The sequence below is a fragment of the Pseudomonas baltica genome (genome assembly GCF_031880315.1).
Lineage (GTDB): Bacteria > Pseudomonadota > Gammaproteobacteria > Pseudomonadales > Pseudomonadaceae > Aquipseudomonas.
Genome location: NZ_CP134771.1, coordinates 1,838,386 through 2,068,276, shown reverse-complemented (window position 1 = coordinate 2,068,276; position 229,891 = coordinate 1,838,386). Strand labels below are relative to the sequence as shown.

The following is a 229,891-nucleotide window of genomic DNA, read 5'->3' as shown; positions in this document are numbered from 1 at the left end:
AGAGGCGAGCGCTATCGAGGCGCGAAGCTCGTTAGCGGATGGGCCGCAGAAGTGGGTAGCAGCGGCTTTGCTCAGCCGACTACTGGCTCGCTTCGAGGAGTCGAATATTCGGGCTGTGCTGCCCGAAGGGGCGAACGCTTTTTGGACACCTTTGATCAACTCGTTTATCGATCGCAAGCCATCGACTTGGGAGTTCTTCCCCTCACAGATTCAGGCTATTGAAAGGGGACTACTGGGCAACGCCGAAAGCTATTCCTTGCAAATGCCCACAGGGGCCGGCAAAACCACGCTATGCGAGACGTTACTGTACTGGCATCTGAAGCACAATCCGACCCACGTCGCGATCATGATCGTGCCGTACCGGTCGCTGGCTTCGGAGCTTCGCCATTCTCTTGTGCGTCAGCTAAACAGTCTGGGGATCGCGGCGCGCTGCGCGTATGGCGGAACAATACCGTCCGGAGACGAGGTGCATGGGCTCGATCACATTAACGCGTTGATCGCGACCCCTGAGTCGCTGTCAGGAGTCCTGAGCGCTGACCCAGGGTTCGCCCAGCGGATATCGCTGGTCATTTGCGATGAGGGGCACCTGCTCGACAGCTCCGGTAGAGGGATTGGCCTGGAGCTGCTATTGGCGCGAATGAAGGCCCGCCAAGTCAACCCGATTCGCTTCGTTTTCATGTCTGCCATCATCCCGAACATCGAGGAAATCAATGCTTGGCTCGGTGGTGGGGAGCACACAGTCATAAGGAGCACGTATCGACCGGCGATCGCTGAGTTTTCCGTTCTCCGATCCGCTGGTAGTGGGGTGAACAAGTCCGTCCGTCTTGATATGCACCCCCACGCTCAGCAACGGCAATACTCGATCCATGGCTTTCTGGATCGGGACACCTTTCAATACGTGAACGCCCGAACGCGGCGCACAAATACCTATAGCTTCTCAACAACCAAGACCCTGGCTGTGGCCGCTGCTCGCAAGGTCTTGTCGATGGGCACTACAGCAATATTCGCCGCAAATAAGCGAGGCGATCAGGGTGCGATCGGTTTGGCTGAAGAACTCATCAAGCAGTTGGAGTATCCATTACAGTTACCCAACCCTATTGACTATGCGGATCTCGACTCGCTGCGCACGCGTGTTGATTACCTCGAAACTGAATTTGGTACAGGCTGGATAGGTGCGAAGTCGCTGAGCAACGGGGCAGTGCTCCACCACGGTGATATCCCCCAGGAGACACGGGAAGTTTTGGAGGAACTTTTGCGGGATCGGCGAGTGCAACTGGTGATCTGTACCAGCACGCTCGCTGAAGGGGTAAACCTGCCGATCCGCTCGCTTGTTCTGTATTCGGTACAGCGTCGGGTTGGCAGCGGACGGCCCGAGAACATGCTCGCCCGTGACATCAAGAATCTCGTTGGTCGTGCCGGTCGCGCCGGCGCCAATACCAAGGGCTTGGTGATCTGCGCGAACCCTGATCAGTGGGGGTTAGTGCTTCCCGTCGCCACTGCAGGGGCAGGAGAGCCTGTCAGAGGCTCGCTGCGTACCTTAATTGAAAGCCTTGACACCTTCCTGCGAACCAATGCTATCGCGCTCGACAATCAGTTCTTGGAGATCCAGCCTGCCAGTCACCCGCTCATTGATGGAGTAGACGCAACGCTTATCGAGTTGATTGCGGAAGAAATCGGAGATGCCGAGTTCCTAAGATTAGCTGCTGACCTGTCCGATCATACGTTTGCTGCCCATCAGCTTCCTGCCGGTTCCGCTGTCACATTGCGTAGGGTTTTTGAGCTGCGAGCCCAGCGTCTGATTGCTCTCAGGACAGAGGGTAAGATCGCCTGGCTTCAAGATACTGGAGCTAAGGTGCGCCTTCTGGAGTTCGTCGAGCAGGTTCTTCTGCCGAGCAGGGCAGATTGGGCGAGCCCTGTCGATCCTGCTTCGGATGATCTCCTTTCGGCAATTCTGGAGTGGGCTTGGCAGGATACAGAACTCAAGTCAGATGTGCGGGTGGCGTTCCGGCTGGATGATGGGCAGGATCCTGAACAGGTAAAGACAAGGCTCATCGAGATCATTCGACAATGGGTTCGAGGTGCAACCTTCGCAGAGATCGCCCAATCAATGCAGATGGATGTCGATGACATTCTGGGGATCCATACTCGCGTGGTCGCCTACTCACTGCAGACGCTGGTCGAGCAGGGCATTTCGCTTTTAGCCCGGCTGTTGCTCGAACGTGGGATTGAAGTGAGCGAAGGGGTACTGGCGTTCGTCGAGCATCTCAAGTTTGGCGCGCCGTCGCGTTATGGGGTCTTGTTGGCTAATGGTGGGGTACGGCATCGCAAAGCGTATGTCGCGCTGGGTAATGCGATACTGGCTCTGTCCCCTCCCGTCCAACCTGTGAATGCTAAGGCAGTAGCGCTGCGGTCACTTGAAAATTATCCAGATGGATGGCGTAACGCGCTTGGCGAGTTCGTCTACTCCAACACCCTGAAAGATGTCGGCAGCGTGGGATAGGGGGATAGGTCTAGGGTTTGTGTACTTGTAGAGGCTGAGACCGTGAACGGTGACTGCGGCTCCTGAGCAATGAGGGCATAGGCGGCGCTTGATAACGTTGGTGCGGTGTTTGAATGGTGCTGCGGTTGGTTTGAGCCCGATCGCATTTACGGCGTAAGATCAAGGTGCCCAATTTGCATGGAGTGACCATTTTGCCGAACGTATTTTTCTCCTACTGCCATGCTGACGAGGCGTTGCGAGACCAGCTCGAAAAACAGCTTTCCATGCTCAAGCGGCAAGGGGTCATTGAGACTTGGCATGATCGACGAATCAACGCTGGTCAGGAGATCAATCCTGCCATTGATGAGCACATCAACACCGATGAAATCATTCTGCTTTTGGTAAGTCCCGATTTCATTGCATCCGACTATTGCTACGACATCGAAATGAAGCGCGCAATGGAGCGCCATGAGGCGAAGCTGGCGACTGTCATCCCGGTCATTCTACGGGCCTGTGATTGGCACCATGCTCCCTTCGGCAAGCTGATGGGCACCCCTCAAGACGGCAAGCCGGTAACCCTCTGGCCCGATCGTGATGAGGCCTTTCTACAGGTAGCCAAAGAAGTGCGCAAAGCCGCTGAAAAATGGCGAAACGACAAGCCTGTGTTACCTCCGAGTATGCACCCCGCGACCGCTACGCCAGTTGCTACAGCCACTCATACCATCACTGGGCCCCGTTCTAGCAATTTACGCCTGGCCAAGTCCTTTACCCAGCTGGACAAGGATCAGTTCCAATTCGAGACATTCGAATACATTGCCCGCTACTTCGAAAACTCTCTGGCTGAGCTCCAGTCTCGAAACGCAGGTTATCAAGGCGCTTTTCGCCGGGTCGACGCGAACCGATTTTCCGCAACTATCTACAAGGATGGTCGAGATGTGGCCAAGGCTTCGGTTTTTGTCGGAGGCCAGATGGGGGCCGGCATCTACTACAGCCAAGGTGACGGATTTGGTGGCGGATCCTTCAACGAGGCTCTTCATGTTGAATCAGACGACCAGGCCCTATATTGGCGTACTTTGGGGATGGCATCGCTCCGCAACCAGCGAGACCAGAAGCTGTCTCAAGAAGGCGCCGCTGAGGCGCTCTGGGACATAGTCATCGCGCCTCTTCAGCGTGGGCATTGATGCCCATAGAAAAACGCTGCGTAGCGTCGGTATGTATCCGCTTTCAGCCTAGCCCCAACTAGGGGAAAATGACATGGTCTACCTCATGAGCTGCGCAGATAACTTTGAGACGATTGCCTTGCTCCCTGGCCCAATCCGGCTCGATGCTATAGCCATAGGCAATTTTGCCACTGATGTGGTTGATAAGACCTTGGAGCGATTTGAACCCTCGATGCTCTGCATGGGTGATGGCGTCGATGTCAGGATGAGCTAGGAAATACAAGTGGTCGCTGACGTATTTTTTGTAGGCTTTCATGAGCCGGGGCTTCTTCCCATTGATCAGCAAACCTAAGACAACCTTTCGCGCTCCCGGGGTGATGACCTTCGTTTTAGCCTTATTCAGCCAGAACCCTTCTTCAACGAGGCATTGGTTGATCGACTTGACGTGCTGGAGCGCCTGCGACCTGTCGAATGGTTTTCTGGAGGAAAAAACCAGATCATCGGCATACCGCGAATACACCAGCTCATTGTCCTCCGCGTAAGCCTGCAAAGTCTCGTCCAGCGATTGCATCACCAGATTCGAGATCTTGGGAGAGGTGGCGGCGCCTTGAGGAAGGTGACCAATACGACTGTCCCTTGAGTAGGGAAGTCCTGGCGGCAGCGATTTGTTGCCGTGCCGCTGATCCGGATTGCGCCTGGCTCGGATTCGTGTGCACAGCCTGGCTAGTTCGAATGCTACCAACGGCTGATAGCCGAACGACCTGAACAGTTCGTAGACGCGTGGCTCCAAAATCGACTCGAAGAAGTTGGTGAGATCGAGTTTGATCAGCCACTGCGCCTCGCAATGCAGCTCTGCAGCTTCCCGTACTCCATGGCGGCTGTCATAGGCATAGCTGGCTTCATGGGGCTCGACTTTCGACAGGATGTTGGTGTTTATCCAGCGCTGTAATCGAAGCAGATCTTCACTGGGGGCACATATCCACCTGACCCGATCCGGACTATGTCCCGAGTTCGGCTTCCTCAGCGTAAAGACGTTGTAGGCTTCTTTCCTGTAGGTTCGGCTGATTGTGCGGTGTAGAAAAGGGTAGGGGACGCCGGTCAAGTGGGCGAGGTGGTTCAGGGTGAGAATAGAAGGGCAGCCGTGCTTCATCTGCTTTGCCGTCTTCACGGCATTTTGCAGGACATCTTCGGGCACGCCTAATCCACGGCCTGCCTTTGAATAGGACTGAGGGCTCCAGCGAGTCATCTACCTTTAGATTCCGCCCTGGCGGATATAAGCCTTCTTTGCCGCAAGACTTCGATAGCGAGCCTGAGAAGGCTTATACCTCCTGGAAGCGTGAGATCGTTCGACGGCAAGCATAGTTTGCTCCCTTAACGCCCGCACAACGTGCGGGATGCTAGATTCCGCTACTGCGGAGCCCTCAGTTGCTGCGGATAATACGAAGTGCCTGGCTCGGGGGCTACAAGAAATTTCCGCCCTTCCCGGCGCAACAGCCGGATTACCTTATGTCCTGCTAGCGTCAATGCCCCCGTTTCAGTGATCCAGCCTCGGGTTACTGCACGCTGTCTTGCACCGAGGATTGAGTCCAAAGAAACTGGAAGGACTTGACGCAGCTCAGCAAGCCGTCGCTTGCCCAGTGAGTGAGCAAGCAAAAGGATGATTGCGGATTTGTTTTGATCAGTGGCGCGTTTGAATCGGGGTGAGCCCGATATTTCAGAGAGATTGAGCCGACCCAACGCACTGATCGTTGTGCTGGTCATGTTGACTTCAGTGGACTGCCAGAGAATGTCTGTCACGCGCTTAGGGAAGAGCGGAGCCCACTTTCTTGAGCCTCTATTCTTTTCCGACACGAAAATTGCCGGCATGTTGTTCGGTGCACCATGCTCGAAGGCCAGCAGAGCTCCCGTTTCTTTCCAACCCAACGGGTGCTTGCTGTGAGCTCCATATTCCTCACATAGTTCGACCATCTCATCCAGGTCTTCATCGAAGCTATTGAAGAGGGTAGGGCACTCGGTCACGACCCGAACGAGGGGCTCGAATCTGTGACTCCGGACACGTTGGATGCCATCGGAGGTTCCGCTGTAGGCAATCACCCAAAACTTGATGAAGTTTCCTGAGTACCAGCTTCTAATCGATGCCACACGCCACATGGAATCAAGCATCCGATAAGCCCGGTCACCACTGCCAATGAAATCAGTCAAAATGACGAAATTACAGACGTTTGAGTTTCTGACCTTGTCCGCCGCAGGTTGAAGCAGAAAGCGAGCAGGGTTTGAACGGCAAAGCGTGTTCGCCAAGAGGGTTACGAGACCCTCGCTGCCTACGTCCTGAGTCGAGTAGGTCAGCGACTGGACGGCTTGCATCGCCGCGCCATACGCCCTCATATGTCTCTTCTTTGATTTGGGGTTGTAGGTTCGGCGCTCTTTGTAGATGGCGGGTGGAAGCTTGGCTTTCGTTTTTTGCAATGCGCGCTCGATGAATAGACCTGAGGTTTCCGTCGCAGGAAGCACCCGCTCGATCAGCGTCGTCAGGCTGGTTTTGAATTCGTCAAGAGGGCAATAGTTGATTGAGTTGAGCAGCTTCTCGGCCAGCTGGCGGTCGCCGGGCCGGTGATCAAACTGACTGAGCCAAAGCTTGGTCTTTGCCTGCTCCTTTAGCGGTCGCATCATCGTGATCCTTGTACGGAAATTCGAATTCGTCAAATTCGATGGTTGCCTGTGCCACCGGTCGTACGTAGAGGAGCGCATCGCGCACGCCCCTCTCGGCCTGCTCAAGCTTACTTGAGCTTATTGCGCAGCCATTGGAATACTTGGATCAGACTTCGCAGCTTACGATAGAAATTATCAGCGTCTGCCAAGAATCCTAACCGCTTGCATAACTGAACCTTTTCGTTAGTCACCGCTGTGTAGGCAGGCGTGTCAGTCAGACCAGCCTCCACCATACCCCGTTCAACGCTGACTAATCGGCGATGTCGATCGATGTGGGCTTAGTTCCGCTTGAAGTGGCGACGATTGAGCGCTCGATGATTCGCTAACAGGATGGCATAGGCACCAAGGCCTGCTTGGAACACCTGAAGCATGCTTACCTCAAGCCCGTACGAGCTCAAGAATTCAGCAATTTGAGGGGTCTGCCAGCAGGCAATTGCGAACAGCACCGGCCATGTGGCGATGGCAAACAGTGCCTTGTTGGTTGGAGGATACCTTGGATCAGGCATAGCTGGTGGGCGCCGCGCTGGATTAGGTGCTTTCTGCGAGGCGCCCAGCGGGGTCAACGGCTATCTTGGCACAACGGCTGGGGCCTATGCGGGGGGTGGTGTTGTTGTTTTAGCTTTCGATTACTTCTTGAAGAGATTAACCCATTCGATGATCTCATCCAGTTGGCGATTATCCAACTGGCCGCACATTGCGTAGATCGCTGCAGCGACGTGACCTTGCTGTCGCTCTGTTGAGGAACCGATACCCTGCTCGCCACGCATCCCTTGCTGGCCGTCATCGGTCAGCACGCGGTCATTAGTAGTTGTTACAAACTGACTTGCCTGAACTTTCATGGTTTGTTCTCCTGCGCGCTGTGAGGGCCCCAAAGGTCTTTTCTACCTCTTGGGCTTTGGCATGTGACTTGGGTACCGCCGCATTGGAAAAAGGGCGTTATGTGAGACGCCCTGCGGGGTCATTAGCCATCTGGGCACCGGGGCTGGGCCCATGTGATCAGATGCAGTCGTGGCCTAAGAATTTCGTTATTTTTTTTGCGTTTTCTCGCTGCGGGCGCTCGCAGGATCAGTGTCACTCAGAACCGTATAATGCTCTGTCGTGTACTGGTAACGGTGCCCCATCCGCGTTGCGATCTGCTCAGGTGAAGAGGGCGCAGAGCCTTCGGTCACTGACTTGAGGATGGCCGCGTTTCTCAGACTTCGTGGGCTGCGCTGCGGGGGCGCGAGTTGAGCATCCTTTTGCCACGAGCGAAAAATCTGCAAGAGCTCATGGGCAGACATTGGTGTCGCGGGATCCTCTTTAGACGGAAACAGGTAATCCCCCGGAGCTAGTCCCGCCGAGTCGATGTATTTCCCAATTGCGTCTGCTCTCGCTACGACTGGTCGACTTTTGCTATTCAAAGTCTTGAACTGGTACGAGCTGGGTTCAAAATTGCGGACAGGGGGTACCTGACTGCTGAGAATGTCATTTGCTCGCAGCCCTGACTCCAACAGAAGAAAAATACTCTGGTCGCGCAGACTACTTGTGCGTTTGACAACCTGCCTGAGTGCCTCAATCTCCTTCTGGCTAATCGAGTTCTCCGGGCGCCCGAAAGGGGTGGGAATTTCCGTTCTTATCATTGGAGCGGTGTACACCGGAGTTGTCTTTGCTGGGCAGGTAAGATTCACTGGGCAGACTTGACCTGGTGTCGGGTCGAGCGTTAACGGCTTGGTGGTTAGCGATGATGTGGCGCTTGAAGCCGCCATTTTGAAGGCGGTCAAGGCTGTCAACGGAAGCGTTTCTACGAAAGCTTCCAGGCCGCTAAGAGTGACGGATTTCTCATTGGCGGATTGGAGAGCAGAAGCAAGTGCAGCCACGATCCCGGCGCGCGCGTCGCTTTCAGAGGGTGTCGGCGTTTCAGGAGGGCAGTTTAAAGACGAACTTCTGAGCTCGTAATAGTCCAGATACCCCAAGCCTTTAGACAGGATTTCGTTGGCTAGCGTTTGCTGGATCGAGGACTGGACTGGCCACCTGTTTTTGAGGCTTTTGGCGAGCTTCTTGAAGGCTGCATTGGGCAGCAAATCTTGGGCATAGATCGGAACACGCATGGCAATTCTCCAATACGTCAGGGTGTCGGCTTTCCGCTGACTATCGTCGAAGTGCGTGCAAAAAGAAGGGAGAAACACCTGATGCGCAAAGGCTTCGCTGACCGACCGCTCGATTCAGATAAATCGAAGCTCGACGGTATCACGCTGCTAAAGCTTCATCAACCTCCCGATCTGACACTGCGCTGATGCTGTGGCAACGGGGAGGCATTTACTTGCAGTAGTGGCTTTGGCGTGAGGCCAGGAAAGCGGTCTTTCCTCTGGGGCGTGTCAGTAATAGGATACGGACGTGTTAGTTTCTGGCAGCTAAGGACAGCGACGTGATCAAGAATCTCATACTGCGCGGCGTATCGAGCTACTCGCCTGAGCTCAACTCCCAGGTCGGCCCACTCACGAAAGTGAACATGTTCTATGGGCAAAATGGCACGGGCAAAACCACCATTGGGAACTACCTCCAAGACCCTGCTGATTTGCTGTATCACCAATGCCAGACTCAGCCTGCTTCAGCGGAGCGTGAGGTGTTGGTGTACAACCATATCTTTATGGAGGCCAACTTCCAGGCCAGTTCGCAGGCCGGCATCTTCACGCTCAATGAAGGCAATATCGAGGCAGAGAAAGAGCTGGAGGCTGCCGAGCTGGCCCTCAAACAGGTGTTGACTGAACATCACGCCGAGGTGGCGGCAGGGAACGCTTTTGGCGACTCTCAGAAAGCCAACAAAGCGGACATGCTGGATCAGCTATGGGCCCTCAAAAAACCTTTCGAAACCGGCCCTCTCCGGTATTGCCTCGTTGGGCCCAATACCAAAGAGCGCCTCGGCGACAAGCTACGTGATATTGCGCTTGTGACATCGGGTGAGGATTTCACTGCTTTGGCAACTGAGGCGGAGCAGTTGCAGTCTGCGGGAGATACCGAGCTCCCTGCGATACCTACTCTCCGATTTGCAGAAGGCGAGGTGGAAGCCAGCCCCCTGCTCTCCGAAGTCATTTCCGGATCCGGCGACTCGTACCTTTCCGCGTTGATTACTGATCTGGGTAACTCGGACTGGGTCAAGCATGCCCTTGAGTTTCACGAACGGGAGCAGTGTCCGTTTTGCCAGCAAGCCCTGCCAGCTGGTTTCTACGATGAAATCCGGAAGGTGTTCGACAAAACCTACGAGCAGCGGGTCTCTCAGCTGAAAGCTCTGAAAAACCGATACGACGGCGGTGTCGCTCGATTGAGAGGCCAGTCCCAGCGTGCGGAGTATCGGGCTCCTGAGTACCAGGCACTTCTGGCAAGGTTGGACGCATTATTCACCCAAAACATTCAAGAGCTGGCTGCCAAATTGGCGAGTCCATCCATGGTTATCACACTGGAGTCGACCGAGGCTCTGCTCAGCGAAATCAACGCCTTGATCGCGGAAGATCAGCAGAAGATTGATGCCTTCAACCTCAAGGTAAAAGACAAGAAAACCCACCTGGAGAACATCAAAACGCGTTTCTGGAACTGCTTTCGGGCGAGCTGCGACACGGTCATCACGTCCGCGAGAAAGGTACACAGCGAGCTTGGTGTTAAAAAGGAGGAGAAGCGAAAGCTGGCTGACGAGATCCGCATAAAGGCTCAGGTTCACCGGGATGCCATTGCTCTGAGCAGAGCCAAGATCACGAACATCGACCAGTCCATCGACAGCATCAACACGTCGTTGGCTGTGCTGGGGCTCAAGGGCTTTCTGGTTGTCAGAGAGGAGGGTGAGCTTCCTCGTTACAAGCTGCAAAGGCCTGAACAGCAGGCCGGCGTGTTCAAGACGCTCAGCGAGGGTGAGAAGACGTTGATCTCCTTCCTCTATTTTCTTGAGGTCTGTAACGGCGAGCTCGATGAAAACGGTTCCAAGCTGAAAAGCGAGCGAATCATCGTCATCGACGATCCCATATCAAGCCTTTCTCATAACTACATTTACGACATCGCCTCCATGATTCACCGGCGAGTTCTCAGCCCGAAAGAGCGCTTCAAGCAGGTCTTCATCCTGACGCACAACCTGTTCTTCTTTCACGAGATGCTCAAGCACCTCAAAAAATCGGACGAGTTCTCGTTGTTCCGGATCACCAAGGCTGCACACAGCGTCATCACGCCCATGAAGGCCACTGACGTACAGAATGACTACCAATCATTCTGGCAGGCCATCAAGGATGCCCAGGCAGGGCGTACCTCTGCGACCGTCATTCCAAACATGATGCGGAATATCCTGGAGTACTACTTCACATTTGTGCACCGCCAGGACGTGCTTCACGAGGCGCTCGTGGCGTTGGCCGATGAGGATGCAGATTTTAAGGCCCTGTATCGATACGTTAATCGTGAGTCTCACGCCGATGCGGTCAACCTCACGGATTTTGGTGAGATTGAGCCGGCTCACTATGTGGAGCGGTTCAGGCAGGTGTTCGTGAGGACAGGGTTTGAAGAGCACTATGACAAGATGATGGGAGTGGTCGGATAGTCAGTTGCGCTGCAGAGTTCGTTGCTTGTCTGTCGCCGACGGACGTACGACGAAAGGCCGTCACCGGTATGGGATCGCTCAGGAAGCAAAGTCTCTCTTTGGGCAGCTCCTGTCCGATCATCAGCCAGGAACTGCTCTCGTCACCTTCTCTACGCCAGCAGCGTGCTCTAGCTATCTGATCGTCGGCCTGGAGGTGTTGGCATGGATTGATCAGCAACAACATTGCCAATAATTCGGGGAGTTACCTGTCCGGTTTGCAGGCGAGCAGCCCTCTCCCAAGATCTCAAAATCTGTAGAAACTCGTGGGAGGGCATTGGCTGATTCGAGTTTTCCTTTGACGGAAAAAGGTAATCTTCCGGAGCCCGCCCCTCTGACTCTATGTATTTTCGGATCACGTCTACCTTCAAAACAGCAGATCGCTCACCCACTGCGGTTGCGGAGCTCGGCCACGCATCGGTGTCGATTTCGATGATTTGAGAAACCTTTGCCCTAAGAAAGTGGTGCCCACGAAGACCCGACTCCAATAGGGCAAACAGGCTAAGGTCACGCAGACTTCCTGAGCGTTCAACAGCCGTGCGGATTGCCCCGATCTCTTGATCACTCATCAGTTTCAAAGGGTTTTCGAGAGTCTTGGTTTTTTTTTCACTAATCAAAGGGCCAGTTGATGCTGACATCGTCTTCGTGGGGCGGGGTGCGAAGGTCGGGCTGACGTGAGGAATCGAACCGGTGGGACGTGAGGTATGGTCTCGTAGCAACGGAGCTGAGAGGGGGGCTGCCATTTTGAACGTTGATAAGGTTTCCAGAGGGAGAGCTGCAATGAAGGCTACCAATGCGTCGGACGTCACAGAGCTGTCATTGGATGCTTGAAGAAGCGAGGACAACTCAACTGCCACTCCTGCGATTACAGCTCCCCTGGAAGGCGTGCGCGCATCTAACGAACAAGTGAGGGATACGCTCCTGGCTTGATGGTAGTTGGCATATCCTAGTCCTCTCGATAACGCATCAAAAGCAAGTGATAGGGGGATGGGGGAACGGCCTGGCCATTTCTTCTGGATGCTTTTTGCGATCCTCTTGAAGGCAGCTTTAGGAAGAAGATCGTTCGGATAGATCGGGACGCGCATGGCAAATCTCCAATACGTCGCGGTGTCGGCTGCCCGCTGACTATTGTCGAAATGCGTGCGAAGAAAGAGGAGAAGCATCTGGTGCGCAAAGGCTTTGCAGGCCGACCGCCCGATCCAGATAAATCGGATGGCTCACGTTAACACCGCCTGGAAAGCTGATCAACCCAATGGTATTGCGGCCAAGGGATGGTTGGGCAGTCGTTGAGATCTGCCGCTGAAGCGGCGATCATCAGCGCTTCAGCATGCATATTAGTTGAGGTTCAAGCGTTCGATGCACGACCGCTTCATGCTTGGTTAGGGCGTGAAGAGATGAGAGTTGCGCTGAATCGTCTCGATCAATGCGTCTTCCGTCGTCAGGCCTGTCCTGACCATCTCGGCGAACGCTTCAAGAGCGGCCAGCGAGTTGTTAGAGTCGACGGTGTCTCGCATGAAGGCCGTTGCTAGCTCATCGAGTTCGTTCGCAGGCTCCTTCGACTTAGACAATCGCTCAAACATGGCAAGAACGGCTGCGCCGCTTGAGTGCTCGTCGATAGCGAACAGATCGTTGAACATCTTGCCCAGTGTGCCAGCGATATGCGTACTGGATCTGTTCCAGGCTCGCGCTTCACCCTTCTCGTCGGCTAGCTCCAATTGCTTGCGGATTTTGGTGCGGATCGTCGCCGTTGCGCTTTGCTGGCTGTAGTAGCTGCGCCGGGACAATGCCGCAGCATCTCTGGTTACCTTCCACATGATGAACCACATCTGCGCAACGCTGTAGGTGTTCAACCCATCGCGGATCACGTCTTGGATTTTGACGAATTCCTCAGGGTAAATTTCTTGGTTGTGCAGATCGCACTGGTCAATCAAGTACCAGGTAACATCATCACAGGCGTAATCCAGCCATAGCTTGCTCAGCGCTTCGCCGTCAGCGAAAACCCGGTTACGCAAGAGGCTGAACGCCTCTTCCCCACTTCCAAAATTCTCATCCGGTGGGAGAAAGAGGTGGGCATATTCCAATCGGATGCAGAGCTTTCCGTCCCTTAAATAGTACGTGCCACGCCACGCCCCTTCTGGATCGTCGCCCAGATGGCTTTGGTTATACAGCCGGTCTACGAAGTCATTGCCAGCGTACGGTGACAGGTCACGGCAGTGGTCATGTTTGAAGCGGCCAGCCCATAGGCGAGGCCCCACCGAAGCGTACAACGCGCGCAACACCAGCACTGCGTCGTCCGGTAGAGCGTCGTAGTCAATGGTCTTGCGCGTCATCCAGTCGCGATGGGAAGCAAGCTTGGCCTCGATTTCTGCCTTCTCCGCTGCTTCTTTCGCTTCCTGTTCTTCTCGTTGAGTACGCTGGCATTGATCACAGGCACGGTTGGATTGACCGGGAAATTTCCTCAACGCTGTTCGCCCGCTTGCGCGGATGGGCTCGCCGCAGCTGCACATGTGGTTGAGATCGTAAGCAATGCAGAACTGACCCACGTACTTCTTCAGCTGCGCAGGTTGCTTGAGCTCTCGAAACGGGAGTAGATCCTTCAAGACCTCTAGGAATTCTCCTCCCTCGCTCATAGCCCAGTAACGATGGGCCAGCTCGATCTCGTCTGGATCGGTGGTTACAAATTCAAGCTTAACTGCCATGTAGAAGTGACCCGATTGATTCGAAAACTGGAGGCGTCATCGGCAAGCGAAAGTAAGGCGCTACCGTCAACAAGTTGGAAGGTTGAGCAGATCGGCTTTGTTGGCCATGCTCCTGGCTGACGACCAAGGTAGTCCGCCAATTTATTCAAAAAATGCGAGCTATGAAAGCACGCGTTCAACCCTGTGTCTGGGGGCATGAGAAGTCAGGGGTAGCGCCCTGGAGGATGCCTGCTTTCGGAGGCACAATTCGCACCACCATGGCGACGCGGGCTGTGAGGTGCGACAGTGGTTTGGACTATAGGCGCTCAGGGAAAAGCGCTTGTACCGCTCGTTCGGCTGGCGAGCTGCGTTTGAGCAGCGTGTTGGGCGCAGCCATTCGTCGTTTCATCCAGCCCTCTTTCATGGGGGGAGTGAGTCAAAGCATACTGATACCACTGGTGGGAATTTGTTTGCAAAAGGACTGGCATATGAAGGAGAAACACCCGGACACGTGCGCATTGGTTTTCGACCCTGTCACTCAACGTGTACTTGAATTTCGAAAAACAATGCTCATCAATCAGATCAGTCGTGACGCGGAAAAAATCGCTCAAAGCTTCGATGCGCTGCACAGTGCTGATCTTGAAAAAATGAGCGCGCTGTTTGCCCACTGCTCGGCAATCTTGGCATCCGGCTTAATAAAAGCGGAGCGCGAAGAAGATGATCTTCGAATGGCTTGTGCCGAGCTGCTTTATAACTCACTGAACTCAATGGTTGCCGCAACCTACATGCTTCGCGGCGGGTTCGTTCTGCAGCCCGGGCCGGTCGTCCGCTCGGCCATCGAGTCCATGGCAGTGGCACTTCACCTCATGCAGTTTTCGGATGATCTTGAAAAACATCGAGAGCACAAGTTTGATTCCACGCGTGCAATCTCCAGCGCAAAGCGTGTCTTTCCTCCTTTTGGCCAAATGTATGGTTTGCTGAGTCGAGAGTTCACTCACATCGGCTCTTTGCATAAGCAACTGACTCCCATTCGTGAGTACACAGGCTCTGAGGAGTCGCTGCAGTTAAACATTCAGTTCCTGACCTCGGGAATCTGGATGTGCTATGTGTCCTGCGAGCTTGTTTTTCTGGATGCAGTTGGTCATCCGAGGTATTGGCGCGAACTGGAAGAACAAGTGGAGGGTAAAACGGCATATTCCTATGAGCCAAGTGCAGAGGAAAAGGCTTGGATGGCTGATTTCTTGGGCCTGGATAATCCGTTCTTCGCTGAAAAATAACGGCGATCAATCAGATACGCTTCGGGCGGGTACTCCGTCGCTCCTGCACTTGAGCCGTCAGCGCTAACGGATGGCTCTGGTTGAACTCGTCTGCAGGCTCCGGTGGGTAGCAAGGTTGTGAGCGGTAGGTTCAGGTTGACCAGGACGGTCAAGGTATTGGATTTCGGGCGTTTCGAGAACGCAGATCTTGGGCTTGCGCCAAGTTTCTTTGACTCCAAATACAACTCTAAGGCAGGGCGGCGGGATTTCCTGAAGTACCTGCACGATGAGATCACTGTGCCCGTGCTGCCTGGATCAGAACGGGATTACCTGACTACGCAGGTCATCGCCGAGTACCGTGCTACTCACTGCAAGCCCCGTATTGATGGTGTGATTTTCAAGTCGGTACAGGAAAGCGCAGGTAGCAATATCGTGCTGTTTTCCCACGTAGCGTGTGCGGCGACATCCACCGTGGGGCGTATCCGGAACGGCTATATGATCTTGGGCTCGAAGCAGTCTGATGGGCCTTGCATCGAATATGTGAGCGACAGCCTCGTCTATCACTCAATCAGCAAGGTGAAGTACGAAACGGATGATGAGCGCTTGTCTGAAGATTCGCGAAAGCAATTCGAAAATGCTGACTTCTGATCTTCCGACGGGTCTCCGCCTTCGCCAAGCTGGTTGGTTCAATTGGGTGCGCTGCCTCCGAATTCACTACATAGCGTGTTGGTTGTATTTTTTTGTCACTACATATTGTGTTTTGGCGCCGCGCTGCTAGATTTTAAGTAACCTTATTCAGCGAGGTGTCACATGGCAGGTAAAGGCAAAAACCAACACGTTGTGAAGCGTGATGATGGGTGGGCAGTCCGAGGGGAGGGCAATTCCAAGGACACATCTCATCATCGAACTCAGCAAGAGGCTGCTGATGCGGCTCGGGGGATCGCGCAGAACCAAAAAAGCGAAGTGCTGATACACGGCAAGGATGGCAAGATTCGGGATCGTGATTCATACGGTAACGATCCGTACCCGCCGAAGGGGTGAGCCTGCTTTAGAGGCCTCTGGGGCCGTCGCGGAATGTGCTACTAGCCTGCCCCGAGGTGCTTGTTGGGGCACTTGGCTTGGCGTCTGGCTTTCAGCGTTTGTGCCTCCTGCATTGTCGGCGCAGTTAGGCGTAAGGGGCTGAGGGGGTATCAGGGGCTTTAGGGATTTTGGTAGTCCTAGAGCACGGGGTTCTACCTTGCACGAGAGGGTGGAAGCGCCTCTCAGTGCCTGAGCGAACGTAAAAAAATGTCCACAGTACGGTCTACTATCTGTTCGATTTCATCGCGAGCGAGGGGTTCGCTGTTGCCTCTGACCTGAGTCCACAGGACTCGACCGTCAATCATGCCCATGAAGTCGCGAGCAGCGATCTCAGGCTCTTGAACTGCCAGGGTACCCCGCAGCGCCAGTCCACCGAGATAGTCGCTTACAACGGTCATGGCGGGCTCCTGTATGACTTCATCGAAGCGGCTGGCCAGCAGTGGGAAGCGCCGACCTTCCCGGATCACCATGCGTAGGAAATCAGCGGCCATTGGCCCAGACCAAAAGCCCGCAAACTCAATGGCGATCTGTCGGAGTCCGTTTCTGGGGTCAGCCAATGCCGACTCATCGTTGGCGACGTTCATGATTGGAAACGCCTTCCACATGCGTTCCGCCACCGCGACGAATAGCGATTCTTTGCCGTCGGGGTAGCGGTTATAGAGGGTCTGGCGGGTGACCGCTGCCGCTTTGGCGATCTCTTCCATGCTCGCGCCCTCGTAGCCATGCTCGATAAACATCCTCCCTGCTGCTGCAAGAATCCTGACCGGGCGTGACGCGGTCTCGCTAGGGTTGAGCAGGTCGTCGACGGGAGAGGGGGTGGCCACGTTCATTTTGTTTACCTGTAGCAGAGTAGGTTAAGTGTTACTGAAAGAGATGCGATCCGCCACCCATGTTTTGCCTGATCCACTTTACTTTACTTTACTTTACTGTAAAGAATCACTGTGCTTTGTGGGGTGGGTAGGCGATAAGTTATCGCGGGATTATTTGGACACAAGTCTATCTGTGCCTGCCGAGGTGTTGATGCAGCGGCGGTCTATGAGGGTTGCTCGGAGTGAGTACCTGTGGACTGCGAAATTTTTCTCAGATAGGTACCGACTCAGAGTGTTTGAGACCTTATCCTTTACTCATTCCATACTTCAGGTAAACAGAATGAATGTCAAAAACCGCGCTGTTGCAATCGAGTCGTGTGAGGGCGTTCTTCGCGAGGACTATCGGTATAACGTGGAGAATGAGATTTTGCCTACCATCAATGAGCGAATCCTGCGGCTTCTAACTCGCACTCATGAGCTTTCGGACGCCTACGTTGAGCTATACGGGTCATTGGCCGATAATCCCAACGCGCTGACCTCATTCTTCGATGTACTCAATAACACGGTGCATTCCTGGAACCCTGAGCGGATAAAAGAGGCCCGTGAAGCGAGAGAGGTTTTAACTGATCTGAATGTTCGGATTGCAGATGCTTCAAAATTGTTAGGCGATTTGATTTCGCATCGTACCGAAGTTCAGGAGAAGTCGAGTTTTAGAAGTGATACTTATTACCATGTTGTTGACGTTGTGCTCGACGCTGGTCGAGGCAATGGTCTGTTTGAGTCCCGCATTAAGAAAGAGTTGGATAAGCTGACCTACAAGTATGATCTGAAGTACTGGCCTTCAATTGGCGAGTTCGTGTCTGCAGTTGGTGCCGATGCAGGTAAGGCGGTTACAGTTGCTAACGACTTAATCGCGCTTGCAGCAACTGAAGGTCGTCGTCCTGGACTTGCGGACTTCTTGAAAGCTTTTGAGGCCAATCTTGCTATGAACCGAGTGAGGCGGCACGGAAGTATTCCGAATAACTTTTCACTGTCCGATAGCGCGATGGCATCTCTGGTCAACTGTGCACTTGAATTAGAAGTCCAAGAGCTGATCGATAGCAGCTTTGTGAAGCGGTTCCGCCAGCGCGAGCGCGAGAAGGCAGCAAGTCGAGCAGCGGACGTCTGAAGCTCAGCTTGGGCTTCGGTCGATGTTTTAGGTTTCTGATGCCGTCAGGTGGGTTGGGTGGGGAGCGAAAAGGCCAGTCCGTTCACTCCCTCTGCATGATCTGGTTTTTCAGGATGGGTGGGTGTGCACCGTTCACGCTCTGCTGGCATGTGTGCAGAGTGAGTCTTTACGGATTTATTGGATGATCGAAATGGAAGCGCGGGTCGGAAGAGACGCCGTGTAGAGGGGGCCGACGGTGCACCAAATTTTTGGGGCTTCCGGGAGATCTGGTGGTGGGGATGTGAGAAGGTCTTGACGGGCTTAGGCGCTAGGGCAAATTTGTCTGGGATGCCCGGAATCATTGGCTGTAAGGTGGAGCGGGTAGAGGGAATCGAACCCTCACCGATAGCTTGGGAAGCTATAGTTGTACCATTCAACTATACCCGCATTTCTTGCCTTAACCGTGCACCAAAGAGGGGTGTCCAATAAGAACCCTCAACTAAAGCTTGGGAAGCTTTCGTTTTGCCACTAAACTATACCCGCAATTACTGCCTACAAAATGCGGTGGCTCAGCACGTATCCCGAGTCGACTTGGGAAGCTGGCGCACTGTCTGTTACGACACCCGCTCATTGCGGCTGACTTTGTACCAGAACTCTTCCCCGATTTGAAGCTTTTACTGCGCAATCAGTCAGATCACCCCTGTAGCACTGCTTCTCACACAAGGCAGCAGCGCTACAGGCGCGTTCGACGGTCAAATGGCAATGGCATGTTGATCCTGCGCTGGGCGTGGATGAAAACGCACGCGTTTCTCGGCGGGGGTGGCGCTCAGGAAGTCGATCAGTGCCTGGCGGCTGTCGCGGCAGGCGGCTTTGTGTTCCATGTCGAGGAAGTGGCCGGCGCTTTGAATGGTCACGAAATGGCTCTGCGGGATGTGTTTGCCGAACAGGCGGGCGTCGAGCGGGGTGGTGTATTCGTCCCATTCGCCGTTCATGAACAGCACCGGCACGTTGATGTTGGTCGCGGCTTCGAGTGCGCCACCGAGGTTGCTTTGCAGCACCTCGCTGACGTGAAAGTGCATCTGCGCGTATTCGTGCTCAGCCAGGGTGCTGACGTGTTTGTAGTTGAAGCGCTTGAATAATGAGGGCAGGTGCTTGCCGATGGTGTCGTTGATCAGCTCGCCGACCTTGTAGCGCTCGCAGGCGCCGAGATACTCGATGCCGCGGGTCAGGTAGTCGTTCATGTGCACGTTGATGATCGGCGAGAACGAGCTGATGACCGCACGCTCCAGGGTGCGAGGCCGCTGCGACAGGGCGATCAGGGCGCAGGCGCCACCCCAGCTGAAGGACATGACTTGCTCGGCGGCGAAGTGGTCGATGAGCTCGAGCAGGATGTGGCCTTCTTCCTCTTTGGTCAGCGAGCGCTCGTTGGCGTTGTGCGGTTTGGACTTGCCCGCGTAGGGCTGGTCGAAGAGTACGACGTTGAATTGGGGATGAAGATTACGAACGGTCTGGGCGAAGGAAGCGGTCGTGGCCAATGAGCCGTTCACCAGGATGATCGTCTTGGTGGCGGCCTCTGCGCGATAGAACTCCGTGTAAACCCGATACTGACCCTGTAAATCCAGCACAGCGATTTCTGGCCTCATGTCGTCGACTCCTGGCAAACAAGAACGAGTATTCGCGCAACCAGCGTGCGCGTTGTTTATGACAGGTAGGCATACGCCTGGAAGGGGGCCCTGGTCGATCCGAGGGATGGTCGACGGCTGTTGTTATAGGCGGGCATGCCGTGCTCGCGCGCTTCGAGGCGGCGATGGACGGCAAAAATTTCGTTGAGACAATGCAAGCGACTACCGGGTCACGTCAGGACCGGCTCTTGGATTCAAGCAGTGAAACCCGGAACCTGCAAGTACCGTCGAGACCCTGTTCGAGCCTTTTCGGCTGAGCGGTCGGCGGGTCAGATTGGCTGAATCTCTTCAGCGGTCAGGGGCCGGTACTGGCCCGCTGCCAAGGCTGGGTCGAGGACGATTTCGCCGATGCGCTCGCGGTGCAAACGCAGCACTTTGTTCTGGAAAAAACCGAACATGCGTTTGACCTGATGGTAGCGGCCTTCGATCAGTGTCAGGTGGGCGCTGTGGCTGTCGAGCAAGGTAAGTTGCGCGGGTAGGGTGGTGAGGTCTTCGAAGGCAAAGTAGATGCCGTTGGCGAAGGTCTCGGCGTAATGCGCGCCGATCGGCTGCTCGGTTTGCACATGATAGACCTTGGGCATTTTGCTGCCGGGCTGGGTCAGACGCCGCGACCACTGGCCATCGTCGGTGATGAGCAGCAGGCCGGAGGTATTGAAGTCCAGGCGCCCGGCAATGTGCAGCCGGTGTTTGTCCGGCTCGTCGAGCAGGTCGAGCACGGTGGGGTGCTGGGGATCGCTGGTGGCGCTGACGTAGCCCATGGGTTTGTGCAGCATGAAGTAGCGTGGCGGGCGGCCGGCTTGCAGCACCTCGCCATCGACCACCACCTGGCTGAATTCGTTGACCGGGTGATGGCCGTCTCGCGCCGGTTGGCTATCGATCTGCACACGACCCTGGACCAGCAGCAGGCGCACTTGCTGGCGGTTGAAGCGGGGCAGGTTGCTGAGGAAACGGTCGACGCGCATAGGGGCAAAACAGCAGGAGGAGGGGTGGCTATGTTAGCGGATTATCCCGGCGTCGGCCTTGAGCTGTGCATCGACCTGGGCGCAGCGTGGGCACAGGCAGGCTTGATTGCGCAGCTCGGTGGGCAGGGCTTCGAGGATGGCGGGATCGATGTTCACGGTGAAGCACCAGCAGGGCTGGTCGGCAGTGGCGGGATTGGCCAGGGTGCAAGCGTTGCTGGCGCCGCAGGCGGGGCAGAGGGTGTGATCGCGCATGATGGCCGGCTGATGGGGTAGAGGGGCATTATCACTCAGATGGGTCAGGTTTTGTGCACCCTGTACCGGCCTCTTCGCGAGCCAGCTATGCGCCCACAGCTGGCCGAATCTGAGTCACACCTGAGCAAGGCTTGCCCGCGAAAAGGCAGATGCAGCTTGCCCAGAACCCTGGACCCTCCCACCACCGCAAGCCGATACGTGGCCTGCACCTGTGCAAGCAGTCTTAGTCCGCGAAGGGGCCGTTATAGCCTGCAGATGCTCACCGGCTGGCCAGCCACGCGCGCCAGCCACCCAGGTGGCTGATGTCTTCAGCGCCGTCCAGGCCATAAGGCTCGCAGATGAACCCACTCTCCCAGCGGCCATCGGCAAGCTGCACTTTGCCCAGCCCCAATGGCGCGGGTATCCCGGTGAGGAACGAACCCAATTCGCTGCTCGGCAACTCCCAGACTTCCACCTCGATGGCCACGCCCCCTTCGGCGACGCGCAGCATGCCGGGGCGCAACGGTGGGCCGCCAGCCAGTGCGTACAAACGGTAATCCGCCGAGCTCTGGGTGGTTTCCAGCAGCCGCGCGCCGCGCCGCTTGAGCTGCCAGTTGAGGGCCAGGCCGTCCAGATGCGCGCCGCACACCACTAACCGTGCTTTGTCGTTGCGCGCCGCAGTGCTCGGCGCCTGTTCGCCACCGTGCAAGGCGCTGGCCACGCTGAGCAAGTATTGATCGGTAAAGGCGCGGCCGAACAAGGTCACGCCCCACGGCAACCCGTTGGCCATGAAGCCGGTCGGCACCGCGACGGCGGCATAATCGAGCAGGTTCATGAAGTTGGTGTAGTAACCCAGCTCGGAGTTGCGCAGCACCGGTTCTTCGGTCAGTTCGGCGAGGGTCACGGGGCGGCCGATGGTGGGGGTGAGCATGCAGTCCAGCCCGGCGAGGATCTGATCACATTGGGCTTTGAGCACCTGCAGGCGGTACTGCGCTCGGAAGGTCTGCACGCCGGTCACGCCAGGCGCTTTGGCAAGTACGTCGCGGATCACCGGCAACACCGCTGCGGGCTGGGTTTCGATCAGCTCGCCGACCACGCTGTAGCGTTCTGCCACCCAAGGGCCTTCGTAAAGCAGACGGGCCACTTCGAGGAAGGGCGCCAGGTCGAACGGCACTGGCTGGCCACCCAATGCCTGCAAGCGCGCCACGGCATCGGCGAACAAGGCCGGGCCTTCAGCGCAGCCGAAAAACTCCAGCTGGGTGGGCACACCGAAGTGGAACGGGCGCACGCTGCCGAACGCCGACGCATCGTTCCACAGCGGGTTGGCGCGGCTGTACTCGTCACGCGGGTCGAGGCCGCCGGTCAGGGCGAGCAGTTGGCTGGCCTCGCTGCAAGTGGCGGTGAAGGTGGTCACGCAATCGAGCGTGCGGCACGCCGGCAGCACGCCTGCTGTGGAGATCAGGCCCTTGGTGGCCTTGAGCCCGACCAGGTTGTTGAGCGCTGCCGGCACGCGGCCCGAGCCCGCGGTATCGGTGCCCAGAGCGAAACTGGCGACGCCCAGCGCCACCGCCAGGGGCGAACCCGCGCTGGAGCCGCCGCTGGGGTAGTCCTTGAGCACGCTGTTGATGCAGGCGCCGTAGGGCGAGCGGGTGCCGTTGAGGCCGGTGGCGAATTGGTCGAGGTTGGTCTTGCCCAGCGGAATGGCGCCGAGGCCGATCAGCTGCTCGACGATGGTCGCCGAGCGCTGCGGGGTGAAGGCGAACGCCGGGCAGGCCGCCGTGGTGGGGATGCCCGCCAGGTCGATGTTGTCCTTGAGGGCGAAGGGGATGCCGTAGAGTGGCAGATCGTCGAGGCGGCGGTTTTCAAGGGCGGCGAGGTAGGGTTCGAGCTCGGCTTCGCTGAGCAGGTGGATGAACAGGTGGTATTCGGGATTCAGGGCGGCGGCTTTTTCCCGCAGTTGCAGGATGAGCTGACGCGGGCTGTGGGTGCCGGCGCGGTAGGCGGCGCGCAGGGTGTCGAGTTGCAGGTTGGGGATGGTCATGAACAATGCTCCTGATACGAAATGGGGGTGGCGATCTTGCGGACCTCTTCGCGAGCAAGCTTTTGCTCCTGCAGTGCAAGCAGTTCCACAGTCGTACGCCTGTGGAAGCATGGCTTGCCCGCGAAGTGGCCAGTCAATTCAGCGATCAGCCAACAGTGTGTCGTTGCAGCTAACCTCTTCGCGGGCGCAGCCCGCTTCCTCAGGGATCAGTCTGTCTCCAGCACCACCACCCGTTGCCCTGCACGGATCGCCGAGCCGGGCTGCACGCGGATGTCCCGCACCACGCCAGCGCAGGGCGCCAGCACCGGGATTTCCATTTTCATCGACTCCAGCACCACCAACGGCGCGCCCGCCTCGACGCGCTCGCCAATGGTCACCTGCACCTGCCAGAGGTTGCCGGCGATCGGGCTGTCGACACTCAGTTGGCCAGCCTCCAACGGCGACTCCTCAGTGATTTGTGCCAGCGCTTCGGTGCTGTCGAAATGCGCCTGGCCACTGGCGATCCAACGCTCGCGTTCGGCATTGAAGGCCTGCTGCTGATGCGCGCGAAAGGCGCCGATGCTGTCGGCGTTGCGTTCAAGAAAGCCCTGGTAGTCGGCCAGATTGAGCTGGCTGTGTTCGATGTTCAGGTCGAAGCGCCCGAGCGGGAAGTCGCGGCGAATCCGCAGCAGTTCATCGGCGCTCACCGGGTAGAAGCGAATCTGGTCGAAGAAGCGCAGCAGCCACGGTTTGCCTTCGAAGGCGTCGACGTCCCGATAGCGGTTCCACATCTGCAGCGTGCGCCCGACGAACTGGTAGCCACCGGGGCCTTCCATGCCGTACACGCACAGGTAGGCGCCGCCGATACCCACGGAGTTTTCGGCGGTCCAGGTGCGTGCCGGGTTGTACTTGGTGGTCACCAGCCGATGGCGCGGGTCCAGCGGGGTGGCCACCGGGGCACCGAGGTAGACGTCGCCCAGGCCCATCACCAGGTAGCTGGCGTCGAACACGGTGCGCTGGACGTGGTCCAGGTCGGGCAGGTCGTTGATGCGGCGGATGAATTCCAGATTGCTCGGGCACCAGGGTGCGTCCTTGCGCACGGTGGTCATGTATTTGTCGATGGCCAACTGGCAAGCCGGGTCGTCCCAGGACAGCGGCAGATGGACGATACGTGAGGGCACTTGCAGGTCGCGGGCGGCGCAGACGGCGTCCCACTCGCCGGCGATCAGTTCCAGCAACTGCGCGAGCGGCAGTTGTTCGGGCTGGTAATGGATCTGCAGGGAGCGGATGCCGGGAGTGAGATCGATGACCCCGGCCAGGGCCTTGGCCTCCAGTGCCTGCATCAGGGCGTGGCCACGGAAACGCAGCACCAGGTCGAGCTCGGCGGCGCCGATCTCCAGCAGCAGGTGGGTGTCGCCGGCCAGGCGTGCGACCAGGCGTGTGTCGTTGGCGCCGAGGTCGAGGACGATGGGGGAGATCAAGTCATGGGGTGTGGCCGAGGGGTTCTTCGGCGCCGAACGTGCAGCTTGCTCCCACAGGGGATCTGCGTGGTCAGCGGTTATCCCTGTGGGAGCAAGGCCTGCCTGCGAAGTTTTTAGCGTCAACCTGGCAATCAGCTCGGCATTGAGTGCCCGTGCCGTCGGCACATCTACCGGCACGAACTCGATCTTGTCCCCAGCCTTCAACTGCCCTAACTGCCACAGATCCGCCTCGATCACCGTCACCGGGCACACGAAGCCGCCCAGGCTCGGTCCGTCCGGACCGAGGATCACCGGCATGTCGCCGGTAAAATCCACCGCGCCTATGGCATAGGGATTGTCATGGATGTTCGACGGGTGCAGCCCCGCCTCGCCGCCATCGCTGCGGGCCCATTCAGGCTTGGGCCCGATCAAGCGCACACCGGTACGGCTGGAATTGAAATGCACCTCCCAGGCCGTGGCGAAAAACTGCTCGATATAGCCTGCGGTGAAGTATTCCGGCGCACCGTGGGGGCCGTAGATCACCCGAAGGGTGCGCAGTTCGCCCAACGGCGCCAGCGCCTGGGCCGGGATGGCCGCGCCGGCAGATGCATCCACTAGCGCTGCAAGATGCAGTACATCACCCGCCCGCAGGGCACGGCCGCCATGGCCGCCGAACTGGCCAAGGGTGAAGGTGCTTTTGCTGCCCAGATAGTCAGGCACCTGAATACCACCACGTACGCACAGGTAGGCCCGCGCACCATGGCCACGCACCGCGCCGAGGCTCAGGGTCGCGCCGGCTGGAATCGACAACGCGGTGTTGAGGGGTTGCGCCACGCCGTCCAGGGTCACGGCGATATCGCTGCCGGTTACCGCCACCACCGCTGCTCCGTTGAAGCGCAGCAGCGGGCCGTTCATGGTGATTTCCAGGCCCGCGCAGTCGGCCGAGTTGCCTAGCAAGTGGTTGCCCAGGCGCAGCGCCCGGCTGTCCATCGGCCCGGAGGGTGGCACGCCCACCGCCCAGTAGCCGAGGCGCCCGGGGTAGTCCTGCACGGTGGTCTGGGTACCACCGCTGAGTACCTCGAAGGTGTCTGCGCGGTACACCAACTGCTCCAGGCAGCGTGTCCAAGGCTGGCCGCTGGCAAAGGGTGTATCCAGCAGGATCTGGCGCAGGTAATCGCGGTTGCTTTCAACGCCATACAGGTGGCTGTCGCCCAGTGCTTGATGCAGTTGCAGGCGGGCTTGTTCACGATTTGGTGCCCAGGCGATCAGCTTGGCGATCATCGGATCGAAGTACGGCGGGATCTCGCAGCCGGCATCCACCCAGGTATCGATGCGCAGGCGCTGGCCATCGGCTGGCGGGAAGTCGACCTGCGTCAGCAAGCCCGGACTCGGTTGGAAATCCTTGCCTGGGTCCTCGGCATACAAGCGCGCCTGGATCGCGTGGCCACGGGGTTGCAACGCAGCGCTTAGCTCGCTCAGTGGCGGCAGATCACCGGCGGCCAGTTGCACCATCCAGCGCACCAGGTCGACACCCCAGACTTGCTCGGTCACACCGTGCTCGACCTGCAGGCGGGTGTTTACTTCCAGAAAGTAGAACCGCTGATCGTCACTGTCGAAAACAAATTCGACGGTGCCAGCGCTGCGGTAATTGACCGCCTTGGCCAGTTGCACCGCGGCGTTGCACAGCGCTTCAGCCATGCCGTCCGGCAGGTTGGGCGCAGGGGTTTCCTCCAGCACCTTCTGGTTGCGCCGTTGCACCGAGCAATCGCGAACGCCAAGGGCCAGCACCTCGCCGGCGCCGTCGCCGAACACCTGGACTTCCAGATGGCGGGCGCGCTCGATGTATTTTTCGATGAATACGCCGGCGTCGCTGAAGTTGTTCTGGCCCAGGCGCTTGACGGTCTCGAAGGCCTCACTCAGCTCGGCGGCCGAACGGCACACGCGCATGCCGATGCCGCCACCACCGGCAGTGCTCTTGAGCATGATCGGGTAGCCGACCTGGGTGGCGGCCAGCAGGGCGTCGTCAAGGCTATCGAGCAGGTCGGTGCCTTCAAGCAGTGGCACGCCGTGCTCGCGGGCCAGCGCGCGGGCGGTGTGCTTGAGGCCGAACAGGCGCAGTTGCTCGGGTGTTGGGCCGACGAAGGCGATGTCGGCTGCTTCGCAGGCTTCGGCGAAGGCGGCATTCTCGGACAGGAATCCATAGCCGGGATGAATGGCTTGCGCGCCGCTGGCCTTGGCGATGGCGAGGAGCTTGTCGACGCGCAGGTAGGTGTTGGCCGCGGCGCCTTCGCCCAGGCTTTGGGCTTCGTCGGCCTCGAGCAAGTGGCGGCTGGCCAGGTCGGCTTCGGAATAGACCGCCACGCCCCGGACCTTGAGGTCGCGCAGGGTGCGCAAAATACGGCAGGCAATGGCGCCGCGGTTGGCAATCAGCAGTGTGTCGAACATGGCATGACCCCTGGAGACCTCGATGCGGGCCTCAAGTGGGAAGCGGGCCGTCCCGCTGTTTTCGATAGGCCCCAGGGTCGTCCTTGGGGCGGGTGTGCATCCATTACATTTTGCGGCGGTCGCACCGGCCTCTTTGCGAGCAAGATCCCCTCAATCCCAGATCAGCACCTCAGCGGCCGTCGGGTTATAGCCGTTGCACGGGTTGTTCAATTGCGGGCAGTTGGAGATCAGCACGATCACGTCCATCTCGGCGCGCAGCTCCACGTATTTGCCCGGCGCGGAGATGCCGTCCTCGAACGTCAGGCCACCCTCGGCGGTCACCGGCACGTTCATGAAAAAATTGATGTTGGGGCTGATGTCCTGCTTGCCCAAACGGCCGTCGTGCTGGCAAGCGTGGAGAAAGTTGTCGCGGCAGCTGTGCATGTGGCGTTTGTCCAAGGCGTAGCGCACGGTGTTGCTCTCTTGCGAACAAGCGCCGCCAAGGGTGTCGTGGCGCCCGCAGGTGTCATCGACGATAGTCAGCAACGGCCGGCCGAGGTTGGAATACAGCACGCTGCCGGTGCTCAGGTACACCCGGCCTTGGCGGCGCAAGGTGCGTTGCACGTCGTAGCGCTCGCTGGGGTCGGCGGCGCTGTAGAACAGCGTGTCCACCGCCTGGTTGCCTTCGAGGTCGAGCAGGCGCAGGGTCTGCCCGGCCTTTATCTCTGTCATGAAGGGCTCGCCGGCGCCAATGATGTAGCGGGCAACGGCGGTTTCCGGGTGCAGGGTCGAAAGTGTCATGGTCGCAGTCCTCAGCTCGGTTCAGGCAAACAGCCGATCGGTGTTGATGAAGCCGCGCTCGTTCTCGGGGCGCGAGGTACGGCAGCCCTCGGCGACGCTGGCGTCGGCGTTCATCCAGGTCAGGGTCAGCGGCTTGGGGGCATAGACCGGGTTCGGGTCCATCGGGTGTTGCAGCGCGGTCAGCAGCACCAGGGTGTCCATCGGCGCGTACAGCTCGATGCAGTCACCGGCTTTGGAATTGCCCGGGACGAAGTGCAGTTGGGCGTCGCGGTCGACATCGACGCGGCTGAACAGATTGAGGGTCATCAGCAGGTCGGCCAGGCCCAGGCCCCATTTGCCCAGTTCGATCAGCAGGTTGTCGACGCCATTGCGGTGGTAGCCGTTGCGCAGTTCCTGATAGCGACCCTGGCCGTATTTCTCCAGTGCTTCGCTGGCACTGAGGATGCCGCCGAGGCTGTCGCTCCAGCCGCAGGTGTCTTTGGTAATGGCCGCCAGCACGTTGCCCATGTCCGAGTACAGGCAGTGGCCTTGGGTGAGCTTGGCGGTGTGCTGGCATTTGAGGCTGTCGGGCAGGTTCAGTCGTTCGGTTTTTTCCCGGGCGTTGAGCAGCATCAGGCTGACGTTGGCGCCGCCTTCCAGATCAGTGAGCCGCAGCAGCTGGCCGCGCTTGAGTACAAAGGAGCGATGGCCACCGCCGGGCAGGGCTTCTTCGGCGATAACGGGGTAGTGGAGAGTGGTCATATGAGGGTTCCTCGAATCGGTTGCAGACTGCCCAGCAGCGCGGCGGGCAGGGTCTCTTCGGCAGTGCGATTGGCACGCCGATCGGCGTTCAGGGGCAGGTCGTAGGTGATGCGTGCGCCATAGGCCATGGGCGCGTGTGGGTCGACGCGGACCTTGTCGAAGACCATCAGGCGGGTGCCGAGGCTGAACCCTTCGCTGAGGTCGTGGGTGACCATGAACACGGTGAGTCGGGTTTCGCGCCACAGCTCCAGCAGCAGGGCGTGCATGTCCTTGCGGATGCCGGGGTCAAGGGCGCCGAACGGCTCGTCGAGCAGCAGCACGCGGGGTTTCATGATCAGCGCCTGGGCAATGGCCAAGCGTTGCTGCATGCCGCCGGACAGCTGCGCCGGGTACTTGCCCAAGGCGTGGCCAAGGCCGACCTTGATCAGCAGCGCTTCGGCCTGCTCGCGCGCCAGGCGTTTGCGGTGGCCGAACAAGCGCCCTGACAACGGCGCGTGGGGCAGTTCCAGGCCGAGGGCGACGTTGTCCAGCACCGTCAAATGCGGGAACACCGAGTAGCGCTGGAACACCACGCCGCGGCTGGCATCCGGTTCGCCGGCCAGGGGCTGGCCATCGAGCAGAATCTCGCCGCGGCTGACCCGTTCCTGGCCCAGCAGCAAGCGCAGGAAGGTGGATTTGCCACAGCCGGATGTGCCCACCAGGGTGCAGAACTCGCCTTCGGCGATGCTCAGGTTCAAGCCTTCGAGCACCACGTGGTCGCCGTACTGTTGCCACACGTTGCGTACCTGGATGAAGCTCATGCGCGCGCTCCTTCATACCAGGGGAAGGCTCGGCGGGTGAGGTGCTTGAGGCCCAGGTCCATCAGCCATGCCAGCAAGGTGATCCACACCACGTAGGGCAAAATCACGTCCATGGCCAGGTAGCGGCGTACCAGAAAGATGCGATAGCCCAGGCCGTCTTCGGAGGCGATGGCTTCGGCGGCGATCAGGAACAACCACGCCGAACCCAGCACCAGCCGCACCGAGATCAACAAGCGCGGCAGCAGTTGCGGCAGCACCACGCGCAGGATGAGCGTCCAGGTCGAGGCGCCCAGGGTCTGCGCCTTGATCAACAGTTCGACGGGGATTTCCCGCGCGCGCTGTTCCAGATCACGGGCGAGGATGGGGGTGATGCCGATGACGATCAGCATCACCTTGGACAACTCGCCCAGGCCGAAGACGATGAACAGAATCGGCAGGATCGCCAGCGGCGGCACCATCGACAGCACTACTAGCAAGGGTGACAACGGCGCACCGAACAGCGGCAAGGTGCCCGCAGCGATGCCCAGGCACAGGCCCACCACGGCGCTGACGCCCAGGCCGATGGCCAGGCGCTGCAGGCTCGAGGCGGTGTCCTGCCAGAGCAGGTAGCCGCCGCTGCGTTTGTCCTCGGTAAAGGCCATGCGTTTCACCGCATCGCTCATCTGCACGGCGCTGGGCAGCAGTTTGTCGTTGGGGTTTTCCGTCAGCCGTTGCGCCGAGCCGAAAAAATACGCGCACAGCAGCAGGGCGAACGGCAGTATCACCAGCAACAGCCGACTGGGGCGATCGGGATGACGATTGATCAGGCGCATGGCGCGTCCTCCAGGTTACAGCTTGCCGTCGGCGGCCATTTGCACGTAGGTCGGGTCGAAGTGCAGCTTGAGGTTGGCCTTGTCGCCGCGGGTTACGCCCTTGGCGAAGCTCATGCCCACCGCGCTGCTGTCCTTGGCGCCTTCGCCGAGCAGGCCGTGGTCGAAGGAGAAGCCGGCGACCTTGTCCATGGTCTTCGGCAATTCGGCGCTGTTGGCAAAATCCAGGGTCTGTTGCGGGGTGTAGAACAGCGCGGTGGTGGCCAGCTGCGCCTTGAAGCCCGCCAGGTCAGTACCCGAGGCCTTGGCCATGTGTTCCAGGGCGGCTTCACCGGCTGCGGATTTGCTGTTCATCAACGCCATGACTTCGAACCAGGCGCCGGTCAGCGCCTTGCCCAGCGCGGGGTTGTCCTTGAGGGTCTGGGTGTTGACGACCATCATGTCCATGATCTCGCCGGGGATCTTGCTCGAGTCGAACACTTCGGTCACACCGGGCTTGGCCTTGATGTCGGCGAGCATCGGGTTCCAGGTGGTCACGGCCTGGACCTGATCGGTGTTGAAGGCGGCAGAGATGTCGGCGTCGGAGGTGTTCACTACCTTGAGGTCTTTTTCACGCAGGTCGACGCTGTCCAACGCCCGGGCCAGCAGGTAGTGGGACACGGAGAGCTCCACCAGGTTGACGTTCATGCCCTTGAGGTCTTTGACGGTCTTGCCGGTGCCCTTGATGACGATGCCGTCGTTGCCGTTGGAGAAGTCACTGACCACCAGCGCGGTGCTGTCGACGCCACCGGCGGCGGGGATGGTCAGGGCATCCATGTTGGTCATGGTGCAGCCATCGAACTGGCCGGCGGTGTACTGGTTGATTGACTCGACATAGTCGTTGAGCTGAGTGACCTTGATGTCGATGCCGTATTTTTTCGCCCACTTGTCGACGATGCCTTGGGTGCCTGCGTATTCCCAGGGCATCCAGCCGGCGTAGATGGTCCAGCACACGTTGAAGTGGTCTTTGCTGGCGGCTTGGGAAGAGAAGCTGAGCACGGCGCTGAGGCCAGCGGCGAGAAACGCCATCAAGCGAGGTCTTGAGGTTTGCATAGTGAATCTCCAGTTGATCGTGGGTGCACAGGAGGCCTCGCGACACCGATGAAGGTGTGCTGTCTCCCGGGCTTTTATCCCGCCGTGTAACCTCAACTGGAGGTCGCCGACTCTCGGACCAGTCACTCGCGTTCAGCGAGCCGGAACCCTAGTCAGCCATTGCAAATTGTAGTGCCGCGAACCTGTGATGACTCCTGCACGTCAAGCTATAAGCGAGAGTTGTGCCAACTGGCTGGAGGCCGCGGTTTTGTTGAGTAGAGCGAAATCGGGTCATGATATTTACGCCCCGAAACAGTGCGTCTGCACCCTGTGGGAGCAGGAGCGTCTATCAAGCCGCGATGCGCAGGTTTTCCAGAACCACCGGGCGGGCCCAGCGCTGATCGAAGTCCAGCTCGCTTTGCTGTTTGGCCAGCGTGGTCGCGTCGAATGGTGCTGGCGCGGCGGGCAGCAGATCGGTTTCGAATTCGGCGATCGGCAGGAATAATGGCCGTGGCGCAGGTGCTGGGCCGGGCTCTGGCAGGGGTTGGCCGTGGCTCATCACTACCGGGCGGCGCCAGCTGATATCGGTATCCAGGTGAGCTTGCTGAGCGATGATCTCGTCGGCGCTGAACGGCTTGGCGACTGCGGGCAGGAGGTCCAGATCGAACTCGGCGATCGGCAGGAACAGTGGCTCGGGTGGGCGTACTTCGGTGTCCTGGATGCTGCACTGGCGCTGGCTGACGATCTGCTCGAGGATCTGACTGCCAGTGATCGGTTCGCCTTCGCTGCTCAACGCCGGTTCTGCGCTGTAGGCCGCGAGTGCGGTATCCTCGCCGCCCTGATCCGCCATCGCCCGGGCAAAGAAGTCTTGCCACAGATGGCTTACGCCGCCCAGTGCCTGGGTGTTGTGCAAGTTAAAGTCGCTAATGGGCGACAGATAACCAATGGCGTTGGATTGGAGTTGGGTCATGGCAGTCGGGACCGCGAGGCTTGGGTTTTTGAGGTCGGGTTTCTGGGCCTGTTTCTGCGGCGAGATACCTGGACACAATACTTATCGGCGGCTGTGGCCGATCTTTTAATTTTTTTTCGAGTAAGCGATTCATGTCAGAACCCCAGGCCCCGAGCCGAATCCAGGTGCAGGCGCTGAGTGCCGTCTGTCAGCTACAGGCCGAGCAATGGGCACAACGCCTGGGCTTGCCCTTGCAACTGGATGACCCGGAATTTGCCCTGCAGGCTACCGAGCAAGGCTTGCAGCTGCAGCAACTCGGCCCCCAGGCGCCGGGTGCGGTACGGGTGGATTTCGTCGAGGGCGCAGTCGCCCATCGGCGGTTGTTCGGCGGCGGCAGCGGGCAGATGATCGCCAAGGCGGTGGGCATTCAACCGGGCGTGCGCCCGCTGGTCCTGGATGCGACGGCGGGGCTGGGCAAGGACGCGTTCGTGCTGGCCAGCCTGGGCTGCACCATGAGTTTGATCGAGCGCCAGCCGATCATCGCGGCTCTGCTCGAAGACGGTCTGCGCCGGGCAATCGGCGATGAAGAGGTAGGGGCCATCGTGGCGCGCATGCGCTTGCTGACAGGTAACGCCATCGAGTTGATGCGCGGCTGGCAAGAGCAAGCGCCGCAGGTGATCTACCTCGACCCGATGTTTCCCCACCGCGACAAGAGCGCCTTGGTGAAAAAGGAGATGCGCCTGTTCAGGCCGTTGGTAGGCGATGATATGGACGCCCCGGCCTTGCTCGACGCGGCCCTGGCGCTGGCCAGCCACCGGGTAGTGGTCAAGCGGCCACGCAAGGCGCCGTGCATCGAGGGGCCCAAGCCGAGCCATGCGCTGGAGGGGAAATCCAGTCGATACGATATTTATCCGAAGAAGGCGCTCAAGCCCTGAGTGTTGCGTTGCCTGATCGGGCTTCTGCGCGGCCGGGCCTGCTTACAAGGCGCTAAAGACTTTCTTGGCCAAGCTCGTAGCCGCGGCTGCTGGATTCTGACGAATCGTCTCTTCCTGCTGGGCAATCATCTTGAACAGCCCATCCAGCGCCTTTTCAGTCACATAACCTTCGACATTGGCATCCTTGGAGTCGACCACGCCCAACGCGGCCGCCTTGCCGGCGAAGCTGTTGTATTGCTGCGCCAGGCCGACTTTGTCAGTGGCCTGCTTGACGATGGGCAGGAACTTGGCGCGGATCTTGTCGCGGCTGCTGGTGTTGAGGTACTGCGTGGCCGAGTCCTTGCCGCCAGTGAGGATGCCCTTGGCATCGGTCACGCTCATGTTCTTGACCGCATCCACCAGGATCGCCTGGGCCTGAGGCACTGCGGCTTCCGCGGCCTTGTTCATGCTCGCCTCGAGCGAATCGACCTGACTGCCCATGCCGAGCATTTTCATCTTGTCGGCGACCTTGCCCAGCTTGCCGGGCAGGCCGATGCGCACGTCCTTGTTGTTGCTGAAACCACCGGGCACACCGAGCTCCTTGACCGCGACCTGGGCGCCCTGAGTGAGGGCATCCTTGAGGCCGCCGTTGGCATCGCCCTGGGACAGACTGGACAGCGACAGTGCAAAGGCATTGGCGCAAATGAGCAAGCCAGCGCAGAGGCCGGCAAAGGTGGCGGTGCGACGAATCATGGGCAACATCCTTCCAGAGTGACGGAATCGCAGGCGCCCTGCGAGCCGTGTTGTAAATGGCCGATCAGGGTCAGCGTAATGCGTCGACACGAATCCGCAGCGGCACGGGATCGCTGCCATCGAGCTTGACCCCATTGTGCTCGGTGCTGATGAACAGCAATTTGCCGTCCACTTCGATGCGTGCGCTCACCGCAAATCGATGGCCAGACTGCACCTTGGCCGGATCGTATGGCAAGTGAAACGCCAGCGGCACCTGGCCATTGACCGGTCCGCTCTGGCGCGCCAGCACCACGGCCGGGGCATCGGCCAGCGATACGTCCTGCAGCGTGACGCTCAGGATAGCGGTCGGTGGCAGTGCCGAGCGCTGCAGGTAGAACACTTCGCCGTCGAGGCTGTGTGACGGCGCCGCATCCATGCTGCTGCAGGCGCTGAGCAAGGTGCCCAAGAAGGCAATGGTGAGTCGTTTCAAAGCGTCATCCTTATACGGGTGAAAACTACTCGCCTTGGGCTTCAAGGCGAGTCGATGATGGCCAGGTCGGCTGCGTCCTCGTTGCGGTGCAAGGCGACCTGGCGAATAGAGAGGCGAATGTCCGGCGGCAGCACGCGTTTGGCCGCGCCTTCGGCCAGTTCGCCGAGCATTTCATGGTAGCCGAGCTTGCCGTCCTCGCCGCGGCGCACCACGCCGACGTCCAGCAGGCTCTGGATAAAGTGGCGGAACAAGCTTTTGTCGAAAAACTCCGGCGCGTTGAGACCATGCAGAATCGACAGGCGCTGAGCCATGACCGTGCACAGTTCTTCCAGCTCCTCGCTGGTCAGGTTGCTTTGACCGGCGTTGAGCAGCAAGGCGATGGCCATGTAGAAGCGTTGCAGGGTCTGGGCGATGGTGCGCGACAGCAGCGTCAGCAGCACGAAATGCCGCGAGCTTGGTGCTGGGCGCAGGTACAGGTCGTTCTCCAGGCGCAACAGGCCGTGCTCGACGAATGCCACCAGCCACTGATCCACCACCGCGTCCAGCTCCACGATGTCCCAGCGAATGAACAGCTCCTTTTGCAGGAACGGGTACAGCGCTTTGGTGTAGCGCAGGATCTGCTCGCGGTTCATGCGCGAAGAGCTCTGGAAGAAGCTCGCCAGCAGCGCCGGCAGGGCGAAGATGTGCAATACGTTGTTGCGGTAATAGGTCATCAGGACGGCGTTCTGTTCGTCCAGATAGTAGATCTTGCCCAGCGCATCGGCCTGTTCGGCCAGCAGATCCATGCTTTTGACGTGATCGATCAGGCTGCGGGCATCGCCCTCGGGCACCGTGGTGTGCGGCGAGTAGGGCACCTGGCGCAACAAGGCCAGGTACAGGTCGAGCACCCGCGCCAGCGCCCGCTCGTCCAGCGCCAGGCGCGAGGTGGCCAACAGCGCCAGGGCCACCAGGTTGACGGGGTTCACCGCTGCGGCTTCGTTGAGATGCCGCGCCACGGTTTCGCCCAGGCGGTGGGTGGTTGCGTTCAGCCACTCCGGCTTGTACTGCGGCCCTAGGTCCTGCTCGCGCCAGCCAGGTTGCTCGCGTTCGAGAAACTCGGCCAGCTTGATCGGTTCGCCGAAGTTGACCGCCACTTGGCCGAACTTCTGCTTGAGTGCGCCGATGACCTTGAAGATATCGAAGATCGATTCTTTCTTCTTGGTGGCTCCGCGCAATTCGCCCAGGTAGGTACGGCCTTCAAGCACTCGCTCGTAGCCGATATACACCGGCACGAAGACGATAGGCGTGCGTGAAGAACGCAGGAAACTGCGCATCGTGATCGCCAGCATGCCGGTTTTTGGCTGCAGCATGCGCCCGGTGCGCGAGCGTCCGCCTTCGACGAAGTACTCCACCGGGAAGCCCTTGGTGAAGAGGGTGTGCAGATACTCGTTGAACACCGCGGTGTAGAGCGGATTGCCCTTGAAGGTGCGGCGCATGAAAAACGCCCCGCCGCGGCGCAGCAGCGCGCCGATCACCGGCATGTTGAGGTTGATGCCGGCAGCGATATGCGGCGTGGTCAGGCCGTTGCGAAACAGCAGGTAGGACAGCAGCAGGTAGTCGATATGGCTGCGGTGGCAGGGCACGTAGATGATCTCGTTGCCCTGGGCGATGTCCTGCACACCTTCGATATGGTTGACCTTGACGCCGTCGTAGATCTTGTTCCAGAACCAGCTCAGCACCACTTCGAGGAAGCGGATGGCGGTGTAGGTGTAGTCCGAGGCGATCTCGTTGCCATAACGCAGCGCCTGGGCTTCGGCTTTGGCCAGGGGAATGTGCTGGCGTTCGGCTTCTTCGCTGATGGCTTGGCGCACCAGCGGGTCGTGGATCAGGCCCTTGACCAGATTGCGCCGGTGCGAGATGTCGGGACCGATGACGGCGGTCTTCTGGTTGCGAAAGTGCACACGCAGGGTGCGCTGGGCCAAGCGCACGGTACGCTCCTGGCCCTTGTTGTGACTGACTAGTTCGCGCAGCTGAATGGGCGCGGCGAATTGCACCCGAGTCTTGCGGCCGAGGATCAGGATGGTGACCAGCCGGCGCAGGCGCCCGGTGACTGCCCAGCTGTCGGCGAACAGCAGCTTCCAGGGGCTCGACTCGCTGGCCGGCGACTGCCCCCAGAACACGCTGACCGGCACGATCTGCGCGTCCTGGCTGGTGTCTTCGATCAGCAGCTTGACCAGCCGTTCGAGGGTCGGCGGTGCCCCGCGTTTATCCTGACGGCCCAGCCAGTCGGGGGCCGGGGTCAGGTAAAAATAGGCCATTGGTTCCATTTGCGAACCGATCGCCACGGGCAGCACCGGGCGCGGCAGATTGGCTTTGCTGCACTCGCGATCCACTACCGCCAGATCGCTCACCGACGGCGACTGCAGCACGTAGAACGTCGGCCGACTGCGGTCCAGGTTGAGATTGAACGAGGACTGGTTGATGGTCTCGGAACGCACCCACAGGTAGAGCAATCGGCGCAGGGTACCAAAGAAGAGACGGCGCAGCGGTGATCGGGTCATGAATTAGCCTTTTGCGGCGCGCTGAACGTGATCAAGCAGTCCGCCAGGTAATCTCTTCTTCACCATCGACACTGATGCGAATCCAGCGATCAGCATCTTCCTCGCCTTCTTCTTCTATCCAGGTGCCGGGGGCGCAGCGTACTTCCACTTGCAGGGCGGCAAAGGCGGCGCGGGCGCAGGCGACGTCGTCCTCCCAAGGGGTCTGGTCGCTGTCCAGAAACAGGCTGTTCCACTTGCCCACGGCCTTGGGCAGCCAGGTCACCGGCACGTCGCCCGCGCGGCATTTCCAGGTCTGGCCTTTTTGCACCCACTCGCTACAAGTACCCAGCGCGGCTTCGAGCCAGGCGGTGATGGCCTTGTGGTCGACGTCGGCGTCCTTGAGGTAAATCTCGATATCCGGTTGGCGCATGGCAGGGCTCGCTGAAGCAGGAATTAGTGTGCGACGAAATAATCGTAACGCATGGAAACAGTGACCAGGAACGGCTTGTCCTGTTCGATCACTGCGGCGCGGCGTTCGGCACTGGCGCGCCAGCCGTGGGGCGTCATGGCCAGCAGATTGGCGCGTGAGGGCGCGTCGATCAGTTTGAGCTTGAAGGTCAGGGTTTCGCTGTGATCGAGTTTCAGGCCGTCCGGCACCTGGGCCAAGTGCTTGTCGTCGACGTATTCGCGCACTTCGTCGTATAGCGCCTCGCGCAGTTCCATCAGGTGGCCGCTGGTCGGCCCCACTCGCATCAGACCGCCGCCGGGGCTGAGCAGACGCTTGGCCTCGTTCCAGTCCAGCGGGCTGAACACGCTGGTGAGGAACTGACAGCTGGCATCCGCCAACGGCACCCGGGCCATGCTCGCCACCAGCCAGTTGACCCCAGGCGCACGTTTGCAGGCGCGCTTGACGGCCTCGCGGGAGATGTCCAGGGCGTAACCGTCGGAGCGTGGCAAGGCTTCGGCGATTTGCGCGGTGTAGTAACCCTCGCCACAGCCGATGTCGAGCCAGCGCTGCGGCCAGTGTTTGGCGGCCAGCTCGGCCAGGCGCGCCGCCACGGGGGCATAATGACCTTCGTTGAGGAAATCGCGGCGGGCTTCGACCATGGCCAGGTTGTCGCCCGGATCGCGGCTGTTCTTGTGCTGCACCGGCAACAGGTTCAGGTAGCCCTGGCGCGCGCGATCGAAACGATGGCCGCTGGGGCAGACCATGCCGTTTTCAGCCTTGGCGAGCATGGCTGTGCAGAGTGGGCAAGTGAGCATCAGGCGAGCAACTTGATCAAGGTGTGATAGTAGATTTCAGTCAGCACGTCGAGATCGCTGGCCAGCACGCGTTCGTCGACCTGGTGAATGGTGGCGTTGACCGGGCCCAGCTCGACCACTTGGGTGCCCATGGTGGCGATGAAACGACCATCGGAGGTGCCGCCACTGGTGGACGGCTGGGTATCACGGCCGGTGACCGCCTTGATACTGGCCGCAACGGCGTCCAGCAGTGCGCCCGGTTCGGTAAGGAACGGCAGGCCGGACAGCGCCCAGTCGATGTGCCAGTCCAGGTCGTGCTTGTCGAGGATGGTTGCCACGCGCTGCTGCAGGCCTTCGACGGTGGATTCGGTCGAGAAGCGGAAATTGAAGATCGCCGTCAGTTCGCCCGGAATGACGTTGGTGGCGCCGGTGCCCGAGTTGAGGTTGGACACCTGGAAGCTGGTCGGCGGGAAGAAATCGTTGCCGTGGTCCCAGTGCTCCGCAGCCAGTTCGGCCAGTGCCGGGGCGGCCAGGTGAATCGGGTTTTTGGCCAGGTGCGGATAGGCCACGTGGCCTTGCTTGCCGCGCACGGTCAAGGTCGCGCCCAGCGAGCCACGGCGGCCGTTCTTGACCACGTCACCCACCAGGGTGGTGCTCGACGGTTCGCCGACGATGCACCAGTCGAGCCGCTCGTTGCGCGCCTTGAGGCGTTCGATCACGGCCTTGGTGCCGTGATGGGCAGGGCCTTCTTCGTCGCTGGTGATCAGGAAGGTGAGCGCGCCACGGTGGTCGGGGTAGTCGGCGACGAAACGTTCGGCCGCCACCACCATGGCCGCCAGGCTGCCCTTCATGTCAGCGGCGCCGCGGCCGCAGAGCATGCCGTGTTCATCGATCAAGGCATTGAACGGCTCGACCTGCCAGGCACTGACCGGGCCGGTCGGCACCACGTCGGTATGCCCGGCGAAGCACAGCACCGGGCCATCGCCCTGGCCATGGTAGGCCCAGAAGTTGTCGACATCCTCGATACGCATCGGCTCCAGCGCGAACCCGGCTGCGCCCAGGCGCTGCATCATCAGCTTCTGGCAGTCGGCATCGACCGGCGTCACCGAGGGGCGACGGATAAGGTCGCAGGCCAGTTGCAGGGTAGGGGAGAGGTCGGCGGGGGCCGTCATGGAAAGACTCCGAAAGCAGGATCAAGGGCGCATAAGGGCCGCTATGTTAAAGCAAATCGGGGTGGGGCGCAGGCGCCAGTTGGTTGCCAGGGAGCGGTGTCCCGGTTCATCTGCTATGTGCCAAGCGGTCACTATGCCCTGCGGGCGCAACCGCACCCGACCCGTTATCTTGGAAAAGGAATGAAAAGATATGAAAGCCATTGTTTTGTCAGTCACGGCCTGCCTGTTCTCGAGTGCCAGTGTCATGGCTTCGTCAGCCATCGACTTCGGCGTCACAGGCAAGATCACCCCCGGCGCCTGTTATCCGACACTGAGCAACAGCACGGTGGATTTCGGCGAGATCAAGGTCACCGAGTTGGAGCGTCACACCGCGACGGTGATTGATCGAAACCGTGTCAATACGCTGAATATCAGTTGCGATGCCGCCACCTTGTTTGGCGTTCGCGGGGTCGATGACCGCGCCGGCAGTGTTGGCAATAACTGGTACCGGGCGGCCTATGGCCTGGGCCTGACCAGTCGCGGAGAAAAGATCGGTGCGCATTATGTCGAGGTACACCCTGATCGTTCCACGATCAATGGCACGTCGGCATTCACCACCTATAGCGATGCGCGCGGCCAACAGTGGGGCGGCGCCCAGGATGAGCCAAGTGCCATCCCGAACGATGGGCAATTGCTGGGTTTTACCGATGCATACGGGAGCGCCGATGGCCCGGTGCCGATCAAGGACGCCAGCTTCGGCTTGAACCATTTTCTGGTGATAGCACCCGCCAGTGAGCTGACGCTGACCGGTGAGGTGCAGCTCGATGGCAAGGCGACCATCGAATTGATCTATCTCTGAGCGGTGTGCCGGGGAGCATTGCGCCCCCGGCTTGCAGGCGCGGGCTACTTCGCCTGCGCCGGCTCCGTTTGCAGCAGCGGCCGAGGCTGTGCCGACAGCAGCGCCATGATCAGCGCCGCCAGGTACGGCAGCGACTGCACCAGCAGCATCGCGACCCAGAAGCGCATGTCGGAACTCGGCAGCCCCTGCACCAGGCAGATACCGGCCGCCGCGCCCCACAGCAAGAGCATGATGAACAGCTCTTCGCGGGCCTCCGATACGGCAACCCAGAAGCCATGGCTGTCTGCATTCTTCGGCGTGCGGAAGAACGGGATCGTCGTGGTGAAGAAGCCGTACAGCACCGCTTTGGCGATGGTGTGCGACAGCGCCAGCCCCGCCAGGGCCGCCGCGAAGGCGTCCTTGAGGTTGACGCCCACCGCGCGGCGGTACAGGAAGATGATCTTGCCGACCTTGAACACGAACAGCGCCAATGGCGGAATCGCGAAGATCATCAGCGGCGGATCGACCCGGTGGGGCACGATGATCATCGCCGCCGACCACAACAGCGCGCCGACGGTGAAGAAGATGTTCATGCCGTCCGCGACCCACGGCAGCCAGCCCGCGAGGAAGTGGTAACGCTGGCCGCGAGTCAGTTCGGTGCCCTTGCCGCGCAGCAGGCTGGCGGTGTGGCGCTTGATGATCTGGATAGCGCCGTAGGCCCAGCGGAAGCGCTGCTTCTTGAAGTCGATAAAGGTGTCGGGCATCAAGCCCTTGCCATAGCTTTCGTGGTGATACGCCGCCGACCAGCCCTTCTCGAACACCCGCAGGCCCAGCTCGGCATCCTCGCAGATGCACCAGTCGGCCCAGCCCAGTTCCTCGAGGACGCTGCGGCGGGTCATGGTCATGGTGCCATGCTGGATGATCGCGTCGCGGTCGTTGCGGGTGACCATACCGATATGGAAGAAGCCCTTGTACTCGGAGTAGCAAAGCTTCTTGAAGGTGCTTTCGTCCTGGTCGCGGTAGTCTTGCGGCGACTGCACGATGGCGATCTTCGGATCGGCGAAGTGCGGCACCATGTGCTTGAGCCAGTTGCGGTGCACGCAGTAGTCGGAGTCGATCACCGCGATCACTTCGGCGTCCTTGGCGGTGTGCGGCAGCAGGTAGTTGAGCGCGCCGCCCTTGAACCCGGCCAACGGCGCGACGTGGAAGAACTTGAAGCGCGGGCCGAGGGTTTCGCAATGCGCCTTGACCGGCTCCCAGACTGCCGGGTCCTTGGTGTTGTTGTCGATCAGCAACACTTCGAAGTCGGGGTAATCCAGAGCGGCGAGGGCGTTGAGGGTCTGTTTGACCATCTCTGGCGGCTCGTTGTAGCACGGCACGTGGATCGAGACTTTGGGGCGGTAAGCGCTGTCGGTCTCGTTGGGCAGGAATTCCCGGCGGCGCTTGTGGGTCCACACCGCTTCGGCCAGTTCATGGGCCTCGGTCAGGAGCACGATGAAGACCCCCATCGCCCCGAGTGCCAGCAAAAAGCCCACCGTCAGGCTGAACCAGGTGCTGTACTGCTGGCTGTAGTCATAACCGATCCACACCAGCACCGACCCGCACAGGAAGGCGATAAAGGTCAGGAAGGTCCGACCGCGCTGACGCAGCGCCGAGCCGTCGATCAGCATCAGCGCCAAGGCCAGAGTCGCCAGCACCGCCGAGCCGATCGCCAGTACCCGCCACTGCGGAATAGCGACGATGGGGCCTTCAAAATTGAATTTCTGCTGGCGCTGGGCGTTGAAAACCCCCCAGTACGCGCCTACCGAGCCTTCGTCGCTGGCTTTCCAAGGCTGGTCATAGGCCTCGATCACGAAGTAGTTGTAGCCACGGCGATTGAGGGTGTTGACCAGGTTGCGCAGATAAATGGCCTGATCCGCTGGCGATGCATCGGCGCCACCGCGCATGCGGCCATTGCTCGGCCAGCCCACTTCAGAGAGCAGCAGCGGTTTTTTCGGGAACATCTTTTTCAGTTCGTGGGCGCGATCGAGCACGAACTGCTGGGCGTTGCCCACCTTGATGAATTCCCAGTACGGCAGGATGTGCGCGGCGATCAGGTCGACGTGCTTGGCCAGCTCCGGGTTGTGTTCCCAGATGTGCCACTGTTCGGAGGTGGTGACTGGCACTTTGACGGCGGCCCGCACGCGATCGAGGTAGTCGGTCAACTGCTTGACCGTGACTTCCTTGCGAAACAGCGCTTCGTTGCCCACCACCACGCGCACGACGCTGCGGGTGCTGTTGGCCAGTTCGATGACTTTGGCGATTTCCCGCTCGTTGCGCTCCAGATCGGGGCCGATCCAGGCGCCCAGGGTCACGCGCAGGCCGAACTCTTCAGCCAGACGCGGGATGTCCTCTTGGGTGCCATCGACCGAGTACACACGGATGTGGTCGGTCAGCTTGCTCATTTGTTCGAGGTCCTGACGCATTTCTTCGTCGGACGGGTACACGCCTTTCTGCGGGTTCTGCCCCAGGCGGAACGGCGAGTAGGAAAATCCGGAGATCTGATCCGGCCAGTCGGGTGCTGACACCGGACGGTTGATCAAGGCCCAGAAGCCGGTGAACAGGGCGGCAATCGCCACGATCACCACAAGGTTGAGACCAAATTTACGCGATGACATAGGGTGTTCAGGTTCCGATAGGGGGAACGGGCGGTTTGAGAGGCGCGAATCCTACGCGGGCGCTGTAGGACTGTATAGGTATAGCCTGTAGGACGTTTCTTGGATTGGAATTCGTGGACGAAGTTCTCGTGGTGCTTTCCTGAGGCTCGTCGCGCAAAGCCCGTTGCCACAAGTCAACGTATCTCCATGGGCGAAGCGGGCTGGCGCGTTCGGCAGCGAAGGGGCCAGCAAGGCTGTCTGCATGTATACTGCGCGCCGAATTTCGAGGGCCCGAACCATGAGTGAACAAGATCCCCGTTTTGCCGGCATCGCCCGTTTGTATGGCGTGCAGGGGCTGCAACGCCTGCGTGATGCCCATGTGGCGATCGTCGGTGTCGGCGGGGTCGGCTCGTGGGCGGCCGAAGCCATGGCCCGCAGCGGCGTGGGGGAGATATCGCTGTTCGATCTGGACGACGTCTGCGTCAGCAACAGCAATCGCCAATTGCACGCCCTGGCCGGCACGATCGGCCAGTCCAAGGTCGAGGTGATGGCCGAGCGTTTACGGGCGATCAACCCCGACTGCGTGGTGCATGCAGTGGCCGACTTCGTCACCCGCGAGACCATGGCCGAGTACATCACTCAGGACATGGACTGCGTGCTCGACTGCATCGACAGCATCCATGCCAAGGCGGCTCTGATCGCCTGGTGCAAGCGCCGCAAGATCCTCATCATCACCACCGGCGGCGCGGGCGGGCAGATCGATCCGACGCTGATCCGGGTCGGCGACCTTAACCGCACGTATAACGATCCGCTGGCGTCCAACGTGCGCTCGATGCTGCGTCGTGATTATGGGTTTTCCCGCAATGTGACTCGGCACTACAGCGTGCCCTGCGTGTACTCCACCGAGCAGTTGCGGTATCCACTGCCCGATGGCAGCGTGTGCCTGCAGAAGGGTTTCGTGGGGGAGGGCGTCAAGCTCGACTGCGCCGGGGGCTTCGGCGCGGTCATGATGGTGACCGCCAGCTTCGGCATGGTGGCGGCGTCCAAGGCGGTGGAAAAGATCGTCGCGGGCTCGCGGCGGCCCTCGGAGCGCTGAAGGTTTTGTGTCACCTGGGCCGGCGTCTTCGCGGGCAAGCCTTGCTCCCACAACGGTGCGATGTAAGCCTGTGGGAGCGAAGCTTGCTCGCGAAGGGGCCGGCACTGACTGCCCAAAACCATAGAATCTCCCACATAAGTACGGCTCAAGACCGGTCCCTATGGGAGCAAGGTTGCGCGTTCGGCTGTGAAGAGGCCGGAGTGCCTAGCGAATGTCTGCCAGATACTCCCGCAGCCGCTTGAGCACCGCATTCATGCCGTTACTGCGCGACGGCGACAGCTGTCGGGCCAGGCCCAGGTCGGTGAACCAGGCCGGCAGGTCAAGGGCTTCGGCCTCGACAGCACTCAAGCCTTCGACCCGCACCAGCAGCAGTGCCAACAGCCCACGGATCAAGCGCGCATCGCTGTAGGCCTTGAAATGCCAGCATCCGTCGAAGTAATCGGCGCTCAGCCAGGCCTGGCTTTCACAGCCATGCACGCGGTGTTCGTCACGCTTTTCAGCCTCGCTCATGGGCGCCAGGCGTTCGCCCCATTGCATCAGCAGACGCGCCCTCTGTTCCCAGCCGGGGGCGTGCTCAAAGGCTTGCAGTGCCTGGGCTGCGGCGTCCGGCAGGGTCATCGAAGCATTTCCAAGGCCTTGTCCAGTGCTTCAAAAAAGCGCTGCAGGTCATCGCTGTCGTTGTACAGGGCCAGCGATACCCGGATTGCACCCTGCAAGCCCAGGCGCTTGAGCAGCGGCATCGCGCAGTGATGGCCGGCGCGCACGGCGATACCCTGGTCGGTCAGCAAGTGGGCGAGGTCGGCGTTGTGCACGCCGTCCACGGTAAAACTGGCCAGCGCCGCCTGCGGGTCACCCAGTACTCGCACGCCCTCGCGGTCGTGCAGGCCGCGCAGCAGTTGGCGATGCAAAGCCGCCTCGTGGGCCAGTACGGCCTTGGTATCCAGGCCGCCGAGGTAGTCGAGGCTGGCGCTGAGGCCGATCACACTGGCGATCGGCGGCGTGCCGGCTTCGAAACCCAGGGGCGCTGGATGGAAACTGGCTACGTGGTAATCGGCGGCATGGACCATTTCGCCGCCGAACTGCCAGTGCTGCAGGCGGCCCAGGCCGCGGCAACTGCCGTACAGGGCGCCAAGGCCGTCCGGGCCATAGAGCTTGTGACTGGAAAATACATAGAAGTCGCAGTCGAGCTGCTGCACGTCATGCCGCCCGTGGACCACGCCCTGGGCGCCATCGACCACGGTCAAGGCATCCTGCGCGCGGGCCATGGCCAGCAGCGAATCCAGCGGTTGCCAGGTGCCGAGCACGTTGGACAACTGGCTGACAGCGAGCAAGCGGGTGCGAGGGCCGATCAGGGCAGCGGCGCTGTCGAGGTCGATCATTCCACCGGCGGTCAGTGGCAAGACCACCAACTTCACCCCGCGGCGTTGGGCCAGCTGCTGCCAAGGCAACAGGTTGGCGTGATGCTCCAGGGCGCTGATGGCGATTTCGTCGCCAGGGCGAAACTCGTTCTCCAGGCCATAGGCGAGCAGATTAAGGGCCGAGGTGGCGCCGTGGGTAAAGATGATCTGGCTGGGGCTCGGGGCATTGAGCCATTGGGCGATCTTTTCCCGGCTGCCTTCGAACGCCTGGGTCGCCATGGCGCCAGGCAGGTGTTGCGCACGGTGCACGTTGGCGGCGCCATGGCTGTAATAGTGAGCAATCGCGTCGAGCAGGGCCTGGGGCTTTTGCGTGGTGGCAGCGCTGTCCAGGTAGGTCTGCTGCTGGCGTTGCAAGGCGGCGATGGCCGGAAAATCGGCGCGCCAGGGAGAGGGCTGGAACATGGGTATAGGCTCTGGCAGTCGGGGCCGCCTGCAGGCGACCCCGGTACGCCACTTAGTTGTGAGCGTGCAGCGCTTCGTTCAGCTCGATGGCCGACTTGTGGGTTTTGCATTCCACAGCGCCGGTTTCCGAGTTGCGACGGAACAGCAGGTCGGTCTGGCCAGCCAGGTCTCGGGCCTTGACCACTTTGACCAACTGGTTGTTTTCGTCCAGCAGCGCCACTTTGGTGCCGGCGGTCACATACAGCCCGGACTCAACCGTGTTGCGGTCGCCCAGCGGGATACCGATACCGGCGTTGGCGCCGATCAGGCAGCCTTCGCCGACCTTGATGATGATGTTGCCGCCGCCTGACAGGGTGCCCATGGTCGAGCAACCGCCGCCCAGGTCGGAACCCTTGCCGACGAACACGCCTGCCGAAACGCGACCTTCGATCATGCCAGGGCCTTCGGTGCCCGCGTTAAAGTTGACGAAGCCTTCGTGCATGATGGTGGTGCCTTCGCCGATGTAGGCACCCAGGCGCACACGGGCGCTGTCGGCGATACGAACGCCGGCCGGGACCACGTAGTCGGTCATTTTCGGGAACTTGTCCACCGAGAACACTTCCAGCAGCTCGCCTTTCAGGCGTGCTTCGAGTTGACGCTCGGCCAGCTCGCCCAGGTCGATGGCGCCTTGGCTGGTCCACGCCACGTTCGGCAGCAGCGGGAAGATACCCGCCAGGCTCACGCCGTGCGGCTTGACCAGGCGGTGGGACAGCAGGTGCAGCTTGAGGTAGGCCTCAGGGGTAGACGTCAAGGCGACGTCTTCGGCCAGGATAGTGGCGACCAGTGGACGATGGCTTTCAGCCAGACGCGTCAGCAGCGCCGATTGGCTCGCGTCGACGGTCTTCAGCGCTTCAGCCAGTTGCGAGGCCTGTGCGGTGGTGAAGGTGATGGCCTGGTTGCCGCCGGTGTAGTCCAGCAGCGGGGCGATGGCCTGGATCAGGTCGCCGGCCGGGTTCAGCAGTGGTTGGGCGTAGAACACTTCCAGCCAGGTGCCGTTGCGGTTTTGAGTGCCGACGCCGAAGGCCAGGCTGAATGGAGTGGTGGACATGCAATTACCTCGTTGCAAGTTAAAGGGGGCCATGGGTGCCAGTACTTACTGGACGGCCGCCGCATAAATGTCGGGTTTGAAGCCAATCAGGGTCTTGTGGCCCAGATCGAGCACGGGGCGCTTGATCATCGAGGGCTGGGCGAGCATCAGTTCGATGGCCTTGGCCTGGTCGAGGTCGGCCTTCTGAGCGTCCTCGAGCTTGCGAAACGTGGTGCCCGCGCGATTGAGCACCACCTGCCAGCCGTGCTCGTTGCACCACTGCGCCAGGTGCTCGCGGTCGATGCCCTGGGTCTTGTAGTCATGGAAGACATACTCGACCGGTTTTTCGTCAAGCCAGGTACGGGCCTTTTTCATGGTGTCGCAGGCTTTGATGCCATAGAGAGTGTAAGCCATGGATTATCGCCGGGCGGGTGGCACTGGCCGCCCGTCCCCTGTTCTCCGCAAGATTGATCGACGAATTATGCGGCATCACGTGTTTCGATGCCATGACTGCGTCTGGGGGAAAGGTGACAGGGTTATGCCAGGCGGGCGTTGGGGCTGGATGAAAGTTAGCTTCATCTGATGGTGCGACCTTGGTGCAGCAGCGTAGCGCGGTCGTAAACCGTTACCATAACCGCCAAGCGGACGCTTCTCTTCCTGGAGGCGTCCTGGTCAATCCGCCCGCACAGGAACCGCGTCGCACCCATGCAAACTGCCTATACCGTCCTCATTCTGCTCATGCTCGTGAGCCTCTCCAAGCTGGTCGCGAGACTGGTGCCGCTGCCCTTGCCGATTCTGCAGATTGCCGCCGGGGCGCTGCTGGCGTTGCCGACACTGGGCTTGCATGTGGCGTTGGAGCCGGAGTTGTTTCTGTTTCTGTTCCTGCCGCCGTTGCTGTTTTCCGATGGCTGGCGGATGCCCAAGCGTGAGCTGTGGCGCCTGCGCGGTTCGATCCTGACGCTGGCCGTGGGCCTGGTGCTGTTCACCGTGATCGGCGCCGGTTACTTCATTCATTGGCTGATCCCGTCGATCTCCCTGCCCGTGGCTTTCGCGCTGGCCGCGGTGCTTTCGCCGACCGATGCCGTGGCGGTATCGGCCATTGCCCAGGATCGTTTGCCGACGCCGTTGATGCATGTCCTGCAGGGCGAAGCGTTGATGAACGACGCGTCGGGCCTGGTGACCTTCAAATTCGCCCTGGCGGCGGCCATGACCGGTTACTTTTCCCTCGCCGACGCCAGCCTGACGTTCGTGCTGGTCGCGGTCGGCGGCCTGGCACTGGGGGTCGCGTTGAGCTGGCTGGTGGGGCGCTTGCGGGTGTGGATGATCAGTCGCGGCTGGGACGATCCAGCCACCCACGTGGTGTTCATGCTGGTGCTGCCGTTCGCTTCCTATGTGCTGGCCGAGCGCCTGGGCGCTTCGGGGATTCTCTCGGCGGTGGCGGCCGGGATGATGCAAAGCTGGCTGGACTTGCTGCCGCGGCAGACGGCCACGCGTCTGCTTAATCGCAGTGTCTGGTCGCTGCTGGAGTTCTCGTTCAACGGCCTGATTTTCCTTATCCTCGGCCTGCAGTTGCCGGATATCGTCAAGGCGGTTGCCAGTCACGAAACCGATGTGTGGTCGAGCATGAGTTCGCGTTCCCTGGAGGTAATGGCGATTTTCATCGTGCTGGTGCTGCTGCGGTTCGTGTGGGTGCAAGGTGTGTGGCGCCTGACCGTACTGCTGCGCCGCTGGCGGGGCTCCAAGCAGATCACTGCGGTACCGACGGCGCGCTCCTGCTGGCTGTTGACCGTTGGCGGGGTGCGTGGTGCGGTGACCTTGGCGGGTACCTTGTCGGTGCCGTTGTTGCTGGGTGACAACGCGTTTCCCGAGCGCGACTTGCTGCTGTTCATCGCTGCGGGGGTGATTCTGCTGTCGCTGATCATCGCCTGCATCGTGTTGCCCCTCTTGCTGCGGGGGATGGACAAGGGCTCGGATGAGAAGCTGCATGCCGAGGTTCGCGAAACCCGTCGGCAGACGGCCCAGGAAGCGATCAAGGCGCTGGAGGCCGAGGAGCTGGGCGATAGCGGCGGTGATGCGGCGCAGGCGGCGCTGGCCACGGAGATGAAGGCGCAGTTGATGGCCGAATATCGCCATCAGCTGGACATCATCAACGATTCCGAAGAAGCGCAGGCGCAGGCGCTGCAAATGCACCAGTTGGAGCGGCGCTTGCGTCTGGCAGCGTTGCGAGCCCAGCGGCGCAAGCTGTATGACCTGCGCCGGCAACGGCAGATTGGTGATGATGTGGTGCGTCAGTTGCTGGCCGAGCTGGATATCAACGAGGCCAACCTGGGGGTGGGCAAGTAGTTGCACCGCGAGCGCTGTGGGATCGGGCAGGCACCGGTCCCACAGTAGTGGCAGCGATCAGCGGCTCTGGATGAACGCGCGGATCCGCTGCGCCGCCTCGACGCATTCGGCCAGCGGTGCGACCAACGCCAGGCGCACGCGACCGGCGCCGGGGTTGAGGCCATCGACGTCGCGGCTCAGATACGAGCCCGGCACTACGGTCACATGCTGCTCTTCGAACAGCGCGCGGGTGAACTCGGCGTCATCCCCCTCGACTTTCGGCCACAGGTAGAAGCTGCCGTCCGGGCGTTGCACATCCATGACCGGGGCGAGGATGTCGAGCACCGCATCGAACTTCTCGCGATACAGGTCGCGGTTGGCTCGCACGTGGGCTTCGTCGTTCCAGGCAGCGACGCTGGCCAGCTGGGTTTGCACCGGCATCGCGCAACCGTGGTAGGTGCGGTACAGCAGGAAGGCCTTGAGGATCTCGGCATCACCGGCCACGAAACCCGAGCGCAGCCCTGGCAGGTTGGAGCGCTTGGACAGGCTATGAAACACCACGCAACGCTTGAAATCGCTGCGGCCCAGCTCCGCGCAGGCGGTCAGCAGGCCCGGGGGGGGCGATTGCTCGTCGAAGTACAGCTCGCTGTAGCACTCGTCGGCCGCGATCACGAAGTCGTACTGGTCGGCCAGAGCGATCAGTTTTTTCAAGGTTTGCAGCGGGATCAATGCGCCCGTCGGGTTGCCGGGCGAGCACAGGAACAGGATCTGGCAGCGCTGCCAGGTCTCGGCCGACACGGCGTCGAAGTCCGGGTTGAAACCGTTGTCGTCCAGGCAGGGCAGGTAGTGCGGCTTGGCACCAGCCAGCAGCGCCGCGCCTTCATAGATCTGATAGAACGGGTTGGGGCTGATCACCAGACCGTCGTCGCTGCGCTGTACCACGGTCTGGGTGAACGCGAACAACGCTTCGCGGGTCCCGTTGACCGGCAGCACGTGGCGGGCCGGATCGATCCAGCCCGGCGGCACGCCGAAGCGTCGCTCGCACCAGTGGCCGATTGCCTCGCGCAGAGCCGGGACGCCCAGAGTGGTCGGGTACACCGACATCTTGTCCAGGTTGTCTGTCAGCGCCTGGGCCACAAAGGCTGGCGACGCGTGCTTGGGTTCGCCGATCGACAAAGCGATCGGGCGCTTGTCGGCAGCCGGTTGCACGCCACCGAGCAGGGCTCGCAGTTTTTCGAACGGGTAGGGCTGCAGCTGGTTGAGGGCGTTGTTCATCGATCGGGTCTCGTTAAATGCTCATTCGCGTGGGGTCGATACCGTTGACCTTCAGATGGTCGACGATCGACTCCTGCAGGCGGCTGCACAGCTGCGGGTCGGATAGCGGCTGGTTGCTCGCGTCGGTAATAAAGAACACGTCTTCGACGCGCTCGCCCAAGGTGGCAATCTTGGCGTTTTGCAGCGACAGGTCGAACTCCAGGAAGATCTTGCCGATGCGCGCCAGCAAGCCAGGGCGATCCGGTGCGCTGAGTTCCAGCACTGTCACCGGGCGCCCGGCGTCATTGCTGATGGTCACTTGCGGCTCGAAGGCGAAGTGCTTGAGCTGGCGCGGCACTCGGCGCTGGATGATGTTCGGGTAGTCGTCCGGGTTGCGCAGGGCTTCAGTCAGACCATCGCGAATCTGTTGTATACGGGCAGGATTGTCGCCGATCGAGCCGCCATCGGTATCGAGCACTATGTAGGTGTCGAGGGTGAACTGGCTGCTCGAGGTGATGATGCGCGCGTCATGGATGTTGAGGTTGAGCTGGTCCATGGCGGCCACGGTCACGGCGAAGAAGTCATGCTGATCGGGCGCGTAGATGAAGATCTGCGTGCCGCCCTCGAACTCGCGCTGGGTAGTTTCCTTGATCAGCACCAGCGGCTCGGCGTGGGCCGGTTGCTGCAGGATCGCGTCGCTGTGCCAGGCCACGTCGCCAGCGGTGTGACGCAAGAAGTAGTCATCGCCCAACTGCGACCAGAGCTGCTCCACTTCGTCGGGATCGGTGCCGGCGCGCACGAGGATATCCAGGGCTGCGCTTTGCGTCTGGCGAATCTGTTCTTCGCGGTCCAGCGGGTTCTCCAGGCCGCGGCGCAGGGCGCGCTTGGTCTCGGTATAGAGCTGACGCAGCAGGCTGGCCCGCCACGAGTTCCACAGGCTCGGGTTGGTGGCGTTGATGTCGGCCACGGTGAGCACATACAGATAGTCGAGGTGGACATCGTCGCCCACCAGGTTGGCAAAGTCGTGGATCACCTGCGGGTCGGAGAGATCCTTGCGCTGCGCGGTGGTCGACATCACCAGGTGGTTCTGCACCAGCCAGACGATCAGGCGGCTGTCCCACGCCGGTAGTTGATGGCGCTGGCAGAACGCCTCGGCATCCACCGCACCGAGTTCGGAGTGATCACCGTTACGCCCCTTGCCGATGTCGTGATACAGCCCGGCCAGGTAGATCAGCTCGGGCTTGGGCAGTTTGCACATGATCTTGCTGGCTAACGGGAATTTCTCGGACACCTGGGTGTACTGCAGTTTGCGCAGATGCTTGATGAGATTGAGGGTGTGAGCGTCGACCGTATAGATATGAAACAGGTCGTGCTGCATCTGGCCGATGATATGGCCGAACTCCGGCAGGTAGCGGCCCAGAATGCCGTAACGGTTCATGCGACGCAGGTTGCGGTGGATGCCGATCTCGCACTTGAACAGCTCGATGAACAGGCTGGTGTTGCGGATATCGTGGCGGAAACTGTCATCGATCAGGTGGCGATGTTCGCGAATCAGGCGAATAGTGTCGGCCCGTACGCCCTTGATCTCAGGGGTCTGCGCCATCAGCACGAAAATTTCGAGCATGGCGAACGGGGTGCGCTTGAACACGTTGGCGTGGGTCGCCTCGATATAGCCGTCGTGCAGCTGAAAGCGCGAGTTGATCGGCTGTACGGCGCAGCAATCGTCTTCCGCGAGGATCACTTCCTCGAAATGCTGGATGATCAGGTCGCTGAGCTCGGCGATGCTCATCACTACCCGGTAATACTGCTGCATGAAGCGCTCGATGGCCTTCTTCGCGTCGGTGTCCTTGAAGCCCAGCAGCTCGGCGATGTGGCGCTGATAGTCGAACAGCAAGCGATCTTCGGAGCGACCGGCAAGCATGTGCAGGGCGTAGCGAACCTTCCAGAGAAACTCCTGAGAGGCGGCCAGCAGGTTGTTCTCGCTTTCGACGAGAAAGCCTTCACCGGCCAGTGCGTGCAGGTTGAGCGTGCCGTACTGACGACGGGCCATCCAGAGGATAGTCTGGATATCGCGCAGGCCGCCTGGAGAGCCTTTGACGTTCGGCTCCAGGTTGTATTCGGTGTCGAAGTACTTGTGGTGGCGGGTCTTCTGCTCGGCACGCTTGGCCAGGAAGAAGTCCTTGCTGGGCCACATGTGGGCGGTGCTGGTGACCTCGATCATGCGCTTGCGCAGGCTTTCGGGGCCATCGATGGTGCGGCTTTCCATCAGGTTGGTGATGACGGTGAGGTCGGCCAGTGCCTCTTGGGCGCATTCGTTGACCGAGCGCACGCTCTGGCCGACTTCCAGGCCGATGTCCCAGAGCAGGGTGAGGAAGCGCTCGATGGAATCGCGGAAGACTTCCTGATCTTCGCTGTCGAGCAGGATCAGCAGGTCGATGTCGGAATAGGGGTGCAGTTCACCACGGCCATAGCCGCCGACGGCGAGCAGGGCGATGTCGGCCTCTTCGCTCCAGTCGAACTGCTGCCAGGCTTGTTGCAGGATGTTATCGACGAACCAGGCGCGGTCTTCGATCAGGCGACGAATGTCGCGACCGCTGCGAAAGCGCGCGTCGAGCACGTCGCGGGCCTGGCGGATGGCTTTCTTGAACGCTGCGATCGGGCTCGACTTGAGCGCGAGTTCGGCCTGGAACTGACCGCGATCGAACAACTCCGGATCCACCTGGGGCATCGAATGGCATTCCTCGAATATCAATGGCACCACGGGCCCCTGTGGGGGGGGGGGGGGCGCTGCCAGCCAAGCTTTAGCTTTCAAAGGCTTCGCTGGTGCAGGCCGCTCCCACAGGGATGTCAGTAGGCTTGAACTGTGGGATCAGGCCGAACGGGCGATGGTTTCATCGCTGCGCAGGGTCAGGATTTCGTAACCGGTCGCTGTCACCAGAATGGTGTGCTCCCACTGCGCCGACAACTTGCGATCCTTGGTGATCGCCGTCCAGCCGTCGCCCAGCACCTTGGTATCGGCCTTGCCCTGGTTGATCATCGGCTCGATGGTGAAGATCATGCCTTCCAGTAGCTCCATGCCGGTGCCGGCCCGGCCGTAGTGCAGCACTTGCGGCTCCTCATGGAACACCTTGCCGATGCCGTGGCCGCAAAATTCGCGCACCACCGAAAAACCATTTTTTTCTGCGTGCTTCTGGATCACTTCGCCGATGTCACCCAGGCGGCAGCCCGGCTTGACCAGCTCGATGGCCTTATACATGCATTCCTGAGTGATCTGCGACAGGCGCTCGGCCCACACGGGCACGGTGCCGACGTGGAACATCGCGCTGGTGTCGCCGTGGTAGCCGTCCTTGATCACAGTGACGTCGATGTTAAGCACATCGCCGTCCTTGAGCGGCTTTTCATTCGGGATGCCGTGGCACACCACGTGATTGATCGAGGTGCAGATCGACTTCGGAAAACCTTTATAGTTGAGCGGCGCGGGGATGGCCTTCTGCTCGTTGACTATATAGTCGTGGCAGAGGCGATCGAGCGCTTCGGTAGTCACGCCAGCTTTGACATGTGGGCGGATCATTTCCAGCACGTCGGCAGCCAGACGGCCGGCGATGCGCATTTTCTCGATGTCTTCAAACGATTTGATCGTGACAGTCATTACAGGCTCTCTCGGTGCGCGACGGCGCTTGTAAACTTGGGGCTAGAGGGCGATTCTACCAGAGGTCACGGCAATTCTCCCGTGACCGGCCGACGCCGCTCGTTCCACCCTCTATATAAGGAGGTAAACAGGCGCTCATTGTCGCGCGATTGCGCCAATGGTGCAAAAGCCTGCTCGGCATCGTTTTTCGGGTTTATCCGGATCCGATTGTATGGTATAAAGTGCGCCGCTTTCAGGGGTTGACCCTGTTCGCGAACAAACCCACACACGTGTCGACACGATGACCTGGGTGCCTCAGCTGATGCTGCGGGTTGGTCATTGGGATACGTGGAGGCCTAACCCGACTTATCAAGGAACTATCATGTCCCAAGTCAATATGCGCGATATGCTGAAGGCCGGTGTGCACTTCGGTCACCAAACCCGTTACTGGAATCCGAAAATGGGTAAGTACATTTTCGGCGCGCGTAACAAGATCCACATCATCAACCTTGAAAAAACCCTACCAATGTTCAACGAAGCTCTGACTTTCGTTGAGCGCCTGGCTCAGGGCAAAAACAAGATCCTGTTCGTCGGCACCAAGCGTTCGGCTGGCAAGATCGTTGCTGAAGAAGCAGCACGTTGCGGTTCGCCGTACGTCGACCACCGCTGGTTGGGCGGCATGCTGACCAACTTCAAAACCATTCGTGCTTCCATCAAGCGTCTGCGTGACCTTGAAGTGCAAGCCGAAGACGGTACTTTCGCCAAGCTGACCAAGAAAGAAGCGCTGATGCGCACTCGCGATCTTGAGAAGCTCGATCGTTCCCTGGGTGGTATCAAGGACATGGGCGGTCTGCCAGACGCTCTGTTCGTAATCGACGTTGATCACGAGCGCATCGCGATCACCGAAGCCAACAAGCTGGGCATCCCGGTCATCGGCATCGTCGATACCAACAGCAGCCCTGAAGGCGTTGACTACATCATCCCTGGTAACGACGACGCCATTCGCGCCATCCAGCTGTACATGGGCGCAATGGCTGACGCTGTTGTCCGTGGCCGCAACCACGTCGCTGGCGGTACTGAAGAGTACGTCCAGGACGCTCCTGCTGCAGCGGTAGAAGGCTGAGTCGTTAACGCCAAGCGTTGACTCAGTACGCAAAAAGGGGGCTAGGCCCCCTTTTTGCCACCTCCAGAACGTACTGGCAGGTTGATTGCGCTGACACTGTTGCAAAACCGTCACGCCGCCGCTGGTACCGTTCGACGAATTGAGCGCCCGACTCATCGGGTGGAATGGTTGAAAACCTATCCAAAGAGGATTTTGAAATGGCAGAGATTACTGCAGCGTTGGTCAAAGAACTGCGCGAGCGCACCGGCGAAGGCATGATGGACTGCAAGAAGGCCCTGACCAAGGCCGGCGGCGACATCGAAAAAGCCATCGACGACATGCGTGCTTCGGGCGCCATCAAGGCTGCCAAGAAAGCTGGCAACGTTGCCGCTGAAGGCGCTATCGCTATCAAGGAAGACGGCAAGGCTGCCGTTATCCTCGAAGTCAACTCGCAGACCGACTTCCTGGCCCTGCAAGACGACTTCAAGAGCTTCGTCGCTGCCAGCGTCGAGAAAGCTTTCGCTGACAAACTGACTGACGTTGCTCCGCTGATCGCTGCTCAAGAAGCCGATCGTCTGGTGCTGGTCGGTAAAGTAGGCGAGAACGTCAATATCCGTCGCCTGACTCGCATCGAAGGCGACGTTGTGGGTGCCTACCTGCACGGCAACAAGATCGGCGTTGTGGTTGCCCTTAAAGGCGGCAACGTTGAGCTGGCCAAGGACATCGCTATGCACGTAGCGGCCAGCAACCCTGAATTCCTGCTGCCATCGGAAGTTTCGGCTGAAGCCATCGAACGCGAAAAAGCCGTGTTCCTGAGCCTCAACGAAGAGAAAATCAAAGGCAAGCCTGATAACATCGTTGAAAACATGGTCAAAGGCCGTATCAGCAAGTTCCTCGCTGAGGCGTCCCTGGTCGAGCAGGCGTTCGTCAAGAACCCTGAAGTCAAGGTCGGCGAACTGGCCAAGAAAGCCGGTGCTGAAATCGTTTCCTTCACCTACTTCAAGGTAGGTGATGGCATCGAGAAGCCGGTCGACGACTTCGCTGCAGAAGTTGCGGCTCAAGTGGCTGCCAGCAAGCAGTAAGGCTTAGTTACATTTGTCGCCCCGAAGAGGCTGCCCGCTTACGCGCGCAGCCTCTTTTTCAAGGCGCGAAACAGTTTGGAACGGTTTTCCTGTCCGCAAGGCCGGGAGCCGATGGCGCTGAAATGGCGCCCAGCTAGAGTAGTTAGCGCTGGCCTGTCATGGGTCCGCAAAGAATTTTCACAATGCCGCAGGAGAAACTCGCAATGGCTCAGCAGGTGAGTGGTCGTCAACCTCGCTATAAACGCATCTTGCTCAAACTGAGTGGCGAGGCCCTGATGGGCTCGGAAGAGTTCGGCATCGATCCGAAAGTACTGGATCGCATGGCCCTGGAAGTAGGGCAGTTGGTAGGTATCGGTGTTCAGGTCGGTCTGGTGATCGGCGGCGGCAACCTGTTTCGTGGTGCGGCGCTCAGTGCAGCCGGCATGGATCGGGTCACGGGCGACCATATGGGCATGCTGGCCACGGTCATGAACGCCTTGGCCATGCGCGATGCGTTGGAGCGCTCGAACATTCCTGCCATCGTCATGTCCGCCATTACCATGGTCGGTGTGACCGATCACTACGACCGCCGCAAGGCTGACCGCCTGCTCAAGTCGGGCGATGTGGTGATCTTTGCTGCTGGTACCGGCAACCCCTTCTTCACCACCGACTCGGCCGCTTGCCTGCGGGCCATCGAAATCGGCGCCGATGTGGTGTTGAAAGCGACCAAGGTCGATGGTGTGTACACTGCCGATCCATTCAAGGATCCGCATGCTGAGAAATTTGACCGCCTGACGTACGATGAAGTACTGGATCGCAAGCTGGGCGTGATGGACCTGACGGCCATCTGCCTGTGCCGCGATCACAATATGCCGTTGCGGGTATTCAACATGAACAAGCCCGGCGCCTTGCTGAACATAGTAGTGGGCGGCGCTGAAGGAACTCTGATCGAGGAAGGCGACAAATGATCAACGAAATCAAGAAAGACGCGCAAGAGCGCATGCACAAGTCCCTGGAGTCTCTGAGCCATGCGTTTGGCCAGATTCGTACCGGCAAGGCTCACCCAAGCATTCTGGGCAGCGTAATGGTGCCGTACTACGGTACTGATACCTCCATTACCCAAGTGGCCAACATCACGGTCAAGGATGCGCGCACCCTGCAAGTGGTTGCCTTTGAGCGCAACATGCTCGGCGCCGTCGACAAGGCGATCCAGAGCGCCGGTCTGAACCTCAATCCGACCAACCTTGGCGAATTGCTGCTGATCTCCATGCCAGCCCTGACCGAAGAGACCCGCAAGGGCTTCACCAAGCAGGCACGCAGCGCCGCTGAAGATGCGCGTGTTGCCGTGCGCAATATTCGTCGTGATGCCTTGGGTGACCTGAAGAAACTGGTCAAGGACAAGGAAATCAGCGAAGACGAAGAGCGTCGTGCCGTCGCCGATATCGACAAGCTGACCAAAGACTCCGAGGCCCAGATCACCAAGGCCACGGAAGATAAAGAAAAGGACCTGATGGCCGTATAAGGGGTCAGGACGCCTTCATGGAAAAGACCAAGCAGGCTGTGCCGCTATCCTCGGTACCGCGACACGTCGCGATTATCATGGATGGTAATAACCGTTGGGCGAAAAAACGCCTGCTGCCCGGTGTCGCCGGGCACAAGGCAGGCGTGGACGCCGTCCGCGCGGTGATCGAAGTGTGTGCCGAGGCCAAGGTCGAGGTGCTGACCCTGTTCGCGTTCTCCAGTGAGAATTGGCAGCGCCCGGCCGAAGAGGTCGGGGCCTTGATGGAGCTGTTTTTCACCGCCCTGCGTCGTGAGGCGCGGCGGTTGAACGACAACCGTATCAGCTTGCGCATCATTGGCGATCGCTCGCGGTTCCATCCGGAACTGCAGGCCGCCATGCGCGAGGCCGAGGCGCAGACGGCGGGGGAGGGGCGTTTCATCCTGCAGATCGCTGCCAATTACGGTGGTCAGTGGGATATCGCTCAGGCTGCGCAGCGGCTGGCGCGTGAAGTTCAGGGTGGTCATCTGCAGCCTGAGGACATCACCCCGCAACTGTTGCAGACCTGCCTGGCGACGGGCGATCTGCCGTTGCCGGACCTGTGCATTCGCACCGGTGGCGAGCATCGCATCAGTAACTTTCTGTTGTGGCAGCTGGCATACGCCGAGCTGTATTTCTCCGACCTGTTCTGGCCGGACTTCAAACACGAGGCCATGCGCACTGCGTTGGCCGATTTCGCTTCTCGTCAGCGTCGTTTCGGTAGAACGGGCGATCAGGTCGAGGCTGGGGCCCGGGTTTAATGCTTAAACAACGAATCATCACTGCCTTGATTCTGCTGCCGATCGCCTTGTGCGGTTTTTTCCTGCTCGACGGCGGGAAATTCTCACTGTTCATCGGCGTAGTGGTCACTCTGGGTGCATGGGAGTGGGCTCGCCTCGCCGGTTTCGAAGGGCAGGGTGCTCGCTGCGTTTTCGCTGCGGTAGTCGCCGTCCTGTTGACGATCCTGCATCACGCGCCGGTACTGGCGCCCTGGGTGCTGGCGGCAGCGGTGGCATGGTGGGCGCTGGCCACGCGGCTGGTGCTGACCTATCCGACTTCCGCCGAGCACTGGAAGGGTAGCGTGCGCCGCCTGGTGATCGGGTTGTTGGTGCTGCTGCCTGCCTGGCAGGGGCTGGTTTATATCAAGGCGCTGCCGCTTGGCAACTGGTTGATTCTGGCGGTCATGGTGCTGGTCTGGGGCGCCGATGTGGGCGCCTATTTCACAGGGCGTGCCTTCGGCAAGCGCAAGCTTGCCCCTCAGGTCAGCCCTGGCAAAAGTTGGGAAGGCGTGTATGGCGGCCTGGCCGTGTGCCTGCTGGTGACCCTGGTGGTCGGCCTGACTTACCATTTCACCGCTCGGCAGTTGCTCGGGGCGCTGGTGGCGGCGGCCATCGTGGTGTTCATTTCAGTGGTCGGCGATCTGACCGAAAGCATGTTCAAGCGTCGCGCGGGTATCAAGGACAGCAGTAATCTGCTGCCGGGTCACGGCGGCGTGCTGGATCGCATCGACAGCCTTACCGCGGCCATTCCGGTGTTCGCGGTACTGTTGTGGATTGCCGGTTGGGGCATCCAGTGAGCCAGCCACAACTGATTACAGTACTGGGTGCCACCGGGTCTATCGGTCTGAGTACCCTGGACGTCATTGCTCGACACCCGCAGCGTTACCAGGTGTTCGCCTTGAGTGGATACTCGCGCCTGGCGCAGCTGTTGGCATTGTGCCTGCGTCATGCGCCGCGCTTTGCCGTGGTGCCTGACGAAAACGCTGCGGTCACGCTGCGTGAGGGCTTGCGGGCGGCGGGGTCGAGCACTGAGGTACTGGTCGGCGAGCAGGCGCTGTGCGGTGTGTCCGAGGCCGGTGAGGTCGATGCGGTAATGGCCGCGATCGTCGGTGCAGCAGGGTTGCGCCCGACCCTGGCCGCGGTCAAGGCGGGCAAGAAGGTGCTGTTGGCCAACAAGGAGGCCCTGGTCATGTCCGGGGCCTTGTTCATGCAGGCGGTCCGCACGAGCGGTGCGGTGCTGCTGCCTATCGATAGCGAACACAATGCAATCTTCCAGTGTTTGCCGTCGCATTACGGGCAGGGGCTGGCAAGCGTGGGTGTGCGACGTATCCTGCTGACGGCCTCGGGCGGGCCGTTTCGCTGCACGCCGCTGCCGGAGTTGCAGCAGGTCACTCCCGACCAGGCTTGTGCGCACCCTAACTGGTCGATGGGGCGCAAGATTTCCGTTGATTCCGCCAGCATGATGAACAAAGGCCTCGAATTGATCGAGGCCTGCTGGTTGTTCGATGCGCGTCCGGAGCAGGTCGAGGTCGTGGTGCACCCGCAAAGCGTCATTCATTCGCTGGTCGACTATGTCGATGGCTCGGTCCTGGCGCAATTGGGCAACCCCGACATGCGCACACCGATCGCCAATGCCCTGGCCTGGCCCGAGCGGATCGATTCGGGTGTGGCGCCGCTGGATTTGTTCGCTATCGCCCGGCTGGATTTCGAAGCGCCCGACGAAGTGCGTTTCCCGTGCCTGCGTCTGGCCCGCGAAGCGGCCCAGGCGGGTCAAAGCGCGCCGGCTCTGCTCAATGCCGCCAATGAGGTCGCCGTCGAGGCCTTTCTGCAGGGGCGCCTGCGCTACCCGCAGATAGCAAGCATGATCGAGGCCGTTCTGCAGCAGCAGCCGGTGGTCGCGCTGGATGATCTGGAGGCAGTATTCGAGGCCGATGGCAAAGCGCGCGAGCTGGCAGGTCAGTGGCTGGCACGTCATGGCCGTTGACGTTTCGATGACAATTTTAGTGATAGAGTGCCGGCCGGAATGCGGCTCTCCATTGCGGTGCGCGACTGACGGGAGACTCCTATGAGTGCGCTCTACATGATTGTTGGCACGCTGGTGGCGCTGGGCGTGCTGGTGACGTTTCACGAATTTGGCCATTTCTGGGTGGCCCGCCGCTGCGGCGTCAAGGTCCTGCGGTTTTCCGTAGGCTTCGGCATGCCGTTGCTGCGCTGGAGCGACAAGCAAGGCACTGAATACGTGGTGGCTGCCATTCCGCTGGGCGGCTACGTGAAGATGCTCGACGAGCGCGAGGGCGAGGTGCCCGCGCATCTGGTCGAGCAGTCGTTCAATCGCAAGAAGGTCGGTCAGCGCATCGCCATCGTTGCGGCTGGGCCGATCGCCAATTTCCTGTTGGCCTTGGTGTTCTTCTGGATTCTGGCGATGGTCGGCAGCCAGCAGGTGCGACCGGTCATCGGTAGCGTCGAGCCAGGCAGCATGGCGGCGCAGGCGGGCTTGAGCGCGGGCCAGGAAATTGTCGCAGTCGATGGCGAGGCGGTGCGCGGTTGGGCCGGGGTCAATCTCGAGCTGGTCAGGCGTCTGGGCGAGACCGGCTCGCTGCAGATCGGCGTACAGGACGAAGGCGCTTCGAATGCCGTCAGCCATACCGTCAAGCTCGACGGTTGGCTCAAAGGCTCCGATGAGCCCGATCCGATCAAGTCCCTGGGTATTCAGCCCTGGCGCCCGGTGGTCGAACCAGTGCTGGCGGAAATCGATCCAGAAGGGCCTGGCGCCGCCGCTGGTCTGAAGAGCGGGGACCGGCTGCTGACCCTTGATGGCGCAGCCATTACCGATTGGCAGTCGCTGGTGGATGCCGTTCGTCAGCGCCCGGATGCCAAGGTCGTGTTGCAGGTGCAGCGTGATGGCACCCAAATCGATGTGCCGGTGACCTTGGCGCATCGCGGTGAAGGCAAGGCCCTGGCAGGTTACCTCGGGGCGGGCGTCAAGGGCGGCGAATGGCCGCCAGGCATGCTGCGCGAGGTTCGTTACGGGCCGCTGGACGCGGTGGTCGAAGGCGCTCGACGGACCTGGACCATGAGTGTCCTGACCCTTGATTCACTGAAGAAAATGTTGTTCGGCGAGCTCTCGGTAAAAAACTTGAGTGGACCGATAACCATTGCTAAAGTGGCGGGCGCTTCAGCCCAGTCAGGCATGGGGGATTTCTTGAATTTCCTCGCCTACCTGAGCATTAGCCTGGGAGTTCTTAATTTGCTGCCCATCCCGGTACTGGATGGGGGGCATTTGCTGTTCTACCTGATCGAGTGGGTGCGTGGTCGCCCAGTCTCGGATCGGGTACAAGGTTGGGGGATCCAAATCGGTATCAGTTTGGTAGTCGGGGTGATGTTACTGGCCCTGATCAACGATTTGGGTCGACTGTAAAGCTTAGCTCAATTGCGAACCTGCCGCATAAGCGGCAGTTTGTTTATTGCCAGTTGGAATAAGAAAGGACTTCATGAAACGTCTGCTGCTAACTGCGGTTCTGTCCGTATTGATGATCGCCGAAGTTCACGCTGAGTCCTTCACCATCTCCGATATCCGTGTCAACGGCCTCCAGCGGGTATCCGCCGGTAGCGTGTTTGGCGCCTTGCCCCTGAACGTGGGCGAGACTGCGGATGATCGGCGTCTTGTGGAATCCACTCGTGCATTGTTCAAAACTGGATTCTTCCAGGACATCCAACTGGGGCGCGACGGTAACGTCCTGGTCATCAATGTCGTCGAGCGGCCATCGGTCGCGAGTATCGACATCGACGGCAACAAGGCCATCTCGACTGAAGACCTGATGAAAGGTCTCAAGCAGTCCGGCCTTGCCGAGGGTGAGATCTTCCAGCGCGCCACCCTTGAGGGTGTGCGTAACGAACTGCAGCGTCAATACGTCGCGCAGGGCCGCTATTCGGCTACGGTCGATACCGAGGTCGTGCCGGAGCCGCGTAACCGTGTGGGTCTGAAAATCAAGATCAACGAAGGTGCCGTAGCCGCCATTCAGCACATCAACGTGGTGGGCAACACGGTCTTCTCCGAAGAAGACCTGACCGACCTGTTCGAACTGAAGACTACCAACTGGCTGTCGTTCTTCAAGAACGACGACAAGTACGCTCGCGAAAAGCTGTCCGGTGACCTCGAGCGCCTGCGCTCGTACTACCTGGATCGCGGCTATATCAACATGGATATCGCTTCGACTCAGGTCTCGATCACACCAGACAAGAAGCACGTCTACATCACGGTCAACGTCACCGAAGGCGAGAAGTACACCGTCGGCGACGTCAAGCTCAATGGCGACCTGAAGGTACCTGAAGACCAGGTCCAGGCACTGTTGCTGGTCAAGAAAGGCCAGGTGTTCTCGCGCAAGGTCATGACCAACACCTCCGAGTTGATCACGCGCCGCCTGGGTAACGATGGCTATACCTTCGCCAACGTCAACGGCGTGCCGGTACCCCATGCCGATACCAAGACCGTCGATATCACTTTTGCCGTGGATCCTGGCAAGCGTGCCTACGTCAACCGCATCAACTATCGTGGCAACACCAAGTCCGATGACCAGGTGCTGCGTCGCGAGATGCGGCAGATGGAAGGTGGCTGGGCTTCGACCTACCTGATCGACCAGTCGAAGACGCGCCTCGAGCGTTTGGGCTTCTTCAAGGAAGTGAAGGTCGAGACGCCGCCGGTGCCGGGCACCGACGACCAGGTCGACGTCAACTATGACGTGGAAGAACAAGCCTCCGGTTCGATCACCGCCAGCGTCGGTTTTGCCCAGAGCGCCGGTCTGATCCTGGGTGGTTCGATCAGCCAGAACAACTTCCTGGGTACGGGTAACAAGGTCTCCATCGGCCTGACTCGCAGTGAATACCAGAGCCGTTACAACTTCAGCTACGTCAATCCGTACTTCACTCCGGATGGCGTGAGCCTGGGTTACAACGTGTTCTACCGCACCACCAACTACAAAGACCTCGATGTCGATATCGCCAGCTACTCGGTCGACAGCTTGGGCGGCGGTGTGAGCTTCGGTTACCCGATCAGTGAAACCTCGCGGTTGAACTTCGGCCTGACGGCTCAGCAGGACAAGATCAAGACCGGTACCTATACCGTTGACCAGATCTTCGACTTCATCGACAAGGAAGGCGACAGCTTCCTGAACTACAAGGCTTCGGTTGGCTGGTCGTCCTCGACCCTGAACAAAGGCACCTTGCCGACTCGTGGTGCGTCGCAAAGCCTGACCGGTGAAGTGACCATTCCGGGTAGCGACCTGTCGTTCTACAAGATCGACTATCGTGGCCAGTTGTTTGCGCCGATTACCGATAACTACACCGCGCGCTTCCACAGCGAATTGGGGTATGGCGGTGGGTATGGTTCGACCAGCGGTCTGCCGTTCTACGAGAACTACTACGCCGGTGGTTTCAACTCGGTACGTGGATTCAAGGACAGCACGTTGGGGCCGCGTAGTACCCCTAGTGACGGTACCCGCAATGGCACTACTAAAGATCCGGACCAAGATCCATTGGCCTTCGGTGGTAACGTCCAGATCACCGGCGGCGCCGAGATTCTGTTCCCGCTGCCATTCGTCAAGGACCAGCGCTCGCTGCGTACCTCGGTGTTCGTCGATGCCGGTAACGTGTTCAACACCAACTGCGATGCCAACTCCAAGGATTGCTCGGGTGTGGACTTCTCCAACATCGCCGTTTCGACCGGTGTGGGCGTGACCTGGGTCACCGCGCTGGGGCCGTTGAGCTTCGCGCTGGCGATGCCGGTCAAGAAACCGACCAATGCCGAAACCCAGATTTTCCAATTCTCCCTGGGCCAGACCTTCTAAGGTCTGCTCCACGGGGCAACAACCCGAATTCTGCAGGAGTTCATTGTGCGTAAGTTGACTCAACTAGTAGTACTGGCCGCCACTCTGGCTGCTTCTCTGGGGGCCACTCCGGCATTTGCCGACATGAAGATCGCCGTTCTGAACTATCAGATGGCGCTGCTGGAATCGGACGCTGCCAAGAAATACGCCGTGGATGCCGAGAAAAAATTCGGCCCGCAACTGACCAAGCTCAAGGCTCTGGAAAGCAGCGCCAAAGGCATCCAGGACAAACTGGTGAGCGGTGGCGACAAGATGGCCCAGGCTGATCGCGACAAGCTGGAGCTGGACTTCAAGCAAAAGGCCCGGGACTTCCAGTTCCAGTCCAAGGAGCTCAACGAAGCCAAGGCTGCCGCTGACCGCGACATGCTGCAACAACTCAAGCCCAAGCTGGATGGCGCCGTGGAAGCGGTCATCAAGCAAGGTGCCTTCGACCTGGTTCTCGAGCGTGGCGCTGTGATCGATGTCAAACCGCAATACGACATCACTCGCCAGGTGATCGAGCGCATGAATCAGTCGCGCTGATCATGACCGCCAACGTCACGCTCGGCGAGTTGGCCGAGATCCTGGGTGCCACGTTACGTGGCACCGCGGATAGAAAAATCACTGGGCTGGCCACTCTTCAGGAGGCCGGCCCAGCTCAGTTGAGCTTCCTGGCAAATCCCCAGTACCGCAAGTACCTGGCCGATACCCAGGCGGGCGCCGTACTGCTCAAGGCGGCGGACGCTGAAGCCTATGCTGGAGATGCCCTGCTGGTGCCGGATCCTTATCTGGCCTACGCGCGTATCTCGCATCTGTTCGATCCCAAGCCCAAGGCAGTGCCCGGTGTGCATCCGACAGCCGTAGTGTCCGACGATGCGATCGTCGACGCCACCGCCAGCGTTGGGCCTGGTGCCGTTATCGAAAGCGGCGCGATCATCGGCGCTGGCGTGACCATTGGTGCCCAATGCTTCATCGGTGCGCGCAGTGTGATTGGCGCTGGCGGTTGGCTGGCGCCGCGGGTGACCTTGTACCACGATGTACGCATCGGTCAACGCGTGGTGATCCAGTCGGGTGCAGTGCTCGGTGGCGAGGGCTTCGGCTTTGCCAACGAGAAAGGCGTGTGGCAGAAGATCGCCCAGATTGGTGGCGTTATCGTCGGCGATGATTGCGAGATCGGCGTCAATACCGCCATCGATCGCGGTGCGCTGGGGCCTACCGTGCTCGGCAATGGCGTCAAGCTCGACAACCAGATCATGATTGCCCACAACGTCCAGATCGGTGACCACACCGCGATGGCCGCCTGTGTCGGGATTTCCGGCAGCGCCAAGATCGGCAAGCACTGCATGCTGGCCGGTGGTGTGGGACTGGTGGGCCATATCGAAATCTGCGACAACGTTTTCGTGACCGGCATGACCATGGTGACTCGCTCGATCACCGAGCCAGGGTCCTATTCGTCAGGTACGGCCATGCAACCCGCCGCCGAATGGCGCAAGAGTGCTGCGCGTATTCGCCAGCTCGATGACATGTATCGCCGCCTGCAGCAGGTAGAAAAGCAGGTCCAGGCCGTGACCCAGGCCGACAAAGGATCATCAGAAGGCTGATACCATTTCCATATCAAGTGTGCACTGCCGTTAGAATGCCTCCTTGATTTGCAAGAGGAGTGCTGCGCACGCGCCGCGCGCTCCCTATCTTTTATACAGGCTTCCCCCCGAAATGATGGACATCAACGAGATTCGCGAATACCTGCCGCACCGCTATCCTTTCCTGTTGGTGGATCGCGTGGTAGAGCTTGATACCGAGGCGCAGCGTATTCGTGCCTACAAGAATGTCAGCATCAACGAGCCATTCTTCAACGGTCACTTCCCCGCGCACCCGATCATGCCGGGCGTGCTGATCATCGAAGCGATGGCGCAGGCGGCCGGCATCCTGGGTTTCAAGATGCTCGACGTCAAACCTGCGGACGGCACCTTGTATTACTTCGTCGGCTCCGACAAGCTGCGCTTTCGCCAGCCGGTGCTGCCGGGTGACCAGTTGATCCTGGAAGCCAAGTTCCTCAGCTGCAAGCGTCAGATCTGGAAGTTCGAATGTTCGGCTTCCGTTGATGGCAAGCCGGTGTGCTCCGCTGAAATCATCTGCGCGGAACGTAAACTATGAGTTTGATTGACCCTCGTGCCATCATCGACCCATCTGCCAGATTGGCGGACGGTGTCGAGGTCGGCCCATGGTCGATCGTCGGTGCAGGTGTGGAGATCGGCGAGGGGACCGTCATCGGCCCTCACGTGATACTCAAGGGGCCGACCCGCATCGGCAAGCATAACCGCATCTACCAGTTTTCCTCGGTAGGCGAAGACACCCCGGATCTCAAGTACAAGGGTGAAGAAACGCGCCTGGTCATCGGCGACCATAACGTGATTCGCGAAGGTGTGACCATCCACCGGGGCACCGTGCAGGATCGTCACGAAACCACGCTGGGCGACCATAACCTCGTCATGGCCTATGCCCATATCGGCCACGACAGCGTGATCGGCAACCACTGCATTCTGGTCAATAACACCGCGCTGGCCGGCCACGTGCACGTCGATGACTGGGCGATCCTCTCCGGATTCACTCTGGTGCATCAGTTCTGCCATATCGGCGCGCACAGTTTTTCCGGCATGGGCACCGCCATCGGCAAGGATGTTCCGGCATTCGTCACGGTGTTCGGCAACCCGGCCGAAGCGCGCAGCATGAATTTCGAAGGCATGCGCCGTCGCGGTTTCAGCAACGAAGCGATCCAGGCGCTGCGCCGTGCTTACAAGGTGGTCTATCGCCAAGGCCTGACCGTCGACAAGGCGATCGCCGAACTGGCCGAGCCTGCCGCCGAGCACCCTGAAGTCGCCTTGTTCCTGAAGTCCATCGAAGGCTCTTCGCGGGGCATCACCCGCTGATGTCACTCCCACAGGTATTGACCGTAGCGTTGGTGGCCGGAGAGGCCAGCGGCGATATTCTCGGTGCTGGTCTGATGCGCGCGCTCAAGGCGCGCCATCCCGGCATTCGCTTCATCGGCGTGGGTGGTCCGCTGATGGAAGCCGAGGGTATGCAATCGTCTTTCCCCATGGAGCGCCTGTCGGTCATGGGCCTGGTCGAAGTCCTGGGGCGTTTGCGCGAACTGCTGCGCCGCCGCAAAGAGCTGATCGCTGCCCTGATCGAGCAGCGCCCGGATGTGTTCATCGGTATTGACGCGCCTGATTTTACCCTCAACATCGAACTCAAACTCCGTCAGGCCGGGATCAAGACCGTCCACTATGTGAGCCCGTCGGTCTGGGCCTGGCGGCAAAAACGCGTGCTCAAGATTCGTGAAGGTTGCGACTTGATGCTGACGTTGCTGCCCTTCGAGGCAAGATTCTACGAAGAGCAGGGCGTGCCAGTGAAATTCGTCGGCCATCCGCTGGCCGACACCGTGCCGCTGGAAGTCGACCGCCAGGCTGCGCGTGCGCAACTGGGGTTGGCTGCGGATGTGCCGGTGGTGGCGTTGATGCCCGGCAGCCGTGGTGGTGAGGTGGGGCGTCTGGGCGAGTTGTTCCTCGATGCCGCCCAACGTCTGCTGAGCCAGCGGCCTGATCTGCGTTTTGTGATTCCGTGCGCGAGCCCGCCACGGCGCGCCCAGCTCGAGGCGATGCTGGACGGGCGACAGTTGCCGGTGACACTGCTCGATGGTCAGTCCCATGCCGCTCTGGCCGCCTGCGACGCGGTACTGATCGCTTCCGGCACCGCGACCCTGGAGGCCTTGCTGTACAAGCGACCGATGGTGGTGGCCTACCGGCTGTCGACGGTGACGTTCTGGATCCTCAAACGCATGGTCAAGAGCCCTTACGTGTCGCTGCCCAACCTGCTGGCCCAGCGCCTGTTGGTGCCGGAGTTGTTGCAGGACGCCGCCACCGCCGAGGCGCTGGCCGATACCTTGCTGCCGTTGATCGATGGCGGCACCGAACAGACCCAAGGCTTCGATGCCATCCACCGCACCTTGCGCCTGGATGCCTCGAACCAGGCCGCCGAGGCGGTGCTGGCCTTGCTCGACCCGGCGCGAGCGTCGTTACCAAGGAGTGTCTGAAAGCATGAGCAGGCAATTGCAGATAGGCCTGGATTACGACTTGGTCGAAGAGCTGGTCGCCGGGGTCGATGAAGTCGGTCGCGGTCCCTTGTGTGGCGCGGTGGTCACGGCAGCGGTGATTCTCGATCCGCGCCGGCCGATCCTGGGCCTTAACGATTCCAAGAAACTCACTGAAGCGCGTCGCGAGCTGCTCTACGAAGAAATCTGCGAAAAGGCCGTGGCCTGGTGTATTGCGCGGGCCGAAGTCGACGAGATCGACCGTCTGAACATCCTCCATGCCACCATGCTGGCGATGCAGCGCGCCGTCGAGGGGCTGAGCGTGACGCCGCGGCTGGCGCTGATCGATGGCAATCGCTGCCCGCAGTTGAACGTGCCTTCGGCGCCGGTGATCAAGGGCGATTCCAAGGTGCCAGCGATTGCTGCGGCGTCGATTCTGGCGAAAGTCAGCCGTGATCGTGAAATGAGCGCTTTCGAGCTGATCTACCCCGGGTACGGCATCGGTGGGCACAAGGGCTATCCGACGCCCGTGCACCTTGAAGCGCTGGCGCGGCTGGGCCCGACGCCGATTCATCGACGCTCCTTCGCCCCGGTGCGCGCGGCCTTGGAAGCACGCCCTTATCTGGATACAGATCTGGCGTAACATACGCTCTGCTGATGTTTGTGCCGGACCCCGGTACAATCTCCCCTCCAAACATCTCTACCCTGTGGGAGCGGGCTCTGCCCGCCAAGCTCTACGGCCGGCCTGGCAGCTCATGGCTGAGGTCATTCGCGGGCACGGCCGGTTCCCACAGGGGCTGATTCGGCTTCATATAGGATCAACATGTCGGTTTCCTTCGTACATCTACGCCTGCACACCGAATACTCGCTGGTCGATGGCCTGGTGCGGATCAAGCCGCTGGTCAAAGCCCTGGCCGGGATGAACATGCCCGCCGTGGCGGTCACCGACCAGAACAACATGTGCTCGCTGGTCAAGTTCTACAAAAACGCCATGGGCGCCGGCATCAAGCCGATCTGCGGTGCCGACCTGTGGATGGCCGGACGTGACGCCGATGCGGCCCTGAGCCGCATCAGCCTGTTGGCGATGAACGCCAAGGGCTACCGCAATATCACCGAACTGATTTCCCGCGGTTTCATCGACGGCCAGCGCAATGGTCAGGTGATCATCGAGCGCGAGTGGGTCGCCGAAGCCAGCGAAGGGGTGATCGCCCTGTCCGCGGCCCGTGAGGGTGAAATCGGCCTGGCCCTGCTGGGCGGTAACCCTGGCGATGCCGAGCACTTGCTGCGCGAGTGGATGGCGGTGTTCCCGGATCGCTTCTATGTCGAGGTCCAGCGCACCAACCGCACCAACGACGAAGAATACCTGCACGCCGCCGTCGCCCTGGCCGATCGCCTGGGCGCGCCGCTGGTAGCCACCAACGACGTGCGCTTCATCAAGCAGGAAGACTACGAAGCCCACGAAACGCGCGTTTGCATCGGCGAAGGCCGGGCGCTGGACGACCCGCGCCGCTCGAAGAATTACAGCGATCAGCAGTACCTCAAGAGCCCGGCAGAAATGGCCGAGTTGTTCAGCGACTTGCCCGAGGCGCTCGAAAATACCGTCGAGATCGCCAAACGCTGCAACATCGACGTCAAGCTGGGCAAGCACTTCCTGCCCGATTATCCGATCCCCGATGGCATGACCATCGACGAGTATTTCCGCAAGGTCTCGTTCGACGGCCTGGAAGAGCGCCTGGCGGTTCTGCTGCCCAAGGACACCACCGAGGATTACGACGCCAAGCGCCAGGTCTATGTCGATCGCTTGAATTTCGAACTGGACATCATCATTCAGATGGGCTTCCCCGGTTACTTCCTGATCGTCATGGACTTCATCCAGTGGGCCAAGAGCAACGGCGTGCCGGTCGGGCCTGGGCGTGGGTCGGGTGCTGGCTCGCTGGTCGCCTATGTGCAGAAGATCACCGACCTCGACCCGCTGGAATACGACCTGCTGTTCGAACGGTTCCTCAACCCGGAACGGGTCTCCATGCCCGACTTCGACGTCGACTTCTGCATGGACGGTCGTGACCGAGTCATCGAGTATGTGGCCGATAAATACGGGCGCAACGCGGTCAGTCAGATCATCACCTTCGGCTCCATGGCGGCCAAGGCGGTGGTGCGTGACGTGGCGCGGGTGCAGGGCAAGTCCTACGGCCTGGCCGATCGCCTGTCGAAGATGATCCCGTTCGAAGTGGGCATGACCCTGGAGAAGGCCTACGAGCAGGAAGAAATCCTGCGCGACTTCCTCAAGACCGACGAAGAGGCCGGCGAAATCTGGTCCATGGCCCTCAAGCTCGAGGGTATCGTGCGTAACGTCGGCAAACACGCCGGCGGCGTGGTCATCGCCCCCACCAAGCTCACCGACTTCTCGCCGATCTACTGCGACGAAGAAGGCAGCGGCCTGGTGACCCAGTTCGACAAAGACGACGTCGAGGCGGCCGGCCTGGTGAAGTTCGACTTCCTTGGCCTGCGCACCCTGACCATCATCGACTGGGCGCTCAAAACCATCAACCGCGAACGGGCCAAGGTCGACGAGCCGCCGCTGGACATCGCTTTCATTCCGCTTGATGACAAGCCGACCTACACGCTGCTGCAGAAGGCGGAAACCACTGCGGTGTTCCAGCTCGAGTCGCGGGGCATGAAGGAACTGATCAAGAAGCTCAAGCCCGATTGCCTCGAAGACCTTATCGCACTGGTTGCGCTGTTCCGCCCGGGCCCGCTGCAATCGGGCATGGTGGACGACTTCATCAACCGCAAGCACGGCCGTGCCGAGCTGGCGTACCCGCACTCCGATTACCAGTACGAGGGTCTTAAGCCCGTGCTGGCGCCGACCTACGGCATCATCCTGTATCAGGAACAGGTGATGCAGATCGCCCAGGTCATGGCCGGTTACACCCTCGGTGGCGCTGACATGCTGCGCCGCGCCATGGGTAAAAAGAAACCCGAGGAAATGGCCAAGCAGCGCGGTGGCTTCATCGAGGGCTGTGCGAACAACAATATCGATCCGGATCTGGCAGGTAACATCTTCGACCTGGTAGAAAAATTCGCCGGTTACGGTTTCAACAAGTCCCACTCCGCAGCCTATGGCCTGGTCTCCTATCAGACCGCCTGGCTGAAAACCCACTACCCGGCGCCTTTCATGGCAGCGGTGTTGTCGGCGGACATGCACAACACCGACAAGGTCGTGACCTTGATCGAAGAAGTGCGCACCATGAAGCTGCGCCTCGACGCACCGGACGTGAACACCTCGGAGTTCAAGTTCACGGTGAACGACGACGGCCGCATCGTCTATGGCCTGGGCGCCATCAAGGGCGTGGGGGAGGGGCCGGTGGAGGCCATCGTCGAATCCCGTCAGAGCGGGCCGTTCAAGGACCTGTTCGACTTCTGTGAGCGGGTCGACCTCAAGCGCATCAACAAGCGTACCCTCGATGGCCTGATTCGCAGCGGTGCGCTGGATCGTCTTGGGCCGTTCTTTCATGACGAGCCCAAGGCCTACCAGGCCACTATCGATCAGAACCGCGCGGTGTTGCTGGCCTCGTTGGAGGAAGCCATCAAGGCGGCCGAACAGACGGCGCGCACGCTGGACAGTGGCCATATCGACCTGTTCGGTGGCTTGTTCGTCGAGGCGGATGCCGATGTCTATGCCCCCCATCGCAAGGCGCGCCCGCTAACGCTCAAGGAGCGCCTGAAGGGGGAGAAGGACACCCTGGGGTTGTACCTCACCGGTCACCCGATCGACGAATACGAAGGCGAGATCCGCCGTTTCGCTCGCCAGCGCATCATCGACCTCAAGCCTTCTCGCGAAAGCCAGACGGTGGCGGGCATGGTCATCGCGCTGCGGGTGATGAAGAACAAGAAGGGCGACAAGATGGGCTTCATCACCCTCGACGATCGCTCGGCGCGGATCGAGGCGTCGCTGTTCGCCGATGCCTATATCACCGCGCAGAATCTGCTGCAGACCGACGCGGTGGTGGTGGTCGAAGGCGAGGTCAGCAACGATGACTTCTCCGGCGGCCTGCGCTTGCGGGTCAAGCGCGTGATGGCCATGGAAGATGCCCGCACGCAGCTGGCCGAGAGTCTGCGGTTGAAGGTCAACGTCGAGGCGCTCAAGGGCGATCGGATGAGCTGGCTGGGCGAGTTGCTCAAGCGCCATCGCGGCGCCTGCCCGGTGACCATGGACTACACCGGCCAGGATGCCAAGGCCATGCTGCAGTTCGGCGAAGCCTGGCGAATCGACCCGGCCGACAGCTTGATTCAAGCACTGCGTGACCAGTTCGGGCGTGAGAACGTCTTTTTGCAATACCGTTGATTCAGAGCCCGCCGGTGGCGTTTCGAAACGCGCGCCGCCAGCGAGGCATGGCTCGACCTGATTTTTAAACTCGACCTGAATGCGCCAATTCCGTAAGGTATGGCGCCAAACGGATCAACCGGCCGGCCGCCTGGCCGTCGACCCAAGACGGAAGACTATGAACCCGAATTTTCTTGATTTCGAACAGCCGATTGCCGACCTGCAGGCCAAGATCGAAGAATTGCGCCTGGTCGGTAACGATAACTCTCTGAATATCGGCGATGAGATCTCGCGTCTGCAGGACAAGAGCAGCACGTTGACCGAGAGCATTTTCGGCAACCTGACCAGCTGGCAGATTGCCCGCCTGGCGCGTCATCCACGCCGCCCGTACACCCTGGACTACATCCAGCACATCTTCACCGAGTTCGACGAACTGCACGGCGATCGGCACTTTTCCGATGACGCCGCTATCGTCGGTGGCATCGCCCGCCTGGACGAGCAGCCGGTGATGATCATTGGTCATCAAAAAGGCCGTGAAGTACGCGAGAAGGTGCGTCGCAACTTCGGCATGCCGCGCCCTGAAGGCTACCGCAAGGCCTGCCGTCTGATGGAAATGGCCGAGCGCTTCAAGATGCCGATCCTGACGTTCATCGACACCCCCGGCGCTTATCCGGGCATCGACGCCGAAGAGCGCAACCAGAGCGAAGCGATCGCCTGGAACCTGCGCGTCATGGCACGGTTGAAAACCCCGATCATCGCTACCGTTATCGGTGAAGGCGGTTCGGGCGGTGCGTTGGCCATTGGTGTCTGCGATCAGCTGAACATGCTGCAGTATTCCACCTACGCGGTGATTTCGCCGGAAGGCTGTGCCTCGATCCTGTGGAAGACCGCCGAAAAGGCGCCGGACGCTGCCGAAGCCATGGGCATCACGGCCGAGCGCTTGAAGGGCCTGGGCATCGTCGACAAGGTCATCAACGAGCCATTGGGCGGCGCTCATCGCGATCCGGCCAAGGCAGCGGCCAACATCCGCGCCGAGCTGACTGCGCAGCTGGACATGCTCAAGGGCTTTGACAACGACACGCTGCTGGCGCGCCGTTATGAGCGTCTGATGAGCTACGGGCTGTAATAAGCCCACGCCGGCGATAGCGGGCTCAAGCCTTGCACCTGTGGGAGCAAGGCTTGCCCGCGAAGACGTCGGTAGCAACATCCCATACCTTCAATCCAGTCCGCAGGGCCCGATCATGCTCGATCAGCTGCTGCAGCAACTCACTCCCTACCGCAATGCCCCCGCCTGGCACATCGCCTTCTCCGGCGGTCTCGACTCTACCGTCCTGCTGCATCAACTCGCCGAACTCGCCCGCCTGCACGCGTTGCCACCACTCAGCGCTATCCATGTCCATCACGGCCTGCAAGCTGCTGCCGATGATTGGCCCGCACACTGCGAGGCAGTCTGCGCGCAGCTTGGCATGCCCTTGCAGGTGATCCGCGTTGAAGTCCAGCCCGGCGCCAGCCTCGAGCAGGCCGCGCGGGACGCTCGCTATCAGGCATTTATCGAGTGTCTGCAGGCCGGAGAGGTGCTCCTGACCGCCCAGCATCGCGACGATCAGGCCGAAACCCTGTTGTTCCGGCTGTTGCGCGGCGCCGGGGTGCGCGGATTAGCCGCGATGCCGCGCAAGCGGGTGCTGGGCGCCGGGCTGCTGGTACGACCCCTGCTCGATGTTCCCCGGGCGCGCCTGCATGCCTGGGCAACCGAGCGGCAGGTCCCTTGGGTCGAAGACCCTAGCAATGCCGATGACCGTCCGTCGCGCAATTTTTTGCGGTTGAAGATATTCCCCGCGCTGGCGACTCGCTGGCCCCAGGCCTCGCAAAATATGGCCAGGGCTGCGGCCCATGTGAACGAGGCCCTGCAACTGCTGGAAGAATTGGGGCGCGAAGACCTCGAAGATGCGCTGATGGGCAACAGTTACCTGTGGCTCGGCGTGCCTACTTTGTCATTGCCGCCCCTGCGCCGGCTCTCCGCCGCCCGTCAGCGCAATGCGCTGCAGACCTGGCTGGCGCCGTTGACGCGCCTGCCAGACGCCACACATTGGGCGGGATGGCATGACCTGCGCGATGCCACCCCGGCCGCCACGCCGATCTGGCGACTGGCCGATGGCGAGCTGCACGCCAGCCAGAAGCGTATCTGGTGGCTGTCCGGCTACTGGTTGCAGCCGCCGCTGCCCGTCGGCCCCTGGCTCGACCCCAGCCAGCCTTTGCTCCTGCCCGGCAATGGCGAGCTGCGCTGGACGGGCGACATTGCGCCGGGCCATCTCGAGGTTCGTTATCGCCAAGGCGGCGAGACCATGAACCTGCAAGGCCGCGGCCATCGCGACCTCAAGCGTCTGCTCAACGAAATCGGCGTCCCCGCATTCGCCCGCGCGCGCCTGCCGTTGCTGTATCTCGATGGCGAGCTTTACGCGGTGGCCAATCAAGGGCGCCTCAATCGTGAAAGCGCCATGCTGAAATGGTCACCCCCGAACATCGACGCATCACTCGCGCGCAACGTTTGAGATGAAAGGCGCTTTCCGGTAGACTACGCTCCCTTCTTGATACAACTTCTGTGGATTCCAGTAATCGCAGGGGTTGCCGATGTCCAAATGATTTTTGGCCATCGGGGGCTTCGGCCTTCCTTCGCTTTCCCCGGCGGCTCTGACCGCTTTAACGCAGACTTCTAGGGTTTTTCATGACGCGCTACATCTTCGTCACGGGCGGTGTTGTTTCTTCATTGGGGAAAGGCATTGCTTCGGCATCATTGGCGGCCATCCTGGAGGCGCGGGGGCTTAAGGTCACCATGCTCAAGCTGGATCCGTACATCAACGTCGATCCAGGGACCATGAGCCCTTTCCAGCACGGTGAAGTGTTCGTCACCCACGACGGTGCCGAGACCGACCTCGACCTGGGCCACTACGAGCGGTTCATCCGTACGACCATGACCCAGAACAACAACTTCACCACGGGCCGTGTCTACGAGCACGTTCTGCGCAAGGAGCGCCGTGGTGATTATCTGGGCGCGACCATTCAGGTCATCCCGCACATCACTGACGAAATCAAGCGCCGAGTCATCAAGGGCGCGGGTGACGCCGACGTGGCGCTGGTCGAAATCGGCGGCACCGTGGGTGACATCGAGTCGCAACCGTTCCTCGAGGCGATCCGCCAGCTGCGTTTCGAAGTCGGCGCCAAGCGCGCGATGCTGATGCACCTGACGCTGGTTCCGTACATCGCCACCGCGGGCGAAACCAAGACCAAGCCGACCCAGCATTCGGTCAAGGAACTGCGCTCCATCGGCCTGCAACCCGACGTACTGGTGTGCCGTTCCGATCACGCGATCGACGTGTCCTCGCGCCGCAAGATCGCTCAGTTCACCAACGTCGAAGAGCGTGCGGTCATCGCGCTGGAAGACGCCGACACCATCTACAAGATCCCGGGCATCCTGCATTCCCAGGGCCTGGATGATTTCGTCGTCGAGCGTTTCGGCCTGCAATGCGGCAGCGCCGACCTGTCCGAGTGGGAAAAGGTCGTCGACGCCAAGCTCAATCCAGAGCACGAAGTCACCATCGCCATGGTCGGCAAGTACATGGAACTGCTGGATGCCTACAAATCGCTGATCGAAGCGATGAGTCACGCCGGCATCGCCAACCGTACCAAGGTCAACCTGCGCTATATCGACTCCGAAGACATCGAAAACCAGGGCACCGGCCTGCTCGAAGGCGCCGATGCGATCCTGGTGCCGGGCGGTTTCGGCCTGCGTGGCGTCGAAGGCAAGATCACTGCCGTGCAGTTCGCCCGTGAAAACAAGGTGCCTTACCTGGGTATCTGCCTGGGCATGCAAGTGGCGGTCATCGAGTTCGCGCGTAACGTGCTGGGCTGGAAAGACGCCAACTCCACCGAGTTCGATCGCGCCAGCGGCCACCCGGTCGTGGGCCTGATCACCGAGTGGGAAGACGCCACCGGTGCAGTCGAAACCCGTACCGAAACCTCCGACCTGGGCGGCACCATGCGCCTCGGCGCGCAGGACTGCCAACTGGTAGCCGGTTCCAAGGTGCACGACTGCTATGCCAAGGATGTGATCGTCGAACGTCATCGTCACCGCTATGAAGTGAACAACAACCTGCTGCCGCAATTGATCGAGGGCGGCTTGATCGTCTCCGGTCGTTCCGGCGATGGCGCGCTGGTGGAAGTGGTCGAAGGTCAGGATCACCCATGGTTCGTGGCATGCCAGTTCCACCCCGAATTCACCTCGACTCCCCGTGACGGCCACCCGCTGTTCAGTGGCTTCGTCAAGGCGGCACTCACTCAACACCAGAAGAAGGCTTGAGTCATGGCACAGAAGATCATCCGCGTCGGCGCCATCGAGGTCGCCAACGACAAGCCGATGGTGCTGTTCGGTGGCATGAACGTGCTGGAGTCCCGCGACCTGGCAATGCAGATCTGCGAAGAGTACGTGCGCGTTACTGAAAAGCTGGGCATCCCGTACGTGTTCAAGGCCAGCTTCGACAAGGCCAACCGGTCTTCGGTAGCGTCCTATCGTGGTCCGGGCCTGGAGGAAGGCATGCGCATCTTCGAAGAGATCAAGCGCACCTTCAACGTACCGGTGATCACCGACGTCCACGAGCCCGCGCAAGCGGCCGTGGTCGCTGAAGTCTGCGACATCATCCAGCTGCCGGCCTTTCTGTCGCGCCAGACCGATCTGGTCGTGGCGATGGCCAAGACCAACGCCGTGATCAACATCAAGAAGGCCCAGTTCCTCGCGCCCCAGGAGATGAAACACATCCTGGCCAAGTTCGAAGAAGCGGGCAACGACCAGTTGATCCTGTGTGAGCGTGGCACCAGCTTCGGCTACAACAACCTGGTGGTCGACCCGCTGGGCTTCGGCATCATGAAGCAGTTCGAGTATCCGCTGATCTTCGACGTCACCCACGCCTTGCAAATGCCGGGCGCACGTCTGGATTCGGCCGGTGGTCGTCGTGCCCAGGTGACCGATCTGGCCAAGGCCGGTCTGAGTCAGGGCCTCGCGGGCCTGTTCCTTGAAGCCCACCCTGACCCTGACAACGCCAAATGTGACGGCCCGTGCGCCTTGCGCCTGAACAAGCTGGAGCCGTTCCTGTCTCAGCTGCAGGCTCTGGATCACCTGATCAAGAGTTTCGACCCGATCGAAACCGCGTAACGGTAATTTCGGGTAGAGTATCGCTCGATTTGTTTACTGGCGATGCGTCCATCCCGGCGCATGGCCGGGTGGTGACGGCGGCCCGAAGTACGCCTTCGCGGGCAAGCTTTGCGCCCACAGGCGCACATCTGTGGGAGCAAGGCTTGCCCGCGAAGGGGCCGTCCGCCTTGCCGACTATTCAGAACCAGCCGCACAATCTCCCCACTGTCCTAGTCAACTTCGGAGTGCTCATAACAATGGCAAAAATCGTCGACATCAAAGGTCGTGAAGTTCTCGATTCCCGTGGCAACCCTACCGTCGAGGCCGATGTGCTGCTCGACAACGGCATCATCGGCAGCGCCTGTGCGCCGTCGGGTGCGTCGACTGGTTCGCGTGAAGCTCTGGAACTGCGCGACGGCGACAAGAGCCGTTACATGGGCAAGGGCGTACTCAAAGCGATCGCCAACATCAATGGCCCGATCCGTGATGCGCTGCTGGGCAAAGACCCGGTTGATCAGAAAGCCCTCGACCACGTGATGATCGCGCTGGACGGCACCGAGAACAAAGCGTCGCTGGGCGCCAACGCCATCCTCGCCGTGTCGCTGGCCGCTGCCAAGGCCGCCGCCCAGGACCAGGACCTGCCGCTGTACGCGCACATCGCCAACCTCAACGGTACGCCGGGCGTGTACTCCATGCCGGTGCCGATGATGAATATCATCAATGGCGGCGAGCATGCCGACAACAACGTCGATATCCAGGAGTTCATGGTTCAGCCGGTCGGCGCCAAGAGCTTCTCCGAAGCACTGCGCATGGGCACCGAGATTTTCCATCACCTCAAAGCCGTGCTCAAAGGCCGTGGTCTGAACACTGCAGTGGGCGACGAAGGTGGTTTTGCACCGAACCTGGCCTCCAATGAAGACGCCCTGGGCGCCATCGCCGAAGCCGTCGAAAAGGCCGGCTACAAACTGGGCACCGACGTGACCCTGGCCCTGGACTGCGCCGCCAGCGAGTTCTATGACAACGGTACCTACGACCTGGCCGGTGAAGGTCACAAGTTCGACGCTGAAGGCTTCGCCACCTACCTGGCCGGCTTGACCGAGCGCTATCCAATCATCTCGATCGAAGACGGCCTGGATGAGTCTGACTGGGCCGGCTGGAAAATCCTCACCGACAAGATCGGCGACAAGGTGCAACTGGTAGGTGACGATCTGTTCGTGACCAACACCAAGATCCTCAAGGAAGGCATCGACAAGAAGATCGCCAACTCGATCCTGATCAAGTTCAACCAGATCGGCACCCTGACCGAGACGCTGGAAGCCATCCAGATGGCCAAGGCAGCCGGTTACACTGCGGTCATTTCGCACCGTTCGGGCGAAACCGAAGACTCCACCATCGCTGACCTGGCCGTAGGTACTGCGGCAGGCCAGATCAAGACGGGCTCGCTGTGCCGTTCCGACCGCGTCTCCAAGTACAACCAATTGCTGCGCATCGAAGAGCAGTTGGGCGACAAGGCGGTCTACCGCGGTCGCGCAGAATTTCGCGGCTGAATAGCGGGATCTGCCAGCGCGGTCGAGCAAGACGCATGACCGTTGCTCGGGCGGGGCATTTCACAGCCGGGCAATAGATGGTAAAAAGATGCCAGCCGTCGGTGCGGATCATTCTGCGCCGTCGTTGCTGGCAGATGCTTCAGAGTGCTGAGCCCGGTGCATGCCGGGCTTCGTGCCATCAGACGATCCATGATGTGATCGTCTTTACCACTGGATACCTTGATGCGCAGTCCTTACTGGTTGTTCCTCGTTTTGCTCGCCCTGTTGGGTGGGTTGCAATACCGCCTGTGGGTCGGTAATGGCAGCCTGGCCCAAGCCACCGAGCTGCGCCAGCAGATTGCCGACCAGGAGGCTGAAAACAAGCGCCTGGAAGAACGCAATCGCGTGCTCGACGCCGAGGTGTCCGAGTTGAAGAAAGGCATGGAAACCGTTGAGGAGCGTGCCCGCCAGGAACTGGGCATGGTCAAGAACGGCGAGACTCTCTATCAGTTGGCCCAATGAATTCAGCGTTACCTGCCTTCTGGGCAGTCATCCCCGCAGCGGGGGTAGGCGCGCGCATGGCCGCCGACCGCCCAAAGCAATACCTGACCCTGGGTCAGCACACACTGCTCGAACATAGCCTCGGCTGTTTTCTCGATCACCCGGGGCTCAAGGGCCTGGTGGTCAGCCTGGCAGTGGACGATCCCTATTGGCCGAATCTGGCCTGCGCCACCGACTCGCGTATCCAGCGCGTGGCCGGCGGTGTCGAGCGTGCCGATTCGGTGCTCAACGCCTTGCTCTATCTGCACGGGCAGGGCGCCGACGATGACGACTGGGTGTTGGTGCATGATGCCGCGCGGCCCAATCTGGCGCGCAGCGACCTCGATAATCTGTTGATGCAACTCGGCGACGATCTGGTCGGCGGCTTGCTGGCAGTACCGGCGCGGGACACCCTCAAGCGCGCGGACAGTAACGGCCGGGTACGCGAGACAGTAGACCGCAGTAGCATCTGGCAGGCCTATACGCCGCAGATGTTCAGGCTCGGCGCCTTGCACCGGGCGCTGGCCGACAGCCTGGTAGCGGACGTGGCAATCACCGACGAGGCCTCGGCCATGGAGTGGGCCGGGCAAGCGCCACGGTTGATCGAAGGCCGTGCCGATAACCTCAAAATCACCCGTCCGGAAGACCTTGAATGGTTACGCCAGCGGTGGGCGAACAAGCCAGGTTAGCCCCGTTATCTTGCGGCGTTTTGCCGGCCTCATCGCGCCCTGACGCGCAGTGAACCTTGCACGTGTGGGCGCTAAGCTTGCTCGCGAACAGGCCCGCAAATTCAACCCAGGTACTCTGGCCGTTTGCTCAGCATCTCCCTTAGATAATCCACCAGCTTGCGCACTTTTGGCGACAAGTGCCGCTGCTGCGGATAAAGCGCCCACACTGCCGTATTCGGCGGCTGGTGCGCCTCCAGCAACGAGATCAACGCGCCGCTGCGCAAATGCTCCAGCACGTAATAATCCGGCAGCTGACACAAACCGATGCCTGCAAGCGCAGCGTCCAGCACCGCCTGTCCGCTGTTGCAGCGCCAATTGCCCTGCACCCGTTGCGATAATTCCCGGCCATCCTGTTGCAGCGCCCATTGGTCCGAGCTGCCGACCAGGCAATTGTGCCGCGCCAGCTCCGACAGACTGTGGGGCCGGCCGTACCGAGCCAGATAGGACTTTGATGCGCACAGGTACATGCGCCGTGGCGCCAGACGCGTGGCCACCAGTTGCGAGTCCTGCAGGCGACCCAGGCGGACGGCCAGGTCGATCCCTTCGTGAACCAGGTCCAAAGGTCGATTGCTCAGCTCGATATCGATCCGCAGTTGCGGATATTGGCCCATGAACTGCGTGACCAGCGGCACGATAAAGCGCTCGCCGTAGGCCACCGCGCAGGTCATGCGCAGCAGGCCCTTGGGTTCGCTGGCCAGATCACCCACGGCGCGCAGCGCCTCTTCGCGACCGTCCTGCAACCGCTGGCAATGTTGCAGGAAGGTCTGCCCGGCCTCGGTCAGCGTCACCCGGCGCGTGCTGCGGTAGAGCAAGCGCGTCTGCAAGCGATCTTCGAGACGTGCGATCTGTCGGCTGACGTGCGAGGCCGAGACGTCGAGCCGCTCCGCTGCCGCAGTGAATTGACTGCACTCGGCCACCGCGACGAATTCGTCTATACCTTCCCAGCGGTTCTCGTTCATCGGACTAGCATCTTGATTGTCCCTGCACGGCAATAATGTTTTGTTGCGAGATGGATTATTAATCAAATGATCATGAATTACACTTCAGCGCTTCTGTTATCTCTGTTGGAGCGCTGTTGATGATCAAGTCTCGTGCCGCCGTTGCCTTTGAGGCCAAGAAGCCGCTGGAAGTCGTCGAAGTGGATGTGGCCATGCCCAAGGCGGGTGAGGTGCTGGTCCGAATCGTCGCTTCTGGCGTTTGCCACACCGATGCCTACACGCTGTCGGGCGCCGACGCCGAAGGGATCTTCCCGTCGATCCTCGGTCACGAAGGCGGCGGCGTGGTTGAAGCCATCGGTGAGGGTGTGACTTCGGTCGCGGTGGGTGATCACGTGATTCCGCTGTACACCGCCGAATGTCGCAAGTGCAAATTCTGCCTGTCGGGCAAGACCAACCTGTGCCAGGCCGTGCGTGCCACTCAGGGCAAGGGCGTGATGCCCGACGGCACCTCGCGCTTTTCCTACCAAGGCAAGCCGATTTTCCACTACATGGGCACCTCGACCTTCTCCGAGTACACCGTGTTGCCAGAAGTGTCGGTGGCCAAGATCCAGAAGGAAGCGCCACTTGAAAAAGTCTGCCTGCTCGGTTGCGGGGTGACTACCGGCATCGGCGCGGTGATCAACACCGCCAAGGTCAAGCCCGGTGACACCGTGGCGATCTTCGGGCTGGGCGGCATTGGCTTGTCGGCGGTCATCGGCGCGGTCAAGGCCAAGGCCAGCCGTATCATCGCCATCGACATCAATCCGGCCAAGTTCGAGATCGCACGGCAGCTGGGCGCCACCGACTGCATCAACCCCAAGGAATATGACCGTCCGATCCAGGAAGTCATCGTCGATCTCACCGACGGTGGCGTGGACTTCTCCTTCGAGTGCATCGGCAACGTGCAATTGATGCGCGCTGCACTGGAGAGCTGCCACAAGGGCTGGGGCGAGTCGGTGATCATCGGTGTCGCCGGTGCTGGCCAAGAGATCGCTACCCGTCCGTTTCAGCTGGTGACCGGTCGCGTCTGGCGTGGTTCGGCGTTTGGTGGCGTGCGCGGCCGCACCGAGCTGCCGAGCTATGTCGACATGGCGCAGAAGGGCGAGATTCCGCTGGATACCTTCATCACCCACACGATGGGCCTGGAAGATATCAACAAGGCGTTCGACCTGATGCACGAAGGCAAAAGCATTCGCAGCGTCATCCACTTTTAAGGGAGACATGCCATGAGCCTGGAGAACGTTTCGTGCCAGAAGAGCTTCGGCGGCTGGCACAAGCGCTACAAGCATCGCAGCGAGGTGCTGGGTTGCGACATGACCTTCGCCGTGTACCTGCCACCGCAAGCGGAGGCAGGTGGCAAGTTGCCGGTACTCTATTGGCTGTCGGGCCTGACCTGCACCGACGAGAACTTCATGCAAAAGGCGGGAGCGCACAAGCTCGCCGCCGAACTGGGGTTGATCATCGTCGCACCGGACACGAGCCCGCGCGGCCCGGACGTGGCGGATGATCCGGACGGCGCCTGGGACTTCGGGCTGGGCGCCGGCTTCTACCTCAACGCCACCCAGCAGCCGTGGGCGCGGCATTACCGCATGCACGATTATGTGGTGCAGGAGTTGCCCGCCCTGGTGGAGGCGCATTTCCCGGCCAGCGAGCGGCGCAGTATCAGCGGTCACTCCATGGGCGGTCATGGCGCGCTGGTGTGCGCTTTGCGCAATCCTGGGCGCTATCGTTCGGTGTCGGCGTTTTCGCCGATCAGCAATCCGATGGATTGCCCGTGGGGGCAGAAGGCGTTTTCGCGCTACCTGGGCGAGGAGCGTTCGAAGTGGCGTGAGTGGGATGCGTCGGTGCTGTTGACCGAGGCCCGCGAGCGTCTGCCGACCTTGGTCGATCAGGGCGATCGGGATGACTTTCTCGAGAATCAGCTCAAGCCCGAAGCTCTGGTGCAAGCGGCCAAAGCGGCGGATTACCCGCTGATGTTGCGGTTGCAGCCGGGCTATGACCATAGCTATTACTTCATCGCCAGCTTCATCGACGATCACCTGCGCCACCACGCGGCGGCGCTGGCCTGAACCTTGTGGGAGCCGGCTCTGCCTGCAAATGGGTCGACGCGATTGCGCGTTGTACGCTTCGCGGGTAGCGCCCGTGCCCACATTGGATGGCGTGCTACTAGAGGGCGCCAAGGTCGGCCAAAGCAGGTAGAATCACGCCCTGACTCAATCGGGGCGTTTTCTTTTATGCGTATTGGCCACGGCTATGATGTGCACCGTTTCGCGGATGGCGATTTCATTACTCTCGGGGGCGTGCGCATCCCGCACCGCTTCGGGCTGCTCGCGCACTCCGACGGCGACGTGCTGCTGCATGCCTTGAGCGATGCGTTGCTCGGTGCTGCGGCTTTGGGCGATATTGGCAAGCATTTTCCGGACACCGACCCGCAATTCAAGGGTGCCGACAGTCGTGTGCTGTTGCGTCACGTGGTCGCGATCGTTCAGGCCAAGGGTTGGGTGGTCGGTAACGTCGATGCCACCATCGTTGCCCAGGCCCCGAAAATGGCCCCGCACATCGAGACCATGCGCGCCCAGATCGCCGCCGATCTGAACATCGAGCTCGATCAAGTCAACGTCAAGGCCACGACCGAAGAAAAACTCGGCTTCACCGGCCGCGAAGAGGGCATTGCCGTTCACGCCGTTGCCCTGTTGCTGCGCCCATGACCGAACTCGAACTGCTCGGGCCGCGTGCATTCGCAGCGGCGCTGGGCAGCGCTGTGCTCAAGGCCAGCGCTGAAGATTTTCAGGTCGACGAAGTGCTCGATATCCCGCTCAGTGGCGATGGCGAGCACCTGTGGCTTTGGGTCGAGAAGCGCAATCTCAATACCGAAGAGGCCGCTCGGCGGCTGGCCAAGGCGGCGGGCGTGCCCTTGCGCACGGTCAGTTATGCCGGGCTCAAGGATCGCATGGCCCTGACTCGCCAGTGGTTCAGCCTGCAACTGCCCGGCAAGGCCGATCCGGACCTGAGCAAGGCCGAAGACGATACTCTGAAGATTCTCCAGGCCACCCGTCACAAGCGCAAGTTGCAGCGCGGTGCTCACGCCGCCAACGGGTTTACCTTGCGCCTGACCAGTATGAACGCTGACCACGCCGCCCTTGATGCGCGTCTCGAACAGCTCAAGGTCCAGGGTGTGCCCAATTATTTTGGCACTCAGCGCTTTGGCCACGACGGCGGCAATGTATTCGATGCGCAGCAATGGGCGGCTCGCAAGGCCTTGCCGGAGCAGCGCAATGTGCGGTCGCGGCTGCTGTCCACGGCGCGCAGTTTTCTGTTCAATCAGATCCTCGCCGCCCGGGTCGCTGACGGTAGCTGGAACCAGGCGTTACTGGGCGATCTGCTGGCGTTCACCGACAGCCGCAGCTTTTTCCCGGCCACCGCCGCCGAGCTTGATGACCCGCGCCTGGCGATTCTCGATCTGCACCCCACCGGTGCGCTGTGGGGCGAGGGCGAGCTTGGCACGGATGGTCGGGCGCGTGAAATCGAACAAAATGTATCGGCTGCCTACGCCGATCTGGCCGATTGGCTGATCAAAGCGGGTTTGAGCCAAGAACGTCGCATCCTGCGACTGCCCATTGGGCGGTTGTCGTGGCATTATCCCGAGCCTGACATTCTGCAACTGGAATTCGTCCTTCCGGCCGGATGCTTCGCCACCGTAGTGGTGCGCGAACTCTTCGATCTGGTACCGGCAGGGCAGACGGACAGCTCATGCGTATTCTGATTTCAAACGACGACGGGGTCACCGCACCCGGTCTCGCCGCGCTTTACGGTGCCTTGGCGGATTATGCCGAGTGCTCGGTAATCGCTCCCGACCAGGACAAGAGCGGGTCCAGCAGTTCGCTGACGATCGATCGGCCGCTGCACCCGCACGTCCTCGATAACGGCTTTATCAGCCTCAACGGCACACCCACCGACTGTGTCCATCTGGGCCTCAACGGGTTGCTGCCGTTCGAGCCGGAAATGGTAGTCGCGGGCATCAACCTGGGAGCCAATCTCGGGGATGACGTGTTGTATTCCGGCACGGTCGCAGCGGCCTTGGAAGGACGCTTCCTGAACCGCACCTCGATGGCGTTCTCGCTGCTGTCCCGCCAGCCTGACAACCTGGCGACGGCTGCCTGGGTCGCGCGCAAGCTGGTCGAGGCGCATACCTCGCTGGCGCTGCCGCCGCGCACGGTGCTCAACGTCAATATTCCCAATCTGCCGCTGGAGAACATCCGCGGCCTGCGCCTGACTCGTCTGGGGCACCGCTCGCGGGCCAAGCCGCCGACGCGGGTGGTCGATCCCCGAGGCAAGCCGGGCTACTGGATTGCCGCCGCCGGCGATGCGGAGGATGGCGGTCCGGGTACGGATTTCCATGCCGTGATGCAAGGCTATGTATCGGTTACGCCGCTGCAGCTCGACCGGACCTTCAACGATGCTTTCAATCATCTTGAAGGCTGGCTGGAGGGGTTAAGCTGATGCGTGAGCAGGATGATCTGATGCGCCGCGGGATCGGCATGACCTCCCAGCGTACGCGCGAACGCTTGATCCAGCGTCTGTATGAAGAGGGCGTGGCCAACACCAAAGTGCTCGACGTGATTCGTCGCACGCCACGCCATCTGTTCGTCGACGAGGCGCTGTCGCACCGCGCCTACGAGGACACCGCACTGCCCATCGGCCACAATCAGACCATCTCCCAGCCCTACATGGTGGCGCGCATGAGCGAGTTGCTGCTGGAGGACGGGCCGCTCGACAAGGTCATGGAGATCGGCACCGGTTCGGGCTACCAGACCGCCGTGCTGTCGCAGTTGGTGGAGCGGGTGTTTTCCGTGGAGCGCATCAAGGTTCTGCAGGACCGTGCCAAGGAGCGTCTGGTCGAGCTCAATCTGCGCAACGTGGTGTTTCGCTGGGGCGATGGCTGGGAAGGCTGGCCGGCATTGGCGCCGTACAATGGCATCATCGTCACTGCCGTGGCTACTGACGTGCCCCAGGCTCTGCTCGATCAACTGGCGCCCGGTGGGCGGCTGGTGATTCCGGTGGGTTCCGGCGAGGTTCAGCAGTTGCTGCTGATCGTTCGCGAGGAGCACGGTTTTTCTCGACGAGTACTGGGTTCGGTGCGTTTCGTGCCGCTGCTCAATGGCCCGCTGGCCTGATTGAATACACCCCAGGTGGCATGGAATTCCGTGCGCGCGCATGGGTCATAGAGCCGTGGTCGCGCATCCTCGATGTACTGATACACGCACGCAGGTCTTGGCCTGCTGCCTGCCTTGCGAGGGTACGCAAGGTATACTGCAAACTACACTTTCGTTCATGTATCCGCGTGATCATGAACTATTCAGCAAACTTAGGGAGCGGCGGGTGGGTCTCACAGTCATTCAGCAGCGTATGGGTCTATCGAGCTTCAAGCTTCTGATGATTGGTCTTGCCTTAGCAGCCACCTTGTCGGGTTGCGCCAGTTCGTCCAGCAGTGGCGGTGTAAAGGTCGTCGATCGCGCCAAGGCGCCCCAGAACCCGACGGTCACTACCGGTCAATACGTGGTCAAGCGTGGCGACACGCTGTTTTCCATTGCCTTTCGCTATGGTTGGGACTTCAAGGCCCTGGCGGCGCGTAACAACATTCCTCAGCCTTACACCATTCATCCTGGGCAGGCAATCCGCTTCGATGGGCGTTCGAGCGCCGATGGCTCTGCACCAGTGGTCGTAGCGGGGTCTACGCCGGTAGTGGCCGGTTCGCCCCCAGTGGTGACCGGTTCCAACAGTCCGTCTTCTTCCTATCGTCGAACGGTCATCACGCGTCCCGTTGGCGCGCCAACGCCGGGTACAGTCACCGCTCCAGCCAACAGCGCGACAGTCGCACCGGTCACTCCGACGCAAACGCCCGTACCTGCCGGGCAACGCTCGCCGACGGGTTGGGCATGGCCTGCTAACGGGGTATTGATCGGTAAATTCGCTTCAAACAGCAGTTTGAATAAAGGCATTGATATCGCCGGAGAATTGGGACAGCCTGTTTTTGCTGCGTCTGATGGATCGGTTGTTTACGCCGGGAGTGGATTGCGGGGCTACGGCGAGTTGATCATCATCAAGCACAGCGAAACCTACGTCAGTGCCTACGGTCATAACCGCAGGCTGTTGGTTCGGGAGGGGCAGCAGGTCAAAGCCGGGCAGCAAATTGCCGAGATGGGTTCAACGGGTACCGACCGGGTCAAGCTTCATTTTGAGATTCGCAGTCAGGGCAAACCTGTAGATCCGGTGCAATTCCTGCCGCGTCGTTGATATTGTTGCCAGCCTGTTCCTTCATGTCGTAAATGGGGACAGGCTCACGCGTTGCCAAGGATAAGGGCGTCGCTGGAGCTTGAGGTCGAACTCAACAAGGGACTAAAAATATGGCTCTCAGCAAAGAAGCGCCGGAGTTTGACATTGACGATGAGGTGCTCCTGATGGAGACCGGTATCGTTCTGGATGCATCGGCCGATGACGAACCCGTCGTACCCGCTGCTCGCACCAAGGCCAAAGGCTCCACCTCCCTCAAGCAGCACAAATACATCGATTACACACGGGCATTGGATGCCACGCAGTTGTATCTCAACGAGATCGGTTTCTCACCTCTGTTGTCTCCCGAAGAAGAAGTCCATTACGCACGGCTGTCGCAAAAAGGTGATCCGGCCGGGCGTAAACGCATGATCGAGAGCAACCTGCGACTGGTGGTGAAAATCGCCCGACGCTACGTCAACCGCGGGCTGTCACTGCTGGACCTGATCGAGGAGGGCAACCTCGGCTTGATCCGCGCGGTAGAAAAATTCGATCCGGAGCGCGGCTTCCGTTTCTCGACCTATGCCACCTGGTGGATTCGCCAGACTATCGAACGGGCGATCATGAATCAGACCCGCACGATTCGGCTGCCGATTCATGTGGTCAAGGAACTCAACGTCTACCTGCGTGCCGCCCGCGAGCTGACGCAAAAACTCGACCACGAGCCATCGCCCGAAGAGATCGCCAATCTGCTGGAAAAACCCGTCGGCGAGGTCAAACGCATGCTCGGCCTCAACGAGCGCGTGTCTTCGGTGGACGTTTCGCTTGGACCAGATTCGGACAAGACCCTGCTCGACACCCTGACGGACGATCGCCCTACCGATCCCTGCGAACTGCTGCAGGACGACGATCTTTCTCAGAGCATCGATCAGTGGCTGTCGGAGCTGACCGACAAGCAGCGTGAAGTCGTAGTGCGTCGTTTCGGCTTGCGTGGCCATGAGAGCAGCACGCTGGAAGACGTCGGCCTCGAGATCGGCCTGACCCGTGAGCGAGTTCGTCAGATTCAGGTCGAGGGCCTCAAGCGCTTGCGCGAAATTCTCGAGAAGAATGGCCTGTCCAGCGAATCGCTGTTTCAGTAAACCTGGCAGTGCAGCAACAATGCCTCGCGGATGCGGGGCATTTTTTCGTCCTGCTTTTGAGGTTTTTAAGAGGTTTGCGGCAGGGCGTGTAAGCCATTGCTGACGGATGCGTAAGCGATCGTAACGGGAGCGCGTAGAGTAATGGCTCAAATCAGCGGAGGCATTTACTAACATGTTGAAAAATATAGATTATTTTCTTTGAAATATAAGCTTAATGACTTTTTTTGAAAGATTTGCTGGCTTGTCATGGCCAGGGAGATCGCTAATATCAGCACTGTGTCTACGGACAGACACAGGCCCTCACGGATCGAGAGCCAGGACATCGCAAGACGCGATTCATCAGGACGATGACAGGGAATACAGGGAAATATGGAAAAAATGTGGGCGGGTCAAACCGCCCCTTTTTTTTGCCTGCGATTTGGTGAATTTTTTCTGGGCTGGGTTCTTGGGTTGGGTTGGTTCTGCTTCCGAGTCGGCCTTGGCGTCGCCGCCCCCGCCATTGGCCCCTCGCTGACGCGAGGGGTTCCCGCGTTCCGGTACGCTTGCGCAGAGCACGCCCCGATGGGCCGTCCATGGCCCAGCGGGGCTTAGCCGGCATCCTTGCCGGCTAGCCCTGCGCAAGCGTACCGGAACGCGGCCTGCTGGAAGGGGGCGGCGACGCCAAGGCCGACTCGAAAGCAGAACAGTGATATTTGTGTCGTCTGTTCAGCTTTATGGGCGCTCCCCATTTCCGAATGGTCCTTTGCTGCGGGCCTGTGCGGCCGCCCCTCCAGCAGGCCGCGTGCAGGTGCCCTGAGCCTAGGCGAAGGGCCAATGGGCAGGGCGAGCCGCACAGGCTCGTAGCAAAGGACCACTCCCCAATCTCCAATCCACCAAAAGCCAACCTGCAGACGAAAAAAAGCCCCGCAATCCGGGGCCTCCGAGCGTCGCGCTAAACCTCAGCGTTCGAGTTCGGCGATCTTGCCCTTTTTGCCATCCCACTCTGCAGCGTCCGGCATTGATTCTTTCTTCTCGGTGATATTCGGCCAGATGTCTGCCAGTTCTCCGTTCAGGGCGATGAACTCCTGCATCTCGGCAGGCACTTCATCCTCCGAGAAAATCGCCACGGCCGGGCACTCAGGTTCGCACAGAGCACAGTCGATGCACTCGTCCGGGTGAATGACCAGGAAGTTCGGCCCTTCGTAAAAGCAGTCCACCGGACACACTTCTACGCAGTCGGTGTACTTGCACTTGATGCAGTTGTCGGTGACGACGAAGGTCATTTCAGGTTCTCTCCTCAGGCGGCTACAGCCAAACCCCCTGTATTCGGGGCCGCTGGGTCTGGGATAGGCAGCCTGCGAACCAGGCTAATAGTTCGTGGCATTCCCAAACCGCGCGGGATTCTATCAGCTTGTGACTCTCAGCGTTAGATCCGGTTCTTCAGTGTATAAAGCAATTCCATCGCTTGCCGTGGTGTGAGGCTGTCGATATCGGTGCGCGCGAGGTCGTCCAGGACCGGGTGCGGCAGGCTGGCGAACAGGTCGCTCTGGTGCGGCGCTGCGGGTTTACCGGGCTTGGCGAGTACGGGTTCATGGGGCAGGCTGTTGGTTTCGAGCCGACCAAGATGCTCCTTGGCGCGACGAATGACCGCTTCCGGCACACCGGCCAACTGCGCCACCGCCAGGCCGTAACTCTGGCTGGCGGGGCCGGGCAGCACGTGGTGCAAAAAGACGATGCGCTCGTTGTGCTCGGTGGCATTGAGATGCACGTTGGCCACCAGCGGCTCGCTCTCAGGCAACACCGTGAGCTCGAAATAGTGAGTGGCGAACAGCGTATAGGCCCGCAGCTGCGCCAGGCGTTCGGCGGCGGCCCAGGCCAGCGACAGGCCGTCGAAGGTACTGGTGCCACGGCCGACTTCATCCATCAGCACCAGACTGCGATCGCTGGCGTTGTGCAGGATGTTGGCGGTCTCGCTCATTTCCACCATGAAGGTCGAACGTCCGCCGGCGAGGTCGTCGCTCGAGCCGATACGGGTGAAGATGCGGTCCACCAGCGACAGTTCACAGCTGGCAGCTGGCACGAAGCTGCCGATGTGGGCCAGCAACACGATCAGCGCGGTCTGGCGCATGTATGTCGATTTACCGCCCATGTTCGGGCCGGTAATGACCAGCATGCGCGTGTCGTCGTCGAGGCGCAGGTCGTTGGCCACGAACGGCGTGGTCAGTACTTGCTCGACCACTGGATGACGACCCTGGCTGATACGCATGCACGGCTCGTCGACGAAGCTGGGGCAGTTGAGGTCCAGGTTCAGGGAGCGCTCGGCGAGGTTGCTGAGCACGTCGAGTTCAGCCAGCGCGGCGGCGGTGTCCTGCAGCGGCGCCAGGTGGCCGATGAGCCGTTCCAGCAGCGCCTCGTAAAGCATTTTTTCGCGAGCGAGGGCGCGGCTCTTGGCCGACAGTGCCTTGTCTTCGAAGGCCTTGAGCTCGGGCGTGATGAAGCGCTCGGCGCCTTTGAGGGTCTGGCGGCGAATGTAATCCGCTGGTGCCGATTCGGCCTGTTTGCTCGGCAGCTCGATAAAGTAGCCGTGCACGCGGTTGTAGCCGACTTTGAGGTGCGACAGGCCGGTGCGGGCTTTTTCCCGCGCTTCGAGATCGATCAGGAACTGACCGGCGTTTTCGCTCAGCGACAGCAGCTCGTCGAGCTCGCTGTCGTAGCCGGCCTTGAGCACGCCGCCGTCGCGGATGATGGCGGGCGGGTTGTCGATGATGGCCTTGGCCAGCAGCTCGGAGAGTTCCGGGTAGGTGCCGGCGATGGTTGCCAGACGCGCCAGGTGCGGGGTCTCGAGATCAGCCATGGCAATCTGCAGGTCCGGCAGCGCGGCCAGTGCATCGCGCAGGCGAGCCAGGTCGCGAGGACGGGCGTTACGCAGGCCGATGCGAGCGAGGATACGCTCGATATCACCGATGTCCTTGAGGCGTGGTTGCAGGCCCTCGAAGCGATAGCCGTCGAGCAGGCAGCGGATCGATGTCTGACGCGCCTGGAGAATCTTCAGATCGCGCAGCGGGCGATTCAGCCAGCGGGTCAACAAGCGGCTGCCCATGGCAGTTTGGCAGCGATCGATCACCGATTGCAGGGTGTTTTCACGGCCGCCAGCCAGGTTGACGTCCAGCTCCAGATTGCGCCGGGTGGCGGCGTCCAGCACCACAGTGTCGTCCAGGCGTTCGTGCTTGAGGCTGCGCAGGTGCGGCAGGGCGGTGCGCTGTGTTTCCTTGGCGTAACCCAGCAGGCAGCCGGCGGCGCCGATGGCCAGGGTCAGCTTCTCGCAGCCGAAGCCCTTGAGGTCCTGGGTCGCGAACTGCTGGCACAGGCTCTTGTGGGCGCTGTCGCGTTCGAAATCCCACGGTGCGCGGCGACGTGCGCCACGGCGTTTTTCAGCCGGCAGGCCTTGGGGCCAGTCATCGGGTATCAGCAGCTCGACCGGATTGATGCGCTCAAGCTCGGCCAGCAGGTTTTCCCAGCCCTTGAATTCCTGCACCGTGAAGTTGCCGCTGGTGATGTCCAGTACCGCCAGGCCGAACAGACGCTCGTCGCCCAGCACCGCGGCGATCAGGTTGTCGCGGCGCTCGTCCAGCAGTGCTTCGTCGCTCACCGTACCCGGGGTAATGATGCGCACCACCTGCCGATCCACCGGTCCCTTGCTGGTCGCCGGATCGCCCACCTGCTCGCAGATGACTACCGATTCGCCGAGCTTGACCAGCTTGCCCAGATAGCCCTCGGCGGCATGGTAAGGAATCCCGCACATCGGAATCGATTGCCCGGCCGACTGCCCGCGCGCGGTGAGGGTAATGTCGAGCAGCTTGGCGGCCTTCTTCGCGTCTTCGTAGAAAATCTCGTAGAAGTCGCCCATGCGATAGAACATCAGCTGGTCCGGGTGCTGGTTTTTCAGCTTCCAGTACTGCTGCATCATGGGTGTGTGTGCGGATAGGTCACTCATTGCGGGAATCGGGCTCTCGGCGTGGGTGGGTCAAGGGTTGGCGGGGAATGGTACAGGGATTGGGTGGAGATGCCGAGGGGGAGGGTAATCGAGGCAGCGGATGATCGGTAGTGGCACATAAGAAATATCTGATTTTTCTCATTGGGGATTATTTCCCTGGTAGATGCTGGGTGGCGCAATTTTGATAATGGCGGCGTAGACGGTTTGTATTCGTATCAATCGGGTTGATTGAATGCTGGCAGTTTGAGGTTGTATTGCTGGCAGTCGGGTGCTGTTTACAATTTTGCAGTTGATCTGCTTGGGGGGATTTTCCTACTGTGGATTCACGCTCAGCGACGCAAGGGAAACCATTGGCTAAATGGTCGGGGTATCTACATGTTAGGCGTGAGAACGCATCAGCTCTTCAGGGTTGTGAGGATAGGGACTGTGTTTAAGTTTTCCGAAAATGATATCTGTGTTGTAGACGAAGTTGTGACGGCGGAAGATCAACAAAGAATGGGTTGCTTGTTGAAGCGTTCAATCTGACTATTTGGTTGGCCTATCAATGATGCTTATTTTTCCAGACCTTGCTGGCATTCGTTCATTGCAGGTGGCCGAAGGGTCGAGCGTCAGTCCTCGGAAGAAGAGCTTCGTACTCATCCCGAATGGACCGTGCTTTACGATATATGGATGAGGGTGAAGGCGATCCATATGCCGCAGGCGACGTTGCTTGGTGTATATGCCAATGGTCAGACTTTCGGGCAAGATTCTCCTATCCATAGAGACAACAGGCCTTCCGAGACGGGTAAGACAGCGGTGTTGTTTTGTAATGAGCATTGGGCGACTTGCTGGGGAGGAGAGTTGGTGTTTTATGATCATCAGAAGCAACACATTATCAAATCAATCCTACCAAAGCCTGGGCGGGCAGTTATTTTCAATGGTCATATTCCGCATAGTGCTCGGTCGCCGGCGGTGAATTGTGATGAGTTGAGGGTGACGATAGCGTTTAAGACGGTCTTGTAAAAACTGTTCGGTAGTAATTAATACGAGGCAAAGTATTTGGGCAAGCAAACTAGTCTTAAAGAGATCATGAATCCCCCGCGGTCTGCGCTTGAAGCTTTCCATCGGTTATCTGTACGGCAAAGGATGAAAGTATGCGGATGGATATCGCTTGCTTTCGTCTTTATAGGCTTCGGGCTCACGTACCTATCCGTTGACGAACAGTCTGCGTCCTCTGGCCGGATTATTTCGACAACGGGCGTAATCAGATCTGGTCCGGTAAGACTGGAGGAAGATCGATCGATAGTGTCCTATAAAGTTGCGGTAGCACCACTTGGGCAGCCTATTTCCCTACGGGTGTATGCGAGGAAGGATGGGTGTCACGATAAAGACTTGGTTGTCGGCCAAATATTGATTTTGTCGATTCAAGAAATGGATTCTGGTTTCAAAATGCGACATGCTTTAACGCTTAATGAGTGTTTAGTCTATGACGATGATTTAGGACGCGATGTTCGGATGGCCATAAATGAGTCTCTCTATTACTCGATTGCCTATTTTTGGGGGTTGGGGTTTGTGGCTTTTTGTTGTTCTTTGTTCTATTGGCGGAGCGCTAAACCGCAAATCTGATTTTTCTAGCATTGTGAGGCTGTGCTTGTAATTCCATAGCGACGTATCGAGAGTCCCCGTTATTGAGGTGCATGGCTGCGTATGCGCTGCTTTCGAAGGCTTTTTGTTTAAAAACAATTGTACTTCCGATCGTGAAGTTGACTGACATATCCATTGGAAGCACTGCGGCTGATCCCGGCGTTATAGACGCTAGCGGTGGAGGTGACGGGGGTGGAGTTACAAATCCAGTCGAAAACGCAAGCGCCCCCGCGAGCGGTACCGCCATTGCAAATGGGGATGGCGGCGGTGGGCCTGGAGGTGACCTTGCGGGCGCGCCGGGCACGACCCCGGTTGGGGCCGGTACGGCTGGCGACAAGCGATTCTGATCTTTCTTTTCCCTTGTGATCGGGTTGGGGTACCGTAGCGATTCTCTCAATCGCTACGGTATCTGGCCCATGGACCCTATCACCCAGCTAGCCGCCACCCTCGGTGAATCCTTGCGCGTCCTTGCCGCCCAAACCACCACCGCCGAATCTTGCACCGGTGGCGGCATCGCCGAAGCCATTACGCGCATCCCCGGCTCCTCGGCCTGGTTCGAAGCCGGTTACGTCACCTATTCCAATACCCAGAAAACCGCACAACTCGGTGTCAGCGCCGAACTGTTCGGCCGCGTGGGCGCCGTCAGCCGCGAGGTGGTCGAGGCGATGGTACGAGGCGCCTGTGATCGCAGCGGTGCGCGTTTCGGCGTAGCGGTCAGTGGCGTCGCCGGGCCGGACGGCGGCTCGGCGGACAAGCCGGTAGGCACCGTCTGGCTCGCCTGGGCGGATGGCGAGCAGCTGTTTGCCGAGCGCCGACAATTCCCCGGTGACCGCGATGAGGTCCGCCGACAGACGGTAAAGGCCGCCCTGACTGGGCTGACACAGCTTGCATCAGGAGAAAGTCCCCTGGAGGGGTAGGCGCGCGATCAATCGTGTGGAATAATACTGGCTACTTATACAGTTATTCCGGCCCTTCAGGCCTAATTGATTACGAGAGGACTTCAATGGACGACAACAAGAAGAAAGCCTTGGCTGCGGCCTTGGGTCAGATCGAACGTCAGTTCGGTAAAGGTGCGGTCATGCGCATGGGCGATCACGAGCGCCAGGCCATTCCTGCCATCTCTACCGGTTCGCTGGGCCTGGACATCGCGCTGGGTATTGGCGGCCTGCCAAAAGGCCGTATTGTCGAAATCTACGGCCCGGAGTCTTCGGGTAAAACCACGCTGACCCTGTCGGTCATCGCCCAGGCGCAAAAGGCCGGTGCTACGTGCGCCTTCGTCGACGCCGAGCACGCGCTTGATCCTGAATACGCCGGCAAGCTGGGCGTTAACGTCGACGACCTGTTGGTCTCGCAGCCTGACACCGGTGAGCAGGCGCTGGAAATCACCGACATGCTGGTGCGCTCCAACGCCGTTGACGTGATCATCGTCGACTCCGTAGCGGCCCTGGTACCCAAGGCTGAAATCGAAGGTGAGATGGGCGACATGCACGTGGGCCTTCAGGCCCGTCTGATGTCCCAGGCTCTGCGCAAAATCACCGGTAACATCAAGAACGCCAACTGCCTGGTGATCTTCATCAACCAGATCCGGATGAAAATCGGCGTCATGTTCGGTAGCCCGGAAACCACCACGGGTGGTAACGCACTCAAGTTCTACGCTTCGGTCCGTCTGGACATCCGCCGGACCGGCGCGGTGAAGGAAGGCGATGAAGTGGTCGGCAGCGAAACCCGCGTCAAGGTCGTCAAGAACAAGGTCGCACCGCCATTCCGTCAGGCTGAATTCCAGATCCTGTACGGCAAGGGTATCTACCTGAACGGCGAAATCGTCGATCTGGGTGTGCTGCATGGTTTCCTGGAAAAATCCGGTGCATGGTACAGCTACCAAGGCAGCAAGATCGGTCAGGGCAAGGCCAACTCGGCCAAGTTCCTGCAGGAAAACCCGGACATCAAGGCCGTCCTCGAGAAGCAGATCCGTGAAAAACTGCTGACCGGTGGTGTCGATGCCAAGAAAGCCGAGGCAGCAGCGCCTGCTCCTGCTGACGAGATGGTCGACGCTGACGCGGACTTCTGATCCCGTCCATGTCCACTGTCGTTCTGGATACCCCCGTCGCCGTGCGACGGACCGCAATGGACCTGCTCGCACGTCGCGAGCACGGTCGTGTCGAGCTGACGCGCAAGTTGCGTCAGCGCGGCGCTCCCCCCGAATTGATCGACCAGGCACTCGACCGTCTGACGGAAGAGGGTTTGCTGTCAGAAGCCCGTTATCTCGAAAGCTTTATTCGCTACCGTGCCCACTCAGGCTACGGTCCGCTGCGTATTCGGGAAGAATTGAGTCAGCGAGGTCTGCAGCGCGCGGACATTGAGCAGGCACTGCGTGAGGCTGAATTTGACTGGTCGGCGCAACTGGCCAATACCTGGCAGCGCAAGTTCTCCGGGCAGTTGCCCCAGGACATGAAAGAGCGCGCGCAGCAGACCCGTTTCCTGGTGTATCGCGGCTATCCGCTGGAGTTGGTCGGCCGCTTGCTCAGCGGCCGCAGTTTCGACGACTGATACCCTAGCTGTGCTCGCGCAGCTTCGGTGTAGCGATGCTGGGCGTCGATACAGGCGCCTCGGCCCAGTTCTCCTTCTGATTGATAAAATCGACCAGCTCGCGCAACCGCCCTTGGTCACGGCCATTGAAGTTGAAACCCAGCCGGGACAGGTGGCTGAATTCCGGTTCGTTGTGCTGTTCGCCGTCGTAGGCCTGCTGCACGAACGTATCGCTGAGGCACAGCGCGGCAAAATCCTTGCGGATGGTGTCCAGCGCGGCATCGCTCAACGCGTGGCGAAGACGAATCACGAACAGCTTCTGCAGCCAGCGGGTCGAATGGAAGTTGCTGTAGAACTGGTCGATCTCCTGCACCGCTGCTTCTGCGCTGTGGACCAGCCGCAGCAGTTTCAGGTCGCTGGGCAGAATGTAGCGGTTGGCTTGCAGCTGCTGCTGAATGAAGTCCAGCGCGCCTTGCCAGAAACCACCGTCCGATGTGTCCAGCAGCACCACAGGCACCAATGGACTTTTGCCGGTCTGGATCAGCGTCAGCACTTCCATGGCTTCATCGAGGGTACCGAAACCGCCTGGGCACAAGACCAGGGCGTCGGCCTCCTTGAGGAAGAACAGCTTGCGAATAAAGAAGAAATGAAACGGCAGCAGCTGTTCCGTGCCATCGATGGTGGCGTTGGCATGCTGCTCGAAGGGAAGGGTGATATTGAACCCCAGGCTGTGCTCGCGGCCTGCGCCTTTGTGTGCCGCAGCCATGATGCCGCCACCTCCACCGGTGATGACCATCATCCCGGCATCAGCCAGTGCAGCGCCGAGTTCCGTTGCCTGAGCGTAGAGCGGATGTTCCTGTGGCGTGCGCGCCGAGCCAAATACCGTGACCTTGCGGCGGCCCTTGTACTGTTCGAGCACGCGGAAGGCGTGGGTGAGTTCGCGCAGGGCCTGGAGGGTGATCTTGGCGTTCCAGCGATTGCTGTCGTCCTCGGCCATGCGCAGTACAGTCAGCATCATGTCACGATACAGCGAAAGATTGGGGCTATCAGGGGCGATCTGACGCAGCTGAGCGTCGATGCGAGTGGTGAGGTCTCGGCCATTGCTGTTGAAATGGGCGGATAAAAAGTCGTCCGGTTGGTACGGCATTCAACATCTCCTTCTGCACTTTGGCCCCATCGCGCAGCAGGCGGACAAGGGTGACAACACGGCGTGCCATGGGGTGACGATGGATTGATGATGGGCCCAACGGGTGATGGCTGGCAACGCCTTTTGCTCGGCTAGTGGCCATGGGCTACCGTTGGTCAGTTGATCCCAAACCTCGCCCATGTCTGATTTACTCAAGAGACGGGTGGCGAAATGGAAGCCCCGCATATGAATACGCGAGCAGGCACGGAGGCAAGGATGCAGCGCACGCATCATTTGTATCTTGAGATCGATGTCGGCCTCTACCGGCTACTAGAGCAGGCTGCGCAGGCGAGTGATCTCAGTGTCGAAGAGGAATGCCGGCGTCGGCTCGAGGGAGGCGAGCGGCGCTCGCGCTATCTGCAAGCGGTGATCGCCGATTTGCGTGCTGACGAGGCGCAACGCCTCGCCAGCGAACGGCCGCGATAGCGGTTTACTTCTTCTTGGTGGCGGGTGCTTTATCGGTCTTGATGTCGCAGTCGGCAGCCGTATAACGCTGGGTGCCGATGAACTTGTTGGTCTTGTATTCGGTAAAGTCGTAACGCATCACCGCGCCACGGGTCAGCAGATCGCGGAAGCCCTGGTTCTGGCAGACGCTGACGCCCAGTTGGTAGCGCACGGTATTCTTGTCGGCGCGCATTTTTTCAGCTTGTTCGGGACGCACGCTCAAATGGTCGATCAGTTCCTTGCCTTCAACGGTGAAGCCTTGGTCGAGAATGTCTTCGTTGATGGCGCGGGGGGTGCCCTCGCTGCTCTGCTTGGCCACTTGTTGAAGCATTTGGTTGAGTTCCGTGTCTTTCAAGGAGGCGGCTTGTGCGGCGAAAGGCAGGGCCAGCAACAGGGTCAAGGACGGAACGATAAAGCGCAACATGAAACACTCCTGATCGGGGGGGCCAGATAAAGGGACTGGGGGTTTGGACCCATGTCCTTTCCTTGCGTTCACATGTGCTTCCTTTGCGTTCACATGAACCGGGGCGCGCAATTATAGGCTGGCGGCGCGGTCGCCACCATCGCAAATGCCGCTAAAGCGCCGGACGCTCTGATAAACTGAGGCCATTCTTCGCCGCTGTGATCCGCAATGACCCACGCCGTTTCCCGCCTGCGCGCCCAGCGTCTGGCTCGCTGCACCAAACCTTTCGTTGCCCGAGGCTCCCGAGCGCCCCGTTGCCCTGGGTGTCGGGTCATTGCCAGCTATTGCCTGTGCCCATGGCGCCCGCAGGTGGCCGCGCAATCGTCGGTGTGCCTGTTGATGCACGATGTCGAGCCGCTCAAACCGAGCAATACCGGCTGGCTGATCGCTGATGTATTGAGCGATACCCAGGCCTTCAGCTGGTCGCGGGTGGAGATCGATCCGGCGCTGCTGGCGCTGCTCGATGATCCACAGTGGCAGCCTTATATCGTCTTTCCTGGCGAGTTCGTCGAGCCACAGCGCGTGACTCAGCAGGTCGAACCGATGCCGGGCAAGCGGCCTTTGTTCGTTCTGCTGGACGCCACCTGGAACGAAGCCCGCAAGATGTTTCGTAAAAGCCCCTATCTCGACCGCTTTCCGGTGTTGAGCCTGACCTCGGACCAACTGTCGCGCTACAAATTGCGTCGCTCCAAGCGTGACGATCACTTCTGCACCGCGGAAGTGGCGGCGTTATGCTTGGAACTGGCCGGTGATCAGCGTGCAGCCAGCGCGCTGGACGCTTGGCTGGACGCGTTCAGTGCTCATTATCTAGGGGCCAAGTACCAGCTCCCGGTGGACGTCGACGATCAATTGCACCAGCGTTTGCAGGCCTTCAACCCGGCATGATGGCCTGGCTGAACGCACCGACTTGACCACCCCGGCCCGGCTCGGCATGCTTGGCGCCGATTCAGGTGCGAAGATGCCCAGCGCCCGACCTCACAGGATCCACTGACCCATGGCCCACTACGACATCCTGATTGCCGACGATCACCCGCTGTTTCGCAGTGCCTTGCATCAGGCGATAACTCTCGGCCTGGGGCCGGACGCACGGTTGGTGGAAGTGGCCAGTATCGCCGAGCTCGAAGCCCGGCTGACGGAAAAGTCCGATTGGGATCTGGTCCTGCTCGACCTTAATATGCCGGGCGCCTACGGTTTCTCGGGCCTGGTGCTGCTGCGTGGGCAGTATCCGCAGATTCCGGTGGTGATGGTCTCGGCTCAGGAAGAAGCGGCGGTGATGGTCAAGTCCCGCGAGTTCGGTGCCAGTGGCTTCATTCCCAAGTCCGGCAGCCTGGAGGCCATTCAGGAGGCGGTGCGTACGGTTTTGGACGGCGATGTCAGCTGGCCGCCACAAGCGTTCGAAGCCGTCAGCGTTTCGGCCGAGGCCAAGGCCGCCAGTGCCGGCCTGGCCGCCCTGACGCCGCAGCAATTTCGCGTGCTGACCATGGTCTGCGAAGGCCTGCTCAACAAGCAGATCGCCTTCGAGCTGAGCGTATCCGAAGCGACGATCAAGGCGCATGTCACGGCTATTTTCCGCAAGCTGAACGTGCGCACCCGCACCCAGGCGGCCCTGCTGTTGCAACAACTCGAATCCATCGGCAGCCATTGAGTACTGATGGCCATTTTCTGACACTCCAGGCACTCCTTTATTCATGTCCCCCTTCAAAGGCCAAAAAGGCCTCAAGCGTATCTTCAATGCCGGTGGTTATTCACTCGCAGGCCTGCAAGCGGCGTTCACTGGCGAAGCGGCGTTTCGTCAGTTGGTACTCGCCAATGTGGTGCTGATTCCTGTCGCCTTTTTGCTCAACGTCAGCCGGGTTGAACGTGCGTTGTTGATCGCCGTCTGCCTGCTGGCATTGATCGTCGAGTTGATCAACTCGGCGATCGAGGCGGCCATCGACCGGATTTCCCTCGATCTGCATCCGTTGTCGAAAAACGCCAAGGACATGGGCAGCGCCGCGCAGTTGGTGGCCATGACCATGATCGGTATCGTCTGGGCACTGATTCTGCTTTAAAGCTTCAGGCAATGTCCGGCAATACGATTTCGTCACTACGCCTCACGCCACGAGTGAACGAGCGGCACAGGTCGAGGAATTCGCGCATTGCCGAGGTTTGATACTTCTGCTTGTGCCAGATGAAGAAGAATTGCCGCGCCAGGTCCAGCTCCGGCGTCTGTACCGCCACCAGGCTGCCGCGCCGAAAGGCATCGCGCAGGGCCAGCCGCGAGATGCAGCCGATGCCCAGGCCCGATTCCACGGCGCGCTTGATCGCTTCGGTGTGTTCGAGCTCCAGGCGCACATTGAGGCTTGAGCGATGGTGGCGCATTGCCTGATCGAACGTCAGACGGGTGCCGGAACCCTGCTCGCGGAGTATCCAGGCTTCTCGCGTCAAGGCTTCCATGCTGGCCGGGCCGCTGCCGGCCAAGGGATGCTTGGGTGAGCAGAACACCACCAGTTCGTCTTCGACCCAGGGTTGCACCTCGATATCGGGATGGCTACAGTCGCCTTCGATCAGCCCCAGGTCGATTTCGTAGTGCGCGACCTGCTGGACGATGTTGGCAGTATTCTGCACGTGCAGCTTCACTTGGCTTTCCGGATGTACCTGCATGAAATGCCCGATCAGCAAGGTTGCCAGGTAGTTGCCGATGGTCAGTGTCGCACCCACCGCCAGCGAGCCGAAGCCGGATTTGCCATTGAGCAGGTCTTCGATCTCCTTGGCCTGATCGAGCAAGGCGACGGCCTGGGGCAGCAGTTGATGGCCCAGGGCGTTGAGGCTCAGACGCTTGCCGGCCCGGTCGAACAGTTGGCAACTGGTTTGACGCTCCAGCTCGGTGATCGAAGTGCTGGCGGCCGATTGCGACAGCGCCAATTGCACAGCCGCGCGCGAGACGCTTTCCTGCTGGGCGACGGCAACGAATACCTGGAGTTGTCTTAGAGTAAATCGCATATCGATATAACCGATAACCTATATCTTGATAATTCAGTTAACAGATATTGTTGCTGGCTTTAAACTATTGCGCAATCGCGCTCTATGGTCAGCGCACCGTTCTTTCAGGAGCCATCGTCAATGAGCAACATGAACCACGAACGCGTTCTCAGTGTGCACCACTGGAACGACACCCTGTTCAGCTTCAAGTGCACGCGTGATCCAGGCCTGCGCTTCGAGAACGGGCAGTTCGTGATGATCGGCCTGCAGCAGCCCAACGGCCGTCCGTTGATGCGTGCCTATTCCATCGCCAGCCCTAACTGGGAAGAGCATCTGGAGTTCTTCAGCATCAAGGTGCCCGATGGCCCGCTGACCTCGCAGCTGCAGCATCTCAAGGAAGGCGACGAGATCATCATCAGCAAGAAACCTACCGGTACTCTGGTGCTTGACGACCTCAAGCCTGGCAAGCACTTGTACCTGTTGAGCACCGGCACTGGCCTGGCGCCGTTCATGAGCGTCATCCAGGATCCGGAAACCTACGAGCGTTTCGAAAAGGTCATCCTCTGCCACGGCGTGCGTTACGTGAACGAAGTCGCTTACCGCGAGTTCATCACCGAGCATCTGCCGGCCAACGAGTTTTTCGGCGAAGCGCTGCGCGACAAGCTGATCTACTACCCCACCGTGACCCGCGAGCCGTTCGAGAACGAAGGTCGCCTGACCGACTTGATGCGCAGCGGCAAGCTGTTCAGCGATATCGGTCTGCCACCGATCAATCCTCAGGACGACCGCGCGATGCTGTGCGGCAGCCCGAGCATGCTCGACGAGACCAGCGAAGTGCTCAACAGCTTCGGCCTCACCGTTTCGCCGCGTATGCGCGAGCCAGGTGATTACCTGATCGAGCGCGCCTTCGTCGAGAAATAATCGGCGCCGATCAAAAAAGCCGCTCCACCCACACGGGTCGAGCGGCTTTTTCATGCGCGCACGTTCAAGCTGTGAGACTGGCAGAACCCAGTCCCACAGAGATCACACTACTTCCAGGACCCGAATCAGCCCAGGCTCGGGATAGTGCCAGCGCACGTCCACATCCCACAGCCGCACGCCGTATTGGCGCTCCGGTGTCGGCACCTGATACGCCGGGCGGGGGTCCTGTGCCAGGCACTGCTCGATCAGCTCCATCAGTGGCTCGCCGAGGCGCTGACCGTGCTCACGGGCGCTGTGTAGTGCCTCATCGTGCCATTGCACGGCGATCAGTTCGGGCGCTGCACTGGCCATCTGATTGTGTGCCCCATCGATAATATCGGCATAGGGCACGTACGGTTTGATATCCAGCACCGGCGTGCCATCCAGCAGATCAATGCCGGACACCCACAGCTTGCCTGCCTCGACCTTGTCCAGGCGCACCACCGACTGGCCTATCCCGTTAGGGCGGTGGGTGGCGCGTGTCGCAAAGACCCCCATCGAGGTATTCCCGCCCAGGCGCGGCGGCCGCACTTTGAGGCGGGGTGTGTCTTCCAGGGCCTGATGGAACAGGAACACCAGCCACACATGGCTGACCTGTTCCAGGCCTTGTACCGCGTCACCGTTATTGAACGGCGCCACCAGCTCCACCACACCGCGGGCCGCCGGAGCGAGTTGGGGTTGCCGGGGGATGGCGAATTTTTCCTTGAAGCAGGAGCGGACGAAACCGACCGGGGAAACGCTATGGCTCATGGGGCACCAGGTAGCGGGGGATCATGGGAGCGCGATCAGAATGACTTGCAGCCGGCGACCTTGAAAGGGCCCGCGATGCGTATCCAGCCAACGCCTGGGTAGGTTTGCGAGCAGACGTAGACGCCTTCCTGGGTCTTGCTCTGCCATCGGTACCAGTAGGCAGGTTTCGCTTCGCACAGGCCGGGAAGACTTGCGAGCAGCAGGGCGGCAACAACGACACGTGGCGTCACGGCAAACTCCTTGAGGCTCGAATCCTGAAGTGGCTGGGATAGCGCTTTCGCGGGCAAGCCCTGCTCACAGGTGTACGGCGATAGCGCTGGTTACACCGTGAGAGTAAAGCTTGCTCGCGAAGAGGACTAGCCCGGCTTCAGCCGCGAACGCGCAGGGTCAAGCCCTTGAGGAAATTGCGCAGCAGTTGGTCGCCGCACGGGCGATAGTTATTGTGGCCAGCCTTGCGGAACAGAGCGCTGAGCTCTGGCTTGGACACCGGAAACTCCACCGACTTGAGGATGGCGTGCATGTCGTCTTCCTTGAGCTCGAAGGCCACGCGCAGCTTTTTCAGCACGGTGTTGTTGGTCACCGGCAGTTCGATCGGCTGGGCTGGACGGCTGTCATCCTTGCCCCGCTTGAAGATCACCAGGCCATCGAGAAAATGCGCCAGCACCGTGTCGGGGCAATGGACGAAGCCTTCTTCCTCTTCCTTGGTCAGGTAGGCGGCGACTTCTTCCCTGGTCGCTTCGCCACCACCGAGTTTGATCAGCTCGACGACTTTGGCGTCGCCGATGTCGATCATGTAGCGCACGCTGCGCAGTACATCGTTTTGAATCATGAAATCGAATCCTGGATAAACGACGTCGCCAACTCGGCGACGCCTGAAAACGGCTTAGAACTTCTCGGTGGTCGCCATGTAGCGCCATTCGCCGACGGGCAGTTTGCCCATGGATACGCCGCCGATACGGATGCGACGGATCGACACCACGTTCAGCCCGACGCTGTTGCACAGTTGCACCAAGACACCCGGCAGCGGGTTTTTCAGTACGATGCGCAGGCGAGTTTCGTTCTGCCAGCTGACTTTCACCGGTGGCAGCGCTTTGCCCTTGTAGGTGACGCCATGCTGCAGGCGGTTGAGGCCGTGCTCGCTCATGTCGCCGCTGATTTCGACGACGAACTCCTGCTCCAGCTTGGCGATGTCATCGCTGAGCTTGCGAGCGATACGCCAGTCCTGAGTAAACACCTGCAGGCCGGCGCAGTACTCGGGTAACTCGGCAGCGCAGCTCAGGCGCACGAAGTGCCCGCGCAACGGCCGTTTACCGTAACGATGGGCCTCGGACAAATTCTCCGGAGCGAGCAATCGCTGCAGCTGTTCGCGGCTTTGTTCGGCGGGCTGGTGCGCCAGCAAGGTGATCGGGTCGGGGGCCACGGCCTTTGCTTGTGCATCGAGCTCGACGCGCTGCGCCTCGACCTTGAATTGCGGTTCGTCGACGATTTCGCCGTCCACCCGGACCCAGCCGCCCTCGATGAACAGCTCTGCCTCACGGCGCGAGCACCCGACCAGTTCGATCAGGCGTTTGGAAAGGCGAGTGGGTTCAGACATGACAGCGACCGTGGCAAGATAAGGCCGCCATTGTACCCGCGTGGCGCGCGATATTCGCCGTTTAATCTTCGCTCAAGCACTGCGTACGCTCTGCCGCGCGGCCAGGCGCAAGTGCAGCAATGGGTAGGGATGCCCCAGACCGTCCTGCTCGCAGCGGCCGATCACTTCGAAACCCTGTTTGAAATAGAAGCCCACGGCCTGGGCATTCTGCTCGTTGACGTCGATCAGATCAGCATTAAGGTGTTCGATGGCATAAGTGAGCAGTTGCTTGCCCACACCCTGGCCGCGATGGCGAGGGGCGACGAAGAGCATTTCCACCTTGCCAGCGGCCACGCCGGCAAATCCCATGATGCGCTGCTGCGGATCGCGTATGCAGATCAGCATGACGGCGTCCAGGTAGTGTTCAAGCACCAGGGTCCGCAGCTCGCGGATGTAGTCGTCGGGCAGAAACTTGTGCGTGGCCCGCACCGATGACTCCCACACTTTGGTCAGCTCGGGATAGTCGCTTTGGTGGGGTGTGACGATGGTGGGTTCGTTAGGCATTGCGGCAGTCTCCATGACGGGGCAGTCCATGGGTAACTATAGTGGGCAGGAAGGATTTTTGTCATCGCCACTACCGTCTTCGCGAGCAAGCTTTGTGCTCACTGGGTGAACTCCGGTAGGGAGAACAACCCGGTGGGAGCAAAGCTTGCTCGCGAAGAGGCCAGTATGATTGGCGATGATTACAGTGGAGTAGCCCACAGATCATATTCATCGGCATCGGTCACCCGACACCAGATCTTGTCGCCAGGCTTGATGCTGCCATCGCTTTCGATGAACACGTTGCCGTCGATTTCCGGGGCGTCGAAGAAGCAGCGGCCGACTGCGCCTTGCTCGTCGACTTCATCGATCAGCACTTCGATTTCCTTGCCGATCTTCATCTGCAGGCGTGCCGCGCTGATGGCTTGCTGGTGCGCCATGAAGCGGTCCCAGCGATCCTGCTTGACGTCGTCAGGCACTACGGCCGCGTCCAGCAGGTTGGCCGGCGCGCCTTCGACCGGCGAGTACTGGAAGCAGCCGACGCGGTCGAGCTGTGCTTCGGTTAGCCAGTCGAGCAGGTACTGGAAGTCTTCTTCGGTCTCGCCCGGGAAACCAACGATGAAGGTCGAACGGATGACCAGATCCGGGCACTGCTCGCGCCAGTTCTTGATGCGCGCCAGGGTCTTGTCTTCGAAGGCCGGGCGTTTCATCAGCTTGAGCACTTTGGGGCTGGCGTGCTGAAACGGGATGTCCAGATACGGCAGGATCTTGCCGGCGGCCATCAGCGGAATCACGTCATCGACGTTGGGGTACGGATAGACGTAGTGCAGGCGCACCCACACGCCCAGGCTGCTGAGTGCCTGGCACAGCTCGAGCATGCGGGTCTTGACCGGCTGGCCATTCCAGAAGTCGGTCTTGTACTTGACGTCCACGCCGTAGGCGCTAGTGTCCTGGGAGATCACCAGCAGCTCCTTGACGCCTGCTTTGACCAGGCGCTCGGCCTCGCTCAGCACGTCGCCCACCGGGCGGCTCACCAGTTTGCCGCGCATCGACGGGATGATGCAGAAGCTGCAGCTATGGTTGCAGCCTTCGGAAATCTTCAGGTAGGCGTAATGACGCGGGGTCAGCTTGATGCCTTGCGGGGGCACCAAATCGATCAGCGGGTTGTGATCCTGGCGCGGCGGAACGACGTCGTGCACGGCATTGACGACCTGCTCGTACTGCTGAGGGCCGGTCACCGACAATACGCTGGGGTGCACATTGCGAATGGCGCTTTCTTCCACGCCCATGCAGCCGGTGACGATCACACGGCCGTTTTCGGCCAGGGCTTCGCCGATCACTTCCAACGATTCAGCCTTGGCGCTGTCAATGAAACCGCAGGTGTTGACCACTACCACATCGGCGTCCTGATAGGTCGCCACCACTTCGTAGCCTTCCATGCGCAGTTGAGTCAGGATGCGCTCGGAATCTACCAGGGCCTTGGGGCAACCCAGAGAAACGAAACCGACCTTGGGGGCGGCTGACGAAGGGACGGTGGACATGGCTAACCTCGGTATTGAATCTTGATATCTGAACGGCCACACGCAAGCGGCCAGGCGGGCGCTGTAGACGCCTCTTGATCAAAAAGTGCGCAATTCTATCCATGGCCAAGGCGCTTGACCAGCTTTATAGAGGGAAATGCGACGAGTGCTGCGCTATGCTTCGCGGCGTTGTGCTCGGTCACGCGGTGATGAGCAGCTAAGAATCGGGACCCGATGCGCACAAAAGTGCGCCGATCCTCAAAGTTTTCGCGGGCCCAGGTACAGGTTTCAGGAGTGGTTGATGGTTCAGGCAAACAGTCAGGCGGGCACCGGGCATTCTCGCCCCGGTGCGGTGGGTATGTTGGTGGCGGCCGTGGGCGTGGTCTATGGCGACATTGGTACCAGCCCGTTGTACACCCTGCGTGAGGTGTTTTCCGGAGGTTACGGGGTTCCCGTCAACCATGATGGCGTGTTGGGCATCCTGTCGCTGATCTTCTGGTCGCTCATCTGGGTGGTCTCGATCAAATACATGCTGTTCGTGTTGCGCGCCGACAACCAGGGCGAGGGCGGGATCATGGCGCTGACGGCGCTGGCCTCCCGTGCCGCCGCCAACCACCGGCGCCTGCGGGCATTGCTGGTGGTGTGCGGGCTGGTGGGCGCGGCGCTGTTCTATGGCGACAGCATGATTACCCCGGCCGTGTCGGTGCTCTCGGCGATCGAGGGCCTGGAACTGGCCTTCGATGGCATCGAGCATTGGGTCGTGCCCTTGTCGCTGGTGGTGCTGGTGGCGCTGTTCCTGATCCAGAGCCGTGGTACGGCGCGTATCGGCAAGCTGTTCGGCCCGGTCATGGTGCTGTGGTTTCTGGTGCTGGGCGCGCTGGGCCTGTATGGCATCGTGCAGAACCCCGAGGTGATCAAGGCGCTCAACCCGATGTGGGCGGTGCGCTTCTTCGTGGTCCACCCTGGCATGGGCGTGGCGATTCTTGGCGCCGTGGTACTGGCATTGACCGGTGCCGAGGCGCTGTACGCCGACATGGGCCACTTCGGCCGCCAGCCGATCGCCCGTGCCTGGTTCATCCTGGTGCTGCCGGCGCTGGTGCTTAACTACTTCGGCCAGGGCGGTTTGCTGCTGTCCGATCCGGAGACGGCACGCAACCCCTTCTACCTGCTGGCACCTAGCTGGGCATTGATTCCCTTGGTGGCGCTGTCGACCCTGGCCACAGTCATCGCCTCCCAGGCGGTGATTTCCGGTGCCTTCTCGCTCACGCGCCAGGCCATCCAGCTCGGCTATATCCCGCGCATGTACATTCAGCACACCTCGAGCGCAGAAGAGGGGCAGATCTACATTGGTGCGGTCAATTGGTCGCTGATGGTCGGTGTGATCCTGCTGGTGGTGGGCTTCGAGTCCTCCGGTGCGCTGGCCTCGGCGTACGGCGTTGCAGTCACCGGGACCATGCTGATGACCACGATTCTGGTCTCGGCGGTCATGTTGCTGCTGTGGAAATGGCCACCGTTGCTGGCGGTGCCGGTGTTGATCGGCTTTTTGCTGGTGGATGGCCTGTTTTTCGCCGCCAACGTGCCGAAGATCGTCCAAGGCGGCGCCTTCCCGGTACTGGCCGGCACCGTGCTGTTCATCCTCATGACCACTTGGAAGCGCGGCAAACAGCTGCTGGTCGAGCGCCTCGACGAGGGCGCGCTGCCACTACCGATCTTTATCGGCAGTATCCGCGTGCAACCGCCGCACCGAGTGCAGGGCACCGCGGTGTTCCTGACTGCACGCTCCGACGCGGTGCCCCATGCGCTGCTGCATAATTTGCTGCATAACCAGGTGTTGCACGAGCAAGTGGTACTGCTGACGGTACTCAACGAAGACACGCCGCGGGTCAGTGCCGAGCGCCGGGTCGAGGTGGAAAGCTACGGCGAAGGCTTTTTCCGGGTGATCCTGCATTTCGGCTTCATGGACGAGACCGATGTGCCTGGCGCGCTGGCCCTGTGTCATCTGGATGAGCTGGATTTCAGCCCTATGCGTACGACCTACTTCCTGAGTCGCGAGACGGTGATCGCTTCGAAGATCGTTGGCATGGCTAGATGGCGCGAGGCGTTGTTTGCGTTCATGTTGAAGAACGCCAATGGTAATTTGCGCTTCTTCAATCTGCCGCTTAATCGTGTGATCGAGTTGGGGACCCAGGTAGAGATGTGATGGTTGCTGGTGCGGGTTTGAGGGCATTTCGCAGGTCGGCTTTTGGTTGATCGGTCGTTGGCGGAGCACTTTGGATCGGGGTGGTTCTGCTTTCGAGCCGGCCTTGGGGTCGCGGCCCCCGCCATTGGCCCTTCGCTTTGGCTCAGGGTTCCCGCACTTCGACGCACTGGCGAGGGGCACGCCCCGATGGGCCTTCCGTGGCCCAACGGGGCTTAGCCGGCATCCATGCCGGCTATCCCCTCGCCAGCACGTCGAAGCGCGGCCTGCTGGAAGGGGGCCGCAACCCCAAGGCCGACTCGAAAGCAGAACAGTGATACTTGCGGCGTTATCGAGCTTTTAAAAGCGTTAGCGGTGGCGCCTCGACTTCCGACGGGCTCTGCTTGCGCTTCAGCCTGGGCGGCGCCCCTCCAGCAGGCCGCGTGGAGGCTTCTGAATCGGTGGCTCCCCGGCATGGATGCCGGGGAAGCCGCGTTGAGCCATGGAGGGCGATTCGCGGCGTGCCACCGATTCAGAAGCCGGAACGCGGGAACCCCGAGCGTCAGCGAGGGGCCAATGTGGGGCGCCGCCCAGGCTGGAGCGCAAGCAGAGCCGCACCCCAATCCCCAGCCCCCTCACCACCAACAAAAAAGCCCGAATTCATAAAGAACTCGGGCTATTCATCACCACCGAAAAATCACTTCTGAGCAGTGTCTTCCTTACCCTGGAACTTGTCGATCGCATCCGTCAGGCGCTTGGCCAGTGCCGGGTAGTTCTCGTCGAAGTGATGACCGCCAGGCAGCTCCAGCTTGGTACCCGGGGCGGTGGCCTCGGTGCAGCCGGTCTCGTCTGCCTCTTCCTTGCCGTACACACAGAGCACCTTGGCAGCAGGCAGCTTGGCCATTTCCGGCCCGGTAGGTGCCTCCTTGCCAGCAGCGCCGAGCCAACCTTCGACTGCGATCTCGAAGCTGCCGCTACGGGCGAAGGCCAGCAGGATCACGCCATCGATGTGGCTCTGGTCTTCGGGCAGCAGGCGATTGTAGACCGCTGGCAACACGTCGGCGCCAAATGAATAGCCGGCCAGGATGAAACGCTTGGTGCCCCATTTCTGACGGTAGAAGTGCATCAGCTGAGCGAGGTCGTAGGCGGTTTCCTCCGGGCTCTTGTGCTGCCAGTAGTAGCGCAGCGTGTCGATACCCACCACCGGGTAGCCGAGCTTGGCCATTTCGCCTGCTACGTCGCGGTCCAGATCGCGCCAGCCACCGTCACCGGACAGGAACAGCGTCACGGTGTCGGAGGATTGCCCCGCAGGCACCTCCACCACTGGAATCTTCAACTGACCAGCGGATTGCCCGACCAGGACGTCAGCCAGCGAATTCTTCATCACCTGTGGCAGGTTTACATCGTAGTCACTGATGCTGGTCTGAGCGTTGGGCTGGTCGCGCACGAAGGCTGCGGCGACGTCGTCCGGGTTGTCATTCCAGGCCACGGTCCATTTGCCGTGGGGTGCGGACTTGATCAGTGGCGTCTTGCATTTGGGCTCGAAGGGCGGCGGCGGCACGGCTGGCTTCGGCGCGTCCGGGTCCGGTTCCTCGGCATGCTCGATGGTGAAGTCCACCGAGATGGCCTGGGCCTTGTCGTTGTTCTGGCTGGCCAGCCATTGCCACGCCAGGGTCGCACCAGGGCCGATGCCGCTGACCACGTCAGGTGCGCCATCGAGCTTCTTCAGGCCGGCTTGCAATGCCTGGGCCTGCAGAGTGCAATCGTCCTTGGGCAGGACGATCTGGAGGATCTGCGCCGAGCCGGACTGGCTCAGGTCCAGCAACTGGTTGTCATTGAGCATTTGCTCGGCTGGAACCGCCAGTGCCACTCGCGACTTGATGCGCGTGCCCGGGGTCACCAATGCCGCCTTGCTGCCGTCGCTCAGGGCGATTTGCTCCACATGGGCCGCCGGGGCAGGGCGGTTCCAGAGCCAGTAACCGCCCGCCAGCGCGAGGATCAATACTACCAGCGTGACGAGAACTGCTCGCCCGTAACGTCGAATCATCAGCGTTTCACCAATCCAGTCAAGCCGCCCGCGATCAGGGCGGCAGTATCAGCCAATGCCACCATCGGATCGAGTCCTGCGGGCACGGCCATGTAACGAGGTTCCCAGTCAGGCTGGAACTTGTCTTTGAAGCGACGCAGCCCCTGGAAGTTATACAGTTGCTCGCCGCGTTGAAACACCATCGAACCCAGACGCTGGGTCAGCGGGGCGCCACGCCGCGTTTGCAAGCCGGACAAAGGCACCATCCCCAGGCTGAAACGCGCATATTCCTTGGCTTTGTAGTGCTGGATCAAGCCGACCATCATGAACTCCATGGTGAGCTTCGGCGCCTCAGGATGCGCGCGCATCAGGTCCAGGCTGGCCAGGTCGCGGCGATCGGTTTCGAGCAGGTTGGCGAAGGCCACCGGCTTGCCTTCGAAATGGACGATGACAATACGGAAATGCTTGAGGTAGTCGGCGCTGAACCGGCCTAGGGAGAAGCCTTTTTCGCGCACATTCTTACCTGATAACCAGGCGTCCGAGATGATTTTTAGTTCATCCAGCGGAGCGGTGCCAGGTTCGTAGACTTCCAGCGACAGGCCGTCGCGGGTGCCGCGGTTCCAGGTGTAGCGCAGGTCCTTCATCTCCTTGCCCTTGGCTTCGAGGTCGAAGGTGTGCAAGTTGACGCGGGCTTCTTCGCCGAGCTTGATGGCAGTCAGGCCGATATCCATATAGAAGGGCAGGTTCTCGGCGCGCACCTGGTAGAACACCGGCCGGGCGTGGTGCAGGTCGCACAGGTCACGGAACTGCCAGATCATCTCTGCCCGTGGCTGAGTCGGGCCGATTGGATCATAGAGCGCCACCAGGCTGCGACCGCGCCGGGCGTACATGATGAACGCCTTGTCGTTAGGGTGGAACAGCAGTGCCTTGTCACCGGTCAGGGCCAGGCCACCGTCCGGCTGGCTGGAATGCGCGAGGATACGGGCGGCGCGCTCGAGTTCTTCCGGGGTCGGCAAATGGATGGTAGGCCGCGCCGTGCGCAACAGCCAGGTCAGGGCGACGATGATCAACAGCACCGCGCTGCCCAGAGCCGAGCGCAAGCCACGGGGCGCATCGGCATCCAGGGTGAACTGCCACCACAACTGGTTGTTGTAGGGCACGTCCTGATAAGCGAAGAACAGCAGCCAGATCGAAGACGCCACCACGCAGGCACTCGATACCAGCCACACGCCCGAGAACGGCACCTCCAGCAAGCGGCTAGGGCGATAGAAGGAGCGGCGGAACACGGCCAGCAAGGCGGCGGTGAGGGTCAGCATGGTCGCTTCCTCCCAATCGAAACCCTTGAGCAGCGACAACAGCGCGCCGACCAGCAGCAGAATGGTGGTCAGCATCCACGCCGCCGACAGGCGTCGACGCAGGCCCTGAGCCAGCAGTAGGCAGAGCACGCCGATCAGGCTGGCGCCGAAGTGCGAGGCGTCGATAAGCCGATGGGGGAGGAGAAAGCCCATATGCTCCAGACGGGTGTCGATTTCAGGGGTTGCGCCAGAAAACAGCAGCACCACGCCAGACAGGAACACCAGCAGTGCGAGCACCGGCGCCGCCAGCCCGGAGGCCACGCGAATGGCTTGTTGGGCAAAGAAGAAGCGTCGACCTTCGTTGATCAGCAGCATCACGCAGGCGACCAGCAACGGCAGTACCACATAGATGATGCGGTACAGCAACAGGGCCGCTGCCAGGGGCGCCGCGCCTATCTGATCGGCGAACGCGGCCAGCAAGATGGCTTCGAACACCCCGACGCCGCCGGGCACGTGGCTCAGCACCCCAGCTGCCAGGGCCAGCAGGTACACCAGCAGGAAGGCGCCGAACGGCGGTGTTTCGGGCAACAGCAAATACAGCACGGTCGCGGCGGCTGCCACGTCGAGGGCGGTGATCACCAATTGCAGCAGGGTCAGGCGCAGGGTTGGCAAGCGCAAGGTACGGCGCCCGACGCGGACCAGCAGATTGTTGGCGATGGGTTGTTCTGGCAGGCGCCGACGGTAGATGCCGATGGCCAAGGCGGCGAACAACAGCAGGACGGCGCAGGCGACGCTCCCAAGCAGGCCTTCCGAAAGCCCGAGGGCAGTCGCAGCAGCGGGCAAATCGCTCAGCGTCGCGAGGGCCGCCAGTGGCGGCAGCGCACAACCCAGAGAAAGGCTGGCGAACAGAGTCATGCGCGCGACTTCGGTAGCGCCCATGCCTTTGCGTGAATAAAGGCGGTAGCGCACGGAGCCACCAGACAGCAGCGACAAGCCGATGGCGTTACCGATGGCGAAGGCGGTGAAGCCGCCCAATGCCAGCGTCGCCGGTTTGAGATCGGCGCCGGCGTATCGGCTCGCGGACCATTCGTAGCCCAGCAACACGATAAAGCCGACCACCGTCGCGGCCAACGCGCCTGCCAGCGAAGAGCGCGGCGTGCTCAACACCGAGTCGTGCAGGGCGTATATATCCATCTCGAACAACAAATGCCAACACGCTATCAACGCAATACCGAACAACAACAGCGTCACCGTCAACCCGATCGGCTGCCGATAGCGGCTCAGCAGTTCCAGCCAGCGCAGGCGTCGAGGATCTACGGGGTGGACGGGAGCACTGCTGGTGTCAACTTCCTGTGAGTCGGGGCGCATCAAAAACCTCGTGGACGCTGGACGACGGGATTCAGCCAATCCAGTCTTTTTTACCTGTCCATCTGAAAAAAAAGTGTAATTCCAATGTTAACCCGTACGACCATTTAGCGGCGAACCCGTGCGAAGCTTTAGAGGAAGTTTCACGATTGGGCCAGCGCTGGTGACATTGACGATAGTCTAAGGGATTGAAATGTCAGTTTTTTTAGCGCGCACAAAAAAGGCCACTCTCTCAAGTGGCCTTCTTCGACGTTTGGTTGCGGGAGCCGGATTTGAACCGACGACCTTCGGGTTATGAGCCCGACGAGCTACCAGACTGCTCCATCCCGCGTCTGTGGATGCGCATTCTATAGATTCTCGACTGCGTGTCAAGGATCTATTTGATAAAACTGAAAAAAGACAAAAGAGGCAGATACAAAAAAGGCCACTTTTTCAAGTGGCCTTCTTTGATGTTTGGTTGCGGGAGCCGGATTTGAACCGACGACCTTCGGGTTATGAGCCCGACGAGCTACCAGACTGCTCCATCCCGCGTCTGTGGAGTTGATTCTACAGGGACGCGCTGCCTTGTCAAACGATGATTTTCAGAAAATTCTTTTCGTTCAATCGCTTAGCGAGCTAAGAAGGGCTTCCAGAGCAGCAGGGGCGGGGGTTTGAGACCTATCGAAGGACTATTTTCGATTGATAAAATAAATTGGGTGGCCGCTCACCAAGGAATCTTCCCACAACAGATGCGGCATTCAGCTGTCGATGCGATACTGTACAAAATACCAGTTCACACGGTTTTCCAGGGCAGAGCTCCACTCGACCATGACCCAACGCAAAATCATCCACGTCGATTGCGACTGTTTTTATGCCGCCATCGAAATGCGCGATGACCCGCAATTGGCGGGCAAGCCGTTGGCTGTCGGCGGCTCAGCCGAGCGCCGGGGGGTAATCGCTACGTGCAATTACGAAGCGCGTGCCTACGGTGTGCGCTCAGCGATGTCATCGCGACATGCCCTCAAGCTCTGCGCGGACCTGCTGATCGTCAAGCCGCGCATGGATGCCTATAAAGAAGCCTCCCGCGAGATTCACACCATATTTCGCGAATACACCGACCTCATCGAACCCTTGTCGCTGGATGAAGCCTATCTGGACGTGTCCGATTGCGCCCATTTTGCCGGCAGCGCCACGCGTATCGCCCAGGATATTCGCCGCAAGGTTTCCAAGCGCCTGCATATCACCGTGTCGGCCGGGGTGGCGCCGAACAAGTTTCTCGCCAAGATTGCCAGCGATTGGCGCAAGCCCGATGGACTGTTCGTGATTACCCCGGGGGAGGTCGAGGATTTTGTCGCCGACCTGTCGGTCAGCAAGTTGCACGGGGTCGGTAAGGTCACCGCTGACAAGCTGCAACGCCAAGGCATCGAGCGCTGCCTGGATCTGCGGCAGTGGAGCAAGCTCAAACTGGTGCGCGAGTTCGGCAGTTTCGGCGAACGCCTTTATAGTCTGGCGTGGGGCATCGATGAGCGCCCGGTGCAGAACGACAGCCGGCGTCAGTCAGTGAGTGTGGAAAACACCTACGACAAGGACTTGCCAGATTTGGCCAGTTGCCTGGACAAGCTGCCGGAGCTGATGGCAACGCTCGAAGGGCGGATGGCGCGGATCGACAGCAGCTATCGCCCCGGCAAGCCTTTCGTCAAGGTCAAGTTCCACGATTTCACCCAGACCACCCTGGAGCAGGCGGGCGCCGGCCGCGACCTCGACAGCTATCAGCAGTTGCTGACTCAGGCATTCGCGCGCGGCGGCAAGCCGGTGCGTCTGCTGGGCATCGGTGTGCGCCTGCTCGACCTGCGCGGCGCCCATGAACAGCTGGAGCTGTTCAGTTCCTGAGCGTCAGTGATTCGGTACCGTCACATGGCGGCCAGCGCGGGCCAAGGCCCGAAGAAAATCGTGCTGCAGTTCCGGGTCGTTGCGCGTCAGCTCGATCAGGCTTTGCTCCAGATCAGCCGCCTCGGCCTCGAAACCCAGCTCCGACAGACGCTTGACGCGATGCACCCACTGGCTAACTTCGTCGTCCTCCAGATCGTCGAAAATCAGCCCACGCGCTTCCACCAGTTTGCTTCGCAAATCATTGCTCAGGTCCAGGGACGCCTCGCCATGGGTATGGTCGTCGTCGTCCTTGGCGCTGAATTGCAGGCGTGCGACGTTGCGCAGGCTGTTGTCGGCGAACGGGCTGTCGAGCAGATTGACCCGCACCACCCCCTCACGGTCGGTAGTGAGCGAGTACAGGTGGCTACCTGCAGTCACGTCTACCGGGCGGTTGCTCCACGGCAGGCTGATGACCTCCCGGTGTTTGTCCTTCTGCACTTCCTTGACGCTGGCCAGGTTCTGTTCGGCGCGACCGCTGGAGGGCATGTTCATCGCCGGATTGAGGCCGGCCAGACCATCGGTGATCCAGTCGTGGGTCACGCTGTCGGGCAGGCGGCCCAACGCGAAGATATTGACCACGTTGGCGCCCACACCACCCACCACGGCGACGGCCCCCAGCGGGATCTCGTAGACTTTGCGCCAAGGTTGATAGGGGGTATAGCGGTCATAGTTGCGGGTGACTTCGAACTCGGTGACTTCGAAAGTCCGGTGTTCGTTGACGCGCACACGGCGCTGCGGCTCGTCGAGAGTCGTTGGTTCGCCGACGTCGATCTGCACGCTGTGCTCGAGCAATTTGCGCTCTACACGTTCCTCGTGTTCGTTGCGCGGCGACATGTGGTTGGCGCAGCCAGCGAGGAACAAAGCGCCGCACAAGGCGGCGCCTTTAAGCGCTAGCGGCAGTACAGGGCTGGCCGCCAGGGGCTTTGGTTTGTCCATGATCGGTCTGCCGTCAGCGGCCCACGCGAGCCTGGATGAACTCGAGCACGTCGGCAACGGCCAGCGCCTGAGGCTCGCTGTCGGTACGGCCCTTGTATTCCAGATTGCCTTCGGCCAGGCCGCGGTCGCTGACCACGATGCGGTGCGGGATACCGATCAGCTCCATGTCGGCGAACTTGATGCCGGGGCTGGTCTTCTTGTCGCGGTCATCCAGCAGCACGTCGAAACCGGCGGCGGTCAGCTCGGCGTAAAGCTTGTCGGTGGCCTCGCGGACCTGTTCGGTTTCGTAGCGCAGTGGTACCAGGGCGATCTGGAATGGTGCCAGGGCGTCGCTCCAGATGATGCCGCCGGCGTCGTTGTTCTGCTCGATGGCGGCTGCCACCACGCGCGAAACGCCGATACCGTAGCAACCCATGGCCAGTGTCACAGGCTTGCCGTTTTCGCCCAGCACCTGGCACTTGAGCGCTTCGCTGTACTTGGTGCCGAGCTGGAAGATATGCCCGACTTCGATACCGCGCTTGATGCTCAGGGTGCCTTTGCCGTCCGGGCTCGGGTCGCCGTCGACGACATTGCGCAGGTCGGCCACTTCCGGCAGCGGCAGGTCGCGCTCCCAGTTGACGCCGAAGTAGTGCTTGTCGTCGATGTTGGCGCCGATACCGAAGTCGCTCATGAACTGCACCGAGCGATCGATGATGCACGGCAGGGGCAGGTTCAGCGGGCCCAGGGAGCCCGCGCCTGCGCCGATGGCATTACGCAGCTCGGCATCGGTGGCCATAACTAGCGGGCTGGCGACCAGCGGATGGTTGCCTGCCTTGATTTCGTTGAGCTCGTGGTCGCCACGGATCACCAGGGCGATCAGCTTGCCTTCTTCGGCGGCACGCACGATCAGCGTCTTGACGGTTTTCTCGATGGCCAGGTTGTAGCCTTCGACCAAGGCGGCGATGGTTTTCGCATCGGGGGTGTCGACCAGGCGCAGTTCTTCGCTCGGGGCAGGGCGTACGGTTTCCCGTGGCACGGCCTCGGCTTTTTCGATGTTGGCGGCGTAGTCGGAGCCATCGCTGAAGGCAATGTCATCTTCACCGGACTCGGCCAGCACGTGGAACTCATGGGAGCCGGCGCCACCGATCGAGCCGTTGTCGGCTTCTACTGGACGGAATTTCAAGCCTAGGCGGGTGAACACGTTGCAATAGGCCTGGTGCATGCGGTCATAGGTGACCTGCAGCGACGGCTGATCGGCGTGGAAGGAGTAGGCGTCCTTCATGATGAACTCGCGGGCGCGCATCACACCGAAGCGTGGGCGAATCTCGTCGCGGAATTTGGTCTGGATCTGGTACAGGTTGATCGGCAACTGTTTATAGCTGCTCAATTCATTGCGGGCGATGTCGGTGATCACCTCTTCGTGGGTCGGGCCGGCGCAGAATTCGCGACCGTGACGATCCTTGAGGCGCAGCAGCTCGGGGCCGTATTGCTCCCAGCGGCCCGATTCCTGCCACAGCTCGGCGGGCTGGATGCCAGGCATCAACACTTCGAGGGCGCCGGCGGCGTCCATTTCCTCGCGCACGATGCGCTCGACCTTGCGCATCACGCGCAGCCCCATCGGCAGCCAGGTGTAGAGGCCCGACGCGAGTTTGCGAATCATCCCGGCGCGCAGCATCAGCTGGTGGCTGATAACCACTGCATCGGAAGGGTTTTCTTTGAGGGTGGCGAGCAAATATTGACTGGTGCGCATGGTAGGCCGTTGTCTGTTGCTGAATTTTATGTAAGGCGGGCATTGTACGGTGCTGGTCTGGAGACGTACAGGGCAGGGCGTTTGTCGCGCCGGCTGAATGGAGAAAGCCCGGCGCGGGCCGGGCTTTCTCGGGTGTTACAGGCGTTTCGGACACCTCGATTACAGGATCGAGATAGGGTAATCCACCATCAGGCGGAACTCGTCGACGCTGCCGTCGGCCTGGCCGCCACTCGAACGGTGCCATGCCTGGCGCATGCGAAACGACATGTTCTTGACCGGCCCGGTCTGTACGACGTACTTGGCCTCCAGATCCCATTCGTGATGGCTAGCGTCATCAGAGGTACTGGAAAAACCATAGCTGGTATAGGCGCTGTCGGAGGCCACTGCATTGATATGATCGCCGTACACGTAACGGGTCATGAAGCTGAGGCCGGGAACCCCGTAGGTCGCCAGGTCCAGGCCGTATTGGGCTTTCCACGAGCGCTCGCCCGGGCCGTTGAAGTCAGAGTATTGGACGGAGTTGGCGAGGAAGATCGAGTCGCCGAAGGCCATGCCATCGCCGTTGTCCTTGCGACCGCCAACACCGATGTAGTCGAACGGCGTGTCACCGTTGACCTTCTGGAAGCCGAGGGTCACGGTGTGTGCGGTCAGGAAGGTGTAGGCGGCGCCCAGGGAGAAGGTGTTGTTGTCTATATCGCCCAGTTTCGCCGAGCCGTCATCCTTGGTCTTGTAGTAGTTGAAATCGAACGTTACCGATTGGTCGGAGGGCAACGTCAGCACGTAGTTGGCGTTGGCGTAGTACTGCTTCCAGATATCTTCGAGTTTTGATGCATAGAGGCCAAACGTGAAGGCGTCGGTGGCGGCGTAGTGGCCGCCGATATAGTCGATCGAGTCGGCCGAGATGCTGGTGTAGGCCGACCCCAGGTTGCCGCCACGGGCAGTGCTGGTGCCGCTGGTGGTGGAGGTGAAATGACCCCCTTCCAGGTCCAGGCCGTTGATTTCGCTGCTTTGAATCTGGATGCCGGTTGCGGTTTGCGGAACGATGCGGCTACCGCCGACGGCGAATACCGGGCTGGTGGTGGGCTGCATGTCGCCAATGGTCAACTGTGTCTTGGAGACGCGCACTTTGGCATCAACCCCGGCTTTACCATATTGGCCGTCGCCAGCCGGCAGGTTGCCCGAACCGGTGTGACCGTCGCCGCCGTCCAGCTTGTAGGTGGCGTAGCCGAATGCATCGACGCCAAAACCTACGGTGCCTTGGGTGAAGCCCGAGCTGAACACGCCTTGGAAGCTTTGCGTCCAGTCGCGGGGGTCATTGCCGCCGCCGAGGGTGTTGCGGTTGAAGTAGTAGTTGCGCAGCAGCAGGTTCAAGGTGCTGTCTTCAACGAAGCCCTTGGCGTCTGCCTGATCGCTTACAAAAGCAGCGGCCGAGGCCAATTGGCTGGACGCTGCTGTGACGGCGAACGCGATTGCGCTCCACTTTGGTACTTTCATCGGTGATTGCTCCTTTGAGTGAGTCTGGATCTGCCGTCCTTCTATAGGTAGCGGCCAGTGTTGCGTTGCCGGATAGCGACTCGGCATTCCGACTTGGTTCGAGAGATGGTGCGAGGCGGGATATGCAAGGGGCGGGCCGTTCGTCGCGCGCGTGCATGAAAAAGCCCGGCGCGATGGCCGGGCTTCAAGAGACTACTGGGTCAGCGCATTCTTTACAGAATGGTGATTGGGTAGTCGACGATCAGACGGAAGTTGTTGCCGTCGCCGTCTACCTGACCGCCGCTGGCGTTATGCCAAGCCAGGCGAGTACGGAACGACAGGTTTTTAGCAGGGCCTTCCTGGACCACGTACTTGGCTTCTACGTTAGTCTCGTTGTGGGTAGCACCACTGCTGTTGAAGCCGCTGGTGCCGTCGGAGTTGTAGACACTGCCGAGGGTGGCTGCATGGATATTATCGCCGTAGACATAACGGGCCATGAAGGACAGGCCAGGAACGCCGTAGGTGGCCATTGCCAGGTCATATTGCAGTTTGAACGAGCGTTCGCCAGGGCTGTTGAAGTCGGAAACCTGAATGGAGTTGGCCAGGAAAATTGAGTCGCCGCCGCCGCCGCCTTTGTTATCACCCACGCCGATATAGTCAAAAGGCGTGCTGCCGTTGACCTTTTGGAAGCCCAAGGTGACCGTATGGGCGGTCAAGAACGAATACGCTGCCGCCAGGGAGAACGTATTGTTGTTGATGTCGCCGGCCTTGGCCTGGCCCGAATCCTGAGTGTTGTAGTAGTTGAAGTCGAAGGTCATCGACTGGTCGCCAGTGATTGGCAGAACGTAGTTCACGTTGCCGTAGTACTGGTTCCAGATGTCATGGAACTGCGACATGTAGGCGCCAACGGTCAGTTGATCGTTGACGGCGTAACGACCACCGCCGAAATTGACTGCGTCGGTTTGTGCACCAGCGTAGGTGGCATAGAGGCCGCCGTCACGGTTGGTCGAAGCCGAAGAGGTCGACGAGGTATAGTGACCCAGTTCAACGTCCAGACCTTTGATTTCACTGCTCTGCAAGCTCACACCGCTCGCGGTTTGCGGCATGATGCGCGAGCCACCGACAGCGAATACCGGGCTAGTGCTTGGCGACATGTCGCCGATTTTCAGTTCGGTTTTGGAGATGCGGAACTTCACTGCGCCGCCGGCTTTGCCGCCAGTGTCGTGATCGCCGTCAGCATCGGCAGAAATGTTGCCCGTGCCGCCGCCTTTGGAATTGATCGCGTAAGCGCCATAGGCGAAGGCGTCAAAGCCGACACCGATGGTGCCAGTAGTGTAGCCCGAGCTGAAGTTACCCAGTGCCGCAGTGGTCCAATCTTTGTTGTCGCGGTTGTGGTAACCCTTGTTGTCCTGGTTCCAATAGATGCTGCGCAGCAGAACGGTCGCGGTGCTATCTTCGATAAAGCCCTTCGCAGTGGCCTGGTCGGACACGAACGGTGCGGCGAAGACCAGTTGGGTGCTTGCGGCGGTAACTGCGAGAGCGATTGCGCTCCACTTCATGACTTTCATCGATGATTGCTCCTTTGGTTTTAGTCAGGGAACTGCCGTCTTTATATAGGTAACGACTAGTTCTTTTTTCGTGTCGGAAGGCGACTCGCCATTCCGGCCCAATTCAATAATCTTTATGAAGCAGGATGTGTTGGACTTTTTATCTTAATGTCGCAATTACAATCCTCAATGTCGCAAAAGACGCTTTTCGTGTCGCCCATTACAATAAAAGCGGCGCCTTCAGCCTGTCCGTTTGCCTGGAACCTTCAAACGGTCCTTAAACCCTTTGATGTTCTCGTCTAATAAGTCTTAGCAACAAGCGTGCACAAACGTACCAGCCGCCAACAAAATTTTCACTTTTTTTAATTTTCCGCTCGGAACCCCCGTAAAATGGGGCTGTCCCCGGCTTTCGAATTTTCCACAAGCGTGCATTTCATCTAAGCATACCTTTAGCAAGCTTACGGTTTTGTTACCGGGCGGCCGCTGAAAATAGTCGCGGATTGTCAACATGGCGCACTGCCATCGCTCAGGTTGTTCTTTAATGGTGCGAAAAGTAGCACTGGGCGGGCTGATGTTACTCGAGGTCTGGCTTTTCGCAACTAGTATGGTTATTCCATTTTATGCTTGAGCTAGAGCGGTGCGTGCCTCTTGAAAATTCACTTCTAATGCTATCGCTGGCCGTTATAAGCGTTTTCGGGTCAGCAGTTTTCCAATCGTGTTCGGTAACGGTGCGAAAATTGGTAACTGCGGGCGATAACGGGGCATTGCCGGGCGGCGAGACAGAAGCGGTTCATGTGCGGGTGCACGTGGGGCCAAAATGGAGCATCGGCAAGAACGGTGATCCCCGAGCCAATCGAGCGTATCCTGCGCGCAGCGGCTCGATTTCGATCATCGGGCCAGGCAATTCCTGCTGCCTTGGAGATCCTGCAGTGTTTTCTCTCGATGCCCGTCTGCAACAAGACACCCTTTTGCTGGGTGATTTTCCGCTGTGCCGTTTGTTGCTCAGCAACGATGCCAACTACCCGTGGTTCATTCTCGTGCCGCGCCAGGCTGATATCAGCGAAGTGTTCGAGTTGAGTGCCGAACAGCAACAACAGCTGTGGCAGGAGACCTCCACGCTGGCGGCGGCGCTGCACCAGAGTTACTCCGCCGACAAGATGAATATCGGCGCGTTGGGCAATGTCGTCGCGCAATTGCACATGCATGTGATTGTGCGCTTCAAGACCGATACCGCCTGGCCGAGTCCAGTATGGGGCAAAGTAGCGGCCGTGCCTTACAGTGCGGCTCAGGTAGAGGAGATCAGGTCCCGAGTGCAGGCTTTGCAACTGGCCGGCTTGACCCTGGCAGGTGATGCCTCATGAGCCTGGAAAGCCGGGTAAACGATCTGGAAAGCCGCCTGGCGTTTCAGGATGACACCATCCAGTCACTCAGCGATGAGCTGATCAAGCAGCAGCGTGACATTGAGCGGCTACAGGCGCGGATGGCGGCCTTGATCAAGCGTCAGGAAGAATCGGCCGGGCAGTTCGAGCCAGGCCAGCAGGAAGCGCCTCCGCCGCATTACTGATTCGCTGACGACAGGCGAAAAAAAACCGCGAACCCGTACAGGCTTCGCGGTTTTTTTACAGCTGCGGATCAGCGGCGAGGCGAGGCCGCGATCACGTCTTCGGCTTGCAGGCCCTTGTCGCGGTTCATCACCGAGAACTCCACGCGCTGGCCTTCGACCAGTACGCGGTGACCTTCACCGCGGATAGCGCGAAAGTGCACGAAGATGTCATCACCCGAGTCCCGGGAGATGAACCCGAAGCCCTTGGAGGTGTTGAACCACTTCACCGTGCCGGTATCGCGGTTGGTCATGTCGTAGTTGACTGCCGGGGCAGGCGTGCGAGCACGGTAGAAGCTTGCGCCCAGATGCAGGGCAACGGCTGCCACGGCGCACAACAGGCTGAGCAGGATAGCCGGCTGACCCGCCAGCATCGGCAACGGTGCAAGCAGGGTGATGGTCTGCAGGACCACGGCGAGGATCAGCAGCGCGCTGGCAACGATTTGCAGTTGCTGGCGGGTGCCTCTGTGCCATTGCGGCACAACGGGGGCGATCAGAAGATTGAGCAGGCCGAAAAAGGCCAGGTAGATAGCATCAGGTTGGGAAAGGTAGGGAAGCGCTTCGGCGCGCAGGCTGGGAATGAAGGACAGCAGCAAAGCGGCGGCCCCGGTCAGTAGGTGAACGATTTTCAACATGTCGATTGACTCACTCAGGCGGATCACGAGGAAGAGCTGATGTCGCACCCAACGCCCATGAATAGAAGAAGCGACAGCAAGGGGAGAGATCAGCCAAGGCACCCGAGCGCTGAAAACAAGAGCCCTGAAAACGAGGGCCCGGAAGCGACTCAGGTGCACCGACCTATTTAACAGCAAAGGTGAGGTCTTCTCAAATCAAGCGGTTACGTAATCCGGCTATTTGTCGGATAGGTGGTTTCAAGATATGTGCGAGGCATCCTCGGACCCTGGCTTGAAGGGGCGAGGACGGGACAAAAGGATGCGCAAATCAGCCCCGGGGATGCGCGCCAGCGCGGCTGTTGCTAGAGTGGCGCGCACACCAGATCAGGTGAAAGCCATTCATTGAAAGGGGATTTTCATGGCCATTGATATCGGTATCAGCGAACAAGACCGCAAATCCATCGTTGACGGTTTGTCGCGGCTGTTGTCTGACACCTACGTGCTTTACCTCAAGACCCACAATTTTCACTGGAACGTGACCGGGCCGATGTTCCGCACCCTGCACCTGATGTTCGAGGAGCAGTACACAGAGCTGGCGCTGGCGGTCGACTCCATCGCCGAGCGCATCCGCGCCTTGGGTTTCCCTGCCCCTGGCACTTATTCGACTTACGCGCGGCTGTCGTCGATCAAGGAAGACGAAGGCGTGCCGAGCGCCGAAGAAATGATCCGCAAACTGGTCGAAGGCCAGGAAGCGGTGACGCGAACCGCTCGCAGCCTGTTCCCGTTGCTCGACAAGGTCAGCGATGAGCCGACCGCCGACCTGCTGACCCAGCGCATGCAAGTGCACGAAAAGGCCGGCTGGATGCTGCGTTCGCTGCTCGAAGGCTGATCACGAAGCCTGCGCTTCCCGCTGTGCCGGCGTGCTCTGCCCGCGAAAGCGAACTGTCGGTCGCTGATGTAGAGACTGATACATGCGTTCGCTGGCAGAGCTCGCTCCCACAGGGTTGGGGCTGCAAATTCCTACGTCCATAGCGACTCTTCCTACATCCTTAGATGCCTTCGCCGATAGCGAGCGCTGTGCCTGATCGGGCTTGATGAAGCCCGGGAGCAGGCGCTGTGCATCGCGGCGCCTGTCGGGAGAAAGCTCAAGGAAGTGCTTTTATGGACAAGGAATCAACTTCAGCGAGAAAGCGTGGTATCGCCTGCGGGCGACCGGCAGTCGATCCTTTCGTCGACAGTTTCAATATGACCCTGGCGCAACCGCAATCCAAATCCGTGCGGCTCAACGGCTTTGCGACCTGCCTGCGCCTCGAGTCGGTGTACTGGAACGTGCTGGCCACCATTGCGCGGGCCAATGCGTGTTCCATCAATGCGTTGCTCTCTTATATCGACCGCGAAGTGCATCTGCGCTACGGCGGGGTGAAGAACTTCAGCGGCCTGGTGCGAGTGGTCTGCGTGGTGCATCTGCAGAACGGCTTTCGGGAAGGTTCGCTGGAGGCGGCGATCGCCCGGGCATGATGGAATCGATGGCGGTTGCGGTGCATGGCTGCACCCGCCATCATTATCCGGATATAATCCCGCGCTTTGCCGCGCGGCGCCCGCACTGCGCTCCGCGCCGTGCCCTATGCGCGCCGCGGTTTTTGCTTGAGAGACGTCCCAATGCCCATGTATGACTATCAATGCGCTTCCTGTGGTCACCAGATGGAAGTCATTCAGAAAATCAGCGCCGCGCCGCTGACCGATTGCCCGGCCTGCGCCGCGCCCGAGCTCAAGAAGATGCTGTCCATGCCCGGTTTCCGCCTCAGCGGTTCCGGCTGGTACGAGACAGACTTCAAGACCGGCGCGAAAAAGAACCTGGCCGGCGGCGACAAGGCCGAATAGCCCGCTCCCGGGCCCGGATCACCCGCAGCCGTCGGGCTGCACGGGTTGCCTGGGCCCGCCGGGTCTTGCACTATTGCGTCTACATCTGCCTGCGCCTTGCTAAGCGCTGGCTGAAATTCGAATTACTGGAAGTGAAACCACCATCATGATGCGCAGCCATTATTGCGGCCAACTGAACGAGAGCCTGGAAGGTCAGGAAATTACCCTATGCGGCTGGGTCCACCGTCGTCGCGACCATGGCGGGGTCATCTTCCTCGATATTCGTGACCGTGAAGGCCTGGCTCAGGTGGTCTTCGACCCCGATCGCGCCGACACTTTCGCCGTCGCCGACCGTGTGCGCAGCGAATACGTGGTCAAGGTGACCGGCAAGGTGCGCCTGCGTCCGCAAGGCGCGGTCAACCCGAACATGGCTTCGGGCGCCATCGAAGTGCTGGGCTACTCCCTCGAAGTGCTGAACGAGTCGGAAACCCCGCCGTTCCCGCTCAATGAATATTCCGACGTCGGCGAAGAAACTCGCCTGCGTTATCGCTTCCTGGACCTGCGTCGCCCGGAAATGGCCGAAAAGCTGCGTCTGCGCTCGCGCATGACCACCAGCATCCGCCGCTTCCTCGATGAAAACGGCTTCCTCGACGTCGAGACACCGATCCTCACCCGCGCCACGCCTGAGGGCGCCCGTGACTATCTGGTCCCGAGCCGCACCCATCCCGGCAGCTTCTTTGCCCTGCCGCAATCGCCTCAGCTGTTCAAGCAACTGCTGATGGTCGCCGGCTTCGACCGCTACTACCAGATCGCCAAGTGCTTTCGCGACGAAGACCTGCGCGCCGACCGTCAGCCGGAATTCACCCAGATCGACATCGAGACCAGCTTCCTCGATGAAAAAGAGATCATGGGCCTGACCGAAAAAATGATCCGCAACCTGTTCAAGGAAGTGCTGGATCTGGAATTCGGCGAATTCCCGCACATGACTTTCGAAGAAGCCATGCGTCGCTACGGTTCGGACAAGCCCGACCTGCGCAACCCGCTGGAACTGGTCGACGTCAACGACCAGCTCACCGAGGTGGAATTCAAGGTCTTCAGCGGCCCGGCCAACGACCCGAAATGCCGTGTGGCCGCCTTGCGCGTCCCGGGCGGGGCGAGCATGCCGCGCAAGCAGATCGACGACTACACCAAGTTCGTCGGCATCTACGGCGCCCGTGGCCTGGCGTACATCAAGGTCAACGAGCGCGCCAAGGGCGTCGACGGCTTGCAGTCGCCGATCGTCAAGAACATCCCTGAAGCCAACCTCAACGTGATCCTCGATCGCGTCGGTGCGGTCGATGGCGACATCGTCTTCTTCGGCGCCGACAAGGCCAAGATCGTCAGCGAGGCCCTCGGCGCGCTGCGGATCAAGCTGGGTCACGACCTCAAGCTGCTGACCTGCGAGTGGGCGCCGATGTGGGTCGTCGACTTCCCGATGTTCGAAGAGAACGAAGACGGCAGCTTCAGCGCCTTGCACCACCCGTTCACCGCACCCAAGTGCAGCCCGGCCGAGCTCGAAGCCAACCCGGCAGGCGCGCTGTCCCGTGCCTACGACATGGTGCTCAACGGCACCGAGCTCGGCGGTGGTTCGATCCGTATTCACCGCAAGGAAATGCAACAGGCGGTGTTCCGTCTGCTGGGTATCTCGCCTGAAGAACAGGAAGAGAAGTTCGGCTTCCTGCTCGACGCGCTCAAGTACGGTGCGCCACCCCATGGTGGCCTGGCCTTCGGCCTTGACCGTCTGGTGATGCTGATGACCGGTGCGCAGTCGATTCGCGAAGTCATCGCCTTCCCGAAAACCCAGAGCGCTGCCGATGTCATGACCCAGGCCCCTGGTCTGGTGGACGCCAAGCAACTGCGCGAGCTGCATATCCGTCTGCGCGAGCAGACCAAGGCAGAATAAGGACGGCGATCGTCCCACCCGGTAGCGAGGGGGCTTGCCCCCGATAGCAGTACATCAGCCACCCCAAGGCGACTGATATGCCGCCATCGGGGCCAAGCCCCCTCGCTACATCTACCGTCGTGTGGTGCCCGGCACCGCGAATGTCACAAGCAGAATTCGGAGTTTGCGTTATGGCAGGTCATTCCAAGTGGGCGAACATCAAGCACCGCAAAGAGCGTCAGGATGCCAAGAGAGGCAAGATCTTCACCAAGTGGATCCGTGAGCTGACGGTTGCCGCGCGTGCTGGCGGTGGCGATCCGGGCTCCAACCCGCGCTTGCGGCTGGCGCTCGACAAGGCTCTGGGCGCCAACATGAGCCGCGACATCATCGACCGTGCGGTTGCTCGGGGTACGGGTGCGGCGGGCAGCGATGACGTCGAAGAGCTCAGTTACGAAGGCTACGGCCCAGGCGGCGTAGCGGTGATGGTCGAGTGCATGACCGACAACCGCAACCGCACTGCGGCGGCCGTGCGTCATGCCTTCAGCAAATGCGGCGGCAACCTGGGCACCGACGGTTCGGTGGCCTACCTGTTCGATCGCAAGGGGCAGCTGTCCTTCGCCGCCGGTGTCGATGAAGATGCGCTGATGGAAGCGGCCATGGAGGCCGATGCCGATGACGTGGTCAGCAACCCCGACGGGTCCGTCGATGTGTTCACCTCGTTCGCCAGCTTCTATGCCGTGGGCCACGCGCTGGAAGCCGCAGGTTTCAAAGCGAGCGACGCGGAAATCGTCATGCTGCCGACCACCAGCGCCGAGCTGGATGTCGAGGGCGCGGAAAAGATCATCAAGCTGATCGATATGCTTGAAGACCTGGATGACGTGCAGAACGTCTATTCCAATGCCGATATCAGCGAAGCGGTCATGGAACAGCTGGGCTGAGGCCTTTGGGCAGGTATTGAAAGCCGCCAGCGAGTATCATGCGAGCCGTCAAGGTTCGGCGCCGATCAAGCGCCGCACCGCGGCGGCTTTTGTCTTCTCAAGGGTCTAACCGACCGTTCCATCATGCTGCGAGCTTTATGACATTAATTCTTGGCATCGACCCCGGTTCGCGCATCACCGGCTATGGGGTCGTGCGCGACATCGGCCGTGGCTGCGAATACATCGCCTCGGGCTGTATCCGTACCGGCAGTGGCGAGCTGCATCAACGCTTGCAGATCGTCTACCGCAGCGTGCGCGAGGTGATCCAGCTGCATGGCCCGGTGACCATGGGTATCGAAAAGGTCTTCATGGCGCGCAATGCCGATTCCGCGCTCAAGCTCGGTCAGGCCCGCGGTGCGGCGATTGTCGCGGCGGCTGAAGAAGGGCTGGAGATCGCCGAGTATTCGGCCACCCAGGTCAAGCAGGCGATCACCGGCAGTGGCGGGGCGAACAAAGAAGCCGTGCAGATGATGGTCATGCACCTGCTCAAACTCACGCAAAAACCGCAGATCGATGCCTCCGACGCCCTGGCGATCGCCTTGTGCCACGCGCATACCCGCTCCAGCCTGATCCCTCACGGCTTGAGCGGCGCACGCAGCCGCGGCGGACGTCTACGGCTCTGATAGCATCATCGATTAACAAATTTTCAATTGCAGGCGCTCGTATCCCTGCAATGATGATCGCCTTGTGGCAGCCGGCTCTAACCGTTGCGCTTGGTATTTGAAAGCATCCTCCAACAGGATTGAACAAACGTGATTGGACGCTTGCGCGGCACCCTCGCTGAAAAACAGCCGCCGCACCTGATTATCGATGTCAACGGTCTCGGCTATGAGCTCGAAGTGCCCATGACTACGCTTTACCGTCTGCCGCCCGTCGGCCAGCCGGTGACCCTGCATACCCATCTGGTGGTGCGCGAGGATGCTCAGTTACTCTACGGTTTTTTCGAGCGCCGCGAACGCGAACTGTTTCGCGAGTTGATCCGCCTGAACGGCGTCGGGCCCAAGCTGGCATTGGCCTTGATGTCCGGCCTGGATGTCGATGAGCTGGTACGCTGCGTCCAGGCGCAGGATACCTCGGCGCTGGTGAAGATCCCCGGCGTCGGCAAAAAGACCGCCGAGCGCTTGCTGGTGGAACTCAAGGACCGCTTCAAGGCCTGGGAAACCGTGCCGAGCATGTTCCAGCTGGTGTCCGATGGGCCCCAAGGCAGCAGTGTGCCGGTGGCAACGGCTGAGAACGACGCGGTCAGCGCGCTGATCTCGCTGGGTTACAAGCCGCAGGAAGCGAGCAAGGCCGTGTCGGCCATCAAAGAGAAGGGCCTGAGCAGTGAAGATCTGATCAGGCGTGCGCTGAAGGGAATGATCTAAGTGATTGAAGCCGACCGATTGATCACCGCCGCTCCCAGCGGCCGTGATCGCGAAGAGCAGCAGGACCGCGCGATTCGTCCGCTGAGCCTGGCCGACTATATCGGCCAGCCGACCGTGCGCGAGCAGATGGAGCTGTTCATCCAGGCAGCCCGCGGGCGCAACGAATCCCTCGACCACACCCTGATCTTCGGTCCGCCCGGATTGGGCAAGACTACCCTGGCCAACATCATCGCCCAGGAAATGGGCGTCTCGATCAAGAGCACCTCAGGGCCCGTGCTGGAACGTCCAGGCGACCTGGCGGCGATGTTGACCAATCTCGAGCCCCACGATGTGCTGTTCATCGATGAAATCCATCGTCTGTCGCCGATTGTCGAAGAAGTACTGTACCCGGCCATGGAGGACTTCCAGCTCGACATCATGATTGGCGAAGGCCCCGCAGCGCGCTCCATCAAGCTCGATCTGCCACCTTTCACCCTGGTCGGTGCCACCACTCGCGCCGGCATGCTCACCAATCCGCTGCGCGATCGTTTTGGGATCGTTCAGCGCCTGGAGTTCTACAGCACGGCCGATCTGGCGACCATCGTGATTCGCTCGGCGAAGATTCTGGGCTTGCCCATCGAGGACGAAGGCGCCTTCGAGATCGCCCGGCGTGCGCGCGGTACGCCGCGGATCGCCAACCGCCTGCTGCGGCGCGTGCGCGATTTCGCCGAGGTGCGTGCGCAGGGCCATATCACCAAGCCGATCGCCGATCTGGCGCTGAACCTGCTGGACGTCGACGAGCGCGGTTTCGATCACCAGGACCGGCGCCTGCTGTTGACCATGATCGAGAAATTCGACGGTGGTCCGGTGGGTGTCGACAGCCTGGCGGCAGCGATCAGCGAGGAGCGCCACACCATCGAAGACGTGCTGGAGCCATATCTCATTCAGCAGGGCTATATCATGCGCACACCGCGAGGTCGGGTGGTGACTCGCCATGCCTATCTGCACTTTGGCCTGAATATTCCTGGCCGCTTGGGCGACCTGAATGCGAGCGCCGTCGGCGATCCACTCGATGAGGCATGAAACCTTGAATCCGACAGATTTATTCGGCTTTTCGGTGGTCCGAAGGGCAGGCGCTTGAAATGTCCCTGCATCAATCGCTAATTCTATGAAAAACAGTTGCCTGGCCGGATTGGCAACCTGAGGAGTAAGCACTAGAGTATGCGCGCGCAAAACGGGGTTCCGTCGTTCGCACACCGCTGTCGCGTTTATTACGAGGACACGGATGCGGGCGGCATCGTTTACTACGTCAATTACCTCAAGTTCATGGAGCGGGCTCGCACCGAACGGCTGCGGGAACTGGGCTTTTCCCAGCACTCGATGGCTGGCGACAACCTGCTGTTCGTGGTGCATTCCTGCGAGGCGCGCTATCACTCGCCAGCGCGCCTGGACGACGAACTGACCATCAGCGCCGAAGTAATCGAATTGAACCGTGTCAGCCTGCGATTCCATCAGCAGGTCAGGCGGGCAACGGATGCGACACTGCTCTGTGAAGGGCAGGTAATGGTGGCCTGCGTGCGCGCCGACAATTTCAGACCCCGGGCCATTCCAGAAGCCTTGCGGGCGGCCTTGGCCGACGCAGGCGGCCCGGGTAATCACATTACAGCAGGAGATTAAGCGTGGAAGCTACCGCCGTCGACCATACCTCCATGTGGAGTTTGGTCAGCAATGCCAGCATCGTGGTGCAGTTGGTCATGTTGATTCTAGTGGGGGCCTCGGTCACTTCATGGATCATGATCTTTCAGCGCAGCAACATGCTGCGCGCGGGCAAGCGTGCCCTGGATCTGTTCGAGGAGCGTTTCTGGTCGGGTATCGACCTGTCCAAGCTATACCGCCAGGCGGGCAGCAATCCGGATCCTGATTCGGGCGTCGAGCAGGTGTTTCGCGCCGGCTTCAAGGAGTTCTCGCGCCTGCGTCAGCAAGCCGGTGTCGATCCTGATGCGGTGATGGAAGGCGTTGGCCGGGCCATGCGCGTGGCCATCTCGCGCGAAGAAGAAAAGCTCGAAACGAGCCTGCCGTTCCTCGCCACCGTTGGTTCGGTCAGCCCGTATATCGGTCTGTTCGGTACCGTATGGGGCATCATGAACTCCTTCCGGGGCCTGGCTGCCGTACAGCAAGCCACTCTGGCCACCGTTGCCCCGGGTATTTCCGAAGCGCTGGTGGCTACCGCCATCGGTCTGTTCGCCGCCATCCCGGCGGTGATCGCTTACAACCGCTTCGCCGCGCGCAGCGAAACCCTCATCAATCGCTACTACACCTTCGCCGAAGAATTCCAGGCCATCCTGCACCGTAAAGTGCACACCAGCGAAGAGTGAGCAGGTAAATCCCAATGATTCGAGGTCGCCGCCCCAAACGCAAGCCGGTCGCCGAGATGAACGTGGTGCCTTACATCGACGTGATGTTGGTACTGCTGGTCATCTTCATGGTCACCGCACCGATGCTCAACCAGGGCGTGAAAGTCGACCTGCCCAAGGTTTCCAGCGAAGCCTTGCCGCAGGACAACAACACTCAGGTCCTGACCATTTCCATCAAGGCTGACAAGACCTACTACTGGAACCTTGGCAGTGAAGTCGACACCGACAAAGTGCAGGACAAGGCCATGACCTTGCCGCAGATGACCCAGGCGGTCACTGCGATCATCGCGCAAGGCAATCAGAACGGTAAGCGCACCCAGGTGTTCATCCGTGGTGACAAGTCCGTCGACTATGGCTCCGTCATGGGCGCCATGGGCGGGTTGCAGAAGGCCGGTGTCGGTAACGTTGGCCTGATTACCGAGGCGCCGTAATGGAGCAGCGAGAGCCCACTGCCTCGGAAAACTATTTCTGGCCCAGTGTCTGGGCCATAGGTCTGCACGTCCTGATTTTCGGGATGCTGTTCGTCAGCTTCGCCATGACCCCTGACCTGCCACCGTCGAAACCGATCGTGCAGGCGACCCTCTACCAGCTCAAGTCCAAAAGCCAGGCTGTCACCCAGACCAATCAGAAGATTGCCGGGGAGGCGAAGAAGTCGGCCGCGCGCCAGACTGAAACCGAGCAGATGGAACAGAAAAAGGTCGAGCAGGAAGAGATAAAGGCAGCGGAACAAAAGAAAGCCGACGCTGCTCAAAAAGCCGAAGCCGCCAAGGAAGCTGACGAAGCCAAAAAAGCTGACGCTGCTGCCAAGGCCGATGAAGCGAAAAAAGCCGACGACGCGAAGAAGGCAGCCGACGCCAAGGCCGCCGACGCCAAGAAAGCCGAGCAGGCCGACATCGCCAAGAAAAAGGCCGAAGAAGAGGCCAAGAAAGAGGCGGCGGAAGAGGCCAAGAAAGAGGCTGCCGAGGACGCGAAGAAGCAGGCTGCCGACGCCGCCAAGAAGAAAGCGGCGGACGACGCCAAGGCTGCTGCTGACGACGCGAAGAAAAAGGCTGCCGATGCCGCCAAGGCGAAAGCTGCCGCCGACGCTCAGAAGAAGAAGGCCCAGGATGCGGCGCGCAAGGCTGCGGAGGACAAGAAGGCGCAAGCGCTGGCCGACCTGCTTTCCGATACCCCGCAGCGCCAGCAGGCTCTGGCCGACGAGAAAGGCGATCAGACCGCCGGTGACTTCGACGACCTGATCCGCTCGCGAGCGGCAGAAGGTTGGGCGCGGCCGCCATCGGCGCGCAAGGGTATGAGTGTGGTACTGCAGATCAAAATGCTGCCGGACGGCACGATTACCAGTGTCAGCGTGCTGAAAAGCAGCGGTGACGGTCCGTTTGATGCTTCAACAGTGGCTGCGGTGAAAAACATCGGTCGCTTAACTGAAATGCAGGGCATGTCTGCCGCTGATTTCAATGCTTATCGTTCATTCAAGATGACATTCACACCTGAGGATCTAGCCTTGTGATTAACCTTCTTCGAGGACTGCTTGTCGTTCTCTGTTGTGCGGCCGGTATGGCGTCAGCCGATGAAAAGAACATCCTGGTCACCAGCGGCAGTGACCGTGCGACGCCGATCGCGGTCGTACCCTTCGGTTGGCAGGGCGGCTCCGTGCTGCCAGAGGACATGGCCGAGATCATCGGCAATGACCTGCGCAACTCGGGTTACTACTCGCCGATTCCAAAGCAGAACATGATCAGCCAGCCGACCCAGGCCAGCGAAGTCGTGTTTCGTGACTGGAAAGCGCTGAGCGCCCAATACGTGATGGTCGGCAGCATCGTGCCAGCCGGCGGTCGCCTGCAGGTGTCCTACGCTTTGTTCAACGTCGCCACCGAGCAGCCTGTGCTGACCGGCAGCGTGTCGGGCAGCACCGATCAGTTGCGCGACATGTCGCACTACATCGCCGACCAATCGTTTGAAAAACTCACCGGCATCAAAGGTGCGTTCTCCACGCGCATCCTTTATGTGACGGCCGAGCGTTTCTCCGAGAACAACACCCGCTATACCCTGCAGCGCTCCGACTATGACGGTGCTCGTGCAGTCACCCTGCTGCAATCGCGCGAGCCGATCCTGTCGCCGCGTTATGCACCGGACAGCAAGCGTATTGCCTATGTGTCGTTCGAGCAGCGTCGCCCACGCATCTTCCTCCAGCATATCGATACCGGTCGCCGCGAACAGCTGACCAACTTCGATGGCCTCAACGGTGCCCCGGCGTTCTCGCCCGATGGCAACCGCCTGGCGCTGGTGCTGTCCAAGGACGGCAACCCGGAGATCTACGTGATGGACCTCAACACCCGTGCGCTGACTCGTGTTACCAACAGCCCGGGCATCGACACCGAACCGTTCTGGGGTAAAGATGGCAACACCATCTATTTCACCTCCGACCGTGGCGGCAAGCCGCAGATCTACAAACAGTCGGTCGGTGGTGGCAATGCTGAACGTGTTACTTTCATTGGTAACTACAACGCCAACCCTAAACTTTCGGCGGATGAAAAGACTCTGGTCATGATCCACCGTCAGGATGGCTTCACCAATTTCAAGGTGGCAGCACAAGATATGGCTCGTGGGAGCGTAAAAGTGCTCACAGATTCAAGTCTTGATGAGTCGCCTACTGTTGCGCCCAACGGCACCATGGTAATCTACGCCACCCGCCAGCAGGGCCGGGGAGTCTTGATGCTCGTGTCCCTTAACGGACGCGTAAGGCTCCCGCTTCCTACCGCTCAAGGCGAAGTCAGAGAACCGTCCTGGTCCCCTTACCTGAACTGACGCGGCGATGTAACAAAAAAGCTGTACTTAACACACTGGGGTTCATTAGGAGTTTCACGATGGAAATGCTGAAGTTTGGTAAGTTCGCTGCGCTGGCCCTGGCCATGGCAGTAGCTGTAGGTTGCTCGTCCAAAGGTGGTGACAACGCTGGCCAAAGCGCCGCTGTTGATCCTAACGCTGGTTACGGTGCAAACACCGGCGCCGTTGACGGCAGCCTGAGCGAAGAAGCTGCTCTGCGCGCGATCACCACTTTCTACTTCGAATACGACAGCTCGGATCTGAAACCAGAAGCCCTGCGCGCTCTGGACGTTCACGCTAAAGACCTGAAAGCTAGCGGCGCCAAAGTCGTTCTGGAAGGTAACACCGACGAACGTGGTACTCGCGAGTACAACCTGGCACTGGGCGAGCGTCGCGCCAAAGCTGTTCAGCGTTACCTGGTACTGCAAGGCGTTTCGCCAGCTCAGCTGGAAGTCGTTTCGTACGGCGAAGAGCGTCCAGTTGCTACCGGCAACGACGAGCAGTCCTGGGCTCAAAACCGTCGCGTCGAACTGCGTAAGTAATTCGATATGCGAACGTGCCGCCGTGCTGTAACGATCCTGGCGCTGTCCTTGCCTCTTATGGCAGGTGCAGCAGTTCCTGTAGTCGATGGGAATGGCGCCTCCAATGGGGGCAGCAATTACCCGCCGACGGGTTATGGTACGAGCGGCGCCTCCGCCGGGGGAGGGGCTAGCGCCCCTGTCTCGGCGCAGGGTGAGCTGTTCATGCAATTGCAGCAAATGCAGGAAGACATTGCCCGCTTGCGCGGTCAGGTCGAAGTCCAGCAAAACGATATTCAGCAGCTGAAACAAGAAGGGCTGCAGCGTTATCAGGACCTCGACAGTCGTATACAGGCTGGCGCCAACAATGCTCAGCAGCAGGCTCCCGCACAGAATTCTCCAGCCGGTGGCGATATCAACGCCGCAGGCACTCCGGCCGCTCCCGCTGATCAAGGCGCGGCGAGCAGTGAGCCGGGCGATCCGGCGAAGGAAAAGCTCTATTACGATGCTGCCTTCGATCTGATCAAGGCCAAGGACTTCGACAAGGCCAGCCAGGCCTTCTCCGCGTTCTTGCGCAAATACCCTAACAGCCAGTATGCCGGTAACGCTCAGTACTGGTTGGGTGAGGTCAACCTCGCCAAGGGCGATCTGCAGGGTGCTGGCCAGGCCTTTGCCAAGGTCAGTCAGCTCTATCCCAAGCATGCCAAGGTACCGGATTCGCTGTACAAGCTCGCTGACGTAGAGCGTCGGCTGGGCCACACTGATCGGGTTAAGCCGATTCTGCAGCAGGTAGTGACCCAATATCCGGGCACTTCTGCCGCGCAACTGGCGCAGCGCGACCTGCAACATATGTAAGCGCTGTCGGGCTGCGGCCTGACCCATTGAATAAACCCGCGCTAGCCGCGGGTTTTTTCGTTAGAATTTGCACCCTTTTATTGGTACACGCCTTTTGGGATCACGCGCTCGCGGGTTCTTCAAGGTGCCTGACGGAGGCGGACAGCCTGTTCAGCTGTTACGCCCGTGGCGGATATGCAAGACACACTACGAATTACCGAAGTCTTTTACTCATTGCAGGGTGAAACACGAACCGCTGGCCTGCCCACCGTTTTCGTGCGCCTGACCGGCTGCCCATTGCGCTGCCAGTATTGCGACAGCGCCTACGCCTTCAGCGGCGGCACGGTACGCAGCCTTGAGTCCATCCTCGAGCAGGTTGCCAGTTACCGCCCGCGCTACGTGTGCGTCACCGGTGGCGAGCCGCTGGCCCAGCCCAACGCTATCCCTTTGCTCAAGCAACTGTGTGATGCGGGTTACGAGGTGTCATTGGAAACCAGCGGGGCCCTGGATATCTCCAAGGTCGATCCGCGGGTCAGCCGCGTGCTGGACCTCAAGACGCCGGGCTCGAAAGAGTCTCATCGCAATTTGTATGACAATATCGGTTTACTGACTCGCAACGATCAGGTCAAGTTCGTCCTCTGCTCGCGTGAAGATTACGACTGGTCGGTCTCCAAGATGATCCAGTACGGGTTGGCTGATCGGGCGGGTGAAGTGCTGTTGTCGCCCAGCCACCACGAGCTGCGACCTACCGATCTGGCCGACTGGATCGTGGCCGACAACCTGCCCGTCAGGTTGCAGATGCAATTGCACAAATATCTTTGGAATGACGAGCCGGGGCGCTGATATGACCACTCCACCTGCTGTAAAAAAAGCCGTGATCCTGCTGTCCGGCGGCCTTGACTCCGCTACGGTGGTCGCCATGGCCCAGGCCGAAGGTTATGAGTGCTACACCATGAGCTTCGACTACGGTCAGCGCCATCGTGCCGAACTGTACGCGGCAGCCCGGGTGGCCAGGGAACGGGGTGTGGCCGCGCACAAGGTCATCGGCCTGGACCTCGATGGCATGGGCGGCTCGGCACTCACCGACAGCAGCATCGATGTTCCTGAAACCCTTGGCGAAGGCATCCCGGTGACCTATGTGCCGGCGCGCAACACCGTGTTTCTGTCGCTGGCGCTGGGCTGGGCCGAAGTGCTCGGGGCTCGGGATATTTTCATCGGCGTCAATGCCGTTGACTATTCCGGCTATCCGGATTGTCGCCCGGAGTTCGTCGAGGCGTTCGAGCGCCTGGCCAACCTGGCGACCAAGGCCGGTGTAGAGGGGCAGGGCTTCACTATCCAGGCGCCATTGCAGAACATGAGCAAGGCTGACATCGTCAAGGCTGGCATCGCCCTTGGCGTCGATTACAGCCAGACCGTTTCCTGCTATCAGGCCAACGATCAAGGCCAGGCCTGCGGAAAGTGCGACAGTTGCCGCCTGCGTGCCGAAGGTTTCGCCAACGCCGGTGTCGTCGATCCGACCCCTTATTTTTGATTTATTTTCGGTAAGGGGTTGAATTAGCTGTAAAAAGAAGTATTATGCGCCCCACGAAACGGGTCGTTAGCTCAGTTGGTAGAGCAGTTGGCTTTTAACCAATTGGTCGTAGGTTCGAATCCCACACGACCCACCATTTCGAATCAAGAGAAAAGCCGGAAAGCACTCAGTGTTCTCCGGCTTTTTTTTGCGCGCGATTTTCCTTTCGTCAGGGCCAGCTTGCCATGATGGTTATAACCCTTTTAAGAATTGTCTGAAAAAACCACCGTTGGTTTACAATTGCGTGGGAAAATTTTGACAATTTGTAAATCGGAGCTTCGCGTGAAGTTTATTATTCCACCGCAATGGCAGGCGTTCCTGCAGTTCAACGGCTTGAACGACTACGAAAAAATCTGGGATTTGAGCGGTGACTGGGTCGAACCGCCGAATTACCGCCGTGGCGGTTGGAGCGGTGTGTGCCGCATGAATTTCGCGACGCCGGAAGGCTCGTCGACCAACGTCTATCTCAAACGACAGGAAAATCACGGCCACCGGACGCTGTTGCACCCGATCCGGGGCGAAGGCACCTTCGTGCGCGAGTTCAGGAACATCCGCCATTTGCGCAAGCACCAGGTGCCCACGCTCAATCCGGTATGCTTCGCTCAGTGCTTTCGTGACGGCAACCTGCAGGCGATGCTCATGACCGAGTCGCTGGAAGGCTATCGCTCGATGGAAGATATCCTGTACGAAGGCGAGGCGCTGGCGATGCCCGTTCCACAGCGTCGACGCCTCTTGGCGGCAGTTGCCCGCAGTGTTCGCAAGATGCACGCTGCCGGCATTCAGCACCGTTGCTTGTACCCCAAGCATCTGATGGTCAAGACGCAGGGCGCCGATTACGAGGTAGCGCTCATTGACCTGGAGAAGTCTCGTCGGGTGTTCGTACCCTTCCTGCCGGGCCTGCGTGATCTGGGTACGCTCAATCGCCACAGTGGGGCCCTGAGTCGTAGCGACCGGATGTTCTTCCTGCGCGAGTACTTGCAGGGCTCGCCGATGCGACCTTACCTGCGCTGGTTGGCGGGCAAGATCGATCGCCATTCCATGCGCAAGGAAGTCACCGGCCAGAAGGTCAAAGGCGGCAAGCTGGCGACGCCATAACGGCCGCCGCTCGTCAGAGCGGTTTGGCGCGAGCACTGCGCGCTTGGATAACCGGCCAGCAAATGCTGGCCGTTGACGAATTTCTGTGATGCTTGTGACAATCTTTTCACAATCTATCTGAAAGTTAAAAATTGTAATAAAATGTGCATCGTCAAGCCACGAAAGGCGCCTACGATGGACCACCGGATGCAGACCCTCGATCTACCCCGCTATATGACGCTACGCGAAGGTGCCGAGGTTCTTGAAGCCGATCGTTCGGGTGACAAAGTGTTGCGTCTGGGCGATGGCACGGTGTTGAAGCTGTTTCGCCGCAAACGTCTGCTGACCTCCGCTGCGCTGTATCCCTATGCAGTACGCTTCGCCGACAACTGCGCGTTGCTGGCTGAACGCGACATCCCTTGCCCACACGTGTTGTCGGTCTACCGGATCAAGCGGCTCGCCAGCCATGCGGCACACTACGACCCGCTGCCGGGTATCACCCTGCGCGAAGCGCTGACCAAGTCCGAGAATCGCGAGGCGTTGCGTGCACAACTGGGGCACTTCCTGGCGACCCTGCACGACAAGGGCATTTACTTCCGTTCCGCGCACCTGGGCAACATCATCCTCACCCCTGACAACCAGCTCGGCCTGATCGACTGCGCCGATCTGCGCGCCTACAAGCGGCCATTGCGGCGTAACCTGCGGGTGCGCAACTTCAAGCACGTCCTGCGCCTGGAGAAGGATCGTACGTTGTTGCTCGAAGGCGGCGGCCGGGGCTTTCTGGATGCTTATCTGCAGGATCAGCAGGCAAGCACCGCCGTGAAACTCGCCTCGGCCATCGCCATCCCGGCGTGCATCTAGCGACCTTGCTTCAACCGGTCGATGACCACCGCCAGCAACAAGATCGAACCGCGGATTACATACTGATAGAAAGTATCGATGTTCTTCAGGTTCATGGCGTTCTCGATGATCGCCAGAATCAGCACCCCTGCAATCACGTGGCGGATCATGCCGATACCGCCGCTCAGCGAGACGCCCCCCAGCACGCACGCGGAAATGACCGTCAGCTCGAAGCCCTGGCCGATCATCGGCTGGCCTGAGGTCATCCGCGACGCGAGGATCACCCCGGCCAACGCGCCAATCAGCCCGTGCACCGCGAAGATGATGATCTTGGTGCGATCGACATTGACCCCGGCCAGCAGCGCTGCTTCCTGATTGCCGCCGATGGCCATGGTATTGCGGCCGTAGGTGGTGCAGTTCAGCAACCAACCAAAAAACATGAAGCACACCAGGGTGATGACGATCGGCACCGGCACGCCGAACAACTGGCCGTTGCCGAACACGAAGAATTTATCGACCGAGATGCCCACCGCCTTGCCGTCGGCAAAGATATACGCCAGGCCGCGGACGATCTGCATGGTCGCCAGCGTGGTGATCAGCGCGTTGACCCGCAGTTTGGCGATCACGATGCCATTGATCAGGCCGACGATCAGGCCCATCAGCAGCGCCGCGCCAACCCCGAGGAAGACGCTGTTGGTGCTGCGCATGACCACCGCCGCGACCACCCCGGCGCAGGCGATCACCGAGCCCACCGAAAGGTCGAAATGCCCGGACGCCAAGCAGTAGAGCATGGTGCAGGCGGCGATGCCGGTGGTCGAGATGGCAAGCCCCAGCCCGCGCATGTTCAGCGGCGAGAGGAAGTTGTCGATCAGCAGTGTGCAAAGCACGAAGATGCCGATGGCCGCGAGCAGCATCACCCAATCATCGAGGAAGCGCCGCAGGTTGAGGCTCTTGTGGGGTTTGGGCAGCGCAGAGTGTTGCGTAGTCATAGACACCTCTCAGGGGGTTCAGTGGCGCTGGCGGGGCAAGGCCATGTGCAGGAGACTGGTTTCATTGGCATCCGCGCGAGCCACCTCGCCGCGTACCTCGCCTTCGCAGAGCACCAGCACGCGGTCGGAGATGCCCATGACTTCCATCAGGTCGCTGGACACCACGATCACGGCAATACCGCTGGCCGCCAGGTTGTGGATGATCTGGTAGATCTCGGCCTTGGCGCCGATGTCGATGCCGCGGGTGGGCTCGTCCAGCAGCAGGACTTTCATCGGCATCGATAACCAGCGACCGAGGATGGCTTTTTGCTGATTGCCACCGGACAGGAACATCATCTTTTGCCCGGCCGAAGGCGTCTTCACCTTCAGTGCACGAATGTGTTTGTCCGCATTCGAACGCTCCCACTCACCGCGCAGCAGCCAACCCAAGGAGGCATGGGCGGGGCGGGCACTGATATTGATGTTTTCGGCGACGCTGGCCAGCGGCAGGATGCCTTCCTTCTTGCGGTCCTCGGGGCAGAGCAGAATGCCCGCGCCGATCGCATCCCGAGGTGAACGCAACGTCAGCGCCTTGCCTGCCAACTCGACGCTGCCGGCGGTCTTGCGCGTCAGGCCACTGAGCAGGCGCAGCAGTTCGGTACGGCCGGCACCCACCAGGCCGAACAGGCCGAGTACCTCGCCCTGGTGCACCTGCAGATCCACCGGCGCCGACAGGCCCGGGCCCAGCAGCCCGGCGACCTTGAGCATCACCTCGCCCGTGACCCGGGGCCGGTAATCATAGATGTCCTGGATATCGCGGCCGACCATGCAGGTGACCAGTTGATCGTGGCTGAGCTCGCTCATCTGCTCGAAGGTGCGCACATAACGGCCATCCTTGAACACCGTGACGGCGTTGCAGATACGGAACACCTCTTCCATGCGGTGCGACACGTAAAGCACCACTTTGCCCTCGTCACGCAAGCGGGTGATGATCGCCATCAAGCGGTCGATTTCCCGCGCCGACAGGCTGCTGGTCGGTTCGTCGAAAGCAATCACATGCGCGCCGCGGGACAGCGCCTTGGCGATTTCGATCAGCTGCCGTTGCCCCAGCGACAGACGCCCGACCTTGTCCTGCGGATCGATCTCGTCGGCCAGGCCCTTGAGCAAGGCCAGCGCGCGATGGCGTAGCTCGGTGCCATTGACCAGGCCGAAACGCGCGGGCAGATGGCCGAGAAAGAGGTTCTCGGCCACGGTCATTTCTGGCACCAGATGCAGCTCCTGGTGAATCACCGCCACGCCATTGGCAATGCTCTCGGCGGTGGACTTGAAGTTCACCTGCCGGTCGCCGATCTGCAGGTGGCCACTGCTGGGCGCATAGGCACCGCCGAGGATTTTCAGCAGGGTCGATTTGCCCGCACCGTTCTCGCCCATCAGCGCGTGCACGGTGCCGGGGTGGGCGGTAAAGCTGATATCGGCCAGGGCCTGCACACCCGGGAAGGCCTTGCCAATGCCCTTGAAGCTCAGGCTGGCCATCGGCTCAGGCTGGGAGGGCGTACTGAGTTGTGCTTGCATGGACACCTCTGCGCATCAATTCCACAGGCCGATTTTTTCCAGCTCCTGCTGGAAATTCTTGCGGGTGATCAGCGTGACCTCATCCATGGCGGTGTACTTGGGCGGTTCCTTGCCAGTGCTGATCCAGTCGAACATCATGCTTGCGGTGTTATAGCCCTCGATGTGCGGGCTGGGCAGCATCGAGCCGAAGAAGCCACTGTCGGGTTTTTTCAGCTCGCCGATGGCGTCGGTGCCGTTGATGCCGATGCCGATAACGTTGGCCGCCGCGAAGCCGGCGCTTTCAGTGGCACGTACGCCGCCGAGCACGGTGTTGTCGTTCATGCCGCCGATGATCAGGTTCTTCGCCGCGCTGGGCAGCTTGACCAGCGCGGAGCTGGTGGCGTCCATGCTGCCGGGCACATCAAGGGTCTTGAGCGCCGCATAGATGATGTGGTCCTTGGGCAAGCCGGCATCTTGCAGCGATTTGACCGAGCCGTCGGTGCGCTTCTTGCCGGTGTCGAGCTCGTTGTAGGTGTTGACCACCGCGTAGGTGTCTTTCCAGTCCCAGCCGCGCTGTTTGGCTTCGGTGACCATGGCGCTGCCTTGCTTCTGGCCGACCTCGAAGGCAGCCATGCCCAGGTACGGGACGTCCTCCATGAACTTGCCGTTGGCGTCGACGAAGCGGTCATCGACGGCGATCACCTTGAGATCGTTCATCTTGGCCTTGGCCACGATGGCCGGGCCCAGGGAGACATCCGGCGGGCAGATGACGAAGCCCTTGGCGCCGTTGGCGGCGAGGCTATCGATGGCCGAGAGGGTTTTTTCGCCGTCTGGCACGGCGATCTTGATCAGGGTGAAGCCTTTGTCCTTGGCGGCTTTTTCGGCGAAGGCCCATTCGGTCTGGAACCAGGGCTCTTCAGCCTGTTTGACCAGAAAACCGATCTTGATCGGGTCGGCGGCACTGGCCAGCGAGAACAGACTGCCACCCAGGCTGAGGGCGGTGACAGCGAGGGCGGTACGGCAAAAGCTACGACGATTCATGGGCAACTCCTTATTTTTATTGGGGGGCACAGCCGTATCGGATTTGGTGTGGGTGCAGGGCTCAGTCGTGGTAAAGCACCGAGCGGCCACCATCGATGGTGATGCACGAGGCGTTGATGAAGGGGGCTTCGTCGCTGGCCAGGAACACCGCGGTCATGGCCACTTCGAGCGGTTGGCCGATGCGCCGCGGTGGATGCAGATCCAGCGCGCGCTGGCGTTCGGCGTGCGGGTCGGGGAAGCCGTTCCAATAGTCGACATTGAGTTGGGTTTCGATGTATCCCGGCGCGATGGCGTTGACGCGCACGCCCTTTGGTGCGTACTCGATGCCCAGGGCACGGGTCAGGCCCAGCAGGCCGTGCTTGGCCACCGGATAGGGAAAACAGCCAGGGATGATGTGGCTGGAATGGGTCGAGGCAATGTTGATGATGCTGCCGACGCCTTGCTCGATCATCTGCGGCAGCACCGCTTTGCAGCCATACCAGGCGCCGTCCAGGTCGATGGCGAAGCAGCGGCGCCAGTCTTCTTCGGTCATCAGCAGCGGGTCGCGGAACACATTGACGCCGGCGCAGTTGATCAGCACGTCGATACGCCCATGCAGCTCCAGCGCACGGCGGGCCATGGCCTGCAGATCCTGGGCCTGGGAGACATCGGCGCGCAACGCCTGGACGTCGGCACCGCGTTCGCGGAAACGCGCAGCGACGGCTTCGACTTTTTCTGCCTGGATATCGCTGATCACCAGTTTGGCCTGCTGGGCGGCGAAGCAGGCGACGATCGCTTCGCCAATGCCCTGAGCGGCGCCAGTCAACAGCACCACCTTGTTTTTCAGGCGCTCACCACGGGGTGGCTCTGGGACGGCGGGCAGGGAAAGAGGTTCAGCCATGGATCCGGACTCCTGTTAGGCAAAGACACGACGAACGCCGGCCGCTTGAAGAGGGCCGGTGCGAGCGAGGGAGAGGGTTCATGCAGGCGCAGTCGCGCTGATCGTGACGACCAGAGAGTAGGACCGCGCGGAGAAAGACGTGGGAATAGAATTGCATTGCATCACCGATATTATTTTTTTTGTGTGCGTTGAGCTGCTGGCAATCAATATAGCCCAGTTGCGAAAAATCCCAAACTATGATTTTACATCCCTAAATATGGGATTTACTCACCGGTGTAGTTTTTAATCTGCAAATTCATCGCAATAGTCCATCATGCGGTCACCGCAGGTATCGATCACCCCTATAGAGGACTTATGGCGGATTCCCTTGCAAGCTCTTCCTCGACCAAGCTGACCACCCAGGAATTTCGCGGGATGCTGGCGATCCTGATGTCCATTGCGCTGGCGACCTTGGACACTGCCATCGCCAACACTGCGCTGCCGGCGATCGCCGCCGACCTGAATGCGTCGCCAGCGGCCTCGGTGTGGATTATCAATGCCTATCAACTGGCGGCCGTGGCAACCATCCTGCCGTTTGCCGCGCTGGGCTCGATCGTCGGTCAGCGCAAGGTCTATCTGGCCGGGTTGATGCTGTTCGTCGTGTCATCGTTGATGTGCACCTTCGCCTGGTCGCTGCCGACGCTCACCGGCGCCCGGGTGCTGCAGGGCCTGGGTGCCAGTGCGATCATGAGCGTCAATGCCGGGCTGATCGGTTCGATCTTCCCTCGTGAGCGTCTGGGCCGTGGGCTGGGCTTGAACGCGCTGGTGGTCGGCACGTCATTCGCCGCCGGGCCGACCATCGCCTCGCTGATCCTGTCGGTGGCCAACTGGCCTTGGCTGTTCGCGATCAACCTGCCGATTGGCGTGTTCGCGTTGGTGTTTGCCTGGAATGCCCTGCCGCTCGGCCAGACCAAGGCGCAGAAATTCGACTATTTGACGGCGAGCCTCAATGTGATCGCCTTCGGGGCCTTGATCTTCTCTCTGGGCCAGGCCGCGCAGATGGGCTCGCGTTTCAGCGTGTTGCTGGCCTTCGCAATATTCCTGGCCGCCGGGGCCCTGATGATCTATCGCGAGAGGGCGCATCCGGCGCCGATGTTTCCCCTGGATCTGCTCAAGCGGCCGATGTTCGCGTTGTCGACGCTCACGGCATTCTGCTCATTCGCTACCCAGGGGCTGGCGTTCGTGTCGCTGCCGTTTTTCTTCGAGACGACTCTGGGCCGCAATCCGGTCGAGACGGGCTTTCTGATGACGCCCTGGTCAGTGGTGGTTGCGCTTTTCGCACCGATCGCCGGCCGTTTGTCCGATCGTTATCCGCCCGGTCTGCTCGGCGGCATCGGGCTGGCGATCCTCAGCGCGGGCATGGTATCGCTGGCGCTGTTGCCGACGGATCCGAGTGCTGGCGATATCATCGCGCGGATGATCATTTGCGGAGCGGGATTCGGCTTTTTCCAGGCGCCCAATCAGAAGGCGCTGATGACCAGCGCACCCCGCGAGCGGGCCAGCGGCGCCAGTGGTACCGTGGCCACTGCCCGCTTGATCGGCCAGGCGACGGGCGCGGCGCTGGTGGCCCTGAGCTTCGGCATCGCCGGTAGCGGTGGGCCATTGCTGGCCTTGAGCATCGGTGCCGGATTCGCCGCCGTGGGCGCGATCTCCAGTGGCTTGCGCCTGGTGACCTCGGCGGATTAGCCTGGCCTGCCGTCGAGCCGCCAAGGTGGCTCGTCTGGCAAAAAGATCTTTAGCATTGGCGTAAACCTATGTAGCCTTCGCCAGCCCCCGAAACACCGTGGTTTCTGGGGTTCCGCGCCCGGCTCTCGTGTCAGACCGGGCGACATGTTCGACTTTCGCGCACGCGCGCCTGCAGGTCTAGCCATATGACGCAGATATCCGAACGCCTTCTGGTCCAGGCACACTTAGATGCCAAGCAGCCCAAGCCGCTGACACCCGAAGAAGAAGCCCACTACCGCTCAGCCATTGCGGCCGAGCTCAAGGCCCGCAACGCGGTGCTAGTGGCTCATTACTATTGCGATCCGGTGATTCAGTCGCTGGCCGAAGAAACCGGTGGTTGCGTGGCCGATTCCCTCGAAATGGCGCGCTTCGGTGCCCAGCACCCGGCGCAGACCATTCTCGTGGCCGGTGTGCGTTTCATGGGTGAGACGGCGAAAATCCTTACGCCGGAAAAGCGCATCCTCATGCCGACCCTCGAGGCCACTTGCTCGTTGGATCTAGGCTGCCCGGTCGACGAGTTTTCCGCATTTTGCGACCAGCACCCCGAGCGTACCGTGGTGGTGTATGCCAATACGTCCGCCGCGGTCAAGGCGCGAGCCGATTGGGTGGTGACTTCCAGTTGCGCGCTGGAAATCGTCGAAAGCCTGATGGACAACGGCGAGACCATCATCTGGGGACCGGACAAGCACCTGGGGCGTTACATCCAGAAGCAGACCGGCGCCGACATGCTGCTGTGGGATGGTGCCTGCATCGTCCACGAAGAATTCAAGTCGCGCCAATTGGAAGACATGAAGGCCTTGTACCCCGAGGCTGCGATTCTGGTGCATCCGGAATCGCCGGAGGCGGTGATCGAGCTGGCCGATGCGGTTGGTTCCACGAGCCAGTTGATCGCGGCGGCGCAGACCTTGCCCAACACTCACTTCATCGTCGCCACCGACCGCGGCATCTTCTACAAGATGCAGCAGTTGTGTCCGGACAAGATCTTTCTCGAAGCGCCCACGGCCGGCAACGGTGCGGCATGCCGCAGCTGCGCCCATTGCCCATGGATGGCGATGAATACCCTTGAGCGCACCCTGCAGTGTCTGCAAGAGAGCACCAACGAGATCTTCGTCGACCCCGCTGTGGTGCCCCACGCCGTACGGCCCCTCAAGCGCATGCTGGATTTCACCCAGGCCGCGCGCATGAAGCTGTCCGGCAACGCCTGAATCAGGTGACCGGCACCGGTTGCGGTGCCGGGACTACCGGCTGTTTGCCCAGCCCCTTGTTGAACTCCAGCCATACCGCCAGCAGCAGCATCAGCCCGGCGCTGCCGATCGCGGTGGCGAGTTGCATGGGCAGGCGGTCGCCACCCAAGGCGTTGGCCATGTCCGACATGGGCGCGAGCAATACGCTGAAACAGAACACTTCCAGCGAATAGCGGCCCATCAGGCATAGCTGCTGACTGCTCCAGTGCATGACCCAGTTGCCCTTGGGCAACAGTTTTGCGGCGCAGTAGGCCAACGCCAGAAAGTGCAGAAGCCGCACGGGAGCCAGGTTGGTCTTGCTGATCGGGTAGAGCATGTCTGCCAGAGGCTTGGGCACCAGCAACTCATGCAGCGGCGCCCATTTCCACCCCAGTGCGATCACTGCCGCTACCACCACATAAATCGCACAGACCACGAATAACGGCTGGCGCAGCAGTGGCCGTGCATCGGCTACGGCTGGCTTCTGCGCGTGCAGCGCCGCGACGCCACCGAGTACGAACATGATCTGCCAGGCCAGCGGGTTGAAATACCACACGCCGCCACCCTCGTAGGCCGAGAGATTCCAGCCAAACACCGTGGCAGGTACGTAGAGCATTACCGACAGACCCACCGCCAGGTTCGGCCACTTGACCAGGATCGGCAGCGCCAGTGGCAGGCAGCCGAGCAGGACGATATACAGCGGCAGCGGATCCATCAGGTTGGGCTTGAAGCGCAGCAATAGCTCATCGACCATGGCCTGTTGCGGGTTGCTGACGAAATGCAGCAGGCCCATTTCCTGGACCATGTCACGGGTCTCGACGTGTTCGTTGGCGAAGAACACGATGCCCATCAACAGCACCAGTAGAAAGATGTGCACCACGTACAGCGTCCACGCCCGTCGCAGGATGCGCACGCTGGCGACCAGGTAACCGTCGCGCAGGGCGATCTTGCCGTAGGCGAGGACAGCCGCGTAGCCTGCCAGGAATACGAAGATTTCGGCCGCATCGCTGAAGCCGAAGTTGCGCAGGGTCAGGTTGCCCAGCGGGTTTTGCGGAATGTGGTCCCAGAGAATGAATATCAAGGCCAATCCACGAAAAAAGTCGACCCGGTGGTCTCGTCCGTTAGTCATGGCAGTTGCGCTCTAGCGTGGGGTGTCTAAGTAACTGATAGGGGATCGGGTCAGTGGTTCCGCCTGCCGGCGGGATATCGATCAGCGGCGCAGGGTGCCGATTTTTGCGAGGAAATGCAAAAGGAGGATATTACCGAATGTCACAGAGGCGCAGCGAGGGTTAACCCCGTGTGGGAGCAGCCTCTGGACGCGAAGCCGGTGTACGGCATGGAAGCTTCGCGAGCAGAGCTTGCATCTCACAGGGGCCCGCCGTTGGTCAGGCCGCCACTTCTTCATTCGGCTCGAAACTGTCCGCCCGCGCCATCGCCCACATTCTGGGGTAGAACTCGCCACTCAACTCGCCCGTCAGCAACTCGCCGGGCTTGAGGAACACGTGCAGCTGGGAAAACAGCTTGATCTCGGTGGCCGACAAGCGCCGCACCAGGTGCTTGGCCTTGAGCTGGGAGGGGTGTTCCAGGCCCGCTGCGGCAAGCATCTCGGCCAGGGCCTTGAGGGTGTGGTGATGGAAATTCTTGACCCGTTCGGCCTTGTCCTCGACCACCAGCGCGCGCTGTCGCAGTGGATCCTGTGTGGCCACGCCGGTAGGGCATTTGTTGGTGTGGCAGCTTTGCGACTGGATGCAACCGATGGCGAACATGAAGCCGCGCGCCGAGTTGCACCAGTCGGCGCCGATCGCCAGCACGCTGGCAATGTCGAAGGCGCTTACTATCTTGCCGCTCGCGCCTAGGCGAATCTTGTCGCGCAGGTTCAGGCCTACCAAGGTGTTGTGCACGAACAACAGGCCTTCGCGCATCGGCATGCCCAGGTGATCGGTGAACTCCACAGGCGCCGCACCGGTGCCGCCTTCGGCGCCGTCGACGACGATGAAATCCGGCAGAATGCCCGTCTCGAGCATGGCCTTGGCGATGCCCATGAACTCCCACGGATGGCCCAGGCACAGCTTGAAGCCCACGGGTTTGCCCCCCGACAGTTCACGCAGCTGGGCGATGAAGTGCATCAGCTCGAGCGGCGTATTGAAGGCGCTATGACGCGAGGGCGAGATGCAGTCTTCGCCCATCATGATGCCGCGCGTGTCGGCGATTTCCTGAGTGACCTTGTGCTTGGGCAAGATGCCGCCGTGCCCGGGTTTGGCGCCTTGGCTCATCTTGATTTCGATCATCCGCACTTGCGGATCGAGGGCCTGCTGGGCGAAGCGTTCGGGGTCGAAGCGGCCCTCGCGGGTGCGACAGCCGAAATACCCACTGCCCAGCTCCCAGGTCAGGTCACCGCCGTGTTCGCGGTGGTAAGGGCTGATGCTGCCTTCGCCGGTGTCGTGGGCGAAGTTGCCCAGTTTGGCGCCTTTGTTGAGAGCCCGAATGGCGTTGGCGCTCAACGAACCGAAACTCATGGCCGAGACATTGAAGATCGACGCGCTATAGGGCTGAGTGCACTGCGGGCCGCCCACGCTCACCCGAAAACTGGCTGGGTCGCTCAAGGGGGCCGGGCGCATGGAGTGGCTGATGAACTCGAAGCCCGGCTGGTACACATCGATCAGGGTGCCGAAAGGTTTGTCTGCGGTTTCGTTCTTGGCGCGGGAATAGACCAGCGAGCGCTGTGCGCGGGAGAAGGGCAGGGCATCGCTGTCGGACTCCAGCAGGTACTGGCGAATTTCCGGGCGGATGGTCTCGACCAGGTAACGGATATTGCCCAGGATCGGATAGTTGCGGCGCACGGCGTGGCGGGTCTGAAGCAGGTCGAACAGGCCGATCAGGCTCAATACGGTGGTGAGCAAGGTGAAAGGCCAGAGCCACTCATGCTGTTCGAACGGGAGGGTGACGAGGCTGAACAGAACGCATGCGGCAAAAAAAGCGTAACGACTTAACAACGAAAGGCTCATACGGTTTCCTTGGAGGGTTCTTCTTTGAGTTGTGGTTCCGATCCCGCTTCCTGTACCGAGGGGGTTGCCCCCGATCAGGGTAAGTCAGCAATAAAGAGGGCGCTGACTCGTTTTTGGAGGCAAGCCTCCTCGCTACAGGTCATTCTGTTCTCCTCACAGGGGCGCAAACAAGCGCGTGCGGCGCAACAGTCCATCTCGCAATGCTCAAGAATAGCCGAGGATGAATGACGACTCTTCGATATAGCGCCTGGGCACAGCGCTATGAAAAATCGATCTCACAGAATATGAGTGTTATGTTATGATGTAACAAGTTGTTCCACTGCCTGGAGATTGAACATGAAACCCGGAATCCACCCCGAATACCGTCAAGTGCTGTTCCATGACACCGCCGCAGACGTGTTCTTTTTGATCGGCTCGACTGCCGACACCGATCGCACCCACGCCCATACCGACGGCGTTACTTACCCTTACCTGGCCTTGGACGTATCGAGCGCCTCCCACCCGGTGTACACCGGTCAACAGCGCAAGACCCAGGCCGAAGGCCGCATCGCCGGCTTCAACAAGCGCTTCGCCGGTTTTGGCAGCAAGGCTTGAGCAGTGACAACCGTCGGTGCGACTAGCGACGAATCAGGGCCTCGCGCAACGCGGGGTCCTGCGCTATCCAGTAGTGCGGTTTGCCCGCGATCATCGCTGCCGCCGGGATGCCATCACGGTAGACCAGGCGGTTGCCGCTGATCGCGGGCACCTTGCTGCCCGGCAACAAGGTGCCGACCAGATTCAGCGGGTCCACTGCGCTGACGGTCACCAACCCACCGTCCATAGGCCGTTTGCGCACTTCGCGCAGCAACGGTATGGCTTCGGGCAGGGCGAATTGCTCACCTGCCAGGCCACTGACGAAGCGCCCGCCGCGGATCTCGCCCCGGGCTTCCAGACGGTGCAGGGTGCGCAGCAGTTCACGCCAACTCGGCAGCCAAGCGGCCTCACGCTCCAGCAAGCGCCAGAACACCACGCCATAGCGCCGCAGCAGGGTCATGGCGACATGTTCCAGAACCTCATCGCGCGCCTGGCCTGCGCTGGGTTTGCGCAGCAAGGCCCAACGTCCGGCATCATCCATGCCGCCGACAAACGCCCCGCGGCCGCGGCGGCTGCTGTGCGCCTGGCGTTTGCTCGTTGGCGTGATCAACGCGCGCAAGCCGGCGAAACTGTCGGCATTCACCTGGCCGGCGGCGACCAGCTCCTGCAGGGCGTTTTCCAGTTCGCTGCGCAGCAGATGGGCCTCGCTGCTCAGTTCATCGAAAAACAGCGCGCCTTGGTCGGCGAGCACGTCGAGGACTTTCTGCGCGCGCAGGGATATCTCTGGTGCTGACGGCTTTTCGGCATCGAGCCCTCTCGCTACAGGGGCGCTGTCGAGGCTGCGCCAGAGGCCGACCTGAGCGCGCGGCAGCAGGACGATGGGCGTGCTGCGCAAAGTATTGCCGGCTCCGGCGCGGCCGCCGAGGCGGGTCCATACGGTCTTGCCGGAGCGGCAGGCATCGTCCAGCCAGGTCAGCGCGTAACCCTTCACCCTGCTGGGCAACAGCTCGCTCTCCCAGGCGCCAGCGGGGGCGCTGAAGCCTTCGAATTGCTGCAGCACCGCGCTCAAGGCCGCCGGGCCCTGCAGGCGTGTGGCGCTGGACAGGTGCTGCCAATCGAACAGGAAACGCATGAAATCCTGCAGCGCCACGGGCTCTATTTCCTGACGCAGGCGCTTGACCGTGTAGCGATGAATGCGCGCCAGCAAGTGCCGTTCGCACCACTGGGTATCACGTACACCGGGCCGGAACTGCCCACGCAATACGTAGCCTTCACCCTCCAGCACCGCCAACGCCTGTTCGACCTCGTTCGGCATCAGGGCCAGTGGCCGGCAGATATCCCCCAGCAACATGGGCCCGCAACCGCTGAGGCGCGCGCGAAGCAATTCGACCCGTGCGCCATCGCTCTCCCAGGGTTGATCGAAACCTGCCAGTGCCGGTAACGCCGGGGTCATCGACGGATAGACCGCCTGTACACAGGTCAGGCGCTCGCGAGCGAACCACAGCCGCCGCTCGCCGGCCTGCACCCACATCGCCCGGCCCTGGCCGGCCAGTTGTTCGAGCCAGCCTTGCCAGAAGGGCTGCACATCGACCTCGGCTTGCTCGATCACCGCCAACTGCATCAGTGCCTCGTGCATCTCATCGGCGCGGGTGGGGTCAGGCCATGCCTGAAGGCAGACATCCTCGATCGCCTGGGCGTCCAGCGCGCCGAGATCATCGGCCGCTTCCGGATCGCTCCAGCGCCGACTGAGCACGGCCTGGGTGCGGCCTGGGTGCGGCGCTCCTCCAGCGGCGCGTCATCGAGGAAGGCGTAGGGCCGGGCATTGAGAATCGCCGCAGCCAGGGGCGATGGCGCCGGCAAATCACGGCTGAGCAAGCGCACCTGGCCTTGCTCCATGCGCCGCAGCAAGGCCAGCCAGGCGTCGCTGTCCATGGCCTCGTGCAGACAGTCGTCGAGGGTCTGCTTGACCAGCGGATGGTCCGGCACGTCGCGCTCGCCGACGATGTTTTCCAGGCAGGCGATCTGATCCGGGAACACTGTGGCGATCAGGTCCTCGCTTTTCATTCGCTGGATCTGCGGCGCCACTTTGCGGCCCCCGGCATAGCGCGGCAGCGCCAGGGCGGTGCCGGCGTTCCAGCGCCAACGCACGCCGAACAGCGGCGCATCGAGCACCGCCTGAATAAGGATCTGCTCCGCTGTGGCGCTGTGCAGATAGTGCCAGATATCGTCCAGCTCGAAGCTGTGGGTAGTCGACAGCGACAGCACGATGGCGTCTTCACTGGCCGCCGCCTGCAGCTCGAAATTGAAGGTGCGGCAGAAACGCTTGCGCAAGGCCAGGCCCCAGGCGCGGTTGACGCGACTGCCGAACGGCGTGTGGATGATCAACTGGGTACCGCCGGACTCGTCGAAAAAACGCTCCATGATCAGTGTCTGTTGCGACGGCAGCGCGCCCAGTGCCAAACGCGTGCGGGCCAGGTAGTCGACCAGTTGCTCGGCGCTGGCCGGGTTCAGGCCCAGTGTCTGGCACAGCCAGTCGACGACTGGCGCCAGTTTGCCCGCGCTGGCGTGCAGGCGTTCGTCGATAGCCCCTTGCAGGCGCGCCACCGACAGCGACAATTCGGCGCTGCGCCCAGGTGCTTCACCCAGCCAGAAGGGGATATTGGGCGGCATGCCCTGGGCATCTTCGACCCGCACTCGGCCGGTCTCGATGCGCAGGATGCGATAGGAGGTGTTGCCGAGCTGGAAGATATCGCCGGCGATGCTTTCGACCGCGAAGTCTTCGTTGACGCTGCCGATATTCAGAGCATGGGGCTCGAGGATCACGCTGTAGTCGGCGTTGTCGGGAATAGTGCCGCCGCTGGTGACGGCGGTCAGTTTGCTGCCGCGTCGCCCGCGCAGCAGGCCGCTGACGGCATCGCGGTGCAGATAGGCGCTACGCACGCCTTGGCGACCGCTGTAGCCCTCGGCAAGCATCGCCAGCAGTGCTTGATAGTCAGCTTCCTTGACGTCGCGAAAGGGCGTGGCGTTACGGAACAGTTGCAGCAGCGCCTGCTCGGGCCACTCCTGGCAGCTGACTTCAGCGATGATCTGCTGGGCCAGCACGTCCAGTGGCGCTTCGGGTATGTGCAGTACGTCCAGTTCGCCGCGCTGAATGCAGTCCAGTAGCGCTGCGCATTCGATCAGGTCGTCGCGGGAGGTGGCGAACAGTCGGCCCTTGGGCGTGCCGCCGACGTAGTGCCCGGAGCGACCGACCCGTTGCAAAAAGGCCGAGATCGAGCGTGGCGAAGCGATCTGGCACACCAGGTCGACTTCGCCGATGTCGATCCCCAGCTCCAGCGACGCGGTGGCCACCAGCACGCGCAAGTCGCCGCGCTTGAGGCGTTGTTCGGCATCCAGGCGTTGTTCCTTGGCCAGGCTGCCGTGGTGGGCAGCCACCACGTCACGGCCCAGGCGATCACTGAGGTGGCGGGTCAAGCGTTCGGCCAGACGCCGCGTATTGACGAACACCAGGGTGGTGCGATGCTCGTTCACCAGCTCGGCCAGGCGGTTGTAGACCAGCTCCCAGACGTCGTTGGCCATGACCGCGCCAAGCTCGACTGGCGGCACTTCGATGCCCAGGTCCCGGGGCCGGGCGTGGCCGATATCGACGATGGCGCACGCGCGTTGGCTGCCTGCAAGGAAGCGCGATACCGCCTCGATCGGCTTTTGCGTGGCCGACAGGCCAATCCGCCGCAGCGGTCGTTGGCAGAGCGCTTGCAGCCGCTCCAGGCTCAGCGCCAGATGGCTGCCGCGTTTGCTGGCGGCGATGGCGTGGATTTCATCGACGATCACCGTATGGGTGCTGGCGAGCATCTGTCGACCGCTGTCCGAGCCGAGCAGCACGTACAGTGACTCGGGCGTGGTAACGACGATATGCGGGGCGCGTTTGCGCATGGCGGCGCGGTCTTTTTGCGGGGTGTCGCCGGTACGTACGGCAGTGCTGATCGGCACCGGCGGCAGGCCCATGCGCTGCAGTTGTTCGCTGATGCCTTGCAGCGGGGCCTGCAGATTGATCTGGATATCGTTGGATAACGCCTTGAGTGGCGAGATATACACCACGAACGTTTGCTCGGGCAGCTTGCCGTCGTGAGCCAGGCCGTCACGGATCAACTCGTCGAGCACGGCGAGGAAGGCGGTGAGGGTCTTGCCGGAACCGGTCGGGGCAGCGATCAGCGTCGACTGGCCGCTCTGGATCAACGGCCAGGCCTGCGCTTGGGCGGGCGTCAGTGCCGGGAACCGCTGGTTGAACCAGGCCTGGACCGCAGGATGGAAGCCCGGGAGCGGGGCGGTGTTGAGGGGGGCGTTCATGTGATGATTAATGGGGGGTGAGTTGGGTGGCTGCAAGGTTGTTCGTCGGATTGCTCGGGTGGTTGCTGTGCTTTGGGATCGGGGTGGTTCTGCTTTCGAGCCGGCCTTGGGGTCGCGGCCCCCGCCATTGGCCCCTCGCTGACGCTCGGGGTTCCCGCGCTTCGACGCACTGGCGAGGGGCACGCCCCGATGGGCCTTCCGTGGCCCAACGGGGCTTAGCCGGCATCCATGCCGGCTATCCCCTCGCCAGCACGTCGAAGCGCGGCCTGCTGGAAGGGGCCGCGACCCCAAGGCCGGCTCGAAAGCAGAACGGTGATATTTGTGGCGTCTGTTCAGCTTTTCAAAGCTGCTCCATGCACCTCAAATCTCGGCTGGTCCTTTGCTGCGGGCCTGTGTGGATCGCCCCTCCAGCAGGCCGCGTGCAGGCGCCTGAAGAGAGGGAGATCCCGGCAGGATGCCGGGTCAGGCGCGTTGGGCCATGGATGGCCCACTGCGCCGTGCCCTCTCTTCAGGTGTCTGCACGCGGGTACCATGAGCCTAGGCGAAGGGCCAATGGACAGGGCGAGCCGCACAGGCCCGCAGCAAAGGGCCCGTACACAACCCTCAAGCCACCGCCAATAGTCTTCTGCCGTTGCTGTTGCCGTTGCCGTAGGGGCGCCACCACTGGCCTGGCCACCGCCGTTCAGCAAATATCTGGCAACGGCCTTGGCGGTCGGGGCCCCTCATGCGATCCTGCGCCGCCTGTATTCAGGACGAAACCGCCATGTCGAAGATCATTCATATCGCCGCCGCTTTGCTGCTCGACGCCCAAGGACAAACCCTGCTGGTGCGCAAGCGTGGCACCACGGCCTTCATGCAGCCCGGCGGCAAGATCGAGGCTCACGAACAGCCCGTCGAAGCCTTGGCCCGTGAGCTGTTCGAAGAATTGGGGCTGAGTATCGACACTCAACAGGCCGAGTACCTTGGCCAGTTCAGTGCCCCGGCCGCCAACGAGCCGGGATTCGAGGTGTGCTGCGAGCTGTTTCGGGTGCACAGCGTCGCGGCCGTGCAGCCCGCCGCCGAAATCGAAGAGGCGCGCTGGGTCGATATCGACCAGGTCGAGCCTCTCGAACTGGCGCCGCTGACCCGCGACCTGATCCTGCCGTTGCAGCGCGAATTCGCCCAGGCCCAGCGCAGCGCCTGAGCAGGCAATCACCGCGCCGCGCTGACCCCATCCAGGGTCGAGAACGAGGTGTCCTTGGCGGTCAGCAAAAAGTCGCGCATGTATGGCGCATCGAGCATGTCGGTGCGCACCGCCGCATACAATGTCGCGAACAGGCCCTTGTCGCCCAGGCGCTTGGCCTTCACATAGCCGCGCGAGCTGTATTCGTGCAGTGCCCAATGCGGCATGCCGCACACGCCGCGACCGCTGGCCACCAGCTGCATCATCATCACCGTCAGCTCGGCCGTGCGCACTTGCCCGGGTTCGACGTCGGCAGGCTCAAGGAACCGCGTGAAGATATCCAGGCGATCCCGTTCCACGGGATAAGTGATCAGCGTCTCGCTGGCCAGGTCCTCGGGCACGATAAACGGCTTGGTGGCCAACGGGTGCTGGTTGGCCACCGCCAGCATGGCCTCGTACGTGAACAGTGGCACGTAGGTGATACCGGCCAGTTCCACCGGGTCGGAAGTCACCACCAGGTCCAGGTCGCCGCGGGCCAGGGCTGGGAGCGGCGCGAAGGCGAAACCCGAGGCCAGATCGAGCTCGACCTCGGGCCAGGCGTCGCGAAATTGATCGATGGTCGGCATCAGCCACTGGAAGCAACTGTGGCACTCGATCGCCATGTGCAGGCGTCCGGCGGTGCCGCCCGCGAGCCGCGCGATATCCCGTTCAGCGCCGCGTAGCAAGGGCAACGCAGCATCGGCCAGTTGCAGCAGGCGCAGGCCGGCGCTGGTAAAACGGATGGGCTTGGTCTTGCGCATGAATAGCGGCATGCCCAGGCGCTCCTCCAGCTCCTTGAACTGATGAGACAACGCCGACTGTGTCAGATGCAGGCGCTCGGCGGCTTCAACCAGGCTATCGGACTCGCGCAGGGCGTGCAGGGTCTTGAGGTGACGAATTTCCAGCACCGTCGTGCTCCATGAATGATACTTGTGATGAAAGCGAATTTATTGAGTTTGTCTCATGTTGCCTTCCCTGTCGACAATGGCGCCATCTTTTACAGGGAGCACACACCTCATGGCATTGGCCCACAACCTCGGATTTCCGCGCATCGGCGCCGACCGCGAACTCAAGAAAGCCCAAGAGGCCTATTGGAAGGGCGATCTCGACCAGGCCAGCCTGCACGCCGTCGGCCGTGAACTGCGTGCTCGCCACTGGCAAGTGCAAAAGGATGCAGGCATCGAGTTGCTGCCTGTAGGGGATTTCGCCTGGTACGACCAGGTTCTCGGCCACTCGCTGGCCCTGGGTGTCATCCCTGAACGTTTCGCCACGCTCAAGGGTGCCGACGGCCGGCCGACCCTCGATACGCTGTTCGCCATGGCCCGTGGCGCCAGCACCTGCTGCGCAGGTGAAGCGGGCAAGGGCCAATACGCTCAGGAACTCACCAAGTGGTTCGACACCAACTATCACTACCTGGTCCCGGAATTCAGCGCGCAGCAGCGCTTTGTGCTCAGTTGGGATCAACTCTTCGAGGAGGTCGACGAAGCGCTGGCGCTGGGCCACAAGGTCAAACCGGTGCTGATCGGCCCGCTGACCTACTTGTGGCTGGGCAAGGCCAAGGGCGCTGAATTCGACAAACTCGACCTGCTCGAGCGCCTGCTGCCGGTATATGGCGAGATCCTCAGCCGGCTGGCTCGCCAAGGCGTGGAATGGGTGCAGATCGACGAGCCGATTCTTGGCCTCGACCTGCCGCAGGAATGGAAAAACGCCTTCGAGCGCGCCTATCACATCCTCCAGTACTCGCCGCTCAAAAAGCTCATCGCCACCTACTTCAGCGGCCTCGAAGACAACCTGGGGCTCGCCGCCGGGCTTCCGGTGGACGGCCTGCACGTCGATCTGGTGCGGGCCGCCGAGCAACTGCCGGCGGTGCTTGATCGCCTGCCCAGCTATAAAGTGCTGTCGCTGGGTGTGGTCAATGGCCGTAACGTCTGGCGCTGCGACCTGGACCAGGCCCTGGGGCTGTTGCAGCAGGCTGCCCAGCGTTTCGGCAACAATCTGTGGGTGGCGGGCTCCTGCTCGTTGCTGCACAGCCCGGTCGATCTGGGGCGTGAAGACAAGCTCGACGCCGAGCTCAAGGGCTGGCTCGCCTTTGCCGTGCAAAAGTGTGGCGAAATCGCCGTGCTGGCTCAGGCCTTGGACTCGCCACACGCGCCGCACGTGCAGCAAGCCCTGAACGCCAGCCGCGCTGTGCAGCGCAGCCGTGCGCAATCGGCCCGTATTCACAAGCCTGAAGTACAGGCACGGTTGCAAGCGGTGACCGCCGCCGATAGCCAGCGCCAGTCGCCCTTCGCCCAGCGTATCGAGGCGCAGCGTGCGCGCCTGCACTTGCCGGCCTTCCCGACCACCACCATCGGCTCGTTCCCGCAGACCTCGGCCATCCGCCTGGCGCGCCAGGCGTTCAAGCAAGGCAAGCTGTCGGCCAACGATTACACCGACGCGATGCACAGCGAGATCCGCCACGCGGTGCAGGTCCAGGAGCGCCTGGGCCTGGATGTGCTGGTGCATGGCGAGGCCGAGCGCAACGACATGGTCGAATATTTCGCCGAGCAACTGGACGGCTATCTGTTCACCCGTTTCGGCTGGGTGCAGAGCTACGGCTCGCGTTGCGTCAAGCCGGCGATCATCTACGGTGACCTGAGCCGCCCGCAGCCCATGACCGTGGCCTGGATCGAATACGCCCAGCGCCAGACCGACAAGGTCATGAAGGGCATGCTGACCGGCCCCGTGACGCTGCTGATGTGGTCGTTCCCGCGCGAAGATGTGTCCCGCCAGGTGCAGGCGCAACAGCTGGCGCTGGCGATTCGTGACGAGGTGGTGGACCTGGAGCGGGCCGGCATCAAAATCGTGCAGATCGACGAGGCGGCCTTTCGTGAAGGCTTGCCGCTGCGGCGTGCGCAATGGCAGGCCTATCTGGATTGGGCGGTAGAGGCGTTCCGGTTATGCGCCAGCGGCGTGCGTGACGACACGCAGATCCACACGCACATGTGCTACAGCGAATTCAACGACGTGATCCAGGCGATCGCGGCTATGGACGCCGATGTGATCACTATCGAGACTTCGCGTTCGGACATGGAACTGCTGGAGGCGTTCGAAGCGTTCGACTATCCGAACGATATCGGCCCCGGTGTCTACGATATTCACTCGCCACAGGTGCCGGACACGGCCGAGATGGTCAACCTGCTGAGCAAGGCGGCCACACGTATCCCCGCCGAGCGGCTGTGGGTCAACCCGGACTGCGGGCTCAAGACGCGTGCCTGGCCCGAGACCGAAGCGGCGTTGCTGAACATGGTGGCGGCGGCGCGGCAATTGCGCAGCCAGCTGGCGTGAGGGAGTGGCCCTGGTGCTGCCACCAGGGCCGTGGTGTCACAGATCGGCGAAGTGGCGCGTGGCCAATGGACGGCCGATGTTACCTCGCCAGATCGGCTCGGCATCGATGCCCTCGGCTACCTGCGCAGCTTGCCACTTGAGGCCCTTGTAGCGCTGCTCGGGAAGCTTCAGGTGGGCCTTGGTGAACTGCTCGAAGCTGGCATTCCTGCTACCGAAGTGGAAGTGCGCGAACCACAGACTTCGCGCCGGAACGGTGCGCACATCGCGTACTTCGTACTCCTGAATGAAGTCCGCACGATTGTCGGCGTCGCGCGGCAGCTCTCGGCGCGGATCGATCCGTACGATCTGCACTTGATCGTGGCTGAGCAGATAGTCCAGGTAACCTTCGGTCGGTGTCTTGCTGGCGAAGCATTGCGCGATGCGCAGCGCCGTGCCCTTGGCATACAGCTCGGTGGCTCGGTCGCGCAGTGTCGCCACCAGTGGATCGTCAGCATTCAGGCGCTCCAGATTCGTGGCGCGTTGCTCCAGGTCCCGGGCCTTGATGCTCATCATGTCCTCAAGGTCCTGAGGCGACGCATTGCGGCGCGCGTGACCCTCGATGTTGTCGATGAACCGCGCCAGCCCATCCAGCCGGCGCTGGGCCTCTGCCTGCAGGTCCGGCAGATTTTGCCGAGCAGGCGCAGGGGCCTGTCGCTCCAGTCGCGCCCGCCCGGGGGACTCTATGATCAGCACTTCGGTTTCGCCATTGGCGCCGGTGATGGTTATGCGCTGGCGCGGGCTGTCGGGGTGCTCGACGATACCTGAAACCCAGCCGACGTCCTGAACTTCGTACAAGCGCCGGACCACCGGCACGCGCGGGTTGCCTGGACGCAAGGATTCGCCTCGCCCCGGCAGCTTGCGAATGCCGTCATGAGCGAGGGTTGTCAGCTCCTGCAGGGCGTTGAGCAAGGGCTCGACGTGCACAGTGTCGAACAGCGCCGGGTAAGTCGCGAGCCAGACATTCAATGCGGTTCGATACTGGCGGTAGGTCTGGATACACTGCTCCAGCACCTGGCGGCGTCTCTCGACGTTCGGCGCAGGCGTTACGTCCGGCAGGCTCAGTTGTGTATCGAGTGCACGCTCCACACCGTTGCGATGGGGCTTCATTTCATTGATCAAGGCAAACCAGTCGGCCGACGCGGGCATGTCATAGCGGTTGATCGCTTCCAGGTATTGCTGTGCCTTGTGCACGTTCATGATGCACGGATTGTGTTTCACCCTGACGGCAGTGGCGTCGTTGATCACCCCGCTGCGGTGGCGCGCGACGGTCACCCGGGCCTCCCATTCGTTCATTTGCGCCATGCGCGCTTCCATGGCCACGGCGTCCTGCGCCAGGCCGATGCGGACCTGCTTGCGTCGCGCCCACAAGGCCATGTGGGCGCGCACATGGGCGACGCCAAAGGGCAGGGTCGCGGACTCGGCGCGGATCTCGTCAAGCTGGTCGTAGCGACGGTTGATCGAATGCTTGAGGGCATACACGTCTTGCTCGGTACGCTGCACGATGGTGGCTGCCAGCGAGCTCAGATCTTCGCGGGCTTTACGCGCGTTGGTACCGGTCAGGGTGGGCTCGACTTCAAGCAGTTTGCCGTGAGTCTGCTTGGCGGTATCGAGCAGCTTGAGTGATTGCGCGTTGAATTGCGCGCGCATTGCGCCGCGGTCCGCCGGGCTGGCACGCTCCATTCGCTCTCTGAGGGCGATCAAAGCGCGGGTCTGGCTCTGCACCTGATCTTTGCTGCTCTCCACCGCGTCGAGCAATACGCGGCGGCGATGCTCCAGTCGGTTAGTCAGCCAGTCCGGCAGGTAGCCGCGAATCGGGGCAGGCCAAAGCGGTTCCAGGCCATCGGCCAGATGTCCCAGCACACCGCCCCCGCCGGCAAGGCCGCCATTGACCAATTTGCCATACACCGCGCCGTGGGTATTCCACTGGCCGCTTTCATCCAGGGTGATGGGTTGCTGGTAGGTTTTGCTGGAGCTGCCTTTGAGGCGCCAGGTGCGTGGGCTGTCGTGCAGGGTGACTGCGTAGACGTGCCCTTGGCTGATGACGAAATCGCCCTGCGGGTGTCGGTAGACAGCGCGATAGATGCCGCTATTGGCGGGTTCGAGCCCCGATAGATTGATCGAGCCGTTGTACTCATAGCCTTCGAAGCGCCGCGCCGGTTGCGCTGCGCTGCTGGACAGGTAGCGTCGGTGCAGCAGGCTTGGCTGGCGAGCCAGGCCTTGCAGTTGGCGTTGGCGCGTGGCACCCCGAACATTGGCTATGCCGGCCCCGGGAAGCAGATCCATCGCGGCATCGATAAGCGACAGCATGACCGATTCGAACTGTTCGAGCCCCTCGTACAGGTCTTTGCGCAGCAGCGCCTTGATGCTTTGATCAAGCGCCTTGAAACCGTCGTAAAGACCCACCGCCGTGCCCACGAACGGCACCATGCCCAACGCCATCTTGATGTAGTGAAAGACGTTTTCGCTGGCCAGTGCGAACTGCTGCAGATACAACGCGTCGTTGCTGCGAGACGTACGCCGGTGCGTTTCGATCATCTGGCCCATGTGCGCGTCGAGCAAATGGTTGGCCAGCGAAGTAGTGTGTGGCCACGGCAACCCGGCATCGATCATCTGCCAGTAATTGCGCTCGTGGGCCTGGCGCAGGCGGCTCAAGTGCGCGGCCCGGTCGCCGCGCAGCGCACGATCGGCCAGATACTCGGCGATCTGCGCGTCGAGGGTGAGCTGGAACAGCCCCTCGCGTGCCTCGTCCAGACTGGCGTAGTGGCGCAAATAGACGCCCGTGGGATCGTCCGGCAAGTAGATCAGTGTCTGCCCGCTGTTTTGCTCCTCGATAAAGGTGACGCCCGAAAGGGTTGCGGTGAGTTCGCCAGTGTCCACGCCCCCGGCGCTGAAGAGCGCGGCCCGCAGCACGATACGTTTGCCGTCGACCTGCCAGGCCCGTGGCGAATCGGCATCGATGGCGATGTCCAGAATCGCCTTGGCGCGAGTGTCGAGCAAGCCCCGTTGGCTGGCGTAGACGCTTTGCATTTGCAGCGCCAGTTGAATCGGCTTGCGTAGACATTCACGGCGGTACTGATGCTTGAACTCTGGCTCGCCGGCCGTGCCCATGAAGGTTGCGCGGATAAGCGCCGTATAGGCTGCGGACAAATCCAGGGCCGTGACCAGGGTCTGCAGGTAGTGGTAGGTAAACCCTGCCAGCAGCAGCCCGCGTCCACCTTCATTACCACCGCTCACGTGCAGCTCGACGAAGGTATAGCGGTCGCGCAGGTCATCGTCGATATTGGCCAGGGCCAGTTGTTCCAGGGTGAAGGTGGTGCGTTTGTCGCTGGGACGCAGCACGGTCTTGCTCGGTACACCAGGCGCGCCTGAACCCTGAATCGGATCGCGTACTCGATGGACCGAGTCCGGCAGGTCGAGGCTGAGGGTGTAATCACCCGTCACGCCGAAGTCGGCGCGCAGGCGTTGCTGGATACGGGCGCGGGTAAAGTCTTCACGCAGCGGTATATCCCCTTCGAGCAACGATTGAGCGCGCTGCACCGCTGGCACATAGTGCTGGATGAGCGTCTTTAGCCGGTGGCGGTAGGCCTGTGGCAAGGTGGCGAGCCAGCCCGGCAGTTGCGCGTGCAGCGCGCTGCTGCGATTGAGCTCCAGCAGTTGCGCATAGGCTGTCTCGCGGGCTTGATGGTGCGGCACCCGCAATGCGTGTACGGTTTTTTCCACCAGGCCGTGCAACGCTTGCGCTTGCTCGGCCGCTCGAGTGGCGCTGGGGTACTGCTTCAACAACCGTGCGGCTCGGAGCTCGCAGCGGTGCAGTTGATTCTGCAGCCCGTAGGCCAGGGCGTCGCCGCTCAGAGGGGTCAGGGTGAGGGTATGCCGATCATCGTCGTCGAGCGATGGCTTAAGCAACATTTGCTCGAGTGCGGCGTACGAGGCGAAACGTTGCAAGCCGCCATCGACACCAGGCCAGTACAGCAGCAGGCTGCCGTTCGCGGTGGTGTCATCGAGCACGTCCTGGCGAGTGATCACCAGGACGCCGTCCAGTTCGCGGGAGCGGCGCGCCCCCCCGGTTTCCGTCATGGACACCGACACCGTGGCGGCGACCACTGAGTTGTCCAGACGGTGAAGGGCGACCGGAGCGTCCAGCACGCTGATGATCATCGCCGCCTCGGCGCTATCCAGCTGCTTCAGCGCTTGCTGGATTTCGGCCTCGGCGCGCAGGCCCGCCAGGCGTGCGGCGTAGAGCTCGTCGTAGGCGGCGTTGGGTAGTTGGCGCAGGCTGTAAAGGTCCTGCGGGGTCTGCGCCTGCACCAAGGTGCGCGCTGCGGTCAGTGCGGCGAGCTGCTGGGTGCTCAAGGCGTCGATGGCGCGCTTGAGCGTCAGCAGGTTCGGATCATCGGCATCGCCTTGGTAATCGGTGCCAAGCAGCGCCTCGAAGGCATCGCGTTGCTGGATGATCGAGGCCTGCCGAGCGGCAAAGTCGAGGTCGGCGTAGAGCTGGCCGAACGGGCTGGCGGCGCCCTGCCGATCCTCAGCGTCGGGCAGTTGCGGGGCTGGGGCGAGCAAGCTCTGGCTGCTGCGGGATGCGTCGAAGCTATCGGCGGCGGCCAATGCCTCGCGGGCACTTTGCGGGAGCGGTAAATCGTTATGGCGGTAGAGGCTGTTGATCAGGTTGTTGCGCAGGCAGTTGACCAGCTCCTTGAACAGCGGCGCAATCCCGTGCTCCTGCTGGCCATAGCCAATGCTGTCCACTGCCGAAAATACCTGCGACGCATCGGGCCACAGGCGATGTTTGTTTTCGAGCAGCCAGGCCTCCAGTGCATTGCGATCGGCGAACAGCGACAGGGCCGGCGCCTGGCCGGGAAGGAAGAGCAATTGCTGGGTGGGCTCATGGCCGTCGTGGGTAATCACCAGGGCCCCTGGCAGTCGCTGTGAGCCAGCCCCCCAAGGCAACAGGGTGATGGTCTCGATATAGACGTGTTCATTATCGAGCAGCGGTTCGCTGTCGCCTGCTTCCAGCACGGCCAGTAGCGGCTTGAGTTCGGCGGCGGTCAGCGCCCCTTGGGCGTAGCTCAGTTGATAGGCGCAGTGCAGGTGTGTCTTGAAGTGCCTGGCGGCGAGATCCCGCCGAGCGTGTGGCGTGCCCGGCGCCCTGGCATTCCAGTAGGCATCCCACTGGCTTGTCACGAAGGCTTGGGGGGCGAGTGCCTTGAGTCGCTGCGCCAGTTCAAGGGCCGTTTTGCCGTGCAAGGGGTGTTGATCCGCAACTCCGCTGACTGCTGCATCGAGGTTCAGCGCGCTCAGGTCAGGCTGCTGAATCACCAAGGCGCAGAGTTCGAGCAAGCTGACGAATTGTTCGCTGGGGGTTTGATCCTCGACGTCGAGCGGGCCGGCGGGGTAGGTCAGGCCGACCTGATCTCCATCCAGGGCCAACTGGGCGTGGAGCAATTGGCGCAGTGAGGCCCTTGCACCGGGGGCGGCGCCTACCAGGTCGAGCAGCTGTTGGCGGCATTCCGTCCATTGCCTGGAGGCACTGAGAAACAGGCTGGGATCCTTGATCGGGCCGGGGCCGGCGTCGAACGGGCGTGCAGGAAGCGTTGAGTCGATGGAATCTGTCATGGTTTACCTCTCCATTGGCGTGAAGCCGGCGCGGTCAGCCCTTGCCGGGTCGTGGCGCAATTAGAGAGGTACAACGGTGCGTGCAGGTTTTACATATGTAGGGATCGATACACGCGGGATAGTCGCTAGCCCAGGCCGTACTTCTTGACCTTGTCGAACAGCGTGGTCTTGGCCATGCCCAGCTCCTGGCTGGCCTGGCTCTGATTGCCGCCACTGCGTTGCAGGGCTTCGCTCAGCAGGTTGCGTTCGAAGGCCTCCACCGCCTCGGTGAAATTCAGCGGTTGCTGCAGGGCGTCGCTGGCGCTCTTCTTGAACGCCGGCAGCCCCAGGGCATGACGCTCGGCGACGTTACGCAGTTCGCGCACGTTGCCGGGCCAGTCGTGGCTCATCAGACGCGACACCGTGCTGGCCTCCAGCGGTGCCGGCTCACGGTCGAAGCGCAGGGCCGATAACTGCAAAAAGTGCTCGAACAGCATGAGGATGTCCTCGCGGCGCTCGCGCAATGGCGGCAGCTCCAGGGTCACCACGTTGAGCCGGTAATACAGGTCGCTGCGAAATTGGTTTTGCTGGCTCAGCGCTTCGAGGTCGGATTTGGTCGCGGCGATGACCCGGCAATCAACCGCGATGGTCTGGTTCGAGCCCAGGCGTTCGAGGGTCCGTTCCTGCAGGACGCGCAACAGCTTGATCTGCATCGACATCGGCATGCTCTCGATCTCGTCGAGGAACAGCGTGCCCTGGTCGGCGTGTTCGATCTTGCCGATACGGCGCTTGCCGGCACCGGTAAAGGCATTGGCTTCATGGCCGAAAATCTCGCTGTCGAACAGGCTCTCGGGCAAGCCGCCGCAATTGAGCGCGACGAAGGCGTTGGTCTGGCGTCGGCTGAAATCATGCAGGCAGCGCGCAACCAGCTCCTTGCCGGTGCCGGTTTCGCCTTCGATCAGCACGTTGGCCGAGGTGTCGCCGACGTTGGCGATCAGTTCGCGCAGGTTCGCCATCGCCGGCGAGCGCCCGATGATGCGCGTCTCCAGCGCCGAGCGCCCCGCCAGTTGGCGCCGCAGGGAGGTGACTTCTCGCGCCAGACCGCGATGCTCCAGCGCGCGGCGCACCACATCGACCAGCCGCTCTGGCGAAAAAGGCTTTTCCATGAAGTCGTAGGCGCCGGCGCGCATGGCACCCACCGCCATGGAGATGTCGCCGTGGCCGGTGATCAAGACGATCGGCAGGCTCGGGTCGCGGGCTTTCAACTGGTCGAGCAGCTGCAGGCCATCGATGCCGGGCAGGCGGATATCGCTGACGACGATGCCGGCGAAATCCTCGCCGATTCGTGCCAGGGCCTCTTCGGCGCTGCCGACACCTTCGCTGACGATGTCTTCAAGGGCCAAGGCCTGCTGGCAGCCCAGCAACACATGGGGATCATCTTCGACGATCAAAACGCTCAAGGGTGGGTTCATGCTGAGGGGCTCGCTGATAGGGGTGCGCTCAGGGGCAGGCTGAGGATAAACACGGTGCCGTCGGGGCCGGAGCTTTCCATCCCCAGATGCCCACTGGCGGCAGCGGCGAGGCTGGCCGAGAGGGTCAGGCCAAGGCCCAGGCCGAGGTCGCCCGGCTTGGTGGTGAAAAACGGTTCGAACAGGTGCTCGCGGGCATCCGCGGTAATGCCATGGCCGTTGTCGCGCACCCGCAGGCGATATTTGCCCGGTGGCTGTTGCTCATCCAGTTCACCGCTCAGCCACAGTTGCGGCTGGGCCTGGCTGTGCATGGCGTCCAGGGCGTTGCCGATCAGGTTGACGAGAATCTGCTCGAGGCGGGTCTGATCGATGGGCAGTTGTGCTGCGGCGACGTCGCGGTGTACTTGCACGCCTTGCAAGCGGGCCTCCAGCAATTGCAGGGCGGCATCGACCGCGCCGTTCAGGGACGCCTGGCCCTGGTCATCGCCGCGTCGGGCGAAGGCGCGCAGGCTGGCGGTGATGCGGCCCATGCGGTCGATCAGATCGTTCATGGTGCGCAGATTGGTGCTGGCGGTCTCCAGCGCGCCGCGCTCGAGAAAGCGCACCGTGTTGCCCGACAGCGTGCGCAGCGCCGCCAATGGCTGGTTGAGCTCGTGGGCGATGCTGGTGGACATCTGCCCGATGGCCGCTAGCTTGCCGGCCTGCACCAGTTCGTCCTGAGCCTTGCGCAGGGTGTCTTCGGCCTGGCGTCGTTCGCGGATCTGGCCCTTGAGCCGTTCGTTGCTGGCACGCAGGTCGCTGGTGCGTTCGGTGATCCGTCGTTCCAGCAGGTTATTGGCTTCCTCGAGTGCCTCGCGGGCGGCCAGGCGCGTGGCGATGACCTTGCGCCGCTCGTTCCAGGCGATCATCAAGATGGTGCACAGGGCGAAGGCCACCGCCACCAGCACGCCGTGGATGATGGCTTCGCGGCGCTGATCCTGCAGGGGCGTGAGCAAGGTGAACTGCCAGCGCGAGCTGTTCAGCGGCTGGCTTTGCGCAAGATACGCGGTGTTGCCATGCAGCCCGTTGTTGCTCGGGAAGGTCAGTTTTTCGATGCCGTCGGTCAGGGTTTCCCGGGCCAGCGGTTGCAGCTCCGAAAACGGCGTCCAGTAGTACTGCAGGCTGCGGGCCAGGCGCTCCTTGGTTTCGGGGGAGAGCGGGCGGGTCGACTTGAGCCGGCGCTCAGGATCGCTGGAGAGAATGATGATGCCGTTCTCGTCGCTGACGAAGGTTTCCAGGTGGGCCCGTTGCCACAGGGATTCCAGCGCTTGCAGCTGGACCTTGATCACCGCAACGCCGATGATCCGGCCATTCAGTTCCAGGCCGTGGGCCAGGTAGTAGCCGGGTTCGCCCGAGGTGCTGCCGATCCCGTAGAAGCGTCCTTGCAGGCCGCGGATGGCGTCCTGGAAATAGGGGCGAAAGGCCAGGTCTTCGCCGACATAGCTGTCGCTGTCGCGCCAATTGCTGCTGGCCTGCACCCGGCCGCTGGTGTCGAGCACGTAAATGGCACGGCTGTTACTGCGCCGATTGAGGCCGTCGAGGTACACGTTGACCGGCTCGCGGTGGGCCGAGTCCGGGTGGGCGAGCAGGGCCGACACGGTATTCTCCAGCTCCAGCAGGCTGGGCAGATAGGTGTAGCGGTTGATTTCGCTTTCCACCGCCCGCGCTTGCAATTCCAGCTGGCGCTGGCCGTTTTCGCTGAGGCTGCGGATGCCGGCGCGATCACTGATCCAGAAGCCGAGGTAACCCAAACCGATCATCAGGGCGACCAGCAAGGGAGGCAGGAACACTTGGCGGATCAGTCGGGGTTTCACGGCGAGATCTGGCGGCGCAGCGCGAAATTGGGAGGGAGCGCATTTCATCACAGTCGCCTTGGGCCGACCAGCGTCCTGCGCCCGACGGGCGGGCACAGAAACGGTATGGCGATGCATCAGTGTTGCAGGATTTTCGCCAGGAACTGCTGGGCACGGTCGGAGCGCGCGGTGACATCGCCGAAAAACTCTTCCTTCTGGCAGTCTTCGACGATCTGTCCCTGGTCCATGAAGATCACCCGATTGGCGACCTTGCGGGCGAAGCCCATTTCGTGGGTCACGCACATCATGGTCATGCCTTCATGGGCGAGTTGCACCATGACGTCGAGCACTTCGTTGACCATTTCCGGATCGAGTGCCGAGGTCGGCTCGTCGAACAGCATCACCACCGGGTCCATCGCCAGCGCACGGGCAATCGCTACACGCTGCTGCTGACCGCCCGACAGTTGCCCAGGGTGCTTGTGGGCATGGGCCTTGAGGCCGACGCGGTCGAGCAGCTGCAGGCCCTTTTGCGTGGCCTCTTCCTTGCTGCGGCCCAGCACCTTGATCTGTGCGATGGTGAGGTTTTCGGTGATGGTCAGGTGCGGGAACAGCTCGAAGTGCTGGAACACCATACCCACCCGAGAACGCAGCTTGGGCAGGTTGGTCTTGGGGTCGGCGATCGAGGTGCCGTCGACCACGATGTCACCCTTCTGGAAGGGCTCCAGGGCGTTGACGCATTTGATCAAGGTCGACTTGCCCGAACCCGACGGCCCGCAGACCACCACCACTTCGCCTTTTTTGACCTCGGTGCTGCACTCGGTCAGCACCTGGAAGTCGCCATACCACTTGTTGATGTTCTTGATGGAAATCATACGGCCAACCTTTTCTGCAGACGTTTGACCAGCAGCGACACGCTGAAGCTGATCACGAAGTACACCAGGCCTGCGAACAACAGGAACTCATTGGCCTGGCCAATGATGTCGCCATTGGCGCGGGCAGCATTGAGAAAGTCCACCAGGCCGACGGTGTAGACCAGCGAGGTGTCCTGGAACAGGATGATACTTTGCTGCAACAGCAACGGCGTCATCTTGCGGAATGCCTGGGGCAGGATGATCAGGCGCATGGTCTGCCCGTAGGTCATGCCCAGCGCCTGGGCCGCGCCCATCTGGCCCTTGGCGATCGACTGCACGCCGGCGCGCACGATCTCGCAGAAGTACGCGGCCTCGAACATCATGAACGCCACGACGCAGGAGGTGAACGCGCCCACCGGGGTGTCCTGGCCGGTGATCCAGCGCAGCACGAACGGCACTGCCAGGTAGAACCAGGTGATCACCAGCAGCAGCGGGATGGAGCGGAAGTAGTTGACGTAAGCGCCGGCAATGCGCGACAGCAGCTTGCTCGGCGACAAACGCATCAGCGCCAGCAAGGTGCCGAGGACGATACCGCCGACGATGCCCATGACCATGAGCTGCAAGGTCATCAGCATGCCGTTCCACAGGCCGGGCAGGGCGGGAATGATGCCACTGAAGTCCATTATTTGCCCCCCAGGGAGATCAGCCCGGGCACCGCGACTTTCTTCTCGATCAGGCGCATCAGCAGCATCAGGCTCATGTTCAAGGTGAAGTAGATCAGCGTCGCCAGGGTGAAGGCTTCGAACAGGTTGGCCGAGAACTCGGCGGTCTGCTTGGTTTGTGCCAGCAGTTCCATGAGGCCGATCAACGAGGCCACCGAGGAATTCTTGAAGACATTGAGAAACTCCGACGTCAGCGGCGGAATGATCACCCGGTAGGCCTGTGGCAGCAGTACGTTCCAGTAGATCTGCGGCAGGCGAAAGCCCATCGCGCGGGCAGCGGATTCCTGGCCACGGGGCAGGGCTTCGATGCCGGTGCGCACTTGTTCGCAGACCCGCGCGGCGGTGAACAGCCCCAGGCACACGACCACGCTGAGGAACGCCGAAGTGGTCGGGTTGAGGTCCTGCTTGTACCACTCCTGCAGGTTGGCAGGCAGCAAATCGGGCACCAGGAAGTACCAGATGAACAGCTGCACGAGCAGCGGCACATTGCGAAAAAGTTCGACGTAGGCGCTGGCAATTCCGGCTACCCAGCGGTTGGGCAGCGTACGCATCACGCCCAGCAGCGAGCCCAGCACCAGCGCGATCAGCCAGGCGACGATGCTGATGCCGATGGTCCAGCCCAGGCCGGCGACATACCAATCGAGGTAGATTTCGCTGCCGACGCCGGTGGATTTGAAGAACACGCTCCAATCCCAGTTGTAATTCATCAGGGTCTCCCCTCTGTAGCGAGCCACGGTTGCTCGCTGGCCCGCGATGGCGGGCCAGTGAGGTCAGTCAGTTGTTACTGCTTTTTGTCCGGGGCGGGCTGGTCGCTGGGGTTGGCGATCAGTTGCTTGAGCTCGTCGCTCATCGGGAAGTTCAGGTTCAGGCCCTTGGGTGGGATCGGCTGGGTGAACCATTTGCTGTAGATGCCGTTGATATCGCCCGAGGCGAAAGTGGCCTTGATGGCGTCGTCCACGGCTTTTTTGAATGGCTCGTCGCCCTTGCGCATCATGCAGCCGTAGATTTCATAGGACTGCGCGGTGCCGGTGACGGCCCAGTCGGTGGGCTTCTTGGCCTTGGCCATTTCGCCGGCCAGCAAGGCGTCGTCCATCATGAAGGCCACGGCGCGGCCTGATTCGAGCATCTGGAACGATTCGCCATGGTCCTTGGCCGAGATGATGTTCATGCCCATCTGCTTGTCGGCGTTCATCGACTTGAGGATGCGTTCAGAGGTAGTGCCGGCGGTGGTCACCACGTTCTTGCCCTTGAGGTCGTCGAAATCCTTGTAGTCCGAGCCTTGCTTGGACAGCAAACGTGTACCGATCTCGAAGATGCCTACCGAGAACGCCACTTGCTGTGCGCGTTCGGCGTTGTTGGTGGTGGAACCGCACTCGAGATCGACAGTGCCGTTCTGCACCAGCGGGATACGCGTCTGGGAGGTGACCAGGTTGTAGTTGACCTTCAGGTCCGGCATGTCCAGGTCTTTCTTCAGGGCGTCGACGATTTTGAGCTGGATGTCGTGGGAGTAGCCAACGGGTTTGCCCGAGGCATCGGCGATGTAGGAAAACGGAATGGACGCATCGCGGTGGCCCAGGGTGATGGTCCCGGATTCCTTGATCTTTTTCAGGGTGCCGGTGAGCTCGGCGGCGAATACGGGGGTGCTGATCAGTGCGGCGGTAATGGCAACGCCCAACAGGTGGGGAACGATACGCATCGACTACTCCTCGAACTTTGTTTTTTTTATGGAGCCCGCAGGCTCGCTCGAACGAACGCCTGATGAGGCATTCGATGAGAAGGGTAGAGCAGAAGTCGTGCCAGCCTGCGTGTTGACGTTTTTACTACTGATTTATAAGGATTTTTTGCGGGTGGGGGAGATAGGGCGCAAATGTGATGTACGGTTTTTCGAATGCTTGGCTAACAAGGATTCGGAAATCCGAACGGGGTTGATAGCCTGTTTGCGAGCAGAGCCCGCTCCCACAGGTGCGTGAATCTGTGGGAGCGGACATGCCCGCGAAGGCATCGGCTCAGGCGGCGACGGTACCGCTGGCCAGCTTGGCCTTGTCCAGGTAGCGCGCCAGATTGGCCTGCTCTTCCGGGGTGGTGAACAGGCCGAGCTTGGTGCGGCGCCAGAGGATGTCATAGGCCTCGCAAGCCCATTCCTGGCTGCGCAGGTAATCGACTTCGCGGGTATACAGACCGCCCCCCAGATGTTCGCCCAGATCGTTCAGCCCCTGCACGCCCTCGAGCAGCTGCCAGACGCGGCTGCCATAGGTGATCGACCAGCGCTGGGCAAGGCCTGCGGGCAACCAGCCGAAGCGGTTCTCGAGGGTCTGCGCCAGCGCCTGCGGGGTGGTCATGTCTTCGCCGCCAGGCAGCGTTGCCTTCGCGGTCCAGGGTGCGGTCATCTGCTTGAAGAACGGTGCCAACTGGGCCATGGCCGACTCGGCGAGCTTGCGGTAGGTGGTCAGCTTGCCGCCGAACACCGACAGCAACGGGGCCTCTTGCGCCGAGCCGCTGAGCGACAAGGTGTAGTCGCGAGTAATGGCCGACGGATTGTCGGACTCGTCGTTGCACAGTGGGCGCACGCCGGAGTAGGTGGTGATGATGTCGTCGCGGGTCAGCTGCTTCTTGAAGTGTGCATTGACCACGTTGAGCACGTAGTCGGTCTCCTCCTCGGTGACGGTGACCTTGGACGGATCACCGCTGTATTCGCGGTCGGTGGTGCCGAGGATGGTGAAGCGCTGCAGGTAAGGAATGGCGAAAACGATGCGCTGATCCTCGTTCTGCAAGATGAAGGCGTTTTCGCCTTCGTAAAGCCTGGGCACGATCAGGTGGCTGCCCTGAATCAGGCGGATACCGTACGCAGACTCCAACTTGAGGTCTTCGCGAATGAACTTGGCAACCCATGGCCCGCCGGCATTGACCAGCGCCTTGGCGGTGATGGAGAAGCGCGAGCCATCGGCGCGCTCCAGTTGCACCAGCCACTGGCCGCCGACGCGCTGAGCGCTCAGGCAGCGGGTGCGAGTATGGATATGTGCGCCGTTTTCACGGGCGGCAATGGCGTTGAGCACCACCAAGCGGGCGTCATCGACCCAGCAATCGGAGTATTCGAAACCGCGGCTGATCACGGGCTTGAGCGGGCTGTCGGCGCCGAAACGCAGGCTGCGCGAGGCTGGCAGCTTCTCACGCTTGCCCAAGTGGTCATAGAGGAACAGGCCGGCGCGGATCATCCAGGCCGGGCGCAGGTGCGGGCGGTGCGGCAGCACGAAGCGCATAGGCTTGACGATGTGCGGCGCCTTGGCCAGCAACACTTCACGCTCGGCCAGCGCCTCGCGCACCAGGCGGAATTCGTAATGTTCGAGGTAACGCAGGCCGCCGTGGATCAGCTTGCTGCTGGCCGACGACGTGTGGCTGGCGAGGTCGTCCTTCTCGCACAGGAATACCGACAGTCCGCGGCCGGAAGCGTCCGCAGCAATACCGACACCATTGATGCCGCCACCGATCACGGCAACGTCGTAAACCTCGGCCAGCGGTGGGGTGGTCACGGTTGAATGGGGCATCGGGCGGCCTCCTGAGCATATGTGGCGCAAATTATTAGAGTGATTTCGAACATTCATGTTCGATTTCGAAAATACTAGCGCAATACCGAAGGCGTATCCAGTCGAATTCGATTGAATTTATGCAGGAGTGGGCTAAAGAAAGGAACATTAACGAACATTCAGCGGGGGCGAGAGGGCGGGCCCCCGATTTCATTACCGAAGCCACCGTCGGTGTGACTGAGCCACTTTTCGGCGGCAAGCCCCCTCGCTACGGGCTGGGGTGGCGTTACACCACTTCGAGGCGCACCTTGTGCTGGTTCAACAGCTGGGTCAGGGAAGCCACCGGTGGTTGGTCGGTCACCAGGCAGTCGATCAGGCTGATCGGGCCCAGGCGGACCATGGCGTTGCGCCCGAACTTGCTGGAGTCGGCGGCCAGGATGACTTGCCGCGCGTTGGCGATGATCGCCTGGGATACCCGTACTTCCTGATAATCGAAGTCAAGCAGGCTGCCGTCTTCGTCGATGCCGCTGATACCCACCAGCGCGTAATCGACCTTGAACTGATTGATGAAGTCGACACTGGCCTGGCCCACCACACCGCCATCGCGGCGCACGTTGCCGCCGGCCAGCAGCACTTCGAAATCGTCCTTGCCACTGAGGATGGCAGCCACGTGCAGGTTGTTGGTGATGACCTTCAACTGGTTGTGGTTGAGCAGGGCGCGGGCGATGGATTCGGTGGTGGTGCCGATGTTGATGAACAGCGAGGCATGGTCCGGAATCTGCGCGGCGATGGCCTCTGCGATGCGCTGTTTTTCGTCGCGCATCTGATCGGCGCGCATGGCGTAGGCGGTGTTTTCGATACTGGAATCATAGGCCGCACCGCCGTGGTAGCGACGCAGCAGGTTGCTCTCGGCGAGCTGATTGATGTCGCGGCGGATGGTCTGCGGGGTAACGACGAACAGCTGGGCCATTTCTTCGATACTGACGTAGCCGCGTTCGCGGACCAGTTCGATGATTTGTTGTTGGCGCGGAGGCAGGTTCATGGGCATTCCTTCAGGCTGCCGTACAAATTCCCCCATGATGCCGCAGGATTGGCATTAGAGCCAGCATGCACGGCGCCGGCCCCCTCCTCCAGAGAGGGCTGGCGCCTGTCGGACTGCAATCAATCCGCGTCGTGCGGTTCCCAGTCGCGGGTGCGCTCGACCGCTTTCTGCCAGCCGGCATAAAGCTTCTCTTTCTCCGCTTCGCCCAGCAGTGGCTCGAACTCGCGCTCGATCACCGCCTTGCCGCGCAGCTCGTCGAGGCTCTTCCAGAAACCGCATGCCAGGCCTGCCAGATACGCCGCGCCCAGTGCCGTGGTCTCGCGCATTTGCGGGCGCTCGACGTGGGTGCCGAGGATGTCGGCCTGGAACTGCATCAGGAAGTTGTTGGCTACCGCGCCACCATCCACGCGCAAGGCCTTGAGACGTTCGCCGGAATCCTGCTGCATGGCGTCCAGGACGTCACGGGTCTGGTAGGCGATCGATTCCAGTGCGGCACGGATGATGTGATCGACCTTGACCCCGCGGGTCAGGCCGAACAACGCGCCACGGGCATAGGGGTCCCAGTACGGTGCGCCCAGGCCGGTAAAGGCCGGTACCAGGTACACGCCGTTGCTGTCCTTGACCTTGCTGGCGAAGTACTCGGTGTCGTAGGCATCGTTGACCAGCTTGAGCTCGTCACGCAGCCATTGCACGGTAGAACCACCGTTGAACACCGCGCCTTCCAGTGCGTAAGCCACTTCGCCGCGCGGGCCGCAGGCGATGGTGGTGAGCATGCCATGCTTGGATTCGACCGCCTTGGAACCGGTGTTCATCAACAGGAAGCAGCCGGTGCCGTAGGTGTTCTTGGCCTGGCCCGGTTCCACGCACATCTGCCCGAACAGCGCTGCCTGCTGGTCGCCGGCAATCCCGCCGATGGCGATGCCGCTCTTGGTTCGGCCGTAGATTTCGGAGGACGATTTGACCTCTGGCAGCATCTCGCGTGGGATGTCCAGGGTTTCGAGCATCTTGGCGTCCCACTCCAGCGTGTGGATGTTGAACAGCATGGTGCGCGAGGCGTTGGTGAAGTCGGTGACGTGGGTCTTGCCGCCCGTAAATTTCCAGATCAGCCAGCTGTCGACGGTGCCGAACAGCAATTCGCCACGGCGCGCGCGTTCGCGGCTGCCTTCGACGTGGTCCAGGATCCATTTGAGCTTGGTGCCCGAGAAGTAGGGGTCGATCACCAGACCGGTGGTGGCCTTGATGTACTCTTCCATGCCGTCCCGCTTGAGCTGCTGGCAGATCTCGGCGCTGCGTCGGCACTGCCAGACGACCGCGTTGTAGATGGGACGGCCACTTTCCTTTTCCCAGACCACGGTGGTTTCGCGCTGGTTGGTGATGCCGATGCAAGCGACCTGATCATGGTGCAGGCCAGCTTTTGCCAGGACCTCGACCATGGTCGCGCTTTGCGTGGCGAAGATTTCCATCGGATCGTGTTCGACCCAACCCGGTTGCGGGTAATGCTGAGTGAATTCGCGCTGCGAGCTGCACACCACATTGGCATCGCGATCGAAGATGATCGCCCGCGAACTCGTGGTGCCTTGGTCAAGGGCGATGATGTAGTTCTTGTTCTGAATATCGGTCATGGCGATGGCCTTGCGCAAAAAGTGGATGAATCAGCACGGTGGGGCACGAAGCGGGTCAGGCTCGGGCTTTTTCCCCGGCAATGTTTTTGACGGTATCAGCAACAACGGGCTCGGGCGTTGCGACCGGCAGATTGCGGCCGATCAACACGCGGTATGCCCCGGCACCCAGGCAGGCGCCAATGATCGGTGCAAAGATGGGAATCAGGAAATAGGGGATATCACGACCACCGGTGAAGGCGATATCGCCCCAGCCCGCGAGGAAGGTCATCAGCTTGGGCCCGAAATCCCGCGCCGGGTTCATCGCGAAGCCGGTCAGCGGGCCCATCGAGCTGCCGATGACCGCCACCAGCAAGCCAATCAGCAGCGGTGCCAGCGGGCCGCGGCGCACGCCGTTGTTGTCATCGGTGAGGGCCATGATCACGGCCATCAGGATAGCGGTGATGACCATCTCGACCAGAAACGCCTGGGGGGTGCTCAAGGCCGGATGCGGATAGGTAGAGAAAACCGAAGCCAGTTGCAGGCTTTCGACGCTGCCCCGCACCATGTGATGGGTTTGTTCGTAATCGAAGAATAGCGAGCTGTACAGCGTGTACACCAGCGCCGCGCCGCAGAAGGCGCCGGCAACTTGGGCGACGATGTAAAACGGCAGTTTGCGTTTTTCGAAACCGGCGAACACGCACAAGGCGATGCTCACCGCGGGGCTCAGATGGCCGCCGGAAACACCGGCACTCAAATACACCCCGAGGCTGACGCCCACGCCCCAGATGATGCTGATTTCCCACAGGCCGAAGCTGGCGCCCGCGACCTTGAGCGCGGCCACGCAGCCGGTACCGAAAAAGATGAACAGTGCGGTTCCGAGAAATTCGGCCACACATTGACTGGACAACGTCGGTTGCTGGATCGAGTGGGTCATGTGGTACCTCTTTTTTGTTTTTGTCTGGCGCCGTTGTGGCGCTCTGTATTGTCCCGGCCGTAAAACCCCATCACGGTCGGCGGTGTCGCGGCGAATGGTCGCAGTTTGACGCGCGATCTTCACAAACGAAAAAATATAGACAAGAAACGCATATGTCAAAGGTCGAAAGTGAACCAGCGGCCATTATATGACCGTCGGGCGGGTCGATGATGGCGAAAAGACTGCGCAAGGCGTCGATCAAGGGGGAAAAATACTGCCGTTTCGGCCAGAATCCATTGGGCGTCGGTGTGGTAGCCGGCGCTTTCCCTGAATTGCAGGAGCCCTCATGACACCCGCTCTGGATTTACTGAAAAAAGCCCGCGCCGAACATCGGATTCACAGTTACGAACACGATCCCAAAGCAGCCTCCTACGGCTTGGAGGCGGCAGAAAAGCTCGCCCTGCAACCTGAGCAGGTGTTCAAGACCTTGTTGGCCGCCACTGAGCGTCACGAATTGCTGGTGGCCGTGGTGCCGGTGGTGGGTAGCCTCGATCTGAAAGCGCTGGCCCAGGCCGCCGGCGTAAAGAAGTGCGAGATGGCCGATCCGGCGGCGGCGCAGCGCTCTACCGGCTACCTTCTTGGTGGCATCAGCCCGTTGGGGCAGAAAAAACGCCTGCGAACTTTCATCGATCAATCGGCTCAACCCTTTACTACGATCTTTGTCAGTGCCGGTCGTCGTGGTCTGGAGGTGGAATTGGCGGCATCGACGCTGGCCGAGCATACCCAGGCCCAGTTCGCCGCCATTGCCAAAGCCTAAGTTTTTTCAACCGTCGCTCGCTTATCCTAGAGGTCTGGCCATGCCACTGGACTTTCACCAGGTTGACGCTTTTACCGAACATCCGTTCGCCGGGAATCCGGCCATCGTCTACCGCCTGGACGCCTGGTTGCCTGACGGGCGGATGCAGCAGATTGCCGCAGAGCATAACCTGGCAGAAACGGCGTTCGTGGTGCACGAAGCGGCGGGTTGGCACATCCGCTGGTTCACCCCGACAACCGAGGTCCCCCTGTGCGGGCACGCCACTTTGGCCGCTGCCCACGTGCTGTTCGAGATCTATGCATTGCCCGGCGACTTCATCGAATTCTCCAGCAAGTCCGGGCGCTTGAGCGTCACCCGCGAAGGTGGTCGGCTGTGGCTGGACTTTCCAGTTATCGAGCCCAGCGAGCTAGGTGTGACGGTCGATGTCGAGCGGGCGCTGCGCACGCCGGTGGTCGATGTGCTGGCGTCGATGTCGCTGCTGGTGGTGCTCGAATCGGAAGCGGCGGTGAGGGCATGCCAGCCGGACTTCGCGTTAGTGGCCAAATTGTTGTGGCCGGGGGTGATTATTACCGCTCGCGGCGACCATCACGATTTTGTCTCGCGCTATTTCGCGCCGGCTATCGGTCAATGAAGATTCAGTGACCGGATCAACTCACTGCAGCTTGATTCCTTATTGGTCGCATCGTCTGAATAAGACGTTGCTCAGCGCCTGGCAGTGTTCCGCCCGCGGCGGCGAGCTGGCGTGCAGGTTGGAAGACGATCGAGTGAAAATCGGCGGATATGTCAGGCTGGTGGCCAGCGGCAGGTTGCTGGTGGAGTAGCCGGCTGCACTGGCGTGGCAAACTGGGGCATTGGCGGCTAGAGCCTGCTCCAGCAGGTTTGCTAGCGCTGCTGGAGCGGGATTATTGACTGACTGACGGCGCAAAGCTGACCAGCGGCCCGGGTCGCAACGCGATGCCGATTTCGCTCCCGAGTGCGTATTGCAGCTGGCTTGGCAGCAAGGCCTCTACCGCCGCGCCGCTGGGCAATTGCAGGCGGTACAGGATCGACGCACCCTGGAACACCCTGCCCAGCACCCGCGCCCGCACCGGGCTGTCGGGGGCGTGCAGCAGGCTGTCTGGGCGAAGCAGTATATCGACGGCAACCCCTGGGGCGACGTCAGCATGGGCTTGCACCTCACCCAGTTCGGTGTTCACACCTTGCCCCTGGCCCTGCTGGCCGCGGATGAAGAACCCTTGGCCGATGAAGCTGGCAACGTAGGGTGTTTTTGGCGCGTGATAGAGATTGTAGGGCGTATCCCACTGCTCCAGTCGACCCTGCTTGAACACTCCGACCTGATCGCTGACGGCAAAGGCTTCTTCTTGGTCGTGGGTAACCAGGATGGCACTGGTGCCGCGGTGCTTGAGGATATCGCGTACCTCATGGCTGAGGCGCCGACGCAACTCGACATCGAGGTTGGAGAAGGGTTCGTCGAGCAGCAGCAGTTGCGGTTGCGGTGCCAGGGCGCGGGCGAGGGCGACGCGTTGCTGCTGGCCACCGGACAGTTCATGGGGGAAGCGCTGCCCCAGCCCTTGCAGGTTGACCAGCTCGAGCATTTCAGCGGCCAGCGTACGCGCCTCGGCCTGCTGGCGAATACCGAACAGTACGTTGTCGGTCACCGTCAGATGGGGAAATAGCGCGTAGTCCTGAAACACCATGCCGATCCGGCGCTTTTCGGGTGCCACGGTGAAACCAGAGCGGGCGACGGTTTTGCCGCCCAGGCGAATCTCACCGGCGTGCACCGCCTCGAAACCGGCGATGGCGCGCAGAGTGGTGGTCTTGCCGCACCCCGAAGCCCCCAGCAGACAGCCGATGTCGCCCGCTTGCAGCTGCAGATTCAACTGCTGGACGACTGGCTGGCCACCATAGCCGCAGGCCAGATCGTGAAGCTCGAGCAGGCTCATGCCGGGCGATAGCCCGTCTCGACGAGGAATTCGAGCAGAGCTTTCTGGGCGTGAAGGCGGTTCTCGGCTTGATCCCAGGCCACGGCGCGTGGGTCGTCGAGCACGTCCAGGCTGATTTCTTCGCCGCGGTGCGCGGGCAGGCAGTGCATGAACAGCACATCGCTGGCCGCCAGGTCGAGCAGCTCGCGGTTGACCTGATAGGGCGCGAACAATTTGAGGCGCCGGGCGGTTTCTTCTTCCTGGCCCATGGAGGTCCAGACGTCGGTGCTCACCAGGTGAGCGCCACGTACGGCTTCTTTCGGATCACGGAAAATCTGCACGCGATCGCCAGCCAGGGCGACGAATCTGGGGTTCGGCTCGAAACCTTCCGGGCAGGCGACGCGCAGCTGGAAATCGAACTGGATGGCGGCTTCGATATAGCTGTTGCACATGTTGTTGCCATCCCCGATCCAGGCCACGGTGCGGCCTTTGATCGAGCCACGGCGCTCGAGGAAGGTCTGCATGTCCGCCAGCAGCTGGCAGGGGTGCAGATCGTCGGACAGGCCATTGATCACCGGTACGCGGGAGCTGGCCGCGAACTCGGTGATATTGCTGTGGGCATAGGTGCGGATCATCATCACGTCGAGCATGCTTGACATGACGACCGCGCAATCGCCGATCGGCTCGCCACGACCCAGTTGGGTATCGCGCGGCGACAGAAAGATCGCCTGGCCACCGAGCTGGATCATGCCTGCCTCGAAAGACAGCCGGGTACGGGTCGAGGATTTTTCGAAAATCATGCCCAGCACACGGCCTTTCAGCGGTTCGAACAGTACGCCGCGGTTACGCAGGTCTTTGAGCTCGACCCCTCGACGAATGATGCCGACCAACTCATCGGGCGTGCAATCCATCAGGGAGAGAAAGTGCCTTGCGCTCATCATTGACTACCTTTTTGCAACGGACCGCAGATCCTCTATAAGACCGTTTCGACAAAAACAGCTGAGACCTGCGGGCGAAAGCCGCACGGGGCGACGAAAATAAGGGAAGACGCGATCGTATAAGAAAATGTCGCGCCTTACCAATAGCGGCTACTCTTTATCGATGGGTTTGCAAGAAATAATGCCGCGAGACCACCGAGAAACCGCTACTGGAATGCCTCGGGAAAGAGTGCAACGATTTATGACAGGCGCCGGTGAACAGCCCTTTTCAGAGCCTGTTTGACTCCCACGGGGGCCGGGCAGGGCTTTTTGTACACTGGACCTGCAGTCTTTGGCAATGAACTCCGTGCAGACGCCCAGGGTCATTGGTAGAGACGGGCATCCCGCAATTCGTTCCGATCCGATAGCGGGACGTTCCATAAAGTCCTTGGGTGAGATATATAGTGTGTCCCATGCGATACAGGGAGTCGTGGAATGGATTCAAGAGAGCAACAATTGATGGAGTTGCTGGGCATTACCGCCCGTACGCTGACCCATCTGACGGCATCGATGACGTCGATGTCGTTCGAGCTGCTGCGCAGTGAAGACTCCGTTACCCGCGCCGCAGGCAAACGCATGATCGACCGAATGGCGACCATCAGCACCGGGCTCGATGAGCATTGGCGTCTGATCGGCGAGCTGACGGGCGTGCCATTGGCTCAGGAAGAGGTCGAGACCGTGCTGGAGATCCAGCTGCTCAACCCGCCTTCCACGGTTGTGCCATTGACTTCATGAGGCGAGGGGCTGCCCCTTGATTCATGAAAGTGGGCCGGTGGTCCCATGCTTGAGCGTTTTGCTCGGCTTTTTGTTACCATTGGTCACCGTGCCGACATTCTGAGTCGGAAAGTTCAGCCGAGGTGCTCCAATGGATATCATCGAAACGATCAAAGATCAGATTGCCGCCAACACCGTACTGCTCTACATGAAAGGTGCACCCAATGCACCGCAGTGTGGTTTTTCGGCCAAGGCATCGCAATGCATCATGCAGTGCGGCGAAAAATTCGCTTACGTGGACATCCTGCAAAATCCGGAGATCCGCGCCAATCTGCCTAAGTACGCCAATTGGCCGACCTTCCCGCAACTGTGGGTGGGCGGCGAGCTGATCGGCGGCAGCGATATCATCGCTGACCTGTTCGCCAGCGGCGAGCTGCAAACCACCATCAAGGCTGCCGTCGAAAAAGCCAAGGCCGCTGAGGCCCAGGCAGACGCCTGAAGTCTAGCCTGCGTCGTGGGAGCGGGTCCTGCCCATTCCCACAGTAGAGGCAGTGTTTGCCAGCCATGAAAAAGCCCGGCCTCCTTTGCAGGAGCCGGGCTTTTTTACGGCCGGCCGAAAGTCAGTCTTCTTCGCCCATGCCCGATTGCAGGTAATTTTCGATACCGATCTTGTCGATCAGGCCAAGCTGGGTTTCCAGCCAATCGATATGCTCTTCTTCCGATTCGAGGATATCTTCAAGCATTTCGCGGCTACCGAAGTCTCCAACGCTTTCGCAGTGGGCGATGGCGGCCTTGAGGTCCTGATGGGCCTTATGCTCGAGCTTGAGGTCGCATTCGAGCATTTCCTGGGTGTGCTCACCGATGAGGATCTTGCCCAGTTCCTGCAGGTTGGGGATGCCTTCCAGAAAGAGGATACGCTTGATGATCTTGTCAGCGTGCTTCATCTCGTCGATAGATTCTTTGTACTCGAGCTTGCCGAGGCGATTCAGGCCCCAGTCCTCATACATGCGTGCGTGCAGGAAGTACTGATTGATTGCAATCAGCTCGTTCCCGAGGACTCTGTTGAGATGCTGGATAACGCTGATATCGCCTTTCATGGTTGGCCCTCACCGGCTCTTTAACTGTCTATGTGCCGGAGTTTGAGCCTGGGCACGAAGACTGTCAAACCTAAGTTATTGAATAATAAGTGAAAATTAATCGGAATAAGAATGTTTGTGTTCCGCATCATGGTGCTAACTAATTGAATTTCATGCATAAAAAACCGGACACTAGGTCCGGTTCTTTAAAATCGAGGATTCAAGCCGCAGTAAATTCTACTGGATACGGTATGGCCGCTTGGGTTGCCTGGAGTTCGGTGAGCGTCTCGCGGACAACATCCTTGGCCAGGCATGCGCATTTACCACATTGCGAAGCGACGCCGGTAGCTTCCCGGACTTCCCGATAGCTGCAGCAGCCATCGAAGATTGCATCGCGGATTTGACGATCGGTGACACCTTTGCAGAGGCAGACGTACATAGAGAAAAACCGTCGCGGTGAAAAGCTGATGACGGAGATCTTAATGGTAATGAGAATGCTTGTCAAAGTACGAACATGAAACCTCTGTAACCCGCGATGAACGGTCAGATCACTTCCGAGGTGGGAGCCGGCTCTGCCCACGAAGGCGTCGGTTCAGGCACCCAGACAGAGAGCAGTACAAATCGCTTTCGCGGGCAGAGCCCCACAGATAACGCTGGCTGTTTACTCGTCGTAGTCCGGCCAGCCGCCCATTTGCTTCCAGCGATTGACGATCCCGCAGAACAGCTCGGCGGTCTTCTCGGTGTCATAGCGAGCCGAGTGAGCCTCGCGGCCGTCGAAGTCGATATCTGCCGCCTGACAGGCTTTTGCCAGCACGGTCTGCCCATAGGCGAGGCCGGCCAGCGTCGCGGTGTCGAAGCTCGAAAAGGGGTGGAAGGGGTTGCGCTTGATGTCACCGCGCACCACGGCAGCGTTCAGGAACCCAAGGTCGAAGCTGCTGTTGTGGCCGACCAGGATCGCCCGCTTGCAACCGTTGGCCTTCAAGGCCTTGCGGATACCGCGGAAAATATCGGTCAGGGCGGTTTCTTCGCTCACCGCCATGCGCAGCGGGTGGTCCAGCTTGATGCCGGTGAACTCCAATGCCGCCGCTTCGATATTGGCCCCCTCGAACGGTTCGACTCGGAAGAAGTAGGTGTGATCGGGGAACACGAAGCCTTTTTCGTCCATGCCGATGGTCGTCGCGGCGATTTCCAGCAGGGCGTCGGTGGCGCAATTGAAACCACCGGTTTCGACATCGACGACTACCGGCAGGTAACCGCGGAAGCGTGCGGCCATGGGATGGCGCGAACCGCCACCGCCACTGCCTTCGGACTCGTCATCGAAATGATCTTCACTCACGCATTTTTCTCCAGCAGGCGCCAGCGCAGTTTTTCACCGGCGCGCAGCGGAATGACAGTCTGCTCGCCAAACGGCAGGCTGACCGGGGCAGTCCATTCTTCACGGACCAGGGTAATGCTGTCGGTATTCACCGGCAAACCGTAGAACGCCGGGCCGAACAGGCTGGCGAAACCCTCAAGTTTATCCAGGGCGTTACGCTGTTCGAAAGCTTCGGCATACAGCTCGATGGCCCCGTAGGCGGTATAGCAACCTGCGCAGCCGCACGCGGCCTCTTTGGCGTGTTGAGCATGGGGCGCCGAGTCGCTGCCGAGGAAAAACTTCGGGTTGCCGCTGGTGGCGGCGTCCAGCAAGGCCACTTGGTGGGTGTTGCGCTTGAGGATCGGCAGGCAATAGAAATGCGGGCGAATCCCACCCACCAGCATGTGGTTGCGGTTGTACAACAGATGCTGGCAAGTGATGGTCGCGGCGACGTTGGCCGGGGCCTCGGTGACGAACTGCGCGGCTTCACTGGTGGTGATATGTTCGAAGACGATCTTCAGCGTCGGGAAACGGTCGACCACACGGCGCAGATGCTCGTCGATGAACAGTTTCTCGCGGTCGAACACGTCGACCTCGCCACGGGTCACTTCACCGTGCACCAGCAACAGCATGCCCAGCTCGGCCATGGTTTCCAGGGCGGCGCTGATGTTGTCGAGGTGGGTGACCCCGGAATCCGAGTTGGTGGTGGCGCCAGCCGGGTACATCTTGGCAGCGCGCACGAAGCCGGTGGCAAAGGCCGCACGGATATCTTCGGGTTGGGTGCGGTCGGTGAGGTACAGCGTCATCAAGGGCTCGAACGCGCTGCCGGCCGGGCGGGCATCGAGGATGCGCTGGCGGTAGGCGGTGGCATCGGCGGCGTTGCGCACCGGCGGTACCAGGTTGGGCATGATGATCGCGCGCCCGAAGGTGCGGGCCACGTCGGCTACGGTATGGGGAAGCACTGCGCCATCTCGAAGATGGATGTGCCAGTCGTCGGGACGCAGGAGGGTCAGGCGGTCGGACATTGGGGATTCCAGGCGGGTCGAACTCCCGGCGAATGCTACCGGAAAACGGCGGTCCAGGCACTCGCTATCAAGTTTTGCCACAACCGACCGATATCCCCAGAGTATGTAAAAGCAATCAGGGGAGTCTCCCGTGCGCCAGCTCTATCTAGCCTTATTCACTGCATTCGCCAGCTTGCCTGTCATGGCGCTGACCTTCCAGACACGCATGGAGAATGCGGCCTGGACGGTCGACGGCGATCAGTTCGAGTGCCGCTTGACCCAACCAGTCAGCGGTTTCGGCAGCGGCGCCTTTGTGCGCCGTGCCGGCGAGCAGGCCACTTTTCACCTGGCCTCGACCTCGTCCATGCTGGGCAGCGGCTCAGCGACGTTACTGGCCGCCGCTGCTGCCTGGCAGCCTGGGCGCAACGACATCAACCTCGGTGCGGTGCGCCTGGGCGCGGGCGACAATCTGTTGAGCAGCACCCAGGGGCAGGCCAGCCGATTGCTCAACGGCCTGCTCGAAGGCCGCAGCGTGGTGGTGCGCAGCGGTGCCGGTGAGGGCCCGCGGGGTACTGAAGTGCGGGTGTTGCCGATCAATTTCAGCAAAGCCTACGGTGATTTCCAGATCTGCGCTGGCAAGTTGCTGTCGATGAACTTCGACCAGGTGCGCGAATCCCAGGTCGGCTTTCCCAAGGACATCGAGCTGGACGCCGCAGCAAAGAAACATCTGGACGTGATTCTGGCGTTCATGAAGGCCGACCCGACCGTCAACCATGTCGAGCTCGATGGTCACTCCGACAACAGCGGCAATCGCCTGACCAACCGCGATCTGTCACGCCGTCGCGCACTGGCGGTCATGGAGTACCTGAAGGCCAATGGCGTACCGGAAGAGCATATCGTCATGCGCTTCCATGGCGAGCAGTTTCCGCTGGTGCCGAACAATTCGCCGGCCAACCGTGCCCGAAACCGTCGGGTGAATATCGAGCTTGAGCGTGTCACGGGCGAGCAGAAAGCCGCTCCTGCGCCGTTCGTCATGCCGCCGACGCCCGTCCCCAGTGCGCAAGCGCCTGCCTCGGCGGCGCCGGTGATACCGGTGACACCCGCCAAGCCTGCGGTACCGGCTGCACCTGCCGCAGCCCCTCCCGTAGCCGCCGCGGCACCGGCCAAGCCCACCACACCTGCCAAACCCTGAACCCTGTGGCAGTGAGCTCTGCCCGCGAAGCCTCGCGGGCAGAGCTCACTGCCACAGCGGAATGCAGCGCAGAAAAACACAATAAACCGTCGCTTTGTCGTCATTGGCTGTCGCGCCACTGTAATTTCACGGGTTTGGACGGTAGAATCAGCGGTTTTCCGTACAACCCCGTGGAGTGATGGCATGGCGGACGTAAACAAGGTCGTTCTGGCGTATTCCGGCGGCCTGGACACTTCGGTGATCCTCAAGTGGCTGCAGGATACTTATAACTGTGAAGTCGTGACCTTCACCGCTGACCTGGGTCAGGGCGAAGAGGTCGAACCGGCACGCGCCAAGGCTCAGGCCATGGGCGTCAAGGAAATCTACATCGACGACCTGCGCGAAGAGTTCGTGCGCGATTTCGTGTTCCCGATGTTCCGCGCCAACACCGTCTATGAAGGCGAGTACCTGCTCGGTACGTCCATCGCTCGTCCGCTGATCGCCAAGCGCCTGATCGAAATCGCTAACGAAACCGGCGCCGACGCCATCTCCCATGGTGCGACCGGCAAGGGCAACGACCAGGTGCGTTTCGAGCTGGGCGCCTATGCCCTCAAGCCGGGCGTCAAGGTGATCGCTCCGTGGCGCGAGTGGGACCTGCTGTCCCGCGAGAAACTGATGGATTACGCTGAAAAGCACGCTATCCCGATCGAGCGTCACGGCAAGAAGAAATCGCCTTACTCCATGGATGCCAATCTGCTGCACATCTCCTATGAAGGCGGCGTGCTGGAAGACACCTGGACCGAGCACGAAGAAGACATGTGGCGTTGGACCGTCTCCCCGGAGAAGGCGCCCGATCAGGCGCAGTACCTGGAGCTGACCTACCGCAACGGTGACATCGTGGCACTCGACGGCGTCGAGATGACCCCGGCCACCGTGCTCGCGACCCTCAATCGTATTGGTGGCGAACACGGTATCGGCCGTCTCGATATCGTCGAAAACCGTTACGTGGGCATGAAGTCCCGTGGCTGCTACGAAACCCCGGGCGGCACTATCATGCTGCGCGCGCACCGCGCCATCGAGTCCATCACCCTTGACCGCGAAGTCGCGCACCTCAAGGATGAGCTGATGCCCAAGTATGCCAGCCTGATCTACACCGGCTACTGGTGGAGCCCGGAGCGTCTGATGCTGCAGCAGATGATTGACGCCTCCCAGGCGCACGTGAATGGCGTGGTTCGCCTGAAACTGTACAAGGGCAACGTTATCGTTACCGGGCGCAAGTCCGACGAATCGCTGTTCGACGCCAATATCGCTACCTTCGAAGAAGATGGCGGCGCCTACAACCAGGCGGATGCTGCGGGCTTCATCAAGCTCAATGCGTTGCGCATGCGTATTGCTGCAAACAAAGGTCGCAAACTGTTCTGATCGACGGTTGCTGACTGAAAAAGCCCTGGCTCATGCCGGGGCTTTTTCGTTTCGGGCTATTGGTCGGGAGGCCTGCCTGGTACATCAAGTGCCCAGCCGATCGCTGCTGACCAATATCACCACTTGGCTATCCACCGTCTGCTGATCACTGGCCCGAGACAGCGCGCTGATTTTCTCGATCAGTTCGAAGCAGTGGTGGCGGTCCCTGACATGCTGGCAGTCGATGACATGCACCAACCCACCGGGTAATGGCAGGTAAGCCGACTCGGCGATCTTGCTCGCGGCGCGGGCGGCAATGGCCAATTGATTGTAATCAGTGGCAGTGCCGGAAACGCCGGCAGGCGCTTCCTTGCTGGTATTTTGGGTCTTCAGGAAGTTCTCCTGGTCAGTAAAGTCTGACGGTGAATAGAGTGCCCGATTGTTGAAATTAAGTGTCACAAAAAACAGCAGTGTCAAAAAAGGCGGGAAGCCAATCAGGAACCACGTATATATGTATTGATTGTCCGATTCGAGCAGTGGCAGTGATGCAAGCGCAGAGGCTTCTATTGTCGCTGCAAATATTGCAATGATCGTCAGCGGGCTTTTGGCTAGTTGCGTGCTTTCCATGAGTTGGCGCTCCAGGTCGATGCGGCACTGTCTGCTGGTCAATGTCTGTCGAGCCAGTCTGCGTGCTTCGCGGTGCAGCGTCAGGCTCTATTCAGAGGTGCGCGAGTGGTTTTCTCGATTGTCTCAATCCCTTGGCGGAGCGACCCCGTACATAGATAGCGCATTGAATCGGTGGCCTGCTTCTTGAAATGGAATAACAAGTTAAAACATTTAGAAGTTATACCTGATGCTCGGTAACGCCTTGTGAAGATTGCTGATGTCAAGTCGTTTGCTGATCACTAAACGCTTGTGTACCGTTTGGGCTTGCGCGGAGATAGCTGTTGGCGAGGCCGGCTGACGATGCTTTACGGTGATATCGGAAAGATATTCTGTAGGAAAATTCGTTCGCTGTTGTAGGAATCGTCTCAACCACTAGTTGGATGGAGTACTGCGATGCAAACGGAAGAAAGACTGCGCTATCTTGCGCGCTCTAAAAATTCTAACAGCGAAATTTGGATGCCCCATGAATAGAGTGCTGATCGTGGATTATCATCCGGTCGTTCGCCTGGCGGTGCGCATGCTGATGGAACGGCACGGCTACGAGGTGGTGGCGGAAACCGATAATGGCGTCGATGCTCTGCAGCTGGCGCGGGAACACAAGCCGGACATCGTGATCCTCGATATACGTATACCCAGGCTTGGCGGGCTTGAGGTCATTCATCGCCTGACGGCGCCAGTTCATGCCCCGCCCGTCAAGGTGCTGGTGCTGACCTCGCAGACGCCAGGACACTTTTCCGGACGTTGCATGCAGTCTGGTGCGGCGGGGTACGTGTGCAAGGAGCAGAACCTCACGGAGCTGCTGAGCGCCATCAGGGCGGTCCTCTCCGGGTACAGTTACTTTCCCAATCAGGCCTTGCATTCGGTCCGAGCCGACATGGCGAATGCCTCTGAGGCAGACATGGTCGACCGCCTGTCCGGGCGAGAGATGATGGTGTTGCAGCAGTTGGCTCAAGGCAAGAGCAACAAGGAGATCGCCGAGGGCATGTGCCTCAGTAACAAGACGGTGAGTACCTACAAGACTCGGCTGCTAAGCAAGCTCAATGCCCGCTCGCTGGTAGATCTGATAGAGCTCGCCCAGCGCAATGGCCTCGTTTGAGCGATGCAGGCACATGTCGCCGCCGGACGCCAGCGAGGGATAGGCGCAATGTCGCCAACAGTGGGCCGTTCGCAGGCGCCGGTTGCTAGATATCGAAGTCCAGATCGGCCAGGCGTTTTTGCAGCCGTCGTTCCTCAAGCAGGTTATCGATGGTGCGGCGTTTGCTCAAATTGGTCTTCGCGACTTCCACCGGTGCCTCGGCCTCGTCGTTATCGCCCGCGACAAAATCTTCGTCAACATCCAGTTGTTCTTTACCAGTGCTCATCTGTCCTCTCCAGGCATGGGCCGTTGGCGCCTCTTATAGCGATATTCGGTGACCGGGGGAAAAAGATTTTTTCAATCGAGTGATGCGCTTTTTCTATAAAGAACCAATGAATAGCTAACGAACGGTCATGGGAGCCTCAATCGTCCGAGGTCTTGAACCGGTAATCGCACAGGTCTTCGACTCGGCAACTGCCGCAACGGGGCTTGCGCGCCTGGCATACATAGCGGCCGTGGAGGATCAGCCAGTGATGGGAATCCAGCAAATATTCGCGGGGCACGAATTTCATCAGGGCTTTTTCAACGTCCACCACATTCTTGCCGGGAGCCAGTCCGGTGCGATTCGATACGCGGAAAATGTGGGTGTCTACGGCCATGGTCAGTTGCCTGAACGCGGTGTTGAGCACCACGTTGGCGGTTTTTCGCCCGACCCCTGGCAGTGCTTCGAGGGCTTCTCGGCTCTGCGGCACTTCCCCGTTATGCAGCTCCACCAGCAGGCGGCAGGTCTCGATGACATTCTTGGCCTTGCTGTTGTACAGGCCGATGGTCTTGATGTACTCCGACAGTCCTTCCACACCCAGCGCGTAGATGGCCGCCGGCGTATTGGCCACGGGATACAACTTGGCAGTGGCCTTGTTGACCCCGACATCCGTGGACTGCGCCGACAGGATCACCGCGATCAGCAGCTCGAACGCCGAACTGTAGGCCAATTCGGTTTTCGGCTCGGGGTTGTCCTCGTGCCAGCGGCGGAACATTTCTCGGCGTTTGAGCGCATTCATCGCGGTCGGCAATCCTGAGTAGGGGCAAGGGTAGGGGGTTGCAAGCGCAGCAGGTTGGCTTCGGCCGCGTCGAGTTCATCCTGCAAGGTCTGCAGGCGCGCGAACTGTTCGGCGGTCGGCGGCGAATCGTAGGCCTGGCGAGTCTTGTTGACTTGAGCGCGGGTCATGGCCACGGCGATTTTTGCCTGTTTCAGCGCGGTGTTCTGGGCCAAGGCCTTTTGCGCCTTGATCCGCTCGATCGCCGAGAGGGGCGTACCTGAGACTGGGCGCACGGCGGTATCAGGCACGGCAGACGCCGCGAGCCTGGACTGTCGGGCCGCCTGTTTGCGCTGCAGATCGCGTTGCAGGCGGGCGGTGCGATTTTCGAAGCGTCGCCGGGCCTGATCGCGTTTGTCAGTGCGCAGTTGCCGCTGGATAGGTGCCAGGGCCAGGTCGCCGACCAAGGCGATCACTGGCTGCTTCAGGGCGGCCAGCGGGATCAGATCGATACAGTCGACCGGACATGGCGCCACGCACAGGTCGCAGCCGGTGCATTCGTCGATCAATACGGTATGCATCTGCTTGGCAGCGCCGAGGATGGCATCCACCGGGCAGGCCTGAATGCATTTGGTGCAACCGATGCACTCGGCTTCGCGAATGAAGGCGACCTGGGCTGGGGCATCGCCCCGTTGCAGGTCCAACTCGATGACGGGGATGTGCAGCAGTTCGGCGAGGGCGGCAATGGTTTCGCTGCCGCCCGGCGGGCAGCGGTTGATCGGCTCGCCGGCAGCAATGCCTTGCGCATAGGGCTTGCAGCCCGGATGGCCGCATTTGCCGCATTGGGTTTGCGGCAGCAGGGCATCGATGCGTTGGATCAGGCTCATGGGATCGGTCGAATGGAAGGGGCTGGATAGGGCAACCAAGCCGACCTGGTGTCTGCCAGGTCGGCACGCGGGCTACTTGATGCGTTGGCCCGGTTTCGCGCCGCTGTCCGGACTGAGCAGGTAGATTTCGTCGCCACCTGGGCCCGCAGCCAGCACCATGCCTTCAGACATGCCGAAGCGCATTTTGCGCGGTTTGAGGTTGGCGATCATCATGGTCAGCCGCCCTTCCAGTTCGGCGGGGTTGGGGTAGGCGCTCTTGATGCCGGAGAACACGTTGCGCTGTTGATCGCCGATGTCGAGCGTCAGGCGCAGCAGCTTGTCGGCGCCCTCGACGGCTTCGGCCTTGAGGATCAGCGCGACGCGCAGGTCGACGGCGGCAAAGGCGTCAAACTCGATCTCGGCAGCCAGTGGCTCTTTGAGCAGTTCACCGTTACCGGCGGCAGGCGCGCCTGTATCGCTCGCGGCCAGGTCTTCCTTGGAAGCGTCGCTCATGGCTTGCACCTTGACCGGGTCGATACGGTTCATCAGCGCCTTGAACGGGTTGAGCGGGTGATCGGCCAGCAGAGTCTTGTGGTCGTCCCAGGTCAGCGGCGCGACGTTGAGGAAAGCTTCGGCGTCGGCGGCCAGGTTCGGCAGCACCGGCTTGAGGAAGATCACCAGTTGACGGAACAGGTTGACGCCCAAGGCGCAGATGGCCTGGACTTCATCCTGTTTGCCTTCCTGCTTGGCCAGTGACCACGGCGCCTTTTCGGCGATCCAGGCGTTGGCACGGTCGGCCAGGGCCATGATTTCGCGCATGGCACGGGCGAAATCGCGATTTTCGTAGGCCTCGCCGATGCTTGGCGCGGCGGCCAGGAAGGCGTCGGTCAACTCGGGCGCGGCGTTGCCGGCGACCAAGGTGCCCGCATTGCCTTTATGGATGAATCCGGCGCAACGGCTGGCGATGTTGACCACTTTGCCGACCAGGTCGGAGTTGACCTTCTGCACGAAGTCATCGAGGTTGAGGTCGAGGTCGTCGACGCCGCGGCCCAGTTTGGAGGCGTAGTAGTAACGCAGGTATTCCGGCGCCAGGTGATCCAGGTAGGTGCGGGCCTTGATGAAGGTGCCGCGCGACTTGGACATCTTCTGGCCGTTGACGGTCAGGTAACCGTGCACGTTGAGTGCGGTCGGCTTGCGATAGCCGGCGCCTTCGAGCATGGCGGGCCAGAACAGCGCGTGAAAGTTGACGATATCCTTGCCGATGAAGTGGTACACCTCGGCAGTCGAGTCCTTGGCCCAGTAGGCGTCGAAGTCCAGTTCCGGGCGGCGCGCGCAGAGGTTCTTGAAGCTCGCCATGTAGCCGATCGGTGCGTCCAGCCACACGTAGAAATACTTGCCTGGCGCGTCAGGGATCTCGAAGCCGAAGTATGGCGCGTCGCGGGAGATGTCCCAGTCATGCAGACCGGCGTCCAGCCACTCGGCGAGCTTGTTGGCGACGGCGTCCTGCAAGCTGCCGCTGCGAGTCCAGGTCTTGAGCATGTCCTGGAAGCTGCTGAGCCTGAAGAAGAAATGTTCCGAGTCCTTGAGCACCGGTGTCGCTCCGGAGATCGCCGACTTGGGGTTCTTCAACTCGGTCGGGGCGTAGGTCGCACCGCATTTCTCGCAGTTGTCGCCGTATTGGTCTTCGGTGCCGCACTTGGGGCAGGTGCCCTTGATGAAGCGGTCGGCCAGGAACATTTTCTTGTCCGGGTCGAAATACTGAGTCACCGAACGAGTGGCAATGTGCCCGGCATCGCGCAGCTTGAGGTAGATCTGCGACGACAGCTCGCGGTTTTCTTCGGCGTGGGTCGAGTGGAAGTTGTCGAAGTCGACCAGAAAATCCGCGAAGTCGGCGCTGTGCTCGGCCTTGACCTCGTCGATCAGCTGTTCCGGGGTGATGCCCTGTTTTTCGGCGCGCAGCATGATGGCCGAACCGTGAGCGTCGTCCGCACAGACATAAGTGCACTGATTGCCAAGGTGCTTCTGGAAACGCACCCACATGTCGGTCTGGATGTACTCGAGCATGTGGCCAAGATGGATGGAACCATTGGCATAGGGCAGGGCGCTGGTGACGAGAATCTTGCGGGGCTCGGACATGGGGCTCGGCTACTTGAACGGGATCGAAGACCGACCACTATAAAGCCCAAGGCGTTTTTTTTCATCCCCGAGCATTGGCCGTGTCGCTGTTGATGTGCGGTGATAAGCGCTAGGATAGCCGCCTATTTTACTCAGTCTTTATTTCCGGGAGTGTCCATGAGCGCCGTCAACCGCGCAGCGGTGGAAGCCGTCCTTCGTCAATACACCGATCCTTACCTGAATCAGGACCCTGTCAGTGCCGGTTGCGTGCGCGCCATCGACATCGACGCAGGCAGAGTCCGGGTGCAGCTCGAGCTGGGCTATGCCGCCGGTCTGTTCAAGTCTGGCTGGGCGCAGATGCTGCAGCTGGCCATTGAAGGCCTCGACGGCGTGTCATCGGCGCAGGTCGAGGTCGCGTGCGTGATCGCCGCGCACAAGGCGCAGGCGCAGATACCTGGCATGACCAACGTCAAGAACATCATCGCGGTGGCCTCCGGCAAGGGCGGCGTCGGCAAGTCGACTACGGCGGCCAACCTGGCATTGGCGCTGGCCCGCGAAGGCGCGCGGGTGGGCATTCTCGATGCGGATATCTATGGCCCCAGCCAAGGTGTGATGTTCGGTATCGCCGAAGGTACCCGGCCCAAGGTAAAGGAGCAGAAGTGGTTCGTGCCGATCGAGGCTCACGGCGTCGAGGTGATGTCCATGGCCTTTTTGACCGACGACAACACGCCGATGGTCTGGCGCGGGCCGATGGTCTCTGGGGCATTGCTGCAATTGATCACCCAAACGGCCTGGAATGACCTGGATTATCTGGTCATCGACATGCCTCCGGGTACTGGTGATATCCAGCTGACCCTGGCGCAGAAGGTGCCCGTCAGTGGCTCGGTGATCGTCACCACGCCGCAAGATCTGGCACTGCTGGATGCGAAAAAGGGTGTCGAGATGTTCCGCAAGGTCAACATTCCGGTGCTGGGCGTGGTCGAGAACATGGCCGTGCACATCTGCTCGCAATGCGGCCATGCCGAGCATCTGTTCGGTGAAGGCGGCGGCGAGAAGCTGGCCAGCCAGTACGGGGTCGAGTTGCTGGCCTCGCTGCCGCTGTCGATCTTGATCCGCGAGCAGGCCGACAGCGGCAAGCCCACCGCGATCGCCGAACCGGACAGTCAGATCGCCATGATCTATCAGGAACTGGCTCGTCAGGTGGGTGCGCGCCTGGTGCTGCAGGCTGCGGCCAGCCCGGCGATGCCGACCATTAGCGTCTCAGACGACTGATGCACTGATCTTTGCGGCCCCTCTGCGTGCAGGCCTTGCTACCACATGTGGGAGCAAGGTTGCGCGTTCGGCGGCGAAGAGGCCGGCAGCAGCACCACAATCCTGCAGGCAAGAAAAAACCCCGCCTTTTAAGGGGCGGGGCTCTTCCAAGCTTTGAAGCAGCAGTTAGATAACTGTTACTTCTTCAGCTTGCATGCCTTTCTGGCCGCGGGTAGCGACGAAAGAGACCTGTTGGCCTTCTTTCAGGCTTTTGAAGCCGTCAGATTGGATAGCTTTGAAGTGAACGAACAGGTCGTCACCGGATTGTGGAGTGATGAAGCCGAAGCCTTTTTCATCGTTGAACCACTTAACGGTACCGGTTTGGCGATTGGACATGGTGTATCTCCTTGGACAAAGTTAACTGCGGTTCAGGAAATGCCCTGGCCGAGACTGAGTGCAAAGAGCAGGAAAATTCGTGAAGATGTAAAACATCGTGTAGAGATTCTCAGAGACATAAGCAACACAGTGACGCCACCTTAAACCTTTTTCGGAGAGGTGCCAATAACCTTTAGCGTGCTTTGCAGTATTTCGTGACATAAGTTTCTTTGGCAGCCCTGCGAGCCGCCAAATGAGCGGCTTTCGGCGGCACAGGTGTGGCCAACTGCCACACATGGCGCGGGGCCCAAGCGTCGCAGCGTTCGCCAGCATATGGCGCAGGTCCTTTAACCTGCGAGCCGGGCCCGGTAAGATGCCGGTCAGATTTTCTTCACCTCGCTATTCACCTCGTTATTCAGGACAGCCCGCCATGAGCATCAAATCGGACAAGTGGATTCGCCGCATGGCGCAAGAGCACGGCATGATCGAACCTTTCGTCGAGCGCCAGGTGCGCGGCGAGGGCGCTGATCGCGTCATCTCCTTCGGCGTGTCCAGCTATGGCTACGACGTGCGTTGCGCCGACGAATTCAAGGTGTTCACCAACATCAACTCGGCCACTGTCGATCCGAAGAACTTCGATGAGAAGAGCTTCGTCGACATCAAAAGCGACGTCTGCATCATTCCGCCCAACTCCTTCGCGCTGGCCCGTACCGTCGAGTATTTCCGCATTCCGCGCAACGTCCTGACCATCTGCCTGGGCAAGAGCACTTACGCCCGTTGCGGCATCATCGTCAACGTCACGCCCCTGGAGCCGGAATGGGAAGGCCACGTGACCCTGGAGTTCTCCAACACCACCACCTTGCCGGCGAAGATCTATGCCAACGAAGGGGTGGCGCAGATGCTGTTCCTGGAGTCGGACGAGGAATGCGAAGTGTCCTACAAGGACCGCGGCGGCAAGTACCAAGGCCAGCGTGGCGTCACGCTGCCACGCACCTGACCCCGCGACGGGCCGACGAAGCGACGGAATTAGTCGCCGAAAACGCACTCTATTGAGCGAACTGCCCCCAATCGTTGCTGCGAGTGGGGCCATTGCTCAGGAGTGTCTATGAAAATCGACCCGACCATCAGCGCCAAACTGGCCAAACTGCAACCCAACCAGATCGGCATGCTTGCCTGGTCATTGCTTGCAGATCCCTACGCCCACCTGGCCGGTGGCATACCCGGTCAGCCGGATCCGGACCCCAACCCCGATTTCCCTCAGCCTAGTGAACCTGGCAGCCCCACCCAGCCGGATGAAGCCCCACCTGCGCCAGTGGCGTGATTCATCGGTCTGTCAAAGCACGCCTGTTGTCGGCTAATCTGCTCGGCGCCCCTTGAGGCGTTCAGATAATCCCGACAACAAGGTCTGCCATGTCTTCGTCTTCTCGATTCAAGCGTACCGCGCGTTTCTGTGCCATCGGCCTATTGCCCCTTGGCGTGCTGTTTGGCACGCCGGGTTTTGCTGCGGATGCACCCATCTCCGCACCCGCTGCGGTGACCACTCCTGTTGCCAGCAACCATTTGCAACAGATCATCGCTCGCGGCACCCTGCGTGTCGGTACTACTGGCGATTACAAGCCCTTCAGTTACCGGAACGGCGACAACGACAGCTTCGTCGGGCTCGATATCGAGATCGCCCAGGGGCTGGCCGATTCACTGGGGGTCAAGCTGGAACTGGTGCCCACCACCTGGCCGACGCTCATGGCCGACCTGCAGGCCGATCGTTACGACCTGGCCCTGAGTGGCGTTTCGGTGAACATGGAGCGCCAGAAGCAGGCGTTCTTCTCCGAGCCTTATCAGCGCGACGGCAAGACCCCGATCACCTTGTGCAAGAACCAGAGCAAGTTCCAGACCCTGGCGCAGATCGACAAACCCAACGTGCGGGCCATCGTCAATCCGGGCGGCACCAATGAGAAGTTTGCACGTGCGCAACTCAAGCAGGCGCAGATCATCGTGCATCAGGACAACGTCACCATCTTCCAGCAGATCGTCGACGGCAAAGCCGACCTGATGATGACCGATGCGGTGGAGACGCGCCTGCAACAGAAACTGCACCCTGAGCTGTGCGCCGTGCACCCGGACAAACCGTTCGATTTCTCTGAAAAGGCGGCCTTGTTGCCGCAGGACATCGTGCTCAAACAGTACGTTGACCAATGGCTGCATCAGGACATCGCCAGCGGTCGTTTCAGCCAGCGATTTCAGCGCTGGCTGGCGTATCCATGGCCGGTGGCCCGTCACTGATCGGCCAGACCCGCCCGTCGCCGCTGACGAACAGGCGCACCCCGGCTTCGCGCTGCACGGCGTAACCACCGGTAAAGGCGCCGAAGGCCGGCAGCACGCTGACCTCGGTGCCGATCTGAAAGCACGGCAGGCGCAGGCTCTGGCGGCCTTTGCCGCGTAGCCGATAAACCGGGTGCACGTGCCCTGCCAGCACATGCAGGCCGGGGCACGGTGTGGGCTCGTGCTGCAAGGCGAACGGCCCGAGTCGCAATGGCTCGGTCACCACCTCGAAACCGAGCTCGGCGGGCGGATCGCCGGCGCGCAGATCATGATTGCCGCGTACCAGAATGATCCCCAGCCGTGGATGTCGCACCCGCCATTGCGCCAGCGCCGCCAAGGTGGTGATGGCGTGGGAGCCTGGGCCGTGAAGAAAGTCGCCCAGAAATACCAACGCCTGGCTGGGGTACTGGGCCAGCAGCTGATCCAGCACCAGCAGATTGCTTTGGGTGGTGCCATGGGGCACCGGCTGGCCCAGGCGCCGATAGGCTGCGGCCTTGCCAAAATGCGCATCAGCGACCAGCAGGACTTTCTGCTCGGGCCAGTAGGCGGCTTTCTCTGGCAGCAACCACAGCTCGGTGCCGGCCACACTGATCGGGTGATAGGCCGTCATGCTCCTTCCTCAGGGCCTGCGGCCTGTTCGAGGTCATTGACCATGCGCTGGATGCGGTCTGCAAGTTTCTCCGAGCTCAGGCTCTCGCGAAAGCGCTCGACCATCAGTGGAAAGGCCAGGGGCGTTGCGCGTTTGATCGAGTGGATGTCCAGGCGCCGCTGCTGCAGGCGCTGCAAGGTGTGTTCGAGGTGCTGCACGTCGAGTTCCTGGCGCAGTACTTCCTCCTGAGCCTGACCGAGCAGCAGGTTACCGGCATCGTATTGCTTGAACACCTCAAAGAACAGCCCGCTGGAGGCTTGCACTTGGCGTGTGCTCTTTTGCGCCCCCGGGTAGCCACCGAACACCAGGCCGGAGATCCGCGCGATTTCGCGAAAACGTCGCAATGCCAGCTCACCGGCGTTGAGGCTGGCGAGTACGTCGTGCAGCAGGTTGTCCGGGCTGAGCCAGTCGCTGGCAAGTGCTTGCGGCCAATCCACGGCTGTGGCGCTGAGCAGCTCCAGGCCATAGTCGTTGACGGCAATCGAGAAGCTTAACGGCTTGCTCTGGCTCAGGCGCCAGGCCAGCAGGCTGGCCAATCCGAGGTGCACCTGGCGGCCGGCGAAGGGATACAGAAACAGATGCCAGCCCTCGCGGGACTTGAGGGTTTCGGCCAGCAGGGTATGGCTAGTCGGCAGCGCCGACCATTGGCCTTGCAGCTCCAGCAACGGCCGCACGGCTTGCAGCGCGGGGCTTTGGTACTCACCGCGAGCGGCGGCGTCGAGCTGCGCCACCACCGCATCGGCCAATTCGCTCGACAGCGGCATACGCCCGCCATTCCAGCGCGGCACGGCGGCCTTGCGTGCGGTCGAGCGCTTGACGTAGGCGGTCATGTTCTCGACCCGTACCAGCTCCAGCAGGCGCCCGGCGAACAGAAAGCCATCACCGGGCCGCAGGCGAGCGATGAAGCCTTCCTCGACGTTGCCCAAGGTGCGACCGCCACCGCCCTTGCTCCAGAATTTCAGCTGCAAGCTGGCATCGCTCACAATGGTGCCGATGCTCATGCGATGTCGCCGGGCCAGGCGCGCGTCCGGCACGCGCCAGCGGCCCTCGGCGTCAGGCGCGACACGTTGGTAGTCCGGGTAGGCGGTCAACGAATGGCCACCGTGGCGGACGAAGGCCAGGGCCCAGGTCCATTCCTCGTCACTCAGGTCGCGGTAGGCCCAGGTGCTGCGCACTTCATCCAGCAGTGCCGGCGGTTCGAAGCCACCGCCCAAGGCCATGCTCACCAGGTGTTGAACCAGTACGTCCAGAGGTTTGTGCGGTGGCTCGCGGGCTTCGATATGGCGCGCGGCGACCGCAGCCTGTGCGGCGGCAGCTTCGACCAGTTCCAGGCTGTGGGTCGGCACCAGGGTCACCCTTGACGGCCGTCCCGGGGCATGGCCAGAGCGCCCGGCGCGCTGCATCAGGCGCGCGACACCTTTGGCCGAGCCAATCTGCAGTACCCGCTCGACCGGCAGGAAGTCGACCCCCAGGTCCAGGCTGGACGTACACACCACCGCACGTAACTGGCCCTCCTTGAGGGCCTGCTCGACCCAGTCGCGGGTTTCACGGGCCAGCGAGCTGTGATGCAGGGCAATCAGCCCGGCCCAATCGGGGCGCGCTTCGAGAAGTGCCTGGTACCAGACTTCAGCCTGGGCGCGGGTGTTGGTGAACACCAGGCAACTGTTGCAGGCCTCGATCTGCGCGGCGACCTGCTTGAGCATCCGCAGGCCCATGTGACCGGCCCAAGGGAAGCGTTCGATGGTCTCCGGCAGCAGGGTGTCGACCAGCAGGGTCTTGGCCTTTTCGCCCTGCACACTGATGCCATCGCCGGCCGGCAGCAGCACCTGCTGCGCTTGCAGCTGATTGCCCAGGGTGGCGGAGATCCCCCACACCATCAGCCCAGGCTGCCAGCTGCGCAGGCGCGCCAAGGCCAGTTGCAGCTGCACGCCGCGCTTGTTGCCAAGCAGTTCGTGCCATTCATCGACCACCACCAGGCGCACGCTGGCGAGCTCGGTGGCAGCGTTTTCGCGGGTCAGCAACAAGGTCAGGCTTTCCGGGGTGGTCACCAGCGTGCTGGGCAAGCGTCGGCCTTGGCGGGCGCGTTCGCTGCTGCCGGTGTCGCCGGTGCGCAGGCCGAGGCTCCAGGGGATGTTCAAATCATCGATGGGCCGCTGCAACGCGCGCAGGGTATCGGCGGCCAGCGCGCGCATGGGCGTGATCCATAGCACGGTCAGGGGCGCCATCGGCGGTTTGCGTTTGGTTGCCGGCGCCACGGCAGGCGCTGGCGGCGGCGCCAGATGTTGCAACGCGGCGAACCACAGGGCGTAGGTCTTGCCGGCGCCGGTGCTGGCGTGCAGCAACCCGGATTCACCACGCTTGACCGCGGCCCACACGGCCTTCTGAAACGCGAACGGCTTCCAGCCGCGGGCGGCGAACCAGTGCTTGGCTATATCGCGAGGGGCTGGCATGCGCGAGCGGTGAACTCCGGTAGTAGGTAGTTCACAGACTCGCAGGTGGGTGGATTAGTTGCCTGGAATTTGCTGCCAACTGCAGATCTTCGTCGATTGTGCCGACCCTTTCGCGTGCAAGCCTTGCTCCCACCGGCCTGCATCTGTGGGAGCCAGGCTTGCCCGCGAAGGGGCCATCATAGGCAACGCATAACTACTTCAAATTGCCGCTGAGGAACTGCCGCAGCCGATCGCTTTTCGGATTGCCCAGCACCTCGGCCGGCTCGCCGTGCTCTTCCACCAGCCCCTGATGCAAAAACATGATCTGGCTGGACACTTGGCGGGCGAAGCTCATTTCGTGGGTAACCATGATCATCGTGCGACCTTCTTCGGCCAACGCCTGGATCACCTTCAATACCTCACCCACCAACTCCGGGTCGAGCGCTGAAGTCGGTTCGTCGAACAGCATGATCTCCGGTTCCATCGCCAAGGCGCGGGCGATCGCCACCCGCTGCTGCTGGCCGCCGGAGAGGAAGGCCGGATACTGATCGGCGACTCGGGCCGGCAAACCGACCTTGTCGAGATAGCGGCGCGCGCGCTCTTCGGCTTCCTGCTTGCCCACGCCCAGCACCCGGCGCGGCGCCATGGTGATGTTTTCCAGCACGCTCATGTGGCTCCACAGGTTGAAGTGCTGGAACACCATGGCCAGGCGCGTGCGGATGCGCTGCAGTTCGTCCGCGTCGGCGACGCGCATGCCATTGGCGTCGCTGACCATACGGATCTGCTTGCCATCCAGGCTCATGGCGCCGTCGTTGGGGGTCTCGAGGAAGTTGATGCAGCGCAGGAAAGTGCTCTTGCCCGAACCGCTGGCGCCGATCAGGCTGATCACGTCGCCGGTCTTGGCTTTGAGCGAGACGCCCTTGAGCACCTGGTTGTCGCCGTAGCTCTTGTGCAGGCCATCGATCGTCAGTTTGTACATGCGCAAGGAGTCCTCAAGGAGAAAGAAGGTAGCCGCTGCGGTAGGCTTCATGCCCGGCGACATGGGCGATGACCATGCCAGCGGTGGCCATGCGGCGCAGCGAGCGGGCGTAGAGCAAGCCCGCTTGAACGTTATGGACCGGGGTCACCTGGTCCGAAATCGGGTCGATGACTTCGGCGATCAGCGTGCCAGCCTCGACGTAGTCGCCCGGCACGGCGAAGAACACCAGCAGGCCGCCGGCCGAGGTGGTCACCGGCTCGACGGCAGCCAGTGGGGTGGCCGGTTGCAGCAGTTTTGGCAGCAACTCGGTCGCACCACCGATTGCGCCATAGTGGCTCAGGTAATCGAGGATCGCCTTGCAGTCGGCAATCGCCAGCGGGTGGCTGACGTCATGCTGGCCGCGCAATTCCACCGTCACCGAAAAGCTGCTCAGCGGCAGGCGGTCACCGAAGCGCTGTTGCAGGTTCCACCACACCAGCGAAAAGCATTCGTCGAACGACTGGCCGCCCGAGTCGGTGGCCAGCAGGCTGGCCTGCGCACCCAGGTAACGCGACAGCGCCTCGACCCGTGGCCAGGCTTGCGGAGTGGTGTACAGGTGCTCGACGGCCTCGAAGTCACAGTGCAGGTCGAGCACCATTTCGGCGTCGCAGGCCAGGCGCTGCAAGGTCAGACGCTGGGACTGCAACTGCGTGCTCGGCACCTCGCGCTCCAGAGCCTCGCGCAAATGCTGGCGGACCAGATTGGCGTTGTGCTGCGGATCATCGTTGAGCAAGCCTTGGATGGCATCACCGACCACCTGGCTGAGATCGACGAAACGGCGGTTGAAATTCTCCCCGCTCTCGAGCTCGTAGCGGCCCAGAGGAGTGTCCATCAGCACCTGCTCCAGGCCGGCCGGATTCGCGATCGGCACCAGCACGATTTCACGGCGCAGACGGCCTTCGGCTTCCAGCTCGCGCAAGCGCTGCTTGAGGTGCCAGCCCACCAGCATGCCAGGTAGCTCGTCTGCGTGCAGCGAGGCCTGGATGTAGATCTTGCCGGCGGCTGCAGCGTCGGGCGCGAAGTGAAAACTATGGATTTGCCGCGCGGTGCCAGGCATCGGCGCGATCAGGTTGTGGGTGCGATGTTCCATGACAGCTCCTAGTGCGCCGGGCCGAGAAAGGCCAGCCAGCGACGTTCAGCCAAGCGGAACAGGCCGACGAGGGTGAAGGTGATGGCGAGGTAGATGAGCGCCGCTATCCCGAACGACTGGAAGGTCATGAAGGTCGCCGAGTTGGCGTCCCGAGCGACCTTGAGAATATCCGGGATGGTCGCGGTGAAGGCCACGGTGGTGGAGTGCAGCATCAAGATCACTTCGTTGCTGTAGTACGGCAACGAACGGCGCAGCGCCGAGGGCATGATCACGTAGGCGTACAGCTTCCAGCCGCGCAGGCCGTAGGCCTTGGCCGCCTCGACTTCACCGTGGTTCATGCTGCGGATGGCGCCGGCGAAGATCTCGGTGGTGTAGGCGCAGGTGTTCAGCGCGAAGGCCAGCAGGGTGCAGTTCATGGCATCGCGAAAGAACGGCCCCAGCAGCGGCTGGTCGCGGACCGCTTCGAGGCTGTAGATGCCGGTGTAGCAGATCAGCAGCTGGATATACAGCGGCGTGCCGCGGAACACGTAGGTGTAGAACTGCACCGGCCAGCGTACCCAGAACCTGGGCGACACGCGGGCGATGGACAGCGGAATGGAGAGGAAGAAACCGATGAAGATCGACGCGCTGAGCAGCCACAGCGTCATGGCCAGGCCGGTCATGTTGACGCCATCGGTGTAAAGGAAGGCTTTCCAGTATTCCTGCAGAAGTTCGATCATCGGACGGCCTCACGGGTACCGGCGCTGTAGCGGCGCTCCAGGCGGCGCAAGACGACGTTGGAAGCGCTGGTGATCAACAGGTAGATCAGCGCCGCCAACACCAGGAAGTAAAACAGCTCGTAGGTGCTCTTGCCGGCGTCCTGGGCGTTTTTCACCAGGTCGGCCAGACCGATCAATGACACCAGCGCCGTGGCCTTGAGCATCACCTGCCAATTGTTGCCGATGCCGGGCAGGGCGAAGCGCATCATTTGCGGGAAGATCACGTAGCGAAACCGCTGGCCACGGCTAAGGCCGTAGGCGGTGGCCGCTTCGGCCTGGCCGCGCGGCACGGCGAGGATCGCGCCGCGGAAGGTCTCGGTGAAGTAGGCACCGTAGATGAAGCCCAGGGTGATGACCCCGGCAGCGAAAGGGTCGATCTCGATGTAGTCCCAGCCGAGGGCATCGGTCAGATTGCTCAGCCAGGTCTGCAGGCTGTAGAAAATCAGCAGCATCAATACCAGATCGGGCACGCCGCGAATCAGCGTGGTGTACACCTGCGCCGGGATACGCACGGCCTTGACGCTGGACAGCTTGGCACTGGCGCCGAGCAGGCCGAGCAGCACGCTCACCAGCAACGACAGCACTGCAAGCTTGATGGTCATCCAGGTGCCTTCCATCAGCAGCGGGCCAAAGCCCTTCAAGCTGAGGGAGGTGAGCCCCAGGGTTTGCAGCAGGGAATCAAACATGGATCAAACCTTTTGCGCTCGATAAAACGCCCGCTCCCTCGTGAGGAGCGGGCGTTGATGCAAGGTGTCGCTTACTTGCCGCTGTACAGGTTCAGGTCACCGAAGTGCTTCTTCTGAATGGTGGCGTAGGTGCCATCATCGTGCAGTGCCTTGATACCCTTGTCGATCAGAGCCTTGAGCTCAGTATTGCCCTTTTTGATGCCGACGGCAGTCTTGGCAGGCAGCAGTGGGTCGTCGATCGGCTTGCTGACTTCGTAGCCGGCGCCTTGTGGCGACTTCAGGAAGCCCAACTCTGCTTGCAGCATGTCTTGCACCGAGGCGTCCAGGCGGCCCGAGACGAGGTCGGCGTAGACCTGGTCCTGGTTGGCGTAGGCCTGGGTCTTGACGCCAGCCTTGTCTAGGACGGCCTTGGCGTAGGCTTCCTGGATGGTGCCTTGCTCGTAACCGACGGTCTTGCCTTTCAGGGTGGCGACATCGGTGGTCAGGCCTGCACCTTTTTTGAACACCAGGGAGGTTGGGCCGGAGAACAGCTCGTTGGAGAAAATAATGGCTTTCTCGCGGACTTCGGTCACGGTCATGGACGAGATCACGCCGTCGAACTTGTTGGCGTTCAGGCCCGGGATCATGCCGTCGAAATCGCTTTCAACCCATTTGCACTTGACCTTCAGCTCGGTGCAGATGGCGTTGCCCAGATCGATGTCGAAGCCGACCAGGCTGCCGTCGGCGGCTTTGGACTCGAACGGTGCATAGGAAGGATCGACCCCGAAACGCAGCTCTTTGTATTCCTTGGCCAGCGCGCTACCAGCAGACAGACAGAGAGCCAGTGCAGAGAGGGTCAGCAATGCTTTTTTCATTGTGCGGTCCTTGAAAACCAAAAATACGTGCGAGCACGCGAGTTCTGTTACCGGCTATTGCCAGACATCAGGGTAATAGCAATATTCGCACCATAGTCCATGGAAGGACCGGTGTCGCGGCGCCTGGGAATTGCTTTTCGTCGCAGTTTCGACCGAATGGTTTTTTAGCGACGTATGCGCCTGTATATATAGGTGCACTTAACGGTGCACGGCAAAATTTGTGCGCCATTGTGGTGCCTCGCGAACCTCAACTCAACAGGTCTTGTAACATTTCCAGACTGTCCGCCTCGTCGACCGGTTTGTCGTGGCGCCAGCGCAACATGCGCGGAAAACGCACGGCAATCCCGCTTTTATGGCGTTTGGACAGGGCGATGCCCTCAAAACCCAATTCGAACACCAGTGTGGGGGTAACACTTCGTACCGGGCCGAATTTCTCGACCGTGGTCTTGCGAACGATCGCATCGACCTGGCGCATCTCGGCATCGGTCAGGCCGGAGTAGGCCTTGGCGAACGGCACCAGGTTGCGCTCGGAACTGCCGGGCGGGCCATCCCACACCGCAAAGGTGTAGTCGCTGTAGAGGCTGGCCCGGCGACCATGGCCTGCCTGAGCGTATATCAGCACAGCATCGACGCTGAATGGGTCGACCTTCCATTTCCACCACACGCCCATGTCCTTGGTGCGGCCGACCCCATACAGCGCCTCGCGGGCCTTGAGCATCATGCCTTCGACGCCCAGGCGGCGGGATTCCTGCCGCAGCTCGGCAAGCTCGGCCCAGGTGTTACCGCTGATGACCGGGGACAGCCGTAACACCGCCTGGCCCTGGCTGGCCACCAATCGCTCCAGGGCCTCGCGCCGCTGCCATTGCGCGATGTTGCGTTGGTCCTTGCCTTGCCATTCGAGCAGGTCGTAGGCCAGCAGGACCACCGGCACTTCGTCCAGCAGCTTCTTGCTCAGGGTCTTGCGGCCGATACGCTGTTGCAGCAGGGCGAAGGGCTGTACTGCCGGGGCGTCTTGAGCGTCGTGGTCACTCGCAGGCTCGAGGGCGAAATCCTCGGGCGCTTTGTCAGTGTCGCGGGCGGGCTGTTTCCACACCACGATTTCGCCGTCGATCACAGTGCCGTCCGGCAGGCTTGCGCCCAGACTGTGCAATTCGGGGAAGCGGTCGGTGACCAGTTCTTCGCCCCGCGACCAGATCCACAAGCGGCCCTCGCGCTTGACCAGCTGCGCGCGAATGCCGTCCCATTTCCATTCTACTTGCCAGTCGCTGCTCGGCCCTATGAGCGCTTCGAACTGCTCGACGGGTTGTTGCAGGGCATGGGCGAGGAAGAACGGATAAGGCTGGCCGCCGCGCTGGGCATGCTCGTCGCTGGACTCGGGGGCGATCAATTTGAGGTAGCTGGCCGCGACGGGGCGGTGCGACAGATCGGTGTAGCCGACCAGGCGTTGGGCCACGCGCTTGCTGTCCAGATCGGCCAGTTGCGCCAGCGCCCGGGTGACCAGCAACTTGGAGACGCCGACGCGAAAACTGCCGGTGATCAGTTTCAGGCACACCATCAGGCTTTGGTGATCGAGTTGGGCCCACAGCGGCGGCAGGCGCTCGGCGAGCTCCTCGGGCGGCAGGCCGCGCAGGGGCAGCAGCGCCTCTTCCAGCCACCAGGCCAGGCCCTGCCCGGCACTGTGGGGGTTTTCCGGGAGCACCAGCGAGACGGTCTCGGCGAGGTCGCCGACGGCCTGGTAGCTTTCCTCGAACAGCCATTCGGGCAAGCCAGACAGCCGGGTCACCAGCTCGCGCAGCAGGCGCGTGGGGATCAGCTGGCGAGGGCGGCCGCCGGCGAGGAAGTACACCGCCCAGGCGGCGTCTTCGGGCGCGGCTTGGGCGAAGTAGCTCTGCAGGGCCTGCAGCTTGGCGTTGCTGGAGGTGGTGGCATCAAGGTCGGCGTAGAGGGCGGCAAAGGCTTTCATCAGGAGGTATCCGCATCATCGAGGGGCAGACCATCGTTCGTGGCCGAAGCGGCCGGGCTGGCGTTTCCGAACGTTGGTATAGAAGCAGACCCCCTATCGCCGAGTAAATTTGGTTGGCGTGAGCCCGTGGTCGAATCCAGTGTTTCAGTCAGGCCGGTGTCGAGCGTGCCGAAGTGGGTTTGGCGGTGTGCTCACTTTTCGTGCGCGCCAATCTTGGGCGTACGGTTTTAAAGTGATTCACTTCGAGTTAGTTAGGGGGTTTAGTGTCGCGGTGAGGCCATCAAAGGTGCGGTGCTGATCGAGTTATACATATATGGCCGAAGGGCATTATGTACTAATTGGTTCATCGGAATGGCCGAGTGCTCCCAAATAAGACACGCTGCAAAGTGTTTGGTGCAACACCGACCTGATGCTGCGATGAAACTATAAAGGCGTTTTGTGACTGATCGGTCACTAAAAGTTTGAGTGATCGGCCGTTTGCGCCAAATCTGCTGGGCGAATAACCCATTTCAAAGGTAAATTTCTGTTAACAAAAAGTTACAAAATTGCGACATGAGGAGGCTTTTCGTCGCTCAAGTGCTCTGGATAAGGCGTCTTGGCATACCCGTTGCTCTGTATCGATTCTGAAACGCATGGATACATTCGGAGCTTGGTCAACAAGGAATCGTCATGTCGTATTACCCGACTCAGTAACTAACTTAAAAAAGATTAATGGCGAGCCAGACGGGCAGAGCTTTTTGCTGCCTGTATGAATTCTTATGGCTGGCGTTCAGGTAATTCGAACATTTTGTATATGTTCGAACGGACTCTTATTGCCCTTAATATAATCGAGGGAGATTTGATGAGTGACGCGGTAAAGAGAAATCCCCCGCCGATTACATTAGCCGGTGATCCCGTTGCGCCGTGGCCGAGTATTCCTTTCAAAGCGAATGCCTCGCGCCCCGGTACATTGAAAAAACAGCACGTGCTGTTGTTGGTGGCGGCTTCGATATTGATTCACGGCGGCGCCTGGTGGTTGATTCAGCAGAGCAAGGCGCCGTTGCCTGATGTGGCGCCCAAGGTTCCGGAAATGACTGTCGAGCTCACCAGCCCGACGCCGCCGGCACCCGAGCCGCCACCGCCTGAGCCACCGCCACCGCCGCCGCCACCCCCGCCCCCGGCCCCGGAGGAGGACGAGGATGCGCTGAAGCCACCGCCCAAGCCGGTTGAAAAACCGGTGGAAAAGCCAAAGCCCGTGCCCAAGCCGCAGCCGGTGAAGAAACCGCCACCGCCCAAGCCGACGCCTACGCCGCCTGCACCCACGCCGACACCGGCTCCGCCCGCGCCGCCGAGCCCGACCCCCGCGGCGCCTGCTCCTGCCGCTGCCCCTGGCCCGGTCAAGGAGTCGGCAGCCGTATCAGGACTCGCCAGCCTGGGCAATCCACCGCCGGAATACCCGTCGTTGGCCTTGCGCCGCAACTGGGAAGGCACGGTAGTGCTGCGCATCCAGGTCTTGGCCAACGGTCGGGCCGGCAGCGTCGAGGTCACCCGATCCAGCGGCAAGCCGCAGCTGGACGAGGCCGCGGTAGCAGCGGTGCGCAACTGGAAATTCATTCCGGCCAAGCGCGGCGATACGCCGATTGACGGCTTCGCGACCCAGACCATCGACTTCAAGTTGCCGCAATAACTAACGCACTGAACACATTTGAACGATTGACGAGGTGTAGCCAATGAACGCATCAATTTCTGCCATGATCGTCCCGGGTGTCCTCTGGGCCCTGGTGTTTTTCTCGGTATTGAGCTGGGGCTTGCTACTGATCAAGTCCGCCCAGTACCTGCGCCTCAAGACCCAGAACAAACAGTTCAGCAAAGCGTTCTGGGGCGCTCCCGACCTGCTCACCGCCGCCGAGCATTCGTCCCAGTATCCAGGTTCGCTGGCGCGTATCGCCAACAGTGGCTTCGAAGCCATGGCCAGCGATGAGACACCTCGAACTGCCCAGCAGCTGGCCCACACCATCAATCGCCAGGATCGCCTCGAGCGCAACCTGCGCCAACAGATGCAGAAGGAGCGACGGGCCCTCGAAGCCGGGCAAGCCGTGCTCGCCAGTATCGGCAGCACTGCGCCCTTCATCGGCTTGTTCGGCACCGTCTGGGGGATCATGGAAGCGCTGCAAAGCATCGGCGCCAGTGGTTCAGCGAGTCTTGAAACGGTCGCCGGACCGATCGGCCACGCGCTGATCGCTACTGGGGTCGGCATCGCCGTAGCGGTTCCGGCAGTACTGATCTACAACTTTTTCCTGCGTCGCCTGAAGCTGGCCATGGCCGACATGGACGACTTCGCTCACGACTTCGACAGCCTCGCCCAGCGCAGCGCCTTCGCGGTAACCCGTGAACCCATCGCCCACAAGCAAGCGCATGCCGTGCGGGAGGCCAGCTGATATGTCCTTCTCCACTCAAGACTCCGATGAAGTCCTCAGCGAGATGAACGTCACCCCCCTGGTGGACGTGATGCTGGTGCTGCTGGTGGTGTTCATCGTCACTGCACCGCTGATGACCAACGCCATCAAGGTCAATCTGCCCAAGACCGATGCCGTGGCCCCTGCCGAGAAAAAGGACCCGGTGGTGGTCAGCGTCGATCAGGACGGCAAGTTCTTCCTGGCCAAGAGCGAAGTCGCGCCCGAACTGCTGGAAAAAAGCCTGCTGGACGTCAAGGCCAAAGACCCGGACGTGCGCGTCCAGTTGCAGGCCGACACCAGCGTGAACTATGGGCAAGTAGCCAAGGCCATGGCCTCTATCGAGCGCTCGGGCATTACCAAGATCTCGGTAATGACCACGCGTTGACGCACCCGCCGGTACTTCGCTGCTGAGGTCCGGCAACCCGCAACACCCTGCCGTTGCATTCCCGTGCGGAGCCCCTTTTGGCCCTGCAGGGGAGCGGCTTGATTGGAGCAAAGGAGTTTTCCGGGGCAGGCAAAACCCATCCGGAGCAAAGAGGGCTCACAAGGCCATTCCACTAAACGTCTGAAAAGTCGGAAATCACCATGTTGACGAGCTTCCCAGGTTTTACCCTCAAACCCCTGGTCGCCACGGTACGGCGCCATCGTATGGTCCCGCTGTATGTCATGGCCATGGGCGTGGGCAGTGCCTATGCCGCAGACAGCACCGAAGAGACCAATACCGCGCAGGCCGCAGTGATTGCGCCGGCGCCGGTCACCACGCAGTTGCAGAAGGTCGAAGTGACTGGCTCGGCGATCCGCCGGGTCGATGCCGAGACCGCCGTGCCCATCACCATCTTGCGCACCGCCGATCTGGAAAAGCAGGGCGTCACCACCACCGCCGAGCTGATGCAACGGGTGACGGGTAACAACTCGGTCGGCAACTCCGCCGGGTCCGTGGGTATGGCCACCGGCGGCGCAAGCTTCGCCGACATGCGCGGCATCGGCGCCAACAAGACCCTGGTGCTGCTCAACGGCCGACGCTTGGCCAACAACGCCATGTCCGGCACTACCTCTCAAGGTGGCGCAGTCGACTTGAACATGATCCCGTTTGCCGCGATTGATCGCGTAGAGGTCCTGCGCGACGGCGCCTCGGCCCTCTACGGCACCGATGCGATCGGCGGGGTGATCAACTTCATCACCAAGAAATCCCTCACCGACGGTACCCTGACTCTTGGAGGCGATACGCCCACCCACAGTGGCGGCGGAGCCAGCAAGGACATGAGCGGGTCCTGGGGCTTTGGCGATCTGGACAAAGACCGCTTCAACGTCATGGGCGTGTTCAATTACCGCACCCAGCAAAACCTCGATGCCAACGACCGTAGCTTCGACAAGGACTACGTCCCAGGCCGCGGCCTGGATGGCACCTCGGGCACCAGTTTTCCGTCCAACTACACCCAGGGCGACAACGCCGCCAACCCGTTGGGCCCGGCCTGCACCGGCGCCAACCAGATCGCCAGCAACGGGGTTTGCCGCTACAGCACGCGCAACTCCATCGACCTGCTGCCGCAGACCGAATCCACATCGTTTTTCGGCAAGGCGACGGGCAAGCTCGGCGACGACCATAACGTCAGCCTCGATTACTTCTGGGCGCGCAACAACAACAGTGTCAGTGTCGCTCCGGCGCCCCTGACCGGCCTGACCCTGGACCCCAGCTCGCCCTACTATCCAGGCAACGGCATCACCCCCGGGCCGACCAACTTTGCCCTCGATCCGACCCAGCCGGTCGGCGTCAACTGGCGCGAAACTGCAGCGGGCGACCGCGAGAGCAAGGATCAGAACACCAGCCAGCGTTTCCAGTTGACCTTCGACGGTACGGTCTCCGGCTGGGACTACAACGTCGGTGCCGGCTACAACCAGAATCAGGTCTACAACCGGGTCACCAGCGGCTACGTCAGTGACTCGGCGCTGATCTCCGGCCTGCAGAGTGGTCTGATCAACCCCTTCGGCGCCCAGAGCGATGCCGGCCAGGCATTTATCGACGCCAACACCTACCACGGCACCTACGCGGTTTCTACCGGCCGCGTGGCATCGATCGATGGCAAGGTCACCCGCGAAATCGGTGACTGGTTCGGTGCCGGCCCGGTCGGTCTGGCGCTGGGCGGCGAGTACCGCAAAGAGAAGTTCCACATGTCGATCGACGACTGGGCAGGTGACCTCTCCAGCCTCGGCGTCGACCCCAACAGCTCCGTGGCGGGCGATCGCAGCATCACCGCGCAATACGCCGAGATCAACGTCCCGGTGTTCGACAGCCTGGAGCTGTCTGCGGCGGTGCGCCACGACAAGTACAGCGACTTCGGCAGCACCACCAATCCCAAGTACTCGTTCCGCTATCAGCCCATCAAAGAGCTGGTCATGCGTGGCGCCTACAGCGAAGGATTCCGCGCGCCGTCGCTGTACGAACTCAACAACCCGACCTACACCACGTTCACTCAGGGCAACTATGACGATCCGCGCCTGTGCACCGGCGGCACCGTGCGGCCCGGCGGCAATGGTGGGCGTGACTGCGGCCAGCAGTTTCTCAACAGCACCGGTGGCAACAAGAACCTGAGCCCGGAAACCGCCCGCAACGTGACCCTGGGCTTCGTTTACCAACCAGTACGCAATCTGTCGATGGGCCTGGATTTCTGGTGGATCAAGATCGCCGGCCAGATCGAAGAGTTTCCCGAGTCCGAAGTCTTCAACAATCCTGAAACCTACAGCGACCGGATCGTGCGCGCGGCCGATGGCTCCATCGACCATATCGTCACCGGCCTGGCCAACCTGGGGAACCTCAAGACCAGCGGTGTCGACGTCAGCCTCAACTATCGCTTCCCGCAGACCAGCGTCGGCCAGTTCGGCCTGGACCTGCAAGGCACCTACGTCACTCGCTACGACTACCAGCAGACCATCGGCGGCAACTACATCGACCGCGTCGGTGATTTTCAGGGGTACGGGGTCGCTGCGCGCTGGAAGCACAACCTGACCGCTTCGTGGAATTTCGGCCCGGCCCGCGCCGCGCTGACCAACCGCTTCACCACCGGCTACAACGACTACGATCGCACCACCAACGACCGTGTACCGTCGTACTCGCTGTGGGACTTGTCGGCGGGCTACACCTTCATGAAAACCCTGGACGTCGACTTGGGCGTGAAAAACGTCTTCGACCGCGATCCACCGTTTTCCAACCAGGCCTACACCTTCCAGAGCGGCTACGACCCACGCTACACCGATCCACTGGGCCGGACCTTGTTCGCCAGGGCCACGTACCACTTCTGATCCAGGCTCGTCGGGCTGCAGCGCAGCCCGTTCGATCATCGGGCGATGCCCCTCGGCGATATGCCGAGGGACTACGCCGGTGCCCAGTGTTTGCGTTCGAGGATGTCACCGTTATGCAACTGCCCAGTATTCCTGCGTTGCGCCTGCTTGCGGTCGCTACGCTGTGCCTGATGGCTGCCAGTGTCCAGGCGGTTCCCGTCACGGCGCTGACCGTCTATGGCGAGGCGCCCAAGTACGGCGCCGATTTCCAGCATTTCGACTATGTCAATCCAGAGGCTCCCAAGGGCGGGTCGCTGACACGTTCCGCGGAAGAAATCGCCCAGTTCAACTACATCATGCCTTCCAGTGACCAGGGCACCGGTGTCGTGCAGGTCGACGAGTGGCTGTATTCACCCTTGGCCTATCGCTCTCTGGACGAGCCCTACACCGTATACGGTTTGGTGGCCCAGCAAATGGAGCGCGATCCAGACGGCATGTGGATGCGTTTCTATCTCAATCCCAAGGCCCGTTTCCAGGATGGGACACCTATCACCGCCGAGGACGTCGCCTACACCTTCCACCTGCTGATGACCAAGGCCAGCCTCAGCTATCGGCTGCTCTATGGCGACGTCCAGGACGTCGTGGTGGAGGGGCCCTTGCAGGTACGCTTCAATTTCAAGAGCAACCTCAACCGCACCTTGGCGCTTGACCTGGCCTCGATGCGGGTACTGCCTGAACATTATTGGAAGGATCACGATTTTGCCGGCGGCGGCGGCTTCGTGCCGCCCTTGGGCAGCGGCCCCTACCGGATCAGCAAGGTCGACCCGGGCCGCAGCATCAGCTTCGAGCGGGTCAAGGATTGGTGGGCCAAGGACCTGCCGGTCAGCCGCGGCATGTACAACTTCGACACTGTCGCCGTGAATTTTTATGGCGATACCGAGATTGCCCGCCAACTCCTGCAAGCGCAGGCCTTCGACTACAACCGCGAGTTCTCGTCCAGTGGCTACACGGTGGGCTATGACAGCCCGATCCTCGCCGATGGACGATTGCAGCGCGCGATCCTCGCGCAGCAGCGCCCGTGGGCAGCGCAGGGCTTTGTGTTCAATCTCAAGAATCCGATGTTCCAGGACCGCCGCGTGCGCAAGGCGCTGACCTTGCTCTGGGATTTCGATTGGGCCAACGAGCACATGATGCGCGGCTTCTACATCCGCCAGAACAGCTACTTCTCAAAAAGCCCCATGGCCGCGACACAGCTGCCCGACGCCAAGGAGCTGGCCATTCTCGAACCGCTGCGCGGGCAGATTCCCGATGAGGTCTTCACCCAGGTCTATCAATCGCCCAAAACCGACGGCAGTGGCTACATCCGCGATAAACAGCTCGAAGCCATCAAGCTGCTCGGTGAAGCCGGCTGGCACCCCGAGCACAACCGCATGGTCAACGCCCAGGGCGAGCAGCTCAAGTTCACCTTTCTCGATGGCCAGGGCGGTTTCGACCGCCTGGTGCTGCCGATGAAACGCACGCTGGCGCAGATCGGTATCGACCTGGAGATGCGCCGTATCGATGGCGGCCAGTACAACAATCTGATGAACGCCCGGGACTACGACATGATCGTGGTGACCTTTCCGCGCAGTGGCGATCCGCTGATTTCTCCGGGTCAGGAGCTCTACAGCATCTTTGGGTCGGCCAGCGCCGAGCAACCCGGCAGCTCCAACTTCATGGTGCTCAAGGATCCGGCGGTGGACAGCCTGATCAATGGCCTGGTCAAGGCCCGCAGCCGCGACGACATGGTGCACTACGCCCGTGCCCTGGATCGCGTTCTGCAGTGGGGCTACTACTCGATCCAGAACTACTACAGCCAAGGCACGCCGACGGTGTTTCTCAATCGTTTCGGTATGCCCAAGGTGGCGCCCAGCTTTGACGTAGGGCTCGACACCTGGTGGCAGGTCAGCGCCACACCTTTGACCAACCAGCAGATGAGCGCCTTGACCCACACACCGGAGGTGCACTGAGATGCTGCGTTATATCTGCCGTCGGTTGCTGCTGATCATCCCTACCTTGCTATGCATCCTGGTGGTCAATTTCGTCATCGTCCAGGCGGCGCCGGGCGGCCCCGTGGACCAGGCTATCGCGCGCCTGCAAGGCGCCGGCAAGCAGGGCGTGGGCGGTGGCGGCGGGGAGATGGCCGGGGGCGCCGGCAGCCGCTCCAGCCAGGGCCTGGACCCCGCGCTGATCGAAGAGATCAGGCACCATTACGGCTTTGACAAGCCGGTGCACGAGCGCTTGTGGCTGATGCTTGGGCACTATGCGCGGCTGGATTTTGGCACCAGTTTTTTCCGCGGCGCACCGGTGACCGAGCTGATCATGCAGAAGCTGCCGACCACCCTCTCGCTGGGGCTGTGGGCGACGCTGGTGACCTACCTGATCTCCATCCCCCTGGGTATCCGCAAGGCGGTGCGCCACGGTAGCCGGTTCGATGTGTGGAGCAGCGCGATGATCATCATCGGCTATGCCATGCCGGCTTTCCTGTTCGCCATCATGCTGATCGTGGTGTTCGCGGGAGGCAGCTACGTTAGCTGGTTTCCGGTGCAGGGGCTGGTATCGGAGAACTTCGACCAGCTATCGACGTTGGGCAAAATCGGTGACTACCTGTGGCACCTGGTGTTGCCGGTGAGCGCACTGGTGATCGGCGGCTTCGCGACGTTGACCATCATGACCAAGAACAGTTTCCTCAACGAAATCAGCCGCCAGTACGTGACCACGGCCAAGGCCAAGGGCCTCACTGAGCAGCGCGTGCTCTACGGCCATGTGCTGCGCAACGCGATGCTGCTGGTACTGGCCGGCATTCCCCAGGCACTGATCGATGTGTTTTTTGCCGGCTCGCTGCTGATCGAGACCATTTTCAACCTCGATGGCATCGGCCGCATGAGCTACGACGCGGCCGTGTCCAGGGACTACCCAGTGGTGTTCGGCACGCTTTTCCTGTTCACCTTGTTCGGCTTGCTGATCAAGCTGGTGGGCGACCTTTGCTACACGCTGGTCGACCCGCGCATCGATTTCTCTGCGAGGGCTGCCTGATGCTGCGTATTTCCCCTTTGGGCCGGCGTCGGCTGGCCGCCTTCAAGGCCAATCGCCGCGGCTGGTGGTCGTTGTGGCTGTTCGTCGGGCTGTTTGTTTTGTGCCTGTGCGGTGAGTTGCTTGCCAATGACAAACCGCTGCTGGTCAGCTATCAGGGCCAGATGTATTACCCCATCCTGCACGAATATCAGGAAACCGACTTCGGTGGGCAACTGCCATTCGAGCCTGATTACACAAGCCAGTTCGTGCGTGACCTGATCGCCAGCAAGGGCGGCTGGATGCTATTCCCGCCGATCCCTTTCGGCCCGCAATCGGTGAACTGGGACCTCAGCGCGCCATCGCCCAGCCCGCCCAGCGCGCAAAACTGGCTGGGTACCGATGAGCAGGCCAGGGATGTGCTGGCCCGCGCCCTGTACGGCGCGCGCGTGTCGATCCTGTTTGCCTTGCTGCTGACGGCGATCAGCACGCTGATCGGGGTGATCGCCGGTGCCGTGCAGGGCTATTACGGCGGTTTGGTGGATTTGCTCGGCCAGCGCCTGCAGGAAATCTGGTCGGGGCTGCCGGTGCTGTATCTGCTGATCATCCTGTCTGGGTTCGTGGCGCCCAGCTTCTGGTGGTTGCTGGGGATCATGGCGCTGTTTTCGTGGCTGAGCCTGGTCGATGTGGTGCGTGCCGAGTTCCTGCGCGGCCGCAACCTGGAATACGTCAAGGCCGCGCGTGCTTTGGGGCTGACCAATGGCGCGTTGATGCGCCGGCATATTCTGCCCAATGCGATGACCAGCACCTTGACCTACCTGCCATTCATTCTGACCGGCGCCATTTCGACGCTTACCGCCCTGGACTTCCTCGGCTTCGGCATGCCGGCGGGCACGGCTTCGCTGGGTGAGCTGATCGGCGAAGCGAAGAAAAACCTCCAGGCCCCCTGGCTCGGCATGACGGCCTTCTGCGTGCTGGCATTGATTCTTTCGCTGTTGGTGTTCATTGGCGAAGCCTGCCGTGACGCGTTTGATCCAAGGAATTGAAATGACTGACAACCTGATTGAAATCCGCGATCTGAAGGTGGCCTTCGGGGACCGCGAAGTGGTGCACGGCCTTGATCTGGACATTCGTCGCGGCGAGTGCCTGGCGCTGGTGGGCGAGTCGGGCTCAGGCAAATCGGTGACGGCTCATTCGATCCTGCGCTTGTTGCCGGGAACCAAGGTCAGTACCAACGGCACTATCCGTTTCGAGGGTCAAGACCTGGTCGGCGCCTCTGAAAAGCAGTTGCGCACATTGCGCGGCAATCGTATCGCGATGATCTTCCAGGAACCGATGACCTCGCTCAATCCGCTGCACACCGTCGAAAAGCAGATCGGCGAGGTACTGGCGGTGCACAAGGGGCTGGGCGGCAAAGCGGCGCGGGCGAGGGTGCTGGAACTGCTGGAAATGGTCGGCATACGCGAGCCGGGCAAGCGCCTCAAGGCCTATCCTCATCAACTCTCCGGCGGTCAGCGCCAACGCGTGATGATCGCCATGGCGCTGGCCAATGAGCCGGACCTGTTGATCGCCGACGAGCCGACCACCGCGCTGGACGTCACCGTGCAGCAAAAGATTCTCGAACTGCTGCGCGACTTGCAGGCGCGCTTGGGCATGTCTTTGCTGCTGATCAGCCACGACCTCAATCTGGTGCGGCGCATCGCGCAGCGGGTCTGCGTGATGCGCGGCGGCGAGATCGTCGAACAGGCGGACTGCGAAACACTCTTCGAGCATCCGCAGCATCCTTACAGCCGCTTGTTGATCGAGGCCGAACCCAGTGGCCGACCGGTGCCGGTGATGTTCGATCAATTCTTGCTGACCGTGGATGACCTGCGCGTGTGGTTCCCGCTGCCCAAGCCGCTGTTCAAACGTGAGCGCGAGTACATCAAGGCGGTGGACGGGGTGAGCTTCGATCTGCTCAAGGGCAAGACGCTGGGCATTGTCGGGGAGTCCGGTTCGGGCAAATCGACGCTGGGCCAGGCGATCTTGCGCCTGGTGGATTGCCAGGGCAGTGTGCGCTTTGCGGGCACCCAACTGACCTTGCAGAGCCAGGACGCCATGCGCCCGTTACGGCGTCAGTTGCAGGTGGTGTTTCAGGACCCGTTCGGCAGCTTGAGCCCGCGCATGTCGGTGGAGCAGATCATTGCCGAGGGCTTGCTCACCCACAATATCGGCACGCCGGTTGAGCGCGAGCAGGCGGTCATTCGCGTGCTGCAGGAAGTCGGGCTGGATCCCGAGACACGGCATCGTTACCCGCACGAGTTTTCCGGTGGCCAGCGCCAACGCATTTCCATTGCGCGGGCGTTGGTGCTCGAGCCTGCCTTGATTCTGCTTGACGAGCCTACCTCGGCACTGGATCGCACGGTGCAGAAGCAAATCATCGAATTGCTCCGTTCGCTGCAAATACGCCACGGTTTGACCTATTTGTTCATTAGCCACGACCTGGCGGTGGTACATGCGCTGGCCCACGATTTGATCGTGATCAGAAACGGCCGCGTAGTCGAGCAAGGCCCGGCCCGGCGGATCTTCGCGGCGCCTCAACATCCGTATACGCAGGAACTGATGAGCGCCTCCGGATTGGTCTTGAAGGGTGCCAATGCCGAGGGCCCGATCACCATGCGCCAAGCCTGAGGGCTGAGTGCCGGGAGGGGGAAAATGAACGCAATGACGGATCGACGGTTGACGGCACCCGCGTCTTTCAAAGGCTACTGGAGCTTGTGCGCGATCAGGTTCAGCACGTCGTTTGTGGCGTGGGTCGACTTTATTCTGATCTTTTCGACGCTCAGTTTCGTGTTTCGCGCCTCGACTGAGACGATCGGGCTGGCGGCGGCGTTCTATGGCTTGCCACCCTTGTTGCTCGGGCCGCTGGCAGGGCGGCTGGCCGACAGGGTCAATCCATTCCTGCTGGTGACGTGCAGCTTTGTGCTGCGATGCACGGCGTCGTGTTCGTTGTATCTAGCGGGGGATGCTGGGTTGTTTCTGGCCTTAGTGGCGTTCAAGGGCGTGTCGAATCTGGGGGCGGTGCCAGCGGAAGTAGTACTGACTCGCAGGCTGCTCACTGATCGACAGATCGTCAGCAATACGGCGCTGGTCTCGGTGGTCAACCAGTTCATAAAGGTGTGCTCGCCGCTGGCGGCCGGGATCGTCGTCGCGTCCACGGACAGACCCGTGGGTTTTCTGTTGTCTGCCGCATGCGCTGTCGCGGGGCTGCTGTTTTGTACGATCTTGTGGTTGCAGCAGGGCGGATCCCTGCGAGCACCGGCCACGAAGCCCAAAGGGGAAGGTGGCTTTGCCGCCATCAAGGCGTTCTATTGGCGCGGGCCGGCCACTCGGCTTCTGTTGTTCTGTTCGCTGGCCCAGTCGGCGGTGCTGGGTTTCTACGACTCGATGTTGGGTACCTTGCTCAGTACTTCCGGGTTTGGTGCATCGGCCTTCGGGTTGGTGGTCAGTGCCACGGGGCTGGGCGGTATCGTGGCCGGTATTGCCTTCAAGTCGCTTTACCCGGCCAGGGTTTTGGTCTGTTCGACGGTTTCGCTCATGTTTTACGGGGCCTGCATCCTGGGTGCCGGCTTGCTGGCGTCGCTTCATAGTGCTTTTACGCTGGCGATTCTTTTGCTGGTGTTTTTCTTCTCGGGGATCACCTTCGGGCTGAACTCGATGGCTTTTGCGGTTGTGCTGCAGACGCAATGTTCTCCGGCTCATTTGGGATTCATCTCGTCCAGCGTGTGGAGCCTGACGTTGGCGCTGCTGGTCAGCGGGCCGCTACTTGGCGGTTTTATCGCGGCCGTGACGTCGATCCAGAGCGCGTTCGTCATCGCCGGTGGGACGGCAATGTGCATCGGTCTGGCGCTGCATTGGGGCTTTGCTGGCGCTTTGGCAGGAGCAGGGCATGAGCCCGCCACAGGGGGCGGATCATGAATCTGCGGGCAGTGGTTCTTCGTCCATGTTCTCGTCGCCGTATTCCGTGGTGAAGCCCTGTGCATCCAGGCCGCGCTGCTCGCGCAGGTAGCGCACCAGCACGTTGACCGACCCGTGGGTGACCATCACTCGCTCGGCGCCGGTCTGCTCGATGGCCCACAGCAATCCCGGCCAGTCGGCATGATCGGAGAGGATGAAGCCGCGATCGACCCCACGCCGCCGACGGCTGCCACGCAGGCGCATCCAGCCGCTGGCGAAGGCGTCACTGTAATCGCCGAAACGGCGCATCCAGGTGCTGCCACCGGCCGAGGGTGGGGCGATGATCAGGGCGCTGCGCAACGCCGGATCGGTCTTCTTGAAGTCGCCGGCATAAAGGGTCGGCGGAATGTCGATGCCGCCCTCGCGGTACACCCGGTTCAATGGCTCCACGGCGCCATGACAGAGGATGGCGCCGATGCTGCGGTCGATGCCGTGCAACAGCCGCTGCGCCTTGCCGAAGGCATAGCAGAAAAGCACGCTGGCCTTGCCCGCCGCAGCGTTGGCGCGCCACCACTGGTTGACCTCGGCGAAGATCTCGGCCTGGGGTTGCCAGCGGTAGATGGGCAGACCGAAGGTGGATTCGGTGATGAAGGTGTGGCAGCGCACCGGTTCGAACGGCGCGCAGGTGCCGTCGGCCTCGACCTTGTAGTCACCGGAGGCGACCCACACTTCGCCGCGATGCTCCAGGCGCACTTGGGCCGAGCCGAGTACGTGGCCGGCGGGGTGAAAGCTCAGGGTCACGCCGTGATGGACCAGGCGTTCGCCATAGTCGAGGGTCTGCAGGTTGATGTCCTGGCCCAACCTTGCACGCAGGATGCCGGCGCCGGGGGCGGCGGCCAGGTAGTGCTGATTGCCGGTACGGGCGTGGTCGCCATGGCCATGGGTGATGATCGAGCGCGGCACCGGGCGCCACGGGTCGATATAGAAATCGCCGGCGGGGCAGTAGAGGCCTTCGGGGCGGGCGATGACAAGGTCCATGGGCTGGCCGGGGTGGTGGGCTTGTCAGTTATGAGGGGGATGGCTGGCGGGAAGTTCAGCTCCGTTGCATGCCATCGACTCCTGTAGGGGCGGGCAGAGCCCGCTCCCACAGTGGAGCGGGTGAGCCTTACTTCCCAGGCACCAGCGTCAACCGCTGGGTGCCATACGCCTTGTCGAAGTTCTGCCGCTGCATCGGGAACGACACGTACTGCGCCTTGAGCCAGGCATCGATGCCGTCCGCATAGTGCGGGCTGGCCGGGTTGCCCGACTGGCCAGTGCTGTTGAGGCCCATCATCGGTTCGACCTGACCGAAGTCGACGATGATGCGCATCGCCGGTGCCAGGAAGGTATCGAAGTTCTGCCCGCCCCAGTGATAAGCCGACGCGTTCAGCGTGCTCTGGTCACCACCGGCCGGATAAGGCCCGCGATCCAGGGTGCTGCTGGCGGCGCTCAGGCCCAGGCGCTGGCTGGCATCGAGCAGCGGCGCGAGTTTGGTGCTGTCGGACTTGAAGCTGTAGGTGTGCAACTTGCCCCACTGCCAAGCCTTGCGATCGCCACCCAGCAGGTTGTCACCGGAGGTGACCGCAGCGGCCAGGCTGCGGGCCAGAATCGTCGGTTTGTCTTCCTTCTGCGGGGTGCGCACGTCATCCCAGAACGGGCTGTCCTCACGGCCCAGCAGGTGATCGGCCTGGGCCGAGTAGGACAGGTCGGCATTGGCCACGAAGGCTTTCCAGGTCGGGCTGTCTTGCGGGCCGAGCTCGTCGAGGAATATCTGCTTGGCGCTCTCCTGCAGGAACAGCTCGTAGAGCGCCGCATCCGCCGAGGTTGGGCTCAAGCGGCCATCGAACGCCATCAAGCGCGAGTAGGCCTCGCGGGCCTTGGCACGATCAGTCTCAGGCAGCGCATCGATAGCGGCCTTGAGTGGCTTGGCCATGCCGGGCGCTTCGAACATCTTCTTCAGCTTGTCGGCGAAGGTGGTGGTCTGGTCGTATTGCATGGCGATCATGCTGCGGGTGTCCTGCTGCGTTGCACTGGCCAACTGCGCCAGGCGCTCGCTGCGCTCCGGGTAGTACCAGGAGTTGGACAACTGCATGCCGTAGCCCTTGCCGATGGTGCGCTGGTTGGCGGTGCCGAGCCAACCCTGGGCAGGGTCCTGGTCATAGGGGTGCAGCATCGGGTCGGCGTAACCGTCCCAGTCGTAGCGCGGCGTCCAGCCCGGCGATGGCACCAGGCCCAGGCCGTCCTTGCGGTTGGGGTAACGGCCGGTGACTTGCCAGCCGATGTGCTGGGCATCGGCGAACACCAGGTTCAGCGCCACTGCGCGGATCTGCCGGCTGGCGTCGGAGGCCTGCTCCACGGTTTGCGCGCGGGACAGGTCGAAGAATGCGTCGAGGCTCTTGTCGTCCTTGAAGTCCGGAGTCTGCAGGGCGAGGCCGTAGCCACTGTTGAAGCTGGAAGGCTGCAGGTCGAGCTGCTTTTGCCCCAAGGTGCCGTTGAGCAACGGGCCGTGGCGGGTTTCATAGACGGTCTCGCGGATCGGCTTCTGGCCCTTGATCAAGAAGGTTTCGTTGCGCGCCATGGCTGGTTGCCATTTGCCGTCGACTTCATACATCAGGCGGCTGCCTTCGCGTTTGACCTTCTCCAGAAACAAGTCCTGATTGTCGCCCATGACCATGGTCATGCCCCACGCCACCTTGCCGTTGAAGCCGGCGACGATGGCCGGTACGCCCGCGATGGTCACGCCTGCGGCCTGGTATTTCGGCGCGCTGATCTGCATGTAGTTCCAGGCCGAGGGCAGCGAGATCGGCAGGTGCGTGTCGTTGGCGAACAGGGTCTTGCCGCTGCGGCTGTGGGACGGCGCGATGGCCCAGTTGTTGGAGGCAGCGACGCCGAGCATGCTCACGTCGGCGAGTTGCGCGACCACTTTGTCGAGGCCCTCGAGGCTGGCCAGTTGACCACCCAGATTGAGGCCCTTGAGCTTGCTGGTTTCGTCGAAGGGCAGGGCTTCATCGGGGTAGGTCGGCAGCAGCCAGGCGAGCTTGTCGGCGCCTACTTTTTGCGCCAGCACCAACGAGTTGATCTCTTCCTGGAGGTTGACCGATAGGTTGAAGTTGACCAGGCAGAAAATCAGCGCCGAGTCCTCGGGCTTCCAGTATTCCGGCTTGTAGTCGGCCTGGGCCAGGTCCATCGGCAGGTTGTCGCGGTAACGGAACAGATAGGCGTTGACGCCACGGGCGTACACCTCGAAGAAGCGCTTGAGGCGTGGCGAGGCGCTGGCGTAGAGCTCGTCGGCGCGGCGCTTGAGGTTGACGGTGCGCATGAAGCGGTCGACGTCGAGCACCCCTGGGCCAGCCATCTCGGCAAGGCGCCCTTGGGCGAGCAGGCGCATGCCGACCATCTGGCTGATGCGGTCGCTGGCGTGTTCATAGCCCATGGCGAACAGCGCGTCGTGGAAGCTGCTGCTTTCGATCAGCGGCATGCCCAGGCGGTTGTGGCGGATCGACACGTTATTTGCCAGCCCGGTCAGCGGTTGCACCCCTGTGGTCGGCGGTACGCTGGCGGCGTAGCGGTCTTCGAGCCAGCCCTGGCAACCGGCCAGGCTCATCAGCGCGGTGACGGCAGCGGCAGTGCCGAGGGTGGGGAGGAAGCGAAGGCGGGCGGACGAGGCCATGGGTGAAACTCCTGCGGGTCTGGCGTCACAAAGGCGCTACGTTAGTGAGCGCATCGACGCCACGCAAGACGGGGCGGGCTGTTTATTTTCTCATGCAGAACTCACTGACGATGATTTCCCTGTGGGAGCGAGCTCTGCTCGCGAATCGGCCACCCCGCACGCCGGTGCATGACAGGAGGCTCCTTCGCAGGCAGAGCCCGCTCCAGCAGGGGTAATGACGGCTTGGGCGGGTGGATCTTCGCTACCCATTCATAGGCCCGCGCGGTTGCAGGGCGGGCCTTGATGGGGCTGAATCGGCGGTGGACGTTGGGGAAGTCCGCAAGGTCCTGATTCTGCCACTCGTGGGACACGGTCCACGGATAGATGGCCATGTCGGCGAGCAAGTTTTGCTCCCGCTTCATACATCTGAGGGCGCAAAGCTTGCTCGCGAAGAGGCCCGGTAGACCACTACGTGATCAGGCGCCGTGGCACTTCTTGAATTTCTTCGCGCTGCCGCATGGGCAGGGATCGTTGCGGCCGACTTCCTTCAAGGCATTGCGCACCGGCTCTTGAGGCGCATGGTTGCAATGCGGGCCGTGAACATGGCCATGGGGCTCGTGATGGTCATGTGCATGGTCATGATCGTGGTTGCAGTCGGGGCCATGGACATGGGGTTGCTGGGTCATTTGTGCTTACTCCGGAAGATAATCGCCGGGAATTATCTCACCACTGTGGTCCAGATGCAGGTTATGCCTGAATAAAAATCCGGTTTTCAGCCTGCCTTCCAGACGATAGGGCACGGGACGATCGGGATGCTTGAGCAGTTTCGCCAGGTCGCGCACGTGTTCCCACAGGTTGGTGCGCACCGGGATCTCGTAATATTCCTTGCTGCGCGCCGCCACGGTGAACCAGTCGTCGACCTCTCCGTCGGTCAACAGAGTATCGCCCAGCGTGACCCGGTAGATCAGCCCGCGCACCCGCAATCGCGAGTTGTTGGGGTTGTCGATGCTGAACCGCAACACGAAGCGCTGCTCAAGGACCTTGGCCTTGACCACCTCGACGTGCACCAGATGCACTTGCGGATCCTGGTCAGGGCCGCTGAACCAGGACGAGCAGCCGCCAAGGCCGAGCAGCAATGCCAAGCCTATAGCGTGCTTGAGGCCAACGGCGTGAGTCAGGTGCGTCCTGTAGTTCATCGGTGATTCCCTCTTGCCAGCAGTCTAACAAGCGCCGGGGCGGGGGCAAGCCCTCTGACGGGATATCACGCGGCCCTTGTTGGGCAAAAAGCCCCTGGTTCATACTGGCCCCCAGCCGGCGCGGCCTGTGCGGCCCACTGAGGAGAATTGCCATGAGCGTTTACGAAATCGTCTTTACTGGCCAGGTGCTGCCCGGCGCTCGGCTGGAGGCGGTCAAGGCCAACCTCGCGCGGCTGTTTCAGGCGGATGAACAGCGCATCGAATTGCTGTTTTCCGGGCGTCGTCTGGTGCTCAAGAACAGCCTCGACGCCGCCGCCGCCGAGAAGTATCGATCGACGCTGGAGCGCGCCGGTGCTCTGGTCGAGGTGGTCGACCTTGGTGCCCAGGTCGAGGAAATCGAAATGGCCCCGGCCCCGGCCCCGGCGCAGGCCGTCGGGCGCGTCAAGGTCGTGCCGCGGGATGTCTATATGGCGGCGTTTACCGAGGTGGATGCGCCTGATTACGCGATCGCCGAGGTGGGCGCCGCGATGCAGCCACCCACACCCGATGTGCCGCCGCCGGCACTGGACCTCAGCCAACTCAGCCTGGCGCCCACCGGCAGTGATCTGGGTCAGGCCAAGGCGGCACCAGCGGCCCCTGCGCCGGATACATCGCACTTGAGCATTATTGGTTGAGGTAGGCAGCGCAGCACTTCTTGAACTTCTGCCCGCTGGCACAGGGACAGGGGTCGTTACGCCCTGCATCGAGGCCCACCGTGGGGTCGATGAAATACCAGCGGCCACTGTTTTGCACAAAGGCCGAACGTTCGCGATGGCTGTGCTCACCGTTGCTGTCGTGCCAGCGCGCGACGAAGGTGACAAAGGCGTGTTCGGGCTGCCCACCGATGACCTGCGCGTTTTCCACTTCCAGCCCCAGCCAGGTGCTTTGCGCGCTCCATTGCTCGATGGCATCTCGGTCGAGGCCGGGCTGCTGGGCCGGCAGCGTGGTGGCCAGCAGGTAATCGATATGGCCCAGCACGTACGCGCTGTATCGCGAGCGCATCAGCGCCCGGGCGTCAGGCGCCGGGTGGCCTTCATGATAGTGACCACAGCAGACATTCAGCAGGTTGCCGCTGCCGCAGGGGCAAATCGCCATGCTCATAGGGTCACCACCAATATTTGCCGAAGTTTTCCGGGTTGGCCCAGAACCGCGCATTGAGCCAGTCCGGGACCTGTTTGTACTCACGTAGATCATAGGTGAACAACGTCAGCACCTGGCCGTCGCGCTCGAAGCGCTCGTTGGCCTGCAGGGCCAGGGAATAGAAATCGGTATCGCTCCAGCCGCTCGCGGCCAGGTCCACCAGCACGGCGATGCGGCTGGCGTTGAGATTGCGGATGCCACCGAGCAGTTGCAGGCCCTCGCGCTTGGGCAAATGCTCCAGGCAGTCGATGACCACCGCCAGGTCGAAGCGCTGGCCGGCGAGGTCTGCCGGCAGGGGACCTGGGGCGCAGGACGAGATCCGCGAACCGGAGTGGGCCGCAGCATAGGCGTCGAGCGCCGGGAATTGTCCGGCACCGACCACCAGCAGGCGTTCGGCCGCCTGGTGGTCGAGCAGGGCCGCCAGGGCCTGCTGCGGTGTGCGTGTGGAAAAGCCTTCAGTCATGGGGTGTCCTCGATCAGAACTGCCAAGACTAGCCGGGTCACGCGTCGAGGCCTATAGGCGGGTCAATAATTGGCAGATTTCAATCACTTGCGAGGGAACTTTTTCAAAGTGTCAATTTTTCTGCAGCCCGCGCCGGCTTTAGCTTGTAGAGGCGTTGCGGGCCTGCTTTACTGCACCTGGACCGGCATCAGCCGGTAGAAACCAGGAGTAAGACGATGAGAAATCTCACGCGGGGATTCATTCCCGTTCTTCTGGTCAGTAGTGTTCTTTCGGGGTGCGCGATGACCACACACAGTGATGGCAGTGCACCGCTCAACCAAAGGAACTGGCCTATTTGCAGTGTGGTGGGTGGCCTGGTCGGCGGCGGCCTCGGTGCTATCAAAAGTGGTGCGTGGGCAGGTGGCGGTGCAGCCTTGGGGGCTATCGCCGGGGGGTTGATCTGCTTTGCCCATGACGGCGACGAAGACGGTGATGGGGTGTTCGACCGTCGCGACCGTTGCAAAGGCACTCCGCCGCATACACCGGTGAGCATGGCCAACGGTTGCCCGCTGCCGCAGTATCCAGCCAAGGCACCTGAAGCCCCGCCGCCTGTGCCGCCTGTGGCTGAGCAGGTGATTACGCTCAGTGATGCCGAGAATGTGCTGTTCGCCTTCGATTCGTCGGTGCTGACGCCGGAGTTCCAATCGGAGTTGAGCAAGCTGGTCGATGATCTGAAGAAAACCGACATCAAGGGGATCAAGGTCGTGGGGCACACCGACAGCGTCGGTACTGATGCCTACAACCAGAAACTCTCCGAGCGCCGGGCCGCCAGTGTGGTGAAGTTCCTCACCGCCGAGGGCGTGTCTTCCAGCCTGCTGACCAGCGAAGGCATGGGCGAGAGCCAGCCGGTGGCGGATAACGCGACCGCAGAGGGACGATCGCAGAATCGACGGGTCGAGTTGCATTTGAGTCGTTGAAGCATTGGCGCTGCCGATGACGTCTCCGCGAGCAAGCTTTGCTCCCACCGTGTTGAGTCGCGCATTTGTGGGAGCAGGGCTCGCCCGCGAAGAGGCCAGAGAGGCTGGCCAAAGGTCTTGGCTGGGAAATTGTGCATTCAGGCGCTAAGGTACGCCTCTTTCACTTTTACCGAGGTCGCCGATGAAAGGCCTGTTGTGGTTCGGCAAAATGCTCACGCTGTTGTTCTGGTGGGTAGTGCTGGTCAATCTGTTCGTGCCGTTGGGGCAGCCTTTCGAGTGGCTGATTCACTTCGGCGCCTTGGCGTTGCTGGGGCTGCACGTGGTGGAGTTGGTCGCATTCAATCGGCGCCTGCACGGTCGTAGCCATCCATGGTTCGATCGCCTGCAGATCCTGCTGACCGGGATCTTCCACGTCATTTCCATTCCCCGTGTCGGGCCCGCAACGACTGCCTGATTGCCCTTTATCGGCGCACTGGCTTCAGCGCCATTGGCTAAAACCATGGCCGCGCCGAGGCCAAGGCGATCACTGCCAGGCCAATCAGCAGGTTGATTCCTACCAACCTGCGGATGCGCGTCATGGCCGCCGCGCCCCTGGTCCAGTCCTGAGCATCCACCGCGCGTCGCAACTCCGGTAATTGCAAGCCCTGGACCCGCAAAAACAGCGCGGCCATGACCACATACAGCCCCATCATCGCCTGCACATAACGCGGCGCACCGTCGAAACCGTGGTAGCGCAGGTGCAGCATGGCCACGCCGCTGATCGGAAGCGTCAGCAAACACAGCCAGACCCAGGCGAAGAAGCGTGGGAAAATTCCCGCCCATAATCCCAGTCGCGTCGGCCCTTCCAAGGTTGCAGCCGCTACGGGCCGCAGGATCATCCAGGCGAAGAACATCCCGCCGACCCACACCACCGATGCCAGGACATGCAAGGTGTAGAAGAAGTTGAAGAGGGCCATGCATATCTCCGTTCGGCGTTCCGAGGTTTAGCGGGGTATGATAGCGACCCGATTGAAACACTGAAAATTTATACAGGCTTCAGCGCCCAAGACTCATGATCAGCACAGCACTCAAATCCCAGATCCAGGGCGCCTATTCGCGTTTCCTCGAAGCCAAGAGCCTCAAGCCACGCTATGGCCAGCGCTTGATGATCGCCGAGGTGGCCAAGGTCCTGGGTGACATCGAGGTCGATGACGAAGGCCGCCGCAGTGGCCCGCCCGCCGTCGTTGCCGTGGAAGCCGGTACCGGTACCGGCAAGACCGTCGCCTACAGCCTCGCCACCATTCCGGCTGCCAAGGAGGCCGGCAAGCGCCTGGTCATCGCCACGGCCACCGTCGCCTTGCAAGAGCAGATCGTCTACAAGGACCTGCCCGACCTGATGCGCAACAGCGGGCTGAATTTCACTTTCGCCCTGGCCAAGGGGCGGGGCCGCTACCTGTGCCTGTCCAAACTCGACGCGCTGCTGCAGGAGGGCCACGCGCAAACCGCCACGGCCCAGCTGTTCGAAGACGAAGGCTTCAAGATCGAGGTCGATGAGGTCAGCCAGAAGCTCTTCACCAGCATGATCGAGAAGCTCGCCGGCAATAAATGGGATGGCGACCGCGACAGCTGGCCCCAGGCGCTGGAAGATCATCACTGGGCGCGGCTGACCACCGATCACAGCCAGTGCACCACCCGGCACTGCCCCAACTTCCAGCAATGCGCCTTCTACAAGGCCCGTGAAGGCATGGGCAAGGTCGATGTGATCGTTACCAACCACGACATGGTGCTGGCCGACCTCGCTCTGGGTGGGGGCGCCGTGCTGCCCGATCCGCGCGATACCCTCTATGTATTCGACGAAGGCCACCATCTGCCCGACAAGGCCATTGGTCACTTCGCCCATTACAGCCGCCTGCGCTCCACCGCCGACTGGCTCGAGCAAACCGCCAAGAATCTCACCAAGCTGCTGGCCCAGCACCCATTGCCCGGTGATCTGGGCAAGCTCATCGAGCAGGTACCGGAGCTGGCGCGGGAGATCAAGGCGCAACAACAGTTCATGTTCGCGGCATGCGAGCAGGTCGCGGACTTCAAGCCGGGCGAAGACATGGAAGGCCGCGAGCGTCCCCGTCATCGTTTCGTCGGCGGGGTGATTCCCGAGCACATGCGCGAAATGGGCATCGAGCTGAAAAAAGGCTTTTCGCGCCTTACCGACCTGTTCACGCGCTTGAGCGATCTGCTCAAGGAGGGCATGGAAGGGGAGGTCAATATCGGCATCGCCAGCCACCAGGCCGAAGAGTGGTATCCGCTGTTCGGTACCTTGCTGGCACGTGCCTCCGGCAGTTGGGAGCTATGGACCGCGTTCACCGCCGAAGACCCGGAAGACAGCGCCCCCATGGCGCGTTGGTTGACGTTGTCCGAGAGCGGCGCGCTGTATGACATCGAGGTCAATGCCAGCCCGATCCTGGCGGCCGAAATGCTGCGGCGCAATCTGTGGAACGTGGCGTACGGCTGCCTGGTCACCTCGGCGACCCTGACTGCACTGGGCAAGTTCGACCGCTATCGCATGCGCGCCGGCATTCCCAAGGACTCGGTGACCACCGTGGTGCCAAGCCCGTTTCATCATGCCGATGCTGGCGTGCTGCGC

The 229,891-nt window shown here is 61.0% G+C and carries 196 protein-coding genes, 4 tRNA genes, 5 pseudogenes and 1 riboswitch (2 of these 206 running past the window's edge); of the genes and pseudogenes, 104 read left to right on the top strand and 101 right to left on the bottom strand.

The window, feature by feature from the left end; all coding sequences use genetic code 11:
* Positions 1-2,500: the 3' portion of a DEAD/DEAH box helicase gene (locus REH34_RS09050; protein ID WP_311971417.1), read on the top strand. 446 nt of this gene lie to the left of the window's left edge; 2,500 of the gene's 2,946 nt are visible here — the last part of the coding sequence; the start codon falls outside the window, past its left edge; its stop codon occupies positions 2,498-2,500.
* 191 nt (positions 2,501-2,691) lie between these two features.
* Positions 2,692-3,660 (top strand): toll/interleukin-1 receptor domain-containing protein, encoded by a 969-nt coding sequence (locus REH34_RS09045; protein ID WP_311971416.1) that lies wholly within the window; start codon positions 2,692-2,694, stop codon positions 3,658-3,660.
* 58 nt (positions 3,661-3,718) lie between these two features.
* Here REH34_RS09045 and REH34_RS09040 read toward each other — a convergent pair whose 3' ends face one another.
* From REH34_RS09040 to REH34_RS09025, 4 genes are all read right to left on the bottom strand, one after another.
* On the bottom strand, positions 3,719-4,834 hold the full coding sequence (locus REH34_RS09040; RefSeq protein ID WP_311971415.1) for a reverse transcriptase family protein: 1,116 nt from the start codon (positions 4,832-4,834) through the stop codon (positions 3,719-3,721).
* Positions 4,835-5,046: 212 nt separating this feature from the next.
* Positions 5,047-6,309 (bottom strand): hypothetical protein, encoded by a 1,263-nt coding sequence (locus REH34_RS09035; protein ID WP_311971414.1) that lies wholly within the window; start codon positions 6,307-6,309, stop codon positions 5,047-5,049.
* Between the two features lie 665 nt (positions 6,310-6,974).
* Positions 6,975-7,187: a hypothetical protein gene (locus REH34_RS09030; protein WP_020312916.1), complete on the bottom strand. Its 213-nt coding sequence runs from the start codon at positions 7,185-7,187 to the stop codon at positions 6,975-6,977.
* 186 nt (positions 7,188-7,373) lie between these two features.
* Positions 7,374-8,435 (bottom strand): tyrosine-type recombinase/integrase, encoded by a 1,062-nt coding sequence (locus REH34_RS09025; RefSeq protein WP_311971413.1) that lies wholly within the window; start codon positions 8,433-8,435, stop codon positions 7,374-7,376.
* A gap of 317 nt (positions 8,436-8,752) precedes the next feature.
* Between REH34_RS09025 and REH34_RS09020 the strand changes: the two genes are divergently transcribed.
* Positions 8,753-10,900 (top strand): AAA family ATPase, encoded by a 2,148-nt coding sequence (locus REH34_RS09020; RefSeq protein WP_311971412.1) that lies wholly within the window; start codon positions 8,753-8,755, stop codon positions 10,898-10,900.
* Between the two features lie 167 nt (positions 10,901-11,067).
* Here REH34_RS09020 and REH34_RS09015 read toward each other — a convergent pair whose 3' ends face one another.
* Together REH34_RS09015 and REH34_RS09010 are read right to left on the bottom strand one after the other, a co-directional pair.
* Complete coding sequence (locus REH34_RS09015) at positions 11,068-12,021, bottom strand: hypothetical protein (protein WP_311971411.1); 954 nt, start codon at positions 12,019-12,021, stop codon at positions 11,068-11,070.
* Positions 12,022-12,315: 294 nt separating this feature from the next.
* Positions 12,316-13,635: a hypothetical protein gene (locus REH34_RS09010; RefSeq protein WP_311971410.1), complete on the bottom strand. Its 1,320-nt coding sequence runs from the start codon at positions 13,633-13,635 to the stop codon at positions 12,316-12,318.
* A 359-nt stretch (positions 13,636-13,994) separates the two neighbouring features.
* Here REH34_RS09010 and REH34_RS09005 point away from each other — a divergent pair, with 359 nt between their 5' ends.
* From REH34_RS09005 to REH34_RS08995, 3 genes and pseudogenes are all read left to right on the top strand, one after another.
* A complete protein-coding gene (locus REH34_RS09005; protein WP_311972064.1) occupies positions 13,995-14,891 on the top strand; it encodes a hypothetical protein in 897 nt (298 codons plus the stop codon).
* 90 nt (positions 14,892-14,981) lie between these two features.
* Positions 14,982-15,518 (top strand): annotated as a pseudogene (locus tag REH34_RS09000) (RES family NAD+ phosphorylase); the annotation flags it as partial.
* Positions 15,519-15,680: 162 nt separating this feature from the next.
* Positions 15,681-15,911: a DUF2188 domain-containing protein gene (locus tag REH34_RS08995; RefSeq protein WP_080265828.1), complete on the top strand. Its 231-nt coding sequence runs from the start codon at positions 15,681-15,683 to the stop codon at positions 15,909-15,911.
* 221 nt (positions 15,912-16,132) lie between these two features.
* Here REH34_RS08995 and REH34_RS08990 read toward each other — a convergent pair whose 3' ends face one another.
* Positions 16,133-16,780, bottom strand: coding sequence for a TetR/AcrR family transcriptional regulator (locus REH34_RS08990; protein ID WP_311971409.1), 648 nt, complete (start codon positions 16,778-16,780; stop codon positions 16,133-16,135).
* A 319-nt stretch (positions 16,781-17,099) separates the two neighbouring features.
* Between REH34_RS08990 and REH34_RS08985 the strand changes: the two genes are divergently transcribed.
* Positions 17,100-17,927, top strand: coding sequence for a hypothetical protein (locus tag REH34_RS08985; RefSeq protein ID WP_311971408.1), 828 nt, complete (start codon positions 17,100-17,102; stop codon positions 17,925-17,927).
* Positions 17,928-18,279: 352 nt separating this feature from the next.
* On the opposite strand, the gene REH34_RS08980 is transcribed toward REH34_RS08985, so the two are convergent.
* The 12 genes from REH34_RS08980 to REH34_RS08925 all read right to left on the bottom strand — a co-directional run bounded on the left by REH34_RS08980 (position 18,280) and on the right by REH34_RS08925 (position 31,877).
* Positions 18,280-18,353, bottom strand: a tRNA-Gly gene (locus REH34_RS08980).
* 305 nt (positions 18,354-18,658) lie between these two features.
* Positions 18,659-19,549, bottom strand: a complete 891-nt coding sequence (locus tag REH34_RS08975; protein WP_311971407.1) for an alpha/beta hydrolase — start codon at positions 19,547-19,549, stop codon at positions 18,659-18,661.
* 308 nt (positions 19,550-19,857) lie between these two features.
* Positions 19,858-20,550: a pseudouridine synthase gene (locus tag REH34_RS08970; RefSeq protein ID WP_311971406.1), complete on the bottom strand. Its 693-nt coding sequence runs from the start codon at positions 20,548-20,550 to the stop codon at positions 19,858-19,860.
* A gap of 33 nt (positions 20,551-20,583) precedes the next feature.
* A complete protein-coding gene (locus tag REH34_RS08965; RefSeq protein WP_311971405.1) occupies positions 20,584-20,802 on the bottom strand; it encodes a cysteine-rich CWC family protein in 219 nt (72 codons plus the stop codon).
* Positions 20,803-21,061: 259 nt separating this feature from the next.
* Positions 21,062-22,822: an allophanate hydrolase gene (atzF, locus tag REH34_RS08960; RefSeq protein WP_311971404.1), complete on the bottom strand. Its 1,761-nt coding sequence runs from the start codon at positions 22,820-22,822 to the stop codon at positions 21,062-21,064.
* Between the two features lie 206 nt (positions 22,823-23,028).
* Positions 23,029-26,706 (bottom strand): urea carboxylase, encoded by a 3,678-nt coding sequence (gene uca / locus REH34_RS08955; RefSeq protein ID WP_311971403.1) that lies wholly within the window; start codon positions 26,704-26,706, stop codon positions 23,029-23,031.
* Between the two features lie 150 nt (positions 26,707-26,856).
* Positions 26,857-27,486: an urea amidolyase associated protein UAAP2 gene (locus REH34_RS08950; RefSeq protein WP_226504920.1), complete on the bottom strand. Its 630-nt coding sequence runs from the start codon at positions 27,484-27,486 to the stop codon at positions 26,857-26,859.
* Positions 27,487-27,507: 21 nt separating this feature from the next.
* A complete protein-coding gene (locus REH34_RS08945) occupies positions 27,508-28,227 on the bottom strand; it encodes an urea amidolyase associated protein UAAP1 (RefSeq protein ID WP_311971402.1) in 720 nt (239 codons plus the stop codon).
* Positions 28,224-29,027, bottom strand: coding sequence for an ABC transporter ATP-binding protein (locus REH34_RS08940; protein WP_311971401.1), 804 nt, complete (start codon positions 29,025-29,027; stop codon positions 28,224-28,226). The genes REH34_RS08945 and REH34_RS08940 overlap by 4 nt, the downstream gene beginning before the upstream one ends.
* The gene (locus REH34_RS08935) at positions 29,024-29,839 is read right to left on the bottom strand and encodes an ABC transporter permease (RefSeq protein ID WP_311971400.1); all 816 of its coding nucleotides are present in this window, start codon (positions 29,837-29,839) and stop codon (positions 29,024-29,026) included. Before REH34_RS08935 ends, REH34_RS08940 begins: the two co-directional genes overlap by 4 nt.
* Before the next feature lie 15 nt (positions 29,840-29,854).
* Positions 29,855-30,928, bottom strand: coding sequence for a putative urea ABC transporter substrate-binding protein (locus tag REH34_RS08930; protein ID WP_311971399.1), 1,074 nt, complete (start codon positions 30,926-30,928; stop codon positions 29,855-29,857).
* 61 nt (positions 30,929-30,989) lie between these two features.
* Positions 30,990-31,091: riboswitch (guanidine-I (ykkC/yxkD leader) on the bottom strand.
* 165 nt (positions 31,092-31,256) lie between these two features.
* A complete protein-coding gene (locus tag REH34_RS08925) occupies positions 31,257-31,877 on the bottom strand; it encodes an energy transducer TonB (RefSeq protein WP_311971398.1) in 621 nt (206 codons plus the stop codon).
* Positions 31,878-32,008: 131 nt separating this feature from the next.
* Between REH34_RS08925 and REH34_RS08920 the strand changes: the two genes are divergently transcribed.
* Positions 32,009-32,791 (top strand): class I SAM-dependent methyltransferase, encoded by a 783-nt coding sequence (locus tag REH34_RS08920; protein WP_311971397.1) that lies wholly within the window; start codon positions 32,009-32,011, stop codon positions 32,789-32,791.
* A gap of 42 nt (positions 32,792-32,833) precedes the next feature.
* On the opposite strand, the gene REH34_RS08915 is transcribed toward REH34_RS08920, so the two are convergent.
* The 6 genes from REH34_RS08915 to dapE form a co-directional block, all read right to left on the bottom strand.
* Complete coding sequence (locus REH34_RS08915) at positions 32,834-33,523, bottom strand: DUF4197 domain-containing protein (RefSeq protein WP_226504927.1); 690 nt, start codon at positions 33,521-33,523, stop codon at positions 32,834-32,836.
* A gap of 70 nt (positions 33,524-33,593) precedes the next feature.
* A complete protein-coding gene (locus REH34_RS08910; RefSeq protein ID WP_226504928.1) occupies positions 33,594-33,992 on the bottom strand; it encodes a YbaY family lipoprotein in 399 nt (132 codons plus the stop codon).
* Positions 33,993-34,033: 41 nt separating this feature from the next.
* On the bottom strand, positions 34,034-36,532 hold the full coding sequence (gene plsB, locus REH34_RS08905; protein WP_311971396.1) for a glycerol-3-phosphate 1-O-acyltransferase PlsB: 2,499 nt from the start codon (positions 36,530-36,532) through the stop codon (positions 34,034-34,036).
* A 31-nt stretch (positions 36,533-36,563) separates the two neighbouring features.
* Positions 36,564-36,941, bottom strand: a complete 378-nt coding sequence (locus REH34_RS08900) for a hypothetical protein (protein WP_226504930.1) — start codon at positions 36,939-36,941, stop codon at positions 36,564-36,566.
* Positions 36,942-36,964: 23 nt separating this feature from the next.
* Positions 36,965-37,774, bottom strand: coding sequence for a putative RNA methyltransferase (locus REH34_RS08895; protein ID WP_311971395.1), 810 nt, complete (start codon positions 37,772-37,774; stop codon positions 36,965-36,967).
* Entirely contained in the window at positions 37,774-38,925 is a 1,152-nt protein-coding gene (dapE, locus tag REH34_RS08890; protein ID WP_311971394.1) for a succinyl-diaminopimelate desuccinylase, read from the bottom strand. Before dapE ends, REH34_RS08895 begins: the two co-directional genes overlap by 1 nt.
* Positions 38,926-39,115: 190 nt before the next feature.
* Between dapE and REH34_RS08885 the strand changes: the two genes are divergently transcribed.
* Positions 39,116-39,763 (top strand): DUF1120 domain-containing protein, encoded by a 648-nt coding sequence (locus tag REH34_RS08885; RefSeq protein ID WP_311971393.1) that lies wholly within the window; start codon positions 39,116-39,118, stop codon positions 39,761-39,763.
* Positions 39,764-39,807: 44 nt separating this feature from the next.
* Here the strand turns inward: REH34_RS08885 and REH34_RS08880 are convergent, their stop codons facing one another.
* A complete protein-coding gene (locus REH34_RS08880) occupies positions 39,808-42,399 on the bottom strand; it encodes a glycosyltransferase (RefSeq protein ID WP_226504934.1) in 2,592 nt (863 codons plus the stop codon).
* Positions 42,400-42,676: 277 nt separating this feature from the next.
* Here REH34_RS08880 and tcdA point away from each other — a divergent pair, with 277 nt between their 5' ends.
* Positions 42,677-43,474, top strand: coding sequence for a tRNA cyclic N6-threonylcarbamoyladenosine(37) synthase TcdA (tcdA, locus tag REH34_RS08875; RefSeq protein WP_311971391.1), 798 nt, complete (start codon positions 42,677-42,679; stop codon positions 43,472-43,474).
* A gap of 204 nt (positions 43,475-43,678) precedes the next feature.
* Here tcdA and REH34_RS08870 read toward each other — a convergent pair whose 3' ends face one another.
* From REH34_RS08870 to REH34_RS08855, 4 genes are read right to left on the bottom strand one after another with little or no spacing between them, the layout of a single operon-like run.
* Positions 43,679-44,092: a SufE family protein gene (locus REH34_RS08870; protein WP_311971390.1), complete on the bottom strand. Its 414-nt coding sequence runs from the start codon at positions 44,090-44,092 to the stop codon at positions 43,679-43,681.
* Positions 44,089-45,294: a cysteine desulfurase gene (locus REH34_RS08865; protein ID WP_311971389.1), complete on the bottom strand. Its 1,206-nt coding sequence runs from the start codon at positions 45,292-45,294 to the stop codon at positions 44,089-44,091. Before REH34_RS08865 ends, REH34_RS08870 begins: the two co-directional genes overlap by 4 nt.
* Before the next feature lie 52 nt (positions 45,295-45,346).
* Entirely contained in the window at positions 45,347-46,381 is a 1,035-nt protein-coding gene (gene dapD, locus REH34_RS08860; protein ID WP_311971388.1) for a 2,3,4,5-tetrahydropyridine-2,6-dicarboxylate N-succinyltransferase, read from the bottom strand.
* A gap of 45 nt (positions 46,382-46,426) precedes the next feature.
* A complete protein-coding gene (locus tag REH34_RS08855) occupies positions 46,427-46,774 on the bottom strand; it encodes an ArsC family reductase (protein ID WP_311971387.1) in 348 nt (115 codons plus the stop codon).
* 291 nt (positions 46,775-47,065) lie between these two features.
* Between REH34_RS08855 and REH34_RS08850 the strand changes: the two genes are divergently transcribed.
* On the top strand, positions 47,066-48,703 hold the full coding sequence (locus REH34_RS08850; protein ID WP_226504940.1) for a Na+/H+ antiporter: 1,638 nt from the start codon (positions 47,066-47,068) through the stop codon (positions 48,701-48,703).
* A 57-nt stretch (positions 48,704-48,760) separates the two neighbouring features.
* Here REH34_RS08850 and dapC read toward each other — a convergent pair whose 3' ends face one another.
* From dapC to map, 3 genes are all read right to left on the bottom strand, one after another.
* Complete coding sequence (gene dapC, locus REH34_RS08845) at positions 48,761-49,957, bottom strand: succinyldiaminopimelate transaminase (protein ID WP_226504941.1); 1,197 nt, start codon at positions 49,955-49,957, stop codon at positions 48,761-48,763.
* A 13-nt stretch (positions 49,958-49,970) separates the two neighbouring features.
* A complete protein-coding gene (locus tag REH34_RS08840; protein WP_226504942.1) occupies positions 49,971-52,664 on the bottom strand; it encodes a [protein-PII] uridylyltransferase in 2,694 nt (897 codons plus the stop codon).
* A gap of 141 nt (positions 52,665-52,805) precedes the next feature.
* Entirely contained in the window at positions 52,806-53,585 is a 780-nt protein-coding gene (gene map / locus REH34_RS08835; protein WP_226504943.1) for a type I methionyl aminopeptidase, read from the bottom strand.
* A gap of 361 nt (positions 53,586-53,946) precedes the next feature.
* Between map and rpsB the strand changes: the two genes are divergently transcribed.
* The 23 genes from rpsB to ispD all read left to right on the top strand — a co-directional run bounded on the left by rpsB (position 53,947) and on the right by ispD (position 80,252).
* Entirely contained in the window at positions 53,947-54,687 is a 741-nt protein-coding gene (gene rpsB, locus REH34_RS08830; RefSeq protein WP_226504944.1) for a 30S ribosomal protein S2, read from the top strand.
* A 197-nt stretch (positions 54,688-54,884) separates the two neighbouring features.
* On the top strand, positions 54,885-55,748 hold the full coding sequence (gene tsf, locus REH34_RS08825; RefSeq protein WP_226504945.1) for a translation elongation factor Ts: 864 nt from the start codon (positions 54,885-54,887) through the stop codon (positions 55,746-55,748).
* 203 nt (positions 55,749-55,951) lie between these two features.
* Positions 55,952-56,695 (top strand): UMP kinase, encoded by a 744-nt coding sequence (gene pyrH, locus REH34_RS08820; RefSeq protein ID WP_226504946.1) that lies wholly within the window; start codon positions 55,952-55,954, stop codon positions 56,693-56,695.
* Entirely contained in the window at positions 56,692-57,249 is a 558-nt protein-coding gene (gene frr / locus REH34_RS08815) for a ribosome recycling factor (RefSeq protein ID WP_226504947.1), read from the top strand. Before pyrH ends, frr begins: the two co-directional genes overlap by 4 nt.
* A 17-nt stretch (positions 57,250-57,266) precedes the next feature.
* The gene (gene uppS, locus REH34_RS08810) at positions 57,267-58,025 is read left to right on the top strand and encodes a polyprenyl diphosphate synthase (RefSeq protein WP_226504948.1); all 759 of its coding nucleotides are present in this window, start codon (positions 57,267-57,269) and stop codon (positions 58,023-58,025) included.
* Positions 58,025-58,840, top strand: coding sequence for a phosphatidate cytidylyltransferase (locus REH34_RS08805; RefSeq protein ID WP_226504949.1), 816 nt, complete (start codon positions 58,025-58,027; stop codon positions 58,838-58,840). Before uppS ends, REH34_RS08805 begins: the two co-directional genes overlap by 1 nt.
* Positions 58,837-60,027, top strand: a complete 1,191-nt coding sequence (gene ispC, locus REH34_RS08800) for a 1-deoxy-D-xylulose-5-phosphate reductoisomerase (protein ID WP_311971386.1) — start codon at positions 58,837-58,839, stop codon at positions 60,025-60,027. Before REH34_RS08805 ends, ispC begins: the two co-directional genes overlap by 4 nt.
* An 81-nt stretch (positions 60,028-60,108) precedes the next feature.
* Positions 60,109-61,461, top strand: a complete 1,353-nt coding sequence (gene rseP / locus REH34_RS08795) for an RIP metalloprotease RseP (protein ID WP_226504951.1) — start codon at positions 60,109-60,111, stop codon at positions 61,459-61,461.
* A 73-nt stretch (positions 61,462-61,534) separates the two neighbouring features.
* The gene (bamA, locus tag REH34_RS08790; protein ID WP_311971385.1) at positions 61,535-63,886 is read left to right on the top strand and encodes an outer membrane protein assembly factor BamA; all 2,352 of its coding nucleotides are present in this window, start codon (positions 61,535-61,537) and stop codon (positions 63,884-63,886) included.
* A 45-nt stretch (positions 63,887-63,931) separates the two neighbouring features.
* Positions 63,932-64,447 (top strand): OmpH family outer membrane protein, encoded by a 516-nt coding sequence (locus REH34_RS08785; RefSeq protein ID WP_226504953.1) that lies wholly within the window; start codon positions 63,932-63,934, stop codon positions 64,445-64,447.
* A gap of 2 nt (positions 64,448-64,449) precedes the next feature.
* The gene (gene lpxD, locus REH34_RS08780) at positions 64,450-65,505 is read left to right on the top strand and encodes a UDP-3-O-(3-hydroxymyristoyl)glucosamine N-acyltransferase (RefSeq protein ID WP_409373267.1); all 1,056 of its coding nucleotides are present in this window, start codon (positions 64,450-64,452) and stop codon (positions 65,503-65,505) included.
* A 112-nt stretch (positions 65,506-65,617) separates the two neighbouring features.
* On the top strand, positions 65,618-66,058 hold the full coding sequence (gene fabZ, locus REH34_RS08775) for a 3-hydroxyacyl-ACP dehydratase FabZ (protein ID WP_226504954.1): 441 nt from the start codon (positions 65,618-65,620) through the stop codon (positions 66,056-66,058).
* Positions 66,055-66,831 carry an acyl-ACP--UDP-N-acetylglucosamine O-acyltransferase gene (gene lpxA, locus REH34_RS08770; RefSeq protein WP_311971384.1) on the top strand — a complete coding sequence of 259 codons (777 nt, stop codon included), beginning with the start codon at positions 66,055-66,057 and terminating at the stop codon, positions 66,829-66,831. The genes fabZ and lpxA overlap by 4 nt, the downstream gene beginning before the upstream one ends.
* A complete protein-coding gene (lpxB, locus tag REH34_RS08765; protein ID WP_311971383.1) occupies positions 66,831-67,994 on the top strand; it encodes a lipid-A-disaccharide synthase in 1,164 nt (387 codons plus the stop codon). Before lpxA ends, lpxB begins: the two co-directional genes overlap by 1 nt.
* Before the next feature lie 16 nt (positions 67,995-68,010).
* Positions 68,011-68,634, top strand: coding sequence for a ribonuclease HII (gene rnhB / locus REH34_RS08760; RefSeq protein ID WP_226505319.1), 624 nt, complete (start codon positions 68,011-68,013; stop codon positions 68,632-68,634).
* A 180-nt stretch (positions 68,635-68,814) separates the two neighbouring features.
* Entirely contained in the window at positions 68,815-72,336 is a 3,522-nt protein-coding gene (gene dnaE / locus REH34_RS08755) for a DNA polymerase III subunit alpha (RefSeq protein WP_311971382.1), read from the top strand.
* Positions 72,337-72,493: 157 nt separating this feature from the next.
* Positions 72,494-73,441 (top strand): acetyl-CoA carboxylase carboxyltransferase subunit alpha, encoded by a 948-nt coding sequence (locus REH34_RS08750; protein ID WP_226504958.1) that lies wholly within the window; start codon positions 72,494-72,496, stop codon positions 73,439-73,441.
* Positions 73,442-73,556: 115 nt separating this feature from the next.
* Complete coding sequence (gene tilS / locus REH34_RS08745) at positions 73,557-74,864, top strand: tRNA lysidine(34) synthetase TilS (RefSeq protein ID WP_311971381.1); 1,308 nt, start codon at positions 73,557-73,559, stop codon at positions 74,862-74,864.
* Between the two features lie 173 nt (positions 74,865-75,037).
* Entirely contained in the window at positions 75,038-76,669 is a 1,632-nt protein-coding gene (locus REH34_RS08740) for a CTP synthase (protein ID WP_226504960.1), read from the top strand.
* 3 nt (positions 76,670-76,672) lie between these two features.
* Complete coding sequence (kdsA, locus tag REH34_RS08735) at positions 76,673-77,518, top strand: 3-deoxy-8-phosphooctulonate synthase (RefSeq protein ID WP_226504961.1); 846 nt, start codon at positions 76,673-76,675, stop codon at positions 77,516-77,518.
* 236 nt (positions 77,519-77,754) lie between these two features.
* On the top strand, positions 77,755-79,044 hold the full coding sequence (gene eno / locus REH34_RS08730; protein ID WP_311971380.1) for a phosphopyruvate hydratase: 1,290 nt from the start codon (positions 77,755-77,757) through the stop codon (positions 79,042-79,044).
* Between the two features lie 222 nt (positions 79,045-79,266).
* Positions 79,267-79,545 carry a cell division protein FtsB gene (ftsB, locus tag REH34_RS08725; RefSeq protein WP_226504963.1) on the top strand — a complete coding sequence of 93 codons (279 nt, stop codon included), beginning with the start codon at positions 79,267-79,269 and terminating at the stop codon, positions 79,543-79,545.
* Positions 79,542-80,252, top strand: coding sequence for a 2-C-methyl-D-erythritol 4-phosphate cytidylyltransferase (gene ispD, locus REH34_RS08720; RefSeq protein ID WP_226504964.1), 711 nt, complete (start codon positions 79,542-79,544; stop codon positions 80,250-80,252). Before ftsB ends, ispD begins: the two co-directional genes overlap by 4 nt.
* A gap of 101 nt (positions 80,253-80,353) precedes the next feature.
* On the opposite strand, the gene REH34_RS08715 is transcribed toward ispD, so the two are convergent.
* Positions 80,354-81,250 (bottom strand): LysR substrate-binding domain-containing protein, encoded by an 897-nt coding sequence (locus REH34_RS08715; protein ID WP_226504965.1) that lies wholly within the window; start codon positions 81,248-81,250, stop codon positions 80,354-80,356.
* 119 nt (positions 81,251-81,369) lie between these two features.
* Between REH34_RS08715 and REH34_RS08710 the strand changes: the two genes are divergently transcribed.
* The 8 genes from REH34_RS08710 (at position 81,370) to rpoS (ending at position 88,677) form a co-directional block, all read left to right on the top strand.
* The gene (locus tag REH34_RS08710) at positions 81,370-82,482 is read left to right on the top strand and encodes an S-(hydroxymethyl)glutathione dehydrogenase/class III alcohol dehydrogenase (RefSeq protein WP_226504966.1); all 1,113 of its coding nucleotides are present in this window, start codon (positions 81,370-81,372) and stop codon (positions 82,480-82,482) included.
* A gap of 12 nt (positions 82,483-82,494) precedes the next feature.
* Positions 82,495-83,337, top strand: coding sequence for an S-formylglutathione hydrolase (gene fghA, locus REH34_RS08705; protein WP_311971379.1), 843 nt, complete (start codon positions 82,495-82,497; stop codon positions 83,335-83,337).
* Positions 83,338-83,502: 165 nt separating this feature from the next.
* Positions 83,503-83,976, top strand: a complete 474-nt coding sequence (gene ispF / locus REH34_RS08700; RefSeq protein WP_311971378.1) for a 2-C-methyl-D-erythritol 2,4-cyclodiphosphate synthase — start codon at positions 83,503-83,505, stop codon at positions 83,974-83,976.
* The gene (gene truD, locus REH34_RS08695; RefSeq protein WP_226504969.1) at positions 83,973-85,031 is read left to right on the top strand and encodes a tRNA pseudouridine(13) synthase TruD; all 1,059 of its coding nucleotides are present in this window, start codon (positions 83,973-83,975) and stop codon (positions 85,029-85,031) included. Before ispF ends, truD begins: the two co-directional genes overlap by 4 nt.
* The gene (gene surE / locus REH34_RS08690) at positions 85,019-85,768 is read left to right on the top strand and encodes a 5'/3'-nucleotidase SurE (RefSeq protein WP_226504970.1); all 750 of its coding nucleotides are present in this window, start codon (positions 85,019-85,021) and stop codon (positions 85,766-85,768) included. Before truD ends, surE begins: the two co-directional genes overlap by 13 nt.
* A gap of 38 nt (positions 85,769-85,806) precedes the next feature.
* Positions 85,807-86,442, top strand: a complete 636-nt coding sequence (locus REH34_RS08685) for a protein-L-isoaspartate(D-aspartate) O-methyltransferase (RefSeq protein WP_226505320.1) — start codon at positions 85,807-85,809, stop codon at positions 86,440-86,442.
* Between the two features lie 205 nt (positions 86,443-86,647).
* Positions 86,648-87,562, top strand: a complete 915-nt coding sequence (locus REH34_RS08680; protein WP_226504971.1) for a peptidoglycan DD-metalloendopeptidase family protein — start codon at positions 86,648-86,650, stop codon at positions 87,560-87,562.
* Positions 87,563-87,672: 110 nt separating this feature from the next.
* Complete coding sequence (gene rpoS / locus REH34_RS08675; RefSeq protein WP_226504972.1) at positions 87,673-88,677, top strand: RNA polymerase sigma factor RpoS; 1,005 nt, start codon at positions 87,673-87,675, stop codon at positions 88,675-88,677.
* Between the two features lie 938 nt (positions 88,678-89,615).
* Here the strand turns inward: rpoS and fdxA are convergent.
* Positions 89,616-89,939, bottom strand: a complete 324-nt coding sequence (fdxA, locus tag REH34_RS08670) for a ferredoxin FdxA (protein WP_226504973.1) — start codon at positions 89,937-89,939, stop codon at positions 89,616-89,618.
* A gap of 143 nt (positions 89,940-90,082) precedes the next feature.
* Entirely contained in the window at positions 90,083-92,650 is a 2,568-nt protein-coding gene (mutS, locus tag REH34_RS08665; protein WP_311971377.1) for a DNA mismatch repair protein MutS, read from the bottom strand.
* Between the two features lie 669 nt (positions 92,651-93,319).
* Between mutS and REH34_RS08660 the strand changes: the two genes are divergently transcribed.
* The 4 genes from REH34_RS08660 to recX all read left to right on the top strand — a co-directional run bounded on the left by REH34_RS08660 (position 93,320) and on the right by recX (position 96,820).
* Positions 93,320-93,652: a 2OG-Fe(II) oxygenase gene (locus tag REH34_RS08660; RefSeq protein ID WP_311972063.1), complete on the top strand. Its 333-nt coding sequence runs from the start codon at positions 93,320-93,322 to the stop codon at positions 93,650-93,652.
* Between the two features lie 1,037 nt (positions 93,653-94,689).
* Entirely contained in the window at positions 94,690-95,190 is a 501-nt protein-coding gene (locus REH34_RS08655) for a CinA family protein (RefSeq protein ID WP_260524812.1), read from the top strand.
* 86 nt (positions 95,191-95,276) lie between these two features.
* Positions 95,277-96,341, top strand: coding sequence for a recombinase RecA (recA, locus tag REH34_RS08650; RefSeq protein ID WP_226504975.1), 1,065 nt, complete (start codon positions 95,277-95,279; stop codon positions 96,339-96,341).
* 8 nt (positions 96,342-96,349) lie between these two features.
* Complete coding sequence (gene recX, locus REH34_RS08645; RefSeq protein ID WP_226504976.1) at positions 96,350-96,820, top strand: recombination regulator RecX; 471 nt, start codon at positions 96,350-96,352, stop codon at positions 96,818-96,820.
* 4 nt (positions 96,821-96,824) lie between these two features.
* On the opposite strand, the gene REH34_RS08640 is transcribed toward recX, so the two are convergent.
* A complete protein-coding gene (locus tag REH34_RS08640; protein WP_311971376.1) occupies positions 96,825-97,946 on the bottom strand; it encodes a TIGR00730 family Rossman fold protein in 1,122 nt (373 codons plus the stop codon).
* A gap of 255 nt (positions 97,947-98,201) precedes the next feature.
* Here REH34_RS08640 and REH34_RS08635 point away from each other — a divergent pair, with 255 nt between their 5' ends.
* Positions 98,202-98,411 carry a hypothetical protein gene (locus REH34_RS08635; protein WP_226504978.1) on the top strand — a complete coding sequence of 70 codons (210 nt, stop codon included), beginning with the start codon at positions 98,202-98,204 and terminating at the stop codon, positions 98,409-98,411.
* Positions 98,412-98,415: 4 nt separating this feature from the next.
* Here REH34_RS08635 and REH34_RS08630 read toward each other — a convergent pair whose 3' ends face one another.
* Entirely contained in the window at positions 98,416-98,853 is a 438-nt protein-coding gene (locus REH34_RS08630; protein WP_311971375.1) for a PA3611 family quorum-sensing-regulated virulence factor, read from the bottom strand.
* A 207-nt stretch (positions 98,854-99,060) separates the two neighbouring features.
* Here REH34_RS08630 and REH34_RS08625 point away from each other — a divergent pair, with 207 nt between their 5' ends.
* The 3 genes from REH34_RS08625 (at position 99,061) to REH34_RS08615 (ending at position 100,943) form a co-directional block, all read left to right on the top strand.
* Positions 99,061-99,777, top strand: a complete 717-nt coding sequence (locus tag REH34_RS08625) for a tRNA-uridine aminocarboxypropyltransferase (RefSeq protein WP_226504980.1) — start codon at positions 99,061-99,063, stop codon at positions 99,775-99,777.
* A gap of 109 nt (positions 99,778-99,886) precedes the next feature.
* Positions 99,887-100,537, top strand: a complete 651-nt coding sequence (erdR, locus tag REH34_RS08620; RefSeq protein ID WP_226504981.1) for a response regulator transcription factor ErdR — start codon at positions 99,887-99,889, stop codon at positions 100,535-100,537.
* Between the two features lie 43 nt (positions 100,538-100,580).
* Entirely contained in the window at positions 100,581-100,943 is a 363-nt protein-coding gene (locus REH34_RS08615; protein ID WP_311971374.1) for a diacylglycerol kinase, read from the top strand.
* 4 nt (positions 100,944-100,947) lie between these two features.
* Here the strand turns inward: REH34_RS08615 and REH34_RS08610 are convergent, their stop codons facing one another.
* Positions 100,948-101,874, bottom strand: coding sequence for a LysR family transcriptional regulator (locus REH34_RS08610; protein WP_226504983.1), 927 nt, complete (start codon positions 101,872-101,874; stop codon positions 100,948-100,950).
* A gap of 120 nt (positions 101,875-101,994) precedes the next feature.
* Here REH34_RS08610 and fpr point away from each other — a divergent pair, with 120 nt between their 5' ends.
* Positions 101,995-102,774, top strand: coding sequence for a ferredoxin-NADP reductase (fpr, locus tag REH34_RS08605; RefSeq protein ID WP_226504984.1), 780 nt, complete (start codon positions 101,995-101,997; stop codon positions 102,772-102,774).
* A gap of 102 nt (positions 102,775-102,876) precedes the next feature.
* On the opposite strand, the gene tsaA is transcribed toward fpr, so the two are convergent.
* From tsaA to rimO, 6 genes are all read right to left on the bottom strand, one after another.
* Positions 102,877-103,563, bottom strand: coding sequence for a tRNA (N6-threonylcarbamoyladenosine(37)-N6)-methyltransferase TrmO (tsaA, locus tag REH34_RS08600; RefSeq protein ID WP_311971373.1), 687 nt, complete (start codon positions 103,561-103,563; stop codon positions 102,877-102,879).
* A gap of 35 nt (positions 103,564-103,598) precedes the next feature.
* A complete protein-coding gene (locus REH34_RS08595) occupies positions 103,599-103,793 on the bottom strand; it encodes a hypothetical protein (protein ID WP_226504986.1) in 195 nt (64 codons plus the stop codon).
* 137 nt (positions 103,794-103,930) lie between these two features.
* On the bottom strand, positions 103,931-104,392 hold the full coding sequence (locus REH34_RS08590; protein ID WP_226504987.1) for a DUF1456 family protein: 462 nt from the start codon (positions 104,390-104,392) through the stop codon (positions 103,931-103,933).
* A gap of 54 nt (positions 104,393-104,446) precedes the next feature.
* Positions 104,447-105,157, bottom strand: a complete 711-nt coding sequence (locus tag REH34_RS08585; protein WP_226504988.1) for an rRNA pseudouridine synthase — start codon at positions 105,155-105,157, stop codon at positions 104,447-104,449.
* A gap of 72 nt (positions 105,158-105,229) precedes the next feature.
* Positions 105,230-105,700, bottom strand: coding sequence for a GNAT family N-acetyltransferase (locus REH34_RS08580; RefSeq protein ID WP_226504989.1), 471 nt, complete (start codon positions 105,698-105,700; stop codon positions 105,230-105,232).
* Positions 105,701-105,879: 179 nt separating this feature from the next.
* A complete protein-coding gene (gene rimO, locus REH34_RS08575) occupies positions 105,880-107,217 on the bottom strand; it encodes a 30S ribosomal protein S12 methylthiotransferase RimO (protein ID WP_226504990.1) in 1,338 nt (445 codons plus the stop codon).
* A gap of 280 nt (positions 107,218-107,497) precedes the next feature.
* Here rimO and REH34_RS08570 point away from each other — a divergent pair, with 280 nt between their 5' ends.
* Positions 107,498-109,396 (top strand): potassium transporter Kup, encoded by a 1,899-nt coding sequence (locus REH34_RS08570; RefSeq protein WP_226504991.1) that lies wholly within the window; start codon positions 107,498-107,500, stop codon positions 109,394-109,396.
* 673 nt (positions 109,397-110,069) lie between these two features.
* Here REH34_RS08570 and REH34_RS08565 read toward each other — a convergent pair.
* From REH34_RS08565 to REH34_RS08550, 4 genes are all read right to left on the bottom strand, one after another.
* On the bottom strand, positions 110,070-111,419 hold the full coding sequence (locus REH34_RS08565) for an AcvB/VirJ family lysyl-phosphatidylglycerol hydrolase (protein WP_311971372.1): 1,350 nt from the start codon (positions 111,417-111,419) through the stop codon (positions 110,070-110,072).
* On the bottom strand, positions 111,419-114,061 hold the full coding sequence (gene mprF, locus REH34_RS08560) for a bifunctional lysylphosphatidylglycerol flippase/synthetase MprF (RefSeq protein ID WP_311971371.1): 2,643 nt from the start codon (positions 114,059-114,061) through the stop codon (positions 111,419-111,421). Before mprF ends, REH34_RS08565 begins: the two co-directional genes overlap by 1 nt.
* 251 nt (positions 114,062-114,312) lie before the next feature.
* A tRNA-Met gene (locus tag REH34_RS08555) sits at positions 114,313-114,389 on the bottom strand.
* A gap of 123 nt (positions 114,390-114,512) precedes the next feature.
* Positions 114,513-114,589, bottom strand: a tRNA-Met gene (locus tag REH34_RS08550).
* Positions 114,590-114,865: 276 nt separating this feature from the next.
* Here REH34_RS08550 and dinB point away from each other — a divergent pair.
* Positions 114,866-115,927, top strand: coding sequence for a DNA polymerase IV (gene dinB / locus REH34_RS08545; protein WP_311971370.1), 1,062 nt, complete (start codon positions 114,866-114,868; stop codon positions 115,925-115,927).
* Positions 115,928-115,930: 3 nt separating this feature from the next.
* Here the strand turns inward: dinB and REH34_RS08540 are convergent, their stop codons facing one another.
* The 4 genes from REH34_RS08540 to REH34_RS08525 form a co-directional block, all read right to left on the bottom strand.
* The gene (locus tag REH34_RS08540; RefSeq protein WP_311971369.1) at positions 115,931-116,902 is read right to left on the bottom strand and encodes a hypothetical protein; all 972 of its coding nucleotides are present in this window, start codon (positions 116,900-116,902) and stop codon (positions 115,931-115,933) included.
* Between the two features lie 13 nt (positions 116,903-116,915).
* The gene (locus REH34_RS08535; protein WP_226504996.1) at positions 116,916-118,631 is read right to left on the bottom strand and encodes a proline--tRNA ligase; all 1,716 of its coding nucleotides are present in this window, start codon (positions 118,629-118,631) and stop codon (positions 116,916-116,918) included.
* A gap of 159 nt (positions 118,632-118,790) precedes the next feature.
* Entirely contained in the window at positions 118,791-120,125 is a 1,335-nt protein-coding gene (locus REH34_RS08530; protein WP_311971368.1) for an OprD family porin, read from the bottom strand.
* Between the two features lie 212 nt (positions 120,126-120,337).
* A complete protein-coding gene (locus tag REH34_RS08525; RefSeq protein ID WP_311971367.1) occupies positions 120,338-121,672 on the bottom strand; it encodes an OprD family porin in 1,335 nt (444 codons plus the stop codon).
* A 908-nt stretch (positions 121,673-122,580) separates the two neighbouring features.
* Between REH34_RS08525 and REH34_RS08520 the strand changes: the two genes are divergently transcribed.
* Both REH34_RS08520 and REH34_RS08515 read left to right on the top strand, forming a co-directional pair.
* On the top strand, positions 122,581-123,012 hold the full coding sequence (locus REH34_RS08520; protein WP_226504999.1) for an HIT domain-containing protein: 432 nt from the start codon (positions 122,581-122,583) through the stop codon (positions 123,010-123,012).
* Entirely contained in the window at positions 123,009-123,215 is a 207-nt protein-coding gene (locus tag REH34_RS08515; RefSeq protein ID WP_226505000.1) for a SlyX family protein, read from the top strand. Before REH34_RS08520 ends, REH34_RS08515 begins: the two co-directional genes overlap by 4 nt.
* Before the next feature lie 68 nt (positions 123,216-123,283).
* On the opposite strand, the gene REH34_RS08510 is transcribed toward REH34_RS08515, so the two are convergent.
* Positions 123,284-123,886: a cold-shock protein gene (locus REH34_RS08510; RefSeq protein WP_275948752.1), complete on the bottom strand. Its 603-nt coding sequence runs from the start codon at positions 123,884-123,886 to the stop codon at positions 123,284-123,286.
* 397 nt (positions 123,887-124,283) lie between these two features.
* Here REH34_RS08510 and REH34_RS08505 point away from each other — a divergent pair, with 397 nt between their 5' ends.
* The 20 genes from REH34_RS08505 to REH34_RS08410 all read left to right on the top strand — a co-directional run bounded on the left by REH34_RS08505 (position 124,284) and on the right by REH34_RS08410 (position 140,060).
* The gene (locus REH34_RS08505; protein WP_226505001.1) at positions 124,284-124,754 is read left to right on the top strand and encodes a Dps family protein; all 471 of its coding nucleotides are present in this window, start codon (positions 124,284-124,286) and stop codon (positions 124,752-124,754) included.
* A 272-nt stretch (positions 124,755-125,026) separates the two neighbouring features.
* Positions 125,027-125,383 carry a ribbon-helix-helix domain-containing protein gene (locus REH34_RS08500; protein WP_226505002.1) on the top strand — a complete coding sequence of 119 codons (357 nt, stop codon included), beginning with the start codon at positions 125,027-125,029 and terminating at the stop codon, positions 125,381-125,383.
* 141 nt (positions 125,384-125,524) lie between these two features.
* Complete coding sequence (locus tag REH34_RS08495) at positions 125,525-125,746, top strand: zinc ribbon domain-containing protein (RefSeq protein WP_226505003.1); 222 nt, start codon at positions 125,525-125,527, stop codon at positions 125,744-125,746.
* A 145-nt stretch (positions 125,747-125,891) separates the two neighbouring features.
* On the top strand, positions 125,892-127,667 hold the full coding sequence (gene aspS / locus REH34_RS08490) for an aspartate--tRNA ligase (RefSeq protein WP_226505004.1): 1,776 nt from the start codon (positions 125,892-125,894) through the stop codon (positions 127,665-127,667).
* 170 nt (positions 127,668-127,837) lie between these two features.
* A complete protein-coding gene (locus tag REH34_RS08485; protein ID WP_226505005.1) occupies positions 127,838-128,584 on the top strand; it encodes a YebC/PmpR family DNA-binding transcriptional regulator in 747 nt (248 codons plus the stop codon).
* A 137-nt stretch (positions 128,585-128,721) separates the two neighbouring features.
* Entirely contained in the window at positions 128,722-129,246 is a 525-nt protein-coding gene (ruvC, locus tag REH34_RS08480) for a crossover junction endodeoxyribonuclease RuvC (protein ID WP_226505006.1), read from the top strand.
* A 129-nt stretch (positions 129,247-129,375) separates the two neighbouring features.
* Positions 129,376-129,987 carry a Holliday junction branch migration protein RuvA gene (gene ruvA / locus REH34_RS08475; RefSeq protein WP_311971366.1) on the top strand — a complete coding sequence of 204 codons (612 nt, stop codon included), beginning with the start codon at positions 129,376-129,378 and terminating at the stop codon, positions 129,985-129,987.
* Entirely contained in the window at positions 129,988-131,049 is a 1,062-nt protein-coding gene (ruvB, locus tag REH34_RS08470; protein WP_226505008.1) for a Holliday junction branch migration DNA helicase RuvB, read from the top strand.
* A 138-nt stretch (positions 131,050-131,187) separates the two neighbouring features.
* Positions 131,188-131,643, top strand: coding sequence for a tol-pal system-associated acyl-CoA thioesterase (gene ybgC, locus REH34_RS08465; RefSeq protein WP_311971365.1), 456 nt, complete (start codon positions 131,188-131,190; stop codon positions 131,641-131,643).
* Positions 131,644-131,645: 2 nt separating this feature from the next.
* The gene (gene tolQ / locus REH34_RS08460; RefSeq protein ID WP_226505009.1) at positions 131,646-132,341 is read left to right on the top strand and encodes a protein TolQ; all 696 of its coding nucleotides are present in this window, start codon (positions 131,646-131,648) and stop codon (positions 132,339-132,341) included.
* 14 nt (positions 132,342-132,355) lie between these two features.
* The gene (tolR, locus tag REH34_RS08455) at positions 132,356-132,811 is read left to right on the top strand and encodes a protein TolR (RefSeq protein WP_226505010.1); all 456 of its coding nucleotides are present in this window, start codon (positions 132,356-132,358) and stop codon (positions 132,809-132,811) included.
* Positions 132,811-133,887 (top strand): cell envelope integrity protein TolA, encoded by a 1,077-nt coding sequence (tolA, locus tag REH34_RS08450; RefSeq protein ID WP_226505011.1) that lies wholly within the window; start codon positions 132,811-132,813, stop codon positions 133,885-133,887. Before tolR ends, tolA begins: the two co-directional genes overlap by 1 nt.
* A gap of 47 nt (positions 133,888-133,934) precedes the next feature.
* Positions 133,935-135,185, top strand: a complete 1,251-nt coding sequence (tolB, locus tag REH34_RS08445) for a Tol-Pal system beta propeller repeat protein TolB (protein ID WP_226505012.1) — start codon at positions 133,935-133,937, stop codon at positions 135,183-135,185.
* A 59-nt stretch (positions 135,186-135,244) separates the two neighbouring features.
* Positions 135,245-135,745, top strand: coding sequence for a peptidoglycan-associated lipoprotein Pal (gene pal / locus REH34_RS08440; protein WP_226505013.1), 501 nt, complete (start codon positions 135,245-135,247; stop codon positions 135,743-135,745).
* Positions 135,746-135,751: 6 nt separating this feature from the next.
* A complete protein-coding gene (ybgF, locus tag REH34_RS08435) occupies positions 135,752-136,576 on the top strand; it encodes a tol-pal system protein YbgF (RefSeq protein WP_226505014.1) in 825 nt (274 codons plus the stop codon).
* Between the two features lie 174 nt (positions 136,577-136,750).
* On the top strand, positions 136,751-137,398 hold the full coding sequence (gene queE / locus REH34_RS08430) for a 7-carboxy-7-deazaguanine synthase QueE (RefSeq protein ID WP_311971364.1): 648 nt from the start codon (positions 136,751-136,753) through the stop codon (positions 137,396-137,398).
* Position 137,399: 1 nt separating this feature from the next.
* The gene (gene queC, locus REH34_RS08425; protein WP_226505016.1) at positions 137,400-138,086 is read left to right on the top strand and encodes a 7-cyano-7-deazaguanine synthase QueC; all 687 of its coding nucleotides are present in this window, start codon (positions 137,400-137,402) and stop codon (positions 138,084-138,086) included.
* Positions 138,087-138,146: 60 nt separating this feature from the next.
* Positions 138,147-138,222, top strand: a tRNA-Lys gene (locus REH34_RS08420).
* 185 nt (positions 138,223-138,407) lie between these two features.
* Positions 138,408-139,220, top strand: a complete 813-nt coding sequence (locus REH34_RS08415) for a lipopolysaccharide kinase InaA family protein (RefSeq protein ID WP_311971363.1) — start codon at positions 138,408-138,410, stop codon at positions 139,218-139,220.
* Positions 139,221-139,406: 186 nt separating this feature from the next.
* Complete coding sequence (locus REH34_RS08410) at positions 139,407-140,060, top strand: phosphotransferase (RefSeq protein ID WP_311972062.1); 654 nt, start codon at positions 139,407-139,409, stop codon at positions 140,058-140,060.
* Here the strand turns inward: REH34_RS08410 and araH are convergent.
* From araH to REH34_RS08390, 4 genes are all read right to left on the bottom strand, one after another.
* Entirely contained in the window at positions 140,057-141,028 is a 972-nt protein-coding gene (araH, locus tag REH34_RS08405; RefSeq protein WP_226505018.1) for an L-arabinose ABC transporter permease AraH, read from the bottom strand. The genes REH34_RS08410 and araH overlap by 4 nt on opposite strands.
* An 18-nt stretch (positions 141,029-141,046) precedes the next feature.
* The gene (gene araG / locus REH34_RS08400; protein ID WP_275948753.1) at positions 141,047-142,579 is read right to left on the bottom strand and encodes an L-arabinose ABC transporter ATP-binding protein AraG; all 1,533 of its coding nucleotides are present in this window, start codon (positions 142,577-142,579) and stop codon (positions 141,047-141,049) included.
* A gap of 15 nt (positions 142,580-142,594) precedes the next feature.
* The gene (locus REH34_RS08395) at positions 142,595-143,599 is read right to left on the bottom strand and encodes a substrate-binding domain-containing protein (RefSeq protein WP_226505019.1); all 1,005 of its coding nucleotides are present in this window, start codon (positions 143,597-143,599) and stop codon (positions 142,595-142,597) included.
* Positions 143,600-143,660: 61 nt separating this feature from the next.
* Positions 143,661-144,479: an SDR family oxidoreductase gene (locus REH34_RS08390; protein ID WP_226505020.1), complete on the bottom strand. Its 819-nt coding sequence runs from the start codon at positions 144,477-144,479 to the stop codon at positions 143,661-143,663.
* 414 nt (positions 144,480-144,893) lie between these two features.
* On the opposite strand from REH34_RS08390, the gene REH34_RS08385 reads away from it, so the two are divergent.
* Both REH34_RS08385 and nadA read left to right on the top strand, forming a co-directional pair.
* A complete protein-coding gene (locus REH34_RS08385; RefSeq protein ID WP_311972061.1) occupies positions 144,894-146,204 on the top strand; it encodes an MFS transporter in 1,311 nt (436 codons plus the stop codon).
* Between the two features lie 185 nt (positions 146,205-146,389).
* A complete protein-coding gene (gene nadA, locus REH34_RS08380; protein WP_311971362.1) occupies positions 146,390-147,448 on the top strand; it encodes a quinolinate synthase NadA in 1,059 nt (352 codons plus the stop codon).
* A 1-nt stretch (position 147,449) separates the two neighbouring features.
* Here the strand turns inward: nadA and REH34_RS08375 are convergent, their stop codons facing one another.
* Both REH34_RS08375 and REH34_RS08370 read right to left on the bottom strand, forming a co-directional pair.
* Complete coding sequence (locus REH34_RS08375; RefSeq protein ID WP_226505022.1) at positions 147,450-148,595, bottom strand: OpgC family protein; 1,146 nt, start codon at positions 148,593-148,595, stop codon at positions 147,450-147,452.
* A 256-nt stretch (positions 148,596-148,851) separates the two neighbouring features.
* A complete protein-coding gene (locus REH34_RS08370) occupies positions 148,852-150,471 on the bottom strand; it encodes an FMN-binding glutamate synthase family protein (RefSeq protein ID WP_311971361.1) in 1,620 nt (539 codons plus the stop codon).
* 336 nt (positions 150,472-150,807) lie between these two features.
* On the opposite strand from REH34_RS08370, the gene REH34_RS08365 reads away from it, so the two are divergent.
* Positions 150,808-151,065 (top strand): type B 50S ribosomal protein L31, encoded by a 258-nt coding sequence (locus REH34_RS08365; RefSeq protein ID WP_226505032.1) that lies wholly within the window; start codon positions 150,808-150,810, stop codon positions 151,063-151,065.
* 22 nt (positions 151,066-151,087) lie between these two features.
* Here REH34_RS08365 and REH34_RS08360 read toward each other — a convergent pair.
* Positions 151,088-155,391 (bottom strand): annotated as a pseudogene (locus REH34_RS08360) (DEAD/DEAH box helicase).
* Between the two features lie 763 nt (positions 155,392-156,154).
* Here REH34_RS08360 and REH34_RS08355 point away from each other — a divergent pair.
* On the top strand, positions 156,155-156,574 hold the full coding sequence (locus tag REH34_RS08355; protein ID WP_311971360.1) for an NUDIX domain-containing protein: 420 nt from the start codon (positions 156,155-156,157) through the stop codon (positions 156,572-156,574).
* Between the two features lie 8 nt (positions 156,575-156,582).
* Here the strand turns inward: REH34_RS08355 and metR are convergent, their stop codons facing one another.
* On the bottom strand, positions 156,583-157,500 hold the full coding sequence (gene metR, locus REH34_RS08350; RefSeq protein WP_226505035.1) for a transcriptional regulator MetR: 918 nt from the start codon (positions 157,498-157,500) through the stop codon (positions 156,583-156,585).
* A 109-nt stretch (positions 157,501-157,609) separates the two neighbouring features.
* Between metR and metE the strand changes: the two genes are divergently transcribed.
* Positions 157,610-159,919: a 5-methyltetrahydropteroyltriglutamate--homocysteine S-methyltransferase gene (metE, locus tag REH34_RS08345; RefSeq protein ID WP_311971359.1), complete on the top strand. Its 2,310-nt coding sequence runs from the start codon at positions 157,610-157,612 to the stop codon at positions 159,917-159,919.
* A gap of 36 nt (positions 159,920-159,955) precedes the next feature.
* Here metE and REH34_RS08340 read toward each other — a convergent pair whose 3' ends face one another.
* From REH34_RS08340 to REH34_RS08290, 11 genes are all read right to left on the bottom strand, one after another.
* Positions 159,956-165,574: a dermonecrotic toxin domain-containing protein gene (locus tag REH34_RS08340; RefSeq protein WP_311971358.1), complete on the bottom strand. Its 5,619-nt coding sequence runs from the start codon at positions 165,572-165,574 to the stop codon at positions 159,956-159,958.
* A gap of 125 nt (positions 165,575-165,699) precedes the next feature.
* Positions 165,700-167,025, bottom strand: coding sequence for a sigma-54 dependent transcriptional regulator (locus REH34_RS08335; protein WP_311971357.1), 1,326 nt, complete (start codon positions 167,023-167,025; stop codon positions 165,700-165,702).
* Positions 167,022-168,923: an ATP-binding protein gene (locus tag REH34_RS08330; RefSeq protein ID WP_311971356.1), complete on the bottom strand. Its 1,902-nt coding sequence runs from the start codon at positions 168,921-168,923 to the stop codon at positions 167,022-167,024. Before REH34_RS08330 ends, REH34_RS08335 begins: the two co-directional genes overlap by 4 nt.
* Positions 168,924-168,991: 68 nt before the next feature.
* A complete protein-coding gene (locus REH34_RS08325) occupies positions 168,992-169,726 on the bottom strand; it encodes an amino acid ABC transporter ATP-binding protein (RefSeq protein ID WP_226505040.1) in 735 nt (244 codons plus the stop codon).
* Positions 169,723-170,391, bottom strand: coding sequence for an amino acid ABC transporter permease (locus REH34_RS08320; RefSeq protein ID WP_226505325.1), 669 nt, complete (start codon positions 170,389-170,391; stop codon positions 169,723-169,725). The genes REH34_RS08325 and REH34_RS08320 overlap by 4 nt, the downstream gene beginning before the upstream one ends.
* Positions 170,388-171,134 carry an amino acid ABC transporter permease gene (locus REH34_RS08315; RefSeq protein ID WP_226505041.1) on the bottom strand — a complete coding sequence of 249 codons (747 nt, stop codon included), beginning with the start codon at positions 171,132-171,134 and terminating at the stop codon, positions 170,388-170,390. Before REH34_RS08315 ends, REH34_RS08320 begins: the two co-directional genes overlap by 4 nt.
* 74 nt (positions 171,135-171,208) lie before the next feature.
* Positions 171,209-172,123 carry a glutamate/aspartate ABC transporter substrate-binding protein gene (locus REH34_RS08310; protein WP_226505042.1) on the bottom strand — a complete coding sequence of 305 codons (915 nt, stop codon included), beginning with the start codon at positions 172,121-172,123 and terminating at the stop codon, positions 171,209-171,211.
* 310 nt (positions 172,124-172,433) lie between these two features.
* Entirely contained in the window at positions 172,434-173,969 is a 1,536-nt protein-coding gene (gene glpD, locus REH34_RS08305) for a glycerol-3-phosphate dehydrogenase (protein ID WP_311971355.1), read from the bottom strand.
* Positions 173,970-174,234: 265 nt separating this feature from the next.
* On the bottom strand, positions 174,235-174,990 hold the full coding sequence (locus tag REH34_RS08300; protein ID WP_226505044.1) for a DeoR/GlpR family transcriptional regulator: 756 nt from the start codon (positions 174,988-174,990) through the stop codon (positions 174,235-174,237).
* A gap of 119 nt (positions 174,991-175,109) precedes the next feature.
* Complete coding sequence (gene glpK / locus REH34_RS08295; protein WP_226505045.1) at positions 175,110-176,612, bottom strand: glycerol kinase GlpK; 1,503 nt, start codon at positions 176,610-176,612, stop codon at positions 175,110-175,112.
* A 55-nt stretch (positions 176,613-176,667) separates the two neighbouring features.
* Positions 176,668-177,525, bottom strand: a complete 858-nt coding sequence (locus REH34_RS08290; RefSeq protein ID WP_226505046.1) for an MIP/aquaporin family protein — start codon at positions 177,523-177,525, stop codon at positions 176,668-176,670.
* Between the two features lie 325 nt (positions 177,526-177,850).
* On the opposite strand from REH34_RS08290, the gene ybaK reads away from it, so the two are divergent.
* Positions 177,851-178,321, top strand: coding sequence for a Cys-tRNA(Pro) deacylase (gene ybaK, locus REH34_RS08285; RefSeq protein WP_226505047.1), 471 nt, complete (start codon positions 177,851-177,853; stop codon positions 178,319-178,321).
* Between the two features lie 40 nt (positions 178,322-178,361).
* Positions 178,362-179,142, top strand: a pseudogene (locus REH34_RS08280) (PhzF family phenazine biosynthesis protein).
* An 81-nt stretch (positions 179,143-179,223) separates the two neighbouring features.
* On the opposite strand, the gene REH34_RS08275 reads toward REH34_RS08280, so the two are convergent.
* Both REH34_RS08275 and argF read right to left on the bottom strand, forming a co-directional pair.
* Complete coding sequence (locus REH34_RS08275; RefSeq protein ID WP_311971354.1) at positions 179,224-180,264, bottom strand: ABC transporter ATP-binding protein; 1,041 nt, start codon at positions 180,262-180,264, stop codon at positions 179,224-179,226.
* A complete protein-coding gene (argF, locus tag REH34_RS08270) occupies positions 180,261-181,181 on the bottom strand; it encodes an ornithine carbamoyltransferase (protein WP_311971353.1) in 921 nt (306 codons plus the stop codon). Before argF ends, REH34_RS08275 begins: the two co-directional genes overlap by 4 nt.
* A 474-nt stretch (positions 181,182-181,655) precedes the next feature.
* Between argF and REH34_RS08265 the strand changes: the two genes are divergently transcribed.
* Positions 181,656-181,955 (top strand): hypothetical protein, encoded by a 300-nt coding sequence (locus tag REH34_RS08265; protein WP_226505051.1) that lies wholly within the window; start codon positions 181,656-181,658, stop codon positions 181,953-181,955.
* A gap of 130 nt (positions 181,956-182,085) precedes the next feature.
* Positions 182,086-182,433 (top strand): Grx4 family monothiol glutaredoxin, encoded by a 348-nt coding sequence (grxD, locus tag REH34_RS08260; RefSeq protein WP_226505052.1) that lies wholly within the window; start codon positions 182,086-182,088, stop codon positions 182,431-182,433.
* Positions 182,434-182,554: 121 nt separating this feature from the next.
* On the opposite strand, the gene bfr is transcribed toward grxD, so the two are convergent.
* The 4 genes from bfr to pyrC form a co-directional block, all read right to left on the bottom strand.
* A complete protein-coding gene (bfr, locus tag REH34_RS08255) occupies positions 182,555-183,031 on the bottom strand; it encodes a bacterioferritin (protein WP_226505053.1) in 477 nt (158 codons plus the stop codon).
* A gap of 199 nt (positions 183,032-183,230) precedes the next feature.
* Positions 183,231-183,449: a bacterioferritin-associated ferredoxin gene (locus REH34_RS08250; RefSeq protein WP_226505326.1), complete on the bottom strand. Its 219-nt coding sequence runs from the start codon at positions 183,447-183,449 to the stop codon at positions 183,231-183,233.
* Positions 183,450-183,671: 222 nt separating this feature from the next.
* Positions 183,672-184,346, bottom strand: coding sequence for a ribonuclease T (gene rnt / locus REH34_RS08245; protein WP_226505054.1), 675 nt, complete (start codon positions 184,344-184,346; stop codon positions 183,672-183,674).
* Entirely contained in the window at positions 184,343-185,389 is a 1,047-nt protein-coding gene (pyrC, locus tag REH34_RS08240; protein ID WP_226505055.1) for a dihydroorotase, read from the bottom strand. Before pyrC ends, rnt begins: the two co-directional genes overlap by 4 nt.
* A 130-nt stretch (positions 185,390-185,519) precedes the next feature.
* Here pyrC and REH34_RS08235 point away from each other — a divergent pair, with 130 nt between their 5' ends.
* A complete protein-coding gene (locus REH34_RS08235; RefSeq protein WP_311971352.1) occupies positions 185,520-186,560 on the top strand; it encodes an OmpA family protein in 1,041 nt (346 codons plus the stop codon).
* Positions 186,561-186,743: 183 nt separating this feature from the next.
* Positions 186,744-187,961, top strand: a complete 1,218-nt coding sequence (locus REH34_RS08230; protein WP_311971351.1) for an argininosuccinate synthase — start codon at positions 186,744-186,746, stop codon at positions 187,959-187,961.
* Positions 187,962-188,045: 84 nt separating this feature from the next.
* Here REH34_RS08230 and REH34_RS08225 read toward each other — a convergent pair whose 3' ends face one another.
* Positions 188,046-188,567 (bottom strand): hypothetical protein, encoded by a 522-nt coding sequence (locus REH34_RS08225; protein ID WP_226505057.1) that lies wholly within the window; start codon positions 188,565-188,567, stop codon positions 188,046-188,048.
* Positions 188,568-189,069: 502 nt separating this feature from the next.
* On the opposite strand from REH34_RS08225, the gene REH34_RS08220 reads away from it, so the two are divergent.
* A complete protein-coding gene (locus tag REH34_RS08220; protein ID WP_226505058.1) occupies positions 189,070-189,702 on the top strand; it encodes a response regulator transcription factor in 633 nt (210 codons plus the stop codon).
* An 85-nt stretch (positions 189,703-189,787) separates the two neighbouring features.
* Here REH34_RS08220 and REH34_RS08215 read toward each other — a convergent pair whose 3' ends face one another.
* The 4 genes and pseudogenes from REH34_RS08215 to metG all read right to left on the bottom strand — a co-directional run bounded on the left by REH34_RS08215 (position 189,788) and on the right by metG (position 193,720).
* Complete coding sequence (locus REH34_RS08215) at positions 189,788-189,967, bottom strand: PA3496 family putative envelope integrity protein (protein ID WP_226505059.1); 180 nt, start codon at positions 189,965-189,967, stop codon at positions 189,788-189,790.
* 136 nt (positions 189,968-190,103) lie between these two features.
* On the bottom strand, positions 190,104-190,742 hold the full coding sequence (gene nth / locus REH34_RS08210; RefSeq protein ID WP_311971350.1) for an endonuclease III: 639 nt from the start codon (positions 190,740-190,742) through the stop codon (positions 190,104-190,106).
* 17 nt (positions 190,743-190,759) lie between these two features.
* Positions 190,760-191,605: pseudogene (rsxB, locus tag REH34_RS08205) on the bottom strand (electron transport complex subunit RsxB); the annotation flags it as partial.
* Between the two features lie 72 nt (positions 191,606-191,677).
* Positions 191,678-193,720, bottom strand: coding sequence for a methionine--tRNA ligase (gene metG / locus REH34_RS08200; RefSeq protein WP_311971349.1), 2,043 nt, complete (start codon positions 193,718-193,720; stop codon positions 191,678-191,680).
* Positions 193,721-193,876: 156 nt separating this feature from the next.
* Here metG and apbC point away from each other — a divergent pair, with 156 nt between their 5' ends.
* Positions 193,877-194,971, top strand: coding sequence for an iron-sulfur cluster carrier protein ApbC (gene apbC / locus REH34_RS08195; protein WP_311971348.1), 1,095 nt, complete (start codon positions 193,877-193,879; stop codon positions 194,969-194,971).
* 165 nt (positions 194,972-195,136) lie between these two features.
* On the opposite strand, the gene REH34_RS08190 is transcribed toward apbC, so the two are convergent.
* A complete protein-coding gene (locus tag REH34_RS08190; protein ID WP_024780123.1) occupies positions 195,137-195,346 on the bottom strand; it encodes a cold-shock protein in 210 nt (69 codons plus the stop codon).
* 409 nt (positions 195,347-195,755) lie between these two features.
* Between REH34_RS08190 and dcd the strand changes: the two genes are divergently transcribed.
* From dcd to REH34_RS08175, 3 genes are all read left to right on the top strand, one after another.
* Entirely contained in the window at positions 195,756-196,322 is a 567-nt protein-coding gene (gene dcd, locus REH34_RS08185) for a dCTP deaminase (RefSeq protein WP_002554836.1), read from the top strand.
* Positions 196,323-196,430: 108 nt separating this feature from the next.
* On the top strand, positions 196,431-196,646 hold the full coding sequence (locus REH34_RS08180) for a hypothetical protein (protein WP_226505063.1): 216 nt from the start codon (positions 196,431-196,433) through the stop codon (positions 196,644-196,646).
* Positions 196,647-196,735: 89 nt separating this feature from the next.
* Positions 196,736-197,605, top strand: a complete 870-nt coding sequence (locus tag REH34_RS08175) for a transporter substrate-binding domain-containing protein (RefSeq protein ID WP_311971347.1) — start codon at positions 196,736-196,738, stop codon at positions 197,603-197,605.
* On the opposite strand, the gene pdeM is transcribed toward REH34_RS08175, so the two are convergent.
* The 8 genes from pdeM to REH34_RS08135 all read right to left on the bottom strand — a co-directional run bounded on the left by pdeM (position 197,550) and on the right by REH34_RS08135 (position 207,091).
* Positions 197,550-198,254 (bottom strand): ligase-associated DNA damage response endonuclease PdeM, encoded by a 705-nt coding sequence (gene pdeM / locus REH34_RS08170; protein WP_311971346.1) that lies wholly within the window; start codon positions 198,252-198,254, stop codon positions 197,550-197,552. The two genes, REH34_RS08175 and pdeM, sit on opposite strands and share 56 nt — an antisense overlap.
* Positions 198,251-200,743, bottom strand: a complete 2,493-nt coding sequence (locus REH34_RS08165; RefSeq protein WP_311971345.1) for a ligase-associated DNA damage response DEXH box helicase — start codon at positions 200,741-200,743, stop codon at positions 198,251-198,253. The genes pdeM and REH34_RS08165 overlap by 4 nt, the downstream gene beginning before the upstream one ends.
* Before the next feature lie 193 nt (positions 200,744-200,936).
* Positions 200,937-201,701 carry an ABC transporter ATP-binding protein gene (locus REH34_RS08160; RefSeq protein ID WP_226505066.1) on the bottom strand — a complete coding sequence of 255 codons (765 nt, stop codon included), beginning with the start codon at positions 201,699-201,701 and terminating at the stop codon, positions 200,937-200,939.
* Positions 201,702-201,714: 13 nt separating this feature from the next.
* The gene (locus REH34_RS08155) at positions 201,715-202,830 is read right to left on the bottom strand and encodes a succinylglutamate desuccinylase/aspartoacylase family protein (RefSeq protein WP_226505067.1); all 1,116 of its coding nucleotides are present in this window, start codon (positions 202,828-202,830) and stop codon (positions 201,715-201,717) included.
* Positions 202,831-202,838: 8 nt separating this feature from the next.
* Entirely contained in the window at positions 202,839-203,549 is a 711-nt protein-coding gene (locus REH34_RS08150) for an ABC transporter permease (RefSeq protein WP_226505068.1), read from the bottom strand.
* A complete protein-coding gene (locus tag REH34_RS08145) occupies positions 203,546-204,274 on the bottom strand; it encodes an ABC transporter permease (protein ID WP_226505069.1) in 729 nt (242 codons plus the stop codon). Before REH34_RS08145 ends, REH34_RS08150 begins: the two co-directional genes overlap by 4 nt.
* A 71-nt stretch (positions 204,275-204,345) precedes the next feature.
* On the bottom strand, positions 204,346-205,128 hold the full coding sequence (locus REH34_RS08140) for a transporter substrate-binding domain-containing protein (RefSeq protein WP_226505070.1): 783 nt from the start codon (positions 205,126-205,128) through the stop codon (positions 204,346-204,348).
* A gap of 247 nt (positions 205,129-205,375) precedes the next feature.
* A complete protein-coding gene (locus REH34_RS08135; protein ID WP_311971344.1) occupies positions 205,376-207,091 on the bottom strand; it encodes an ATP-dependent DNA ligase in 1,716 nt (571 codons plus the stop codon).
* 841 nt (positions 207,092-207,932) lie between these two features.
* Here REH34_RS08135 and REH34_RS08130 point away from each other — a divergent pair.
* From REH34_RS08130 to REH34_RS08090, 9 genes are all read left to right on the top strand, one after another.
* Positions 207,933-208,757 carry an energy transducer TonB gene (locus tag REH34_RS08130; protein WP_311971343.1) on the top strand — a complete coding sequence of 275 codons (825 nt, stop codon included), beginning with the start codon at positions 207,933-207,935 and terminating at the stop codon, positions 208,755-208,757.
* 64 nt (positions 208,758-208,821) lie between these two features.
* On the top strand, positions 208,822-209,508 hold the full coding sequence (locus REH34_RS08125) for a MotA/TolQ/ExbB proton channel family protein (protein ID WP_409373318.1): 687 nt from the start codon (positions 208,822-208,824) through the stop codon (positions 209,506-209,508).
* A 1-nt stretch (position 209,509) separates the two neighbouring features.
* Positions 209,510-209,911 carry a biopolymer transporter ExbD gene (locus REH34_RS08120; protein ID WP_311971341.1) on the top strand — a complete coding sequence of 134 codons (402 nt, stop codon included), beginning with the start codon at positions 209,510-209,512 and terminating at the stop codon, positions 209,909-209,911.
* A 200-nt stretch (positions 209,912-210,111) separates the two neighbouring features.
* A complete protein-coding gene (locus tag REH34_RS08115) occupies positions 210,112-212,823 on the top strand; it encodes a TonB-dependent receptor (RefSeq protein WP_311971340.1) in 2,712 nt (903 codons plus the stop codon).
* A 170-nt stretch (positions 212,824-212,993) separates the two neighbouring features.
* A complete protein-coding gene (locus REH34_RS08110) occupies positions 212,994-214,811 on the top strand; it encodes an extracellular solute-binding protein (protein WP_311972060.1) in 1,818 nt (605 codons plus the stop codon).
* Between the two features lies 1 nt (position 214,812).
* Positions 214,813-215,877, top strand: a complete 1,065-nt coding sequence (locus REH34_RS08105; protein WP_311971338.1) for a microcin C ABC transporter permease YejB — start codon at positions 214,813-214,815, stop codon at positions 215,875-215,877.
* Positions 215,877-216,899: an ABC transporter permease gene (locus REH34_RS08100; protein ID WP_311971337.1), complete on the top strand. Its 1,023-nt coding sequence runs from the start codon at positions 215,877-215,879 to the stop codon at positions 216,897-216,899. The genes REH34_RS08105 and REH34_RS08100 overlap by 1 nt, the downstream gene beginning before the upstream one ends.
* 1 nt (position 216,900) lies before the next feature.
* Positions 216,901-218,523, top strand: a complete 1,623-nt coding sequence (locus tag REH34_RS08095) for an ABC transporter ATP-binding protein (RefSeq protein ID WP_311971335.1) — start codon at positions 216,901-216,903, stop codon at positions 218,521-218,523.
* Positions 218,524-218,547: 24 nt separating this feature from the next.
* Entirely contained in the window at positions 218,548-219,810 is a 1,263-nt protein-coding gene (locus tag REH34_RS08090) for an MFS transporter (RefSeq protein ID WP_311971334.1), read from the top strand.
* Here the strand turns inward: REH34_RS08090 and REH34_RS08085 are convergent.
* From REH34_RS08085 to REH34_RS08065, 5 genes and pseudogenes are all read right to left on the bottom strand, one after another.
* Positions 219,805-220,827, bottom strand: coding sequence for a ligase-associated DNA damage response exonuclease (locus REH34_RS08085; protein WP_311971333.1), 1,023 nt, complete (start codon positions 220,825-220,827; stop codon positions 219,805-219,807). The genes REH34_RS08090 and REH34_RS08085 overlap by 6 nt on opposite strands.
* 127 nt (positions 220,828-220,954) lie before the next feature.
* Positions 220,955-223,498 carry a penicillin acylase family protein gene (locus REH34_RS08080; RefSeq protein ID WP_311971332.1) on the bottom strand — a complete coding sequence of 848 codons (2,544 nt, stop codon included), beginning with the start codon at positions 223,496-223,498 and terminating at the stop codon, positions 220,955-220,957.
* Between the two features lie 221 nt (positions 223,499-223,719).
* A pseudogene (locus REH34_RS08075) lies at positions 223,720-223,878 on the bottom strand (thiol:disulfide oxidoreductase); the annotation flags it as partial.
* Positions 223,879-223,953: 75 nt separating this feature from the next.
* Positions 223,954-224,163 (bottom strand): SEC-C metal-binding domain-containing protein, encoded by a 210-nt coding sequence (locus REH34_RS08070; protein WP_226505074.1) that lies wholly within the window; start codon positions 224,161-224,163, stop codon positions 223,954-223,956.
* 6 nt (positions 224,164-224,169) lie between these two features.
* Complete coding sequence (locus REH34_RS08065; protein WP_226505075.1) at positions 224,170-224,673, bottom strand: LEA type 2 family protein; 504 nt, start codon at positions 224,671-224,673, stop codon at positions 224,170-224,172.
* Positions 224,674-224,825: 152 nt separating this feature from the next.
* On the opposite strand from REH34_RS08065, the gene REH34_RS08060 reads away from it, so the two are divergent.
* The gene (locus REH34_RS08060; protein ID WP_311971331.1) at positions 224,826-225,347 is read left to right on the top strand and encodes a hypothetical protein; all 522 of its coding nucleotides are present in this window, start codon (positions 224,826-224,828) and stop codon (positions 225,345-225,347) included.
* On the opposite strand, the gene REH34_RS08055 is transcribed toward REH34_RS08060, so the two are convergent.
* Both REH34_RS08055 and REH34_RS08050 read right to left on the bottom strand, forming a co-directional pair.
* Complete coding sequence (locus REH34_RS08055) at positions 225,337-225,813, bottom strand: YchJ family protein (RefSeq protein WP_226505077.1); 477 nt, start codon at positions 225,811-225,813, stop codon at positions 225,337-225,339. The genes REH34_RS08060 and REH34_RS08055 overlap by 11 nt on opposite strands.
* A gap of 4 nt (positions 225,814-225,817) precedes the next feature.
* Positions 225,818-226,315 (bottom strand): DUF6231 family protein, encoded by a 498-nt coding sequence (locus REH34_RS08050; RefSeq protein ID WP_311971330.1) that lies wholly within the window; start codon positions 226,313-226,315, stop codon positions 225,818-225,820.
* Positions 226,316-226,530: 215 nt separating this feature from the next.
* On the opposite strand from REH34_RS08050, the gene REH34_RS08045 reads away from it, so the two are divergent.
* Positions 226,531-227,271: an OmpA family protein gene (locus tag REH34_RS08045; protein ID WP_226505079.1), complete on the top strand. Its 741-nt coding sequence runs from the start codon at positions 226,531-226,533 to the stop codon at positions 227,269-227,271.
* A gap of 181 nt (positions 227,272-227,452) precedes the next feature.
* Entirely contained in the window at positions 227,453-227,725 is a 273-nt protein-coding gene (locus REH34_RS08040) for a DUF1145 domain-containing protein (protein ID WP_226505080.1), read from the top strand.
* A gap of 37 nt (positions 227,726-227,762) precedes the next feature.
* Here the strand turns inward: REH34_RS08040 and REH34_RS08035 are convergent, their stop codons facing one another.
* A complete protein-coding gene (locus tag REH34_RS08035; RefSeq protein WP_311971329.1) occupies positions 227,763-228,227 on the bottom strand; it encodes a CopD family protein in 465 nt (154 codons plus the stop codon).
* Positions 228,228-228,322: 95 nt separating this feature from the next.
* On the opposite strand from REH34_RS08035, the gene dinG reads away from it, so the two are divergent.
* Positions 228,323-229,891: the 5' portion of an ATP-dependent DNA helicase DinG gene (gene dinG, locus REH34_RS08030; RefSeq protein WP_226505082.1), read on the top strand. 576 nt of this gene lie beyond the right edge of the window; the window shows 1,569 of its 2,145 coding nt (coding positions 1-1,569); the start codon lies at positions 228,323-228,325; the stop codon falls past the right edge of the window.

What these genes read in the sequence shown, in the direction of transcription:
- uca (WP_311971403.1), bottom strand. Translation starts at nt 26,706, where the DNA reads ATGTTCGACACACTGCTGATTGCCAACCGCGGCGCCATTGCCTGCCGT.
- frr (WP_226504947.1), top strand. Translation starts at nt 56,692, where the DNA reads ATGATCAACGAAATCAAGAAAGACGCGCAAGAGCGCATGCACAAGTCC.
- atzF (WP_311971404.1), bottom strand. Translation starts at nt 22,822, where the DNA reads ATGACCATCCCCAACCTGCAACTCGACACCCTGCGCGCCGCCTACCGC.
- REH34_RS09030 (WP_020312916.1), bottom strand. Translation starts at nt 7,187, where the DNA reads ATGAAAGTTCAGGCAAGTCAGTTTGTAACAACTACTAATGACCGCGTG.
- REH34_RS08180 (WP_226505063.1), top strand. Translation starts at nt 196,431, where the DNA reads ATGAAAATCGACCCGACCATCAGCGCCAAACTGGCCAAACTGCAACCC.
- REH34_RS08385 (WP_311972061.1), top strand. Translation starts at nt 144,894, where the DNA reads ATGCTGGCGATCCTGATGTCCATTGCGCTGGCGACCTTGGACACTGCC.
- REH34_RS09010 (WP_311971410.1), bottom strand. Translation starts at nt 13,635, where the DNA reads ATGGCAGTTAAGCTTGAATTTGTAACCACCGATCCAGACGAGATCGAG.
- bamA (WP_311971385.1), top strand. Translation starts at nt 61,535, where the DNA reads ATGAAACGTCTGCTGCTAACTGCGGTTCTGTCCGTATTGATGATCGCC.
- uppS (WP_226504948.1), top strand. Translation starts at nt 57,267, where the DNA reads ATGGAAAAGACCAAGCAGGCTGTGCCGCTATCCTCGGTACCGCGACAC.
- pyrC (WP_226505055.1), bottom strand. Translation starts at nt 185,389, where the DNA reads ATGTCCGACCGCCTGACCCTCCTGCGTCCCGACGACTGGCACATCCAT.
- queC (WP_226505016.1), top strand. Translation starts at nt 137,400, where the DNA reads ATGACCACTCCACCTGCTGTAAAAAAAGCCGTGATCCTGCTGTCCGGC.
- tolR (WP_226505010.1), top strand. Translation starts at nt 132,356, where the DNA reads ATGATTCGAGGTCGCCGCCCCAAACGCAAGCCGGTCGCCGAGATGAAC.
- REH34_RS08895 (WP_311971395.1), bottom strand. Translation starts at nt 37,774, where the DNA reads ATGCTCACTTGCCCACTCTGCACAGCCATGCTCGCCAAGGCTGAAAAC.
- REH34_RS08485 (WP_226505005.1), top strand. Translation starts at nt 127,838, where the DNA reads ATGGCAGGTCATTCCAAGTGGGCGAACATCAAGCACCGCAAAGAGCGT.
- REH34_RS08155 (WP_226505067.1), bottom strand. Translation starts at nt 202,830, where the DNA reads ATGGAACATCGCACCCACAACCTGATCGCGCCGATGCCTGGCACCGCG.
- REH34_RS08225 (WP_226505057.1), bottom strand. Translation starts at nt 188,567, where the DNA reads ATGGAAAGCACGCAACTAGCCAAAAGCCCGCTGACGATCATTGCAATA.
- REH34_RS08940 (WP_311971401.1), bottom strand. Translation starts at nt 29,027, where the DNA reads ATGAGCTTCATCCAGGTACGCAACGTGTGGCAACAGTACGGCGACCAC.
- mprF (WP_311971371.1), bottom strand. Translation starts at nt 114,061, where the DNA reads ATGCGCCCCGACTCACAGGAAGTTGACACCAGCAGTGCTCCCGTCCAC.
- plsB (WP_311971396.1), bottom strand. Translation starts at nt 36,532, where the DNA reads ATGACCCGATCACCGCTGCGCCGTCTCTTCTTTGGTACCCTGCGCCGA.
- REH34_RS08685 (WP_226505320.1), top strand. Translation starts at nt 85,807, where the DNA reads ATGACCTCCCAGCGTACGCGCGAACGCTTGATCCAGCGTCTGTATGAA.
- REH34_RS08100 (WP_311971337.1), top strand. Translation starts at nt 215,877, where the DNA reads ATGCTGCGTATTTCCCCTTTGGGCCGGCGTCGGCTGGCCGCCTTCAAG.
- REH34_RS08525 (WP_311971367.1), bottom strand. Translation starts at nt 121,672, where the DNA reads ATGAAAGTCATGAAGTGGAGCGCAATCGCTCTCGCAGTTACCGCCGCA.
- araH (WP_226505018.1), bottom strand. Translation starts at nt 141,028, where the DNA reads ATGACTACGCAACACTCTGCGCTGCCCAAACCCCACAAGAGCCTCAAC.
- REH34_RS08610 (WP_226504983.1), bottom strand. Translation starts at nt 101,874, where the DNA reads ATGCGATTTACTCTAAGACAACTCCAGGTATTCGTTGCCGTCGCCCAG.
- REH34_RS08950 (WP_226504920.1), bottom strand. Translation starts at nt 27,486, where the DNA reads ATGACACTTTCGACCCTGCACCCGGAAACCGCCGTTGCCCGCTACATC.
- surE (WP_226504970.1), top strand. Translation starts at nt 85,019, where the DNA reads ATGCGTATTCTGATTTCAAACGACGACGGGGTCACCGCACCCGGTCTC.
- REH34_RS08565 (WP_311971372.1), bottom strand. Translation starts at nt 111,419, where the DNA reads ATGATTCGACGTTACGGGCGAGCAGTTCTCGTCACGCTGGTAGTATTG.
- queE (WP_311971364.1), top strand. Translation starts at nt 136,751, where the DNA reads ATGCAAGACACACTACGAATTACCGAAGTCTTTTACTCATTGCAGGGT.
- REH34_RS08715 (WP_226504965.1), bottom strand. Translation starts at nt 81,250, where the DNA reads ATGAACGAGAACCGCTGGGAAGGTATAGACGAATTCGTCGCGGTGGCC.
- eno (WP_311971380.1), top strand. Translation starts at nt 77,755, where the DNA reads ATGGCAAAAATCGTCGACATCAAAGGTCGTGAAGTTCTCGATTCCCGT.
- tsf (WP_226504945.1), top strand. Translation starts at nt 54,885, where the DNA reads ATGGCAGAGATTACTGCAGCGTTGGTCAAAGAACTGCGCGAGCGCACC.
- erdR (WP_226504981.1), top strand. Translation starts at nt 99,887, where the DNA reads ATGGCCCACTACGACATCCTGATTGCCGACGATCACCCGCTGTTTCGC.
- REH34_RS08325 (WP_226505040.1), bottom strand. Translation starts at nt 169,726, where the DNA reads ATGATTTCCATCAAGAACATCAACAAGTGGTATGGCGACTTCCAGGTG.
- REH34_RS08410 (WP_311972062.1), top strand. Translation starts at nt 139,407, where the DNA reads ATGCAGACCCTCGATCTACCCCGCTATATGACGCTACGCGAAGGTGCC.
- REH34_RS08160 (WP_226505066.1), bottom strand. Translation starts at nt 201,701, where the DNA reads ATGTACAAACTGACGATCGATGGCCTGCACAAGAGCTACGGCGACAAC.
- tilS (WP_311971381.1), top strand. Translation starts at nt 73,557, where the DNA reads ATGCTCGATCAGCTGCTGCAGCAACTCACTCCCTACCGCAATGCCCCC.
- ftsB (WP_226504963.1), top strand. Translation starts at nt 79,267, where the DNA reads ATGCGCAGTCCTTACTGGTTGTTCCTCGTTTTGCTCGCCCTGTTGGGT.
- REH34_RS08615 (WP_311971374.1), top strand. Translation starts at nt 100,581, where the DNA reads ATGTCCCCCTTCAAAGGCCAAAAAGGCCTCAAGCGTATCTTCAATGCC.
- apbC (WP_311971348.1), top strand. Translation starts at nt 193,877, where the DNA reads ATGAGCGCCGTCAACCGCGCAGCGGTGGAAGCCGTCCTTCGTCAATAC.
- rimO (WP_226504990.1), bottom strand. Translation starts at nt 107,217, where the DNA reads ATGTCCACCGTCCCTTCGTCAGCCGCCCCCAAGGTCGGTTTCGTTTCT.
- REH34_RS08110 (WP_311972060.1), top strand. Translation starts at nt 212,994, where the DNA reads ATGGCTGCCAGTGTCCAGGCGGTTCCCGTCACGGCGCTGACCGTCTAT.
- REH34_RS08965 (WP_311971405.1), bottom strand. Translation starts at nt 20,802, where the DNA reads ATGCGCGATCACACCCTCTGCCCCGCCTGCGGCGCCAGCAACGCTTGC.
- REH34_RS08250 (WP_226505326.1), bottom strand. Translation starts at nt 183,449, where the DNA reads ATGTACGTCTGCCTCTGCAAAGGTGTCACCGATCGTCAAATCCGCGAT.
- REH34_RS08105 (WP_311971338.1), top strand. Translation starts at nt 214,813, where the DNA reads ATGCTGCGTTATATCTGCCGTCGGTTGCTGCTGATCATCCCTACCTTG.
- REH34_RS08975 (WP_311971407.1), bottom strand. Translation starts at nt 19,549, where the DNA reads ATGAGGCCAGAAATCGCTGTGCTGGATTTACAGGGTCAGTATCGGGTT.
- araG (WP_275948753.1), bottom strand. Translation starts at nt 142,579, where the DNA reads ATGCAAGCACAACTCAGTACGCCCTCCCAGCCTGAGCCGATGGCCAGC.
- fpr (WP_226504984.1), top strand. Translation starts at nt 101,995, where the DNA reads ATGAGCAACATGAACCACGAACGCGTTCTCAGTGTGCACCACTGGAAC.
- REH34_RS08570 (WP_226504991.1), top strand. Translation starts at nt 107,498, where the DNA reads ATGGTTCAGGCAAACAGTCAGGCGGGCACCGGGCATTCTCGCCCCGGT.
- map (WP_226504943.1), bottom strand. Translation starts at nt 53,585, where the DNA reads ATGACTGTCACGATCAAATCGTTTGAAGACATCGAGAAAATGCGCATC.
- REH34_RS08035 (WP_311971329.1), bottom strand. Translation starts at nt 228,227, where the DNA reads ATGGCCCTCTTCAACTTCTTCTACACCTTGCATGTCCTGGCATCGGTG.
- fdxA (WP_226504973.1), bottom strand. Translation starts at nt 89,939, where the DNA reads ATGACCTTCGTCGTCACCGACAACTGCATCAAGTGCAAGTACACCGAC.
- dcd (WP_002554836.1), top strand. Translation starts at nt 195,756, where the DNA reads ATGAGCATCAAATCGGACAAGTGGATTCGCCGCATGGCGCAAGAGCAC.
- REH34_RS08375 (WP_226505022.1), bottom strand. Translation starts at nt 148,595, where the DNA reads ATGACTAACGGACGAGACCACCGGGTCGACTTTTTTCGTGGATTGGCC.
- REH34_RS08865 (WP_311971389.1), bottom strand. Translation starts at nt 45,294, where the DNA reads ATGTTCCAGCCCTCTCCCTGGCGCGCCGATTTTCCGGCCATCGCCGCC.
- REH34_RS08740 (WP_226504960.1), top strand. Translation starts at nt 75,038, where the DNA reads ATGACGCGCTACATCTTCGTCACGGGCGGTGTTGTTTCTTCATTGGGG.
- REH34_RS09035 (WP_311971414.1), bottom strand. Translation starts at nt 6,309, where the DNA reads ATGATGCGACCGCTAAAGGAGCAGGCAAAGACCAAGCTTTGGCTCAGT.
- REH34_RS08045 (WP_226505079.1), top strand. Translation starts at nt 226,531, where the DNA reads ATGAGAAATCTCACGCGGGGATTCATTCCCGTTCTTCTGGTCAGTAGT.
- REH34_RS08060 (WP_311971331.1), top strand. Translation starts at nt 224,826, where the DNA reads ATGAGCGTTTACGAAATCGTCTTTACTGGCCAGGTGCTGCCCGGCGCT.
- REH34_RS08510 (WP_275948752.1), bottom strand. Translation starts at nt 123,886, where the DNA reads ATGTTGAAAATCGTTCACCTACTGACCGGGGCCGCCGCTTTGCTGCTG.
- REH34_RS09015 (WP_311971411.1), bottom strand. Translation starts at nt 12,021, where the DNA reads ATGCGCGTCCCGATCTATCCGAACGATCTTCTTCCTAAAGCTGCCTTC.
- REH34_RS08115 (WP_311971340.1), top strand. Translation starts at nt 210,112, where the DNA reads ATGTTGACGAGCTTCCCAGGTTTTACCCTCAAACCCCTGGTCGCCACG.
- ispD (WP_226504964.1), top strand. Translation starts at nt 79,542, where the DNA reads ATGAATTCAGCGTTACCTGCCTTCTGGGCAGTCATCCCCGCAGCGGGG.
- lpxB (WP_311971383.1), top strand. Translation starts at nt 66,831, where the DNA reads ATGTCACTCCCACAGGTATTGACCGTAGCGTTGGTGGCCGGAGAGGCC.
- bfr (WP_226505053.1), bottom strand. Translation starts at nt 183,031, where the DNA reads ATGAAAGGCGATATCAGCGTTATCCAGCATCTCAACAGAGTCCTCGGG.
- glpD (WP_311971355.1), bottom strand. Translation starts at nt 173,969, where the DNA reads ATGCCCCATTCAACCGTGACCACCCCACCGCTGGCCGAGGTTTACGAC.
- REH34_RS08500 (WP_226505002.1), top strand. Translation starts at nt 125,027, where the DNA reads ATGGACAAGGAATCAACTTCAGCGAGAAAGCGTGGTATCGCCTGCGGG.
- REH34_RS08930 (WP_311971399.1), bottom strand. Translation starts at nt 30,928, where the DNA reads ATGCAAACCTCAAGACCTCGCTTGATGGCGTTTCTCGCCGCTGGCCTC.
- REH34_RS08870 (WP_311971390.1), bottom strand. Translation starts at nt 44,092, where the DNA reads ATGACCCTGCCGGACGCCGCAGCCCAGGCACTGCAAGCCTTTGAGCAC.
- fabZ (WP_226504954.1), top strand. Translation starts at nt 65,618, where the DNA reads ATGATGGACATCAACGAGATTCGCGAATACCTGCCGCACCGCTATCCT.
- REH34_RS08290 (WP_226505046.1), bottom strand. Translation starts at nt 177,525, where the DNA reads ATGACCCACTCGATCCAGCAACCGACGTTGTCCAGTCAATGTGTGGCC.
- aspS (WP_226505004.1), top strand. Translation starts at nt 125,892, where the DNA reads ATGATGCGCAGCCATTATTGCGGCCAACTGAACGAGAGCCTGGAAGGT.
- REH34_RS08585 (WP_226504988.1), bottom strand. Translation starts at nt 105,157, where the DNA reads ATGTCTGAACCCACTCGCCTTTCCAAACGCCTGATCGAACTGGTCGGG.
- REH34_RS08080 (WP_311971332.1), bottom strand. Translation starts at nt 223,498, where the DNA reads ATGGCCTCGTCCGCCCGCCTTCGCTTCCTCCCCACCCTCGGCACTGCC.
- ispF (WP_311971378.1), top strand. Translation starts at nt 83,503, where the DNA reads ATGCGTATTGGCCACGGCTATGATGTGCACCGTTTCGCGGATGGCGAT.
- dinB (WP_311971370.1), top strand. Translation starts at nt 114,866, where the DNA reads ATGACCCAACGCAAAATCATCCACGTCGATTGCGACTGTTTTTATGCC.
- nadA (WP_311971362.1), top strand. Translation starts at nt 146,390, where the DNA reads ATGACGCAGATATCCGAACGCCTTCTGGTCCAGGCACACTTAGATGCC.
- REH34_RS08660 (WP_311972063.1), top strand. Translation starts at nt 93,320, where the DNA reads ATGAGGGTGAAGGCGATCCATATGCCGCAGGCGACGTTGCTTGGTGTA.
- REH34_RS08125 (WP_409373318.1), top strand. Translation starts at nt 208,822, where the DNA reads ATGATCGTCCCGGGTGTCCTCTGGGCCCTGGTGTTTTTCTCGGTATTG.
- REH34_RS08315 (WP_226505041.1), bottom strand. Translation starts at nt 171,134, where the DNA reads ATGAATTACAACTGGGATTGGAGCGTGTTCTTCAAATCCACCGGCGTC.
- REH34_RS08135 (WP_311971344.1), bottom strand. Translation starts at nt 207,091, where the DNA reads ATGAAAGCCTTTGCCGCCCTCTACGCCGACCTTGATGCCACCACCTCC.
- REH34_RS08330 (WP_311971356.1), bottom strand. Translation starts at nt 168,923, where the DNA reads ATGAAATGCGCTCCCTCCCAATTTCGCGCTGCGCCGCCAGATCTCGCC.
- REH34_RS08535 (WP_226504996.1), bottom strand. Translation starts at nt 118,631, where the DNA reads ATGCGCACCAGTCAATATTTGCTCGCCACCCTCAAAGAAAACCCTTCC.
- rpoS (WP_226504972.1), top strand. Translation starts at nt 87,673, where the DNA reads ATGGCTCTCAGCAAAGAAGCGCCGGAGTTTGACATTGACGATGAGGTG.
- dnaE (WP_311971382.1), top strand. Translation starts at nt 68,815, where the DNA reads ATGTCGGTTTCCTTCGTACATCTACGCCTGCACACCGAATACTCGCTG.
- REH34_RS08310 (WP_226505042.1), bottom strand. Translation starts at nt 172,123, where the DNA reads ATGCGTATCGTTCCCCACCTGTTGGGCGTTGCCATTACCGCCGCACTG.
- REH34_RS08935 (WP_311971400.1), bottom strand. Translation starts at nt 29,839, where the DNA reads ATGCGCCTGATCAATCGTCATCCCGATCGCCCCAGTCGGCTGTTGCTG.
- pdeM (WP_311971346.1), bottom strand. Translation starts at nt 198,254, where the DNA reads ATGACGGCCTATCACCCGATCAGTGTGGCCGGCACCGAGCTGTGGTTG.
- REH34_RS08515 (WP_226505000.1), top strand. Translation starts at nt 123,009, where the DNA reads ATGAGCCTGGAAAGCCGGGTAAACGATCTGGAAAGCCGCCTGGCGTTT.
- REH34_RS08990 (WP_311971409.1), bottom strand. Translation starts at nt 16,780, where the DNA reads ATGAACGTGGCCACCCCCTCTCCCGTCGACGACCTGCTCAACCCTAGC.
- REH34_RS08040 (WP_226505080.1), top strand. Translation starts at nt 227,453, where the DNA reads ATGAAAGGCCTGTTGTGGTTCGGCAAAATGCTCACGCTGTTGTTCTGG.
- REH34_RS08120 (WP_311971341.1), top strand. Translation starts at nt 209,510, where the DNA reads ATGTCCTTCTCCACTCAAGACTCCGATGAAGTCCTCAGCGAGATGAAC.
- REH34_RS08370 (WP_311971361.1), bottom strand. Translation starts at nt 150,471, where the DNA reads ATGAGCCTTTCGTTGTTAAGTCGTTACGCTTTTTTTGCCGCATGCGTT.
- REH34_RS08095 (WP_311971335.1), top strand. Translation starts at nt 216,901, where the DNA reads ATGACTGACAACCTGATTGAAATCCGCGATCTGAAGGTGGCCTTCGGG.
- REH34_RS08995 (WP_080265828.1), top strand. Translation starts at nt 15,681, where the DNA reads ATGGCAGGTAAAGGCAAAAACCAACACGTTGTGAAGCGTGATGATGGG.
- REH34_RS08850 (WP_226504940.1), top strand. Translation starts at nt 47,066, where the DNA reads ATGCAAACTGCCTATACCGTCCTCATTCTGCTCATGCTCGTGAGCCTC.
- REH34_RS08805 (WP_226504949.1), top strand. Translation starts at nt 58,025, where the DNA reads ATGCTTAAACAACGAATCATCACTGCCTTGATTCTGCTGCCGATCGCC.
- REH34_RS08335 (WP_311971357.1), bottom strand. Translation starts at nt 167,025, where the DNA reads ATGAACCCACCCTTGAGCGTTTTGATCGTCGAAGATGATCCCCATGTG.
- REH34_RS08900 (WP_226504930.1), bottom strand. Translation starts at nt 36,941, where the DNA reads ATGCGCCAACCGGATATCGAGATTTACCTCAAGGACGCCGACGTCGAC.
- ybaK (WP_226505047.1), top strand. Translation starts at nt 177,851, where the DNA reads ATGACACCCGCTCTGGATTTACTGAAAAAAGCCCGCGCCGAACATCGG.
- REH34_RS08300 (WP_226505044.1), bottom strand. Translation starts at nt 174,990, where the DNA reads ATGAACCTGCCTCCGCGCCAACAACAAATCATCGAACTGGTCCGCGAA.
- REH34_RS08175 (WP_311971347.1), top strand. Translation starts at nt 196,736, where the DNA reads ATGTCTTCGTCTTCTCGATTCAAGCGTACCGCGCGTTTCTGTGCCATC.
- REH34_RS08540 (WP_311971369.1), bottom strand. Translation starts at nt 116,902, where the DNA reads ATGGACAAACCAAAGCCCCTGGCGGCCAGCCCTGTACTGCCGCTAGCG.
- REH34_RS08985 (WP_311971408.1), top strand. Translation starts at nt 17,100, where the DNA reads ATGAATGTCAAAAACCGCGCTGTTGCAATCGAGTCGTGTGAGGGCGTT.
- REH34_RS08140 (WP_226505070.1), bottom strand. Translation starts at nt 205,128, where the DNA reads ATGAAAAAAGCATTGCTGACCCTCTCTGCACTGGCTCTCTGTCTGTCT.
- truD (WP_226504969.1), top strand. Translation starts at nt 83,973, where the DNA reads ATGACCGAACTCGAACTGCTCGGGCCGCGTGCATTCGCAGCGGCGCTG.
- REH34_RS08265 (WP_226505051.1), top strand. Translation starts at nt 181,656, where the DNA reads ATGGATTCAAGAGAGCAACAATTGATGGAGTTGCTGGGCATTACCGCC.
- REH34_RS08165 (WP_311971345.1), bottom strand. Translation starts at nt 200,743, where the DNA reads ATGCCAGCCCCTCGCGATATAGCCAAGCACTGGTTCGCCGCCCGCGGC.
- REH34_RS08145 (WP_226505069.1), bottom strand. Translation starts at nt 204,274, where the DNA reads ATGTTTGATTCCCTGCTGCAAACCCTGGGGCTCACCTCCCTCAGCTTG.
- REH34_RS08915 (WP_226504927.1), bottom strand. Translation starts at nt 33,523, where the DNA reads ATGATTCGTCGCACCGCCACCTTTGCCGGCCTCTGCGCTGGCTTGCTC.
- rseP (WP_226504951.1), top strand. Translation starts at nt 60,109, where the DNA reads ATGAGTGCGCTCTACATGATTGTTGGCACGCTGGTGGCGCTGGGCGTG.
- metE (WP_311971359.1), top strand. Translation starts at nt 157,610, where the DNA reads ATGGCATTGGCCCACAACCTCGGATTTCCGCGCATCGGCGCCGACCGC.
- REH34_RS08050 (WP_311971330.1), bottom strand. Translation starts at nt 226,315, where the DNA reads ATGACTGAAGGCTTTTCCACACGCACACCGCAGCAGGCCCTGGCGGCC.
- REH34_RS08640 (WP_311971376.1), bottom strand. Translation starts at nt 97,946, where the DNA reads ATGCCGTACCAACCGGACGACTTTTTATCCGCCCATTTCAACAGCAAT.
- REH34_RS08590 (WP_226504987.1), bottom strand. Translation starts at nt 104,392, where the DNA reads ATGATTCAAAACGATGTACTGCGCAGCGTGCGCTACATGATCGACATC.
- ybgF (WP_226505014.1), top strand. Translation starts at nt 135,752, where the DNA reads ATGCGAACGTGCCGCCGTGCTGTAACGATCCTGGCGCTGTCCTTGCCT.
- REH34_RS08970 (WP_311971406.1), bottom strand. Translation starts at nt 20,550, where the DNA reads ATGCGCGTCGACCGTTTCCTCAGCAACCTGCCCCGCTTCAACCGCCAG.
- REH34_RS08710 (WP_226504966.1), top strand. Translation starts at nt 81,370, where the DNA reads ATGATCAAGTCTCGTGCCGCCGTTGCCTTTGAGGCCAAGAAGCCGCTG.
- REH34_RS08365 (WP_226505032.1), top strand. Translation starts at nt 150,808, where the DNA reads ATGAAACCCGGAATCCACCCCGAATACCGTCAAGTGCTGTTCCATGAC.
- REH34_RS08230 (WP_311971351.1), top strand. Translation starts at nt 186,744, where the DNA reads ATGGCGGACGTAAACAAGGTCGTTCTGGCGTATTCCGGCGGCCTGGAC.
- REH34_RS08630 (WP_311971375.1), bottom strand. Translation starts at nt 98,853, where the DNA reads ATGTTGCGCTTTATCGTTCCGTCCTTGACCCTGTTGCTGGCCCTGCCT.
- REH34_RS08390 (WP_226505020.1), bottom strand. Translation starts at nt 144,479, where the DNA reads ATGGCTGAACCTCTTTCCCTGCCCGCCGTCCCAGAGCCACCCCGTGGT.
- REH34_RS08530 (WP_311971368.1), bottom strand. Translation starts at nt 120,125, where the DNA reads ATGAAAGTACCAAAGTGGAGCGCAATCGCGTTCGCCGTCACAGCAGCG.
- rpsB (WP_226504944.1), top strand. Translation starts at nt 53,947, where the DNA reads ATGTCCCAAGTCAATATGCGCGATATGCTGAAGGCCGGTGTGCACTTC.
- recA (WP_226504975.1), top strand. Translation starts at nt 95,277, where the DNA reads ATGGACGACAACAAGAAGAAAGCCTTGGCTGCGGCCTTGGGTCAGATC.
- argF (WP_311971353.1), bottom strand. Translation starts at nt 181,181, where the DNA reads ATGAGCGCAAGGCACTTTCTCTCCCTGATGGATTGCACGCCCGATGAG.
- tsaA (WP_311971373.1), bottom strand. Translation starts at nt 103,563, where the DNA reads ATGAGCCATAGCGTTTCCCCGGTCGGTTTCGTCCGCTCCTGCTTCAAG.
- REH34_RS08090 (WP_311971334.1), top strand. Translation starts at nt 218,548, where the DNA reads ATGAACGCAATGACGGATCGACGGTTGACGGCACCCGCGTCTTTCAAA.
- pal (WP_226505013.1), top strand. Translation starts at nt 135,245, where the DNA reads ATGGAAATGCTGAAGTTTGGTAAGTTCGCTGCGCTGGCCCTGGCCATG.
- REH34_RS08635 (WP_226504978.1), top strand. Translation starts at nt 98,202, where the DNA reads ATGCAGCGCACGCATCATTTGTATCTTGAGATCGATGTCGGCCTCTAC.
- REH34_RS08130 (WP_311971343.1), top strand. Translation starts at nt 207,933, where the DNA reads ATGAGTGACGCGGTAAAGAGAAATCCCCCGCCGATTACATTAGCCGGT.
- REH34_RS08340 (WP_311971358.1), bottom strand. Translation starts at nt 165,574, where the DNA reads ATGACAGATTCCATCGACTCAACGCTTCCTGCACGCCCGTTCGACGCC.
- REH34_RS08945 (WP_311971402.1), bottom strand. Translation starts at nt 28,227, where the DNA reads ATGACCACTCTCCACTACCCCGTTATCGCCGAAGAAGCCCTGCCCGGC.
- dapC (WP_226504941.1), bottom strand. Translation starts at nt 49,957, where the DNA reads ATGAACAACGCCCTCAACCAGCTGCAGCCCTACCCGTTCGAAAAACTG.
- REH34_RS08625 (WP_226504980.1), top strand. Translation starts at nt 99,061, where the DNA reads ATGACCCACGCCGTTTCCCGCCTGCGCGCCCAGCGTCTGGCTCGCTGC.
- grxD (WP_226505052.1), top strand. Translation starts at nt 182,086, where the DNA reads ATGGATATCATCGAAACGATCAAAGATCAGATTGCCGCCAACACCGTA.
- REH34_RS08885 (WP_311971393.1), top strand. Translation starts at nt 39,116, where the DNA reads ATGAAAGCCATTGTTTTGTCAGTCACGGCCTGCCTGTTCTCGAGTGCC.
- REH34_RS08070 (WP_226505074.1), bottom strand. Translation starts at nt 224,163, where the DNA reads ATGACCCAGCAACCCCATGTCCATGGCCCCGACTGCAACCACGATCAT.
- REH34_RS08920 (WP_311971397.1), top strand. Translation starts at nt 32,009, where the DNA reads ATGTCAGAACCCCAGGCCCCGAGCCGAATCCAGGTGCAGGCGCTGAGT.
- REH34_RS08840 (WP_226504942.1), bottom strand. Translation starts at nt 52,664, where the DNA reads ATGCCCCAGGTGGATCCGGAGTTGTTCGATCGCGGTCAGTTCCAGGCC.
- REH34_RS08495 (WP_226505003.1), top strand. Translation starts at nt 125,525, where the DNA reads ATGCCCATGTATGACTATCAATGCGCTTCCTGTGGTCACCAGATGGAA.
- REH34_RS08505 (WP_226505001.1), top strand. Translation starts at nt 124,284, where the DNA reads ATGGCCATTGATATCGGTATCAGCGAACAAGACCGCAAATCCATCGTT.
- dapD (WP_311971388.1), bottom strand. Translation starts at nt 46,381, where the DNA reads ATGTCCACCACTCCATTCAGCCTGGCCTTCGGCGTCGGCACTCAAAAC.
- REH34_RS08275 (WP_311971354.1), bottom strand. Translation starts at nt 180,264, where the DNA reads ATGAGCCTGCTCGAGCTTCACGATCTGGCCTGCGGCTATGGTGGCCAG.
- tolA (WP_226505011.1), top strand. Translation starts at nt 132,811, where the DNA reads ATGGAGCAGCGAGAGCCCACTGCCTCGGAAAACTATTTCTGGCCCAGT.
- REH34_RS08220 (WP_226505058.1), top strand. Translation starts at nt 189,070, where the DNA reads ATGAATAGAGTGCTGATCGTGGATTATCATCCGGTCGTTCGCCTGGCG.
- REH34_RS09025 (WP_311971413.1), bottom strand. Translation starts at nt 8,435, where the DNA reads ATGCGTGTTCCGATCTATGCCCAAGATTTGCTGCCCAATGCAGCCTTC.
- ruvC (WP_226505006.1), top strand. Translation starts at nt 128,722, where the DNA reads ATGACATTAATTCTTGGCATCGACCCCGGTTCGCGCATCACCGGCTAT.
- REH34_RS08855 (WP_311971387.1), bottom strand. Translation starts at nt 46,774, where the DNA reads ATGGCTTACACTCTCTATGGCATCAAAGCCTGCGACACCATGAAAAAG.
- REH34_RS08750 (WP_226504958.1), top strand. Translation starts at nt 72,494, where the DNA reads ATGAACCCGAATTTTCTTGATTTCGAACAGCCGATTGCCGACCTGCAG.
- REH34_RS08150 (WP_226505068.1), bottom strand. Translation starts at nt 203,549, where the DNA reads ATGATCGAACTTCTGCAGGAATACTGGAAAGCCTTCCTTTACACCGAT.
- REH34_RS08215 (WP_226505059.1), bottom strand. Translation starts at nt 189,967, where the DNA reads ATGAGCACTGGTAAAGAACAACTGGATGTTGACGAAGATTTTGTCGCG.
- REH34_RS08190 (WP_024780123.1), bottom strand. Translation starts at nt 195,346, where the DNA reads ATGTCCAATCGCCAAACCGGTACCGTTAAGTGGTTCAACGATGAAAAA.
- nth (WP_311971350.1), bottom strand. Translation starts at nt 190,742, where the DNA reads ATGAATGCGCTCAAACGCCGAGAAATGTTCCGCCGCTGGCACGAGGAC.
- fghA (WP_311971379.1), top strand. Translation starts at nt 82,495, where the DNA reads ATGAGCCTGGAGAACGTTTCGTGCCAGAAGAGCTTCGGCGGCTGGCAC.
- dapE (WP_311971394.1), bottom strand. Translation starts at nt 38,925, where the DNA reads ATGACGGCCCCCGCCGACCTCTCCCCTACCCTGCAACTGGCCTGCGAC.
- recX (WP_226504976.1), top strand. Translation starts at nt 96,350, where the DNA reads ATGTCCACTGTCGTTCTGGATACCCCCGTCGCCGTGCGACGGACCGCA.
- metG (WP_311971349.1), bottom strand. Translation starts at nt 193,720, where the DNA reads ATGTCCGAGCCCCGCAAGATTCTCGTCACCAGCGCCCTGCCCTATGCC.
- tcdA (WP_311971391.1), top strand. Translation starts at nt 42,677, where the DNA reads ATGAGTGAACAAGATCCCCGTTTTGCCGGCATCGCCCGTTTGTATGGC.
- tolB (WP_226505012.1), top strand. Translation starts at nt 133,935, where the DNA reads ATGGCGTCAGCCGATGAAAAGAACATCCTGGTCACCAGCGGCAGTGAC.
- REH34_RS08065 (WP_226505075.1), bottom strand. Translation starts at nt 224,673, where the DNA reads ATGAACTACAGGACGCACCTGACTCACGCCGTTGGCCTCAAGCACGCT.
- kdsA (WP_226504961.1), top strand. Translation starts at nt 76,673, where the DNA reads ATGGCACAGAAGATCATCCGCGTCGGCGCCATCGAGGTCGCCAACGAC.
- pyrH (WP_226504946.1), top strand. Translation starts at nt 55,952, where the DNA reads ATGGCTCAGCAGGTGAGTGGTCGTCAACCTCGCTATAAACGCATCTTG.
- REH34_RS08925 (WP_311971398.1), bottom strand. Translation starts at nt 31,877, where the DNA reads ATGACCCAACTCCAATCCAACGCCATTGGTTATCTGTCGCCCATTAGC.
- REH34_RS08655 (WP_260524812.1), top strand. Translation starts at nt 94,690, where the DNA reads ATGGACCCTATCACCCAGCTAGCCGCCACCCTCGGTGAATCCTTGCGC.
- REH34_RS08355 (WP_311971360.1), top strand. Translation starts at nt 156,155, where the DNA reads ATGTCGAAGATCATTCATATCGCCGCCGCTTTGCTGCTCGACGCCCAA.
- lpxD (WP_409373267.1), top strand. Translation starts at nt 64,450, where the DNA reads ATGACCGCCAACGTCACGCTCGGCGAGTTGGCCGAGATCCTGGGTGCC.
- REH34_RS08055 (WP_226505077.1), bottom strand. Translation starts at nt 225,813, where the DNA reads ATGAGCATGGCGATTTGCCCCTGCGGCAGCGGCAACCTGCTGAATGTC.
- REH34_RS08085 (WP_311971333.1), bottom strand. Translation starts at nt 220,827, where the DNA reads ATGGACCTTGTCATCGCCCGCCCCGAAGGCCTCTACTGCCCCGCCGGC.
- ybgC (WP_311971365.1), top strand. Translation starts at nt 131,188, where the DNA reads ATGCGCGCGCAAAACGGGGTTCCGTCGTTCGCACACCGCTGTCGCGTT.
- mutS (WP_311971377.1), bottom strand. Translation starts at nt 92,650, where the DNA reads ATGAGTGACCTATCCGCACACACACCCATGATGCAGCAGTACTGGAAG.
- REH34_RS08880 (WP_226504934.1), bottom strand. Translation starts at nt 42,399, where the DNA reads ATGTCATCGCGTAAATTTGGTCTCAACCTTGTGGTGATCGTGGCGATT.
- REH34_RS08395 (WP_226505019.1), bottom strand. Translation starts at nt 143,599, where the DNA reads ATGAATCGTCGTAGCTTTTGCCGTACCGCCCTCGCTGTCACCGCCCTC.
- lpxA (WP_311971384.1), top strand. Translation starts at nt 66,055, where the DNA reads ATGAGTTTGATTGACCCTCGTGCCATCATCGACCCATCTGCCAGATTG.
- glpK (WP_226505045.1), bottom strand. Translation starts at nt 176,612, where the DNA reads ATGACCGATATTCAGAACAAGAACTACATCATCGCCCTTGACCAAGGC.
- REH34_RS08580 (WP_226504989.1), bottom strand. Translation starts at nt 105,700, where the DNA reads ATGCCTAACGAACCCACCATCGTCACACCCCACCAAAGCGACTATCCC.